The organism is Microvirga splendida, from assembly GCF_016427565.1.
Taxonomy (GTDB): domain Bacteria; phylum Pseudomonadota; class Alphaproteobacteria; order Rhizobiales; family Beijerinckiaceae; genus Microvirga; species Microvirga splendida.
Genome location: NZ_JAELXT010000002.1, coordinates 1 through 221,199, shown reverse-complemented (window position 1 = coordinate 221,199; position 221,199 = coordinate 1). Strand labels below are relative to the sequence as shown.

Below are 221,199 nucleotides of genomic sequence, written 5' to 3'. Positions count from 1 at the left end.
CGCATCGTCGCCTCGGCGGGCAACCGCCCGCGGGAGCTGCGCGATCCGTCCGCCCATGCGGAGATGCTGGCGATCCGCCGGGCCTGCGAGGCCCTCGACGACGAGCGGCTCCCAGGCTGCGACCTCTACATGACGCTGGAGCCCTGCACCATGTGCGCCGGTGCCATTTCCTTCGCCCGCATCCGCCGGGTCTATTACGCGGCCCATGACCCGAAGGGCGGGGCGGTCGACAACGGCGTGCGCTTCTTCGACCAGCCCACCTGCCACCACGCGCCGGAGGTCTACGGCGGCATCAGGGAGAGCGAGGCGGCAGCGTTGCTGCGGGAGTTCTTTGAGGGGAAGCGGTAACGACGGCACAAAAAACCCGGGGCACGATGCCCCGGGCTTTGCCTCAGCTCATGGAGCCAGGGTTAGCGGTTCTTGTCCGTGGTGCCGGTGCGCGGGACGCCGGAGCTGCGGCGCTCGTCGTCGACCTCCACCTCGGTCTTGCGCACCGTGTCGGAGACGGTTTCCGTGCGCCGGTCGGCGTCCTTGCGGACCACAACTTCCTCGACCACGCGGGCTTCCTTCGACACCATGGCTTCCTCGGAGCGCTCCTCCATCTCGATGGAGCGCTCGCGGAAGAGGTCGCCATTGTTCGCCGAGCCGGTGCGCATGGTGCCCTCGACCGGACGGCGCTCGACGGACACGTGCTCTTCCCGCAGGGAGACCTGCTCCTGCACGGGACGCTCGGTCACGTGAGAGCGAATGCGGACGCGGCCGTGGCTGACCTCGCGCTTGCCCACATGCAGTTCTTCCTCGGCGACGGGGATGACCTCGTCGCGGTCCGAGCCGCGGCCCTCGGCATACAGGTCGTCGCGACCGCTCAAGGCGCTGCCGCCCAGCATGCCGGCGGACGTCGTCGCGGTGGCGCCCAGATCCGTAGCGCCCGAACCCTGGTGGCTCCAGCCTTCGGATCGCCAGGCGCTCTGGCGCTCGTCGATATCGAGCACATCGTCGTCGTCGAGAATATCGACCACACGGTCGGTCTCGTCGTCGTCGCAGCGCACCGCAATGAGCGCGTGACCGCGGCGCACGCCTTCCGCATAGGCGCGGGCGTCGTCACGAGGCACGCCATTCGTGACAAGGTAGTTCTCGACACGGTCGTGATGCGATCCGCTCGAGCTGTTGTCGTAGCCGCTCGTGCCGTCCCACATGCGGTTGCTGCCCGATGCGGTGAACAGGCAGATCTTGCCCTGCGAGATGCCTGATTGCTCCAGCTCACGGACGACGGAGGAAGCTTGAGAGTCGCTGCCGAACAGGCAGGTTACAGTTTTGGCCATTGCTCAAAATCTCCAGAGGCCGGCAAAAGCGGCGCGGTTGCTAAGCGTTACAGGGGCTTCAGGACGCCTGTGCCGCATCGACGAACAACCATCCGCGGCATCAGACGCATTCACCTACCAATTGCTGCCCGCCGACTTCGTTCCAGCAATGCAATGACGTTGGGGCAAATTCATGAGTTGGAATCGTCGTCGACCGGCAAGCGCTCGATGGTTGCATGCTGCTTGCGGAGCTCGACCGGAACCTCGACGTTCTCGACGGTCCTGCGCTTGTGAACGTGCAGTTCCTCCTTCAGGACGAGTCGTTTCTCGACGACGAGAACTTCCTCGAGGACCGGAATGATCGTCACGTCGTTCTCGGTGCGAACCTCCGGTGCGCGGTCGACGATGCGGTCGACGGGAACGCGAGTCACTTCCACGGCCTCGCCGTCGAGCGTGGCTTTGACCAGTTCCGTCTCCACGTCGACGCTTGTTTGAACGCGGACCTTGCCCGTCGTCACCGTCCGCTTGTCGAGGTGCAGTTCCTCTTCCGTGATCGGAATGACTTCAGTGTCGGATGAGGTTTCCTGCGACTGCGGCTGGTCAGGAATGTGCTTGGCCATGAATGGGATCCCGTGTGCAGCGGTGAACGTGCCGCTTGCACCTCAGGTTCCTCCTGCCAAGGATGCCAGGAGCGAGCAGGCCTCAGCTGTTGAGGAAGGCCTGCAGGGCCTCCAGTGTCGCGCTCGGGTTCTCTTCCGCCACGAAGTGTCCCGACGTGACGCCGATCCCCTCCGCCTTGGGTGCGAAGCTCCGGCGCCAGATCTCGAGCGGCTTCTGGGCATGGCCGATAGGGCCGCTGACGAGATAGAAGTCGCTCCAGATCACGTAGGTCGGGCAGGAGATCGTCTTGCCGGCGGCAAGGTCGGCTTCGTCGGCTTCGACGTCCCGCGTCGCGCCGGCCCGGTAGTCCTCGCAGAAGGCGTGGATGCGGGTCGGCTCGTTGCAGCTCTGCCAATAGGCTTCCAGCGCCCGATGGTCGAAGGCGTCGAGATCGCCTGCGGCGGACCATTTCCGCATCAGCCCTTCGAAATACGGAATCGGATCGCGCCCGATCTCTTCCTCGGGCGTCGGATGAGGTTGAGAAAGATAGCCCCAGTGCGCTTCCGGGATCGCGCCGGCGCGCATCTGCTCCCACACGTGATAGGTCGGCAGGATGTCGAGCAGCGCGAGGCGCTCCACGCGGCCGGGATGATCCAGGGCGAGACGGTAGCCGACCCGCGCGCCGCGATCGTGACCGACGACGGCGAAGTGCACATGGCCCAGAGCCTCCATGACCTCGATCACGTCCTGGCCCATGGTGCGCTTGGAATAGGTCTCGTGCTTCGCGTCGCCTCTCGGCGCCGTGGACCAGCCATAGCCGCGCAGGTCCATGCAGACGACCTTGTGGGTTTCGGCGAGGGTGGGCGCCAGATGGTGCCACATGGCATGCGTCTGCGGGAATCCGTGCAGCAGAACCAGCGGCTTTCCGCTGCCCTTGCTGCGCGCGAAGATGCGCCCGACCTCGGTGTCGATCCAGTGGCTCTCGAAACCGGGAAAGAGATCATCGCTCATGAATAGCCGCTCTGCGTTGTGGAATGGCCTTGATTATAAGCTAGAGCGCAGATTCACAAAGTTGATGAGCCAGCAGTGGAAAATGAGATGCAACCCTAACGGGAAGAAGCTTACGTAACGTCATCGATCAAGAGGGGTAGGGGAGTTCCTGACCCTGCTCACGCTCCACGGCCCGCCAGCCGATGTCGCGGCGGCAGAAGCCTGCGGGCCACTCGATCCGGTCCACGGCTTCGTAGGCCTTCCTCTGGGCCTCGCCGATGGTGGCGCCGAGCGCAGTCACGTTGAGCACCCGCCCGCCATTGGCGAGGATCCGGCCGCCGTCCTGCTTCGTGCCTGCATGGAAGACGATGACATCGCTAAGCTCTTCCGCCCGGTCGATGCCCTTGATCTCGGAGCCCTTCTCGACCGTGCCCGGATAGCCCTCGGCGGCCATCACGACGGTGAGCGCCGCCGCATCCGACCATTGCAGGGAGATGCTGCTCAAGTCCCCGTCGCAGGCGGCGAGAAGGGCGGTCACGAGATCGGATTTCAGGCGCGGCAGCAGCACCTGGGTCTCCGGGTCGCCGAGGCGGGCGTTGTATTCGATGAGCTGAGGCCCGTCCTTCGTGAGCATCAGCCCGGCATAGAGAATGCCCGTGTAGGGCGTGCCCCGCGCCTGCATTCCCGCAAGGGTCGGCTCGACGATCTCGCGCATGACGCGGGCCTGCAGCTCCGGTGTCAGCACAGCGGCGGGGGAATAGGCCCCCATGCCGCCCGTGTTCGGGCCCCGGTCGCCGTCGAACACGCGCTTGTGGTCCTGGGCGGTGCCGAAGGGGATGGCGCGGGTGCCGTCGCACAGGGCGAAGAAGCTTGCCTCCTCGCCCTCGAGAAAGGCCTCGATCACCACCTCGGCCCCGGCCGCACCCAGGCCGCCGCCGATCATCATGTCGATGGCGCCTTCCGCCTCCTCGAAGGACAGGGCCACCACGACGCCCTTGCCGGCCGCCAGCCCGTCCGCCTTGACCACGATCGGCACGCCGTAGCTGCGCACGTAGGCTTTCGCCGTCTCCGCATCGGTGAAGCGCCGGTAGGCGGCGGTGGGAATGTTGAACTCGGCGCACAGGTCCTTGGTGAAGGCCTTGGAGCCTTCGAGCTGGGCGGCGGCCCTGCTCGGCCCGAACGCCTTGATGCCCGCGGCCTTCAGGTCATCCACGAGGCCGGCCACGAGGGGCGCCTCCGGCCCGACCACCACGAAATCCACCTTCATCACCCGGCAGAAATCGATTACGGCGGGATGGTCCGTCACGTCGAGCACCACATTGGTGCCGTGCTGCGCTGTGCCGGGATTGCCGGGCGCAATGAGAAGCTTGTCGCACAGGGCGCTCGCCTGGAGGCTGCGGGCCAGGGCATGCTCCCGTCCACCGGAACCGATGAGAAGAATGTTCATGGCCTTGCCTCCCTTGCGATGCCTGGGCTCTTAGCGGCTCCGGGGCCGCTCGCCTACCCTGAAACTGCGCAGCAGAGCCTCGCTTGAAGGGCGCGGCGAAATGCACAGGGGATAGGTTGCCGTTGTCGCCGCCTGTTGCGCCCGCGCCCTTGGCAGACCCCCTGGGGGCGGATTAGGTTCACCTCATGTTCGCAGACAAAGCCCCTTCGAATGCCCAGGAATGGTCGGTCTCCGATCTTGCGGGCGCCCTCAAGCGTACCCTGGAGGATGCGTTCGGCCATGTGCGCCTGCGCGGCGAGGTGTCGGGCTATCGCGGGCCGCATTCGTCGGGGCACGCCTATTTCTGCATCAAGGACCAGAACGCCCGCATCGATGCGGTGATCTGGAAGGGCGCCTTCTCCAAGCTGAGGATCCGGCCCGAGGAGGGGATGGAGGTCATCGCCACCGGGCGCATCACCACCTTCCCGGGCTCGTCCAAGTACCAGATCGTCGTCGAGAGCCTGGAGCCCGCCGGCATCGGCGCGCTCATGGCGCTTCTGGAGGAGCGCCGCCGGAAGCTCAATGCGGAGGGGCTCTTCGCCCCCGAGCGCAAGCGGCGCCTGCCGTTCCTGCCGCAGGTGGTCGGCGTCGTCACCTCGCCGACGGGCGCGGTGATCCGCGACATCCTCCACCGGCTGGAGGACCGTTTTCCGCGCCGGGTGCTGGTCTGGCCCGTGCGCGTTCAGGGCGAGACCTGCGCGGCGGAGGTCGCCGCCGCCATTCGTGGCTTCAACGCCCTGGAGCCCGGCGGAAAGATCCCGCGTCCCGATGTGCTCATCGTCGCCCGCGGCGGCGGGTCCATCGAGGATCTGTGGGGCTTCAACGAGGAGATCGTGGTCCGCGCCGCCGCCGAGAGCGACATCCCGCTCGTCTCGGCGGTCGGCCACGAGACCGATACCACGCTGATCGACCACGCTGCCGACGTTCGCGCCCCGACGCCCACGGGCGCGGCCGAGATGGTGGTGCCGGTGCGCGTCGAGCTCATGGCCGCCGTCAACGACCTCTCCCGCCGCCATGTGGAGGCGGCGCTGCGGCTCGTCGAGCGGCGCCGGTCGGACCTGCGCGCCACGAGCAGGGCCATGCCCAGCGCGGAGGCTTTGTTCTCGCCCAAGCGCCAGCGGCTCGATCTGGCCGCCACCAAGCTTTATCCGGCGCTCTCCTGCAATGCCCGCGGCCACGAGGAGCGCCTGCTCAAGCTGGCGCGCCAGCTCGCCCATGTGTCTCCGGTGGCGAACGTCGCCCGCATGCGTGCCCGCCTCGATGCGGTGGGGCTGCGCCCCCACAACGCGGTCTGCCGCTCTATCCTGCTGAAGGGTGAAACGCTGAAGCAGACCGGGGAAAGGCTTGCTGTTTCCCGCCAGACTCTTCTACGGGCCGAGCGGACGCGCCTGGCACAGGCCTCCGAGACGGCCCAGCGCGTGGCCGAACGGCTTGTCCCTGCATTGCAGGGCCAGATCGCCCGCAAGGCCGACCGGCTTGAGGCGGTGTCCAAGCTCTTCGAGAGCCTGAGCTACAAATCCGTGCTCAAGCGCGGCTTCGCCCTCGTGCGCGACGCGGAGGGGCGGCCCATGAACTCCGCCGAGGCCGTGCAGGACGGCCAGGCGCTGGTGCTCGAATTCGCCGACGGCAAGGCCGATGCCACGGGCGGGCGCATCGGCTCGCGGCCGAGACCTGCGAAGCCGAGGGTCGTGGCCGCCGAGGAGCAGGGCGCCCTGTTCTGAGTTAAGATTGGCAATCCGCCGGCGCAGCCCTTATGTGAGAGTCAAGCGCAACGCATTCCGTCGATGTCCGTCATGTTGAACAAGTTCGAACGCAGCGGCGGCGAGGCCGTCGTGCAATATCTCGACAGCAATCTCCGGGTGGTGAAGCCCGGAGCCTATGTGCGCTGCGCGGTGACGGGGGCCGAGATCCCCTTGGACGAGCTGAAGTACTGGAGCGTCGAGCGCCAGGAGCCCTATGCCTCGCCCGAGGCGGTGATGATGCGCGTCACCGGGCAAGCCGTCCCCACGAAATAAGGCTGCCCCCTCACACGATGCGCAGGCGCCGCTCGTTGATGCGCCGCATGAGCAGGTTGCGAAGGCCCGTCTCGTTCTCGATCCGCAGCCGCACCGGCACGGCCATCAGCTCGGGCCAGGCTGCCGCGGCGTCGGCCATCCGCACGAGATCCTTCTCCGTCGTGACGGGCAGGAGCCTGAGAGCTTCCGCCTCCTGCCGCAGGGCCGCCAGTTCGCCGGGCTTGAAGGGGTGGTGGTCGGGAAAGGCATGCGTCACGTCCACGATGGCCCCGCAGGCATGCAGGGTGTCGAAGAACTTCTCAGGACGCCCGATGCCGGCAAACGCCATGACCCTCCGGCCCTTGAGCGCCTCGGCCGTCTCCGGGGCCGGCTCGAGCGATGCCGTGAACACGCGCTTGCCGTGCTCGTCCGCCTCCTGGGCGATCCGCCGCCCCGGCTCCCCGTCCCCGATCACCACGACGGCATCGACCAGGGGCCACTGCGCCTCCATGGGGGCCCGCAGCGGCCCTGCCGGCAGGGGCAGCCCGTTGCCGATGCCGGTGGCGCCATCGACCACCGCGATGGCGCAATCCTTGATCAGCGACGGGTTCTGGAGCCCATCGTCCATGACCACCACCGTCGCGCCGATCTCGTAGGCGAGCCGCGCTCCGGCGGGGCGGGAGCGGGACACGATGGCCCGGGCCGTGCGGGACAGGAGAACGGGCTCGTCGCCTACATCCACAGCCCCGTGCTGCGGCAGGACCCTGACGGGACCCGCGAGGCGGCCGCCGTAGCCCCGGGACAGGAAGATCGGATTCTCGCCCGCAGCATCCAGGATCGTTGCAACGGCAATGGCCGTGGGCGTCTTGCCGGCGCCGCCGGCCGTGAAGTTGCCGATGCAGATGACGGGCAGCTCCACCTGCTCGCCGCGCCGCCTCATCCGACCTGCCGCAACGGAACCATAGGCCAGGGCGACCGGGCGCAGCAGGTTCGCTTGCAGCGAAGGGGAGGGGTGCCACCAGAAGCGCGGCGCCCGCATCAGCGGCGGGCTCCGATCTTGGCCTGCACGATGAAAGGCTCGACGGATTGCATGGTGCGGTCCACGGCTCCGCCCAGCGCCTGCACGGCGTCGCCTCCGGCGCGGGCCATGTCCCGGGTCAGGGCGGCATTGCCGAGCATCTCGCTCACCGCCCGCGCCAAGCTGCTGCTGTCCTTCACCATCAGGGCCCCGCGGGACCGGTCGAGCGCCTCGTAGATCTCGACGGCCGCATGGATATGCGGGCCATGCAGGATGGCGGCGCCCAGCTTGGCGGGCTCGATGGGGTTGTGCCCGCCGACCGGCACGAGGGTTCCGCCCATGAGCACGATGGGGGAGAGCCGGTAGAACAGCCCCATCTCGCCCACCGTATCGACCACGTAAACGTCCGTGGCCCGGTCGGGGTGGATGCCCTGCGAGCGGCGCCCGGCCCTCAGGCCCGCCTGATTGGCCAGGGCCGCGACCTCGGCCCCCCGATGCGGATGGCGCGGGGCGATGATGGTGAGGAGATGAGGGTGACGTTTCGCCAGGGCCCGGTGCACGGCGACGATGGCGCCTTCCTCACCCGGGTGGGTGCTGGCGGCAAGCCAGACCGGGCGGCCCGCAATCAGCCCCGAGAGCTGCGCCACCACGCGCGGATCGGCGGGCGGCGGGGCGGCGTCGAACTTGATGTTACCGGTCACGACCACGCGCGGCGCGCCGAGCCGGGCCAGCCGCTCCGCATCCTCGGCGGTCTGGGTCAGGCAGAGGGCGAAGCGCTCCAGCAGGCCACGGATGATGCCGGGCATCTTCTGCCAGCGCTGGTACGAGCGGTCCGACATGCGGCCGTTGACCATGACGAGCGGGATATCCCGCTCGGAGAGCGCCATAATCGTGTTGGGCCAGATTTCCGATTCAGCGATGAGGGCCAAGTCCGGCTGCCAGTGATCCAGGAAGCGCCTTATATAACGTGGCACGTCCAGCGGCACAAACTGATGCACGGCGCCGGGCGGGAGCCGCCGGGCGATCAGCCCGGCCGAGGTTCTGGTTCCCGAGGTCACCAGAACCGCGAGACCGCGCTGCGTCATGCGCTCCACCACCGGCAGGAGCGACAGGGTCTCGCCGATGCTGGCGCCATGAACCCAGATCAGGTGGCCCTTGGGCCTCTGCCGGCTGGGATGGCCCTGGCGCTCGCCGAGGCGGGTCTTGTCCTCGCGCCCCTTGCGCTGGCGCCAGTAGAGGAGGCCAAGAACGGCGGGCTCCAGGATGGACACGACGGTCCGGTAGGTTCGGAAGGTGAACGGCAGCCTCATGCCCGGGATCCTTCCACAAGCATCGGGCTGGCCTTGGCCCCCGGATCCCTGGAGCCGACGAGCGCATAGGCCCGCTCGTGCACCCGGTCCAGCTCCCGCTCCACATTCTGGCGCAGGCGCTCGAGGGCGTGCTCGTCCGCATCCCGCGGCACCGACACGGGATCGCCCAGCACGATGGCGCCCCGGCCGAAGGGCAGGCCGATGCTGGCCCGGTCCCAGCTGTTGAAGTCGATGCGGCGGCTCGTAACCACGGCGACGGGCACGATCGGCCGACCGGACATCTGGGCGAGGGTGACGATCCCTAAGCCGCACACGCGCGAAATCTTCGGAATGTCGGCGGTCATCACCACCATCTCGCCTTCGCCCAGCGCCCGCAGCATGGCCCGCAGGGCCTGGGCGCCGCCCTTCTTGCGGATGTCGCGGCCGCGCGCGCCCGAGCCGCGGATGGCGCGGACTCCGAGGTGGCGCAGGGCGATGGCGTTGAACTCGCCGTCGCCCGAGCGGGACACGAGGCTCGCCGCCCGGTCCTGCGGCCGCTTGGCGAAATGGATCATGAAATGCTGCCCGTGCCACATGGCGGCAATCACGGGCATGTCGATCCGGTCATAGGCATCCGCCGGTTCCATGACGAACCGGTTCGTGCGCTGCACGAGCTTGAGATAGCCTGCGACGAGGAAGCCCAGGGCTTCCTGCACCGCACGGGAGCGGGTGATGCGCTTGACGAGACCCATCGTGCCCCGGATCAGCCGTTCTGCGGATCCAGCAGACGGTGCAGATGAACGATGAAGTAGCGCATCTGCGCATTGTCCACGGTCGCCTGCGCCTTGGCCTTCCACGCCGCATGGGCCGAGGCGTAGTTCGGGAAGACGCCGACGATGTCGAGGTTGGACAAGTCCTTGAACTCGGTGGCTTCGAGGCTGGTGAGCTCGCCGCCGAAAACCAGATGCAGGAGCTGCTTGCCAGGCGTGTCGGTCATGGTGATAGGGCTCTTCTGACGAGTGTTGTGACAATGAAGGCTTGAGGAGCCGGGGATTCTTCAGGCTCTCATGGCTCCAATAGCACGAGGATGCAACCGTGACGCAACGGCAATCATCTCACTGTGCGAGGGCTCGGGCCTGTTATAGATGGGGATCGTTCCGTCGAGCCCGGTCAGGCGGCCGCCTGCCTCCTGCAGGATGAGGTCGGCCGCGGCGATGTCCCAGTCCTGGGCATGGGCCGAGACGAGGCCGATATCGATGGAGCCGTCCGCCACCCGGGCGAGCCTGAGGGCGAGCGAGGGGACCTTGGGCAGGCGCTCGACGGGGGCGATGTGCCGCTCGAGCCGGTCCACGAGGGGCTTGGGGCCCGCCACACGGGCCGGGCCGGAAAGGGTCTCCGCCTCGGGCAGATGCAGCCTCACCCCGTTGCTCCAGGCGCCTTCGCCGAGCCGGGCCTCATAGAGGCGGTCATGGACGGGGGCATGCAGGACCCCGAGGATGGGTTTGCCGTCCCGCACAAGGGCAATCGACACCGCCCAGTCCGGGTGGCCCGAGGCGAAGGCCCGGGTGCCGTCGATGGGATCGACGATCCAGACCAGGCTGTGCCCGAGCCGCACCGGGTCGTCGGCGGTCTCCTCGGAGAGCCAGGCGGCCTGGGGCAGAAGTTCGCCGAGGTGGTTCTTCAGAAAGGTGTCGAGGGCGATATCCGCCTCCGTCACCGGGGAGCTTCCGCCCTTGTACCAGAGCTTCGCAGCGGTCTGCCCGCCGGCGCGGAAATAGGACAGGGCCAGATCTCCCGCGCGGCGGGCGGCATCGCGCACGGCCGGGGCCAGGGCGGTCAGGGATTGGGGCGAGGGGGTCAGCATCGAACCTGAGATGGGGCTTCCCGGCAGGGGATACCATATCCCACCGCACCGAGCCCCGCCTTTTCCGAAGCCATAAGGGCAAGGCCTTAAGATGACCTTGAGAAGTCTAGATCAGGCAGTCGAGGGTGATGGCCGCGAACAGGATCAGGCCCGCATCACGGTTCGAGCGAAAGAGCCGCAGCGCCCCGGCGCCGTCGCCCCGGTCGATCCGGGCCACCTGCCAGCCCAGATGAAGGGCGAACAGGGCAAGGCCTGCGAACGAGATGGCTCCCGCTCCGGCCTGCACGAAGGCACCGGTGATGAAGATCACCGTCAGCGCGTAGCAGATGCCGACGCCGAGGGTCACGCGCTCGCCGAAGAAGCGGGCGGAGGACTTGATCCCGACGACCTCGTCGTCCTCGATATCCTGCAGGGCATAGATGGTGTCGTAGCCCACCACCCAAGCGATGCTGCCGAGATAGAGAAGGACCGGCGCCCAGCTCAAGGAGCCGAAGGCGGCCGCCCACCCCATCAGGGCGCCCCATGCGAAGGCGAGACCCAGCACGATCTGCGGCATCCAGAAGAAGCGCTTCATGAACGGATAGAGCGCCACGATGCCCAGGGAGGCGAAGCCCATGGCGATGGCGAAGCCGTTGAACTGGAGCAGGACGAGAAGGCCCACGAGGCCTTGGAGGGCAAGGAAGACCAGGGCTCCCTTGAGGGTGATCTGGCCCGAGGGGAGGGGGCGCTGGCGGGTCCGCTCGACCTGGGTGTCGAGGTCCCGATCGACGATGTCGTTATAGGTGCAGCCCGCCCCGCGCATGGCCACGGCCCCGATCAGGAAGAGCACGCAATGGAGCGGATCGGGCCAGGGCCGACCGGCGTGAAGCGCCGCGAGCGCCGCCGACCACCAGCAGGGCAGCAGCAGCAGCCACCAGCCGATGGGGCGCTCGATCCGGGCCAGCCGCAGGTAGGGCTTCAGGGATGACGGCGCCCAGCGCTCGGCCCAATGGCCCCTGACGGCATCGGGCAGAGACGGCGCGGCACGGGGCTCCATAACGGCCAGGGAGCTAGATCAGAGGGCGCCCTTCGGGATCGACATGGTCCCGGTCAGGCCGCCGCCCAGCTTGCCGGCAAGGCCGCCCTGCTGGGCTTGCTGGGCCTGCTGCTTGGCGCGCTTTTCCATCTCGGCCACCTTGGCGGCAGCCTGGCAGGCTTCGCCCCTGACCTTCTGGACCTGCTTGTGCTGCTGCGCGAGACCCTGGATGGCCTGGTCGGGAATCTGGCACCAATCCTTGTTGTCGGTCATCCATTTCTGAACGACCTCGCCATTGGCTGACAGCTTGGTGAAGATCGTGCAGGCAGAGCGCGCATCGAGCTGCTTCTTGCCCTTCTGGGTGAGCTTGGCGAGCTGGTCGCTCAGGCTTTGCCGCTCAGCCATGATCTTCTGCCCTTCCTGGCAGCCACTCGCCTGCGCGAAGGCGGGAGCGCTCGTGAAAAGGCCGGCAACGGCAAACGCAGCCAGAAGATGCGAACGGATATGCGTCATGCCCAAAATTCCCTCAAAAAGCTTGCGACGTCTCGCACGCCTGCGTTCTGTTAACAGGTGAAGCGCCCTGTGGCCAAGAGGCGAATGGTCGCCCGAGGCTCAAGCTGTGCCATGCCGCACCTGAATTTCTCGTGACCAAAGCGGCCGCCCCCTCTCCCTGAGGGCAGAGGAAATTGATACAGCATGGGCTGCTCAGTTCAAGGTTGCCATGGCCGGATACGACTTCAACGCCCCCCGCCTCTTCGTCGACGCTCCTCTCCGGACCGGCGCCAGGGTCGAGCTCGACCGGGGGCAGGCCAACTATCTTCTGAACGTCCTGCGCCTGAAAAGCGGCGATTCCGTCCTGATCTTCAACGGGCAGGACGGGGAGTGGCGGGCCGAGGTCTCGGTGGAGGGGCGCAAGGCCGCGGACCTCGTCTGCATGGAGCAGGTCCGCGAGCAGGCCGCTTCTCCCGACATCATCTATGCCTTCGCCCCCCTCAAGCATGCCCGTCTCGACTACATGGTCCAGAAGGCGGTGGAGATGGGAGCCGGGATCCTCCAGCCCGTTCTGACGCAGCGGACCCAGAGTTCCCGGGTCAATCTCGACCGGATGCGCAGCAATGCCGTCGAGGCGGCCGAGCAATGCGGGATCCTGACGATTCCCGAGGTGCGCGAGGAAGAGAATTTGGAGCGCTTTCTCAAGACCTTGGAGAAAGACCGCCTGGTGATCTTCTGCGACGAGAACGCGCCGGTGGCCAACCCGGTCGAGGCTCTGGCCAAGCTTGGGAACAATCAAGCTGGTCTGGTCGTTATTGTGGGCCCCGAAGGCGGGTTCACCGATCAGGAGAGAGCGCTTGTCGCTGCCCACGAAAGATGTGTTTGCGTATCGTTGGGACCGCGAATCCTGCGTGCCGACACAGCCGCTGTGGCCGCAATGGCAATCGTTCAGTCCGTGCTTGGCGATTGGAACTGACCTCCTCGCCCGACGACGACACAAGCCGATCCGCCTCTAGCTTCAAAAGCTTAGCAGTTTCACGCCGAAGCGCCCCATTCTGGCCCTATTGAGCCGGAGTTTGGGCGAGCGCCGCAGGCCGATCCGCAGGTGCGAGGGTCATTTCTAGAAAAATATAAAAGAGGACACGAGGGAAATGAGCTGGGATTTCAAGTTCGGCATCGAGGAAGAGTACTTCGTCAACGATGCGCCCAGACGGGATATCGCCAAGGGGCGGATCAAGGAGTTCTTCGCCGCCTGCCGGGACCAGGTTTCCGGGGACATCCAGCCCGAGATGCTCGAGCCGCAGCTCGAGATCGCCACGAAGCCCACCCTGGAACTCGCCGAGGCCCGCGCGCAGCTCGCCGGCCTGAGGGCTTCCGTGGGCGCGGTGGCCCGTGACTTCAACCTGTCCATCATGGCCTCGGGCACCCACCCGCTCGCCGTATGGTCGCGCGTGCGCCCTACGGCGCAGCCGCGCTACGGCAAGGTGATGCACGACCTGCAGATGCTCGGGAGCCGAAACGTGCTGTGCGGCATGCATGTTCACGTGGAAGTGCCCGACCTGAGCAAGCGCGTGGACATCATGAACCGGATCCAGCCCTACGTGCCGCTGCTTCTGGCGCTGTCCACCTCGTCACCTTTCTGGCAGGCGCAGCGCACAGGCCTGCTCGGCTACCGGCTCGCCGCCTATCGTGAACTGCCGCGCACGGGATTCCCGGACCTGTTCGAGAACGAGCAGGATTATCAGCGCTACATCGATACGCTCGTGGCTGCCCGCGCCATCGAGAATTCCAGCTATGTCTGGTGGGTGATTCGGCCGTCGCTGAAGCACCCGACCCTGGAGCTGCGCGTGGCCGACAGCTGCACGCGCGTCGACGACACCATCGCGATCGCGGCGCTCTACCGCTGCCTCGTGCGCCGCCTGAGCCTCGATACCGCGCTCAATGCCGGGCAGACCGGCGCCTCGCGCGCCATCAACGAGGAGAACGGCTGGCGCGCCCAGCGCTACGGCATCCACGGCAGCTTCGTCGACGAGAAGACCCGCACGGCAAGGCCCGTTCGCGAGATCCTCGACGAGACCCTCGATCTCGTGGCCGAGGATGCCCGGGAGCTCGGCTGCCAGCGCGAGCTCGATCTCGCCCGCTGGATCGTCGCCCGCGGCACCAGCGCCGACCAGCAGCTGACGCTCTACACCGAAGCGGTCGGCCGCGGCCTGTCGAGCCGGGATGCGCTTGCCGGCGTCGTCGACTGGCTCAGCGCCGAGACCATGGGAGAGCCGGCGTTCCGGCATTGACGAGGGTGCCGGAGCATCGGGCCTGAAAGGGGAGGCTGCTTTCGGGCTTCCCCCGATGCTTGCACTGGCCTGTCGTGTGGCTAGGCCCGCATGATGCGCTGGAGCGCTCATCGTTTTGTGCATGGGTCCCGCATTGCACCTTGGCGTTAAGCCCCTTATTGAGGTCCGACGCTTAAGTCGGCGCGCCTTGAACGCGCTTTTTGATGAGGTGATGCATGGCGCGGGACGTATCCGATACGACCCCCATCGGTGCGCGGTCGGAACTCGTGGAATGGATCGCCTCCGGCGAGAAGCCGCGCGAGTCATGGCGGCTCGGCACCGAGCACGAAAAAGTTCCCTTCTACAGAGCCGATCTCTCCCCCGTTCCCTATGACGGCGGCCGTGGCATCCGCGCGCTGCTGGACGGCATGCAGGAGCGCACCGGCTGGGCGCCCATTATGGAGGACGGCCACCCCATCGGCCTTGCCGATGACGGAGGCGGAGGAGCGATCTCCCTGGAGCCCGGCGGGCAGTTCGAATTGTCCGGCGCTCCGCTCGCCAACCTGCATGACACGGCCCGCGAGACGGCGCAGCACCTCGCCGACGTGAAGGCCGTGGGCGAACAGCTCGGCATTGGTTTCCTCACGCTCGGCATGAGCCCGCTCTGGACTCGGGGCCAGACGCCGGTGATGCCCAAGGCCCGCTACCGCATCATGACGAACTACATGCCGAAGGTGGGTTCGCTCGGCCTCGACATGATGTACCGCACCTCCACGGTGCAGGTGAACATGGACTACGCCTCCGAGGCCGACATGGTGAAGAAGCTGCGCGTCTCGCTGGCGCTGCAGCCCATCGCGACGGCGATCTTCGCCAACTCTCCCTTCACCGACGGTAAGCCCAACGGCTACCTGTCCATGCGCTCCAACATCTGGCTCGACACGGACCGCGACCGCACGGGCATGATGGCCTTCGCCTTCGAGGAAGGCTTCGGCTATGAGCGTTACGTGGATTGGGCGCTCGACGTGCCGATGTATTTCGTCAAGCGCGACTCGACCTATCACGACGTGTCGGGCGCATCCTTCCGCGATCTCTTCGCCGGCAGGCTCGCACAATTGCCGGGCGAGCGCGCCACGCGCTCCGATTGGGCAAACCACGTCTCCACCCTGTTCCCCGAAGTGCGCCTCAAGCGCTATCTCGAGATGCGCGGCGCGGATGTGGGCAATCTCGAGCACATCGTTGCGCTCTCGGCGTTCTGGACTGGCCTTCTCTACGACGACACCGCCCTCGACGGCGCCTGGGAACTCGTGAAGGCGTGGAGCGCCGAGCAGCGCCAGCAGCTGCGCGCCGAAGTGCCCAGGCAGGCGCTGAAGGCGACCATCGCAGGACGCTCCGTGCAGGACGTCGCCCGCGACGCGCTGGCGCTGTCCCGCGCCGGCCTCCAGCGCCGCGCCTGTCTCGACGAGGCCGGACGCGACGAGACGCGGCACCTCGTCTATGCGGAGGAGATCGTCGCTTCAGGCCGCACGCAGGCCGAGCGCCTGCTGGAGCGCTATCACGGCGCGTGGGGCGGCTTGGTGAAGCCGGCTTTCGACGAAAACGTGTTCTGATCCAAAAGCGCCTGACCGGAGAGATCCTGATCAGGCGGCTTTCGCGCTCGCCACGCAGTTGCGCCCGTTCTGCTTGGCACGATAGAGGGCCGCGTCGGCCAGGGTGATCAGATCGTCCGGGCCGATGCGGGAGCGGTCGAGGCTCGGGGTGCGGGTGGCGCTGCCGATGCTGACCGTGAGAATGCGCGCGGGAGGATTGGCGTCGTGGCGCACGCGAAGGGCTTCGACCTTCGCACGCAGGTCCTCCGCAATGGCCGCGGTGTCCGCCTCATCGGCTCCCGGCAGGAGAATGGCCAGTTCCTCGCCGCCGTAGCGCGCCGCCAGATCTCCCGGGCGGCGCGCTACGGCGGCGATGGTTTTCGCGATATTGCGCAGACACTCGTCGCCCGCCTGGTGCCCGTAAATGTCGTTGTAGGCCTTGAACTGATCCACATCGATCAGGAGCAGGGAAACGGGGGTCTTCTGGCGTGCGGCCCGCAGCCATTCCGCCTCGAGCTGCCTGTCGAAGGTTCGTCGGTTGGCGAGACCCGTCAGGCCGTCCGTGGTGGCGAGAATGGCCAACTCCGCCTCCGCCTCCTCCCGCCGCCGCAGGGCGCCGACGAGGATCCATCCGAGGGAGCCGATGGTGAGGACGAGCAGGCCGATGATGCTGCTGCGGAACACGAATTCCTCGTTCCATCGCGCGAGCGCCTCGTCCCGCCCCACGGCCGCAACGACGCCCACGGGGAAGATGTGGTTGCGCTGATAGCCGCCGATGCGGGTCAGCCCGTCGACGGGTGAATCGTATTCGTAATTGCCGGAGCCCTTCGCATTGCTGAACCGGGGGTCGTTCAGGATATTGGTGCCGACCGCACGCTCGTTATAGGGATAGCGCGATACGATGGTGCCGTTCTTGTGGATCAGCGTGATCGTGCCCTGCGATCCCACGTCGAACCGGCCGAAGAAGTTGCCGAAGTACCGGGGAGGAATGCTGGCTTGGGCGATGCCGCCGAAGCTGCCGTCGGGCTTGTTGAAGCGCCGCGAGATCGTCAGCACCCAATCGCCGCCGAGCGGGTCGCGGATGAGCGGGCCCACGAACCAGTTGCTGCTGCTTTCCGTGCTGTGGTGCTTGAACAGGTCCAGGTCCCGGATGTTCACGCGGCCGCGGTGTCCGGGCAGGGAGCTGCTCAGGAGAGTGCCGTCCTCGCCGAAGATCGTCAGCGCCTTGATGCGCTGGAGGGGCTGAACCCGGTCGACCAGGAAGTCGTCCAGCCGCAGGAGTGCATCGGGCTCGGTGCCGCGCGTCTCGACCCGGTCCACCACATCCACCAGGAGCGCGTCCGCGAGCTCAAAAGTGTCCTGCGCGTGCTGGGTCAGGGATTTGGCGAGGTTCAGGGTCTCGGCCCGGATCCGGTCGAACTCGTGCCCCCGGTCGTGCCAGTAGCGCCAGCCCTCCAGGCCCAGGATCACAAGGCAGACCACCAGCACGAAGGCCCTGAGGCCTCGTGCCGAGGATCTCGGCCTTGTCTGAGCGAATGCGGTCATGATGGCCCCATCATATCGGCCCAAGCTAGCCTGAGGCTAACTTCAGGCCGAGGATCCCGGAGACGATCAGGCCGATGCAGACCAGACGCATCACGGTTGCCGGTTCGCCGAACAAATGAATTCCCAGCAGGGCGGTTCCAACGGTGCCGATCCCGGTCCAGACCGCATAGCCCGTCCCGACCGGCAGGGTCTTGAGGGCGAGGCCGAGGAGAAGGACGCTGACCGCCATGCTCAGCAGCGTCAGAACGGAAGGGACCGGCCGGGTGAAGCCGTCGGTGTATTTCAGGCCGATAGCCCAGCCGATCTCGAACAATCCGGCAAGCGTGAGCCAAGTCCATGCCATGACAGGACCTCCGTCATAGGCAGGGCCGTCCCTACCGTTTGCCACGGGATCGAGGTCGTCCTCGACCTCCCTGGATATAGGGGTTCCGGAAAACCTTCTCAACACAATCCTGGCGCGGCCAAAGGTCAGCTGGCAAACTTAGTTACTGCCGTCGTCGGACGGCTGGGCGGGACGGCCGAGCGCCGCATAAGGGTCGAACGGGGCGTAGATCTGGTGTTTCCACTCGTCCCCGCAATTGATGCAGATCGAGCGCACCATGTGGTTGCTCCGCTCCAGGCGCCTGAGAAGCTTCTGCTGCCGCTCGATGGATTCGTTGACCTCCGGCTCGACCCCTGATGGGCGGACGGTGAGCTGCAGCGGCCTGGTTTCCGGCATGCCCTGGGCCTGGGCCGCACCCGTGAGCAGAAGCAGGCCGGCGGCCCATAGAAAGCGTGTCATCGGGAGTCCTGAGGCTGATTTGACAGGACCGACTGGACTCCAGGAGACAGTGTTTCGTCAAGGCAGGATTGCCGCCCTGAGACCTTTGGCTGCGGCGGACGAAGCCGCCGCAGCCCCGGCCGAGCTTTCAGAACCGCACGCTCAAGCTGCCGCGCAGGGTATGCTCCTGGTCGCGCTCGCCGATGGCGCCGTCGTACATGAGGCCGACGGTGACCTTCTCGCTCACCTGCCAGTTCAGGCCGGCCTCCACCACGAGGCTGTCCCGGTCGATGGGAGCGCCCACCACGAGGAACGGGGTGGGGAAGCCCTCGACGGTGAAGCGCGCCTCCGGGGCCACGTCCCCGAAGGCGTGGCGCCAGCCGAGCATGCCCTTGAAGGTCAGGGCGCCGGCGCTCGTGGGCATGGTGGCGACAAGCCGCGCCCCGAGGGTGGAGTAGGTGGTGTCGAACGCGGCGACTTCGCCTGTCGCCTGGAACGGGGAGGCGTTCTCCACCACGTCGTGGCTGCTCACATGCACGTGGGCGAGGCCTACGAACGGCTCCAGGGTCACGCGGTCCGACAGCCGGAACGTGTAGCCGACCTCCCCGAAGACCTGCACCGAATCGGCCGAGGTGTCCGTCTCGCCGCCGCGGAAGCGGCCATTCACGGTGCCGCGGGCGAGGGCGATCTCGTGGTGAGCGTAAGCCACGCCGCCGCGCAGGCTCCAGTCTCCGAAGGCGGCGGAGCCGTAGGCGCCGATATGGAAGCTGTCGACCTCGCCCGAAGCGGCCGCCGCATCAATGTCGAACGACGTGGCGAGATACCCGGCCGCGATGCCGAGGCGATAGGGTGTGCCGAGCCCGCCGTCCACGCCGACCACGATGCCGCCCGTGCTCCGCTCCATGGCGGCGGAGGTCGGCGTCGCGTCGGTGCGTCCGTAGGAGCCGAGCACCTTGCCCCACATGCCCCAGCCGGTTCCCCGCGCGGCCGGAGCCTCGGCCACCGGCGCATTCCGCCCGGGGAGATCCGCCGTGTACTGAACCGGCACGGAATCGATCGCCACGAAGGACGGGACCGCCCCCATGGCGTCGGAGGACGAGCAGCGCAGGCGGCAGAGGATGGCCGCGCGGAACAGGTTCTCGTGGTGCAGGATCGTGACCGGCGGCGTGGTCTCGGGCTGGAGCGGCGGAACCGGCCTCGGGCGGTTCGGCCGGTCCGGATCCTGGGGATCCCGCGGGTTCTCGGGAGGCGCAGGGTCGAACACGTTCGGCAGCAGCTCGAGATAGACGTTGTTGGCGTCCTTGGTCAGGATCGGCTGGAAGAAGATCAGGTCGTCCACACCGGCGAATTGGCCTGTCACGCCCTGGCGCGCCGTCAGGATCGTCCAGCGTCCCGGCGAGTATGTGGCCCGCTCCGCATGGACCTCGACCGTGCCGCCCCGGATGGTGGCGCGCCCGTCGGCCACGATCCGGTCGCTCTGGAAGCCGTTGTTGAGATCGACCCGATAGGTGGTGCCGGCTGCGATGGTGACGTCGCCCCTGACGTTCAGGGTGCGGATATCGCCGACGCCCGCGCGGCTCGTGGCCCCGTCGACGCCGGGGGACAGGATGCTGCCCTGCAGCGCGTCGATGCTGCCGACCGTGCCGGTGCCGCCGAGCGTGGCGCCGCCATGCACGGTCATGTCCGATCCGCCCATGCTGCCGGTCACCAGGAGCGTGCCCTCGCGCACGGCCCAGGGCATGGCGCTGTTGTTGTCGTTCCTCGTGGTCCAGGTGGAGGTGTCGACCTTCTCGAACCGCTCGAAATCGCGGTACTTGGCGTTCGCGCCGATCTCGCGCATGTCGAAAGCCGCATCCGTCCGGCCGCCGAGTCGGAACGTGTCCGTGCCCGATCCCGCGCGCACATGGCCTTCGATCCTGGAGCTCGCGCCGATCAGGAGGGAATCGTTGCCGCCGGCCAGGTCGATGGCCATGCCCTGCGCGGCCTGCGTGCGGATCGTGCCGAAGTTCTCGACCGCCTCCGACCCGTGCCGGCCGCGCACGGCCACCTCGTCACGGCTCTCGATGGCGCCGCCGTCCCGGTTGATCACCGTATTGGTCTGGCCGGCATTGCTGATGATGTAGAGGCCCTCGCCGTCGTCGCCGGAGCCCTGCACGGTGCCGCGGTTCTCGACCCGGTTGCCGTTGCCCTCGACCTTGATGCCGCGGCCCTCGAGCCCCGACGCGGTGATCGTGCCTTCATTGGTGATCGTGCTGCCGTTCCCGATCAGCCGGATCCCGTCCGCCGTGTAGCCGCTCGTGCTGATCGCGCCGCTGTTGGAGATCGTGACGTTATCGGCCGGGTTCGCCGTGCCGCCGCCATCCGCACGGATGCCTTCGCCGCCGGCACCCGTGGTGCGGATCGTGCCCGAATTGACGAAGCTGTTGTTGTGGCCCTCCGCGATCATGCCGCGGGCGGAGGAGCCCGATGTTTCCAGGGTGCCGCTGTTGCGCAGGATGTTGTTGTTGCCGCGCGCGATAATGGCTTCCGACGATACCCCTTGGGTCGATACGCGGCCGGTATTGACGAGGGTGTTCCTGCTGCCAGTAACCTCGAGGCCGTCAACGGAATTCTGCGTTGTCGAGACCGAGCCGTTGTTGGTGATCGTACTGCCGTCGCCTTCCGCATAGATGGCATTGTAGGCTTGATCTGCATTGCCGCCGGTCACCGTGATAGTGGCGCCGCTCTCGACAGTGACCGTGCTTCCGGCCCTCACGCGGATGGCTGCCTCGCTGAGGTTCATCACGGTGCCGGCCTGCACCTGGACGGCGGCAATCGTGTTTTCGGGTGCCCAGTAGTGATCCGTCGTCGCGCCCGAACACACCACGCGCGTCACGCCGTTGGCGACGCTCGACGTGCAGGCCGCCTGCGCCGAACCAATGGAAGCCGCTGCGGCAAGGCTCACGGCCAGAATGCTCGTTGCCGATGGCCTGCTCAGAGATGGAATTGTGATGTCGGCCGAGCAGGCGCTCGGCCGCTTCCGGCGCATTGAAACCATCGACCCAGTGTCGCTTCGGTACGACATGGCGCTTCCTCCCTACCGTTATTGTGTAACGGCGCCAGGTAGGAGGGGCGGATGTTCGGGGTACTCCCCGTTTAGGGAGGGCGGCGGTCCTGCCTGAGAGAAAAAGCCAAGTTCATGTGCGTTTTCGCACATGCCAGGCGCTGAGGAAGCCCGGGCATTGCCGGGCTCCCCTCAGATCAGATCTGCCGCACGGCGCCCTTGGCGGCGCTGGTGGCCAGCATGGCATAGGCCTTGAGGGCCGCCGAGACCTTGCGCTTGCGCGGCTGGGCCGGCTGCCAGCCCTTGGCCTGCTGCTCGGCGCGGCGGCGCTCCAGCTCCGCGTCGCCCACGGCCAGGCGGATGCTGCGGTTCGGGATGTCGATCTCGATCCGGTCGCCGTCCTGCACGAGGCCGATGGTGCCGCCTTCGGCGGCTTCCGGCGAGGCATGGCCGATGGACAAGCCCGAGGTGCCGCCCGAGAAGCGCCCGTCGGTGATGAGCGCGCAGGCTTTGCCGAGGCCCTTCGATTTCAGGTAGCTCGTGGGATAGAGCATCTCCTGCATGCCGGGGCCGCCGCGCGGTCCCTCGTAGCGGATGACCACCACGTCGCCGGCCTTCACCTTGCCGTTGAGGATGCCGCTCACCGCATCGTCCTGGCTCTCGAACACGATGGCGGGACCCGAGAACACCAGGATGCTCTCGTCGACGCCCGCCGTCTTCACGATGCAGCCGTCAAGCGCAAGGTTGCCGGAGAGCACCGCAAGTCCCCCATCCTTCGAGAACGCATGCTCCGCGTCGCGGATTACGCCGCCTGCACGATCCGTGTCCACGCTGTCGTAGCGGCTCGCCTGGCTGAAGGCGGTTTGCGTCGGCACGCCGCCGGGCGCGGCGCTGAAGAACTCGTGCACCGCGTGGCTGTTCGTGCGCCGCACGTCCCAGCGGTCGAGAGCCGCCTTCATGGTCTCGGCATGAACGGTGGGCACCGAGGTGTCGAGCAGCCCCGCGCGGTCGAGCTCGCCTAAGATGCCCATGATGCCGCCGGCCCGGTGCACGTCTTCCATGTGCACGTTGGCAATGGCGGGCGCGACCTTGCACAGCACCGGAACCCGGCGCGACAGGCGGTCGATATCCGCCATGGTGAAGTCCACTTCCGCCTCGTGGGCGGCAGCCAGCAGGTGCAGCACCGTGTTGCTCGACCCGCCCATGGCGATGTCGAGCGTCATGGCGTTCTCGAAGGCGGCGAACGACGCGATGGAGCGCGGCAGAACGCTCGCATCGTCCTGCTCGTAATAGCGGCGCGCGAGATCGACGATCAGGTGGCCGGCCTCCACGAAGAGGCGCTTGCGGTCGGCGTGGGTCGCCAGCGTCGAGCCGTTGCCCGGCAGCGACAGGCCGAGCGCCTCGGTGAGGCAGTTCATGGAATTGGCCGTGAACATGCCCGAGCACGAGCCGCAGGTGGGGCAGGCGGCGCGCTCGATGGCCTTGATGTCCTCGTCGGCGATCTTGTCGTCGGCCGCCGCCACCATGGCGTCCACCAGGTCGAGCTTCTTGGTCACGCCGTTGAGCACCACCTTGCCGGCCTCCATCGGGCCGCCAGAGACGAAGACCACCGGGATGTTGAGGCGCATGGCGGCCATCAGCATGCCGGGGGTGATCTTGTCGCAGTTGGAGATGCACACCATGGCGTCGGCGCAATGGGCGTTGACCATGTACTCGACCGAATCCGCGATCAGCTCGCGGGAGGGCAGGGAGTAGAGCATTCCGTCATGGCCCATGGCGATGCCGTCATCCACCGCGATGGTGTTGAACTCCTTGGCGACGCCGCCGGCTTTCTCGATCTCCCGCGCCACGAGCTGGCCCAGGTCCTTGAGGTGGACGTGGCCCGGCACGAACTGGGTGAAGGAGTTGACCACGGCGATGATCGGCTTGCCGAAGTCGGAATCCTTCATGCCCGTGGCCCGCCAGAGGCCGCGAGCGCCCGCCATGTTGCGGCCGTGGGTGGTGGTGCGAGAGCGATAGGCTGGCATGGTTTCCCCTAATTCTATGGCGCCTTGTTCGACTCAAATTGCGCAATTTGCAAGAAAATTTGCCATTCCTTGTGGTCACGCCTGCTTTGTCGCAAGGTAATTGCTAAAGCATCGGACCCAAAAGTGGACTTGCACTTTTGGGATCTGATCCGATGCTTCCTTCTTGGATGAGAGCATCGTTCGGACCCAGCGGGCCGCACGATGCTCTAGCAGCCAAGCTGAAACGGCCCAGCCTCCGCAAGCGTTGTCCCGCCTGGATCCTTCGAACAAGGGCAGGACGGCGACATGGTGATGCAAACCGATCTGGATGCTCCGGCTCATCTGCAATACGAGCCCCTGGGGCCGCAGGATGGCAGCCAGGGCGCTCCCAGCGATATCATCGAATTCCGCTCCCTGCGGGAGGCGGTTCATTGGGCCATGACCAACGAGGCGCCTGCCGGGATGCACGCGGTCATCCGCACCGCATCCGGCGACGTGATCGAGCCGAGCCACCTGGAAGAGATCTGGTCGAGCCTGCAGGGCCCCTAGATCCACCCCAGGCTCAGGGCTCCGACGGCGAGGTAACGCCCGGTCTTGGCGAGCGCCACGAGCGGGATGAACACCCGCAGGGGCTCCCGCAGCAACCCGGCCACGATGGTGAGCGGGTCGCCGATAACCGGCATCCAACTGAGCAGCAGCGTCCACCGGCCGTATTTGTGATACCAGGCTTCGGCCTTGACCATTTGGCTGCGCTTTACCGGAAACCAGCGCCGATCCTCGAAATGGGCGAAGAAGCGGCCCAGGAACCAATTCACCACCGAGCCCAGAATGTTGCCTACGCTCGCCACGAGAATGAGCACCCACCAGGTGTAGCGATCGGCCACAAGCATCGTGAACAGCACGGCCTCCGACTGAAACGGGAAGATCGTGGCCGACAGGAAGGCAGCGGCGAACAGGGCGCCGTATTCGGCAAGATGGGGCATTGAGAGGAGCGACTACCCAGAGCAAAGGGAAAGGCCGAGGCAGGCTCGGAGCTTGAGTGCGGAGAGCTCTACCACAGTTCCCGTCATCTGCCGAACCGGCCACTTCAGAGACGGTCAGCTGCTCGTCCTGAGTTGCTCTGTCAGCACGCCTTCTCGCTTCACGCGGGACATGGGTTCGCTGAACGATCCATGCTGTGCCTGAGGGTTAAGGGGGGGCGAAGTTTCTACCTCTGATCTGAACGAGCACGGCGTGATCACCGCTTTCGAGATAGATGTCCTGCTTCCGTTCCATGTCATCGTCAATGAGGGCATCAATTCCGGAGCAGGTGTCGACGGGCGGAATGGCACCACGGTCGCACTCGCGGAACAAATAGACGATCTCATCCTCCGAGGCGAACCGCAGTTCCTGGCCCAGCTCTGTCTTCAGATCGGACAGACGCAGGTGATGAGATGACAGTAAGTATATAGTTCTAAGTATCGTAAAGGAGCGGCAAACTGACACGCCGTCGCGTTGGGACGTGCGGCTATGAAGAACGGAAAAGGGTAGACCCGCAGGTATCTCCTTCAATCTGAGGAGGGTGAGCCGAGATCAAAATCCGGACTGACCCCGCCTTTGCTCCATGGATTTTGGGCCGGCTATGCCTATACAGGGTTGCAATATTGTGGCATTTCCGAGGGGTTCTCACGAATGGCCAAGTTTCGGCCATGTAACCTGCATTGGTTGTTAGATCCATGAGTTTTGGTTTTTCAGGTCCTACTACTCTCAATATTGTCGGTACTGCCGCCGCCGATGTTCTGACGCTGACGGCTTCTATTGGCGGCAACCAATGGATTGGGACCATCGACGGAGGCGCGGGAACCGATACGCTTCATCTGCGGTCCGATTACTATTCAGGATATTTTGATCTATCGGATCTTTCCGTTCTGTCGGGCATCGAGATCATTCGCGCGACATCAGATCGCGAGACGATCTGGCTTCGCGACGATCAGTTGCTGGGTGTGGCAACGATTGACGGAGGCGCCGGTTCGTCCGATGACTCCCTTCTGCTGGAGGGGACGAATTTCGATCTCCGCGCGAAGGCAATTCTGAACTTCGCCCGCATCAATCTGCTGTCGGACAACTCCGTCGTGACGCTTGCGGACAAGGCCACCGCTTTCAAGATCAATGGCTTCGGGCAGAACGACCACCTCATCATGAACGGTGTGTCATTGAGCCTGGAAGAGCGCGAAGCTCTCCATGCCCACGGCATCGACAAGATTACTTATGCCGACGGTGCGGTGAGCATCAATGAGGCTCCGGTCATTGCTAACCTGAACAGATCGTCCGTGCATACCCTTCCGGGCCAATCCGTACTCCTTGATCCGGGCGCGGATGCGGCGGTCACCGATGACGACGGGGTGATCAGCTCCCTGTCGGTTCGGATTGCGGGGCAGAAGCTCCCGACCGAGAGCATCGGAATCGACGCGACAGGCGCAGTGCGCCTGTCGGACGGTCTCTTTGCCGGCAGCAGGATCAGCGTCGATGGAACCGAGATTGGAACGATCTACAATACTCCCGGCGAGGATCTGTCGGTGGCGCTGATGAGCGGGGCGACACCGGAACTGGTCAACAAGCTGGTCCGATCCCTCACCTATGTGGACATCAACGCCGATCAGACATTCGCTGCGCACCGCACGATCCTCGTCACCGCATCCGATGGCGGCATGCGAAAGGGCGTCGCCACGATTGACGTCACCGTTGCTGCGGCGAACGTGATGGTCCTGACCCCCGGCCTCGATTCATTGAGCGGAACAGCCGCCAACGAGGTTTTTGTTGCAGGATTGAATGACCTCGGCGTCGGCGATGTTCTCGATGGCGGCGCCGGATTCGATACGCTCAGGTTCTCCATGCCGAATGCGCAGCCCTGGGATCGCGCCAGGTATGATTTCTCCAAGCTCGGCGCCTTCACCGGTATCGAGAAGGTGCAGGGGAGCGATGCCGAGGAAATCTTCGAGTTCAATGCGCAGACGCTCTCCGCGGTCACAGCCTTGGATGGAGGCAAGCCTGACTTCTTTACCGCGGGCGACACGTTGCATCTTCACGGACCAAGTCTCGACCTGCGGGGGAAGGCAATATCCAATATCGAGACGATTTCTTTTGCCGATAGTGCACCCACTCTTCTGATTAGCGACGGGAAGCTCGCACCTATTATCAGCGGTCAGGGCGGAAAGAACATCTGGGTCATCCTTGAGGGAAAGACTTTCACCGACCTGGAGAGGCATGAACTCCAATCGAATGGTGTCAAGAAGATCACCGACGCCAGCGGCACATATACTTCATCGGGATACCGTCCGCCGGTAACACCCGGAACGGCTATCGAAGGTTCAGGAAGCTCGGAGCTGATGGTCGGTGGATCCGGAGCGGATACGATTAAGGGCGCCGGTGGCCACGACAAAATTTATGGCGGTAACGGCCGCGATACGCTGTCCGGTGACAACGGCAACGATAGGATCCGCGGCGAGCTTGGCAAGGATGTCCTGAAGGGCGGCTCGGGCCGCGATGCCTTCATATTCGACACCAAGCCGAACAAGAGCTCAAACCTCGACAAGATCCTCGATTTCAAGGTCAAGGACGACTCGATCTGGCTCGACAACGCCGTGTTCTCCAAGCTCGGCAAGAAGGGCACGGAGAAGAAGCCGGTTCAGCTGAAGAAGGACTTCTTCACCGTCGGCTCCAAGGCCAAGGACAAGAACGACTACGTCGTTTACGACAAGAACAAGGGCGTGCTGTTCTACGACGCCGATGGCTCCGGCAAGAGCAAGCAGGTGGAGATCGCCACCCTGTCGAAGAAGCTCGCCATGACCCACAAGGACTTCTTCGTCATCTGACCGAGGCGCAAGCCGCCGCGGGGTCCCGCGGCGGAGCCTTGCAAGATCCTCGGCGATCCCTTAGCCACGGGCGGGACAGCCTGCTCCTGCGGGCCCGCTCTGGCAGGGAAACCTCCTTTGGATCAATTCGACGTTGTGGTGATCGGCGCGGGTGCTGCCGGGATGATGTGTGCGGCGGAGGCCGGCAAGCGCGGGCGCTCCGTGCTGATCGTCGATCATGCGGCCAAGCCCGGCGAGAAGATCCGCATCTCCGGCGGCGGGCGCTGCAACTTCACCAACCTCAACGCAGGGCCGGCCAACTTCATCTCGCAGAACCCGAGCTTCGCCATTTCAGCTTTGCGCCGCTACACGCAGCGTGACTTCATCGCCCTCGTGGAGCGCTACGGCATCGCCTATCACGAGAAGACCCTGGGCCAGCTCTTCTGCGACGGTTCGTCGAAGCAGATCGTCGATCTGCTGCTGAACGAAATGCGGCAGGCGAACGTGGAACTGCGCCTGTCCACGTCGGTGCAATCCGTCGAGAGAACACCTGAGGGGTTTGCGCTCGGGCTCTCGCACGGCGCGGTGCAATGCCGGTCCCTCGTGGTGGCGAGCGGCGGCAAGTCCATTCCGAAGATGGGCGCCACCGGCTTCGGCTACGATCTCGCGCAGCAGTTCGGGCTGAAGATTGTCGAGACGCGCCCGGCCCTCGTGCCGCTGACCCTGGAGCCGAATCTGCTGGAGCGGCTGACACCGCTGGCGGGCGTTGCGGTCGATGCGGTGGCTGGTTGCGGCAAGACGCAGTTCGCCGAGGCGCTGCTCTTCACCCATCGCGGCTTGAGCGGCCCCTCCATCCTGCAGATCTCCTCCTATTGGCGCGAGGGCGACGAGATCACCCTGTCCATGCTGCCGGGCGTGAACCTGTTCGAGGAGCTGCGCGCTGCCCGCGCACATAATGGACGGCAGGCGCTGCAGACGGCTCTCTCAACGTTCCTGCCCAAGCGTCTGGCGCAGCTCATCGCCGAGGCCGAGAAGGGACCGACCAACCTGGCGGATTATTCCGACAAGCGGCTTCGCGCCGTCGAGGAGGCGGTGAACCGCTGGCGCTTCAAGCCGGCGGGCTCGGAGGGTTACCGCACCGCCGAGGTGACGCTGGGCGGCGTCGACACCCGCGAGCTCGAATCCCGCACCATGGAAGCGAAGTCGGTGCCGGGCCTCTACTTCATCGGCGAGGTGGTGGACGTGACCGGCTGGCTCGGCGGCTACAATTTCCAGTGGGCCTGGTCGTCGGGCTGGTGCGCCGGGCAGGCAGCGTGATGCATCCGGATCAGCGGGACACAGGCGCCGTCGCAATGTCGAAGTGCAGCACGTCCTCACGGGTCCCGAGCTTCTCGTAGAGCGCGATGGCCGGATCGTCGCCGTAATCCGCCTGCACATAGATCACCCAGGCGCCCCGCCCGGCGGCGATCCCGCGCAGATGCTCGATGAGAGCCGTCGCGATGCCCTGCCGCCGATGCTCCGCATGAACGGCAAGGTCATAGATATACACTTCGCGCCGCGCCTGCTCGAACTTGTCGAGTTCATAGGCCACGAGCCCGCCTAGGACCTCTTCGCCGGCCAGCGCCACCACGGCGAGAATGTGCTCCTTCGCAAGCAACCCCTCCAGGTAGGCGTCCTCAGGCTGATTGCCCGTATAGGTCTCAGGATCCTCAAAAGCTTGTCCGAACAAGGCGTTCAGCCGACGAAGAGCCGGAACGTCTTTCGGGCCGAGACGGCGGATTGTGATGGATGACGAGTGCATCCCTCAAGCATAGCACGGCCTTAGCACCGGTTAAGACCCCTGCGGCCTCACCCTTGGGCATGTGCGCTAGGACACAGGGCCTTTTCGTGAGGAAAGTTTTCAACCCAAGGTTCATTGAGATCGACATGTCATTTACCAATATATTGTTTCAAAACAAGAGCCGGCAAGGACATGTTCAATCAAAGGGGCTTTAGGTGAACACAATGATCAAGTCTCTAACCATCCTGACCGCTGCGCTGACGGCGGGTCTCGTCGTCGCTTCGCACGCCGATGCCCGGCCCGGCCTGTCGTTCAACGGCCGGAATCTCAACGGCGTGTCCGAGAACGGGCGCAACCTGAACGGCGTTCTGCTCAATGGGCGCAATCTGAACGGTCGCAATCTCAATGGCGGCAGTCTTAATGGCCGCAATCTCAATGGCGCTGCCCGCGAGGGCGTTGTCGGCGGCCAGAATAGGCAGGCCACCGGCATCATCCTGAAGGATGGTTCGAAGGTTACGCTTCGCTAAGCCGAGACGGAGAGCCCTCGCCGACATTCGGCGAGGGCTCTCCGAGGCCTGCGATGAGGGCTGCCATGCATGCGCTCCTTCTCTTCAGCGTCAGCGCGATCCTCGCTCTTGCCTCATCCGGCGCAGCGCAGGCGATGAGCGGCCGTCTCGAGGCGGACAAAGGTGAGTTCAAGCTCCACCTCGAGGGCGGACGCGTGCTTGCGCGGCAGGACCTGATGGGCGCTCGCCTTGTCATCCAGCGGGGAGGGCAGGACGTCCACGTTCTGATCGACTCTGTCGAAGAGGAGGCCGGGGTGCCCGGTGGGCCCGTGGTGCTGTACCGGCTTCTGGTCGAAGACCCTGTCGCGCAAACCTTTCGCAACGCCTGCCTGCCCGATGCCCGCGGCCGGCAGTTGGGCTTGCCGGTCCAGCAGGATGGCGGCATCGCCTTCACCTGCACGAGCGGCGCGCAAGGCAAGTGCATCCTCATGGGCTACCGGCCCTGGGATGCCCGCACCGATGTGCCGATGCCCGATCTGCACGCCGCCTGCATTCACATGATGCGCGCCGGTTACGGCGGCGACGACCGGCCTGCGACCCGCGACGGCACGCTTGTCGATGTCTACGACCGCTTCGGCATCCAGCGCCCGGAAGCCACGGATCCGCTGCCGTTCGAGGCCGCTTGGGGTAGGGATGGCGCCCTGTGTGTCGCGCATCCCCGCATTGCGGAGAACGTGACCCTCGACGAGCTGGCGCGGCGATATCCGGCCCTCGGCGGCCGTGTGGGGCCTGAGGCCTGCACGGAAGAGGCCATGCGCGATCATCCCGGCGCCCTTCTCTTCAACCGCTCTGCCCCGACGGGTCGCTGACGCTCCTCGCCCTTGAAACCGGGTCGAGCGAATCCAGTTGATGCTCCATCCGCCGCCACGGCCGCGGCGGCATCCTCACGTCGGACACGGAGATCTCCCATGCAGCAGCGTCGGCTCGGTCAACTGCAGGTATCCGCCCTCGGCCTCGGCTGCATGGGCATGTCGGAGTTCTACGGCAACGGCGACGAGGCCGAGTCCATCGCCACGATCCACCGCGCCATCGAGCTCGGCGTCACCTTCCTCGACACCGCCGACATGTACGGCGTCGGCCGCAACGAGGAGCTGGTCGGCCGCGCCATCGCGGACCGGCGCGACAAGGTCGTGCTCGCCACCAAGTTCGGCAACGTGCGCGGCCCCAACGGCGAGCGCCTCGGCATCAGCGGCAAGCCCGATTACGTGCGCCAGGCCTGCGAGGCGAGCCTGAAGCGGCTCAAGGTCGACGTGATCGATCTCTATTACCAGCACCGGGTCGATCCCGAGACGCCCATCGAGGACACGGTGGGCGCCATGGCGGATCTCGTGCGCCAGGGCAAGGTGCGCTACCTCGGCCTCTCGGAGGCCGGTCCCCAGACCATCCGCCGCGCCCATGCGGTGCATCCGATCGCCGCGTTGCAGACCGAATACTCGCTGTGGAGCCGCGATCCGGAGGACGAGATCCTGCCCACCGTGCGCGAACTCGGCATCGGCTTCGTACCCTATTCGCCGCTCGGCCGCGGCTTTCTCACCGGCCAGATCAGGAGCGTGGACGATCTGGCAGAAGACGATTTCCGCCGCAACTCGCCGCGCTTCCAAGGCGAGAATTTCCAGAAGAACCTCGACCTCGTGCGCGAGATCGAGACCATGGCGCGCGAGAAGGGCTGCGCACCCTCGCAGCTCGCGCTCGCCTGGGTGCTGGCGCAGGGCGACGACATCGTGCCGATCCCCGGCACCAAGCGCCGCCGATACCTGGAAGAGAATGTGGGGGCCATGGACGTGTCGCTCACGGACGAGGATCTCGCGCGCATCGACCGCATCATCCCGCCGGGCGCAGCCGCCGGCACCCGCTATCCGGAACCGGCCATGAAGATGGTGGGGCTGTAAGCTTTACGCAGCCGACGAGGTGCCGACAGGCAGGGATTCGAGCGCGCCTGCCTCGTCGATGCGCCGCACCAGATCGTCCACTTCTTCCTCGGTCTGGTAGATGCCGAAGCCCAAGCGCAGGCGCTGGCCTCGCACGTCGGTGACCACGCGAAGCTCGTTGAGGTCGTTGTGGATGGCCTGCGCGGCGGGCGTCTGGAAGGTGAGGAAGTTGCCGCGCCGCGTCTCGTCCGCCGGCACCACGAGCGCCGCGTCCTCGAACAGGGCCGAGTTGCCGACCCGGCGCAGGAAATGCTGCTGCAGGGCCTTGGCGTGAGCGTGGATGATGCCCGGCGTGATGCCCTCGTCCGCGAGCCAGCGCATGACCGCGTTGAAGCGGTAGAGCCCGGACGGATCGAAGGTGGCGCCCATGAAGCGCCAGCCGTCTTGGCTGTAGCCCACCTGTCCGCTCTGCGCGTTGGTGAGATTGCCGAAGGCCGCGTACCAGCCGGTGTCGCGCGGGCGAAGGCCCCAGCCGGGCGGGCAGTGCATGAAGCACGCGCCTTCGCCGGCCATGGCGTATTTGTAGCCGCCGGCCATGTAGAACACGCGGTCCGCGATGCTGCCGAGATCCGTCGGCCGCGCCATGAAGCCGTGATAGCCGTCGATCACGATCATCGCGCCGTCGCGGCTGCACTCCGCAAGATGGCGTCCGTCCAGCGCGAAGCCCGAATTGAAGAAGACCTGGCTGACGAAGACGAGATCGAAGCCCGCTTGCGCGACGGAGTGGAAGCGGTCCTCGAAGGTCGTGAAGGGCTCGGCCGGCACGCGGGTGACTTCGACCAGGCGCTCCTCCTCCAACCGCGCGATCTGGCGCGTGAAGGAATGGAACTCGCCATCGGAAGTGAGAATGCGGACGGGGCGGTCGGCCGGGAAGCAGGAGAGAATGCGCTTCAGGAGCTCGTGCGTGTTCGGCGCCACCGCGATGGTGGAAGGATCCGGCAGGTTGAGATGCCCGGCCACATGGCCGCGGAACTCGTCGAGCACGGGCCCGAGGATGTGCTCCCACTTGCCGTCCATGAGGCGGGCGGCATCGTCCCAGGCCTGCACCTGCGCCTCGCGTGTCACGTCGGGCCAGGGGTGGTGGCTGTGGGCTGCGAAATGCAGGCGGTCGGGCTCTGAGCCGAGGAAGCGGGAGAACTGGGAGCGAAGATCAAGCATGATGCACTCAACCTGATTAGAGCTTGCCGCGAACGGACCAGAGTTCAGGGAAGAAGTATTTTTCCAGCGCCTTGCGCAGGTAGCCGACGCCGCTGCTGCCGCCGGTGCCGCTGCGCATGCCGATGATGCGCTCGACCGTCTTCATGTGCCGGAAACGCCATTGCTGGAATGCGTCCTCCAGATCGACCAGCTCCTCGGCCAACTCGTAGAGATCGAAATGCTCGCCCGCGTGGCGGTAGATCTCCTCCCAGATCGCCTCGACGCCCGGGTGAGCCGTGTAAGCTTGCGTCACGTCCCGCTCCAGCACCTCGGCGGGAACCGCGTAGCCGCGGCGGGCGAGCAGGCGCAGGGCTTCGTCGTACAGGCTCGGCGCCCGGTAGGCGGCGTCGAGCTGCTCGGCGAGGTCGCTGCGGTGCCGGTGCGGGGCCATCTTCACCGCGTCCTTGGCCCCGAGCTTGAACTCCACGAGCCGGTACTGCCAGGACTGGAAGCCCGAGGATTTGCCGAGCGCCGGCCGGAAGCTGAGGTAGTCCGACGGCGTCATGGTGGAAAGCACGGTCCAAGCCTGGATCAGCTGTTCCTGGATCCGGTTGATGCGGGCCGTGCACTTGAAGGCGGGCTGGAGCTCGTCGGCCCGGATATGGGCCAGGGCCGTATCGAGCTCGCGGTTCAGGAGCTTCAGCCACAGCTCCATCACCTGGTGGATGGTGATGAAGAGAAGCTCGTCATGCTCAGGGGTCAGGGGAGATTGGGCGGAGAGGAGGGTGTCGAGCTGGAGATAGTCCCCATAGCTCATGCCTTCGGAAAAATCGGTGTGGATTCCGTCTGTCGCTGCCGACAAGTCTCTCTCTCCCTGATCGCTTCCGCTTCGCTGCGGATTATCGTCCTGCCGTAGGGGCGTACAACGAAAGTAGGACATCCTGGCTGGCTTGTCACGTCGGCACAAGCATCGGACCCAAAAGTGGATTTGCACTTTTGGGACTAACCCGATGCTTCTTCCTTGATTAAGAGCATCGTTCGAGGCGGAGAACCGGGTCCACTTCTCGCTGGCGCGGCCCGCTAGGTCCGCACGATGCTCCAGCTGGAATTGGCTTTCCGCCCCTGAGACGGTAGGTTGCCGCCCCTGAACGATCCCCATTGGAGAGACCCTCGTATGACTGACACGCTTCCCGACCGCCTGGCCTCGAACCCGGACAGCCCATTCTACAACGAGGAGCTTCTCGCGAAGGGGATCGGCATCCGCTTCAACGGAGCCGAGAAGACCAATGTGGACGAGTATTGCGTCAGCGAGGGCTGGGTCCGGGTCACCGCCGGGAACGCGAAGGACCGCTTCGGCAACCCGATGACCATCAAGCTCAAGGGCAAGGTCGAGCCCTATCTCAAGGGCCAGGGATAAGCCTGCAGCAAAGATGCCCTGCCGTTGGGGCAGGGCTGGACGCGCCATCGGGCCCGCCCCAAGATGAAGGTCAAGCTCGTCAGTCGAGGCCGGATCCTCGGGAAAGGCTTGTCCTGAATGATGCCTGTAAAGGCTCTGGCTATCCTTGCATCGGCTTGCGTTCTCGGCGGGGCGGCCTACGCCCATGACTGGTATCCGCCATGGTGCTGCGACGAGCACGATTGCCGCGAGCTCATCGAGGCCCGGGGCGAGACGGTGACGCAAACCGCCGAGGGCTGGCGGCTCTGGGACGGGCGCCTCGTCGGCCGCGAGTACGCCAAGGTATCGCCCGATGCCAGGTTCCACCTTTGCGAGGAGCCGACGACCCGGGCCATCGTCTGCTTCTTCGCCCCGCAGGGCGCCTCGTAATGACGATGGTCTTGGGTCCGGAGCGGGTCGAGGGTTGTCCGAGAAGCATCCCGCGAGCCGGCGGGGAGAAGCCCGATCCAAAAAAGAAGCGCCCGCTCTGAGAGGGGCGCTCCAAGGTCCGACCCGTAGGGGCAAATGAGGGTCGTGAACCTCTCTATTCGTAGAGTAATCTGGCTAAATTGTGACGAAACGTGGTGCCAAGTTAGTATGTCAATAGAACAGATGCGCTATTCTGACGCGAATGACCGTTTATTTGCGAACTATTAATCCTTGATCTCACGATTTTTATGGACTATTCCGGACCCGCCGTAGGGGCAAATACGGTCAAAAGGGTCGCGAACACAGCCGATAACAGGGCTGAGCGCGACCCTTTTTCTTTCCAGATCTAGGAATGAGGTCCGTTGTCTGTGCAGATTCTCCCCCTCTACACATGTGCGTAGGCACACGTTCATAGCTTCCTATACGATATATCTGATATAATGTGACCTTCTCGGCTTGATCTTCAGGAGCGAGGCGGGCAACAAGGACATTGTTTCAGTTGATGAGGAGGAGCGAACATGGCGATCATTTTCGCGAAAGGGGATACGCTAGGAACCGCGCGGAGCGACAAGATTTACGGCACCGACGGCGGTGAATCGCTCATCGGACTAGGCGGCAACGACTGGATTCAGGGCAACCGCGGGAAAGATTTCCTTTGGGGCGGCGCCGGCAACGACTCCATCTGGGGCGGCAGCGGCGACGATTTCATCGTCGGTGGCACCGGCCGCGATCTTCTCAGCGGTTATGGAGGCCGCGACAGCTTCGTGTTCGATTGGGCGCCGTCGCGATCCAACGTCGACAGGATTACCGATTTCAACGCGAGGTATGACACCATTGTCCTGTCGACAGCCGTCTTCAAGGGTGCCGGCGGCGCCAACCGGGACATGAAGGCGAGCGCCTTTTGGGTGGGAACGGCCGCGCACGATGCGAGCGACCGCATCATCCACGACAGGGCTGCAGGTGCCTTGTACTACGATCCGGACGGGACTGGTTCGCGAGCGGCCATCCAGTTCGCCAAGATCGATGCGAACCTGAGGTTGACCTACAAGGACTTCTTCATGATGGCCCCTTGAGGCGGGTCTGAGCATCCGCCCTGTCTCAGCTCCGTTTTGCGCGAGCTTCCTGCAGCCGCTCCATGGTCGCCTTGATCTCTTCCGCTGCCTTGAGCCCCCGGATGGCGACCACGCCGCGGTCGACGGTCTTGCCGTCCGCATCCTTCCGGCCGTTGAAGAAGGCATCCCGCTCGGCCTTGGACATCTTCAGCAGGGTCCGGGCCTCGGTTTCGATCCGCCATTCCTCGGACCAGGTGCTGACGGGCTGGCCGGTGAGTTCGGAGATGGCTGTGGTGTCGCGGGAATAGGTCATGGGGATTCTTCTGGCATGAAGGGGTGAAGAGAGCGTTGATCGCGCCTGCTCTTCAACCCGTGAATTGCGCCCCGTAATGGGTGCCGTCCGTCCACACCAGCCGTGTCATGGCGGCGGCGCCGGCATCGGGGATCTGAAGCTCGAATTCCACCGGGATGTCTGCCGAACCGTCGATCACCAGGCGCACCCCGGATCGCGACAGGTCCCTGACGAAGCATTCGATGGGGGCCTGACCGTTCGCACCTGCGATCCGCCCTTCCAGGACGGTCGCAAACCGCTCGTCCGACCGACGCTCAGGCATTCCAGAACTCATTCGCGGGATCCCATGATTCGAGAGGATCCGACTATAGGCAGTCGGGCTGGCGCGAGGCTATCCAGTGCCGGCCCGTCCTGCCGCTGCCCTCATGCAAGTTCGAGCGGCCCGTCGATGATCACATGCGGGCACAGGCGCGAGCAGCGCTCGATCCGCCCATCGACGCGGTAAATGTTCTGCAGCAGCGTCGGGGTGATCACCGCCTCCACCGGGCCGCAGGACACCATGGTGCCGGCATCGATCACCATCACCCGGTCGGCCACGCGCAGCACCTGGTTGAGATCGTGGATGGCAAGCACCACGCAGATCTCGCGCTCGCGGGCAAGCGAGCGGATCAGCGCCAGCACCTCCACCTGCCGGTGCAGGTCGAGGGCGCTCGTCGGCTCGTCCAGCAGCAGGATCTTCGGCTCGCGCACGAGCACCTGGGCGAGGGACACCAGCTGCCGCTGACCGCCGCTGAGCTCGTTGAGGCCCTTGAACGCGATGGGGTCGATCCGCAGGCTGAAGAGCACGCGGTCGACCTCCTGGAGATCCTCGTCGCTGACTTTCCGCGGCGCGCCCTGCTTGCGGGCGAGCAGGACGGATTCGTAGACGGTCAGAACCGTGTTCACCGACGTGTCCTGCGGCATGTAGCAGACATGGCTCGCCTGCGCGCCCGATGTGCCATTGTCGACGCGGATGTCGCCGGGGCCGTCGAGCAGGCCGGCGATGCGCCGGAACAGGCTCGACTTGCCGGCGGCGTTCGGGCCGATCACCGCCGTGACCTCGCCGCCCTTGAGAACGGGCGTGGTGACGCCGGCGAGCACGTCCTGCTTGCCGTAGCGGACGCCGACATCGGTCAGTTGCAGGGTCGCTACCATGCGCGCCTCCGGGTGGACATGATCAGGCTGAAGAGGAACGGCACGCCCACGAGCGCCGTGATGATGCCGATGGGAAAGATGGTGCCGGGCACGATGGACTTGCTGATGACCGAGGTGAGCGACAGGATCGCCGCGCCCGACAAGACAGAAGCCGGCAGGAAGTAGCGCTGATCCTCGCCCACCAGCATGCGGGCGATGTGCGGACCCACCAGCCCGATGAACCCGATGGTGCCGACGAAGGCCACGGGCACGGCGGCGAGCAGGCTGATGATCATCATGGTCTCGAGCCGCAGCCAGCGCACGTTGACGCCGAAGCTCGCGGCCTTGTCGTCGCCGAGGCGCAGCGCCGTGAGGGCCCAGGCCCGGCGCATGAAGAGCGGCAGCGAGACCGCGACCACCGCCGTGGTGATGGCGAGCTTCGGCCAGGTGGCGCGGGTCAGGCTGCCCATGGTCCAGAACACGACGGCCGTGAGCGCCTGCTCGGATGCGAGATACTGCACCAGCGCGAGAAGCGCATTGAAGGTGAAGACGAGGGTGATGCCGAGCAGCACGATGGTCTCGACCGTCACGCCGCGCCGCTGGCTCATGAAATGGATGAACAGGGCGGCGAGCATGGCCATGATCAGCGCGTTGAGCGACACCACGTAGTCGATGGCCCAGGGCAGGAAGCCGACGCCGAACACGAGGGCGACGGAGGCGCCGAAGCTCGCGGCCGCCGAGATGCCGAGCGTGAAGGGGCTGGCCAGCGGGTTGTTGAGGATCGTCTGCATCTGAGCGCCCGCGGCCGACAGCGCGGCGCCGACCACGACCGCCATCAGCGCCACCGGCATGCGGATATCCCAGATCACGACGCTGATCTGCTCCGAAACGTCCGGCGAGCCCATCAGCGCCAGCACGACCTCGTGCATGGAATAGCGCGCCGGACCCAGGCCCAGATCGGCGATGACGGAGAGGACGAGAACGACGGCAAGCGCAAGAAGCACGAGCTTCTTGCGCTGCACGAGGACGCGGTAGGCACCGCGTCCTTTGGTCATGGCGATGGCAGGGGAGTGGGCCAAGAGCCTATTCCTTGTCGGAGAGGGAGACCCAGTAGCCGGTCTTGTACGGCACGGGCAGGAAGCGCTCGTAGAGCGTCTTCATGGTGGCGTCGGGATCCACGTCCTTGAACAGCTCCGGGTGCAGCCACTTGGCCATCGCCTGGATGGCGACGAACTGGTACGGGCTGTTGTAGAACTGGTGCCAGATGGCGTGGACCTTGCTGTCCTTCACCGCCTTCACGCCGGTATAGGCCGGACGCTTCATCAGGGCAGCGAGCTTGGTTCTCGCCTTTGCCTTATCCGCTCCGGAGCCGACGCCGACCCAGGCGCCGCCGGGCACGTAGAGCTCCCAGTTCGAGCCCGTGACGATCACGTGGTCGGGATTGCTGGCAATGATCTGCTCGGGGTTCACGACGCCGAAGGTGCCAGGAATGATCTTGGCCGCGAGGTTCCGGCCGCCGGCCACCTCGACGAACTTGCCGAAGTTCTCGTTGCCGAAGGACATGCAGCAATCGTCCGAATAGCCGCCGGCGCGTTCCACCATCACCAGGGGCTTTGCGGGATTGGCCTTGGCGAGGCGCTCGGTCACGAGGTCGATCTGCGCTTTGCGGAAGGCGATGAACTCCTCGGCGCGGGCTTCCTTGCCGAACAGCTTGCCGATGAGGCGCATGCTGGCATCGGTGTTCTCGAAGGGCTTTTCGCGGAAGTCGACGAACACCACCGGAATGTCGACCTTGGCGAGCTTCTCGATGAGCTTGGCGTCGTCGGTGGCGGCCTTCGCCTCGATGTTGAGGAGGATCACGTCGGGCTTGAGCGCAACCGCCTGCTCGACGTCGAAGGTGCCTTCCTTGAATCCGCCGAAGGTCGGGATCTTCTCGATCTGCGGATACTTGGCGAGATAATCCTTGTAGCCATCGAGATCGGCCTTCTGCAGGTCGTCGCGCCAGCCGACGACGCGCTTGAACGGCTCATCCGTGTCGAGGGTGGCGACGAAATACATCTGCCGCCCTTCGCCGAGGATCACCTTCTCGACCGGAGCCTTCACCTCGACCTTGCGGCCGGTGATGTCCGTCACGGTGATCTTGTCGGCGGCGTTGGAAGGAGCGGGCAGGAGCCCGACGAGCGCCAGGGCGGCACCGAATACCAGTTTGGAGAGTTGCATCATGCGCCTCGCATGTGTTGAGAAAGCGGGCCTCTCCTAGGGTCGATCAAATAGTCATGCAAGAATTATCTTTTAGAATTACTTTAATTAAAAACAGTAAACACGCAGTTTAAAATCGTTCTATTCTACAGTTTACAATCATTCCAGTTTGACGTCTTCTGATTCTGCCCCTAGAGGAGCGCCGGAATTCATCTTCTGCCATGGGCTTCTCATGAACGCGAACTACACGCTCCGGGACGAGATCCGCGACTACTGGTCGGCGCGCGCGGCCACCTTCGACGAGCAGGTGGGGCATGAGATCTTCTCGGAAGGCGAGCGGCAGGCGTGGCGCGACCTGTTCACCCGCCATCTCGGCCCGGGTGAGGGGCGCCGGGCGCTCGATCTCGCCAGCGGCACGGGGGTGATCTCGCATCTGCTGCACGGCCTCGGCTTTGCCGTCACAGGCCTCGACTGGTCGGAGGCGATGCTCAACCAGGCGCGCGCCAAGGCGGCGCGTCGCGGCGCGGACATCCGCTTCGTGATGGGCGATGCCGAGCGGACGCTGGAGCAGCCGGGCAGCTACGACGTGCTCGTCACGCGCCATCTGGTGTGGACGCTGGTCGACCCGAAGGCGGCGTTCCGGGAGTGGCATTCCCTCCTGAAGCCGGGCGGCCGGCTTCTCGTCGTCGATGGCGACTTCGTGTCGGACACGCTGGTCAGGCGCATGATCCGCCTCGTCGAGAAGCTGGTGCCGGGGCTTGCCGGCGCGCCGCATGCGCCGAATGCCATGCGCGAAACCCATGAGCGCATCCTGAAGCGGGTATATTTCTCGAAAGGCGCGCGGGCCCAGGACGTCGCGGCCCTTCTGCGCGAGGCGGGCTTCGCGCACACGATCATCGACCGGAACTTGAAGCCGATCCATCGCGAGCAAGCCAGGAACCTGCCGCTGCTCAAGGGGATCGAGCGCGCCACGCAGCACCGTTACGCTGTGGTTGCGGTCAAGGCCCCGACCTGAGGGCCATAGTCAACAGCGCCTGATCGTGCTCTCCTGAGGCGTGGCTTCAGGAGAGGCGAATGACACGCATTCGTTTGTGCCTTCTCATCCTTTGCGCCGTGCTGACATCCGCGCCGCCGGCCCAGGCACAGCAGGGCGTCGATATCGCGACGCCGGAAGGCCTGCCGGCCATCGGCAAGTGGATGCTGACCGCCAAGGGCGTTCCGTCCGACTGGCTCGGCGAAATCTATCGCGGCAAGAACCTGCGCGAGCCGATCAACGTCATCATCATCGACAAGGGCGCCGCGAGCGTGGAGGACGCGAAGGCGCGCCTGCTCGCGGCCGCCGCCCGCGCCGGTTATCCCGTGCGCTTTGGACATTCCGCCGGCTATCAGGGCTTCATCGGCGGGCAGCTCCACGCACAGCTGCCGCAGGGCAGGGACGATGCCTTCTCCAACGACATCTTCGAGATGAGCAACAATCACGGCCGCATCTTCGGGCCGCATGCGTTGGAACAAGGCTACCTGTTCACCGGCGCCTTCAGCCGCGAGGAGGTCGATCCGTTCCGCGATCCGCCGCACCAATACGGCTCGTTCAACCGGGCGCGAGACGATTTTACGCAGAGGCTCGATCGCAGCACGTCCTTCAAGGTGAGCGGCTTCGTCGCTCTCGGCAACGCGCTCATCGACGACCCGAAGCTCACCACCGGCGATCACGACGGCATGGCGGTGGTGGTGCGGGTTGGTCGGTAAGATGTCACTCTCGCCGTCATGGCCGCACTTGTTGCGGCCATCCACGTCTTTGAACCACGGCGCCATGAAGACGTGGATACCCGGGACAAGCCCGGGGATGACGAGGGTTGTGTCATCCCCGGCGGCCGCAGGCCGGGAAGGGGATCCATTCTCACGCTCAGTGCGATGGATTCCCTTCCCCCCCGCTGCGCTCCGGCCGGGAATGACACCGGAGCGATAGCGAGGACTACCCCGCCAAGAATCCCGCCAGCGCCTTTGGATCCACGTTGCCGCCGCTGATGATGATGCCGACGCGCTTGCCCTCGCACGGCACGATCCCGTTCAGCGCCGCAGCCGCCGACAGGCAGCCCGTGGGTTCCACGACGATCTTCATGCGCTCCACGAAGAAGCGCATGGTGTCGACGAGCTGCGCGTCCGACACGGTGAGGATGTCGTCCACGAGGGCACGCATGATCGGGAAGGTCTTGGTTCCGATGTAGGTCGTCTGCGCCCCGTCGGCGATGGTGGCCGGCACGGGGATCCTGACGATGGAGCCTGAGCGGAACGATTGCTGCGCATCGTTGCCCGCCTCCGGCTCGACGCCGTAGATTCGGCACTCCGGCGAGAGCGCCTTTGCGGCAAGCGCCGAGCCCGCGAGCAGCCCGCCGCCGCCGGTGCAGACGAGGAGCATGTCGAGGGAGCCCACCTCCTCGAACAGCTCCTTGGCGGCCGTGCCCTGGCCGGCGATCACGTCCTCGTGGTCATAGGGAGGAATGAGGGTGAGGCCGCGTTCTGCCGAGAGCCGGCGCCCGATGGCCTCGCGGTCCTCCGTGTAGCGGTCGTACATGACCACCTCGCCGCCATAGCCCTTCGTGGCCGCCACCTTCATGGCCGGCGCATCCTGCGGCATGATGATGACGGTGGGCACCCCCTGCAGCTGCCCGGCATAGGCGATGGCCTGAGCGTGATTGCCGGAGGAGAACGCCACGACGCCGCGCGTCTTCGCCTCGGGCGACAGCCGCGCGATGGCGTTGTAGGCGCCGCGGAACTTGAAGGCGCCCGAGCGCTGAAAATTCTCTGCCTTGAAGAACAGCTTGCCGCCCGTGCGCGCGTCGGCGGTGCGGGAGGTGAGAACCGGCGTGCGGTGAGCGACGTCCTTGATGCGCCACGCAGCTGTCAGCACGTCGTCATAAGTGGGTAGCCCCGGCGGGATGGAGCGAAGGGCGTCCTGCTGTGCTTGCGCGTTCATGGGCTGGCTATGCTCCTCACGTTCCCGGACACCCATCGCCGTCTGCGGATTTGGTCCGGTACCGCACTGTCAATAGCAACCGGGAGGGACCCTTGTCAGCAGGAACCGAATCCCTGCGGCTCCTTCAGGCCGAATTCCCTTAAAGCGGCGCTTCCATCGGAACAGCCGTCCACCCAAGCCGTTCATCATCAGGCAAAGGCTCAAGAGGAGGCTTCCATGGACCTATGGCAGATGGTGACGAACGATCACGCGAATATCGAGGAGCTCTGCCGGGAGGTGCTGCGGGCGACGGGCAGCGGCCCGAACAGCCGCTCGGAGCTGTTCGCCGATCTTCAGGACGAGATGGAACGGCACATCGCGGCGCAGCAGAACGTGCTCTACCCGGCCCTGTCCGACCATGAACGGACGTCCGGCTATGTGGCCGACCTGGAGCACAAGCAGGACGAGATCCTGCGCCAGCTCGACGAACTGGCCGCGCGGCCGGACAAGGACAGCCACGATTGGGCCGTCGATTTCAAGGACCTGACCGGCTCCATCCGCCATGCTTTCACACTGGAGGAGAACGGGGTGATGATCGTCGCCCGCGGTGTCCTCTCCCCGAGCGAGCTCAAGAGCCTGCAGCGGGATTATGAGCGCGAGCGCATCGCATCCTACGAAGCCAGCCGCTGGCACATGCCGCAATCCATGATGCCGAGCCGCTACGGCCTGCCCACGGGCACCGTCTTCGGCGTGCTCGCCGGCATGATGGCCGTCGGCGCCGGAGCCCTGCTGTGGAGCATGAACCGGTCGAACTCGCAGGCCACCAGCCGGCCCATACGCCCGGCCCAGCGCCGTCCGCAGCCGCCGTTCCCGCTCGAGAGCGGCGTCATCGACCGCAGCCTCGAAGGCTCGCGCCGCAGCGGCATGGGGCAGGGGGCCGCCGGGGTGCGGACCTATGCCGGAGCCGGATCGGCAGCATCCTCGGGTGGCCGCACGGGCGGCCAGACGGGGCAGGGCGGCAAGGCCCAGGCGGACGACGCCCTGCTGCATGGCGGCGGATCCTCGCCGGCGGCCGGCGGCAGCCCGTCCGACGACAACTGGTTCTCCTCGGCCAACCCGCCCAAGGCTCCGTCGGGCCTGTCCACGCCGCTCCAGCCGGGCGGAACCCTGCCCGCCGGCGGCCCCGCCGCCTCGGCCGGTGCCATCGGCACCGGCGGTGCCCAGACCGGTGGGGCGGAGACGGGCGGTCTGAAGAGAGACGGACGGTAAGAGCTGCAGGGGCCTCACGGTCACCGTGAGGCCCTTTTCATGCTTGTGACTGGGCACAGGCGCCTGAGGTGAACGCCAACCTCGGTGCCGAGCGGCTCGGGATCGAATGCCCCCACGAACAAGACGCTATCCGTTGAGGTCGGGAGTGCTTGAGGGCGCTCCCTGGCCGTCTGTGCATAGCGGCATGAACCATTTGCACGAAAAGCGGTGCAACCTCGGGTTTTCCTTATTGTGTCGGAGAAGTGGCAAGATGTAGGCTGAATTCAGGCACAAAAACACATAAGGGGGCCTGTATGCGTAAACTCATCACCACATCTCTTATTGCTTTCTCGCTGGCGCTCGGGACTGTTGCTCCCGCTCATGCCCAGCAGAATCCTTTCGGCGCGCTCTTGGGCGGCGCCGGCGGCGCAGCCGTCGGGGCGGCAGTCGGCAAAGGCAAGGCGGGCGGCATCATCGCCGGCGCCCTCGTCGGAGCGGTTCTCGGCCAGATCCTCGCGAACATGGATGCCCAGTCGAAGGCCCAACGCCAGCAGGCCGTGAACACCGCCACGAAGAAGCCGGCCGGCTCGACCACGAACTGGAAGAGCAAGGACGCAACCGGCTCGATCAAGGTTGCCAAGGTCGACAAGATGCCGGACGGCAAGACCTGCCGGACCATCCAGGAGACGATCACCTTCCAGGGTAAGCCCTCGACCGAGGAACGCACCGAATGCGCTTAAGCCTTCCGCGTCGCCTGGCGACGGCGGTGCTGATCGGAGGGGGCCTTTATGGCCTCCTCTCGTCCTCCCTCGCCCAGGAATTCTCGCTCGACGGCTTCCGCACCTGTGCGAAGGCCGATAACGGCAATCACTACTGCAAGACGTCGGCTTCGGCGAACTGGCAGCGGGTTCCGGTCGAATTCTACAACCGCTTCAAGCAGGCGGAGGCCGAAGCCGCGGCGGGCGGCGGATCGGGCCAGAGCAAGGACATGCAGGAAATCGCGGATTTCCTGAACGACATCTCGCAGTACCTGAAGGACAGGGTCGCCGCAGGCGGAAGCCCGCCGAACCTGGCCGAGATCGCGAAGACCGCCGTCTCCACGAAGGCGGCCGTGGATTCCCAGAACCTGAAAGCTGCCAAGGACGGCAGGAGGCGCCTCGAAGCTTTCTTCAAGGATGACGCGACGTTCGGCGTGTTCATGAAGAGCCTCGCCGACGAGCGGCAGCAGGCTCTCGACCGCCGGATCTCAGAGGCGGCCTTGGAGGCGAGCAAGAACGTTGCCTTCATCGAATCCTATGTGGCTGGCAACATCCTGTCTCCGCATACGGCGGACCTCACCAAGTTCGGCGAGCAGTTCGCCAAAGTCCTGAAGGAGCGGAGCCTCAACGGCCTCAACCGCGCCAACAACGAGTTCTCCCGCTACATCGACACGAAGAACCTGAAGGACGATTATGAGTCGGTAATGGTCGCGTGGACCGAGAAGAACACGCCGAAGACCTCGGAAGATCCCCAGACGGCGCTTGCCCGACAACTCGGCATCACAGAGCGCACCCGCTTCCTGATCGATGGCGACAACGAGGAGCTGATCTTCCTCTACAACACGGCTTCCGGCCGCATCGTGAAGAGCCTCAAGGGCGATCTGGTCTTCAAGGACCGGAACCCGTCGATCTGCTTTGCCCAGGATCGCAGCGTCGAGCGGATCAAGGATCTGGAGCGGCTGACTATGGCCCAGATCCAGCGGCAGGAACTGGATGTCCAGGGCGTTCGCATCGCCCAGGAGGCATGCCCGATCGACGGCATGGAGCGATACGACGTCATCGTCTTCCAGCGCATCGGCCTCCTGTCGCAGGCGCAGGGCTACGTCTCGACCGTCGTGCGCAAGGTGGAGACGACCTTCGGCCGCTTGGCGTCTATTCCGGGCCCGGAGGTCGTGAGGGCGTTGCAGGACGAGGTTCTGAGCTCCGCAACGCTTGAGGCGCAAATCCTCAGCGGCAAGAGCTCCGGCTTCGGGCTCGTGCTCACCAACCCGAGCCAGGCCCGCATCTGCCAGACGGTCCCGGACGATCCCGAGGCGCATCGGATCGCCGTTCTGGGAAAGACGAGCACCGTCTTCAACGTTTCGACGAACGACATCACCTTCACGAAGACCTCGCTCGATGATGCGTTCGCGGATTTCCAAACCCGCAAGTGCAACGCGATCTATGCAGCCGCCACGGATCTGGCGGAGATCGTCAAAGCCATGAAGCGCGAACGTCTCGACTACGTTGTGGCACCGATGTGGATCGACCCCCTGGAGATCAAGGCCGTGCTCCAGGCCGAGGCTACCGAGGTGGCCAATGCCATGGCCAAGGAGGAAGAAGCCCGCAAGACGCTGCAGCAGGAGGCCACCCTCCTGAAACAGCGAATCCTCGATGAGGCAGCCAAACGCGAGAACATCGAGCGCGATCTGCAATCCCGTAACCACTCCTTCGCCCGTGCGGCGCAGGATCGCATCGCCGGCGTCGTCGATACCTTTATCGCCGAGGTGAAGGCGAGCGGCGACAAGCGCGGCGATGGAGTCTTCGGTGGGGCCGCCGAGCTTTTCCCGGCATTCGTGCGCTCCTACAAGCAGATGATCCGCGATCGCTGGGAGCTTGAGGCCAAGTCCTACTCGGTCGAGGATTTCGGCGATGCGGACTGGAACAGGCGCAAGGTGGAGGCAGTCGTCATTCGGGCCGAGTTCGTGCTGCAGAACAAGCCGCTCGGACGGCGGGACGAGGTCTGCTTCCTGATGGGTGCAGTCGTCGATGCGGAATTTTCCTACCTCCGGGATGCCATCACTCTGCCGTGCAAGGACTCTGAGAGCGATGTGAAGCGCTGGCAGGTCGGCTCGAAGTTCAGCTCCCGCTGGAAAGCTCCCGCAAACTGACCGTGGAATGTCATCAGCACGAAAGGGGCGCCTGCGGGCGCCCCTTTCATTTGGGCAGATCCTCACTCCTCGTTGTACGGGGAGAGCACGCTCCCCGGCGAAAAGCCTTTGTTTTCACCGAAAATCGTATGCTCCGGCGAAAATCTTAACCGTCCGGTAACCATAACGGGCGCCGAATAGATTTCATTCCGTTGCGTAAAAATCGCGACAGCTCGATCCACCTCCGCTCTCCGACCAAGTTCTACGGTTTTCCGGAGAACCTGCTGGTGATGCCGTCGCAACAACAGTTCTGAAGGGTGAGGAGACCAAGGATGGCAAAAGTTCTTGTGGTGACATCGGGCAAGGGAGGCGTCGGCAAGACGACCTCGACGGCGGCCCTCGGTGCGGCGCTGGCGCAGTCGGGGCAGAAGGTGGCGATGATCGATTTCGATGTCGGCCTGCGCAACCTCGATCTGATCATGGGCGCCGAGCGGCGGGTGGTGTACGACCTGATCAACGTCATCAAGGGCGATGCGAAGATCGAGCAGGCGCTGATCAAGGACAAGCGCATCGAGACGCTCTCGCTGCTGCCCGCCTCCCAGACCCGCGACAAGGACAACCTCACCGACGAGGGCGTTGCCCGCGTCATCGAGGGCCTGCGCGAGAAGTTCGACTGGATCATCTGCGACAGCCCGGCCGGCATCGAGCGCGGCGCGACGCTCGCCATGCGCCACGCGGACGTGGCTGTGGTGGTGACCAATCCGGAAGTGTCGTCCATCCGCGATTCCGACCGCATCATCGGCATGCTCGATTCCAAGACCGAGAAGGCGGAGAAGGGCGAGCAGGTGGAAAAGCACCTGCTGCTCACCCGCTACGACGCGGCGCGCGCGCAGCGCGGCGAGATCCTGAAGGTCGAGGACGTGCTTGAGATCCTGTCGATCCCGCTCCTCGCCATCATCCCGGAAAGCACCGAGGTGCTGCGCTCCTCCAACCTCGGCGCGCCGGTCACCCTCGGCAGCCCGAACTCCGCGCCGGCGCGGGCCTATCTCGAAGCCGTGCGCAAGCTGCAGGGCGAGACGGCCGTCGAGGTCCAGAAGCAGCGCGGTCTGTTCAGCAAGCTTTTCGCAAGGAGGGCCGCATGAGCCTCTTCAACTTCTTCAAGCGCAACACGACATCCGCCCCGGTCGCCCGCGAGCGTCTCCAGGTCCTGCTCGCGCATGAACGCACCATCGTGGGCGGCGGCGAGTCCGATCTCGTGGCGATCCTGCGCGAGGAGATCATGGCCGTGATCGCCAAGCACCTGGCCGTGCCGCAGGACAAGGTCCAGATCAAGATGGACCGCGGCGCCTCCGTGTCGACCCTGGAGGTCGACATCGAGATCCCGGCAGCCATCGCAGGCCTGCGCCCGGCTGCCTGAACAATCGGATCGCAGGCTGCATTGCCCAGCCTGCGATCCTGCCTCTATACTGGCCGTTCGCGATCCCGCTCCGCCTGGAGGCGCTTCATGGATGACGGTGGCTGGCCCGAACTCCCCTATCCCGCCTGGCGCGACACGGCCGCGACCCTGCAGCTCTGGACGCAGATCGTCGGCAAGATCCGGCTTGCGTTGACGCCCTGGCTCAATCACGGCTGGCATGTGCCGCTTTACGTGTCCGCGCGCGGCCTGACCACATCGCCCATGCCTGTCGGCCGCGAGATCCTGGAGATCGAGTTCGACTTCATCGCTCATCGGTTGCTCGTGCGCACCAGCCGCGGCGACGAGCGCATGCTGCCGCTTCGGGCGCAGAGCGTCGCGGCGTTCTACGCCGATCTTCTCAGCCTGCTCGACGGCATCGGCATCAAAGTGTCGATCAACGAGATGCCGAACGAGGTGCAGAATCCGATCCGCTTCTCGGAGGATCGCGAGCATGCATCCTACGATGCGGATGCCGCCCATCGCTTCTGGCGCATGCTGGTGCAGGCCGACCGGGTGTTCCGTCTCTTCCGCAGCGGCTTCCTGGGCAAGGTCTCGCCGGTGCATTTCTTCTGGGGCAGCTTCGATCTCGCGGTCACGCGCTTTTCCGGGCGTGAGGCGCCGCTCCATCCCGGCGGCGTGCCCGGCCTGCCGGATGAGGTGACCCGCGAAGCCTACTCGCACGAGGTCTCGAGCGCCGGCTTCTGGCCCGGCAGCGACGCCTATCCGCACGCGGCGTTCTATTCCTATGCCTATCCCGAGCCGCCGGGCTTTCGCGACGCGGCCATGCCGCCGGGAGCGGAGTTCGATCCCAGTCTCGGCGAGTTCATTCTGCGTTACGATGTGCTGCGCCAAGCGTCCGATCCCGATGCGCTGCTGCTCGATTTCCTCTCCGCCACCTACGAGGCTGCGGCCGTTGCAGGGCGCTGGGACCGCGCAGCCCTCGAATGCGATTTCGGCGCGCCTGCACGCGTGCGCAAGGTCTGAGCCTCGTTTCGACAGGTGATGACGTTACTGGCAAAGGCGTGATCCTGCAGAAAATCTGCGCACCTATCCGGAATTTCCGTTGATCGCGCCCGATCAACGCAGATTGCCACGCCTGCGCCACATCCCGCCTCTAGCCCTAGCACTGCATGCGCAGAGACGAACCCGGCCTGCCGCATGAACGCTCGGCAAGAGTGGAGCATCCACCGCGAGACAAGGTGCGAGGACCCCATGCAGATCGGCGACCTGTCACGAACCCGGACTTCCCGCGAACAACATGACAGCGCGGCCCTTCAGGCGATGCGCGTGCTGCTGGTGATCGGCCTCATGGCCGGCGGATCGCTGGCCCTGTGGCTCTCCGCAGGCAGCGGCGCCCGCACGGGCGGCATGATCACTGCCGCGCCGCCGCAGATCCTGGCCGGCGAGCAGCAGATTGTGGAACTGCCGCAGCGGGTCGAGCGCGTGCAGGTGGCCGATGCGGATTCCGAGGCCTCCCTCGCAGCCTCGGGCCCGACGGTGGAAGCGTCTTACGTGCCCGCCTCCGGCCCACGGGATGCCGACCCTGCGCCATTGGCAGCCGCTCCGCCGCCGCTGGCCGTCGAGCAGGCCTCCGTCTCATCTGAACCGGCTGCATCGGCCCTTCCCACCGACGTCGACATGACCGGGGCCGTCGCCAGGCAGGCAAGCCTCGCGGAGCCGGTGCGCCCGGAGAGCCCTGCCGCCGAGCTGGTCGATCTCAACCGGGCCTCCTTCGAGCAGCTGAATGCCCTCAAAGGGGCGGGCGCCCTCGGCCGCGCCATCATCAGGGGGCGGCCCTATCGATCCGTTGACGATCTTGTGAAGAAGAAGATTTTGCGCCGCACGGTCTTCGAGAAGATCAAGGACCAAGTCACGGTGCAGTAGGCGAGCGCGCCTTCCGAACCCCTGCATGGCCACGGTTTTCATCGCGGCGCGGCCTGTTCCTGCCCAGTCCGCAGCCGCACCCTTGCGTCGATGACGCGCCGCCCGGCCATTGCCGCGGCCGACCAGGGTGCTAGAACAGACCGAAAGCCTCGCCGTTGCCAGCCGTAGACAGAGCCCATGCCTTTTCGAACAGTTCTGGACCTGTCTTTCGCGCCAGGGCCCGTAACCCTGATCCCCGAGAGAACGGGAGCCGCCTTCCGTCGCTCCGGCCAAGCTGCGCCACGGGACAGCGGGGTCGCTCAGAGAGACGGGCAGGGCGATGGACGCTAGAACTCCACCATACCCCGATTTCCTCCGGGACGGCGGTGAGGCCGGGGAACTGATCCGGCGCTACGACTGGGCCGCCACGCCCATCGGGCCGATTTCCGGCTGGCCCCAGAGCCTCAAGACCACCGTCGGGCTGATGCTCCGCTCGCCGATCCCCATGGTTCTGCTGTGGGGCGAGCACGGGGTGATGATCTACAACGGCCCCTATTCGGAGTTCGCGGCGGGGCGCCATCCGCGGCTCCTCGGCTCGAACGTGCTGGAGGGCTGGCCGGAGGTTGCGGCGTTCAACGCTCGCGTCATGGAGGTCGGCATGGCGGGCGGCACCCTGTCGTTTCGGGATCAGGAGCTGACCCTCTACCGCAAGGGCGTCCCCGAGCAGGTCTGGATGAACCTCGATTACAGCCCCGTGATCGACGAGTCTGGGCAGCCGGGGGGCGTGCTCGCCATCGTGGTCGAGACCACCGGCCGGATGACAATGGAGGCGGCCCTGCGCGACAGCGAGACCCGCCTGCGCGGCGTGCTCGACGGCATGGGCGAAAGCCTGGCGCTCATGGATCGGGACTTCCGCATCATCGACATGAATGCGGAAGCCCTGCGCCTGGAGGGTCGGCCCAGGCATGAGGTCATCGGCAAGACCCACTGGGAGGCCCATCCCGATGCCGATCCGGCTCTCGGCGAGATGTTCAGGCAGGCCATGGAGACCAAGGCCCCGGTCACCATGAAGCACCGCTATGTCTGGCCCCACGGACGGGTGAGCTGGATCGACATGCATGCCTATCCGGTCGGCGACGGCCTGGCGGTGTTCTACGGCGACGTCACCGAGCAGGTGGAGGCCGAGGACCGTCTGCGGGAGAGCGAGGAGCGCCTGCGGCTCATGGCCGATGCGGTGCCGCAGATCATCTGGGTCACCGATGCGGAAGGACAGACCGAGTTCTTCAACCGGCAATGGTTCGAATATACCGGCGCGACCGACAAGCCCGACAGTGCGGCCCAGGTCGCCGCAGACTTCGTCCATTCCGACGATCAGGCTGTCACGATGCAGGCCTTCGAAGAGGCTATTCGCAACCAGGGCATCTTCGAGGTCGAGCACCGCATCCGCTCGAAGGAGGGGGAGTATCGCTGGTTCCTCGTGCGGGCCGAGCCCTATTGCGATCCGCGCACGGCTGAGATCGTGCGCTGGTTCGGCGTCTCCATCGACATCCACGACCGCCGGATCGCCCAGGAGCATCAGCAGCTTCTCATCAACGAGCTGAACCACCGGGTGAAGAACACGCTGGCCACCGTGCAGTCGGTGGCATCGCAGACCTTGCGCAACGCGGAATCCGCCCAGCAGGCCAGGGAGGCGCTCGAAGCCCGCCTGTTCGCCCTGTCGCGCGCCCATGACGTTCTCACCCGCGAGAACTGGGAGGGCGCCGACCTGTATGACATCGTCGAGCAGGCCGTGGCGCCCTATTCGAGCCGCGGCGAGGACCGCCTGCACCTCGCAGGACCGAGGGTCCGCGTGCCGCCCCGCATGGCCCTGGCGCTCGCCATGGCGCTGCAGGAGCTTGCGACCAATGCGGTGAAATACGGGGCCCTGTCCAACGAGACGGGCGCAATCGGCATCGCCTGGAGCGTGCAGCCCGGCACGGATGGGCCGCGCCTGCATCTCCAGTGGGAGGAGAGCGGCGGTCCCGCCGTCCGGCCACCGTCGCGGCGGGGCTTCGGATCGCGGCTCATCGAGCGCAGCCTCTCGCAGGACCTCGACGGCACGGCGCAAATCGCATTCCCGACGACCGGCGTCGTCTGCATCGTGGATGCGCCGCTCGCTTAGAGCATCGTGCGGCCCTCCGGGTCCGCAAGAACGATGCTCTCACTCTACGGAGAAGCATCGGATCAATCCCAAAAGTGCAAATCCACTTTTGGGTCCGATGCTGCAGCTAACCTATTCCTCGAAGCGGCTCGTGCCGTCGCGATTGCGCTCGTAGTGCTTCGCGAGGGGAAACGGCGGCAGCCAGGATTCGCGGCGGATGGTCCAGAGTTCGTAGGTGGGCACCAGCCGGTCGGGCTCATCGAGCGAACCCAGGTTCACCTCGATCTCGTCCCCGCTGCGTGAGAACACGGACGAGCCGCAGCGGGGGCAGAAGAACCGCCCGGCATAGTCGCGCGTCTCGCCCTCGATCGTCACCGCATCCTGCGGGAAGATCGCGGAGGCATGAAACAGCGCCCCATGATGCTTGCGGCAGTCGAGGCAGTGACACAGGCCAACCCGGTAAGGGCGCCCCGTCGCCACGATGCGGACATCGCCGCACAGGCAGCCGCCGGTGAAACGGTCCATCTCATGTCCTCCGGCATGTTGCGTTCGGAAGAGCCCCAGGGCGTGAAAAGCGCCGCACTCAGGGTGCGGCGCGTCTCGTGTTGTGAGGTCAGTTGGACTTGGCGGCTTTCACCGGGTCCTTGACGTTCGGGATCGTGGCGAACTCCACGTTGTAGAGCTCCCCGTCCTTGCGCTCCACCTTGCGCACATAGATGTTCTGGACGATGTCGCGGGTCTGCGGGTCGATGGAGACCGGGCCGCGCGGGCTGGTCCAGCTCATGCCTTTCATGGCGTCGATCAGCGCCTGCCCGCCCTGGCCGTTGGTTTTCTTCAGGCCCTCGTAGATCAGGTGCATGCCGTCATAGCCGCCCACACCCATGAAGTTCGGGCGCGTCCCGTTGCTGGCCTTCTTGAACGCCTCCACGAAGGACTTGTTCTCGGGGCTGTCGTGCGCCGCCGAATAGTGGTGCGTGGTGATCGCACCGAGAGCGACATCGCCCATGTTGTTGAGCACTTCGTCGTCCGTGACGTCGCCGGGGCCGATCAGCTTGATGCCGCTCTTGTCGAAGCCGCGCTCCACGAACTGCTTCATGAACTGCGCGCCCTGGCCTGCGGGCACGAACACGAACAGGGCGTCGGGCTTGGCGTCGGCGACCTTCTGCAGGAAGGGCGAGAAGTCGGGGTTGGCCAGCGGCACCCGCAGGCTCTCGACCTGGCCGCCCGCCTTGGTGAAGACACCCGTGAAGGCTTTCTCCGCATCGATGCCGGGGCCGTAATCCGACACCAGGGTCGTCACCTTCTTGATGCCGTTCTTGGCGGCCCAATCGGCCATCGGCTCGGTGGCCTGCGGCAGGGTGAAGCTGGTGCGCACGATGAAGGGCGAGGCCTCCGTGATCGTCGCCGTTCCCGCTGCCATCACCACCATCGGCACCTTGGCCTGCGTGGCGAGCGGCGCGGTGGCGAGGGCAAGCGGCGTGAGGCCGAAGCCGGCGAGCACGTCCACCTTGTCGTTGACGATGAGCTCCTGGGCCGTCCGCTTCGTCGCGTCGGCCACGCCACCGTCGTCCTTTACGATCAGCTCGATCTTCTTGCCGGCCACCGTGTCGCCGTGCTGCTGCATGTAGAGCCTGGCGCCGGTCTCGACCTGGCGCCCGATGGCCGTGAAGGGGCCGGTCAGCGGCAGGATCAGGCCGACCTTGACGGCCTCCTGCGCCTGGGCGCCCGGGACGGCCGCCAGAAGCGCGGCGGCGCCTGCGGCGAGGATGAGGGTTCTGCGGTGCATCGTCGGTCCTCCCATGGTTCTTCTTGCCTGCCCTATGGGACAGATTGAACAATGATACTCGGGCGCCCGGGGAATAAAGCAAGCAGGAGATTGGACGTATCGAAGATCCCGGAGGCAGGCCGGGTCACGGTCACGCGAGGGACTGGGTGTCCCCGTCGATGGCGATGGCCTGGCCTGAGATCGTCCGGCCGCGCGGCGAGCACAGGAACACGATCTGGTCGGCGATCTGCTGCGGGGTCACGGCGGTTCTCAACGAGACATGCCGGAGGAGTTCGTTCTCCATCTCCTCGTAGCTGATCCCGCGCGCCGCGGCCTTGCTGCCGATCACGCGGCGGATCCGCTCGCCCTCCACCACGCCCGGAAGGATGGCGTTGACCCGGATTCCGAGCGGCCCCAGCTCCATGGCAAGCGTCTTCGTGAACCCCACGGTGGCCCATTTGGCGGCGGAGTAGGGGGAGCGGAGCGGAAAGCCGAAGCGGCCGGCCGCCGACGAGAGGTTGACGATCGAAGCGTTCCCGCTCTCGCGCAGATGCCGGACCGCGAGGCGGGCGCAGTTGAACTGACCCGTGATGTTGACGCTGAGCGTTCGGTCCCAATCCTCGGGATCGACCTCGTCCACCCGCGCGGTCGGCCCGGCGATGCCGGCATTGTTCACGAGCACATCGAGGCCGCCGAGCCCTTGCAGGGCCTCGTCGAAAAGGCGGCTCACATCCGACCGGCTCGCGACATCGGCGCGGGATTGCGTGAGATCGGGGTCGCTCGTCAGGAGAGAGGCGAGCGCCGCGTCGTCGACATCGCAGACATGCACCTTCGAGCCCTCGCGCACGAAGCTTCTGGCGATCTCCAGACCGATGCCGGCAGCTCCCGCCGTCACCAGAACGCGCAAACCCTGAATGTCGAGATCCATCGCTGCTTCTTTCCGTCGTCGATCCGTCAAGGAAACAGGGCCGGTGAATCCGGCCCTGTCGGCGTCGGTTGCGATCAGCCCTTCACGAGAGGGCAGCCGCCTTCGTTGAGAGGCCGGAAGGCCTGGTCGGCCGGGATCGTGGCGAGCTGCTTGTAGAGATCCCACGGACCCTTGGACTCGGCCGGCTTCTTGACCTCGAACAGGTACATGTCGTGGATCTTGCGGCCGTCCTGACGGATCATGCCCTTGCCGAACAGCGGATCGTCCGTGGGCATCTCCTTCATCTTGGCCATCACCTGCGCGGTGTCCTTGCCCTTCAGGGCCTCGACGGCCTTGAGGTAGTGGAGCGCGCCGGCATAGACGCCCGCATGCACCATGGTGGGCATCTTGCCGCCGTTCCGCTCGGCGAAGCGCTTCGACCAGGCGCGGGTCTGGTCGTTCTGGTCCCAGTAGAACGCTTCGGTCATCACGAGCCCTTGCGCCACCGGAAGGCCGAGGGAGTGAACGTCGGTGATGAACACGAGGAGCCCGGCGAGGCTCTGGCCGCCCTGGACGATGCCGAACTCCGCCGCCTGCTTCATGGTGTTGGTGAAGTCGCCGCCCGCATTGGCAAGCCCGATCACCTTGGCGCCCGAGGACTGCGCCTGCAGCAGGAACGATGCGAAGTCTTGGCCCGGGAACGGATGCCGGACCGTGCCGAGGACCTTGCCGCCCGCCTTCGTGACCAGGGCCGTGGTATCCCGCTCGAGGGCGTGGCCGAAGGCGTAGTCCGCCGTGACGAAGAACCAGGTGTCGCCGCCGCGCTTCACCATGGCGCTGCCGGTGCCGTTCGCCAGCGCCCAAGTGTCGTAGGTCCAGTGAACGGTGTTGGGCGAGCACTGGGAGCCGGTGAGATCCGAGGTGCCGCCGCCGGAATTGATCAGGATCTTGTTCTTCTCGCGGGCGATGCCGCTCACGGCGAGCGCCACCGAGGAGGTCGGAACGTCGAGAATGACGTCGACGCCCTCCTGGTCGTACCATTGCCGCGCGATGCTGGCGCCGATGTCGGGCTTGTTCTGGTGGTCCGCCGCGACGATATCGACTTTGATGCCTTTTTCGGCCGCCTTGAAGTCTTCGGCGGCCATGCGGGCCGCGATCACCGATCCTTCGCCGGTAAGGTCGGAATAGACGCCCGACCGGTCGTTCAGGACGCCCAGCTTGACGGAAGTCTGCGCCTGCGCGGCACCTGCCATGGCCACAGCGGCCAGAGCGCTGAGAACGTAACGTCTCTTCATTGTTTCCTCCCTGTTTTCGGGAGTCCATCTTAGGCATGCCCGCGTAGGATTGGAAACCCGGCGCCCATGGCGCATTGCGGAGGCGGCGAGGGGCCCTGAGGGATTGCAGGGCCGCGGGCTCTTCGGCGGTAGCCCGTCGGCCGGGCGAGTTCCTTGAGGATTCAGAAGGCGGTGTTCTCCGGCCCCTTGGTCTGCAGCATGCGGCGCGCGTCGTCCGGCGTGGCGATGGTGAGGGAGAGTTCCTCGAGGATGCGGCGGATCTTGCGGACCAGATCGGCGTTGGACGGCGCGAGTTCCCCCTTGGAGAGGTAGAGATTGTCCTCGAGACCCACGCGCACGTGGCCGCCGAGGATGGCCCCCATGGTCACGAACGGCAGCTGGTGGCGGCCGGCGGCGAGGATCGAGAGGTAGTAGTCGTTCCCGAACAGGCGGTCGGCCGTCGCCTTCATGTGCATGAGGTTCTCGGGCTCCGGGCCGATGCCGCCGAGGATCCCGAAGATCGCCTGCACGAAGAAGGGCGGCTTTACGAGCCCGCGGTCTGCGAAATGGGCAAGGTTGTAGAGGTGGCCCACATCGTAGCACTCGAACTCGAAGCGCGTGCCGAGCGCGCCGAGTTCCGTCATCCCGCGCTCGATCTGCGTGAAGGTGTTGGACAGGATGAAGTCCTTGGTCATCTCCAGATAGGGCTTCTCCCAGTCGTTCCTGAACGTCTCGATGCGTCCTCCCGCGCCGGAGATGTTGAAGTTGAATGATCCCATGTTCATGGAGGCGAGTTCGGGCTGCGCCCATTTCGCCGCCGCGAGGCGCTCGTCAAGCGACATGCCGAGACCGCCGCCCGTGGTGATGTTCACGATGGCGTTGGTGCCGTCCTTGATGGCCGGCAGGAACTGCCGGAACACCTCCGGGCTCTGCGTCGGCCGGCCGGTCTCAGGATCGCGCGCGTGCAGGTGAAGGATCGCGGCCCCGGCCTCCGCCGCCCCGATGGCGCTCTCGGCGATCTGCTGCGGCGTGACCGGGAGATAGGGCGACATGCTGGGCGTATGGATCGACCCGGTGATCGCGCAGCTGATGATGACTGTCTCGGATCGCTTCATCGAAACCTCCAGGGCCGTGGGGCCGGCCCGTCTATCCGGAAGAGCCGTCAGCCTAGGCGAAACAGCCGGTGCGGGTCCATAGAGCGTCGTGACGAGGGCAGGGGCCACATGAGGTTTTTGGCTGAAACGTGCGCTGTTCCGCGCCGCATGAACGACTTCTTAACCAAAAACGCTAACTGATAGCTTTCTCTGCTCCCGCAAGAATTCAGATGAAGCTGACGGAAGGTTCTTCCGCGTCGGATTGGGCAGAACATCACCATAAACAAGAGAATTGCAGATTCTGGGGGACTGCATGCGCATGAAATTCGGTATCGGGACAAAAATCCACTCCATTACACTGACGGCCCTGGTCGGCATCGCTGCGATCATCGCCGTTGCACTGTTTCACCTGCGCGGGGAGATCACCGAGGCGCAGATGGTCAAGACGCAGCATGTGGTCGAGTCGGCCTATGGCATTCTCGCGCATTACGAGGCGGAGGAGCGCGCCGGCCGCATGACCCGCGAGGCCGCCCAGAAGGCGGCCGCCGATGCGATCAGGGTTCTGCGCTACGACACCCAGGAATATTTCTGGATCAACGACATGCATCCCAAGATGGTGATGCATCCCATCAAGCCCGAACTCGTCGGCGTCGACCTGACGGAGAACAAGGATCCCACGGGCCTGCGCCTGTTCGTGGCCTTCGTCGACAAGGTGAAGGAGAGCGGCGCCGGCTTCGTGCCGTACCTGTGGCCCAAGCCCGGTGCGCAGGAGCCCGTCGGCAAGATCTCCTACGTGAAGGGGTTCAAACCCTGGGGCTGGATCATCGGCTCGGGCGTCTATACGGACGACACCGCCGCCAAGGTGTGGGGCACCGCCCTGAAGCTCCTGTCCGGCGTCGCCGTCATCGTCCTGGTGATCGGCGTGGTGGCAACCTTCATCGGCCGCAGCGTGACCAAGCCCATCCTCGCCCTCGGAGGAGTCATGCGGGCCCTTGCAGAAGGCGAGCGGCAGATCAATGTGCCGGCGCGCGATCGCAGCGACGAACTGGGCGCCATGGCCCATGCGGTCGAGGTGTTCAGGGATACGCTGATCGCCAAGGACGAGGCGGACAAGATCCACGCGGTCGGTGCCGATGCGCAGGCGCGCCGCGCCCAGCGTCTCGACCAGCTGACACGCCAGTTCGAAGCCAATGTCGCGGCCCTCACCCAGACCCTCTCGACCGCAGCGTTCGAGATGGAGGGCACCGCCCAGACCATGGCGTCCACCGCCGAGCAGACCAACGTGCAGTCCCAGACCGTTGCGACGGCGGCCGAGCAGGCATCCCTGAACGTGCAGACCGTGGCTGCGGCGACCGAGGAGCTGTCCATCTCCACCCGTGAGATCGCAGCCCAGATCTCCCAGTCGGCGAAGGTCGCAGGCGCGGCTGTCGAGGAGACGCGGCGCACGGACGTCACCGTTCAGGCGCTCGCCAGCACGGCGGAGAAGATCGGCGCGGTCATCGCGCTCATCAACACCATCGCGGGGCAGACGAACCTCTTGGCGCTCAACGCCACCATCGAGGCGGCCCGCGCCGGCGAGGCCGGCAAGGGCTTCGCGGTCGTGGCCTCCGAGGTGAAGGAGCTGGCGAACCAGACCACCAAGGCCACGGAGGAGATCTCGGCTCAGATCGTCGAGATCCAGCAGGCGACCCGGGAGGCGGTGAGCGCGATCCAGAACATCGGCAGCACCATTGGGCAGATGTCCGAAACCTCCGTGGCGATCGCCGCGGCCATCGAGGAGCAGGGAGCCGCGACCGGCGAGATCGCCCGCAACGTGCAGGAGGCCGCGCGGGGCACCGCGTCCGTGAGCGGCAGCATCCTCGACGTGAGGCAGGGGGCCGAGCAGACGGGCACGGCCGCAAGCCGTGTGCTCGGGGCCGCCCAGGAGCTGGCGCGCCACTCCAGCGACCTCAGCCGCGAGGTTCAGAGCTTCCTCACGGACGTGAAGGCCGCATGAAGACATGATGTCGGGAAGCCCCGGGCCGTAGCATCCCTTCGGCCTGGGGCAGCCATCCCGTCGATTTCCCGGCACCCCATTCACGCGGCGTCCTTTCCCGGCTACAAGTCCACGTCCCTTCGCGATATGGATGACAATTCATGGCCGTCAGCGTTACCGACCGTTTCCTCCGTTACGTCGTCATCGATACCCAGTCCGACGCCTCCTCCAAAACCCAGCCCTCCACCGAGAAGCAAAAAGATCTCGGCCGCCTGCTGGTCGATGAGCTCCTGTCCATCGGCGTCACCGACGCGCATCTCGACGAGCACGGCTACGTCTACGGCACCATTCCGTCGAACACCCCGAAGAACAGTGTTCCGGTCATCTGCATCTGCGCGCACATGGATACGGCGCCGGACTTCTCCGGCACGAACGTCAAGCCGCAGATCGTCCGCAACTACCAGGGCGGCGACATCCGGCTGCCGGGCGATTCCACCCGGATCATCCGCGTCGCCGACCATCCGGTCCTGAAGGACATGATCGGCCACGACATCGTCACGTCGGACGGCACCACGCTGCTCGGCGCCGACGACAAGGCCGGCATCGCTGAAATCGTGGCGGCCGCCGAGTTCCTGATCAACAACCCGGACATCAAGCACGGCACGATCCGCATCCTGTTCACCACGGACGAGGAGATTGGCCGCGGGGTCGACAAGGTCGACCTGAAGAAGCTCGGGGCCGATTTCGGCTACACCATGGACGGCGGAGCCGCCGGAAGCATCGAGGACGAAACCTTCTCGGCGGACGCGGTGGAGATCGCCATCAAGGGCGTGGCGATCCACCCGGGCCTCGCCTACGGCCGGATGGAGAACGCCATCAGGATCGCGGGCGACATCGTCGCGCGCCTGCCGAGGGACATGGCGCCCGAGACCACGAAGGGCCGCGACGGCTTCATTCATCCGACCGGCGCTTCGGGCGTGATGGAGAAGGCGAATCTGAGCTTCATCATCCGCGACTTCACGGAGGAGGGCCTCAAGACGAAAGAGGCGCTGCTGGAGAAGATCACGCGGGACGTGATGGAGAACTATCCGGGCTCCAGCTACACCTTCACGGTCAAGGAGCAGTACCGCAACATGAAGGAGGTGCTCGACCGGCACCCGGAGATCATCGAGCATGCCGTGGAGGCGGTCAGGCGCGCCGGCATGGAGCCTCGGCGCGAGAGCATCCGCGGCGGCACAGACGGCTCGCGCCTGTCCTTCATGGGCCTGCCCTGCGCCAACATCTTCGCCGGCGGCCATGCCTTCCATTCCCCGCTGGAATTCGTCTCGAGCCAGGACATGGACAAGGCGGTGAAGACCATCGTCGAATTGGCGAAGGTCTGGGAAGAGCGCTCCTAACGCGCTTCCTTTCCGTTCCGATCACCTCATTCGGCTGCCGTTCTGCACCAACGGCAGCCAAGCTTTCAGTCGCATTGTCCCACCCGATTGCGCCTCCACGGCAATCGTGCCGCCGATGCTCTCGATCTGGTCCCAAAGCCCGGACAGGCCGAGCCGGAGGGCGTTCTCGATGTCCTCCAGGTCGCCGGAAGCCGGAGCGTCGGCCGTCATATCGATATGAAACGCCGCGGAATCCGAGCGTGCCGAAATGGTTGCGTTTCTGATCGTGTCGTCCCGGTCCGTGCTGTCCAGGCAGACCTGAACAAACCGGGATGCGCAGACCTTGATGAAGGCGGGGATCGCACAGGGCCTCGGGATGTCGATCCTGCAGTCCACATTCATGCGTGATTTCTGCTCGTGATCCCTCGCGACCTTCCGAACCGCGTCGGCAGGCGACAGGTTGCTGACCTCGGGCAGCTGAAGCCCTGCACAGATGTCCCAGATGTCGCATAGCGCCGTCGAGAGGGCGCCCCGAACGGCCTGCAGCTCCGCTCCGTCCGGGGCATCACGCCCCACATTGTTCAGCCGCATGAGCGCGAAGCTGATGGACTGGGCGGGACCATCGCGCAGGTTCAAGGCGACACGCGGCATGAAGCCTGCATCGCCATCGTCCAAATGCCGCCCCGAACGCTCGACCCGCGCGCGCAGAACCTCGTTCTGCCGCAACAGCTCCTTGAGCTGTAGGATCCGGTGCGACAGCGAGCCTCGCATATGATCGATGGCCCTGCTGCCTTCCGACACGATGGAAAACAGAGCGCCGATGATCGCGACGGCAACCAGGGCCGCCACCGCCCAGCTCTGCCAGTGAGCAGCGGAGAGCTGCTCCTTCAGCGCCTGAGCATCCTCGTAGAATTCAAGCACCGCGATCACCTCTCCGCTGCGGATGTCGCGGACCGGGGCATAGACCTCCAGCATGGGGGTGTCGATGGCGCGCTCTCCCTCGTTCTCCTCATGGTGGAGATGATCGACCTCCGTGGCCACGGCGCCGGACCAGGCGGCCATCTGGTGCGGGCTTGGAGGAAACCGCTTGCCGATGAGATTCCTGTCGTCGCTGTAGATGATGTGGCCGTCCTGCTTCCAGATCTTGATCCTCAACACGTGGGCCCGGATGGCGGGCTGGATCATCGTTTCGTTGAGCGCGTGGATGCTCGCTTCCGACAGGGTGTCGCCATGGGCGAGGTCCTGCAGGTGCGGGGTGAGGAAGGTGTTGATGTAAAGGGCCGCCGAGGCGCCGGCGATTTCGGAGACGCCGGTTTCGATCTTCTTCGAAACCCACGTGCCGAGAACGATCATGGCGGCGATCAGCGCGGCGGCCGCCACCAGCGTGAACTGCCGCGCAAGACCATGCTCGATGCGCAGGAAACTCTTGAGCTCATACCCATCGATCTTGCCCTCGTGACCACGCACACGATCCTCCCGCTGGAGTTTGCTCCAGCACAAGCCGGCACGCGGCGTGCCGCTGTTCTTGTTGTTTGATGATCTTCGGGCAGACGACCTTCGTTCTTTGGCTCGGCACCGCTCTTTGCAAGCGACCCTGCCTTTCAGACTAACCTTTGTTTTTCACGCGCGGCAACCGCGATTCCCCCTGGGAGTTACCGCGAATGCGGGGAATTCGAGGTACTCCCAACAGCGTATCCAACGGTCGGCCTTCAGGCCGCGAGAACCGATTTCAGCACGAGCTCAGCCCCGAGAAGCAGCAGGCCGATGAGGAACCATCGCCGGAATGTTTCGGGGCTGACCCTGCGCCTGACGCGCTGGCCCAGCCACATGCCAATGAGCGCGGGCGCGATGGCGAGCGACGACAGGAGGAGGCCATCGAGCTGGAACGCTCCGCGCCATCCCAGCCCGGCCGCAAGCGCGATGGTCGATACGGTAAAGGACAAGCCGAGGGCCTGGATCAGGTCGTCCTTGCGCAACCCGAGGGCCTGAAGATACGGAACGGCCGGGATGACGAAGACACCGGTGCCTCCGGTGACGGCACCCGTCGTCAGCCCCACCAGGGGCGACAGCCAATTCTCCAGACGGGGCGGAACGGAGAGCTGCCGCGCCAGCAGGGTGAAGCCGGCATAAACGACGAGGGCGAACCCTAAGCCCGCCGTGGTCCATCGCGTGTTCCCATCGGCCAGAACGAACGAGCCGGCCACCGTGCCGACCACGATGCCCAGCATCATCGGCCACAGGCGCCGGATCAGCGCCGTGAAGCTCGGGCCGGTGGCCAACTGCCAGACATTGGTGACGAAGGACGGCACGATCAGCAGGGCGGCCGCCGTCACCGGCGTCATGAGCGTGCCCAGCACCCCCATGGCCACCGTCGGCAGGCCCATGCCGGTGACGCCCTTGACGATGCCGGCAAGGAAGAAGGTCAGGCCGACCGAGAGAATGAGCCACAGGGACGGATCGCGCATGCCCTATTGGCCCATGGGCGGACGGGCGCGCAATGCGGATTTGACGGAGGAAGCCTTCGCGAAGGAGCGGGGCGAGGGGCAGGCTGCCGGGATGGAACGCCCGGGCGGGACGGGAATTGCCTTGTGAGGCGGCGATGAGGCCGCCTTGAAGGAGTTCGCCCGATGCCCAACCGCATGCAGGATGGTCAACAGCCCGAGGCCCTGCGCTCCCTGAAATCGGCCGCCAAGGCGGGTAGCCAAAAGCCCGACGGCCAGGGTCTGGAAGCCCGCGGGGACACCGCGCCGGTCTCTGCCTCTCCCAGGCAGGAGCAGGACGCCGCCGCGAAGGTGCTCCGGGAGGGGGTGAAGAAGAACCCTCGCGGCATGGAGGAAGCCGCCAAGAAGGCCCCGCGGCGCTGATCGCCTGAGCGCCGCTCCTGTTACCCGCGCCAGAACTGCGGGAAGAACAGCACCAGCACGGTGAACAGCTCCAGCCGTCCCAGGAGCATGCCGAAGGCCAGAACCCATTTGGCCGCATCCGGGATGGTGGCGAAGTTGCCCGCAGGCCCGATGGTCGGCCCGAGGCCCGGTCCCACATTGGCCAGGGCCGTCACGGCCGCGCTCGCGCTCGTCAGGAAGTCGAGGTCGAGGGCCATCAGGAGAATGGTGACGGCGCTGTAGCAGGCGAAGAAGAACGCGAAGAACACCACCACCGAGGCGACCACGTCCTCCGGCAGCAGCCGCCCGGCATACATGCGCCGGAAGACGCCTTTCGGATAGATGAGCTGGCGCAGGTAGCTGCGCAGCACCGTGACCATCACCTCGAAGCGGAAAATCTTGATGCCGCCCGAGGTCGAGCCCGTGCATCCGCCCACGAATGTGAGGCCGAAGAAGATGCCGATGGCCGCATTCCCCCACAGGCTGTAGTCGGTGGTGGCAAAGCCCGTGGTGGTCACCACCGAGACGACGTTGAAGGCTGCGAGCCGCAGCGCCTCCTCTACGCCGTAGCGACCCGACAGCGCCAGCCAGGCGGCAAGCCCGAGGCTCATCGCCAGCAGGAACCCGAGATAGGCCTGCACCTGCGTGTTGCGCAGGATGTCGCGCTCGCGCCGGACGATCCGCACGTAGAGAACGAACGGGATGCCGCCCGCCAGCATGAAGACCGTCCCGACCCATTGCGCCGCCGGTCCGAAATTCCCCATCGAGCTGTCGGAGGTCGAGAACCCTCCCGTGGAGAGCGTGGTGAGCCCATGCACCAGCGCCTCGAACGGCGTCATCCCGGCGAGCCAGTAGAGAACGCCGCACATGACCGTGAGGCCGAGATAGACCAGCCCGATGGCGGTTGCGATCTCGCGCACGCGCGGCATCACCTTCTCGGAGCGGTCGGACGATTCCGTGCGGAAGAGCTGCATGCCGCCGACCCCGAGGGCCGGCAGGATGGCGATGGCCACGCCCACGATGCCGATGCCGCCGAGCCATTGCAGCAGAGCCCGCCACAGCAGGATTCCCGGAGGCGCCGCGTCGAGGCCGACGATCACCGTGGAGCCCGTGGTGGTGAGGCCGGACATGGACTCGAAGAACGCGTTCGTGAAGTTGTCCCGCAGCTGCGCATAGTCGGAGATGTAGAGAGGCAGCGCGCCGAACAGGGCGATGGCCGTCCAGGCCAGGGGCGTGAGCACGAAGGCCTGGCGGAGCGTGAGCCCGCCGGACAGCTTGCAGCGGGTCAGGTAGGTGAGCGCCGCCGCGCACGCGAAGGTCACGCCGCTGCCGAGCAGGAACGCCCGCCAGTCGGGATTATCCGCCGCGAGGTCGGCGATGGCCGGCAGCAGCATGGCGGTCGCAAGCGCAAGCAGCATGCGCCCGACGATGTGCAGCACCGGGCGCAGATGCGGCGGCGACCATGGGCCGAGCGACAGCCGCTCATGCAGCGATTGGGAGGCTGTTGCCTTCATGGCTCGTCCCGGTGCGGTCCGGCGAGCAGGGCCTCGGCCTTGCGCAGGGCCCGGTAGGTGACGAGGGCGATCACCCGGTCTCCCGCCTCGATCGTCGTCGAGGAGGTGGGAATGATGACCTTGTCGTCGCGCACGATGGCGCCGATCAGCATCCCCGGCGGAACCTCGACCTCGCGGATGCTGCCGCGCACCAGGCGGGAACCGGCCTGGGCCGTCGCTTCGATCACCTCGCCGAACTCCTCGCGCAGGGTGTACAGGGCCGAGACGGACCGATGGCGCACGTGGCGCAGGATGCTGGAGATCGTGATCGCGTTCGGGGCCACCACCGTGTCGATGCCCAGCGTCGGCAGGAGGGGTTCGTAGGAGGATTTGTTGACCAGGGTGATGGCGCGGGCGCAGCCCGCCCGCTTGGCCAGTACCGAGGCGAAGATGTTGGTCTCGTCGTCGTTGGTGACCGCGATGATCGTCTCGGCGGCCTGGACGTTCGCCTCGGTCAGGGTTTCCTTGTCGAGGGCATCCCCGTGCAGCACCACGGCGCTGTCGCCGAGCTCCTGCGAGATGAACTCGGCCCGCTCGCGGGAGCTCTCGATCACCCGCAGGGAGGTGCCCGGCGCGGAATGGGCCAGCCGGTTGGCGAGGTTCAGGCCCACATTGCCGCCGCCGACGATGATCACGCGGCGTGCGACCTCCTCCTCGTGCCCGAAGAAGCGCATGATCCGATCCGCCTGGCCAGTCTCGGTCACCACGTAGACGTCGTCGCCCGCCTCGATCCGGTCGCTCCCGTGAGGCACGAACGCCTGACCGTTGCGCACGACCGCCATCACCACGAGGCCCGCATCGGGCAGGCAGGTCTTCAACTCGCTCAAGGGGCGCCCGAGGAGGGAGCAGGCTCCCGAGTTGCAGTGGATGCCGAGCAACTGCACCCGGCCCTCGGCGAGCGGCACCGTGTCGAACGCACCCGGCGTGCGGAAGCGGCGCTCGATGCCGCTGGCGACCTCGATCTCGGGCGAGATGATCACGTCGATCGGCATCTGGTCTTGGGCATAGAGACCGCGGTGCTTGCGCTCCAGGTAGCCGCTGTGGCGGACGCGGGCGATGCGGCGGGGAATGTTGAAGAGGGAATAGGCCACCTGGCAGGCAACCATGTTGACCTCGTCGGAGCGGGTCACCGCGATGAGCATGTCGGCATCGCGCGCGCCCGCCCGTTCGAGGACTTCGGGATGGGAGGCGTGGCCCACCATGCCGCGGACGTCGTAGCTCTCGTCGACCCGGCGGGCCTGTTCGGGCGAGGAATCGATGACCGTGACATCGATGCCCTCGGAGGCGAGGTGCCGGGCAATGGTCGAACCGACCTGTCCGGCACCGCAGACGATAACTCTCACAGCAACCTCGTCATCCGGCTGTCCTGATCGCTACCCTGATCTAGAGCATCGTGCGGAAAAGTGGATCCGGTGTTCGCTAGCGCGGCCCGCTGGGTCCGGTCCACACGATGCTCTGTTCCAAGAAGGAAGCATCGGATGGACCCCAAAAATGCAAATCCACTTTTGGGTCCGATGCTTCAGGGCGCGGCTCCGTCCCGTACACCAATCGGACGGGGGAGCATAGACGGCCGGTTCCGGGGTCTCAGGAGTGCTCAGCCGATCATCTCGAGGACGATCTGGCGGATTTCCTCCCGGGACAGCCCGGAGGATTGCGGCTTCGGGGCAGCCTTGGGCTGCACGCGGACCTTGGCGTGCTGGGGAGGGGTCTTGGCAGTTTGAACGTGAATGGCAGTCGACATAATCATCCTGTGGCCGCATCGGGCAGGGCCCTGACGGCTTCTTCTATGAGTGAAACGGTCGGCGCAGCGCACCGACAGGTAAAATCCGCCCGGAAGGGCCGAATGTGGCAAACGATGGGAACGGGAAGCAGGCTCGGCGGCTCGATCACGAGCTAGGGAGAGCAGGCCGAACATCTCGGTTGGATGGGATCCATATGGGGCATCCACCGCCTGATGGCAAGATAAAACTTCCCGAAATCTGGTGAAACGCTACGGTTGAGGAAAGTAAAACCTGGGGCGAAGCCGCGATTATTGCGTGGTTTTCCCAGGCAAATCGGCCTTCATCGAAGAACAACGCTCAGAGGGATTTCGGCACTTTCTCGAAATGGCGCCTTGTATTTGCGGGTTGGACGCCCTACATCAGGATCATCGACCTTTGGCCGGACAATCGGGCCGTTACGCCTTGGCATGCCAGGCGCACGTTCAGACGCTCTTCCCAAACTTCGACGAACCCGAGCCCGAGGTCGTGCTTCCGCACGCCTTCGAGCTCACGTGCACTAATGCATAAACTCCAAGGAATACTGCCATGATGACAGGCACTGTTAAGTTCTACAACGATCAAAAAGGCTTCGGCTTCATCCAGCCCGACAACGGCGAGAAGGACGTTTTCGTCCACGCTACCGCTCTCGAGCGTGCCGGCATCCGCGGCCTGCGTGAAGGCCAGAAGGTGTCCTTCGACACCGCCGAAGATCGTCGTTCCGGCAAGGTTGCCGTGAACAACATCCAGACGGCCTAAAGAATGACGGGCGCCTCATACAGCGCCTGAACGACGAAGCCGCTCCCGCGTGGGGCGGCTTCTGCTTTTTGCAATGCCATCGTCTACGATGGCGAAACCGGCGAGGACACAATGAACACCTTTCGAAAAGCGACTGCTGCGAAATCCGTGATGTTCGTGGTGGACTATGCCGACGCCCGCAGGGCCTATCTCTGGGTCGACAATCCGGGCAAGGCCAGCGATCCCCGCGCTGTCGGGCTGATTGCACGCGCCCAGCAGGAGCAGGGCACTCTCCCGGGCGGCGACATCACAAGCATCCGGCGCGTCCGGTAATCGGCCCCGCATTCGGCGAGGCAAAAAAGGATCAATGAGCGGAATGAAGCATCAGAATTTCGGCGAGCGGCTCAATGCGGCCAAGAACGCGAAGCAGGCCATGGCGGAAAAGTTCCGGCAGCGTCCGGGACTTGACGATCCGGCGGTTGCGGAGCGGCGGGCTGCCCGGGCTTCCGTGAGCGCCGCGCGCGATGCTCGTCTCGCCGAGCGCGAAGCCAAGCGCCTCGCCGACGATGCCCGCATGACAGCCGAGCGCGAGGCCCGCGCGGCCGAGCAGGCGAAGCAGGAAGAGCTGCAGGCGGAGCAGGATGCGCGGATGGCGGCCGAAAAGATCGTCGAGGACGCAAGGCTCGAAGCCGAGCGCAAGGCAGCCCGCGACGCCCGCTATGCGGCCCGCAAGGCCCGCAAGTAGAACCCTGGCCAAGGAGCACCTTGGCTCGCCGGGTCCGACGGTCGCGTCCGATCCCGCCGATACGGAAGAGGAGATCGAGCGATGTCTCACAAGTTCAAGATTCGACAGATGGTTCGGATGACGCAGGCCGGATTCTCCGATACACGGACGAATGCCGGCACCGTCTACGAGGTCGTGCGGCTCATGCCGGCCGACCAGACGGGAGAAGTCTCGTACCGGATCAAGTCGGGCATGATCGAGAGAGCTGTCCGCGAAGGCGAGATCCGAAGCGCCTGATGCATCGGATTGATAGAGAGTATCGCTGACGCGGCCCTCAGGGTCCGCACGATGCTCCGGGCGCCCGCCCACAAACGTCATTGATCGATCCGCCAGGCGCAAGTCGAGGCGGAGCAACACACCAACACGTAGAGAGGACATCCATTGCAGGTTCTGGTACGCGACAACAACGTCGATCAAGCCCTCCGGGTTCTCAAGAAGAAGATGCAGCGCGAAGGCATCTTCCGCGAGATGAAGGCGCGCAAGGCCTATGAGAAGCCCTCCGAGCGAAAGACCCGCGAGAAGGCCGAGGCCGTCCGGCGCAACCGCAAGGCCGCCCGCAAGCAGGCGATCCGCGAAGGGCTGATTGCGGCGCCCAAGCCGAAGCCCCGTCCGGGCGCCGCCGGCGCCCGCCGCCCGATGGCGGCACCGAGCGCTGCGCCTCGCACCGAGGCTGCAGAGTAACATCTCCAGAACACCTCTCCGTTATCATCCTTGCAGCGGCGCATGTGATCATGCGCCGCTTCGTTTTTTGTTGATCGCGAGCCGGCATCGCGGCAGAGCGTGATGCGCAGCAAACGTTGATTCATCCGAAGCATTTCATGGCCATGCAGCTCTTCCGCTCGAAGCTCTTCGATCTCTATCTTGCTCTCTGGACCGGCCTCTTCGCGCCCGTGCTCGCCGTGCTGTGGCTGTGCGGCTCCCCGGAACGGGCCGTGCGCGTGGCGTCGCGGCTGTGGGCGCGGGGCATTCTCGCCGGCCTGAAGCGGATCGTCGGCCTGAGCTATACGGAGCGCGGCCTTCACAATATCCCCGACGAGCCCTGCCTGATCGTCGCCAATCATCAATCGACCTGGGAAACCCTGGCGTTCCTGGCGCTCTTTCCGGACGTGGCGATCGTCGCGAAGCAGGAACTGCTGAGCATCCCGGTCTTCTCCTGGTTCCTGCGCAAGTCGCCGATGATCCTGATCGACCGGGAGAGCGGCACGAAGGCCGTACGGAAGATGGTGGACGAGAGCCGCGCCGCGCTGGCCCAGGGCCGTTCCGTGCTGATCTTCCCGGAAGGCACCCGAAAGTCCGTCTCCGAGCCCGTCGCGTTCAAGCGCGGCGTCGAGATCCTCTACGCGAAGCTCGACCGGGTGGTTCTTCCCGTCGCCTTGAACTCGGGACACTTCTGGGGCGTGGACCGGCCCGTCAAGCGGGGAGGGACCATCTCGGTCTCCTATCTCGACCCGATCCAGCCGGGCCTGCCCGGCAACGAGTTCACCCGCAGGGCCGAGCAGCTTCTCGAAGCCGAGCGGCAGCATTCATGGCCTGAGGCGGCCTGAAACCGGGCGCCGCGTCAGGCGACGGCCCGCGCGGTCTGCTGAGGGTTTTGAATCTCGGTCATGAAAGCCTCGAGGGCTTCGCGGGGCATCGGCTTGGCGATCAGGTAGCCTTGAGCCTGCGAGGCGCCGGCCACGCGCAGCGCATTGAGCTGCTCCTGCGTTTCGACGCCTTCCGCGGTCGTGCTCATCCTGAGGTCATTGGCGAGCCCGATGGTGGCCTTGATGATCGCGCGGCTGCCCGAGGATTCCATCATGCCGCGCACGAAGGACTGGTCGATCTTGATCTTGTCGAAGGGAAAGCTCCTGAGATAGCTCATCGACGCATAGCCGGTGCCGAAATCGTCGAGCGAGATCCCGACGCCCAGGGTCTTGAGCCGCCTGAGGGACGCGGTCGCCTCCTCGGTGAGCTTGACGGATTCCGTGATCTCCAGCACCAGCCGCTGGGCCGGCAGGCCGGAGAGGGTCAGGGCCTTCGTGACGCTGGCATAGACGTCGCGGCGCTTGAACTGCACCGGCGAGAGATTGACCGCGACCTTCAGCGGGAGGTTCCAGGTCATGGCCGTCGCGCAGGCCTCTTCGAGGATCCAGTCGCCGATCGGCCCGATGAGCCCCGATTCCTCGGCGGTCGGGATGAACTGCAGGGGCGGGATCATGCCCTTCGTGGCGTGCTTCCAGCGCACCAGCGCCTCGCAGCCCCACATCCGGTTCGTCCCGAGATCGAGGATCGGCTGGTAGAACAGCTCGAACTCCCGCTTGTCCAGGGCGCTCCTGAGGGCCTCCTCGAGTGCGCGGCGTTCTGCGCGGGAATCCTGGATGTTGGGGTCGTAGAAGCGATAGCTCCCGTCCGGGTCGGACTTCGCCGCGAAGAGCGCCACGTCGGCGGCCCGCATGAGTTCGGTCGAGGTCTTGCCGTCGGAGGACGCAAGCGCGACTCCGATGGACAGCCCGACATCGATCTCCGTGCTCCCGACAGTGCACGGGGTCTTCATCGCGGCCTGGATCGCCTGGACCACATCCGTGACCTGCTGCCGGCCCCTGACGGGCCTTTGGATGATGGCGAACTCGTCGCCGCCGATGCGGGCGATGAAGTCGCCCTTGCGCAGGCGCTCGCGCAGGCGCCGCGCCACCGCCAGGATGATCTCGTCGCCGGCGCCGTGGCCGTGGTTGTCGTTGATGTCTTTGAACCGGTTGAGGTCGATCAGGTGCAGGGCGAAGTCCGTGCCGGCCCGCTGCGAGGCGAGGTATGTCCGCCTCAGTTCCTCGATGAAGAACGGCCTGTTGGGCAGCCGGGTCAGCACGTCGTGGCGCGACAGGTAGCTCTCGCTCGCGGCCCTTAAGATCCCGGTTCTCACATGCCGCAGGCCCAGGAGGCTCGCGGTATCGACGGCGACGCCCATGATGTAGGCCATGAACCCGATCACGCGCGCCTCCAGGCGCTGCCCGGCCATGAGCTCCGCCACGGTGCGGCTGACCGCGATGCCGGCCGGATGATGGGCCAGCGGATGAAGCGCGAACAACCGCTCCTGACGGTCGATCCAGCTCACGTCGCGGATGAGCGTCGGGCTGTTCTTGGCAATCATCCGCTGCAGCGGCGTGTCGGGCTTCCAGATCTTGCGGCCCAGCGCCCGCTCGGAATGTGGGCTGTGCGCCAGAACGGTGCCGTCGCGCCGGTAGAGCGTGACGGCCGACGAGGGCTTGCGCAGGTGCTCCTTGTAGAGCGTCTCGAAATGGTCGAGATCGATGGTGGAGACTGCGATGCCGAGGAGGTTTCCTTCGGTGTCGTCGATCCTGCGCGCGAGCGACAGCACCTTCTTGCCCGTGGTGCGGATCCGCATCGGCTCGCTTAAGTAAGAGGTGAGCGACGCATCCGTCGAGAGGGCCTGGTAGTAGGATGAGCCCGTCAGGTAGATGGGATCGGACATCGGGCGCGGGTTCGACGTGCCGACGAGCCGCCCGCGGGCGTTGACGAGGTCGATGCGCACGATCTGGGGCAGGGTGCAGGAAGCGCCGACCAGAACCGCCTTCGTGGCCTGCGACGCGGCGAAGCCGTCGAACTCGCTCACCCGCAGGCTCGCCTGCGGGATGCGGTCCACCAGGTCGCGCAGGACGCCCTCGATGGACTGGAGGATGCCGTCCGTCCGCTCCTGGAGGGTCAGCGCGAGGTTCGCCAGGTCTCCCTCGGCGCGTGAGAGATCGTCGGTGTAGCCCCGCACCAGCAGGAGCACGGCCCCCACGATGACGGCCGCCGCGACAACGATGCTGAGGACGATGAGCAGGGAGGCGGGCACGATGAGTCCGGTGAGCCTGTGAGCGACGATCAGCGCCACATTCCGCCCGGAGTTGTGGTTATTCCGTTAACTTTTGACGGGATTGCGCTTCCGTTAGGGAAAAAAGCAAAGCTTGCGCCTGGTCCTGCGGCTGCGCCCACGGTTATCCTAAGTTAATGGCAGAGCTCCCTGCCTCGGGTAAGGGCAAGGTATCCCTTGCGGGCCGCAGGCATGCGGGAGCGGTCCGGTGGGATCTGGAGAAGTGAGCGTGTCCAAGGAAAAACCCAAAGACGGCACCGTACTGGACGAGCCGGACGCGCTCGAAAACCTCCTGAACGTCAGCGGCGATCCGGGCCCGGAGCCGAGCCTGCCGCCCCATGTGGCGACCTTCCTGGGCGAGCAGCTCCAGGCCTTCTACGCCCAGCTCATGAGCGAGCCGGTGCCCAACCGCTTCGTCCAGCTCCTGGCGCAGCTGGACGGGAAGGGGAAAGACCGCGATGGCGAGTGAGGATCCCGTCCGTCAGGCGATGCTGGAGGCGATCCCGCACCTGCGCGCCTTCGCCATCTCGCTCACCGGCAACGTCACCTATGCGGACGACCTCGTGCAGGCGGCCCTGCTGCGCGGGCTCGAGAACCTGGACAAGTTCCAGCCCGGCACGAGCATGCAGGCGTGGCTCTTCACCATCCTGCGCAACCAGTTCTACACGGACATGCGCAAGAGCCGCCGGGAGGTGAACGACCCGGAGGGCGCACTGGCCGGCAAGCTGGCGGTCATGCCCGAGCAGGGTGCGCGCCTGGACTTCAGCGACATGCAGACGGCGCTCGCCAAGCTCAGCATCGAGCAGCGCGAGGCGCTGCTGCTGGTGGGGGCCGAGGGCGTGTCCTACGAGGAGGCGGCCCAGATCTGCGGCACCAATCTCGGCACGATCAAGAGCCGCATCAACCGAGCCCGCACGCGCCTGGCGGAGCTCCTGGCTCTCGATGCCCAGGAGGATCTCGGCCCCGACCGCCTGGTCAAGGCGGCGCTGTTCATGCAGACCTCGTAGAGCGTTCTTCGGCGCGGAAAAGCTAACCCCTATTTTCGCCCGCGCAATCGTCGCAGAAGGCGTGAACGGCACACGCAGCCTCGGACAAGTCTGCGAAGATCAATTATACTGGCAGTTCGTACTGACCTGAGCCCGAGACGGGTCCGGCGCCGTGCAGGATTCGAAGCCTCATGCGGTAGCGGAGACCTCCTCTCGGACCGAGGGGTCAAGAGCAGGCGCACGGCGGCGGATGCGAGAGGTGATGTCCGTTGTCCGCGTCGCGGGCCATCAGGTTGACCGAGGCGAAAAGGGGGCTGCTCTGCGGAGGAAACCATGGCAATTCTGTATGGCGACGACTGGCCGAACCTCATCGACGGCACCAATTCCGGCGACCTGATCTACGGCTTCGGCGACGATGACGACATCTTCGGCTATGACGGCGACGACGACATCTTCGCCGGCTGGGGCTACGACATCGTCTTCGGCGGCGCCGGCGACGACTACATCAATGGCGGCACGGGCGACGACGATCTGTACGGCGGGTCCGGGCACGATCGTCTCGTCGGCGGCAGCGGCTACGACATCCTGCTCGGCCAGTCCGGCAACGACGATCTCTACGGCGGATCCGGCTACGACGACCTCTATGGCGGCTCGGGCCTCGACTACCTGAACGGAGGCTCCAGCGACGACTGGCTCGACGGCGGCAGCGGGCGGGACTGGCTCGTGGGAGGCACGGGCGTCGACGTGTTCGTGTTCAGCCGCGGCTCCTCCGGCATCAGGACGACGAGCGCCGACACCATCGCCGACTGGAACCGGGCCGCGGACTGGATCGACATGAGCATCCGGGGCACGTCGACGAATTATCGCGAGGCCGCCACCGGCGCCACCTCGATCGCGACTGCCGCCGCCCAGGCCGAGAGCACGTTCACGAGCGCCAGCATCGCCCATGTGTTCCTGTATAACCCGACGGCCGACCAGGGCTACCTGCTGTCCGACCTGAACAACGACAACCGCTTCGAGACGGGCGTGGTGCTGCGCGGCGCCGGCAGCGCGGCCGACATGAGCTACCTGTTCATCGTGTGAGCGCGGGAGCAGGACTCCCAAGGCCTGCGCCGGCTCGGCCGACGCGGGCCTCGCTCAATACGTGCAGACCTGAACGAGGCGGCGGACAACCCGGCCCCACGGGTCGATGACCCGGCGTCGGGCCCAGTAGCATTCCTCACCGTAGACCGCTCCCGCATAGAGATAGGGAGTGCCGTATCCGTAGCCGTAATAGGGGTAGCTCAGCGCCCCGAGGGTCAGGCCGGCGAGCAGGGCTCCGCCAAAAGACGGATAGCCCCAGCCTGTGCGATAATAGCCGCCGTAATAGGGATAGCGCCAGCCGCGATCATAGCGCGGGACCACGTCGACCACCCGACCATAACCGCGGAAGCCGGGGGCAAGGGCTGGACGAAAGCCTCCGGGACGAAGGCCGACGGCGCCTCCACGGAAGGCTGGCCGTCCCGCCAGAGCAGGGCCGGCGAAGCCGCGTGGGCCCGCCATTCCGATCCGGGGAACCATCGCTCCGCCGCCGCTCCGGAAACTCGGTGCGCCGCCCCGAAACCCAGGCCCGCCGCGCTGGGCGGCCGCACCGTCCGGGATGAGAAAGGCGCCTGCCGCGAGAAGTCCCAACACCACGAGAGACCGTTTCATGACTCTCCTCCGTGTCACGGTGAGGCGGAGCATTGTAGCACGACGCGGCCTTGCGCGTGAGTTCTCTTCGGGATGAGCGGCGCGAGACTCTGTCAGGTCTCAATGGGAGGTCGGCTTGAACGGCACGGCCTCGAGGAAGGGAAATTCCAGGACGATCTCATCCTGCTCGTCCTTCACCTCGATCAGCGCGGAGGCCCAGTTGACGGGACGCTCGAACGCGGTGCCCATCAGATTCCGCGCCATCGCCTGCGCCACCTCCCAGGCCTGATCCGCATCGCGCAGCTCCTGCCCATCGGGGTCCGGAAGGATGTCCTGGCCGATCTGCACGTTGAAGAAATAGCGGGGCATGGGTGTTCCTGAAGCTTGAGTGGATGAGAGCCAAGCGCGATGGAGGGGATGGGTTCCGTGTGGAGGCCACAGGGCACCCATCGATCCAGAGCCGCTCCCGGTCGCAGGTTCGAGCGCTCAAACGCACTGTGCCATGCTGCGTGCTTCCGGCAATCGAAATCCGCATGCAGCCGGGCCTCGCCGGAACTCTTCCCCCTTCACGGTCTTCTATCCCAAAGCATCGGACCCAAAAGTGGATCTGCACTTTTGGGATTGATCAGATGCTTCTTCGATAAGTGAGAGCATCGTTGAGCGCGGACCCAGCGGGCTGCGCTCAACGATGCTCTCGATCAGGACGTGGGCGCTGCGGAAGCGACGCCGCCTGCTCCAGTACGGGCCGCGGCTGGCGACTGAGCATCCAAAGAGGCCGCATGTTCAAACGCTTCATCATCAATCCTCCGGTCTTCTTCGGCGCCGTCGCCGTGATCGGCATCTTCCTCGCCTTGGGAATCGTCTTCCCGGACCGTGCCGGGGAGGTCTTCGGTGCCGTGCAGGCCACCATTCTCAACAGCTTCGGATGGCTCTATCTTCTGGCTGTCGGCATCTTCCTTGTGACCGTGCTGCTCCTCTGCCTGGGCCGCTACGGCCGGCTGAAGCTCGGACCGGACGAGTCCACTCCCGACTTCAAGTTCGTCTCGTGGATCGCCATGCTTTTCGCCGCCGGCATGGGGATTGGCCTCATGTTCTACGCCGTGGGCGAGCCGATGACCCATTTCATGGCACCGCCGACGGCCGAACCGCGCTCCATCGCGGCGATGCGTGAGGCGATGGCGGTCACTTTCTTTCATTGGGGGATTCACGCCTGGGCCATCTATGCGGTGGTCGGCCTGTCGCTGGCGTATTTCGGCTATCGCTATAATCTGCCGCTCACAATCCGTTCGGGGCTCTATCCGCTCCTCAAGGAGCGCATCAACGGCCCCATCGGTCATGCCGTCGATATCTTCGCCATTGTCGGAACGATCTTCGGCATCGCTACCTCGCTGGGCATCGGAGTCTCGCAGATCAACGCCGGCCTCAACTATCTTCTCGGCATCCCTATCGGCCTCGAAGTCCAGCTGCCGCTCATCGCGGTCATCATCGCACTGGCGACGATTTCCGTTGTCACCGGCCTCGACAAGGGCGTGCGCATCCTCTCGGAAACCAATCTGATCGTGGCCATCCTGCTGATGATCTTCGTCCTGCTGGTCGGGCCGACGGCGCAGCTCTTCCGTGACTTCGTGCAGAATCTGGGACTCTATCTCGACTCGCTGGTGCTGCGGACCTTCAACATCTATGCCTATCAGCCGACGCCCTGGATCGACGCCTGGACGCTCTTCTACTGGGCCTGGTGGATTTCCTGGTCGCCGTTTGTCGGCATGTTCATCGCCCGCATCTCGCGCGGCCGCACGGTGCGCGAGTTCGTGACCGCCGTGCTGTTCATCCCGGCCGGCTTCACCTTCTTCTGGATGACCGTCTTCGGCAACACCGCGATCTTCGTCGACACCGGCGCGGCGGCCGGCGCGCTGGGCGCGGCCATCGCCGACGACGTATCGGTCGGTCTCTTCAACTTCTTTCAGTATCTGCCGTTTTCGGGCCTCACCTCGACCTTGGCCGTGCTGCTGGTCGGGATCTTCTTCATTACGTCCGCGGACTCCGGATCGCTGGTCGTCGATTCCATCGCCGCAGGCGGCGAGACCCAGACCACCACCGGGCAGCGTATCTTCTGGTGCGTCATCGAGGGCCTTGTCGCGGCCAGCCTGCTCCTTGCCGGGGGGCTTGGAGCCCTGCAATCGGCTACCGTAGCCAGCGCCCTGCCTTTCACTTTCGTCATGCTGGCTCTCGTCTGGTCGCTGGTGATCGGCATGCGCGCGGATCTCGCCCAGCAGCAGGCCCACGCCGGCCGGCAGCATGTCCCCACGGCGAACCCTGCCACCGGGCTCACCTGGCAGCGCCGTCTCGCCCTCATCCTGCATGCGCCGACTGCAAGCGAAGTCGGCGCGTTCATCGCCACCCAGGTGCATCCGGCGCTCGATCAGGTCGCCAGGGAGCTGAGCTCGCGCGGCCGCGCCACCCATGTGCTCGAGGAGGACGGCGGTGCCCTTGCCCTGCGCTCGCCCGCGGAAGGCGTCCGCGATTTCGTCTACGGCGTCAGCCCCAGCGCCCAGCCCGTCGCCACCTTCTCCCCGCTCGTCACGGACAAACCCGATTATCGATACGAGGCCCGCACCTACTTCTCCAGCGGCGGCCGCGGCTACGACATCATGGGCTTGAGCCGCGACCAGATCATCACCGACGTGCTCGTTCAGTTCGAACGTTATCTCCTGCTCGTCCAATCGCCGGCAACGCAGCTTGTCCACGGCGCCCCGGAGCATGAGCTCGATCCTCCCTCGCAATGACGGAAAACTTTCATGTGGGACTGGATCGCGAACCATCATCAAGTCATCAGCGCCCTGGCGAATATCGCAATGCTGCTCGTGTGGGTCGCCTACCTGCACGTGTTCGTGAGCAGCTATCGCCGCCAGAAGAGGCCGAGCATCCTGATCAATCGCGGCGCCGGGTCAGGGCTCGAGGCCCGATGCCTGATCAGCAACATGAGCGCCGAGGCGATCTACATCGAGAGCCTCATCGGTACCGTCGAGACGACCGAGGGGCGCTGGAGCCGCCCGGTCACCGAGCTGCAGGAGGGGCGCTCGGATCAAACGCTCGCAACCAAGCAGGGCCCCCTGCAGGCGGGGCATTTCGTCGACATCGGATCGTTCCGGAGTCTCATCGAGCCCGTGCTGCGAGGAGGCGAGGGGCTTGGAGGCGATGTCGTGCCGGACGACTGGGATAAACTCGTGGCCTTCGAGCTCAAGGTGATCGCGGTGCATGGCTCCGAGGACATCCTCGCCGGGGCGATGCGCCGGTTCGACGTGGTCAGGCAACCGGGCCGGGTGCTCCTGAGGGGCCATGCCGTCGGGACGGAGCAGATCCGGTCCCGCCGCAGGCGCGAGAAGCTCCTCAAGGATGTCGAAGCGGATCTGTGATGTCGTCTCCCAATCCCGTCAGCTCACGGATGCTTTAGTGCTGCACCGCGGCGTTCTCGTCGATGTGGGCGCTGGAATAGATCCTGTGGGCGAGAAGGGCCAGGCCGAGCAGCGTGACCGCGGCGAGAGCGCAACAGGCTGCAAAACCCAGCGAGAATCCGCTCCGGGCTGCTTCCAGCCAGACGGGCGTGGTGTCTCCCATGGCCTTCGCAGTTTCGACTGCGCCGGCGAGCGTGGCGGAGACGGCGAGCTGCTGCGCGGCGTTCAGCCCGCTCAGATCCACGCCATCCATGCTCATGCGATAGACGAGCGTTCCGAGACTTCCCAGCAGAGCGACGCCGAGCGCTCCACCGAACTCCGCGCTCGTCTCGGAGATCGCGGAGGCCGAGCCCGCCTGCTCCGGCGGTGCGGTTCCGACGATCAGGCCCGTCGTGGTGAGGATGACCGGCACGAAGCCGAGACCGACCAGCATGCTCGCACCGAGAACGCCGATCAGGCTCTCGGCATAGGCTGCTGCTGCCATCACGGAGACGCCGGCGGCATTGACGAGCAGGCCGAGGAGCACGGTCTTGACCGGCCCGAGCCGGTTGGTGAACCGGTGCGACTGAAACGACATGATCGTGAAGACCAGCGCGGACGGTACGGACCACAGAGCCGCCTCCAGCGGCGACAGGCCGAGAACCAGTTGCAGAAACAGGTTCTGGAACAGGAACACGCCGAACACGAAGAAAACGCCGGCCAGATTGACGATCAGCGAGGCGGTAAAGGCAGGGATGCGGAACAGGCGCAGATCGATCAACGGATGCGCGAGGCTCTTCTGGCGGCGCACGAACAGTACGCCGATCAATAGGCCGGCCGCGATGGCCACCAGTTGGCGCGGCGCGAAGCCGTCGGCCGCCATGTGCTTGAAGCCGTAGATGACAGGCAGCACGGTTCCGAGCGACAAAGCCACGCTGAGGAGATCGAGCCTTTCGCCGCCCTCGTTCTTATATTCCGGCAGCAGGAAGGGCGCGGCGATCAGCAGGCCGAGCATGATCGGGATGTTGATCAGGAACACTGAGCCCCAATGGAAATATTGCAGCAGCACCCCACCGATGAGAGGACCCACCAGTCCGCCCAAGGCGAAGGCCGTGCCCCAGATGCTGATCGCCCGGTTCCGCTCGTGTTCGTTCGAGAAGAGGTTGACCACCAGAGAGAGGGTGGAAGGAGCGATGGTCGCGCCGGCGATGCCGAGCAGCGCGCGCGCCACGATGAGCTGCTGAGCCGTGCTCGAGAACGCGGCAAGCGCGGAGGCTACGCCGAAAGCGAAGGCGCCGATGAGCAGTACGCGCCTGCGGCCGACCCTGTCGCCGAGAGTGCCCATGGTCACGAGAAAGCCCGCAACCATGAAGCCGTAGATGTCGTTGATCCAGAGCAGTTCGGATGCCGACGGGTCGAGATCCGCCACGATGGCGGGCATCGCCAGAAAGAGCACCGAGAGATCCATCGAGTAGATCAGGCAGGCGACCGACAGAACGCAGAGCCCGATCCACTCGCGACGTCCGGCGAGCGGCTGGTTTTCAACGGTTGCCTTTCCTTGCATGGGCCGACTTTCATCGCTGCGAGGGCAGGCTCTTACACGTTCTCAGGCGGATTCGGCAACCTGAACGGCCTGATCTATGCTTGCGCAAGTCCAGCATGGCCACGGCTTCGACTTCGAACAGCATGGGGTCGATGGCAGTTCGCAATCGGTTTCGCTCGCCGGGGTCTCGGAAAGCCATATTCGAGTTTTCGTCTAGAATAATATAGATGACCGGCAGAGCTTGCTATTGGTCAGGAAAAGATCTATATAATCATTATCGGATTTTGGCCGGACAATCGGGTCGTTTCGCTTTTGGTCTTTCCAGGCGCACGTTCGGACTTTCTTACCATTACATCGACGAACCGAGTTGAGGTCGCGCTTCTGCGCGCTCTCCCCTCACGTGCATCTGCAAAAACCGCGAAAGGTTACCCCAATGATTACGGGCACAGTAAAGTTCTACAACGACATGAAGGGCTTCGGCTTCATCCAGCCGAACGATGGCAGCAAGGACGTGTTCGTTCACGCCACCGCTCTCGAGCGCGCCGGCATACGCGGTCTCGTTGAAGGCCAGAAGGTCTCCTTCGACACCGCCGAGGATCGCCGTTCGGGCAAGGTTGCCGTCAACAACATCGAGATGGCCTAACCGCTGATGGTGGGGGCAGGCTACAGACCTGCGCCGCTAAGCCTTGAAGCCGCTCCCGCGTGGGAGCGGCTTTTTCATTTGTACCGGCAGACACGCGGTCTCCGCTGACCGTTCTGCCCGGCCCAACGACAACTGAATTTTCAGGAGAAGAGAATGTCCCATAAGTACCGGGTTAATCAGATCGTCCGCATCACCCATCCGCGGATCTCGGATAAGCGCGCAAGCGCGAGCGGCATCTACGAGGTGACCCGCCTCATGCCGGCCGACCACACTGGTGAATTCTCCTACCGCATCAAGTCCTCCGGCTTCGGCGAGCGCGCCGTGCGCGAAGGCGAGATCACAGCGCGGATATCCGAGGTTTGACCAGCGGCGAAGCCTTCTTCCAGGGATCGCAGATCTACGAGCCGGTCGCGCTGCTGCGACGGGGCGACGAGATCCTGTACGTCGCTCGCGTGGGCATGAAGGCCTCGCGGCAATTTATGATCCTGACGCCGACGGGCGAGCCTGCCTGGCCGCATGAGCCCCTCGGCAGCGTGTCGGATGTCGGGTGGGCACTTCGAGCGCATGAATGGCATGGCGTGACGCCTGAACCCGTTGGACAGAACGAGCGCGTGGCCAAGATGCTGTCTCGCCTGCTGATCGAACGCGCTTAAGGAATCGACCCATCAGGAACAGGAACGTAACCCACGCGGAGGAACAGATGATGGCTGATCAACCAACCAATCTCGATGCTCATCGCGGCATGGCGGCTCAGAAGGCAACCGATCTTCGACGTCTGCGGTCCGAGGTCGAAGCCGACCAGCAAGCGCTGCGCACGAGACAGGCAGAACTCGAAGACCTGTTGGCAGCCGCGCCAGCCAGCGATTGGCACGAGGCGGTCGAGAAGGCACGCTACCTGCTGGGCCTCTTCGCACAGAGCCTGGATGCAAGCGATCTGCGCCGCCGCAAGCTGATCGACCGCGTCATGGCCGACTTCGACCATCTGCTCGACAAGACGACCGACGACTGAGATGATCTCCCCCGCGAACGAATAACGGAGACGGGCCATGGCCAGAGGCGAACAGCGCGGTAATCGCGAAGCAAAGAAGCCGAAGAAGGAAAAGCCCAAGGATGCAATCCCGACCTCGCCCTTCGCGAACCAGGGTAAAAGCGGGACGCCGGCGAAGCCGCCCGGCGGCAAGCGATAGGAGCCTCGCGTTCCGACCGCCGAATGGCCCGCCTCGAAGCATTGCTCGTTCAGGAGAACTTGACGCGGTGACCGAACGCATGTGGGAGCGTGCGTTGATCGTCTGACCATTCCCGGCAAGTGCATTCTACCGTGCATGTGCCAGGACGAGAAAACCACCATCGTACGAAGAGCACTTCATGATCCCCTGGGTCTTACTCGACACGGCGAAAATCCCTGGTGACGGGGGCGAACTGCGTCTCAAGAAGCGTGGGACCGAGTTCTCCATCATGCTGGGCAGCAACGAGCTGATGAACAGCCGTCTGAGCGGCTCCGAGGAGGCGCTCGCTAAACTGTCATGCCTGCGCATACAGGGGCGTGAGCGACCAAAGATCCTGATCGGCGGACTGGGGATGGGCTTTACGCTGCGCGCGGCACTTGCCGAACTGGGCTCCGACGCTCAGGTGACCGTGGCCGAACTCCTCCCGGCTGTTGTGGCATGGGCGCGAGGTCCGATGGCCGAAGTGTTCGGCGACAGCCTCAACGATCCCCGCGTCAGCATCCATGAAGGAGATGTCGGGCGTTTGATACGATCGAGCCGGTCTGCCTACGATGCTATTCTGCTCGATGTCGACAATGGGCCAGAAGGCCTGACGAGCAGGGCCAATGACAGCCTCTATGACTTCCAAGGGCTGGGCTACGCCCGGTCGGCGCTGACGCCGGGCGGCGTCTTGGCCGTGTGGTCATCCGCACCGAACAGAGCATTCACCCAGCGCCTGCGCAAGGTGGGATTTAGCGTGGACGAAGTCGGTGCCCGCGCCAAGCGAACGGGCGGCGGCGCAAGACACACGATCTGGATTGCCGCCAAGCCAGGGGGCTCAGCTGCCTCGCAGGCGCGAAGCTAGAGCATCGAACGCAAAAGTGGGAACCGGTTTTGCGTGAAAAGATGCTCCAGGCCAAAAGCTTAAACCATCGGACGTGAAATCGATTTCACGTCCGATGGTTTAGAAAGACAGCATCCACCGACACGAGCCTTGGACCAGGAGCAGCAGAGATGATGAAAAAGCAGATCATCGAGATCCAGGATGTCTATGTGCCTGTGCAGCGCCGGCAGACCCTGGATCTGCAGAAGGTTGCAGCTCTGGCGGAGAGCATCATCGAAAAGGGGCAGCAAGCGCCCATCCTTGTGCGGCCCGACGGCAAACGCTTTGTCCTGGTGGAGGGGCTGCATCGCCTGGAAGCTTGCAAGGCTCTCGGAGAGACGACGGTCCCCGTCTACTTGGTGCAGGCCCGCAAGCACTAGCTGGACGACGACCCGGACGGCGCGTTCCGGAAAGGCCTCGATTACCTGCTCGACGGCATTGCCCTGAGGGCTTGAACATTCATTCGCCTGCTGGCGAGCCGGTGCTGGGGCCGCCTCACAGGCCTGATCCGCAGCGCGCAGACTTGGCCTTCATGCCGATCCTGTCAGCGCCTTCCTCCGCCGCCACCGCCGTGGCCGCCGCCCCCGTTGCCTCCGCCATTGCCGCCCCCGCCCTGGCCGCCTCCGTTCCCGCCGCCGTTGCCATTGCCATTGCCGCCTCCGCCGCCTGCACCGGAGCCGCCGGAACCACCGGGTCCGCCGCCGTGGTCGCCGCCGCGGCCTCCGCCCTGGTTGCCGCCGCCGCTATTGCCATGGCCGCTGCTGCCGCTTCCGCCCGATGGATTCCCGGATGATCCGCCCTGGCCGTCGCGCCCACGACCGCCGCCGGGCGAGGCGTCCTGGCGGGACGAGCCGGATCCCGGATGCGCATCGCGCGGTCCGGGCCCGCGTCCCCGGGCATCGGCCGGCGTGTTGCGGGAATTGCCGCTATCGACCCCTTGGTTTGATCCGCGCGATGAGGTTGGTTTTCCTTCGAGAGACACCCCCTCGATGCCGAGACGGCCCCTCTGATCCGTCACGACGGTGACCACCGCCGGGGCATAGGACCCGACCGGCAGGGTCGATGAGGGGCGGCCTGTCACCTCGAGCCCCGATCCGAGGCGCAAGCCATTCCGTGTCCGCTCGACATAGGCCTCGATGGAGAAGCGCCGGATATTCGCCCCCAGGAGATCCCGTTCCCGGGCCGTCCGGGTCACCTGGAGCGTGCCGTTGGCATAGGAGCCTTCGAGCACGGCCCGGGTGCCGGCGAGGGCAGGATCCACCCCGGCGAGCTTCAATCGCCCGATCCCGAGGCTGCCGTTGCGCGCTCGGGTCACCTGGCCGGCGATCCGGTCGGGCCCGCCATCCCGCCGCTCGATCAGGCTCGCAACGATGGTGCCGTCCGGCCGCCGCAGGCCGAACACCGCCACGCGCTCGCCACGCCGCCACTGGCCTGAGGTGCCCAAGGCCTGCGTGGAGACGGTCTGACCGAGCACGGTCAGAGTCGTCCTGCCTGTCGTGTCGACCGGGCCGACCACCTCGCTGGTCACATCGATCTGTCGGGTCGCCAGCACGCCGTTGCGGTTCTCGGCAACCACCCGGACCACCTGACCGATCTTGAGGTCGGCCGCTGTCCGGGGCTGCCCGTCGATCCGCACCGGCACGTCGGGCGCGTAGTTCACATGCTGACCGTTGACGATGATGCTGCCGAAGCCGCGGATGCGGCCCATCATGCCGGTGCCGCCAATGCCCCGGTCGCCGTCCTGATCGTCGAACACGACTCCGGTGCCGCCGATGCCGCGGTCCTGCCCCTGCTGCTGGCCCCATGCCAGGGAGAGCGAGGCGACCAGCAGAACCAGCGCCACGAGCCAGAGCGCATGGGTTCGTGCGAGCGAAGCGGCGGCGTGATGTCTCACGGCTTGGCTCCCGTGTCGGTGGTGTCGGTGGATGTCGCGGTCGCGGATGGCGGCACGACCTCTTCGGAATAGACGTAAACGCCGAAATTCCAGCGCCATTGACCTGCGGGAGCGTTGTCGCTGGCGGCGTGGGCTTCACGGTTGAGGGTGTGCAGAGCCTCCATGGCCACGTCGCGGGAGCGCCGCTGCAGCTGCTCGGCCAGTTCCTTCGTCAGCCCGTCGTAATGGACGGCTCGTTCCAGGAAGGGCGGCGACCCGGCTTCCACATTCGCGACCGCGGCGGCAATGTGGTCGTGCAGGTTGCGGCCCAGATAGTAGAGCTGCTGGTCGTCTCCGCCGCGGGGCACGTAGGCCGCCTCGGCCAGGACGGCGCGATCCTCGGCGTCCAGCACCACCAGCTTGCGGTCGACCCACTCGTCCAGCACGGCGCGGGGCCGCACGTCGCGTGTGACCGAGGCGACGAGGCGCTCGAAGGACGGCTGCGGCATCTCGGCCGTGCGGGGGAGGGGCAGGGGTCGCCCGTCGGGGCCGGTGAAGTCCGGGTCCGCGAGCCAGCGGGCCAGGATGCGGCTCGTCTGCGAGACCGTTGCCGGCACCGTGTTGACCGGGGCGCCCGCGCCCCGCAGCCGGCGCACCTCCTTGCGGTGGATGCCGGTCAGCAGGCTGACGCGGCTGTCCGTCTGCTCCTTCCCCTGAAGGGCGAAGTCGTACTCGGCGACGTTCACGTAAAGCTCGCGCAGCAGCTCCGCCAGCATGGGAAACGTGATCCCGCTCCGGATCAGGAGCCGCACGAGGGGGCGCAGCAGGCGCGCGAGGGGCGCATGCAGCTTGGCTGGTTCAAGAGAGCGGGGGGCGTCGCCGGACATGACATCCAAATAGCCCGACCGCCCGTGGGAAGCAATCCCACGTTCGGGTTGACGTGGGAAAATTTCTCACATAATTTTTCGGCCAAGGGGCTCACCAGCTCTCGTCCATTTTGGAAGGAAACCTTATGACACGACGTCTTGCTCTGACCGTTTCGGCGCTTGCTCTCGGCCTCGCCGTCAGCCTGCAGCCGCTGTCGCTCGATCTGACCTCGCTCAAGCTCGACCAATCCCAGGCCCAGGCCAAAGGCGGCGACGGCGGTGGTAACGGCGGAGGCAATGGAGGCGGCAACGGCGGTGGAAACGGCGGCGGTGGCGGCAATGGCGGTGGCGGCGGCAATGGTGGCGGTCAGGGCGGGGGCGGCGGAAGCGGCAACGGCGGCGGCAACTCCGGTGGCGGTGGCAGTGGCGGCAACTCTGGCGGCCATGGCGGCGGCTCCGGTGGAAAGTCCGGCGGCGAGTCACGCGGCGGCGGAGCCGAGAATTCCCGTGGCGGCGGCAGCGAGCGCAGCGGCCGCAGCTCCGGTCCGAGCGACGCTTCCGCGAAGGGGCAGGCGAGGGCCGAGCAGGCGCGCAGCACCCGGGATACCAAGCGCGATGCCAGAGAGGCCGGGACGAAAGTTTCGTCCGACGCGAAAAAGGCAGCCTCCAGCGCCAAGACCATCGGGCTCGACACCGCCAAGCTCGGCCGCATGAACGCTGTGAATGCCTCGGCGACGGCCCGGCTGCATGCCGCTCCGAACTCGACGGTCGGGCTGATCGCGACCTACGAGAAGGCGCTGACGCTCGGCACGGATGTCGAGGACGAGATCACCGACGCCGAGATCACCGCAGCCGCAACCGCTTTGGCTGCTCTGTCGAAGCCGGGCGTGCCGGAAGAGCCCGTCAAGGTGCTCAACGAAAGGCTCGGGCTCGAGATCGATCCTGAATCCGCGGTGTTCGATCAGATTCTCGACGAAGCCCGTGAGATCCAGGCCGCACAGCCGTAACACTCTCGACGTCCTGCCGCCGTCCGGCGGCAGGACGCGCCATCCATCACGATCCATCCAACGCAGTCGGGCTCACATGCAGGCATCCACGCATCACGTTCACACCATCGGGAGAGAGCCCATGCAGACCTTCCGCAGCCCCCGCGTTCTCGTCGTCGAGGACGAGACCCTGGTGTCGATGCTGATCGAGGACATGGTGTGCGATTGCGGCGGGCAGGTCATCGGCCCTGCCGCGACATTCGAACAGGCGATCGCCCTCGCACTCGAAGGGGATCTCGACCTTGCGATCCTCGACGTCAATGTGGCGGGCCTCGTGGTCTATCCCGTGGCCGATGTCCTGCGCCAACGCGGCATCCCGTTCATCTTCGTGACGGGCTACGATCCCAGCATCGTCCCCGCGTGCTATCGGCACGAGCGCGTGCTCATGAAGCCGTTCTCGTACGAGACGTTCAGCGAAACATTCGACGCAGCCGTCGCCGCACGGATCGACACGTTGGCAAGCTCATAACCCATCGCTCAGCCGTCCCGCTTCCGCGTTCCCATCGGGCGGCAAGGCCCAGCAAAGCCTGCTCGGTTATCCCTGCACCAGGTGGCCTGACCTCAGGCACAAGGCACGCGGATCCCGACCATGACGAACATCCATCTCCCCGACATCGGCGTCACCATGGCCCTGGTGGCCAGCCTGCAGGCGAGCCTGCCGGATTTCGGCCGCATCGTCGAACGGTTCGGGCATCCGGCGCCTGCGCTGCGCAAGCTCGGTCTCATGCACTGGGAGAACGGACGGTTCGACACCGCCGCCCGGACCTTCGAGGCCGCGCTCTCCCTTGCGCCGGAGGATCCCAACCTCTGGCGCGACCTGGCGAGCGTCTATAGCGCCTCAGACCGCGACGAGCAGGCCCTGACGGCGATCCGGACGTCCCTCGATCTCGATCGGAACAGCGCCCCATCCTGGCAGGCCCTTGCCAGCATCGCGGACCGGCTCGACGCCGCCGAGACGGCCGAGGAGGCCTACCGCTGCACCATCGCGCTGGATCCGAAGGCGTCCGCAGCCCATCTCGGGCTCGGCCTGCTGCTGTTCAGGAAGAAGCACTACCAGGAAGCGCTCGACGCGGTGCGCGCATCCGTCGAGCTCGATCCCGTCAACGGCCTGGCGCATTTCGCCCTCGGCCATCTGTCCTTCATCGTGTGCGATTTCGCCGCCTGCGCGCGCGCCTTCGACGAGGCCGCCCGGCTGACCTTGGAGCTCGATCCGCCGACACGGCAGAAGCGGGCCCGCGCCCTGACGTTCCAGGCCATGATCGAAGGCCGCGTCCGGGAAGCGCTTCGCGACTACGCTGCCATCGCCGGCGAGGACCGCGAGGATCTCGATATCATCGCGCGCGATGCCTTTTCCGTGCTCAGCGCCTCCGGTCATCTTGAAGCCGCTGCCGAAATCGGCCGGATGCGGCTCGCCGAGCAGCCCGACGATCCGGTCCGGCGCTACCTGCTCGATGCCGTCCTCGGGCGGAGCATGAAGGCCGCTCCCACGGACTATATCGAACACACCTTCGACCAGTTTGCGCCCCAGTTCGACAGCAGGCTCGTGGAGACCCTGCAGTACAATGCCCCGCGCGAGATGGCGAAGCTCGTGGCCGGGCACCGCAGCGGGTTCGCACGCATGCTGGATCTCGGCTGCGGCACGGGTCTCGCCGCCGCAGACCTGCAGCCGCTCGGCGACCATCTGATCGGCGTCGATCTGTCCTCGGGCATGCTGGCCCAGGCGCAGAAGCGCGGCGGATACGGCGAGCTCGTCAAGGCGGAGGCCGTGGCCTATCTGGAGGCCGCGCAACACCGCTTCGATCTCGTCTTCGCGGCGGATTCGCTGATCTATTTCGGCGATCTTGCGCCCCTCATGCGGGCTGCCGCCGGCGCCCTGGTGCCGGGCGGGCTGTTTGCGCTCAGCATCGAGCTCGCCGCCGGAGACGGCGTCATCCTCCAGCCCTCCGGCCGCTTCGCTCATTCCCTCGCCCATCTCGAGGCAGCGGCCTCCGACTTCACGATCCTGGAGACCGTGGAGAGCACCATTCGGCTCGAAGCAGGCCGTCCGGTGCCGGGGCTGTACATCGTCATGGCGAGGCGTTGAGGGGACGGCGGACATCTCGGTCGGTGTCCCCGGCGCTTCGACCTCTCGGACGATGACAGGACCGCCGCTTCGGTGCCTCGGCCGGCCATATCCCCCAAATGGAGGAAGCGTCCCGGTCGTTTTATGCTAAGCTGACCTGTGGCGCTTGGGAGGCCAACAGCAGACAACACCGGCCGCATCGGGGGCGTTGAAGACGTGGAGCGTGCACCATGTCGGAGCAGCTGTTGGCGTTGACGGACGTCATTTACGATGCAGCGAGCGGGGGCACTTCGTGGACCGCCGTGGGGCGGGGCCTCGAAAGTCTGGTGAACGCGAGAAGCGCCTCCCTGATGGCTGGCGACTTCAGCACGGGATCCAGCGAGATTCTCTATCACGCCGAAATCCCGCCTGCGGCCGTGGCAGCCTACCAGCAGCACTACCGGTCCGTGGATCTGTGGACCAACCGTGCGGCCAAGGCGATCGTCAACACGCCTCCCGACCGGATTCCCAAAGTGTGGACCAGCGGGCATCTCGTGCCCGACAGCGAGTTCCTCCGCAGCGAGTTCTACAACGATTTCGGCCGCCAACTCGGCCTGCGCTATGTGGTGGGAACGGTCGTCCACCTGGGCGCCGCGGGGGTGATGCCCATCGGCCTTCATCGACCGGACGGCATGTCCGCCTTCGACGGCGAGGATGCGCGCCGCGTACAGGCGGTTCTGCCGCATCTCAAGCGCGCCCTGCAGCTGCGCCATCAGCTGCGTCCCACCCAGGCTGCGGCGGAGGCGTCCCGGGCGGCGCTCGACGGGCTCCCGGTGGGAGCGGTGGTGGTCGATGCGGACGCGCAGGTGGTGCTTGCCAACCTCTCGGCCGAGGCCATTGCCGCCTCGCAAGGCGGGATCCAGCTGGTTCAGTCGCGGGGCTCCGCACGAGGACGCCGGCTGACGTTGATCGCCTGCCACGCGGAGGAGAATGCGAGGCTTGCCGATCTCATCAGGGCAACGTCCCTGCGTGGCGCGGCGGGCGGTGTCATGCGCGCCTGGAACCAGACCCGCATGAGTGCCGTGGCGGTGTTCGTCTCGCCCCTGCCGTGCCGCCTTGCAGGCGCCGATGCGGCTCCGGCCGGGCGCGTGCCGGGGCGCGCACTCGTTCTGCTCCGCGACCTGGCGGCCGCGAAGGATCCGCCCGCAGCCGCATTGCTTCGGGAGCTGTTCGGCTTGACGGCCAATGAGGCGGAGGTCGCCCGCGCGCTGTATGGCGGCGTGACGAAGGAGGCCGTCGCAACGGCCCGCGGGCTTCGCGCCACCACGATCAAGACCCAGGTCGACGCCATTCTTGCCAAGACCGGGGCGGTGAACCTGAGGGATCTCGAACGCATTCTCGGATCGCTCTGATGCCGGCGCTCGGCCCTTGCAGGAAAACTCTTTCGTTTCCCCTGAATGGAGGATGGCACGAGGCGCCACTCCGTTCATCATGATGCGTGAAGACAGTGACGTGAGCATGCGTCTCGCCTGCACCTGATCGGCAGGCTGTTGAGTCCCGCGTATCGATGATTCGCAGCAACTCCCGTGGACGGAGAAGGCGAAGTTGCGCCCTCCGTCAGCAACCCCGGTCGGTTGCCGCGTGCCTGTGCTCGAACCAAGAGGAGACGGTCCTATGGAACGCACCGCTATTGCCGCCGCGATTGTCCTGTGCCTGGGATTTCCCGCAGCCCATGCATCCGATGCAAAGTTCGACACCGATGCTGAGTGTCAGGCGATCTCCGAGGTCGACCTGACGGGCTGCAGGTGCAGGGGCCTGTATTTCGAGAGCAAGTTCGGACCCGACGCGGGCGTTGCCGCTCTCCACCTGGTCGGGCGCAGTTACGTGTCGGAGCCGCGCGTCACGGCGGCCTCCCTGTACGAGCGCTTCGGCGCCGCAAGGCTCGACGATGTCGCTCAGAAGATCCTGCAGACCCGGAACGAGGTCGCGTTCTACTGCCCCTTCAGCACCAATCATGCAGATTGATCATGGCCTTCACTCTCACCGATGTGGCTCTGGTGCTGTTCACCGCATGCAACACGGCCCGTGTCTTCGCCTATTTTCCGCAGATGGTGAAGATCGGCCGCGACACGCAAGGCGCATCGGCCATTTCATGCGCAACATGGGTTCTCTTCGGCGTATCCAATCTTTCCACCGTCGCTTATGCGGTGTTTGTGCTGAGCGACTGGCGCATGACGGCCGTCTTCGCAGCCAACACGATGTGCTGCATCGCCATCGTCGGCATGACGGCGTGGAAGCGCGCGACGTTCCGGATGATGCGCAACGGGCTCGACGGCCCCTTGCCGCCGCTCGGGCGCAGGGATTTCGCCAATGCGCCCGTGAATGCGGCCGGCCGGCACCCGAGCTGAAGCGAGGATGAACCCATCATGGAGTGCTCACCATGACCCTGGGCTGGATCGACATCTTTGGCTATGCCGCCTCAATCCTGACACTGGCGACCTTCGCCCAGCAAGCGATGCTGCCGATGCGCATCCTGGCGATTGCGGCCAATGTCTGCTTCATCGGATATGGCGCCATGGGCCTGTTCATACCCGTGCTCGCCCTCCATCTCGTTCTTCTCCCGATCAACCTCACCCGCCTCCACACGCTCATCCGCCGGTCCGGCTCCGACGGAGGGCAGCCCGGCGAAAGGGCCGCGGGCCCGCCTGGCGTGGCCGGTGTCTCCAGCGGCCTCCTGTGAGGGGCCGTGCCGAGCGTGAATGCTGGCTTCGCGTGAGCCCGCCGCACGCACACGCCGTCTGATCGCTGCGGGGCCTTCCGGCGTGTCCGTCAGATCCCGTGCCGCACGCAGATGCGATCTCATCCAGCCGCATGACCGGAGCGGGACGACGCCGTGACGGCCAGGGCCGCCACGGCCGCCGCGAGGGGCAGGAACGACACCCACAGGACCGTGTTCCAGCCGTAGGCCGTCAGCAGGCTTCCGGACGAGAACGACCCTAGAGCCATCGTGCCGAACACCAGGAAGTCGTTGAGCGACTGCACCCGCGTGCGTTCCTCGGGACGGTGGCATTCGAGCACGAGCGCCGAGGCGCCGACGAAGCCGAAGTTCCAGCCTAGCCCGAGCAGGATCAGGGTCAGCCAGAAATGCGCCACGTCCGCGCCCGTCAGCCCGATGGCGGCAGAGATTGCCGTGAGCGCCAGTCCGGCGGCCACGATGCGGGGCGCGCCGAAGCGCGTGATCAGCCGTCCCGTGAAGAAGCCGGGAGCATACATGGCGATGATGTGCCATTGCAGGCCGAGGTTGGAGGATTCGTGCGACAGGCCGCACAGGCGCATCGCGAGCGGCGCCGCCGTCATGATGAAGTTCATCAGCGTATAGGAGACAACGCCGCAGATCACCGCCGTGATGAAGCGAGGCTGGCGCACGATGGCTCCGAGCGGACGGCCGCCCGCCACTTCGGCTGCGGTCGGCATCGGCACCCGCACGCCGAACAGGACGAGAGCCGACACGGCCGCGACGGCGGCCTGCGCCAGGAAGGTCGCGGCGAACAGGTAGGGCTGCCACAGGTCCATGGTGTGGGTGACGAGCTGCGGCCCGATGATTCCGGCAAACACCCCGCCGGCCATGACGGCCGACAGGGCACGCGGGCGCCGCTCCGCCGGAACGCAATCCGCGGCGGCGAAGCGGAACGACAGGACCACGGCGGCATAGGCCCCGCCGAAGAACGTTGCGGCGCAGAACAGCCAGAACGAGCCGAGCACCATTGCGAGCGCCGCCAGCAGCCCGGTGAGGACGCCGCATCCCGTCCCCGTCAGGAACGCGGCGCGGCGGCCGTGGCGGCGGGCGATGACGCCCGCCGGCAGGGTGCAGGCCGCCATGCCCACCACGAAGAGGGAGATCGGCAGGGTCGCCAGCGCTTGGCTCGGGGCGAGCATGCTGCCGACGATGGCGCCCGTCGCATAGATGACCGCCGAGTTGGCGCCTGCGAGCGCCTGCGCGACCGCGAGCCTCCAGACATCGGCAGTCCCGGAGCGGATTGCAGGCACGACCGTCATCGCGGCGTTGGCATCGGCATGTGACATCGGGATCCTCAGGCGGCGAGCAGGCCTTGCCAGCGCGTGTCGCGCGACGACGGGCGGCGGTGCAGACGACGGTCGAGCAGTTGGCCCGCCTTCACGGCCTCGCCGCTGCGCATCAAAGCGAGAAGCAGCATGTCCTCGACCATCTCGCGCTGGGCGCCGCTGCCGCCGATGCGCACGACTTCCGCCGCGACCGGCTCCAGGATGCGCGCGCAGGCCGCGTAGTCCTCGTCCGCGAAGGCGAGAGCCGCGCGGCAGATCGCCGGCACCACCGGTCCTGCGGGGAGGGCGCCCGACTCGATCAACGCCATCTGGGCCTTCACGCGCTCTTCGACCGCAGCCTTGTCGCCGGTCGCCGCCGCGAGAAGCGCCATGTGCACGTCGGCAAAGGCGAAGCCGGCCTTCTGGAAGTAGTTTTCGGAATAAGCCGCTGCGTCCTCCCAAAGTCCCGTAGGCACATTGTGCCCGTAGGCCTTGAGCCGCCACAGGAAGGACGCGGTGTCGCTCACCACATTGACCGGCATCCCGGCCGTTGCCGAGGGCTGGATGTGTTCGGCATAGATCGCCAGCGCCCCCTCCGGATCGCCCCGCTCCAGGGCGCCCAGCGCCGAGTGCCAGGCGATGTGGCCGTGGAGGACGCCCGTGCGGTCGTAGCCCGGCAGCCAGTCGGCGATCAGCCTCTCCGCCTCATCGTGCGCGCCGCCCTCGTATAGGGCGTGCGAGAGCGCGTGCGCCGCATTGGCATTGTTCCGGCGCAGGTCGTAGCCGCGCTGCGTGAGCGCCCGGCCGTGCGCCACGTTGCCGTTCTCGGCATGCGACCAGCCCCGGTAGGTGAGGAACCACCAGTCGTCCGCGTCAAAATGTCGGGCGTGGCGCTCGCACAGGTCCACGCGGGCTTGATCGTGATTCGCCATCCCGGAGAAGGCGAAGAGCCCGAAGGCGCCGAGCGGCAGCGACAGGACCAGCACGTCCCGCGGCCAGGTGTCCGCATGGGCGAGCGCCCGCTCCAGGGCCATTGCGGATTGGCCGTGGATCGCCAGCGACAGCACGGCCACATGGCTGCGCTCCCGCTCGGTGCCGTGCCGGGCGACGATCTCTTCCGCGGTGGCGATCCGCGCCTTGGCCTTCGCCAGTTCGGACCGGATCGCGTGCAGGCGGGCGCGGGCCGCATGGGCGAGGGCGAAGGTGGGATCGGCCGCGATGGCCTCCTCCAGAACCTCCGCCGCCCCGGGCCAGGCCGAGAGGAGCAGGTCGATTCCATGCCGATAGCGTTCCGCCGCGAGGTCGGACGTGGTCGAGAGCGGCAGGCCACGGCTGTCGAAGCGGGTCATGGCGGGTTCCTCGGTCTGGGGTCGGTCGCATGGGCGCAGGATCGAACCATCTGTACGCGATTGCCTTCTGTCCGTATTTTGACGCTCTGCCAAACGATGTAGAATATCCGCCAAACTGGAGGCCGACATGACGTGGGAGACGATCCAGGCGCCGCCCGGCCTATGCCCGCCCCGGCCGATCACCGTGCGGGCGCAGTCGATCCCGGCGCGCCACTCCTTCCCGGAGCACGCCCATCGCTGGCACCAGATGGTGTATGCCATCTCGGGCGTGCTCACGGTGGCCGTGGAGGGGCATTCCTTCGTGATCTCGCCGGAGCAGGCGGTGTGGCTGCCGACGGGCCTGCGCCATCGGGCCGGATCCCTGCTCGGGGCGGAGTTCCGCAGCCTCTGGATCGCCGACGAGGCGGGGCGCGGCCTGCCGGCGAGCCCGACCGTGTTCGGCGTCACCCCGCTGCTGAAGGCGCTGATCGTCGAAGCGACCGCCATCGAGGGCGAGGAGGATGGGGACGGCTATGCCGGCCGCGTGACGGGCCTGATCCTCGACCAGCTCCGGCGCGCGAAAGCCCTCCCGGGCGCGCTGCCGTGGCCGCGCGGGGGCTCCGGCCTGTCGGCCCTGTGCGAGGCGCTCTATGCGGACCCGGCCGACCCGCGCGGGCCGGAGGCGTGGGGCCGGCACCTCGGCATGTCGGAGCGAACCCTCACCCGCCGCTTCGAGGGGGAGCTGGGCATGAGCCTGCGCTCCTGGCGCCGCCGCCTGCGGCTGTTCAAGGCCATCGAGCTCATGGGCGGCGGCCTCGACGTCACCCGCACGGCCCTGGAGCTCGGCTACGGCTCCACATCGGCCTTCGTGTACGCGTTCCGCACCGAGATGGGCTGCAGCCCCCAGGCCTATATGCGCGGACGCGGCGTGGATCGGCTGGAGGACCGCAGGAGCCAAGCAATGGCCTGAACTGGCGCGCCGGTCGGCAGCGCCAGGGGAAACGGGCCGCCGGGCCTGGCGATGCTTCAAGCCGGCAGGACGATCACCTTCGTCTTGACCGGCGTGCGGTCGTAGAGGTGCATCATGTCCTGCGTGAGCAGGCCGACGCAGCCGCTGGTGATGCCGTTGCCGATCGATTCCGCGTCGAGGCTGGCATAGATCGTGTAGAGCGTGTAGGCGCCGTTCTGATAGAGATGGAGCGTGCGCGCGCCGAGCGGGTTGTCGAGGCCGCCCGGCATGCCGCGGGCCCATTTGGCCGCCTCGGGCTGGCGCTTGATCATCGCCGCGGGCGGGGTCCAGGTCGCCCATTCGCTCTTGCGCCCCACATAGGCGTCCCCGCTCCAGCGGAACCCGTCGCGGCCCACATTGGCCCCATAGCGGGTGGCGTTCCCGTCCTCCTCGATGCGATAGACGTAGTAGTTGCCGGGATCGACGATGATGGTGCCCGGCGCCTCCTTGGTGTCGTAGCGGACGGTCTTGCGGAAATATTTCGGGTCGACCTTGCTCACGTCGATCGCCGGAATCGGGAACTTTTCGTCGGGCACCGGCCCGTAGACCTGCCTCGCCTCGGCGAGGCTCATGCCGTCGGAGGTCACGCAGCCGGCGAGCCCCAGCGCCCCGACGCTGGCGGCCGAGCCGGCCAGAAACGACCGGCGGCTGAGAAGCCCCATCCTGGACCCATGCGAAGCGACCTCGTCCTTCTCGCCGGCACCGGCGTTCTCACCGTTCATGATCATGACTGGCCGCTTCCCTTGTCCTGGCGCCCGACGAACTGATGCTCCGGCAACCACCCGCTGAATGTTGTGTTGAGCGGGAGATTGCCGCCCCGCGGCTCGCTTGGCAAGCCCGGCCCTCCTCCACGCTAGAGCATCGGATGGGACCCGAAGGTGGAATGCCCTTTCGGGCCCGATGCCTCCTTGGGATATGACAGCGCCATCGGGCCCGGAAAGGTGGATCCGCTCTGCACGGACGTGGCCATCCGGGTCCGCGCGAGGTTCGAGTGCCACGCGCGCTTGGATCGCCACGCAGAGCCTCCGATCAGCTCGTCCGGGTAGACGCCCCAGAGCTTCTCCTGCCGAACGTAGCCCTCCACGTCATGCCCGGGAACATCCACAATGCACCACAGGCGGTCGCAGCTTTTCACACGCACGAGCACCCGGGGCTGAAGCCGCGCGGCGACGGCCGCTCGGCCGCTCGGACGCGATCGCAGATCGACGCTGACCGTGCTCCATGGAGCCGCGAGAGCGGTTCTTCTCGCGGAGAGAAGCGCCGCATGAACCCAGCCCTCGGCGCTGTCGCTGCCCCTGATGCGGCGCCAGTTGCCGAATGCGGCGATGATCTCGACCGGCAGGCCCTTGCGCTGATAGATCCAGCGGATCGGATATTGCGTGCCGGGCCCGACCCGCACATTGACTTTGTCCCGCTTGAGCGATGCGAACCGCAGAGGCATCGGCTCGGCGGAATGGCCGGATCCGGCAAAGGCATCCGTCGATGCCGCGCCCCACAGGCAGAGCAGGATGACGGGGACGATCCGCAGGCCGAAGGCCGACATGGTCACCGGCATCCCTTGCGGGTGCTCTTCATGGCGGCGGTGAAGCCCTTGAGCGAGAAGGTGTAGGTGGTCCTGTTGCCGCGCCTCGAGGTTGCCTCGACGGTTGCCACACGCCCCTTCTCGAGCGCGTGGGCGAACTCGGCCTCGCGCTCGGCGCGGCGCAGCCAGGCGTAGTTCCCGCGCGGGATCATGGTGAAGCTCTTGCCGTCCACCGCGATACGGATCGCCGCCGGTGCGAAGCGATAGCCGGCCTGCAGGCTGGCTTCGGTGCGAGTCTGGCCGCTCTTGAGCCGGCGCACGAACAGGCTCACGCGACCATGATCGAGGTGCTCCGGCTTCTTCGACGAAGCGTCGGAAAACACGTAGCAGATCGTCGATTTGTCCTCGTAACCCTTCCAGGCGCTCCAGCTGTCGCGCGATGCGACCATTCGTGGCGTCTGTGCAAAGGCACAGGTGCTCGAGAGGACAACGAATGCGACAGCCGTGCTCAAAACCTTCATCTACAGGATACTCGCCTTGCGGGTTGCGGAGCCCGCAACCTTCCAAGACGAGGTTACCTGAGGGTTAACTGCGTCGCGTCGGCCGCTCTCGCAGCCGTAAGCCATCGAGGATCCCGCAGAATGCACAGGGGCTTACCGCAGGTTCACGAAACTGTGAGCCTGGCGAGCGTCTTCCCTCGGCGGCCGGCCGTCACTCGGGGAGCGGCTCGGCCCGCGCGTTCTGCGCCGCGACGACTTTTGCGGATCTCATGAGGGATTGCAGCGTCAGGCCGTGGAGCTCGCCGGTCACGGTCAGCCCAGCCACCCGCTGAAACGCCTCGATCGCCTGCCGTGTGCTCGGCCCCATGACGCCATCGGCTTCGAGGTCGCCGAATCCGAGCCGCGTGAGCGTCTCCTGCGCGACCAGGATATCCTGCTTCGCGGGCACGGGCGTGATGCCGCGCAAGGCCGGCGCATTGCCGAGGGCCGGAGGCCCGTGGAGCTTCTGGAGCGATGCCAGTTGTGCCTCGGCCGTCGCAAGCGTTGCCTCGGTCTCCTTGGCGCTCAAAGCGAGACGCTCGTTGTCGCCTCGCACCGCCACGAGCTGCTCCTGAAGCCTCGCGATCTCGCGCGCTCCCTCCTCGGCTTTCCGGCGCTGCTGCAGAAACTGCGCCTGATAATCCTGAAGGGCGGCCGCTTGCCCGTTCAGCCGTTGTTCGAGCTGCATGGACGAGAGCGCCGAATACGCATAGGCGCCCCAACCGGCGACGGCCGCGACGGTGAGGCCGGTGATCATGAGGTTGCGAGTTGTGGCGGCGCGTCTTTCTGGATTCCGAGTCACGATGATCCTTTCAACGTTCGAGGCTGCAACGGTGGAGTGAATCGCGAAGCCAAGGTGAACAGGAAAATGGTCAAAGAATGACGGGGGCGGACGCGACCGACTTTCAGCAGCAGCCGCTCGACGCTGCGCTCCCCGTCGATGCCCTCACGACGATGTGGCGGTTCGCTGGCGTGATGCTGCGGTCGACGACGAGCCCGTCGCCGGGAAAGATCCGCGCCTTGATCATCGAGTGGCCGCCCACCTTGAAGAGAAACGTGAAGGCCGGATTGGGCGCCATCCAGCGCGGAAGCTCCACGTTGCCCTGGTCCTGGGCCGGGGAGGGGAAGCCTGCGCACACAACATGACCCATCACCGGAACGCTTACCGTTCCGCCGATGAGGTGCTTTATTCACACATATCCACAGGCCTGGTAGAACTAGAAGTAGAACTGGGGGCCATCATTATCTCGCAGGTCTGATCTGCGTTGCGCGGTCCCGCCCTGTGGGAGCGGCGTGGACGTCCTCGCCGGTATCCATGTTGAAGAAGCAGCAGGGCATAGGTTTGCCTTCAGGTCTATGCCGCCAGCGGTCATCAGGCTGGACGTGATCCATTCCTTATAGCATCCGCGAGGGCGCCAACCGACGTACAGCTTCTCCCTCAATCCTGCTCTCAGATCGTTGAGGATGCAACCGTAAGAGCGCCTCTCCGTTCAGGTTGTGGCGCGTGATCGAGAAAACGTGCGACCTGCTCCTTGGAAAGGGCTTTGAAGTACCGATAGCCCTGCAGTTCGTCACAGCCGGCACTGCGCAGGAAATGTTCCTGTTCCTTGGTTTCGACCCCTTCGGCCGTGACTGTCAGGTTCATTGCCTGGCCCAGGGCGACGATTGCATTGATGATTGCCGCCGCGCTCTCTTCCCGTCCCAAACTGCTCACGAAGGAGCGATCAATCTTGATCTTGTCCACTTCGTAGCGGTGCAGATAGCCAAGACTCGAGTAGCCGGTTCCAAAGTCATCGAGCGCGATCCTGAAACCTGCCGCCCGCAACTTCCTCAACGTCTGAGCCGTTTGACCTCCGTCGTCGAGGAGGACACCCTCGGTGATCTCGAGCTCAATCTTTCCAGGATCCGCGCCGGTCTCGCGGGCAACCTCCATCACGCGCTCTGCAAAGCCATCAATGCGGAATTGGACCGGTGACAGGTTGACCGAGACGAACAGATTGGGCCAGTGGCGCGATGTTGCACAAGCCTCCCGCAGAACCCATTCTCCCAGCTGCGAGATCAGGCCTGTTTGTTCGGCAACCGGGATGAACTGATCGGGCAGAATCACTCCTCGTGTAGGGTGGCGCCAGCGCACCAGTGCCTCGAGGCCCACGATAGGCTTGCCTGCTCCCGCGACTTGAGGCTGATAAGCGACCTCCAGTCCTTCTCCCGACATCAAAGCGGCTCGGAGTTCCTCCTCAATGGTTCCACGTACCTTGACAGTCTCGTCCATCTCAGCCGTGAACAGGCGGTAGCAGCCTCGACCTTCTGCTTTGGCGCGATAGAGGGCAATGTCGGCTTTTCGCATGATCTCAACACGGTCGGAGCCTGCATCGGGCGCTACAGCGATGCCGATGCTCACGCCCACGAAAGCTTGATGGTCAAGAACATCAAAGGGCTCGCGAACAGCTGCAAGAATGCGGATGCACAGAGCGTCGATATCCTCGTCGCCTGCAATCCCTGTCTGCACGATAGCGAACTCGTCTCCCCCCAGGCGTGCAACCGTGTCGCTGCTCCTCAGGAGCTTCGACAGCCGTCCTGCCAGCTCCCGGATGAGACTGTCGCCGGCGTGATGTCCCAATGTGTCGTTCACATGTTTGAAGCGGTCCAGGTCCAGCATCAGCACGGAGACTTTTTCACCGCGCTGGGTGCGGGCCAGGGCCTGATCAAGACGATCGTCGAACAAAGCCCGGTTCGGCAAGCCCGTGAGCACATCGTGGAAGGCAAGGTGCTGAGCCTGGGCCTCGCTGGCGCGGAGTTCGACGACCATGGTTTGAAGAGCCGACATCGCGCGTGAAAGCCAGCCAAGAAGCAGCCCCATCAGAACAAGAATGAGCACGCTGAACAGAGCGCCGGCCGGTCCAATGATGCCGAGGATCTTGGTGCCTGGTGTCTCAGGCGTCCAGACGAAGTAGCCGATGCGGCCTCCCGCATCGGAGTTGAGCAGAACTGAGACCTCAGCGCCCGCTTTGTACTCTGTCGATGAGAAGTGCAGTCCCTCGATGAGGTTTTTCTCGGAGAGTCGCTGGAGGAATATACCATCGAGAAAGCGAACACTGACCAGAATGAACTCGCTCCCGGACTGCTGTGTGATCTCATCCGTATGAGGAACGATTTTCATGGCGCTGACAGCTGCGGGCCGGCCTGTCAGCTTCAGGAGATGGGCATCGTACACTGCCCGTCCTGAGGTCAGATGCTTCCCGTCCTGCGCGGACCCGGTGGAATCCTGATGAAGCGGTGCTTGCGTCTCCCGCAGTTCCGCAAGATGGATTCCAAGCTCCCGTTCGATCTTGCTGAAGGTGCGTGGTTCGACCGGAGCGCCATCGGCAGCGGCAAAGACGGGCTCATCCTGAGCGTTCAGAATGTAGACCTGATCATGCCCATAGGTGCGGGTGAGCCAGGAGCCGAGATTCTCATCCAGCCACTGTGCGTCCAAAGGCATCTTGCTGAGCTGGAGGACCGGGTCGTCCCAAACGGCTACGACCTCCTGTTGCAGCGAAAGCTCGCGCAGGATGCCTTGAACACTCCGTTCCGTCATCTCCACCTGGCGCTCAATGGCGGCTGCATCACTCTGACGGACTGCCCAATACACGGCCAATGCTGCAAGGCAGAGGGCTGTCAGGGTGATCAACGCGATCAGTGGCAGAGCCCCGCTTGAGACATTCGGACCCGCCCGGTTGATTGAGAAATCTTCGTTGCGCAATTTTGCCACCCATCGCATGAGGGTGGCCGGCATGATGTTACGGACCGCCCTATGCCAGATTGTTCTTCTTATGGCCTTGAATATCTTTAGTATTCTACTTGGAACGTATGGGAAAAAATCAGTCTGTGCTGACAGACCTGAAAATGCCGGACTCTCACCGGCCCGGTGGAAGGGCCTCATGCCTTGAGGGGGTGCTCATCGCTCGCCTCCTCAATCCACCACGATATCGTGTCTATAGTCTTAGCTTCGCCGATCCGGGAGGCAAGTCAACAATACCATACCGGCTAATCCCGGAATTGCGCCGATACAGTTAATCTTCGGATCACCTTGAGCGCGGGGCTAATGCAGCACACGACAGCTTGTCCTACGCGGAACCGAAGACGTTAAGGTCAGCTCCGGGTTGACGGTCGCCCCGGATGAGGATGTTGAAAGGTGCTTTGACGGTCCTTCCCTGATCCTCGATTTCTCCTCATATTCCCCCGCCATTCTCGAACGTCCAGCGATAGCGCTCATCATACTCCCGCTCCTCGCGCTCGATGCGCTCCAGATGGACGGCGAGTTCGTCGCGCAGCTCGTGCAGGCTGCGGCGGGGTTGGTTGTCGATCTCGTATTGCCCTGGGGCTAAGGGCGGGTGGGCGTGCTTGTCCATCTCGCCCAGCGTCCGGGTGAGGCGGGCGAGCGGCTGGAGGGCGCGCTGGGCCTGGGCGATGGGCTGGTGCTCCAGCGCCTCCGCGTGGCGCTCGGCGAGGCGCCAGAGCTTGTCCGTAAGCTCCTGGCGCCGCTCGCCCGTCGCAGGGCGCACGGGGTTGCGCCGGCGTTCCGGCGCCGGATTGGGCCGCGCCGGGCGGGAGGGGAGCGCCGCTCCCGGCGGACGCTTCCACTCGCCCTCCGCCGCATAGCGCGACACGGTGGAGGCCGAGACCCCGAGCGCCTCACCGATGCGTTTGAAGGACTTGGTGGTGCATTCCACCCAGTCGCGCATGAGGGCGATCCGCTCCGGCGGCAGCTTCTCACGGATGGCTGAGGTGGCAGGCTGGTCGGGGCTCGAGGGGGAGGGGGTGGCGTCTATGGTCATGGCAATCGGCTCGTCGCAAGAAACTAGAACAAAACGCGAACAATATAGGAGGCATGAGGCCATGGTCAAGGTTGGCGAGGAGAGCTTCTTGGTGTCGTCCCCGGCGGCCATGAGGCCGGGAAGGGGATCCACCTCACCCTCGGCGCCGTGGATTCCCTTCCCCTCCGCTGCGCTCCGGCCGGGAATGACAAGGCGGAAAAACTTGGAGAAAGGGGCCCTGGAACGCCCTATTTGGAGCGTTCCAAGCCGTTCCAGGGCGTTTCAGCCCATTCTAGGGGGCGTTCCAGGGCGGCGCCTTGGAACGTTTCATCACCGTTCCAACGGAGAACGATCAGATATCATCATTTGTCCTGATGTCTCGCAGGGCGTATCCGGGTGGTCCTGAAGAGGACATTTGCCCCATGAGCCACGCCACCGCCGCCATGCCCGCCCAGAGCCCGAGCGGGATCGACGGCTCGACCCTCGGCCTTTACGCCGCCACCGTGTTCCTGTGGGGCGTGAGCTGGATCGGCATCCGGGCGCAGCTCGGGGTCGTGGCGCCGGAGATGTCGGTGCTGTGGCGCTTCCTGTTGGCCGCCGTGCTCATGTGGGCCTGGGTGCTGGCCACGGGGCACAAGGTGCGCTTTGCGGCTGCCGACCACCTGCGCTTCGCGGCGGTGGGGTGCTGCCTGTTCTCGTTCAACTTCATCTCGTTCTATTACGGGGGCTTGAGCATCCCGTCCGGCCTGCTCTCGGTGGTGTTCTCGCTCGCCTCCGTGTTCAACCTGGTGCTCGGGTTCGTGGTCTTCCGGCAGCGGCCGGAGGCCAGGGTGGCGGCGGGCGGCGTGATCGGGGTGGCAGGCATCGTGTTCCTGTTCTGGCCGGAGATCACGGGCGCGGGCTTCAACGCGGCGGCCCTGCAGGGGCTGGCGCTTTGCGTGATGGGCACTCTGTTCTTCTGCTCGGGCAACATGATCTCGACCATGGTGCAGCGCCGGGGCGTGCCGCTTCTGTCGGCCACCGCCTGGGGCATGACCTATGGCTGCGCGGTGCTGCTGGCGATGAACCTCGTGCGCGGCAACGAATTCATCATCGAGCCGACGGTGAAGTACGTGGGCTCGCTCGTCTATCTCGCGGTCGGCGCGTCGGTGCTGGCCTTCATGTCGTACCTGACCCTGCTGCGGCGTCTCGGGGCCGCGCGGGCGGGCTACGCCACGGTGCTGTTTCCCATCGTGGCGCTCACGGTCTCGACCCTGATCGAGGGCTATGTGTGGACGCCGCTCGCCGTCATCGGCGTCGTGCTGGCGCTCGTCGGCAACGTGCTGGTGCTGCGGCGGCCGGCTGCGAAAGCCTGATCATTCCGCCGCGATCGGCTGCACATTGCGGGTGGAGCCGAGGTTGTCCAGCGACTGCTTGATGTGGAAGCCGAGCGCATCCGCCAGCGGGTTCTCCTCGCCGCGGGCGCGGATGAGGCCGATCTTGCACGAGGGCAGGGCCGGGAAGCCGTCGGACGGCCCGAGGATCCGCATGCCGGGGCGCACGGCGCTTTCCGGCAGCACCGAGACCGCAAGACCCGCCAGCACGGCCGCGCCCACGGCCGTGGAATGCCAGCTCACATAGGCGATGCGGAAGGGCCGGTCGGCGCTCTCCAGCGCTTCCGTGGCCGAGTGGCGCCAGTCGCAGTTGGGGCGGCCGAGCGCCAGCGGGATCGGGGTCTCCTCGTGTACCCCGTGGCGGGACGACGTGACCCACAGAAGCTGCTCGATGCGCACGATCTCGGACGGCCCGCGCCGATCCACATGGGTGATGATCGCCAGATCCAGATCGCCGTGCTGCACCCGCTCGACGAGCTGCGGCGTCGGCTCGCACATCACCGTCACCTCGGCCTTCGGGTTGGAGCGCGAGAAGCGCGCCAGGATCTCCGGCAGGTAGCGGTCGGCGTAATCGTCGGGGAGGCCGAGGCGCACACGGCCGGTGAGCTCGTTGTCGTTGAAGGACGCGATGCACTCGGCGTTGAGCCGCACGATCCGGCGGGCATAGTCCAGCAGGCGCTCGCCCTCGTCGGTGAGCTTCGACAGGCGCCCGTCGCGCTCGAAGATCGCCTTGCCGACCCGGTCCTCCAGGCGCTTCATCTGCATGGACACCGCGCTCTGCGTCTTGTGCACGATCTCCGCCGCGCGGGTGAACGACCCGGTATCGGCAATGGCGACGAACGTTCTCAGCTGGTCAATGTCGAGCAGGTGCATGGCGCAAACCTCATCATCAATACGGTTGATGATACATATCTCAAACAATCGTTTCAAGTGATGAAACGCATCTGGTAAAACATCCCTCATGAAATTGAAAAGACACGCAGCATCAATGACTTGATTGAGAGGTCTCTGGCAGTCGCTCTCAGAAAGTCATTGGCAGACGATTGGCACATTCCACTCGCCTGCCAAGCCCCCGAACCGAGAGAGCAGGAGATCAGCGATGAACAAGTCGATGCCAACCCGAATGACCTTCACCGGCATGTCCGCTCTGGGGCAGTTCGCCCGTTCCCTCGCGGATCTCTCCAGAGCCCTCCGGCACCGCGGCGAGATCAAGCACCTGGCCGAGTTCGACGACCGCATGCTCAAGGATATCGGGCTCACCCGCAGCGACGTGTCGAGCGCTCTGTCCGAGCCGCTTATCCGCAACCCGTCCTGGGTGTTGATCCGAAGTGCGGAGCGGCACTCCCGGAGCGAGAAGGTCGATCATTCGGCAAGGTCCATTCGACCGATCGTGCCGATGGTGACGCAGGCCAAGCGCTGCGCTTAAGACGTCCTATCGTCGGTCTTGCCGACGTCGGAGAAAATCGACTGAAGGGACGCGAGATACTGCATCTGCATCTCGCGTCCTTTTTCCATCATGTCGTCGAGCGAGGTGGACGAGGAGGGGGGCTCCGGCTTCGGCGGCTCTGCCGGCGGAGGCATCTGGAAGAAGCCGGCGAACATTTCCTCGAAGGGATTGCTCGGCTTCTGCTCGGGAGAGGCCGCCTTCATCCAGTTCACCCACAGGTCGGCCCACGGATTGGCTGGTCCCGACGGGGCCGGCTGAGGGTCCTTCGGGGGTGCGAAATTTTGAAAGGCCTGGGCATGGGCCATCATCCACTGGGATGTGCCTCCTGCCAGGATCCCGGCGAGCACCGGCAGCAGCTGTTGCATGGTGTCGGCGTTGATGCCTGCATAGCTTGCGGCCTGGTGCGCCACGCGCCGGCTGACCTCGTCGGAGCCGAAGATCTGGTCGAGCAGCTTGCGGCCTTCCTGCTGCGCCTGCGGGGTGAAGGGATTGCCGGCGGCCTGCCAGAAATTCTGATACGCCCCTCCCATCATGGATTGAAGCACGCGGGCCGGATCGCTCGAGGACATGGCGTGCTGGAGCCCCATGGCGAAAGCCGGCATGAAGGCCGCCATGGTCCGCTGCGGCTGATCGCCGGAAAGCCCGAACTGCCGCGCGAGCGCGTCCAGGGCTGCACTGGTCTGGGCCTGGCGCATCAGATCGAACCAGTTGAACATCGCAGCCTCCTCAGCAACGAGACGCCTGCCCCTGAATGTCAGGGGAGCGGGACAGCTTGCCTCTCCAGGCGCCGGATTGTCCAGAACGCCGTAAAGACCGCCGCAATACCGAACGCGACGGAGCCGAGTCCGATCCCCACGAGGGCTCCCTTCGGGCCTGCCATCTGGGCGCCGAAATAGGCGAACGGGATCATGCCGAGCGTTGCGCGGCCCCAGTTGAAGAAGGTCGACAGCAGGGGATAGCCCAGGTTGTTGAACGAGGCGTTCGACACCAGGACGAGGCCGATGAAGAACCAGATGAAGCCGCTGAGCTGGCAGAAGAACTGCACGAGCTCGGCCGTCCGCTCGGGAGCGTTGAAGGCCCGGGTCAGCGGCACCTGCACCAGGAACAGGATGAGCCAGACGAAAGCCACATAGACCACCGTGATGGTGAGGGAATCCTTCAGGATCTGCTTCATGCGGTCGTAACGCTGCGCACCCCAGTTCTGCCCCAGCACCGGACCGATGGCGCCGGCAAGCGCGAACAGGCCGGCGAAAGCCACCGGCGTAACCCGGTCGATGATGGCGGAGGCCGCGATGATCTCGTCGCCGAACCGGGCGACCACGCCCGTGAAGAAGGCGTTCGCCGCAGGAGCCGCGATATTCGTCAGAATGGCCGGGATCGCGATGGCCAGAAAGGGGCGCGCATCGTGCAGCAGGCCGCTCAACCTGGGGACGGCCAGCAGGTTGTGGATGCGAGTGACATAGCGGAAACTCACATAGGCCATGACGAAGCGCGCGATGCTGATCGCGACCGCCGCGCCGTCCGACTGAAGATCGAGGCCGAAGATCAGGATCGGATCGAGAGCGACCGTCACGATGGCGATGGACAGCGTGGCATACATGCTCCGCTTGGCGTCGCCCGCCGCGCGCAGGACGGTGGAGAGCCCCATGCCGAGCGCCATCACGGCATTGGTCGGCAGGGCGATCCAGAGAAAGCTCAGGGCAACGTCGTAGGTTCGGTCATGACCTCCCAGCGCTTTCAGGATGACGGGGAGCATGAGCAGAACGACGATGCTGACAGCGGCGGCGATCGCCGTCATGAGAATGCTGCACGATGTGGCCAGGCGCCGCGCGTCGTCGGGCCGGCGCGCGCCGAGCGCACGCGAGACGAGCGCCCCGATGGGGATCATCAGGCCCACATTGATCGAGATGGTGAAGAACATCACCACCGTGGCGAGGCCGACGCCGGCCGTCATGCTCGGGTCGTTGAGCCAGGAGATGTAGAGGAGCGACACCAGATCGACGATGAAGATCGCCACAAGCCCGGCCGCGCCGGTTCCCGTCATCACGAGCACATGGCGCATGGTGGAACCGACGACGAAGCGCGGCGTGTCGGCCTTCCGGCCCAGTTCTTCTGTCGAAGGACTTGCGTCCATCAGATGACCCCTTCGCCCAGGATGTCGCGCGTCTCAGGGCTGAGCGCTCTCGCCTTGCCGGCGGGCGCCGTGAGCGGCTCGGGAGCAATCTTGGAGCCCACCATGAGTTCCGCTCCGCCCATGGTGCCGACCTCCCTTTGCAGGACGAGGCGGGCAATGTCGCGCTTGCGGACATCGTTGGCCGCCTGGGCGGCCAACTCAGGATCCGTTCCGAGCTCCTCCAGCGCGGCACGCCCGAACACCACGGCGGATTCGAAGACCTCGCGGATCTGATAATCCACATCCCGGTTCATGAGCTCGATGGCGTGAATGCGGTCGTAGGCGCGCACGAAGCTGCGCGCATTCTGGAAGTTCTCGTGGATCATCTCGATGATCTTCATCATCGCGTCCTGATCGTCGATGCAGACGCAGATCATCTCGGCCTTCTCGGCGCCCGCGGCGCGGAGCACGTCGAGCCGCGTGCCGTCACCGTAATAGACCTGAAGACCGAAGCGTCCGGCGTCGCGGATGCGCTCCACATTCCGGTCGATCACCGTCGCGTGGATCCCCTGCGCGAGCAGGACCTGATTGACGATCTGCCCGAACCGGCCGAAGCCGATCACGAGCACCCGGCTTTCGAGTTCGCCCTCGGGGGCATGGAGCCCATGCAGGTCCGGCTCGTCCGCGCTCCCGTGCCGGTTCCGGAGAAGCCTCTCGACGAGGGTCGACAGGAGCGGCCCCAGCAGCATGGTGATGGCGGCCAAGGCCGTGAGCGGCTGCGCTTCCGCCGGCGCCATGAGGCCGAGACCCGCCGCGACCGGGATCAGCACGAAGGCGAATTCACCCGCCGTGCACAAGAGCGTGCCCGAGCGCAGACCGTCGCGCCAGCTCGCGCCGAACAGCCGCGATAGGACGGTGACGATGAAGGTTTTGCCTATGAGAACGACAGGCGCCGCGAGGGCGAGCATCACCCACTGCTCCTGAACGAGGGCAAGGTCGATCGACATGCCCACACTCATGAAGAACAGGCCCAGCAGCATGCCGCGGAAGGGCTCGATGTCGGCTTCCAGCTGGTGACGGAAATTGGACTCGGCCAGCAGCAGGCCTGCCAGGAAGGCGCCCATGGCCATGGACAGTCCGACCTCCTGCATGAGGAGGGCGGCGCCGAGTACCACGAGCAGGGCCGATGCGGTCATCACCTCGCGGGCGCCGCTGCGGGCGAGGATGCGGAAGAAGGGATTGAGCCCGTAGCGGCCGATCAGCACCACGGCGGCGATCCCGAGCAGCGCCACGCCGACCGCCAGAAGGCTGTCCGTGAGGGATCCCTGGTCGCCGACCCGCGAGGCGAGCAGGGGCAGAATCGCCAGGAGCGGAACCACGGACAGGTCCTGAAACAGCAGGATCGCGAAGGAGCGCTGGCCGTAAGGAGTCGGCAGATCGTTGCGCTCGCCCAGCATCTGGAGGGCGATGGCGGTGGCCGAGAGGGCGACGGCCACTCCCGTGACGAAGGAGGCCTGCGGCGAGAATCCGATGGCCATGGCCGCAGAGCCGAGCAGGATCGCCGTGATGGCCAGCTGGGCAAAGCCGAGCCCGAAGATATCCCGCTTCATCTCCCACAGGTGGGAGATCTTCAGCTCGAGCCCGATAATGAAGAGCAGAAGCACCACCCCGAGTTCGGCCACAGTCGCAATCGTCTGCGGATCCTCCACCAGGCTCAGGCCCGACGGCCCGATGGCGACCCCGGCCGCGAGATAGCCCAGCACCGCGCTCAGGCCGATCAGCCGGAACACCGGAACGGCCACGACAGCGGCCGCGCAGAAGGTCAGGATGGGCGGAAGAAAGCTGACGTGAGACGCGGTGGATGCCATGGGGATCAGGGGAGGTGAGAAGCTGCTCCACCTTTCTAGGGATTCTTGGGCTGAGGTGCGAGCGTTTATTGACGAGGGCCGGCCCTGTCCTGTGCCTCACCGCACGTGCTGCTCCCCCTCCCGCGTGGGAGAGGGGGGCCCAGGTGTCATCCCCGGCGAGCCGCAGGCGAGGGAAGGGGATCCACGATCAGGCTCAGTGCTATGGATTCCCTTCCCTTCCGCTGCGCTGCGGCCGGGAATGACACGGAGCAGGGATCAGCCTCGCCGCGAATAAGCGTCGCTCCCGCTTGACAGGAAGGGTCTCGTCTCGCCACATCGCCTCATCATGACGAAGCCACCCCTCGACATTCTGCTCTGTGCCCCACGCGGCTTCTGCGCCGGGGTCGTTCGTGCCATCGATGCGGTCGAGAAGGCGCTGGCGATCCACGGTGCGCCGGTTTATGTGCGCCATGAGATCGTGCACAACAAATACGTGGTGGAAAACCTGAAGCGGAAGGGCGCGGTCTTCGTCCGGGAACTCGACGAGGTGCCGGACACGCAGGCGCCGGTCATCTTCTCGGCCCACGGGGTCGCCAAATCGGTGCCTGAGGCGGCCCAGGCCCGCAACCTCTTCGCCATCGACGCCACCTGCCCCCTGGTGACCAAGGTCCACCGGGAGGCGCAGGTCCATCACAAGCGCGGCCGACACATCATCCTGATCGGCCATGCCGGCCATCCCGAGGTGATCGGCACCATGGGCCAGCTGCCTGACGGGGCCGTCACCCTGGTGGAGACCGTGGACGACATCGCCCGGCTCCAGCCGGCGGATGCCGACAACCTCGCCTTCGTGACGCAGACGACCCTCTCCGTCGACGACACCCAGGACATGGTGGATGCCCTGAAAGCGCGCTTCCCCGCCATCGTCGGGCCGCACAAGGAGGACATCTGCTACGCCACCACCAACCGGCAGGGCGCGGTCAAGCGGGTGGCCCCGCAGGTCGATGCCATGATCGTGGTGGGCTCGCCCAATTCCTCCAACTCCCAGCGCCTGCGGGAAGTGGCCGAGCGGGAGGGCTGCCCCTTGGTCCGCCTGATCCTGCGCGCGGAAGACATCGACTGGTCGCTGTTCGGCAGCATCCGGAGCCTCGGCATCACGGCCGGCGCCTCGGCGCCCGAGATCCTCGTGGAGGAGATCATCGACGCCTTCGCGGCGCGCTACGAGGTGAATGTGGAGAGCGTGTCCACGGCGGATGAGAGCGTGTTCTTTCCTTTGCCGCGCGAGTTGCGTGAGCAGGCGGCGGAGTAAACGGTGGCGGTCTATACGGAAGTCAGCGACGAGGAGCTCTCGGCCTTCCTCGAAACCTACGACATCGGCACCGTACTGTCCTACAAGGGCATCGCCGAGGGCGTGGAGAACACCAACTATTTCCTCCACACCACCAAGGGCTCCTACATCCTGACGCTCTACGAGAAGCGGGTGCGGGAGGCCGATCTGCCCTTCTTTCTCGGCCTCATGCAGCATCTGGCGCAGAAGGGTCTGAACTGTCCGCTGCCGGTGAACAACCGCCGGGGCGAGTCCCTGGGCCGGGTTGCCGGGCGGCCAGCCGTGATCATCACGTTTCTGGAGGGTATCGCGGTTCGCCGTCCCACGGCCCAGCATTGCGGAGCCCTTGGCGGCGCGCTGGCGAAGCTGCACCTGGCGGGCCGGGACTTTGACGGGCACCGGCCCAATGCGCTCTCGCTCGAGGCCTGGGCGCCGCTTTTCGCCCAGGCCGAGGCTCAGGCCGATACGGTCTCGCAGGGCCTCGCGGAGCGGACCCACCGGGAGCTGGCAAGCTTGGGGGCTTCCTGGCCGCGCGGTCTGCCCAGCGGCATCATCCACGCGGATCTGTTCACCGACAACGTATTCTTCATCGGCTCAGAGGTGTCAGGGCTGATCGACTTCTATTTCGCCTGCACGGATGCCTTCGCCTACGATGTCGCCATCTGCCTGAACGCCTGGTGCTTCGAGATCGACGGCTCGTTCAATCTCACCAAGGGCCGGGCCATGCTCGCGGGATACCAAGCGGTTCGCCGCCTCGATGCGGACGAGATAGAGGCGCTGCCGGTTCTCTGCCGCGGCTCGGCCATGCGCTTCATGCTGACCCGGCTGGTGGACTGGCTCAACGTGCCGCCGGGCGCGCTGGTGAAGCCTAAGGATCCTCTGGAATACGACCGCAAGCTCAATTTTCACCGGCATGTGAAACACGCGCGCGAATACGGACTTGAAGCATGAGTGATACCAAGCGCGTGATGATCTACACGGACGGCGCCTGCTCGGGTAATCCCGGGCCAGGCGGCTGGGGGGCGATCCTGTTCTTCAACGGGAGCGAGAAAGAGGTTTCCGGCGGGGAGGCACACACCACCAACAACCGCATGGAAATCAGGGCCGCCATCGAGGGGCTCAACGCCCTCAAGCGGCCCTGCGCGGTCGATCTTTTCACGGATTCCCAGTATGTCCGCCAGGGCATCACCCAGTGGATGCACAACTGGAAGCGGCGCGGCTGGCGTACGGCCGACAACAAGCCGGTGAAGAACGAGGACCTGTGGCGGGAGCTCGACGAGGCAGCCGCCCGCCACGACGTCGCCTGGCACTGGGTGAAGGGCCACGCGGACGACCCGGTCAATATCCGCGTTGACGAACTTGCGGTCGCGGCGATGCAGCCGTTCAAGAAGAACGGCCGGAGGGCCAGCGTCTAGCCCTCCGACTTTACAGAGATCGGGGCATCCCTCCCATGTCATGGCCGGGCTTGTCCCGGCCATCCCGATCAGGAAAGCGCGGCGCTTCAGGCAATCGGGATCACCGGCACGAGGCCGGTGATGACGACGGAGGGGATTCTTCGGTCAATTCCTTAGAGGATCAGAGATCCTTGAGGAGGTTCTCGGCGCCGGAATGCTGCGCCTTGGAGGGGGCATCCTCCACGTTCAGGGCCTTCACCACGCCGTCCTCGACCACCATGGAATAGCGCTGGGAGCGGGTGCCGAGGCCGAAGCCCGCACCGTCCATGGACAGGCCGATGGCCTTGGCGAAATCCGCATTGCCGTCGGAGATGAACTCGATGCCCTCGGCCTCCGAGGACTTGCCCCAGGCGTCGAGCACGAAGACGTCGTTGACCGAGGTCACCAGGATGGCATCGACGCCCTTGGCCAGGATCTCGTCCCGCTTCTGCACATAGCCGGGCAGGTGGTTGCGGTGGCAGGTGGGGGTGAAGGCGCCGGGAACGGCGACGAGAACCACCTTGCGGCCCTTGAAGAGATCGTCCGTGGTCTTGGCCACAGGGCCGTCGGGGGTCATGACGCGGAAGGTGACCTGGGGCAGACGTTCGCCGACCTGGATGGGCATGGGCAGGTTCTCCAAAGCTATGCCGTTGAGTGCCTTATCCCTAGCGCGGCTGGCCGGGCGCGTCGAGGCTGACTTCCGTCTCGATGGCCTTGTCCCCGGCCACCAGCGTCAGGCGAACGGGGACGGGGCCCGATGCGTCCTTCGGCTTCTCCTCCACGGTCACGGTGAAGCGGTCGCCTTCGGCCGGATGGGAGACGGAGAAGAACCAGTTGTCCGGTCCCTCTGCGAAGAGAGCGGGCGTCTGGCCGGACGGAGCGCGGACGGTGACCGCATAGGCAGGCTTGTCCTGAGCGAGAGGAGTGATGGAGAGAACCGACAACTCGGCCTGCGCTGCCAGGGGCTGAGGCTGCGGAACCTTGGCCAGGGCCGCCTCGATGGTCTTGCGCTCGGAATCCGCGCCGGTCAGGTCCAGGGTGAGATCCGCATGGGCCGGGATGCAGATGTCCTTGCAGACCCCGTATTCCAGAGCCAGGACAAGCTTGACCGGCTTTGCGGGGTCCTTGGGCGTCACGAGGATGGGAAGCACGGCTTTTTTGCCGTAGACATAGGCCACCCCGGCTGCATCTTCATGCCGCTTGGGGGCCGGCCAGCGGACTTCAGTGCCGGCCACGTTCTCCGATCCCGACCAGTCGAACCGGGGCGGCAGGCCTGAATCGCCCGGATTGCGCCAGTAGGTCTTGAAGCCCTGGTCGAGGGTGATCTCGACCCCGGCGAGCCAATGCTCTCCCTGCCGCCCTCCGTCGATCAGGCGGGCACGGGAATGGAACCCTTGGGTCGAGGCGGAAGGCGTGACGGGTTGCGCGACGGCTGCGGCGACGGACAAAACACAAAAAAACGCAACCGAAGCGGCGCGGAACATGGATGCCATGGAACTGACGCCTCCCTGAGGCACTTCCCTTATGCGTTTATTCTCGGGTCTGCCATCCACGATCCTGTGATCGGGTAGGTGAGCCCGGCAAGGCAGATTGTAGGATATGGGCTCTCACATTTCACCATACGGCACTGATTCAACGTACCTCGACGGGCAGCTTCTCGTGGCGATGCCGGGGATGATGGACGAACGTTTCGCCCGGGCCGTCATCTTCATCTGCGCCCATTCGTCGGAAGGGGCGATGGGCATCATCCTCAACCGGCCTGCCGCCAACGTGACCATGCCCGATCTGCTGGTTCAGCTGGAGATCCTGCCCGAGGTGGAACGCATCCGCCTGCCGCAGAAGGTGGAGACCATGCAGGTGCTCGTCGGGGGACCGGTGGAGACGAGCCGCGGCTTCGTCCTGCACTCGCCGGATTTCCACCTCGCCCAGTCGACCCTGCCCATCGACGACAGCATCTGCCTGACGGCCACCATCGACATCCTGCGCGCCATCGCGGCCGGTCGCGGACCCGAGAACGCGGTGCTGGCGCTGGGCTATGCCGGCTGGGGTGCGGGCCAGCTCGAGACGGAGATGCAGGCCAACGGCTGGCTCAACTGCCCGGCCGATGCGGAACTCGTCTTCAACACGGCGGCGGACCTGCGCTACGAGATGGCCCTGCGCCGGATCGGCATCGAGCCGGCCATGCTGTCCATGGAAGCCGGCCATGCCTGATCAGGCGCGGCGGACCGGTCAGGCCGCCGCGGGAGCAGCCCCCACGAGCTGACGCGCCTGGAGCGTCGACATGGGCTCGCCGAAGACGGCACCCTGGGCATATTCGCAGCCGAGCTGGTAGAGTTCGATTGCCTCGGATTCGCTCTCCGCGCCTTCCGCCACGATCTCCATTCCGAGCTCGTGCGCCATCTTGACGATGGAGCGCAGGATGACAGGCTTGCCCGCCGCCATCTGGCGCACGAAGGACTCGTCCACCTTGATCGTGTCGAAGGGGAAGCGCTGCAGGTAGGAGAGGGCGGAATAGCCTGTTCCGAAATCGTCGAGCGACAGGCCGGCGCCGAGGTCACGCAGGCGCGAGAGCATCTGCGCCGAGTATTCCGGGTTCTCCATCACGAGACTTTCCGTCATCTCGATCTTGAGCGTGCCGGGAATGACGCCGGAGCGGGCGATCACCGTCTTCACGTCCTGCAGCAGGTCGTGCCGCAGCAGGTGGTGGCTCGACATGTTCACGCTGGCGAAGATCGGCGGCTCCACCTCGAGAGCGTTCTGCCAGGCGGCAAGCTCGCGACCGGTCTGCTCGAGCAGGAACACGCTCAGCTTGACGATGAGGCCGGTTTCCTCGGCAATCGACATGAAGTCCTCGGGGCCGACGCGTCCGAGGCGCGGGTGATCCCAGCGCAGCATCGACTCGAAGCCCGCGATGGTCCGGTCCTCCAGCCGCACGATGGGCTTGAACAGCACCTTCATCTCGCCCCGTTCGAGGGCATGGCGCAGGTCGGTTTCCATTGTGAAATGATCGCTGCGGTCGGACCGCATGGTGGGCCGGAACACCTCGATTCGGTCGCCGCCGTTGCGCCGTGCATGGGCCATGGCGATCTCGGCGTTGCGCAGCACCTCCTCGCGCCGTGCGGCGATCTGCGGATCGTGCAGCGCGATGCCGATGGAGGCGGTGAGGAAGAACTCGCGCTCCGAATAGGTGAACGGCGTCGTGACCACGCGCCGGACCATGTCGGCGAAGGAGATGATGCGGTCGGTCTCCCGCTCGGAGAGCAGGATGATCGCGAATTCGTCGCCCGAAATGCGCGCCAGCGTGTCCTGGGGCTTCAGCAGGCGGCTGAGGCGGCGCGACAGGGTCAGCAGGATCGAGTCGCCGGCCGCATAACCGGCCGTGGCATTGGCGTCCTTCAGCTTGTCGATGTCGATGACGACGACGGTCGGGCGAAGGGAATCGTCCTGGCTGGCATAGGTCAGGGCCGCTTCCAGCCTGTCGTAGAAGAGCTGCCGGTTCGGCAGGCTCGTCAGGTTGTCGTGCACCGCGTCGTGCAGCAGGCGCTCCTCGGCGGTCTTGCTGTCCATCACGTCCGCAAGCGTGCCGACGATACGCAGCACCTCGCCGTCGGAGCCGATCACCGGGCGAGCCTTGAGACGGAACCAATGGTGCGCGCCGGTCGAGGAGCGCAGGCGGAAATCCTGGGACAGGCGGCCGCGGCGCTGCTCGATGACGGCGTCGAGTGCAAGCCGGTAGCGATCCTTGTCGAAGGGGTGGATCAGGTCGAGCCAGGCGGAGGCCGGGCCTTCCAGGGCGCCGCGCTTGAGCCCGAGCTGATGCTCGACCTCGGGGCTGACGAAGATGTTGTCGGAGACCACGTCCCAGTCGAACACGATGTCGCCGGCCCCCGTGAGCGCCAGCGCCCGGCGCTCGGTGTCGTTGACGAAGCCGCGGGCGAAGCCGCCGCCGGCGAAGGCATGCTGCATGACCGTGAAGCCGATGAGCATGACGACCAGCACGAGGCCGCCGACCAGGGCAGGGGGGACGAGGTCCGAGGAGAGCTGGCCGACCACGGTGAAGCTCGCCGCCGTGACCCAGGCCACCAGGAGCAGCCATGTGGGAACGAGCATCACGGCGCGGTCGTAGCCGTGCGTCGCCAGATGGATCACGAGCACGAAGCCGATGCCGGCCACCGCGGCGATGGACATGCGGGCCACACCCGAGGCCATGGGAGGATCGACGATGGCGAGCGCCATGAGGCCCCCGAGGAACAGGAGCCAGAACGCCGTGACGTGGCTGTAGCGCACGTGCCAGCGGTTGAGGTTGAGATAGGCGAAGAGGAAGACGAGGAGCGTTGCCGCGAGCACCGCCTCGGCGCCGGCGCGGTAGATCTGCTCGGTGGCCTCCGTGATCGGGAAGACGCGCTGGAAGAAGCCGAAATCGATGCAGGCATAGGCCAGCACCGCCCAGGCCAGTGCCGCCGCCGCCGGGAAGATCAGGGCGCCCTTCACCACGAACACGATGGTGAGGAACAGGGCGAGCAGCCCCGCGATGCCGATGATGATGCCCTTGTAGAGGGTGAGGCCGTTGACCCGGTCCTTGTAGGCATCCGCATCCCACAGATGGACCTGGGGCAGGTTCTCGGAGCGCAGCTCCGCCACGAAGGTGACGGTGGTGCCGGGATCGAGGGTGATGAGGAAGAGGTCGGCGTCCTCGCCGTCGTCGCGCTCGGGCCGGATGCCCTGGCTCGCGGTGATCGCCGCGATGCGGGTTGCGCCGAGATCGGGCCAGATCACGCCGGAATCCGTCAGACGGAAGTGCGGGGCGACCAAGAGGCGCTCGATCTGCTCGTCGGTGTCGTTGGTGAGCGCGAAGACCATCCAGTCCGGCCGGGTGCCGGCCTCGCGTGCCTTTACGGCGATGCGGCGGACGATGCCGTCGCGCCCGGGGGCGGTGGAAATACGGATCTCGTCCCCGTCCGAGTTGTAGCGCTCGATGGCCGGGGTGAGGTCGATGGCCTTCATCTTGGGGTCGACGCGCACGGATTCCACGGCCCAGCCGGTTGCCGGCCAAGCGGCTCCTAAGAACGTCGCCAGAAGAAGCGCTATGGCGAAAGATACGATCCGCAATGCTTCGGTCTTTCGTCCGGTACTAAAACAATGGAACAGGATTGGTACCGGTCAGGAGGCTTGAGAGCAAGGCGAAGGCTGAAAAGGCCCCCACTTGTCCGCAGGACTCATTGTTGTTCTTGGAACGGGCCATGGGGCCCGTTTGCGGCGGGATTGAGGACGATCCGGTATGCCCTAAGGGCAGATGCGGCGGAAAGAATCAGCTGCGAAGCCCGGACGCGATGCTCTCCAGGGACGGCAGCCCCTTGATCGGCCCGATCGCCGCCAGGGTGGGCGCACCCTGCAACAGGGAGCGGCCCGCCTCGCGCACATGCTCGACCTCGAGGGCATCGACCTTGCGGACGATCTCGTCGCTGCCGACCACACGGCCCCAGGACAGGAGCTGGCGGGCGACGCGTTCGATGCGGCCGCCGGGGGTCTCCAGGGCGGTGAGCAGGGCCACCTTCATCTGCGCCTTGGCGCGGATCAGCTCGATCTCGCTGATGTCCTGCGTCGCCTGGACCATGCAGGCGAGCGTCACGTCCATCAGCTCGCGCACGTCCGCACCCGCCGTTCCGGCCCCGACGCCGAAGAGGCCGCAATCGGAGAAGGGCCAGTGGAAGGAATCGATGGAATAGGCGAGGCCGCGGGTCTCGCGCACCTCGTGCCAGAGCCGCGAGGTCAGGCCGCCGCCGAGCATGTGGGCGAAGAGGTGGGCCGCGTAGTAGTTCGGATCCTTGAACGAGAGGCCGGGCAGGCCGAGCACGAGGTTCGCCTGTTCGAGCTTGCGGGAGATGCGACGCTCGCCTCCCGTGTAACGCCCGGACTCGGGCTGGCGCGCCGGAACAGTCGGCATGGCGCCGAACAGGCGCTCGGCCAGATCGACGATGCGGGCATGCTCCACGTCGCCTGCGGCGGCCAGCACCATCTTGCCCGGCGTGTATTCCCGCGCCATGAAGGCGCGGATCGTCGCCTCGTCGAAGCTCTTGATGGTCTCCGGCGTGCCGAGGATCGGGCGGCCGACCGCCTGGCCCGCGAAGGCGGTTTCCATGAAGGCGTCGTAGATGAGATCGTCGGGCGTGTCTTCGACGGCGGCGTATTCCTGCAGGATCACGCCCTTCTCGCGGGCGAGCTCGCCCGCCTCAAAAGCCGAGTGGATGAGGATGTCGCCGAGCACGTCGAGGGCAACGTCCACGTTCTCGCCGAGAACCCGCGCCGTGTAGCTTGTGTATTCGACGCTGGTCGCCGCGTTGATGTCGCCGCCCACATTCTCGATGTCCTCGGCGATCTGGCGGGCGGAGCGCCGCGCCGTGCCCTTGAACGCCATGTGCTCGATCAGATGCGACAGGCCGTGCTCGTGCGGCTGCTCGTGGCGCGAGCCGGTGCCGACCCAGACGCCGAGCGTCGCGGTGGCGATCTCGGGCATCCGCTCTGTGGCGACCATCAGGCCGTTGGACAGGGTGGTGATGTCGATCCGCTTCTCGCGGACGAAGTGCTGGTTCATGCGGCAGCGCCTTTGACAGCCCGCGCGCGCTCGCGGATGAAGCGCTCGACCGCAGCCTGGTCGTTGGGAAGAATCGTGAAGCTCTCCTTGCGCTCCATCAGATCAGCCATGTGCGGCGGAAGTGCGGGGCGCAGGCCCGTCGCGCGCTCGACCGCATCCGGGAACTTGGCTGGATGGGCTGTGGACAGGGCCACGACGGGCGTTTCCGGGTTCTGCTTCAACAGGGCGCGGCCGGCGCGGGTGCCGACGGCGCTGTGCGGGTCGAGCACATAGCCGGTGCTGCGATAGGTCTCGGCCATCTCGGCGATCACATTGTCCTCGTTCACGGCCTCGGCCGCAAACTCCTCGCGGATGCGGGCGAGCGGCTCCGCGTCGATGAGGAAGGCGCGGGACTGGTTGAGGCTTGCCATGAGACGGCGGACCACCTCGTCATTGCGGCCATAGGCCTCGAACAGCAGGCGCTCGAAATTGGACGAGATCTGGATGTCCATGGAGGGCGAGGTCGTGGGATGCACGCCCTTGATCTCGTAGGACCCCGAGCCGAGGGTGCGGGCCAGGATGTCGTTGGCGTTGGTGCCGATCATCAGCCGCTCGATGGGCAGCCCCATGCGCTTGGCGACCCAACCGGCGAGGATGTCGCCGAAATTGCCGGTAGGCACGGAGAACGACACGGGGCGGTGAGGCGCGCCCAGCGCCACGGCGGCGGTGAAGTAGTAGACGGCTTGAGCCGCCACGCGGGCCCAGTTGATGGAGTTGACGCCCGAGAGCTGCAGCTCGTCGCGGAAGCGGGCATGGTTGAACATGGCCTTCACCATGTTCTGACAGTCATCGAAGGTGCCTTCCACCGCGAGCGCATGGACGTTGGGCGAGGCCACTGCCGTCATCTGCCGGCGCTGCACGTCCGACACGCGGCCGTGCGGGTAGAGGATGAAGATGTCGACCTGGTCGAGACCCTTGAACGCCTCGACCGCAGCGCTGCCCGTGTCGCCCGAGGTCGCGCCCACGATGGTCGCGCGGGCGCCGCGGGCTTTCAGCACGTGATCCATCAGCCGCCCGAGCAGCTGCATGGCCACGTCCTTGAAGGCGAGCGTGGGGCCGTGGAAGAGCTCGAGCACGAACAGGTTGTCGCCGAGCTGGGTGAGCGGGCAGACCGCCGCGTGACGGAACGAGGCGTAGGACTCGTCGATCATGCGGCCGAGCTGGTCTTCCGGAATCTCGCCGTCGACGAGGGGGCCGAGCACGGCCTTCGCCACCTCGGCATAGGGCTTGCCGGCGAAGCCGCTGATCGTCTCGGCGGTCAAGCTCGGCCAGCTTTGCGGCAGATAGAGGCCGCCGTCCCGGGCGAGGCCGGTCAGCAGGGCGTCAGTGAAGCCGAGCGCAGGGGCTTCCCCCCGGGTCGAGACATGGAGCAATGTCGATCTCCTGGAAATTCGGCCGGACATTATGGTCATGGACCGGACACGGCAAGCCGCATCCGGTCGCAGAGATCAGGCTTTTACACGGGCCATCGCGTAGGCATCGACGAAGGCGCCGCCCCGGAAGGCGAAATCCCTGTGCGTGCCCTCGGTCTCGAAACCGTTGCGCTTGTAGAGCGCGATGGCCGGGGCGTTGTCCACATAGACCGTCAGTTCGATGCGCCTCAGGTTGAGCCAATCGTCGGCGATGGTGATGATCTCGCGCAGCAGCCGGGAGCCGATGCCACGGCCATGGAAATCGTCGTGCAGGCCCATGCCGAGATAGGCCACATGGGCGCGTCGCCCCTGGAGGCGCTCGAAGCCGCCGTTGCCGATGATCCGGCCGTCCTTCTCCACCACGAGGCTGACATTGTTGGCCGGGTTGATCCCCTCGAGCCACTTCCGGGTCGCTTCGGGTGTCTGGTAGGGCAGGCGCAGGGTGCCCCAGCGATAGCCGGGCATGTTGCCCAGCGCCGCGATGCCTTCGCAGTCACCGGGGCGCGCCGCGCGGATGACGATGTCGTCGGCGGAACTGGGTGGGTGAATTTCAGGCTGAAGGCTCATATCGCTCTCCTCTGGATGAGGCGGAGGCGAACCGAACCCTTCAAGAAGCCCTGCTCGTCTCCGCAGGGCTTTCGGGGAATGCTCGACGCTTGTCCTAGACGCGCAAAGCCTCTCCCCTACGCCCTGCAAGGCGCATAGTGAGATGGGCTACGGTCGTGAGAAGCGTGAACATGGAAGCTATGGTATAATAGACAGGGCCGGAAGCCAAGCTCACCTTCCACGAAGAGGACCGGACTTATGCGCATGACACGGATCGACTGGATCCTGCTTCCCATTCTGGTGGGTGTGCTGGCGGGCGTCGTGATAGGGGCTTTCCTGCTCGCGGGCTTCATCGGCCTGGGCGTTCTCGGCCTCATCATCGGGCTCATGGCCCAGCGCATCGAGCTGGAGAAGGACGGGGCGGTCAGCCATTCCATGACGACCTCGCTCTATGCCGAGCAGTTCAAGGCCAGGGAGCGGATGAGCCGCGCCGAGAAGGCGGGGCACCGGGCGGAGACGCAGACGCTCCTGAAATGGCTGTTCCCCGCCAAGGTGGTGAGCGCCGGGCTGATCATCCTCGGCTTCGGCCTGTTCTTTCTATTTCAGCACCCCTGAGTCCGGCTCCTTCAGACGCCGCCAGGCGAAGGCCACGAAGACGCCGACCAGGGTGAGGGCGATGCCGTACCAGGTGACCGCGTATTGCAGGTGGTTGTTCGGCAGGGTCAGGGGCGTCTGCCCGCCCCGGGGCCAGCCGCCCGGGTTCGGGCTCGCATCCGCGTCGATCAGGAACGGGGCGACGCGCTCGAGATTGCGGGCCGCCGCCATGGCTTGGGGATCGCGGGCGAACCATCGGTTGCCGGCCGGGTCGTCGTTGGGCGTGAAGGGATTGCGGATCTCCGGCGCCCGCACGAGGCCGGTGACCGTGACCTCGCCCTGGGGCTGGCTCTCGGGGCGGGTGGCCGGATCGCGCAGGTCCGTCGGCACGAAGCCGCGGTTGACCATCACGATGGCGCCCGATGCGAGCTTGAGGGGCGTGATCAGGTAATAGCCCTGGATCGGTGCCCCCTGCCGCTCGCCGCGGGCAAGGCCGTAGACCGGGGCCTCGAACGCGTGGAGGAAGGTGCCGGTCACCCGCACCTTCCGGAACTCGTCCTGGTCGGCGCGCCAGGTGGGCCACTCCGCTTCCGGCAGGATGGCGCCGGGCTCGCCGTAGGCGCGGGTCTCGATCTGGGCGATCAGGCTTTCCTTCCAGGCCTTGCGCTGGAGCTGCCAGGTGCCCAGGCCGATCAGGATGGCAAGCGCCACCAGAGCCGCGAGGCCCGGAACGAGGAGGGATCGACCCTTGTGCAGGCGGAAGGCGGTCACTTCTCGAAGCGCCCTTCCTCGGCCTTGTGGTGATATTGCAGGTTCATCAGAACGCCCTTGAGCGGCCGCACCAGCAGGAGGCTCAGGACGATGCTGAGCGCCGTCCACATGACGAGATGGAGCCAGATCGGCGGCTCGTAGGTGAACTCGGCCCACAGCGCCAGGGCCACCACCACGATGCCCACGAAGGACATGACGAAGAACGCCGGGCCATCGCCCGTGTCGGTGAAGGCGAGGTCGAGGCCGCAGACCTCGCATTTCGGCTGAACCGTGAGGAAGCCCTTGAACACATGCCCCTTGCCGCAGCGGGGGCACAGCCCCTTGAGGCCTGTCGAGATGGGCGAGGGGGTGGACGGATCGTGAGCCACGGCTTTTCTCCGGTTGGGCCGGTGCGGGTCACCGACAGATGGGGACGGGAGCCCCAAAATGCGAAGGGCGGCCGTGAAGCCGCCCCTGCCGATTTGCTGTTTGACGAGCGGCTTAGTGGCCGGCGCCGCTTCCGCCGTAGCCCCACACGTAGATGGCGGCGAAGAGGAAGAGCCACACCACGTCGACGAAGTGCCAGTACCAGGCGGCGAACTCGAAGCCGAGATGCTGCTGGGGCGTGAAGTCGCCGCGATAGGCGCGCAGGAGGCAGACGGCCAGGAAGATCGTGCCGATGAGCACGTGGAAGCCGTGGAAGCCGGTCGCCATGAAGAAGGTGGCGCCGTAGATGTTGCCGCTGAAGCCGAAGGCCGCGTGGGTGTACTCATAGACCTGCACGCAGCTGAACAGGGCGCCCAGGATCACCGTGAGCCACAGACCGGCCTTCAGGCCCTGGCGGTCATTGTGCAGGAGCGCATGGTGCGCCCAGGTGACCGTGGTGCCGGACGTGAGCAGGATCAGCGTGTTGAGGAGCGGCAGGTGCCACGGATCGAAGGTCTCGATGCCCCGCGGAGGCCACACGCCGCCGAGCGCCTCGACGCGCGAGTAGAGCTGCGGGTCGTTGGCATAGAGAGCGGCGTCGAAATAGGCCCAGAACCAGGCGGCGAAGAACATCACCTCGGAGGCGATGAACATGATCATGCCGTAGCGGTGGTGAAGCTGAACGACGCGGGTGTGCGAGCCGGTATTGGCTTCCTTCACCACGTCGGTCCACCAGGACAGCATCGTGTAGAGCACGCCGATGATGCCCGCGCCGAAGATGAAGCCGCCGATATCCAGGCCGGCGATGTGCATGTCCCTCCACCAGGTCACGAAGCCGGTCGCCATCAGGAAGGCGCTGACCGCGCCGATGAGCGGCCACGGGCTCGGTTCAAGGATGTGGTAATCGTGGTTCTTGGCGTGGGCCTCGGCCATTTCGTGTCGTCTCCGTACCTCGAAGGTGAACTCGCTTTAGGACGTTTCCGCCCAGCTTGTCACGTGTCTTATTGCGAGATGGGTGTGGTGGATGATGTCACCTCCGCCACCGGCTTGCCCCCCTTGGAGGGGAAGTAGGTGTAGGAGAGGGTGATGGATGACAGGTCCTTCACGTCGCGATCCTGCGCGAGGCGGGGATCGACGTAGAAGACGACCGCAGATTCCAGGGTTTCGCCCGGCTGCAGGGTCTGCTCGGTGAAGCAGAAGCATTCGAGCTTGGAAAAGTAGGTGCCGGCGAGGTCGGGCTGCACGTTGTAGGTTGCGATGCCCGTGCTCGGCTTGTCGCCGGTGTTGGTGACCTTGTAGAGGACCGTCGTGGTCTCGCCGAGCTTGACCCTGACCTCGGGCTTCTCCGGCGAGAAGCGCCAGTTCAGCCCGGGCGCCACATTGGAGTCGAAGCGGACGGAGATCGTCCGGTCCATCACCTGCGAGCTGTTGCTGTCGACGGCGATCGGTGTGCCGCCGAAGCCCGTGACCTTGCAGAAAAGGTCGTAGAGGGGAACGGACGCATAGGCGAGGCCGACCATGCCCACGACGATGCCGACGCAGGCGATGGCCGTGCGGTTCATCTTGCGCTGGTGATCGGATGTCGCGGCCATGTCGATCCTCACAATGGGCGTTGCATGATGCCCGGCCCGAGCTTCGCCAGGGTGACGGCGAACAGCAGGATGCAGAAGATGCCGAGCGCCAGTGCCAGCGCCATGGAGCGCTGGCGGCGTCGCTTCTGTTCCTCGGGAGTCAGGCGGACGGGAGGGTTGGGTCTTGCCATCGCGAGTTACCCGAACACCGGCCGGAAGAAGCCGAAGCCGTGCTCGACGAGCAGGGTCGCGAACAGCAGGAAGAGGTACAAGATCGAGAAGCCGAACAGCTGCTGGGCGACCCGCATGGCCGGCTCGCCCTCGCGCAGGCGGTAGACCTGCACGGCCAGCGCCAGCATGCCGAAGCCGCCGATGAGCGATATGATGGCATAGGCCAGGCCGCCGAAGCCGAGAACCACCGGGGCTAGCCCTAAGGGAGCCAGGAGGATCGTGTAGGCGAGGATCTGGAAGCGGGTGGAATCGGGGCCCGCCACGTTCGGCATCATCGGGATGCCGGCGCGCTCGTAATCGCCCGACTTCACGAGAGCGAGCGCCCAGAAATGGGGCGGCGTCCACATGAAGATGATGGCGAACAGAATGACACTGTCCCATGCCACATGGCCGGTGACGGCCGCCTGAGCCACGATCGGGGGGAGGGCGCCCGCCGCGCCGCCGATGACGATGTTCTGCGGCGTCGAACGCTTCAGCCACATGGAATAGACCACCACGTAGAAGAAGATCGTGAACGCGAGCAGCCCCGCGGCGAGCCAGTTGCTGACGAGGCCGAGGATGATGACCGAGCCGGCGGAGAGGGTCACGCCGAAGGCCAGCGCCTCGCCGGGCTCGATCTTGCCGGCCGGGATCGGGCGCTTGCGGGTGCGGGTCATGACCGCGTCGATATCCGCATCCCACCACATGTTCAGGCAGCCGGACGCGCCGCCGCCGACGGCGATCATCAGGAGCGACACGAAGGCCACGATGGGGTGGACGCTGGAGGGGCTGACGACCATGCCGACGAGCGCCGTGAACACCACGAGAAACATCACGCGCGGCTTCAGGAGGGCGAAGAAGTCGGACACGTCTCCCTGGGAAACGCCTGCCGTGGGGAGGCTTTCGACGTGGGCTTCGGTCAGGGCGTTCGACATGCTGCTCATAACAAAATTCCGAAATGCCGGGACGAGGCCGAAAAGGCCTCCGGGTGGTCGGCTCCTCGCCGGAAGGCTTGTGAAAACCCAAGCCCTCTGGGGAGGAGCGGGCGGCGTGAAGCCGCCCGGCTCGCTTCTGGTTAGTGGCCCGTGTCGACGACGCGGGGCAGGGTCTCGAACTGGTGGAACGGGGGCGGGGAGGACAGGGTCCACTCCAGCGTCGTTGCACCTTCACCCCACGGGTTCGCGGCAGCCTTTTCCTTGCGGACGAAGGCATAGACCACGCCGAACATGAAGATGAAGAGACCGGCGAAGAACACGTACGCGCCGATGGACGACACCAGGTTCCAGCCCGCGAAGGCATCCGGGTAATCCGCATAGCGGCGCGGCATGCCGGAGAGGCCGAGGAAGTGCATCGGGAAGAACAGCACGTTGGAGCCGATGAAGGCGACCCAGAAGTGCAGCTTGCCGATCCACTCGGGCATCACGTAGCCGGTGATCTTCGGGAACCAGTAGTACATGCCCGCGAAGATCACGAAGACTGCGCCGAGCGACAGCACGTAGTGGAAGTGCGCCACCACGTAGTAGGTGTCGTGCATGTAGCGGTCCACGGGGGCGTTCGCCAGCACCACGCCGGTGACGCCGCCGACCGTGAACAGGAACACGAAGCCGATCGCCCACTGCATGGCCGCCGTGAAGCGGATGGAGCCGCCCCACATGGTGGCGATCCACGAGAAGATCTTCACGCCCGTGGGCACCGCGATCACCATGGTGGCGAACACGAAGTAGGCCTGGGTCTGGAGCGAGAGGCCGACGGTGTACATGTGGTGCGCCCACACGACGAAGCCGACCACGCCGATCGCCACCATGGCGTAGGCCATGCCGAGATAGCCGAAGATCGGCTTCTTGGAGAAGGTGGAGATGATGTGGGACACGATGCCGAAGGCCGGCAGGATCATGATGTACACTTCGGGGTGGCCGAAGAACCAGAACAGGTGCTGATAGAGCACCGGATCGCCGCCGCCCGACGGATCGAAGAAGGTCGTGCCGAAGTTGCGGTCGGTGAGCAGCATCGTGATCGCGCCCGCGAGAACCGGCAGCGACAGGAGCAGCAGGAACGCGGTGACGAGCATCGACCAGGCAAACAGCGGCATCTTGTGCAGCGTCATGCCCGGAGCGCGCATGTTCAGGATCGTCGTGATGAAGTTGATCGCGCCGAGGATCGAGGCCGCACCGGCAAGGTGCAGGGCCAGGATGCCGAAGTCGAGCGCCGGGCCCGGGTGGCCGACGGTCGAGAGCGGCGGATACACGGTCCAGCCGCCGCCGAAGCCCAGCGAGCCCGGAGCGCCCTCGACGAAGAGCGAGAGGAGCATCAGGCCGAAGGCCGAGACGGTGAGCCAGAACGAGATGTTGTTCATCCGCGGGAAGGCCATGTCCGGCGCGCCGATCATGATCGGGATGAACCAGTTGCCGAAGCCGCCGATGAGGGTGGGCATCACCATGAAGAACACCATGATGAGGCCGTGGCCCGTCACGAAGACGTTATAGGCCTGCGGATTGGAGAAGTACTGGAGGCCCGGATCCTGGAGCTCCAGGCGCATGCCGATGGAGAGGAGGCCGCCGATAATGCCGGCCGTGAAGCCGAAGATGAGGTAGAGCGTTCCGATGTCCTTGTGGTTCGTGGAGTAGAACCACCGGCGCCAGAAGCTCGGAAGGTGATCGTGGTGATCCGCGTGAGCGGCATCAGCTGCATGTGCCATGATAGACCTCTGTGGTCCTTATTCAGATTACTGAGCGGTCGCGAACTTGACCGGAGCGGAGCCGTCCGTGGAAGCATAGCGCTGCTTCGCCTCGGCCAGCCAGGCGGCATATTGCTGCTCGCTCACGACGCGGATCTCGATCGGCATGTAGGGATGGCCGTTGCCGCAGAGCTCCGAGCATTGGCCGTAATACACGCCTTCCCGTTCGGCCTTGAACCAGGTTTCGTTCAGGCGGCCGGGAATGGCATCGATCTTGAGGGCGAAGGACGGCAGGGCGAAGGCATGCATCACGTCGGCCGAGGTCACCTGGACCCGCACGACCTTGCCCACGGGCACGACCATCGCGTTGTCGGCGCCGAGCAAGCGCGGCTGGTCGGGCTTCAGGTCCTTGACCTCGGCGATCATGTTCGAGTCGAACTTGAAGCCGCCCTGATCTGCCGGGTACTCGTAGCCCCAGTACCAGGAATAGCCGGTCGCCTTCACCACCAGGTCCGCCTGGGGCGGCACAAGCTGCTCGCGCAGGAGGCGGAAGGACGGAATGGCGATCGCCACGAGGATCAGGACCGGAATGATGGTCCAGGCAACCTCGAGGAGGGTGTTGTGGGTGGTCTTGTTGGGGACCGGGTTCTTCTTCTCGTTGAACCGGGCGATGATCACGAGGATCAGGGCCAGCACGAAGAGGCAGATCGCGGTGATCAGCCAAACAAGGTAGGTGTGGAAGTTGGACACGCTCTGTCCCAACTCGGTCACCATCTCCTGCATGCCGGTTTCCCATGGGGAGGGCTGCCCGGCGGCGGCCCATGCCTCACTTATGCCCAACACAAGTGCGACCGCTGCCGTGGAGAGGGCGGTCACCGATCGACGTCCAGTCTCGATCCGCATCGGCGTTCCAAAGCTCCTAAAGATGTGATGGCACAGGGCCATGAAAGCATCGGGGAAGGCGCGGGCGTGCGAATAGCGGCGCCCGGCTTGCGCCATCACCTTTGATCTGCGTCAAAGACCACAGGATTGTCCCAAGCGCAACGGTGCAGTCGTCGCAATTTATGCGTCATAACCGCCAAAAGGTATTTCGGTCCCTCAATTCGCCCCTCTCGCTTGACATTGCGCCCCCTGACATGGTCCCAACGGGGCCAAAGTTGGAGTCGGAGCGGCGACACGCCGCGACCCCTCGCGGGTTTACGGAATGGAGAAACCGATGGGCGCATCGCAATGGGTTCGCCACGGCGCGGCCGCTGTCCTGGGGCTGGCGGCCCTGCTCGGCGCCAGCGCCGCGGGCGCTCAAGGGATGGTCAAGAACACCTTCGGCGACTGGCAGATGCGCTGCGAGACGCCCCCGGGGGCCACGGCCGAGCAATGCGCCCTGGTGCAGAACGTGGTGGCGGAGGACCGCCCCAACGTCACCCTCGTGATTATCATGTTGAAAACCGCCGACGGCAAAAGCCGCCTCCTGCGCGTGGTGGCGCCTCTGGGTATTCTGTTGCCATCGGGACTCGGCCTGAAGATCGACCAGACGGATATCGGCCGCGCGGGATTCGTGCGCTGTCTGGCATCGGGCTGCGTCGCCGAGGTGGTCATGGAGGACAACCTGATCAATCAGATGAAGACCGGCCAGCAGGCTACCTTCATCGTCTTCCAGACGCCCGAGGAGGGGATCGGCATTCCGGTGTCCCTGAACGGGTTCGCGGCCGGGTTCGATGCCCTTCCGTAATCCATAAGAAGAGGGTGGGGGGACAGTGATGAAGAAGGAATTCAACCGCGGGGCCGGATGGGCGTTTGCCGTGCTGGGGATCTCGGCCCTGGCGGGCTGCGGAGCGCCGGGCGAGGGCGGCTTCGGAATGGGCGACATGCTGCTCACCGCCGGCGCGACCCAGACGCCGGCTCAGGCCGCCGAGACCCGGGACGTGTACTGCCCGACGGTCGACGTCGCCGACGGCGGCGCGGTCATCCAGGTTCGGGGCAGCGGCGAGGCGGGCGCCATCCGCAGCCAGATCACCCTGGGTGATCTCGCCCGCGAATGCATCGGCCAGCCGGACGGCTCCACCCTCGTGCGGGTCGGCGTCGAGGCTCGGGCGCTCCTCGGCGTCGGCGGATCGCCGGGCCGCTACGACGTGCCGGTCCAGATCGTGGTCAAGGACGGCTCCACCGTCTTCGCCAGCCGCTCCCGCCGGGTCGCGGCCGCCATTCCGGCCGGCCAGACCCAGACGACGGTTTCGATCGTCGAAGAGGGCATCCTGATTCCGGCCGCGTCCGTGAACAGCTTCGAGATCGAGGTCGGCCTCGGTGCCGCCGCGGGCCGGCGGGGCTAAAGCATCGGACCCAAAAGTGGACTTGCACTTTTGGGGTCGAATCCGATTCAGTCTTCTTGGATAAGAGCATCGCTGAGTGCGGCCCTCTGGGTCCGCACGATGCTCTGAAGCTCAATAAAGAACGGCCGCGCCCGCTCTCTGGTTGAGGGGCGCTGCCAGCACCTTGTCGATGCGCCGCTCGTCGAGGTCGATCACCTCGAAGCGCCAGCCCATGGTCTCCACGTGCTCGCCCGTGGTCGGCAGGTGCTGCAATTCGCTGATCACCAGGCCCCCCACCGTGTGGTAGCTGCGGGCCTCGGGCAGGGTCACCCCGAGGATCTCGGCCATTTCGTCCACCGGCATCGAGCCCGCGAGCAGCCAGGAGCCGTCCTCGCGGCGGACGGCGTCAGGGTCTGGCGCCTCGCCGTCTGACCGGAAGGCGCCGACGATGGCCTCCAGGGCGTCGGCCGGGGTCACGACTCCTTCGAAATGGCCGTATTCGTCATGGACGAGCGCCATGGGCACCTCCGCGTCGCGCAGGATCGCCAGGGCGTCCAGGGCGTAGAGGGTGTCGGGGATGACCGGGGCCGGCTGCACGTGCTGGCGCAGGTCGAGCGGCTGGCCCGACAGCAAGGCGGCCAGGAGTTCGCGCGACTGGACGACGCCGATCACGTTGTCGGGGGTGCCTTCGCTCACCGGCAGGCGCGAATGCGGGGTTTCGATCAGCAGGGCGCGGATCGTCTCCTCGTCATCCTCGAGATCGATCCAGTCCACGTCCGTGCGGGGCGTCATGAGGCCGCGCACCGTCCGGTCCCCGAGGCGCAGCACGCCCGAGATCATCCGGCGCTCCTCCTCCTCGATCACGCCGGCGCTCTCGGCCTCGCCGACGAGCATCTTGATCTCCTCTTCGGTCACGGTCGAGGAACCCTCGGACTTGTTGCCGAAGAGGCTGAAGATCAGGGTGGTCGAGGCGTTGAGAAGCCACACCGCCGGGGCGGCGATTTTCGAGACCACCAGCATCGCCGGGGCCATGGCGCAGGCGATGCCCTCCGGGTGGCGCAGGGCCAACTGCTTGGGCACCAGCTCGCCGATCACGATGGACAGGTAGGTGATGAGGCCGATCACGATCCCGTAGCCGAGGGGCTCGGCTGCGCCTTCGGGCATGCCCTGGGCCAGGAAGATGTCCCTCAGCCTGCCGCCGAGAGCCGCGCCCGAAAAGGCGCCGGCCAGGATGCCCACCAGGGTGATGCCGATCTGGACCGTGGACAGGAACCGGCCCGAATCCTCCATGAGGGTCAGGGCCGTGCTGGCGCCGGAGCGGCCCTGCTCGGCCATGGCCTTGAGACGGGGCCTGCGGGCGGAAACGATGGCGAGTTCGGAGAGGGCAAAGACGCCGTTGAGGGCGACGAGAGCGAGAGCGATGATCAGTTCGAGCAAGATGCCAGGAGCTGCTGACCGATCTGGCCGCGCTTCTCCCCTTCTGTGACAGATGGCCCCTAAGATGGTGCCTCACGGGCGTGGCGTCAATTAAAGGGTGAACAGGCCTGCCTTGCTTTGTTGACAGAAGATCAATTCCTCTTCAGAGCTTAGGCCAGCCGATGATCCCCGCGGAAGAGACCGGACCATGAGTCCGGCGCCGAAGGCGCAACCGCCCCGGAAACGCTCAGGCCAAAGGACCGCGCGGGAGCTGGCACTCTGGAAAGCGGCGACGTTTGAAAGCGTCGTCCACCGACGGGCGTAACCTGGAGCTTCGGCTCTTCAGGGAAATCTCTCAGGTCTCGGGACAGAGGGGGCGCAGAGCAACGGGCCGCAAGGCTCGATGGAACGCGCACCTTTGAGGAAACCGATGGCCGAGCCAGCCCGCAGCGACGAGCCGCTCCTGAAAACCCCGCTTCATGCCGAGCATGTGGCCTGCGGTGCCCGCATGGTGCCCTTCGCCGGCTATGACATGCCGGTGCAGTACCCCGCGGGCATCCTCACCGAACACAACTGGACCCGCGAGCACGCGGGGCTGTTCGATGTCTCCCACATGGGGCAGGCGGCCCTTGGTGGCCCGGATCACGAAACCACCGCCCGCGCTCTCGAAGCGCTGATCCCGGCCGACATCGTGAACCTCAAGCCGGGGCAGCAGCGCTATTCGCAGCTTTTGGATGAGAACGGCGGCATCCTCGACGACCTCATGGTGACGCGTCCCACCACCGACGAGGAGGAGGGCTACATCTATCTCGTCGTCAACGCCTCGATGAAAGAGGCGGATTACGCTCATATCCAGGCGCGGCTGCCGCATGGGGTGACGCTCGTGCGCGGCGAGGACCGGGCTCTCCTCGCCCTCCAAGGGCCTGCCGCCGAGGGCGTTCTGACGCGTCTGGGCAGCAACGCGGCTTCCCTCAGTTTCATGATGTCCGGCTGGTTCGAGATTGCCGGCTTGCGCTGTCATGTTTCCCGTTCGGGCTACACGGGTGAGGATGGCTTCGAGATTTCGGTCAAAGCGGACGATGCCGCCGCACTCTGGCGTGCGCTCCTCGCCGACCCGGAAGTGAAGCCCATCGGCCTCGGTGCGCGCGACTCGCTGCGGCTCGAGGCAGGCCTGTGCCTCTACGGCCATGACATCGACACCACCACGTCGCCCATCGAGGCGGGCCTGATCTGGTCGATTCAAAAGCGCCGCCGCGAGGAGGGGGGATTCCCCGGTGCCGAGCGCATTCAGCGCGAGATCAAGGACGGGGCTGCACGTGTTCGCGTGGGCATCAAGCCGGAAGGCCGCGCTCCCGCCCGTGAGGGCTCCGTCATCACCACGCCCGACGGACGCGAGGTCGGCATCGTGACCTCCGGCGGCTTCGGCCCCACGGTCAACGGCCCGGTCGCCATGGGCTATGTCTCGAAGGATGTGTCGGCCGTGGGCACCGACCTTCATCTCATCGTTCGCGGCAAGCCGCTGCCGGCCAAGGTCGCGGCCATGCCGTTCGCCCCCCATCGCTACAAGCGCTGACATTCAAAAGAGGGAATTCACCATGACTACGCGCTACACCAAGGATCACGAATACATCCGCATCGAGGGAGATGCCGGTATCGTGGGCATTTCCGACTACGCCCAAGGCCAGCTCGGCGACGTGGTGTTCGTGGAACTGCCGAGCGTCGGCAAGACCCTGTCGAAGGGCGACGAGGCGGCTGTCGTCGAGAGCGTGAAGGCGGCAAGCGAAGTCTATGCGCCCGTCTCCGGCGAGGTGGTCGAGGTTAACAGCGAGCTCGAAGCTTCTCCTGGCACCGTCAACGAGGATCCGGCCGGCCGCGGCTGGTTCATGAAGATTCGCCTCACGAACGAGAGCGAGCTCGACGGTCTCATGACCGAAGAGCAGTACGGGGAATTCGTGAAGTCTATCAGCTGAAGACAGCGATCATAGCAAGGGGGGCACCATGTCACACGAATATACAGCTACCGTCCGCTGGAGCCGCGATGGCGCAACCTTCTCGGACAACCGCTACAGCCGCGGACATTATTGGTCGTTCGATTGCGGAATCGAGGTGCTGGCATCGGCATCGCCTTCGGTTGTAGCGCCGCCCTTGTCTCGGGAGGACGCGGTCGATCCCGAGGAGGCCTTCGTCGCGACGGTGTCGAGCTGCCACATGCTGACGTTCCTTTGGGTCGCCGCAAAGAAGCGCTTTGTCGTCGACAGCTATAAGGACCACGCTCTTGGGATCATGACCCCGAACGAAAAGGGCAAGCTTTTCGTTTCCAAGGTCACGCTGAACCCGGTGATCGAGTTCTCCGGCGACAAGATCCCGACATCTGAGCAGATCGCCGAGATGCACCATCTCGCCCATGAGGAATGCTACATCGCCAATTCCGTCCGTACGGAGATTGTCGTGGCAGGCGTTCCTTCGCACTAAATCTATCTCAAAGGTTCATTGCCGATGCGCTATTTGCCTCTATCCGATACCGACCGCAGCGAGATGCTCGCGCGGATTGGCGTCAACACTGTTGACGACTTGTTCGCCGACGTACCGAAAAGCCTGCTCCTCAGGGAGCCGGTGGACCTGCCGCGTCGCAAGGGCGAACTGGAGGTGGAGCGCATCCTCTCCCGCATGTCCGCGAAGAACATCTCGGCCTCATCCGTGCCGTTCTTCGTCGGCGCCGGCGCCTACAAGCACCATGTGCCGGCCACCGTCGATCACCTGATCCAGCGCTCCGAGTTCCTGACGAGCTACACGCCGTATCAGCCGGAGATCGCGCAAGGGACGCTGCAGTACCTCTTCGAGTTCCAGACTCAGGTTGCCGCGCTCACCGGCATGGAGGTGGCGAATGCCTCCATGTATGACGGCTCGACCGGCACGGGCGAAGCGGTGCTCATGGCGCACCGCGTCACCAAGCGCCGCAAGGCGGTGCTCTCGGGCGGCCTGCATCCGCATTATGCCGATGTGGTGCGGACTCTCTCGGAGATGTCGAGCGACGACGTCGTCACCATGGCGCCCGACGTGGGCGGCACCGAGGACGTCCTGTCCCAGATCGACGACAGCGTGTCCTGCGTGGTCGTGCAGTCGCCGGACGTGTTCGGCAACCTGCGCGACCTGAAGCCCATCGCCGACAAGGCGCACCAGCATGGCGCGCTGCTGATTGCCGTGTTCACGGAGGCCGTGTCGCTCGGCCTGGTGAAGTCGCCCGGCAGCCAGGGTGCCGACATCGTGGTGGGCGAGGGCCAGTCCATCGGCAACGCGCTGAACTTCGGCGGGCCTTATGTGGGCCTCTTCGCCACCCAGTCGAAATATCTGCGCCAGATGCCGGGCCGCCTCTGCGGCGAGACGGTGGATGCGGACAGCAACCGCGGCTTCGTGCTCACGCTCTCGACCCGCGAGCAGCACATCCGCCGCGACAAGGCGACCTCGAACATCTGCACCAATTCGGGCCTCTGCTCGCTCGCCTTCACCATTCACATGACGCTGCTCGGCGAAGCGGGCCTTTCGCGCCTCGCCCGCATCAACCATGCCAATGCGGTGAAGCTCGCCGACCAGCTGGCTTCCGTGAAGGGCGTCGAGGTTCTCAACAAGACGTTCTTCAACGAGTTCACGTTGAGGCTCGCAAAGCCCGCGGACGAAGTGGTGGAGCGTCTTGCCGAGAAGGGCGTGCTTGCGGGCGTTCCCGTGTCGCGCCTCCTGCCCGGCGCCGGCCTCGACAATCTGCTCCTCGTCGCTTCGACCGAAGTGAACACCGATGATGATCGCGCGGCTCTCGCGGCCGCCTTGAAGGAGGTTCTGTGATGTTGAACCGCCAGGGACGTCCCTCTTCCGCCGGCCAAGCGGGCACCACCGAGCATCCGACCTTTACCGGCAACAAGGCGCTGGCGCAGATCGAGCCGCTGCTGTTCGAGATCGGCCGCTATGACACCACCGGCGTCGATCTCGACGAGCCGGAGGATTTCAAGCCGCGCCTCGGCGGGCTCGAGCGCAAGGAGGCCATCGGACTGCCGGGCCTGTCCGAGCCTGAGACCATGCGCCACTACGTACGCCTGAGCCAGCAGAACTACGGCATCGACACAGGTCTCTTCCCGCTCGGCTCCTGCACGATGAAGCACAATGCGCGTCTCAACGAGCGCATGGCGCGCCTGCCGGGCTTCTCGGACGTGCACCCGCTGCAGCCGGTCTCCACCGTGCAGGGCGCGCTGGAGCTCATGAACGAGCTCGGCCGCTATCTGGTCACGCTCACCAACATGACCGCCGTGGCGCTCTCGCCGAAGGCCGGCGCCCATGGCGAGCTCTGCGGCATGATGGCGATCAAGGCCGCCATCGAGGCCAAGGGCGAGGGCAAGACCCGCAATGTGGTGCTTGTGCCGGATTCCGCGCACGGCACGAACCCGGCGACCGCGGCGCTGATCGGCTTCAAGGTGAAGCCGGTTCCGGCCCGCGAGGACGGCTGGGTGCATGTGGAGGACGTCAAGGAGCGTCTCGGTCCCGACGTGGCGGCCATCATGCTCACGAACCCCAACACCTGCGGGCTCTTCGAGCCGCAGGTGGCGGAGATCGCCAAGGCGATCCACGACGCGGGCGCGTACTTCTACTGCGACGGCGCGAACTTCAACGCCATCGTGGGCAAGGCGAAGCCCGGCGATCTCGGCGTCGATGCCATGCACATCAACCTGCACAAGACCTTCTCGACGCCGCATGGCGGCGGCGGCCCGGGCTCCGGCCCGGTGGTGCTCTCCGAGCGCTTGGCGCCCTTCGCGCCGGTGCCGTTCGTGCGGGTGAAGGATGGCAGCTTCGAACTGGTTGAGCAAAACAATGAGGCCGGCGGCACTGCCGCCCCCTTTGGCCGCATGACTGCCTTCCACGGCCAGATGGGCATGTATGTGCGCGCTCTGTCCTACATGCTCTCGCATGGTTCGGACGGCATGAAGCAGGCCTCCGAGGATGCGGTGCTCAACGCCAACTACATCCGCGCGGGCCTCGCCGATCTCATGTCGCTGCCCTTCGGCAACAAGCCCTGCATGCACGAGGTGCTGTTCGACGACGCGTGGCTCAAGGACACGGGCGTGACCACGCTAGACGTGGCCAAGGCCATGATCGACGAGGGCTACCACCCGATGACCATGTACTTCCCGCTGGTGGTGCATGGGGCCATGCTCATCGAGCCGACAGAATCCGAATCGAAGGCGTCGCTGGACCTCTTCGTCGCGATGCTGCGCGACCTCGCCATGGCGGCCAAGAACGGCGACAAGGAGCGCTTCACCGGCGCCCCCTACCACGCCCCCCGCCGCCGCCTCGACGAGACCCGCGCCGCCCGCAGCCCTATCCTCAAATGGACGCCGCCCGCGCCGGTGGCGGAAGCGGCGGAGTAGACGACCGAAGCCCTCCCGCATCGATGCGGGAGGGCTTCGGTCAAACGGCATGACCTAGCGGCAATTGGTCCTCCTGGATCATAAGCTTCCCCTCTAAATGGAGGGGGACGAATGCGCATGGGCTTTCTAGAAGTGGGGGGAAGCTTGCGCTACTCAGGTCCAGGCTTCGAATGGACATGAGTCGTGCTTGAGCACGGCCAGGATAAGAATGCAGATGACCGCCTCCGCACGCTCCACTTTTCGTCCTGAAATCCAGGGACTTCGCACGATCGGAGCTTTGCTCGTTGCCTGCTTCCACATCTGGGGCGGGCGCGTCTCCGGCGGCGTAGACGTGTTCTTCGTCGTCTCGGGCTTCCTGATCACCGGCTCCCTCTACAAGGAAGTTCAGAGAAGCCAGACCATCGACGTCGTCGCCTTCTGGGGGCGCATCGCCAAGCGCATCGCGCCCATGGCCTATGCCGTTCTCGCCCTGACCCTGCTCGCCGCCCTGTTGTGGATGCCCCAATCTCGGCAGGCAGGCTTTCTGTCCGAGGTGATCTACAGCGCCCTTCATCTTGAGAACGTCAAGCTCATGATGAACTCGGTCGACTACCTTGCCCGTGACGAGGCGCCCAGCCCCGTTCAGCAGTTCTGGGCGCTGTCGGTGCAGGTGCAGTTCTACGCCGTGTGGCCCTTCCTGCTGCTGGGTGTAGCCCTTGCCGCCCGCAGGCTGCGCACCGGAGCTTACGCCTATCTTGTTGCCCTCGCGGCCGTGTTCCTGGGCTCTCTGGCCTATTCGATAGTGCAGACCCGCCTCGACCCATCGCCCACCTACTTCAATACTCTGGCACGGGTCTGGGAATTCGCCCTGGGCGGAATTCTCGCCGTTGCCCTTCCCCATGTGCAACTGCCGGAACGGTTGCGCGAGATCGCCGGATGGGTGGGATTGGCCGCGGTGGTGAGCTGCGGCTTCGTCATTCCGGTCTCTGCTCATTATCCCGGCTATGTCGCGCTGTGGCCGACCCTGGGCGCGGCGCTGGTGCTTCTGTCGGGCGGCGGCCGGACGCGCTTTGGCGCCGATCGAATCCTGGCGGCGCGGCCGCTTGTGGCCTTGGGAGAGATCTCGTTCTCGTTCTACCTCTGGCACTGGCCGGTTCTGATTTTTGCTCTGCTGATCACGCACCAAAAGAAGCTTGGCCTTTGGGGCGGATTGGCCGTGATCGCAATCGCGCTGTTCGGGGCCTATGTGACCGCCCGCTGGCTGGAGCAGCCGATCCACCGCTCGTCGGTCGGGAAGAGGAAGGCTTGGCACATCCACGCCATGGGAGCCGCACTGGCCATGCCAGTGCTCTTTCTATCCGCTTCATGGCTCGTTCTGAACGAGACCACAGCAGAGCGTGAGCGTCAGACCCTCGAGCACAGGAACAGGGATTATCCCGGCGGAGCCATCCCCATGGCAGTTGCTACAGCCGTAAGGCCGAATGTGCCCGTATATCCAGCTCCTGCCGCTGTGAAACGCAAGCATCCAAACCGCTGCCAGCAGAACGAAAAGAAAGCCGAGGTGCTGACATGCACCTACGGCCTCAAGGAAAAACCCCGCAAGACCATCGCTCTCGTCGGTGGTTCTCATGCAGAACATTGGCTCCCGGCTCTTGAGAAGCTGGCCTTCGAGCAAAAGTGGCAGATCGTTGCGATCACCAAGAGCGCTTGCCCATTCATCCCGAACAGGGGCGGCAATCCATCGTGTGTGCAATGGAACAAAGACGTTCATGACGTGCTGCAGAAGCTTCGGCCGGATGCTGTATTCACCACATCCACTCGGCGCATGAGGACACCGGACGGGGCCGGCGAGTACGTGCCTGATGGTTATGTGAAGCAATGGCAGCGGTTGGCTGAGAACGGCATAACGGTGATTGCGATCCGAGATAATCCCAAGATGAAAGCAGGGGTTCTCGAATGCGTGGAGACCTATCCCAACGACATCAAACGATGCGGCGTGCCGTTTCGGCAGCATTTCAATGAGATCGATCCCACGTCCAACCTTAGGGAAAAGCTCAAGACGGTCAGCTTCATCGATCTCACCGACAGATTCTGCGACGGCCAAGTGTGCTTGCCGGTAGGTGGCAACGTCTTGGTCTATCGCGATACACACCATATCACGATTGAGTATTCACGGACCCTCGCGACTCCTCTCGGGGAGCGGATGCGGCAGGTTCGTCCCGACTTGTTCTTGGCAGATACTTCGCTCGACCCCGAGAAGCAGCAAGCTGCAGGGGCTGGGGAGTAGCTTCGAACTGGCTTCAGTGAGGAAGCCAGGTAGCAGGCTTCGCCGTGCGCTCAGGGATGCGGAGAGATCAACTGTTGTATGATCTCTGGAAGCTCGGACATCCGCTCGATCACCACGGGCGCCCCAGCCGCCCGCAGCTTCTCCCGGTGCTCAGGCCCGCAATGTCCGCCGCCAATGAAGCCGATCACGCGCATGCCGGCGGCAATCGCCGCCTGAACGCCTGCGCTCGAATCCTCGATCACCACGCAATCGCGCGGGTTCGCACCCATCTGCGCGGCGGCGTGGAGGAACAGGTCCGGCGCCGGCTTGCCGCAGGCTACTTCAGTGGCGCTGAAAACGTGCTCGAACAGGTCCGACAATCCTGTGACGCGCAGCGACAGAGCAATCCGCTCGGGTGTGGAGGAGGAGGCTACGCAGCGCGGGTAGGGCAGTGAGAGAATCGCCTCTCGGACGCCGGGAACCGGCTGAAGTTCCGTCTCGAAACGCTCGAACAGGGCGTGGTTGAGCCGTTTGCTGAAATCGGCCGGGATCGTGCAGCCGCGCTCTGCCTCGATACGGGCGATCTGATCTTTCAGGCTCACCCCGACGAACTGGCGCGCGATGTCCTCGGCCGTGTAGGGCACGCCCATCTCGGTCAGGATCTCCGCGTCGATCCGACAGCTCAGCACTTCGGAATCCACCAGGACGCCGTCGCAGTCGAAGATCAGAAGCATGGTTGGGTTTCCAGGATGCTCTCCAGCAAAAAGGCCGCCTTGGGGGCGGCCTTTGAGATCCTAATCTGTGCGAAAAGCCTTACTGCAGCTTCGTGCGCACGTCGTTGAGGCTAGACGTGACGAGCGAGGCGGCGGTGGCGCCGGTGATCTCGTCGCGCAGGACGCGCTCGGATGCCTTGATGGCGGCGTCGACGGCGGCGGCGCGCACTTCCGCGGAGGCCTGGGCCTCGGCCTGGGCGATCTTCGCCTCGGCGGTGGCCGTGCGGCGCTTCACGAAGTCGGCCATCTTCTCCTGGGCCTCGGCGGCGAGGCGCTCGGCCTCGGCGCGAGCGGTGGAGACGATGTCGGCGGCCTCGCGCTCGGCGGCGGCGCGCTTGGACTCGTACTCCTTGAGGAGCCGTTCGGCATCCTGGCGCAGGCGCTTGGCCTCGGCCAGCTCATCGGCAATGCGCTTGCCGCGGGAATCGAGCTGGTTCATCACCTTGCCCGGAACGCCGAGATAGAACATCAGGCCCCAGAAGATGAAGAAGGCGACCGCAACCCAGAAAGTGGTGTTCTCTAACATGCGGGTCTCCCGATCAGGCCTTGATCTGGTTGAGAGCGGCTTCGACCTTCTGCGGGGCAGGGGCCTTGCCGGTGAGGCGCTCGATGATGGCGGAAGCCGTGTCGCGCGCGATGGCGTCCACGTGGCTCATGGCCTCGGACTTCTTGGACGAGATCGTCGCCTCGGCCTCGGCGAGGCGCTGGTTGAGGTCGGCCTCGAGCGCCTTGCGCTTGGCGTCGCTCTCGGCCGAGAGCTTGGCGCGGGTTTCCTGGGCCAGGGCCTGAGCGCGGCCCTTGGCTTCGGCCAGCGACTTCTCGTAGGCGGAGCCTGCTTCTTCCGCGCGGGATTTCATGGCGGCCGCGTCGTCGAGATCGCTGGCGATCATCGCACGGCGGTTTTCGATGATACCGCTCAGGCGCGGGAGGACCAGCCGGGAGAGCAGCGTGTAGAGCACCACGAAGGTGATCGCCAGCCAGAGGAGCTGACCGCCGAACGTCTCCGTCGCGAAGGGCGGGAACCCGACGTCTTCGTGAGCGCCGCCGTGGGCCTCCGTTGTGGCGTTGGTCGTTTGAGCCTGAGCCATGAGCAGATCCTAAAGTACCATCCTACAAACATGAATGACGGCGGTTCAATCCGCCGTCACCCCTGTTGAGACGAAGCGCGTCAAGCGCGCCTCAGCCTCCCGATCACCGTCTTGAGATTAGGTGAAGAGCAGAACGAGAGCGACGACGAGGCAGAAGATGCCGAGACCTTCCGCGAGCGCCGCACCGATGAAGGCGCGGGCGAACTGGCTGTCGGCCGCCGACGGGTTGCGCAGGGCGCCCGAGAGGAAGTTGCCGAAGATGTTGCCGACGCCCATGGCGGCGAGGCCCATGCCAATGCAGGCGAGGCCCGCGCCGAGGAACTTGAAAGCGATCGGATCCATTGTGATCTCCTTGGGGATATACTGTGATCGGGAGGGAAGGTTAACTCAGCGCAGACCTAGTGCCCCGGGTGCAGCGCGTCGTTCAGGTAGATGCAGGTCAACACCGTGAAGACGTAGGCCTGCAGGGCGGCGACGAGGAACTCGAGCGCCATGAGAGCAACCGCCATGAGGAGCGGCAGCGGAGCGAGGATCGTCAGGGCGCCGCCGGCCGCCAGAAGGCTGACCACGAAGCCTGCGAAAACCTTCAGCGCGATGTGTCCCGCGAGCATGTTCGCGAAGAGACGCAGGGACAGCGAAATCGGGCGGGATAGGAAAGAGATGAGCTCGATCACCACGATGAAGGGCAGGAGCCAAGCCGGCACGCCCGACGGCACGAAGAGGCCGAGGAAGTGGGTACCGTGCTTGACGAAGCCGTAGATCACCACGGTGCCGATCACCAGCATGGCGAGCGCGAAGGTGACGATGATGTGGCTGGTGACCGTGAAGAAGCCCGGGATCATGCCGAGCAGGTTGGCCGTCAGCACGAACATGAAGAGCGAGAACACGAGGGGGAAGAACTTCATCCCCTCCTTGCCGGTGGCATCGACGAGCGTGTTCGCCACGAAATCGTGCAGCACCTCGGCGACCGACTGGGCGCGGCCCGGAACGACGGCGCGGTTGCGTGTGGCGTACAGGAGGCCGCCCACGATCACGGCGGCAGCGCCGATCATGAAGGCGGACGAATTGGTGAAGTTGATGACCGGAATAAGGGGCTTGATCTGGAATTGTTCGATCGGGCTCGCCATGATCCGCTCTCAAAAGTTCGTTGTTGCCAATGCCGTGCGGCGTTCGAAGTCGAGGTCCGTCAGCGCTTGTCTTCATACCGGGCGGGTTTGACCACCCCGGCTGCTCGCATCAGATTGAGCATCCCGGCGCAGAAGCCGAGTATCAGACAAACGATCAGACCCCAAGGGGAAGATCCGAACAGGTAGTCGACGATCCAACCCAGGATCCCGCCGGCCGCAACTCCTGCAACGAATTCGGCCGAGAGCCGGAAGGCTTGGCCAAGAGCAGTGGAATTGGACGTCGGGCGGGCGCGAGGTTCCGACTCGGCTCGTTGAACGGATGCTTGAGAGATCCGTGCATCGAGCGACTTCAGTCTCGCTGACAGGTCGGCATCATCGGCGCTGCTCGGTTCCCGCTCATCTCCACCGTTCCGCTCGTGAGGGTCCGCCATTGCGATCTCCTGTGAAGCGTTGCGGGAAAATGCCTGGAAAACCAGCCCCGAAAGCCGGGCGCACCATATGAGCGGGGTGCACCCCTGTCAAGAACAGTCTGAAAAGATGTAAGTTATTGGAATTGCTGGGCTAACGTAGTTTTCCCGCAGCCTGAGGCGGAAAGCGCACATGTTTTTGGGGCCGAAGCGTGGCGGGCCTTCAAAACCTTACGGCATCGGACCCAAAAGTGGAATCCACTTTTGGGATCCATTCGATGCCTTTTCCTTTAGCTGGCGCATCGTTCGGTGCGGAAAACCGGACCCACTTTTCCGCACGATGCGCTAGGCTACCTCAAGAATGCGCTCGGCGCTCTGGAGGTCGACGGAGACCAGTTGGGAGACGCCGCGCTCGGCCATGGTGACGCCGAACAGGCGGTCCATCCGGGCCATGGTGATCGGGTTGTGGGTGATGACCACGAAGCGGGTCTCGGTCTGGCGGGCCATGTCCTCGAGCAGAGCGCAGTAGCGCTCCACATTGGCGTCGTCGAGGGGCGCGTCCACCTCGTCCAGCACGCAGATCGGCGATGGGTTCGTGAGGAACACGGCGAAGATCAGCGCCGTGGCGGTTAGCGCCTGCTCGCCGCCGGAGAGCAGGGTCATGCTCTGGGGCTTCTTGCCGGGCGGACGGGCGAGGATTTCGAGGCCGGCTTCGAGCGGATCGTCCGAATCGACCAGGGTCAGCTCGGCCGTGCCGCCGCCGAACAGGGTGGTGAAGAGGCGCTTGAAATGGTCGTTCACCACGTCGAAGGCGGCCAGCAACCGCTCGCGGCCCTCGCGGTTGAGGCTGCCGATGGCCTGGCGCAAGCGCTTGATGGCCTCGACGAGGTCGTCCCGCTCGCCGGCGATGTTGTTGTACTTGGTTTCGAGCTCGGTCAGCTCCTCGTCGGCGCGCAGGTTCACGGCGCCGAGGCGTTCCCGGTCGTTCTTGAGCGAATGGAGCTTCGATTCGATCTCCGCATGCGGGGGAAGCTCGGTCGCCTCCTTGAGGCCGGCGAGCTCGATCAGCCCGGCCGGGGTCGTTTCGAGATTCTCCGCGATGGTGCGGGTGATCTCGGCTAGGCGCGCCACGGCGGCTTCATGACGGGCCTGGGAGCCGGCGCGGGATTCGCGGGCGGCCGAGAGCGCCTCAAGGGCCGAGCGGGCGGTGCGGTCGGTCTCGGCGAGGCCGGTCTCCGCATCGGCCAGACGGTCGGCGGCTTCCTTGCGCCTCGCCTCGGCCTCTTCGACTTCCGCAATGAGGGCGCGGCGGCGCTGGAGATAGGTGTCGGGAGCCTCCAGCAGGCGCTGGTGCTCGTCCTGGGCCCGCTCGAGGCGCTCGCCCAGATCTTCGAAGGCCCTGGCGGCGCGGGCGACGCGCTCGGTCCACAGGCGGATATCGGCCGCGAGAGCTTCCTGCCGGCGGCGGCGCAGCTCGGATTCGTGCATGAGCGATTGCAAGGCGGCGCGCGCCTCGGAGGCGGCGGCCCGGCGCTCGGCCACGCGGGTGCGCTCTTCGAGCAGACGGCTTTCCAGATCCGGCGCGGGAGCGAGGTCCTGCAGGGCTCCTTGGGCATCCTCGACGCGCTCCAGAGCTTCCGTCTCGCTCTCCCCGAGGCGGGCGAGGCCTTCCTGCAGGGCCGAGCGGCGCTGGCCGAGTTCGGCTTCCTTGCGCTCGACAGCCGTCAGACGGGTCCTGGCGGCATCGAGGGCCTGACGGGCCTGACGCGCGGCCTCGATGGCCTGCATTTCGTGGGACGCTGCCTGGCGGACGGCCTCGAGGGCCGCTTCCGCCTCATGCCGCAGGTGCTCGGCCTCCTCGCGGGCTTCCGCCGCCTCGCGCTCCAGGTCGCCGAGGCGGTTCTTTTCCGCCAGGCGGCGGGCCGCCGGGGAGGGCGCTTCCGCGGCATTGGTGAAGCCGTCCCAGCGCCACACGTCGCCTTCCTGCGAGACCAGCCGCTGGCCGGGCTTGAGGAGCGGGCGCAGGCGCAGGCCGTCGGCCCGGCTGACCACGCCGATCTGGCGCAGGCGGCGCTGCAGCTCGGCCGGAGCGCGGGCGAGATCGGCGAGCGACCGGACGCCGTCCGGCAGGGAAGGGTCTCCCGCGCCGGCACCGGTCATCTCCCAATGGGAGGGAGCGGAAGGATTGGTCGAGGCTTCGAGATCGTCGCCGAGGGCTGCGCCGAGCGCCGTCTCGTAACCCTTCTCGACCGTGATCTGGTCGAGGGCCGGAGGCCACAGGTCGCCGGTGGCGGAGGTCACGAGCTTGGCCAGGGTCAGCGCCTCGGTTTCGAGCCGCTGCGCCTTGCGCTCGGCCTCGTTGAGGGGCTGGCGCAGGCGGTTCTCGGCCTCGCGGGCCATCGACAGGGTTTCCCGCGCCTCGATCACGGCCTCTTCGGCGGACCCGGCGCTGTCCTCGGCCATCGCCATCTCCTCGCGGAGATCGTCGAGGGAGGGGCCGTCCTCGGTCGTGCCGGTGAGGGCTGCAATCTCGCGCTCCAGCCGCTCCTTCTCGGACCGGAACCGGGCGGCGCGTTCCATTTCTTCGCGCACGGCACGCTCCAGGGCGGCGCGGCGGGCATTGAGGTCGGAGGTCTGGGCCTGAAGGGCGCTTAAAGATGCTTCGGCCTCGTGCAGCTCGGCCTCGGCGGTATGAAGGCGTTCCTCGGCCTCGGCGCGGGCATCGTCCGCCCCGTCGGTGGTGAGCGCGATCTCGGCGGCCTCGGACTGGAGGCGCTCGATGGTGGCCTCGGCGTCGGTGCGCTGGGCGGCCTCGCGGGCGAGGTCGCGGTTGAGGTCGCCGATATGGCGCTCGAGCTCGGTGACGCGGTCCTTGGAGCGGCGCTCCTCCGATTCGAGCTCGTTGCGGGCGTGGGTCAGGCGCTGCAGGGCGGCCGCGGCGGCGGCCTCCTCCTGGCGCAGGCCGGGCAGGGCATGGGCCGCGACCGCCTGGGCGGTGGCCGCGCGGGTCTGCTCCTCGGTGGCATCGGCCACGGCCTTGAGGGCGTCCGCGACCTGGCGTTCGGCGGTGGCCGCCTGATCCCGCGCCTCCGAGAAGCTGATGGCGTACATCAGAGCTTCGAGGCGGCGGATCTCGGCCGAGAGGTTCTTGTAGCGGGAGGCTTGCCGGCCCTGGCGCTTCAGGCTCTCGATCTGGCTTTCCAGCTCGCGGGTCACGTCCTCGACGCGAACCAGATTGTCCTCGGCGGCTTTCAGCCGCAGCTCCGCCTCGTGACGGCGGGCATGCAGGCCCGCGATGCCGGCGGCGTCTTCGAGGATGCGGCGGCGGGCCTGGGGCTTGGCCGAGATGATCTCGCTGATCTGGCCCTGGCGAACCAGAGCGGGAGAGCGGGAGCCGGTGGCGGCGTCGGCGAAGAGGATCTGGACGTCGCGGGCGCGCACTTCCTTGCCGTTGACCCGGTAGGTCGAGCCTTCCTCGCGCTCGATCTTGCGGGAGATTTCAAGGAGGTCCGTGTCGTTGAAGGCGGCGGGCGCCGTGCGCTCGGCATTGTCGATGGTGAGCATCACCTCGGCCCAGTTGCGGGCCGGACGGCCGCCGGAGCCGGAGAAGATGACGTCGTCCATCCCCGTGGCGCGCATGTTCTTGAAGGAGTTCTCCCCCATGACCCAGCGCAGGGCCTCGACGAGGTTGGACTTGCCGCAGCCGTTCGGCCCGACAACGCCGGTCAGGCCCGGCTCGATCAGGAAGTCGGTGGGCTCGACGAATGTCTTGAAGCCTGCAATGCGAAGGCGCGTCAGCTTCATGGACGCGCCTTCCCGTCCCGCCCGGACAGGGCAGGATGACGGAGATTATTCTCCGAGGATCGGCTTGATGACCTTTTCAATCTCATCGATCGACAGGCTTCCAGGATGACGCTGGCCATTGATGAAGAAAGTGGGCGTGGAGTCCACACGGAACTGCTCCATACCCCGGTTCTTCACCGCGTTGACTGCGTCATATAGTTTCTGGTCCTTGAGGCAAGCATCAAATTTTTCCTGTGAAAAACCGGCCTGGCGCATCAGGCCGCGCAGGGCGTCGAGGGGCTTTTCCACAAAGGCCCAGTTCCGCTGCTGCTCGAAGAGCAGGTCGGTGATCGGGTAATATTTGTCGTTTCCGTCGCAGCGGGCGAGCATGAAGCCGGCGGTGGCCAGCGGATCGAGCGGGAACTCGCGCAGGATGAACCGCACCTTGCCGGTGTCGATGTAGCGCTTCTTCAGCTCCGGCCAGGTGTTCTTGTGGAAGGTGGCGCAGTGGGAGCAGGTGAGCGAGGCGTACTCGATGATCGTCACCTTGGCGTCTTCCGGGCCCAGGGCCACGTCGCCCAGCGGCCCCTGGACCGCGAGATCGGATGTGGACACGTTCTGGGCAAGGGCCGGCAGGCTGGTCGCGAGGTACGCGGTGACGGCCGCGGTTCCGAGAAGCTGAAGCGTTTGACGCCGGGTGATCATCGTAAGGGAACTCCTGAAGAGATTTCGGTCTGCGGTAGAATGCCTTGCCTCAAGAGGCAAGTTCCGGTCATCTCACGCTTTCGTGCGTGAACCGGAGCTGACGATCGCCTGGCCCAGCCGGTCGAGGGCGGCCTTCAGGCCCTCCTCCTCGATGGGCTGGACCGCCCGGTCGACCTTCTCCCGGTCTGCGGCGGTCAGGACGGGAACGGCCGGGCGCTTCTTCTCAACCCGCCGCACGGGCCCTTGTTTCAGCACGATCTTCCCGATGCAGCGCCAGCCGTAATAGGTGTTCACCCGGTCGATGACGGTCGGGGCCATGTGCTGGAGCTCGAGGGCGAAGGCGCTCTCCACCCGGATCACCAGGGTCGCCGGGCCCGGCCGCGCTTCCGGATCGGCATGGGGGCTCTTGCGCTTCCATTCGATCTTGAGCGGCTGGGTGAAGGCAGCCATCCGCTCACCGACGATCTCGGGCCAGGCCATGATGATGTCGGAGGTGGCAAAGCCCTGCGCCGCCAAGCTGGGGGACAGACAGACGTCGAGAAACTCGGCGAGGGGGCGGGCGAGAGGCCGCGGTCGTCTCATGTTGAATGTCCAAAAGCCGCGTTGGAATATCCGGTTTAGAACGCTATTCCAAATCTCATGTTAACGCCCGCTTCGAGCGCGACCAAGCCCGACCCGCAGGATCTTCTCGCCTGGTACGACCGTCACCGGCGCGATCTGCCGTGGCGCGCCAAGCCCGCCGAGACCGCAAACCCTTACCGCGTTTGGCTCTCCGAGATCATGCTGCAGCAGACCACGGTCGCGGCGGTCAAACCCTATTACCTGAAGTTCCTGGAGCGCTTCCCCACCGTGGAGGCCCTGGCCGATGCACCCTCCGAGGCCGTGATGCAGGCCTGGGCCGGTCTCGGCTACTACTCCCGCGCCCGCAACCTCCATGCCTGCGCCAAGGCGGTTGTGGAGAAACACGGCGGCCGGTTCCCCGCGACGGAGGCCGATCTTCTCAAGCTTCCCGGCATCGGCGCCTATACGGCGGCGGCCGTGGCGGCCATCGCCTTCAACGAGAAGGCTGCGGCGGTGGACGGCAACGTGGAGCGGGTCATGTCCCGCCTCTACATGGTCGAGGAGCCGCTGCCGAAAGCGAAGCCCCTGATCCGCTCGCTCACGGAAGAGCTGGTGCCGGAGGACCGGCCGGGCGACTTCGCCCAAGCGGTGATGGATCTCGGCGCCACCATCTGCACCCCCAAGCGCCCGGCCTGCGCGCTGTGCCCCTGGATGGTGCCCTGCCGCGCCCGAGCCGAGGGCCTGCAGGAGACCTTTCCGAAAAAGCAGAAGAAGGAAGCCGGGCAGTTGCGCAAGGGCGCGGCCTTTGTGGTGCTGCGGGCCGACGACACGATCCTGCTGCGCACCCGCCCGCCCACAGGTCTCCTCGGCGGCATGGTGGAGCCGCCGACGAGCGAATGGATGCCGGATTACGAGCCCTCCCGCGCCGTGCTCGACGCGCCCATCGAAGCCCGGTGGCAGCGCCTGCCGGGCATTGTGCGCCACGTCTTCACCCATTTCCCCCTGGAGCTGACGGTGCTCTTTGCCAAGGTCGCCAGGGGCACGCCCGCTCCGGACGACATGCGCTGGACCCCGCGCTTGCAATTGCATGAAGAAGCGTTGCCCGGCGCCATGAAGAAGGTGCTGGTGCATGCGCTGGGGGAGTTGCCGGGGGCGAAGGTCAAAGCGTCGGGGCAGAAGGCAACGAAGGGCGCCTAGGCCACCCGCAAGGCTCACCCACAGCCTCATCCTGAGGAGGTGCGTCAGCACCGTCTCGAGGTCCCGGACTTTGTCCGGGCACGAGGCGTCTCCAGTATCCGCTGGAGCCTCCTTCGAGACGGTCGCTATGCGACCTCCTCAGGATGAGGTTGAGCTCTGTGAAGCGTTAGCCTCCCACCAGCGCCTTCTGATTCCGCTTGAACAAAGCCGCCAGCGCGTTCGCCACCCGCGTCACATTCGGGCGGTTCCGGCTGCGGCGGTGCATGACGAGGAAGACGTCTTCGATCAGGTCGCCCTCGGGCTTCATGACCTGGACGAGATCGGGATCGGAATCGCCGAGCCAGCACGGGAGGAAGGCGGCGCCCAGGCCCGCTTTCGCCGCCTGGTAGCGGATCGGCATGTCGCCGATGCGCGCCGCGATGGTGCGGCCTTGCGCGAACTCGGCCACATAGGCGGCCTGCCGCGACAGGGTCGGGTCCTCCGGCGGCGCGATGACGGCTTTGGGGTTTTCGTCGCGGGCATAGATGGCGAAGGCGATCTGGCCGATCCTGCGCGCCACGAGATCGTCCGTGCCCTCCGGCAGGTTGCGCATGCGCAGGCCGATATCGGCTTCGCCGGAGGCGAGATCGAGCCTTTGCCTCGTCGGAATATAGGCGATCTCCACGGGAGCGGCCGCCTCATGCAGCTCCGCCGAATGCAGCGACAGGAACATCGTGACCGAGGCAGTTGCCGTCACGCGCACGGGAGCGTCGGGATCGGGCCGGTAGGCTGCGGCGGTGCGCGACACGATGGCGGCGGCCTCGCCCATGGGAGTGGCGGCCTCGAGGACGGCGTGGCCTGCTTCCGTCAATTCGAGATTGTTGGGGCCACGCTGGAACAGGGTGAGCCCGAAGATTTCCTCCAGCACCTTGATCCGCCGCGCGATAGTCGGCTGGCTCTGGCCGAGCGCCTTGGCGGCGCTGTTCATCGATCCATGAGCCACCACGGCGAGAAAGATCCGAAGGTCGTCCCAGGACGGTTCGGTGAGGGCGAGGCGGAAGGGATCGAGAGACGAAGGAGCCATGTGAGGATGCTAAAGCGCTGAACCGGGTTCGGCATAGGGGAATGTTCCAGCCTTGGAAGGTGTCCACACCATTGCCCAGGGCACGTTGCCCCGCAGCCCGACAGGCGCGTGGGGGACCTCTTCAGTTTTGAGGGAGGGCCAGGGCCTTCACAAACCGGCTCGTTTGAGCGAAAAGGGCCGCCCGACAGCGAAGGACATTCACCGTGCGCCTCATCCGTTAGCGACGCTATCCGACAAAACATCGTGGCCGAGGAGCCGCGTCTTTTGGCGCCGAAACATCTGTCTCGGCCGGATCATCACGCATGGATGAAGGAATCATCATGTCTGACAGCAATCGCGCCGTTCTGCGCGGAACACTTCACTCGGGCCCGTTCGAACTGGCCTATTGCATCGAGGGCGAGGGAACGCCCGCCCTCGTCATCGGCAGCGCAGTCTATTACCCGCGGGTCTTCTCGCAGGATTTGCGGCAATCCCTGAAACTCGTCTTCGTCGATCATCGCGGCTTCGCGCAGCCGACGGGCGCATACACTGCATCCGACTACACGCTCGATGTCGTACTCGACGACATCGATCTCGTGCGCCGGCATCTCGGCCTGGAGACGGTGATCATCGTCGGCCATTCCGGCCATGGATACATGGCGCTGGAATATGCCAAGCGTTATCCGCAACACGTCTCCCACGTGGTGATGATCGCAACGGGGCCGAGCCACAGCGCCGCGCATCAGGCGGCCACGGAACAGTCCTGGCAGGAATCCGTCTGTCCCGAGCGCAAGGCGAAGCTCGATGCCGATTTCGCCGGCCTGCCGGCGGCGATCGAAGCCGCACCCGACAGGCGCTTCGTCACCTTCTGCGTGAAGATGGGTGCGCGAAGCTGGTACGATCACACCTTCGACGCCGCGCCCCTGTGGGATGGCGTGCATGTGAACATGCCGGTCTTCGACCATCTCTGGGGCGAGGCCTTCCGCGACATCGACATCGCGCAGGGGCTGGACCGTCTCGACGCGCCGGTGTTCCTCGGGCTCGGTCGCCACGATTATCTCGTCGCGCCCTACGCCACATGGGAGCCGTATCGCGGGCGGTTCAAGGACCTGACCGTTCGCGTGTTCGACAAGAGCAGTCACACGCCGCAATTCGAGGAGCGCGCTCTCTTCGACGCGGAACTGCTGCAATGGCTGTCCGCGCGGTGATGCTCTGAAAGCGCATCATGGCCGGGGCAGCCCGGCCATGATGCCGCCACCTCAGGTGCTCAGGGCCGGCCTCGGCTCGATCCGCCCGATCGGTTCCGCACGAATGGCGGTCCGGTTCCCCTCGCGGTTGGCGAACGCCGCGCCTTCCGCCTCGCAATGCCAGGGCAGGGTGCCCGCCGGGAGATGCCGGCGCAGCACATTCAGCCCGAGCATCGCGAGCGTGACGACGGCCACGATGACGATGGCGACAGCGGAGGCCTGGCTCGCGAGCCCCGCCTCTTCGAGGTTGTAGAGCACCACCCCAATGGTCTCCGTGCCGGCCGACCAGAGCAGGGCCGAGACGGTAAGTTCGCTGAAGGCGAGCAGGAACGCCATCAGGCCGCCCGCGACCGCGGCCGGAAGCAGCGAGGGCAGGATGACGTCGACGAGCCGCCGCGTGAGGCGCGCGCCGTCGAGCGCCGCGGCCTCCTCCTGCGCCATGTCGACCTGGGTCATGCCGGCGAGCACGGGCTTGAGTACCACGGGCAGGAAGCGCGCGAGATAGGCGAACACGATGATCCACGGGGTGGCATAGAGCGAGACGCCGACGAGCGGCAGCGGCTTCAGGAACAGCAGGATGCAGGCGATGGCCAGCACGATGCCGGGGAGCACATAGGAGATTTCGAGCAGGGCGATGAACGGGATCCTCGCCCGCCCCATCAACCTCACCAGGCCATAGGCCATCGGGACCGCGATGGCGGCCAGCAGGCAGGCTGCGCCGCCTGCATAGAGCAGCGAGTTGAGGAAGGCCCGGATGGTGACGTCCTGCCGTGCCAGCACCTCGACGAAGTTGTCGAGGGTGATCGTGGAAAGCGTGAGAGGCATGCCGTAGGACGGCACGAGGGCCGCGGCGAACAGCGACAGCATCGGCAGCACCAGCGTGACGGCGATCACTGCAATGACGAAGGCCTCCACTACCGCGCCGGCGCGACCTAGATTCCAGAACGGCTGGAGTGGCGCATCCTCGTCCAGGAGCACCTCTCCGCGACGCGTCAGGAGCTGGCTTGCCGCCACGCACACGATGGCGATGACCGCGACGAGAAGCCCAAGGGCCGCCACGTCGCCGAGGATGCCGGTTCCAAAGCTCGACAGGCGGCGGTAGATCAGCACCGGAAGGGTGAGATAGTTCACCGGCGCGCCCAGCAGCGCGGGAATGCCGAAATTGCCGATGCCGGCCACGAAGGCGAGCAGGCCCGCGCTCATGAGATGCGGCCGCAGCAGCGGCAGGAGGTGATCGGTGACGATCTTAAGCGGCGGCGAACCGTCCATGCGCGCCGCCTCGACCACGGCAAGCGGAATGCGCTTCAGGCCTGCGCTGATGATCACATAGACGAGGGGCGCGTGGTGCAGCCCGAGCACGATGATGATGCCGAGGCGCCCCATCATCGGGTTGGCGCTGCCTGCTTCCGGCGTGAGACCCAAGGTGTTGAGGATGGGCGAGGCAGGGCCGGCAAGGTGCAGGAAGGCGAGCGCGATCACCTGGGGCGAGATCATCAGCGAGAGGACGAACAGGAACGATGCGACCTGACGCCTGCGGATATCGGTGACGCCCAGCACGAGCGCCATGAGGGTGCCGAGGGGGAGCGCCAGCAGGGTGGAGAAGAAGGCGGTCTCCAGCGTCGCCCAGGTGGCTCTGACGGCCGACCGGCTGGCAAGCGCCGAGAATGCCTTGTCGGGATCGAAGACGCCGCCGGGTGCGAGGGCCGTGAGCAGCAGACGGCCGGCGGGCAGAAGATCGAAGGCGACGACCGCCAAAGCGACGGGAGCGAGGAGGCCGAGACCTCCCCGCTCCAGAAATGACTTGGCGTGCGTGCGATGTCTCACTGGCCGAAGATGTCGGCGAAGGTCGCCTTGTTCTCGGTCTCATTGGCCAGCGCCTTGGCGGCATCGAAGCCCATCACCTTGATCTGGTCGCGGGACGGGTAGCCGGCCGGCAGCGCAACGGCCGGGTGGGCTGCGATGTAGCCCTGCTTCAGGGCCAGCTCCTGGCCCTCCTTCGAGAGCAGGAAGTCGACGAAGGCGCGCGCCGCGTCGGCATTCTTCGTGGTCTTGAGGATCGCGATGGGCTCGGACACGGCGGAGACGCCCTCCTTCGGGAACACGAACTCGATCGGTGCGCCCTTGGCCTTTTCGCGGATCGGCATGAAGTCGACGATGACGCCGTAGAGCTTCTGGCCGCCGGCCACCTGCTTGAGCACGTCGCCATTGCCGCCGCCGGCCACCGCCTCGTTGTCCTTCAGGGCCTCGTAGTACTTCCAGCCGCCTTCGAGATTGCCCGTGAGCGTCGCGGCATGGATGAGGGCGGCGCCGGAGGTGAGGGGGCTCGGCATGACGAGCTGGCCCTTGACCTCGGGCTTGGTGAGATCCGCCCACGAATTCGGCTTGAACCCCGCCTTCGTGTTGTAGGCGATGCCCGTGGTGATCAGCTTGGTGGCGAACCAGAACTTCTGCGGGTCGTGCGTGCCGGCCGGATAGGCGGAGGTATCGGCCTTCTCGTGCGCCAGCAGGCGGCCTTCCTTCTTGAGGCCCTCCATGGTGACGCTGTCGGCGATCAGCAGCACGTCGGCCTGGGGCTGGCCGGCCTCGAACTCGGCGCTCAGCTTGGCGAGGATCTTCGGGGTGCCGTCGCGCACGAAGGTGACGTTGACGCCCGGATGCTTCGCCTTGAAGGCATCGATGGTCTGCTGTGCGTCAGTGTTGGGCTGGCTCGTATAGAGCACCAGGTTGCCCGAAAGACCTTGCGCCTGCGCCAAGGCGGGCACGAGGGCAACAAGCATGGGGAGAATGATTCGCTTCATCGACACGGGGCAGGTCCTCGCTTTTGGTAAGGCTTTCCCCGCGCTAGCGGTCTTGGATGACGCCTCTGTGACGGAAGGTTAGTGCAGGAAACGAAAAGGGCCAGCACGTGGCTGGCCCTATCACGGATTTGCGATCCCGATGCAAGCCCTCAGGCCGCCATCTCCGCCCGCACCTTGGCGCGGAACTCGTCGATGGAGACCAGCTTTCCGCCGCGCTCGACATTCCAGAAGGTCCAGCCGTTGCAGGAGGGGAAGCCCTGCGTCAGAGCGCCAATCTTGTGGATCGATCCCACGATGGCGCCGAGCGCGAGCGTGCCGTCGGCGCGCACCACCGCCTTGTGGCGGCGGCGCTCGTCCACCAGCGTCTCGCCGGCCTTCACGAGGCCCGCCTCGATGAGCGAGAGGAAGGGCACGCGCACTTCCGTGCGCTTCTCGGGGGCTGCGGCAATCGACACGTCGGAGAGAGGCTCGACCGCGTCGATGCGCTTGCGCGCCGCCTTGGCATAGGTCGAATCGCGCTCGAGGCCGATGAAGTTGCGGCCGAGCATCTTGGCGACCGCGCCCGTGGTGCCGGAGCCGAAGAAGGGATCGAGCACCACATCGCCCGGATTGGAGGACGAGAGCAGGATCCGGGCGAGCAGCGACTCGGGCTTCTGCGTCGGGTGCACCTTGCGCCCCTGCGCGTCCTTCAGGCGCTCATCACCGGTGCAGATCGGGATGAACCAGTCCGAGCGCATCTGCACGTCTTCGTTGCCGGCTTTCAGCGCATCGTAATGGAAGGTGTAGCCCTTCGACTCTGCGCTCTTCGAGGCCCAGATCATGGTCTCGTGCGCATTGGTGAAGCGGCGGCCCTTGAAGTTCGGCATCGGGTTAGCCTTGCGCCACACGATGTCGTTCAGGATCCAGAAGTTCAGGTCCTGCAGAGCCGAGCCCACGCGGAAGATGTTGTGGTAGGAGCCGATGACCCACAGGGTCGCGTTCTTCTTCATCACGCGGCGCACGGCAAGCAGCCAGGCGCGGGTGAACGCGTCGTAGTCGGCAAAGCTCGCGAATTTGTCCCAGTCGTCGTCGACCGCGTCGACGAGGCTCTGGTCAGGACGCGTGAGCGCCTGTTCGAGCTGGAGATTGTAAGGCGGATCCGCGAAGACCACATCCACGCTCTCAGGGGGAAGCTTCTCAAGATTGGCGATGCAGTCGCCGAGAAGTATCTCATTGAGAGGAAGAGTTTGCGGCAGGACGGAGAGGGGCGTTTTACGCCCCGTCCGAGGTGCCGGCGCAGACCGCCCGGTACGCGAGACATGGATCCGGGAGGCGGCGCCGGCAGCCCCGGTACGCGAGGTACCCATGGGTGATCACCGGTTACGCAACTGACACTCAGGATCATGATCGGATAGGGTAAAGAGGAGGTTTCCAAACGCGGAAAAATCCAAATATTTTGGATCGGCAAATCTTGCCTACGCTTTGAAAATATTGAGCTTTTTAGTTAATCAGCGTTAAGGGAGGTTACAGGTCCAGTAACCCTTGGCGCAAGGGCGAGAAACTCATGCGATGAAACGGGCAGGGCCCCTCGCTCGCCACCGCCGTGAGATGCGCCCTGGTGCTGTAGCCTGCGTTGCTGGCAAAACCATAGGCAGGATAAGCGTTCCCGAGCCGCGCCATCATCCGGTCGCGGATGACTTTCGCGACAATCGACGCCGCGGCGATGGACGCGATGCTCGAATCACCCTTGATGACCGCTTCCGTCGCGCAGGGAAGGCCGGGCGGATCGTTGCCGTCGACGAAGGCGATGTCCGGCGTGCAGGGGAGCGCCGCGAGCGCCCGGCACATGGCCAGCAGCGAGGCCTGCCGGATGTTGATGGCGTCGATCTCCCGATGCGAGATGGATGAGATACCCACCTTTGACGTTGCCAGGATCTCGGCGAACAGCGCCTCGCGCCTGGCCGCCGTGAGCGCCTTCGAATCGGCCAAGCCCTGAGGAACGTTGTCGAGATCGAGCACCACCGCCGCCGACACCACCGGCCCCGCGAGAGGCCCGCGCCCGACCTCGTCGAGGCCTGCGATGCAGGTGTAGCCCTCAGCGCGTGCGGAAAGCTCGCGGGCAAGGCCGAGGCCAGAGGTTTTGGAGGGGCGAATCAGGGCGGTCATGGAGGGGATCAAAGCGGGAAGGCGGCGGCTTTGTCATCCGCACATGATGCCGCCGGTTTGGATACCCGCACCGTCATCCCCGGACTTGTTCCGGGGATCCACGTCTTCAACCCGGCTCAAGACGTGGATGGCCGGGACAAGCCCGGCCATGACGTAGAGAGTACCTTGAAGCGCGGGCGGTCACTCAAAACAGGCTCAACTGCCCCGTCTCCTTCGGCGGCACGTTGAACAGGTCCGTGCGCAGGCGAAGGCTGCGCTTGTTGAGCCCGAGCCGCTCGGCCGCCGTCTCGAACCTCCGGCCGAGCATCCAGGCATAGGGACCGATGCCGGATTGGCGGGTGCTCCAGTTCGCATCGTAATCCTTGCCGCCGCGGGCCTCCTGCAGCAGGGTGAAAACGTGGTTGAGCTTGTCCGGGTAGTGGTCGACGAGCCAGTCGCGCATCAGGTCCTTCAGGTCGTGCGGCAGGCGCAGGAGCACGTAGCCGGCTTCCCCGGCGCCGGCCTCCGCGCAGGCCTTCAGGATGGCCTCGATCTCGTGATCGTTGATCGCCGGAATGATGGGGGCGACCAGCACCGTCACGGGAATGCCGGCCTCGGTGAGCTTACGAATTGTTTCCAGCCGCTTGGCCGGGGTGGCTGCGCGGGGCTCCATGCGGCGGGCGAGCTTCGGGTCGAGGGTCGTGACCGAGATCGCCACCTTTGCGAGCTGCCGTTCGGCCATGGGGCCCAGGATGTCGATGTCGCGGGTGACCAAGGCCGATTTGGTCACGATGGCGACAGGATGGTTCGTCCGGTTCAGCACCTCCAGAATGGAGCGCGTGATGCGGAAGCGCCGCTCCACCGGCTGGTAGGGATCGGTGTTGGAGCCGAGCGCGATGGGAGCCGGCTGGTACTTCGAGCCCCGCAGCTCCTTCTCCAGAAGCTCCGCCGCATTGGGCTTGGCGAAGATCTTGGTCTCGAAATCGAGGCCCGAGGACAGGCCCTGATAGGCGTGGGTGGGCCGCGCAAAACAATAGGAGCAGCCGTGATCGCAGCCGCGATAGGGGTTGATCGATTTCTCGAACAGGATGTCGGGCGAGTCGTTGCGGGTGATGATGGTGCGCGCCTTCTCGACGATCACCTCGGTGGGCAGGGTCGGAAGCTCCTCGTCGATCTCCCAGCCGTCGTCGAAGGCCTCGCGCTGGGCCGGTTCGTAGCGGCCCGACGGGTTGGCCGCTGCCCCGCGGCCCCGGCGGCGGTCCACTTCGACCCGGTAGGCCGGGTCGTCCATGCGGCGGCGGGCGGCCTCGGCCGCCTCCAGGGGCGTGCGCTTCACGGGCCTGGAGCGGAGGGGATCGCCGGCATGGTCTTTGGCGCGAACACTCATGGCGGCCTCGAGCGAATCTGTGACTGGATGCTCCAAGTTTAGGAACAAAACAGGAACAAAATCAAGAGGCGGCTTGCGATAATCCCCTGGCGACGGGGCGGCAAGGAGGCGCTATAGTGTTCAGATGATTACCGTTCTCGTTCGCGTTTCCCATGGGCCAGAAGCCCTGGCCGCTACTCTGAGCGCCCTTGTCCCGGCCGTGGCCGAGGGTCTGGTCGGCGATGCCGTCATCCTCGTCGACAGGCAGGGCGACACCCTGGCGAAGGTGGCGGATGCCGCCGGCGCTACCCTGGTGATGGCCGAGCGCGGCTCGTGGGCCGAGGGCGCGCGGGCGGCGCGGCGCGACTGGCTCCTGTGCCTCGATGACGGCGACATCCCGCAGGAGGGCTGGATCCGGGTGCTCGACCGCTTCGTCGCCCTGTCGAAGCCGGAGCAGGGGCTTGCAAGGATGCGGCGGCGGCGGGCCGGGGTGGCGCGTGCGCTCACCAACCTGTTCGCGGATGCGCGGGTGCGCGCCGGCGACCTGGTTCACCGCCGGGTGCTGCTGAACGAGGAGAGAGCCCGCATGCCTGTGCGGCTCTCCGCCACCATCGAGCGCGATCCCGTTTTCGGTTGAGGCTTCTAGGCCTGCAGTTTGCCCCGCTTCAGGTGCTCGTCGAGGCGCGGCATGATCTCGACGAAGTTGCACGGCCGGTGCCGGTAATCGAGCTGATTGGCCAGGATGCCGTCCCAAGCGTCCTTGCAGGCGCCGGGCGAGCCGGGCAGCACGAACACGAAGGTGGTGCCGATCACGCCGGCGGTGGCCCGCGACTGGATCGTCGAGGTGCCGATCTTGTCGTAGGAGATGCGGTGGAAGATGGCGGAGAAACCCTCCATCCGCTTGTCGAACAGCGGCTCGATGGCCTCCGGCGTCACGTCGCGCCCGGTGAAGCCCGTGCCGCCCGTGGTGATGACCACGTCGATGGCGGGATCGGCGACCCAGCCCTGCACCTTTCCGCGGATCGCCTCCACGTCGTCGGTTACGATGGCGCGGTCGGCAAGCCGGTGGCCGGCCTTGGTCAGACGCTCGGCCAGCGTGGCGCCGGACTTGTCCTCCTCCAGCGAGCGCGTGTCGGAGACCGTCAGCACGGCAATGCCGAGAGGAACGAAAGGGAGAGCGTCGTCGATACCGGGCATGGGGAGGGCCTGTTCTTCAAGGAGGCATTCGGCGTCAGCAATGCAGGAGCCTAGAGCCTGTCGCAACGTATTTCACCTGGATTTTCAGGCTCAAAAGGCGCATCGTGAGAAGCGTCAGGTCGTCGTCGAAACGCGACCGGGATGATTGCGTACAACTTAGTCGACCGGGTCCCTAACGGACGTCCGTGAACTCGTGCCGCAGCACGTCCAATCTTGGAGAGGTTGTATGATGAAACGCAAGCTCATCGCAGCATTGGTCTCAGGGGTGTTGCTCCTGCCCTCGCTGGCAGCCGCGCAGCAAGCCTTCTCCGTCAAGCCGCTTGTTGAGAAGAAGGTGACGGAGTTGCCGGCAGGCGACCTGTTCTGGCGCATCGAAACCTTCGATAGTAAGGAACAGGCACAGGCGGCTGCAGGCCCCCTGGGATTGGTGGCCGAGCACGAAGGCAAGGTTTGGCTCTTCGAGCTGGGCCGCGCAGGAGAAGCCTCGAAAGGCGGCAAGCGAGTTGCCGAGATCGGGCCGCTCCCAAGGATCGATGCTCCGCAGTATCTTCTCCGCGTCAACGAGGCAGGCGGCCCTCCGGGCAGTGTCACATCCGTGCACACCCATCCAGGGTCGGAGGCGTTCTACGTGCTCGCGGGAGAATTGACGCAAAAGACCCCGCAGGGTGTGGCACGCGTCTCCGCCGGCCAGACCCTGGTTGGTCATGCAGGTGATGTGCCGATGGAAGTGTCGAGCACCGGCTCCGCCGAGTTGAAAGAGCTCGCGCTGTTCGTGGTGGACGCCACAAAGCCGTTCTCATCGCCGGCTCAACTTCACTAAGGCGCGTTGTTCAAGAGAATGTCCTGGAGGGCGATTCGCACGTCGCCCTCGCAGCTCTCGGTCCGTCCGTGAGAGCTTTGTTGATGCTCCTAAAGCCGGCTCGCCCGGAACGTGTCGCAGGCCTGGACCTGGCCCGTCTTCAGCCCTGTCGTGAGCCAGCGCATGCGCTGCTCGGAGGAGCCGTGGGTGAAGCTGTCGGGGACCACGCGGCCTTGCGACTGCTTCTGGAGCCGGTCGTCGCCGATGGCTTCCGCCGCGCGGATCGCCTCCTCGATGTCGCCCTGCTCGAGGGACTGCCAACGCTGGTTGGAGTGGTGCGCCCACACGCCGGCAAGGCAATCGGCCATCAGCTCGACGCGAACGGAGAGCTGGTTGGCCTCCGTCCGGCTGACCTGCTGCTGGCGCTCCTGGACGCGGGGCAGGATGCCGAGGACGTTCTCCACATGGTGGCCGACCTCGTGGGCGAGCACATAGGCATAGGCGAAGTCGCCGCCGGCGCGGAAGCGGCTCTGCATCTCCTCGAAGAAGGACAGGTCAATATAGACGGTCTGGTCGAGCGGGCAGTAGAACGGCCCCATGGCCGATTGCGCGCCGCCGCAGCCGGACCGGGTGGCGCCGGAGAACAGCACGAGCTTGGGCTCCTGGTATTGTCGGTTCGCCTGCTGGGGCAGCACCGTGTTCCAGACGTCTTCCGTGTTGCCGAGCACGGCGGCGACGAAGCGGCCCATCTCATCCTGGGGCGTGCCCTGGCGGCCCTGCTGCTGCTGGTAGCCGGAGCCGCCGCCCGCGATCATCTCGGCGCCGCCGATCAGCAAGCGGGGGTCGATGCCGAGCGCCCAGCCCACGAGGCCGAGGATGACGATCGCTCCTATTCCGAGCCCGCCGCCGCCCGCCATGCCCATGCCGCGACGGTCTTCAACATTGGACGAGGTTCGAAAGTTGTCCCAGCGCATGAATCACCTTCCAGCCGCAGCACGGGATACCGCAGGGGCTTAAGGCGTAAGCATATGAACCGGTTCCGAAAGGGCGCCTTACTCGCGGCCGTCCAGAGCCCGCTTGAGGGCTTGGAAATCGCGCCAGCCGAGGCGCTTCTGCAGGGGCTGGCGCAGGAGATAGGCCGGGTGCAGGGTCGGCAGAGCTTTGATCTCGCGCCCGTCCTCGGTCTTGTAGGTGAACCAGCGGCCGCGGCTGCGCAGGATTCCCTCCTTGATGCCGAGCAGGTTCTGGGCGGCGGGGCCGCCGAGGCAGAGCACGAATTCAGGGCTCGCCAGTTCAATCTGCCGCGCGATGAAAGGCTTGCAGATGGCGATTTCCTGGGGCGTCGGCGTGCGGTTGCCCGGCGGTCGCCAGGGCACGATGTTGGCGACATAAACCTGGGAGCGGTCGAGCCCGATGGTGGCGAGCATCCGGTCGAGCAACTGGCCGGAGCGGCCCATGAAGGGCTTGCCGATCCGGTCCTCATCCGCCCCGGGAGCTTCTCCCACCAGCATCACGCGGCCTTCCGGGTTGCCGTCCGCGAAGGCCAGGTTCTTGGCGGAGAACTTCAGGGCGCAGCCGTCGAAGCCGGCCAGGATCGCCTCGAGTTCCTCCAGCGACTGCGCATGACGGGCCTGCTCGCGGGCCATGCCGGCAACCTCCTCGGGCGCGCTTGCGGCGGCCTTCGGCAAAGCGCGGGGGGAGGGCGCCGGCTGGGCTGGAGAGGCTTTGGGAGGCTGAGGCTTGGCAACCTCGGGCTTGCGTTCCGCGAAGCGGTCGTGCGGGGTCTCGTCGAGCGCGAGATCGACCCCCGCCTCGACATGAAAGTCGAGGAGCGCCTGGAGAGCGTCGCGATCGGAGGGGAGATCCTGCATGAGCCGTATGTAAGCATTCCGGGGGCTGTGGACAACTCAGGCTCACAAAGAACCCAAGGGTTCTTGGGGGCTTACGAGATCAGGTCGAACAGGGTCGGGGTCTCGTCGCGCCGGGCGTCCTCGATGGCGAGGAGGCGGCGCTTGGTCGTGGCGCCGCCACCGGCCGAGAAGCCGCCGAGCCTGCCGTCCGCCGCAACGACCCGGTGGCAGGGCACGATCACGGCAAACGGATTGCGCCCGAGGGATTGGCCGATGGCCCGGGCATTGTCGATGCCGAGGCGGGAGGCAACGTCGCCGTAGGTCAGCACGCGGCCCGGTGGAATGCTGCGGGCAACTTCGTAGACGCGGCGGTCGAACTCGGACACGGCTTCCATGTCCAGCGGCACGGCGGATAGGTCGCGCGCTTCACCCTGCAGCAGAGCCGTCACATCGGCGACGATGCGCTGGATGTCCGGCGGGGGCGGGGCCTCGACGATTCCAGGGAAGCGCCTAGCGATGCGGCTGCGGGTCTTGGAAGCATCGTCCTCGGGGAGCTGAAAGCCGATCACGCCGCGCTCGTGCCAAGCCAGCCCGCAGGGGCCGATGGATGTGTCGAACAGCGTGTAGAACACCGGATGGGTGGACGGACGATCCTGCATGATCCTTTGTAAACCTCTCACCCTGGTTGAACAACTCGGGACGGTCCTGTCCACTGCGGCGATTGCCCCGCCTCCTTGAGCTTACGGATTCCCTCTCAAATCCGATGATGATCATTGGATTTCGGCATAACCTTATGCGGAAAGAGAACTTTCCGCCTTGCCTCAATGAAGTTAGGACAATGTCTCGATGAGAATGACTTGAGAAACTGGGCGGATTGTTCATATCTAAACCATCTGTCTTCTCAAGCACCGAAGCTGCGTATCAGGAGGAAGCCCATGGCTGATCTGCCCGCCCGTGAATCGATGGAGTTCGACGTCGTCGTCGTGGGCGCGGGTCCTGCAGGGCTCGCCACCGCCATCCGGCTCAAGCAGCAGGCCGCCGAGGCAGGCGCCGACATTTCCGTGGTCGTGGTCGAGAAGGGCTCCGAGGTCGGGGCGCATATCCTGTCCGGCGCGGTGATCGACCCGATCGGCCTCGACGGCCTCCTGCCGGAGTGGCGCTCGGATCCGGATCGGCCGCTCAAGACGGAAGTCACGGCCGACGAGTTCATGTATCTGGGCCATGCCGGCGGCGTGAAGCTGCCCAACATGTTCATGCCCAAGCTCATGAACAACCACGGCAACTTCGTCGGCTCGCTGGGCAACGTCGCCCGCTATCTCGGCCGCAAGGCGGAGGAGCTCGGCGTCGAGATCTATCCCGGCTTCCCGGCCGCGGAAGTGTTGATCGAGGACGGCAAGGTGGTGGGCGTCGCCACCGGCGATATGGGCATCAGCCGCAACGGCGAGCCCAACGCCAACTTCACCCGCGGCATGGAGCTGCGCGCCAAGTACACGATCTTCGGCGAGGGCGCCCGTGGCAACCTGACGAAGCAGATGGTCGAGCGCTTCGGCCTCAATCAGGGCCGCGATCACCAGAAATACGGCATCGGCATCAAGGAGCTGTGGCAGGTCAAGCCTGAGCACTTCCGTCCGGGCCTCGTGCGCCATTCCATGGGCTGGCCGCTGCCCAACAATTCCGGCGGCGGCTCCTGGCTCTACCACTTCGACGACAACCTCGTGTCCGTCGGCTTCGTGGTGCACCTCAACTACAAGAACCCGACCCTGTCGCCCTTCGACGAGTTCCAGCGCTTCAAGACGCACCCGATGGTGCGCGACGTGTTCGAGGGCGCAAAGCGCATCGGCTACGGGGCGCGCGCCATCATGGAGGGCGGCTGGCAGTCGGTGCCGCGCCTGTCGTTCCCGGGCGGCTGCCTCGTGGGCGACTCGGCGGGCTTCGTGAACGTGCCGCGCATCAAGGGCAGCCACAACGCCATCCTGTCCGGCATGCTCTGCGCCGACCATCTCTTCGCCGCCCTGCAGGCTGGCCGGGCCCATGACGAGGTCGCATCCTACGAGGAGGCCTGGCGCTCCTCGCCCATCGGCTACGACCTCAAGCGCGTGCGCAACGTGAAGCCGCTCTGGTCGAAATACGGCACCACGGCCGGCGTGGCGCTGGGCGGCCTCGACATGTGGCTGACCGAGATCTTCAACTGGTCGCCCTTCGGCACCATGAGCCACGGCAAGCCGGACCACGAGTGCCTGCTGCCGCTCGATCAGGTGAAGCCGATCAAGTACGACAGGCCCGACGGGGTCCTGACCTTCGACCGGCTGTCCTCGGTGTTCCTGTCCAACACCAACCACGAGGAGGACCAGCCGGCTCACCTCAAGGTCAGGGACATGGGCCTGCAGAAGGCCTCCGAGCACGACGTCTATGGCGGCCCCTCGCAGCGCTACTGCCCGGCGGGCGTCTATGAATGGGTCGAGGGCGAGGGGGGCGTGCGCTTCCAGATCAACGCCCAGAACTGCGTCCACTGCAAGACCTGCGACATCAAGGACCCGAACCAGAACATCGTCTGGACGACCCCCGAAGGCGGCGGCGGGCCCAACTACGTCAATATGTGAGGGTTTGCCCCTTCAGCCGTCATCCCGGACGCCGCAGGCGATCCGGGATCGCTTGCAGAACAAGGCGCCACTCTCGTCCAGCGATCCCGGGTTCTGCTGCGCAGCCCCGGGATGACGGCTCTCTCGTTTCCGCCATATCCCACCCCCCTCACGAGGCTTTTACGCCCCAGCGTCAATTGTCCCCTTGCGGCTCTTAGAGGGAGGCGCCATTCTCCGGCCTGATTTGGCGCACATCTCCCTCCGATGAGATGCTGCGATGATTGGAGCCGCGCTTCGTGCCCACCTTGAAATTTCATAAGTCCCGCAAGGGCTTGACTGCCCTGATGTTGCTGGCCGCCACCGTGCTGGTGTCCCCCGCTGCCGTGGCGAATGCCGCCGAGGACGACATTCTGCAGCCGGCCCAGAGCCTCGAGGGCAATTTCCTCTCGGCCTATGTGGCGGGTTCCGCGCGGGATACGGAGGCCGCGACCCTCTTCTTCCGGCAGGCCATCCAGGATGATCCCCGCAACCTGGAGCTTCTGGAGCGGGCTTTCGTGGCCTTCCTGGCCAATGGCTCCATGCCGGACGCGGTTCGGGCGGCGGAGCGCCTCTCGGCCCGGGACGGGTCGAACAACCTGGCCCAGTTCGCGCTCGGCGTCCGCGCTATTAAGAACCAGAAATATGCCGACGCCCGGAACAGGCTCTCGAAGAGCATCCGCGGCCGCCAGGCGGATCTCACGGCAACGCTTCTCACCGCCTGGACCCAGGCGGGCTCCAAGGATGGCAAGCAGGCGCTCGCGACTGTCGACAAGCTCAAGAACGAGCGGGCCTTCGATCAATTCCGCGAGTACCATGCAGCTCTCATCGCCGACGTGACCGGCAATACGGCCGAGGCGGAGAAGCGCTTCAAGGCGGCCTATGAGGGCGAGCGCAACACCCTGCAGGTGGTGGACGCCTATGGCCGCTTCCTCGCCAAGCGCGGTCGCAAGGACGAGGCCCTGAAGATCTACCGGGCCTTCGACGAGGTGGCGCCGCGCCACCCCATCGTGCGCACCGCCATCAAGACGCTGGAGGAGGGCAAGCCCCTCATGCCGCTCGTCACCAATGCGCAGGAAGGCGCGGCGGAGCTGCTCTACGGCCTCGGCGTCGTCGGCAATTCCCAGGGCGACGAGCTGACGGCCATCATCTATCTGCGCCTCGGCCTGGAGCTCAAGCCGGATCATGCGCTGGCCCTCGTCACCCTCGGCGACGTCTACGAGCGCCTCAAGCAGTACGACAACGCCAACGCGGTCTTTGCGCGGATCCCCAAGGATTCGCCCATCCGCACGAGCGCCGATATCTCCATCGGGCACAACTACGAACTGATGGGCCGTGGCGAGGATGCCAGCACCTACCTCGAGAAGCTCATGAAGGAGCATCCCGAGGACGTGGATGTGGTCATGGCGCTGGGCAACGTGCAGCGTTCGCGCAAGAAGTTCGAGGAAGCCGCGGAAACCTACACCAAGGCCATCAACCTCATCGGCCAGCTCGAGCGCGGTCACTGGCTCCTGTTCTTCTACCGTGGCTCGTCCTATGAGCGCTCGAAGCAGTGGGACAAGGCCGAGGCCGATCTGAAGAAGGCCCTGGAACTCGTTCCGGAGAACCTGAACGCCGCCCGGGCGCAGGTGATGAACTACCTCGCCTATTCCTGGGTCGATCGTAATTTGAACATCGACGAGGCGTTCAAGATGCTCACCAAGGCGGTGGAGCTCGCACCCCGCGACGGCATGATCATCGATTCGCTGGGCTGGGCCTATTACCGCATGGGCCGCTATGAGGATGCCGTGCGCGAGCTGGAAAAGGCCGTCGAGCTGAAGCCGGGCGACGCGACCATCAACGACCACCTGGGCGACGCCTACTGGAAGGTCGGCCGCAAGCTCGAGGCGAAGTTCCAGTGGGATCACGCCAAGAACTCGGATCCGGAGCACGAGGAACTGGTGAAGATCCTCAAGAAGATCGACAACGGCCTCGAAGAGGAGCCGAAGCCGGCCGCGGCGGAGAATACGCCGGCGCCTCAGGCCGAGGCGCCCAAGCAGAATGGCGGGTAAAGCTCACCAAGCTCTATGTTTCACGTCATGGCCGGGCTCGTCCCGGCCATTTCTATTTTGAACCACGTCCCCGTAGCCTCATCCTGAGGAGCCGCATCAGCGGCGTCTCGAAGGATCGTCCAGAGAGCACTGGAGCCTCCTTCGAGACGCAGACTGCGTCTGCTCCTCAGGATGAGGGGTAAGGCGATGGACGTGCTGCCAGACACTCTTCCCATCCGCCCCGCACTCAGGCATGGAGGCGCCATGCCCCAGCCGCTCGCCACCCGTGCGCCCGCCAAGATCAACCTGACGCTCCATGTGCTCGGGCGCCGGGCCGACGGCTATCACGACCTGGAAAGCCTTGTGGCCTTCGCCGGAACGGGCGACGATCTCCGGCTCGAGCCCGGCACCGGGCTGGCGCTCCATGTGGACGGCCCGACGGCCCCACTCGCGGGGAGCGATGCCGACAACCTCGTCATGAAGGCGGCCCGCCTTCTCGCGGATCGCGTGGACGGCCTGAAGGTCGGCACCTTTCATCTCACGAAGCGCCTGCCCGTAGCGGCCGGGATCGGCGGCGGGTCATCGGATGCCGCCGCCGCCCTGCGGCTTCTGGCCCGCCTCAATGGCTTGCCGGTTTCGCACCCAGCCGTGAGGGAGGCCGCCCGGCTCACCGGAGCCGATGTGCCGGTCTGCCTGGAGCCGAGAGCCCGCATGATGCGGGGGGCGGGGGAGGAACTGGGACCTGCGCTGATCCTGCCGCGCCTCTTCGGCGTGCTGGTGAACCCGCGTGTGCCGGTGGAGACGCCGGCCGTGTTCAAGGCCCTGGGCCTGCAGCCGGGGCAGGGACTGTCCGTTGCAGCCCATCCCGCTCATGAAGCATCCTCGCCGGACGCGCTTCTCACCCTGCTGAACAAGGCCCGCAACGATCTCGAACCGCCCGCCCTCAAGGTCCAGCCGCTGATCGGCGAGGCGCTCGGCCTGATCGCCGAGACGGATTGCTGCCGCTTGGCGCGCATGTCCGGCTCGGGCGCGACGGTGTTCGGGCTCTATGACGATTGCGAAGCCGCCGCCGAAGGGGCTCGACAGATTCGCAGCCTGCGCCCGCACTGGTGGGTCAAGGCGACGAGCCTGCGGTAATCCAACCGCGCGTCATCACCGGCCTTGTGCCGGTGATCCCGACGCGATGAGGCACAGTGCTTTTCAGGATCGGGATGGCCGGCACAAGGCCGGCCATGACGCGTTCAGATCAGTGGGCGCGGGCGATGCAGAAATCGACCGTGTCGAGCAGCGCCTGCTTCATGGGGCTCGACGGGAACAGCGCCAGCGCGTCGCGGGCCATGGCGCCGTAATGGCGGGCGCGCTCGACCGTGTCCTCGAGAGCCCGGTGGCGGCGCATGATCGCCACAGCCTTCTCCAGGTCGGCGTCTTCGATTTCGCCCTGCTCGAGCACCCGTTTCCAGAAGGCGCGCTCCTCGTCCGTGCCGCGACGGAACGAAAGAACCACGGGAAGGGTGATCTTGCCCTCGCGGAAATCGTCGCCCACGTTCTTGCCCAGGGTTGCGGCCTTGCCGCCGTAATCGAGGGCATCGTCCACGAGCTGGAAGGCGATGCCGAGATTCATTCCATAGGAGCGGCAGGCGGCCTGCTCGGCCTTGGGGCGTCCGGCGATCACGGGGCCGACCTCGCAGGCGGCGGCGAACAGCTCCGCGGTCTTGCCGCGGATCACGGCCAGATACTCGTCTTCCGTCGTCTCGGTGTTCTTGGCGGCGGCGAGCTGCATCACCTCGCCCTCGGCGATCACGGTCGCGGCGGCGGAGAGGATGTCCAGCGCCCGGAGCGAGCCCACCTCCACCATCATGCGGAAGGCCTGGCCGAGCAGGAAGTCGCCGACCAGCACGCTGGCCTCGTTGCCCCACTTGATGCGGGCCGCGATCCTGCCCCGGCGCATGTCGCTCTCGTCCACCACGTCGTCGTGGAGGAGGGTGGCGGTGTGCATGAACTCCACGGAGGCCGCGAGCTTCACATGCCCGTCGCCCTGGTAGCCGGAGAGGCCCGCCGTGGCCAGCGTCAGCATGGGGCGCAGGCGCTTGCCGCCCGAGGAGATGAGGTGGTTCGCCACCTCCGGGATCATCGTGACCTCGGAGCCCGTGCGCGACAGGATCATCGCATTGACCCGTTCCATATCGGAGGCCACAAGGGACACGAGCTTCTCGATGCTCGCATTCTTCTCGGGATGCTTGTCTTCGAACGGAACGACGACGCCCACTGTCACGACCCGGGTTGCCGGCGGGAAAAGCCGGTAGGAATATGAACTGGCATGGCACTTTCCATGCTGCAATGCAAACGCTTACCGCAGAGGAAAGGGTCTCAGGCCGATGGTCGAAATCGTCCGAAGCAGCGATCTCGTTCTGGTCGGCTTCCTACAATCTCTCTTGGAAAACGCCAATATCCCCGTTCTGGTGGCGGATACGCACATGAGCGCCCTGGAGGGCATGATCGGCGTCTTCCCGCGCCGGATCCTTGTGCCTGAGGATCACGCGGCGCAGGCCCGCCGCCTGATCACCGATGCGGGGCTGGAGACCGAGCTGCGGCATGCTTGAGGTCACGCAGGATTTACTGCTCGGCGGGCGCGTGCGCCTGGTTCAGCCCGTCCGGGGCCACCGTGCCGGCACCGATGCGGTGCTGCTCGCCGCCGCTGCTCCCGTGAGGCCCGGGGACGGGGTCGTGGACGTCGGCGCCGCCACCGGGGCGGTCGGGCTGATGGTCGCCGCCCGGGAGAAGGATGCCCGTCTCGTCTTCGTGGAGCGCGATCCGGATCTCACCGAACTCTGCCGCCGCAACCTCCGGGACAACGGGATTCAGGGCGAGGTCGCGGTTGCGGACGTGCTCGACAAGGCCTCACGCCAAGCCGCGGGCCTCAGTCCGGAGAGCGCAGACCTCGTCCTGACCAACCCGCCTTTCCTGGAGGAGGGGCAGGCCCGGATCTCGCCGGACCTCGGCCGGGCGGCGGCTCATGCCCTCCCGGCGGGCGGCCTGGAGGCGTGGCTCAAGGCCTGCACGGGGCTGCTCAAGCCCAAGGGACGGCTGGCGCTGATTCACAGGGCCGACCGGACAGCCGAGTGCCTGGAGATCCTGGGTAAATGGCTAGGCGGGATGGAGCTTTGCTTCGTTCACCCATCCGCCGACAGGCCCGCGATTCGGCTCCTGCTCCGTGGGATCAAGGGCAGCCGGGCGCCGATGAGCATCCTGCCGCCCCTGATTCTGAACGGCCCCGATGGGCGCTTCACGCCGGAAGCCGAGGCGCTGCACCGGGGCGAGACCGATCTCCTATGAAAAAGGGCGCCTTTCGGCGCCCTTAGGGTCAGTAGCGATAGACATGCCTTCGGACGGGGCGCTGCACCGTGCGGCAGACCTCGACCGGACGACGGGTCCAGCCGTAATTGGTCCACACCCGCCGGCGCTCGACCCAGCAGCGCCGAACCGTGCGGACCGGGCGGTAGATCGGGGCAGGACGGTAAGCCCGGTAGGGGCGGTAGGCCCGGTAGGGAGTGCCGATCTGGACGCTGATCACCGGACGGGGGCGGACATAGCGGCGCTCGATCACGGGACGATACCCGTAACCGTAATCCCGATAATAGGGCTGGGCCTCGACCGGTTGCGCCGAGAAGGCACCTAGCCCGAGGGTCGCAAGGCCAAGAAGGCCGAACATCAGCTTACGCATTGTTTTCTCCTCACCTCTGCCCGGCGTCGGGGCAGGGCTGTTCTCCATGGTGAGGTTTTAGGCGTTCGCACCTGAACGAACTCCGACGAATTCCCTAACGGGACGTTCATCTTGGGAAGCCGGGCCGTGCACCCTACATAGACGCTATGGCTCAAACATCCTTCTCCTCCATGCTCCCCGCTCGCCTTCAGTTTCTCCTTCCGGCCAAGTACCGCGCCTACTCGCATCCGGTCGTGCCCGTGGTGCGCCTGTCCGGCCCGATCGGTGCCGTGATGCCGTTTCGGGCAGGGCTCGCCATGGCGAGCGTGGCGCCGCTCCTGGAGCGCGCCTTCTCCGTGCCGGGCGCCAAGGCGGTGGCCCTGGTGATCAATTCGCCGGGCGGCTCGGCGGCGCAATCGCACCTGATCTTCCGGCGGATCCGCACCCTCTCCGAGGAGAAGAAGCTTCCCGTCATCGCCTTCGTGGAGGATGCAGCGGCCTCCGGCGGCTACATGATCGCCTGCGCGGCGGACGAGATCTATGCCGATCCGGCCTCCATCGTGGGCTCCATCGGGGTGGTTTCCGCGAGCTTCGGCTTCCATGAGTTGATCGAGCGCCTCGGCATCGAGCGGCGGGTGCATACCGCCGGCAAGAGCAAGGCCATGCTCGATCCGTTCCGGCCCGAGAACCCGGATGACGTGATCCGCCTGAAGGGGCTCCAGGTGAAGATCCATGATGTCTTCGTCGATCTCGTCCGCACCCGCCGGGGCGAAAAGCTCAACGATTCCTACGACGATCTCTTCTCCGGCGCATTCTGGGTCGGGGCGGAGGCGGTCGATCTCGGCCTCGTGGACGGACTGGGCGACATCCGCTCCGTCATGCGCCGGCGCTTCGGCGACAAGGTGCGGTTCCGCATGATCGAGCCCGCCCGCTCGCCGCTGCTGGGGCGACTGCTCGGCCGCCGCCCCATCGGCGACATCAGCCTCATCGACCCCGGTGAGATCGTCGGTGTCCTGGAAGAGAGGGCTGCCTGGGCACGGCTGGGGCTTTAGTGTCATCCCCGGCGAGCCGCAGGCGAGGGAAGGGGATCCAGTCTCACGCGCTGCGCCATGGATTCCCTTCCCCTCCGCTGCGCGTCCTTCCGGGAATGACACCGGGGGCAGCCCAACGCTTGACTTGAGCCGCCCGTCATCCCAAGGGTTCGCCTGATTTCGCATTGATTGGATGCTTTAGTATGAGCGAACCCGCGCATATGAACCCTGCGCGCTCTTTCCAGGGCCTGATCCTCACGCTCCAGCGCTATTGGGCCGAACAGGGCTGCCTGATCCTTCAGCCCTACGACATGGAGATGGGTGCCGGCACCTTCCACCCGGCCACCACCCTGCGGGCGCTCGGTCCCAAGTCCTGGCGTGCGGCCTATGTGCAGCCCTCCCGCCGCCCCAAGGACGGGCGCTACGGCGAGAACCCGAACCGGCTCCAGCACTATTACCAGTTCCAGGTGATCCTGAAGCCGAACCCGCCGAACCTGCAGGAGCTCTATCTCGGCTCGCTCAAGGCCATCGGCATCGACACCGCCCTCCACGACATCCGCTTCGTCGAGGACGACTGGGAGAGCCCGACGCTCGGCGCCTGGGGCCTCGGGTGGGAATGCTGGTGCGACGGCATGGAGGTGTCGCAGTTCACCTATTTCCAGCAGGTGGCGGGCTTCGAGTGCTCGCCGGTTGCGGGCGAGCTGACCTACGGGCTCGAGCGTCTCGCCATGTACCTGCAGGGTGTGGAGTCGATCTACGACCTCAACTTCAACGGGCTCGAGGGCGTCGAGAAGGTCACCTACGGCGACGTGTTCCTGCAGGCCGAGCAGGAATATTCCCGCCACAACTTCGAGCATGCCGATACCGAGATGCTGTTCCGGCACTTCCGCGACGCGGAGGCGGCCTGCCGCAAATACCTGGAAGCCGGCGAGCCGGAGGCTGACGCCAACGACCAGCGCCACCTGATGGCCCTGCCGGCCTACGACCAGTGCATCAAGGCCAGCCACATGTTCAACCTGCTCGATGCCCGCGGCGTGATCTCCGTCACCGAGCGCCAGAGCTACATCCTGCGCGTCCGCGAACTGGCGAAAGCCTGCGGCGCCGCATGGCTGAAGACCGAGGGCGGAGGCGTGGCGGCTTGACCGCGGCACTCTTCCACCTCCCTCTTCTCTGATCAAAAAGTTCTCCCATGCCCGATCTCCTCCTCGAACTCTTTTCCGAAGAAATCCCGGCCCGCATGCAGCGCCGTGCCGCGGAGGATCTGAGGAAGCTCGTCACCGATGCGCTCGTGGAGCGCGGCTTCCTCTACGAGGGCGCCAAGGCCTTTGCGACGCCGCGGCGGCTCGCGCTGCACGTCGCGGGCCTGCCCGTGAAGGGGCAGGACGTGTGCGAGGAGCGCAAGGGCCCGCGCGTCGGCTCGCCCGATGCGGCCATCCAGGGCTTCCTGAAAGGGGCGGGACTCGCCTCCATCGACCAGGCGAAGATCGAGAGCGATCCGAAGAAGGGCGAGTTCTACGTCGCCGTCATCGAGAAGCCCGGCCGCTCGACGCCGGACGTGCTGGCGGAGATCCTGCCCGGCATCGTCAAGAATTTCCCCTGGCCGAAATCCATGCGCTGGGGCGCGGCCTCCCGCGAGCCGGGCTCGCTCCGCTGGGTGCGTCCGCTCCATTCCATCGTGTGCACCTTCGGTCCTGAGACCGAGGACCCGGAGGTGGTGCGCTTCGATGTGGACGGGATCGGCTCGGGCGACGTCACGAAGGGCCACCGCTTCCTCGCGCCGGGCGAGATCCGCGTGAAGCGCTTCGACGATTACGCGCCGGCGCTCGAGCGCGCCAAGGTCGTGATCGACACCGACCGCCGCAAGGACATGATCCTGCACGACGCCAAGGATCTCGCCTTCGCGCAGGGGCTCGAACTCGTCGAGGACGAAGGTCTGCTGGAAGAGGTTGCGGGCCTCGTGGAATGGCCCGTGGTGCTCATGGGCTCCTTCGATGAGGCGTTTCTCGACATCCCCCCGGAGGTGATCCGCACCACGATCCGGGCGAACCAGAAATGCTTCGTGCTGCGCGATCCCAACACCGGCAAGCTCGCCAACAAATTCCTGCTGACGTCCAATCTCATCGCCAGCGACGGCGGCAAGACGATTGTCGGCGGCAACGAGCGCGTGGTGCGCGCGCGCCTCTCCGATGCCAACTTCTTCTGGAAGACGGACCAGCAGGTGAAGCTGGAAGAAAGACTGGAGAAGCTGAAATCCATCGTGTTCCACGAGAAGCTCGGCACGCAATACGAGCGCGTGGAGCGCATCGCGGCGCTGGCTAAGGAACTGGCTCTCATCGTCGGCGCCGATCCCGAACTCGCAGAGCGCGCAGCCCGTCTCGCCAAGGCCGATCTCGTCACCGAGATGGTGGGCGAGTTCCCCGAGCTGCAGGGCCTCATGGGCCGCTACTACGCGACGCTGCAGGGCGAGCACACCTCCGTCGCCGCCGCCATCGAGGAGCACTACAAGCCGCTCGGTCCCTCTGACCGCGTGCCCACCGATCCGGTCTCGATTGCTGTGGCGCTTGCCGACAAGATTGATACCCTCGTTGGCTTCTGGGCGATTGATGAGAAACCGACTGGATCGAAGGATCCATATGCGCTGCGTCGTGCGGCGTTGGGTGTGATCCGGTTGGTGCTGGAGAACAACCTGCGCCTCAAGCTTTACGACGTTGCAAAACAATCATTGGGCATCCTGACCGCCCAAGGTCATGCCGGTGAGGGCGATCCTGAGAAGGCTGAATTGATCCTGCTCGATTTGGTTCAGGAATTCTTCTTCGACCGCCTCAAGGTAAGCCTCCGCGACAGAGGTATTCGTCACGATCTCATCGATGCGACGGTCGGTACGGCAGCACATTCGTTGTGGGATGACCTGCTCATGATCGTCCGCCGCGTGGAGGCGCTCGGTCGCTTCCTCGACACCGAGGACGGCAAGAACCTGCTCGCCGGTTATCGCCGCGCGGCCAATATCCTGCGGATCGAGGAGAAGAAGGACGGGTGGGCCTACAACGAGGCGCCCGATCTCCAGATCGTCAACGATCAGGGCCAGATCGAGGAAAAAGCCCTGGCTGTGGTGCTCGATGGAGCGAAACGCGAGGCCGCCGCCGTCGAGGCGGAGGATTTCGAGGGCGCAATGCGGGCCCTGTCCCGCCTGCGCCAGCCCGTGGACGCCTTCTTCGACAAGGTGACGGTGAACGCGGAGGATCCGGCGCTTCGGGCCAACCGCCTGCGGCTCCTCAACAGCATCCGCGAGGCGACCCGCACGGTGGCGGATTTCTCCCGGATCGAGGGGTAATCGGGACCCGGCAAACAGTGAGGGTTGCGCCAAGCGCATGGGCCAGCTCTCGCCGGTTAATTCGGGTTAAGGTGTTGCCTGGGAGGCACAGCCAATCGGCCCATGAGGCCCTAGGTAGGCGACAACCGATTCAGTTCAGAAGACCGATGATGATTCGACGCCTCCTGATCGCCGCTCTCCTGAGCGTGCCTCTGGCTGCCTGCCAGACCGCCCAACAGCCCGTCGCCACGGCGGACGACGACAACTGGTATGTGGGCTCGATCCCGGATCAGCCGCACAACATCCCGCTGGTCGACCGCCGCAAGATGGACCCGAAGTATGCCCGCCAGACGGTGGAGTACAAGGGCCCTGAGAAGCCGGGCTCCATCGTGGTCGATATCGACGAGCGCATGCTCTATCTCGTCCAGCCCGAGGGCAAGGCGATCCGCTACGGCGTCGGCGTCGGCAAGCAGGGCTTCTCCTGGCGCGGCGTCGCGTCCGTCGGCCGCAAGGGCGTCTGGCCCGCCTGGTCGCCCACCAAGACCATGGTCGGCATCAAGCCGGACCTCCCGCGCTACATGGAAGCCGGCCTCGACAACCCGCTCGGCGCCCGCGCCCTCTACCTGCACCAGAACGGCGCCGACACGCTCTTCCGCATCCACGGCACCAACGAGCCCTGGAGCATCGGCGAGCAGGTCTCCTCGGGCTGCGTGCGCATGCTCAACGAGGATGTGGCCGACCTCTACGAGCGGGTGCCCGTGGGCACCACGGTCTACGTGAAGCGCAACGGGCGCTACCGGGTTTGATCCCGAGTTCATGGACGATTACGGTGGCCGGGCATGTCCCGGCCATTTTTGTTTGTTCTCAGCGTCATGGCCGGGCTCGTCCCGGCCATCCACGCTTTGGGCCGGGTTCAAGACGTAGATCCCCGGAACAAGTCCGGGGATGACGGGGAGGGCAGCGTCCACCCCCTGAATTTTCCCGGAACCGTGGCTGTTCAGCTTGCGTTTGGGTTCCACATGTTTCAAGCCAACACCTGCGCGGCAGCAGGGCGTTTCTTAAGCCAAGGGATCGAGTGATGACGCAGTGGGTCTATACCTTCGGGGACGGTCGGGCCGAAGGCCAGGCGGGGATGAAGAACCTGCTGGGCGGCAAGGGGGCCAATCTCGCCGAGATGTCCAACTTAGGGTTGCCGGTGCCCCCGGGCTTCACCATCACGACGGAACTCTGCACCTATTACTACGACCACGGCCGCGCCTATCCGGAGGAACTGAAGACCCAGGTCGAGAAGGCCCTGGACTTCGTCGGCAAGCTCACCGGCCGCACCTTCGGCGATCCCGAGAACCCGCTTCTGGTCTCCGTCCGCTCCGGCGCCCGGGCCTCGATGCCCGGCATGATGGACACGGTGCTGAACCTCGGTCTCAACGACGTGACCGTCGAGGCCCTGGCCAGGGGCGCGGGCGACGAGCGCTTCGCTTATGACTCCTATCGCCGGTTCATCACCATGTATTCCAACGTGGTGCTGGGCATCGAGCACCACCACTTCGAGGAGATCCTCGACGAGTACAAGGACCGCAAGGGCTACTCGCTCGACACGGACATGACCGCCCAGGACTGGAAGGCCATTCTCCCGCGCTACAAGGCGCTGGTCGAGAAGGAGCTCGGAAAGCCCTTCCCGCAGGAGCCCGAGGCGCAGCTCTGGGGCGCCATCGGGGCCGTGTTCGGCTCCTGGATGAACAACCGCGCCATCAAGTACCGCGAGCTGCACGGCATTCCGGCGAGCTGGGGCACGGCCGTGAACGTGCAGGCCATGGTGTTCGGCAACATGGGCGAGACCTCGGCCACGGGCGTCGCCTTCACCCGCAACCCCTCCACCGGCGAGAGCGAGCTCTACGGCGAGTTCCTCATCAACGCCCAGGGCGAGGACGTGGTGGCGGGCATCCGCACCCCGCAGGACATCACCGAGAAGGCGCGCGTCGCATCGGGCTCCGACAAGCCCTCCATGGAACGCGCCATGCCCGACGCCTACAACGAGCTGGTGCGCATCTACGGCATCCTGGAAAAGCACTACCGTGACATGCAGGACATGGAATTCACGGTGGAGACCGGCAAGCTCTGGATGCTCCAGACCCGCAACGGCAAGCGCACGGCGAAGGCCGCGCTCCGCATCGCCGTGGAGCTGGCGTCCGAGGGCCTGATCACGCAGGAGGAGGCCGTCACCCGCGTGGAGCCCGCAGCCCTCGACCAGCTGCTGCACCCCACCATCGACCCCAAGGCCGAGCGCAAGATCCTGGCCACCGGCCTGCCGGCTTCGCCGGGCGCGGCCTCGGGTGCGATCGTGTTCAACTCGGACGACGCGGAGGCCGCCAAGAAGGCGGGCCACAAGGTCATTCTCGTGCGCGTCGAGACCTCGCCTGAGGACATCCACGGCATGCATGCGGCGGAAGGCATTCTCACCACCCGTGGCGGCATGACCTCCCACGCGGCGGTGGTCGCCCGCGGCATGGGCAAGCCCTGCGTGTCGGGCGCGGGCCAGATCCGCGTGGATTATGCCACCCAGACCCTCACGGTCGCCGGCCAGACTCTCAGGAAGGGCGAGATCATCACCATCGACGGCTCCAACGGCCAGGTGCTGCTGGGCCAGGTGAAGATGCTGGAGCCCGAGCTGTCGGGCGAGTTCGCCACCCTGATGGGCTGGGCCGACAAGGTGCGCCGCATGAAGGTGCGCGCCAATGCGGAAACGCCGCTCGACGCCAAGACCGCGCGCAATTTCGGTGCCGAGGGCATCGGACTCTGCCGCACGGAGCACATGTTCTTCGAGGGCGACCGCATCGTGGCTGTGCGCGAGATGATCCTCTCCGACGACGAGGCGGGCCGCCGCGCCGCGCTCTCCAAGCTGCTGCCCATGCAGCGCAAGGACTTTGCCGAACTGTTCTCGATCATGAGCGGCCTGCCCGTCACGATCCGCCTGCTCGATCCGCCGCTGCACGAGTTCCTGCCGCACTCGGAAGAAGAGATGCAGGAAGTGGCGAAGTCGATGAATGCGCCCATCGACAAGCTCCGGCACCGCGCCCGCGAGCTGCACGAGTTCAACCCGATGCTCGGCTTCCGCGGCTGCCGCCTGGCGGTGGCCTATCCGGAAATCGCCGAGATGCAGGCACGCGCCATCTTCGAGGCGGCGGTCGAGGCCGGCAAGACGACCGGCCAGCCCGTGGTGCCCGAGATTATGGTGCCGCTCGTGATGACGAAGCCGGAGCTCGATCTGGTGAAGGAGCGCATCGTCGCCATGGCGGAAGCCGTGAAGGCGGAAAGCGGCGTCGCCATCGAGTATCAGGTCGGCACGATGATCGAGCTGCCGCGCGCGGCCCTGCGCGCCGGCGAAATTGCGGAATCGGCGGAGTTCTTCTCCTTCGGCACCAACGATCTGACCCAGACCACGCTCGGCATCTCACGCGACGACGCGGCCTCGTTCCTGGGGCCCTACACGCAAAAGGGCCTGCTGCCGGCCGATCCGTTCGTGACCATCGATCAGGAAGGCGTGGGCGAACTGGTGAAGCTCGCGGTGGAACGCGGCAAGAAGACCCGCGCCGACATCAAGCTCGGGATCTGCGGCGAGCACGGCGGCGATCCGGCGTCGATCCACTTCTGCGAGTCAACTGGGCTCGACTACGTGTCCTGCTCGCCCTACCGCGTGCCGATCGCGCGCCTTGCGGCAGCCCAAGCGGCGCTCGGCGCCAAAGCCGCGAGTCAGGCGTGATGCCGATGTCCCTGTCGCGCGGGCGCCTGCTCTACATCGCCACGGTGCTGCTCTCCGGCATCGTGATCGGCCTCGTCGTGGCGCCACGGCCGCATCTGCAGGAACTGGTCGTGCCGCCAGCCGCATGGCCCTTCGCCGTGTCCCTTGTGCTCGATATGATCATCGGCCAGATGGCCGCGCAGGGCAGGGCGGAGCCGCTCACCATGGGCGACCGCTTCATCGCAGTGCTCGGCGCAGGGCTCATCGTCACGGTCATGGTGGCGATGGCACAGTAAAAGCGAAGGGGGAAGAGATGGCGCTTCACACGGGCTCGTGCCATTGCGGCAAGGTCGCGTACGAGGTCGAGACGGATCTCGCGCAGGTGATCGAGTGCAACTGCTCGATCTGCCGCCGCAAGGGCTATCTCCTGACCTTCGTGCCACGCAGCGCCCTGAACGTGATCCGCGGCGAGGAGGATCTTGCCACCTACACCTTCAACACGCACACGATCCAGCACCGCTTCTGCTCCACCTGCGGCACGGCCACCTTCGGCGAAGGCAAGCAACCCACCGGTGAGGCGACGGCGGCGATCAACGTGCGCTGTCTTGAGACGGTGGAATTGTCGGAGATCACGCCGATCCCGTTCAACGGACGGGATGCGAGGGGCTGACCTGTATCGTCATCCCGGATCGGCTGACGCCGTCCGGGATGACGAGTGGTTGCTCGGCGTCTCACGCCACGGCTTCCTGCGACCGCCGCAATCCCACGTATTGAAACTCGGCATACATCAGCACCACCAGCGCCTGGGCGATCACGAAGGCATAGCCGGCGCTCGTCGGCGCAACCCAGCCGCTCACCAGGAGCAAGAGGCTGTCGGCGACCCATAGCGCGTTGCCCAGCACTACCGCCCAGGCGACGGACTTGTGGATCGTCTCGCGTACGCCGAGCCAGCCGATGAAGCCGGCGTAAGGCAGGAGGATGAGACCTGCGACACGCAGCAGCATCTCTGGCAGCCCGAGCACGCCGCTCAACGGCCCAGCACCGATCAGCATCAGCAGCCCGAAGGCGGCGCTGGTGGCGGCGTCGGCCACGAGAGCTTGGCGAAGAAGCGGGGAGGAGTGGATGTTCATCATGGCTGTCTCCTGTGGTTCAGCGATTGAAGGCCTCAACCGTGAAGGCAGGATTGCGCCGGGAGGGAGCGCCGTCGATTACCTCGGAGGTCATGGAACACCGGCCTGCCTCGCGTTATGGTGCGCTCATGAGAACCACGACCGCACCCGTGAACAGCACCCTGCCTGTGGGCGACTATCTTCGTGAATGGCGCCAGCGCCGGCGCATGAGCCAGATGGATCTGGCGTTGGAGGCCGAGATCTCCACGCGGCACCTGAGCTTCCTCGAGACCGGCCGCTCGCAGCCGAGCCGCGAGATGGTGCTGCTGCTGGCGGAAAAACTCGACATGCCCCTGCGCGAGCGCAACATCATGCTGGTCTCGGCCGGCTACGCGCCGGTCTATTCGGAGCGCTCCCTGGACGATCCGGCGCTGGCGGGCATGCGTCAGGCGGTCGATCTCGTGCTCAAGGGGCACGATCCCTATCCGGCGCTCGCCGTCGACCGGCACTGGTCGCTGGTTTCCGCCAACGACGCTCTCGTGTCGCTCATCGGCGATGTGGACCCGGCGCTGATGAAGCCCCCGGTGAACGTGCTGCGCCTGAGCATTCATCCGGCAGGCCTCGCCCGCCGCATCGTCAACTTCACCGAGTGGCGCAGCCATCTGGTCCATCGCCTGCAGCGGCAGGTGGACGCGACCGGCGACGCGGTCCTGGCCAGTTTCGTCGATGAACTGCGCGCCTATCCGACGCCCGATGCGGCGGCACGCGCTCCCAAGGAGAGCCACGATTATGCCGGCATCGTCGTGCCGCTCCAGCTCTTGACGGAAGAGGGCGTGCTGACCCTGTTCAGCACCATCACGATCTTCGGCACGCCGGTGGACGTGACCCTGTCGGAACTCGCCATCGAGGCCTTCTTCCCCGCCGACGCGGAAACCGCCGATGCCTTGCGGCGTCTGGCCGATAAGCGTCAGGCTGCCGCAGGTGCGGCCGGGTAGGGCCAATCCCGCCTTAACCACCCATCAACCTTAACCCGCGATAACTTTAAGCCATCGGAGCCCTCCTGCTGGATGCTCCGGATTGTGCTTAGTTTTTGCAGGGTGTTGCGCGTGCGTCTTCCATATCGACGGTCTCGGGTGAAATGGATCTGCGCCACCACGGCTCCCTGGGCGCTGGCGACCGGCCTGCTGATCTCGTTCACCGCCTCGGCCAGCAACGACCTCCATTCCGGCGTGAGCTTCGCCCCGCGCAGCTCCGCCGCCCGCCTTGTCGATACCGCGCTCGTGCCGCCGACCGGCGCCTCCATCGCCGACGGAAAGCTCGGGATCGAGCGCGACATCCTCCGCTCCCTGCCGCGCTATGACCTGCCGGACGAGACGGCCGATTCCGAGCCCCTAAAGGCCGACCGCAAGGCCGATGCGGGTCCCGATGCCGTCATCAACCGCTCCATGAAGGGCAACCCGCTGGTCCCCCCGCACGCGACCCTCTCCCGCCGGGCCAAGCAGCTCCGCCCCGTGCTCAACCAGGCCGGCAGCGCCCGTCTGCTCTACAGCCGCGACGAGGACCTCCTGCCGCCGACCGTGCTCATGGAAGGCCAACTCGAAGAATTCGAGATGGAGCAGGCCTTCGAGCCCTGGCAGGCGCCCGAATACACCACGACCCGGCAGGCCACCTCGGTGCAGTCGCCGGCGGCCGCGGCGGCGGGCTCGACCGGAGCCTCGGCAAGCCCGACCACGCCCATGGTGAAGCGCGCCGTCACCCTGTCCTCGGCCACGCCCGCGCCCGTCGATGCCACCCCCATGGAGATCGCCGCCGCTCCCGTGTCCCTGCAGTCGCCGCGCCTCGACCGGGGCGACGTGACGATCCTGCCGAAGAGCGACGATCCCGACCGCCCGCGCTATGCCGACCTGATCGATCCCGACAACACGAGCAAGGAACAGCGCTGCCTGGCCGAGGCGGTCTATTTCGAGGCGCGCAGCGAGCCCGTGGAAGGTCAGGCGGCGGTGGCCCAGGTGGTGCTGAACCGCGTCAAGAGCGGGCTTTATCCCTCGTCCATCTGCGGCGTGGTCTACCAGAACCGCCACCGCCATCTTGCCTGCCAGTTCACCTTCGCCTGCGAGGGCAAGGCGCTTCGCATCCGCGACACCGAGTCCTGGGACCGGGCCAGGCAGGTGGCGAGCGCCGTGCTCGAAGGCAGGACCTATCTGGCCGATGTGGGCGGGGCGACGCACTACCATGCTGACTACGTCCGCCCCTCCTGGTCGCGCCGCCTGAAGAAGATGGACGTGATCGGCCGTCATATCTTCTACAAGCTCAAGCCGGGACAGACCTGAGAAAATCCCTCGCCTGTGCGTTTCGGCACTAGGAGAAACGGCAGAGAGTCGTAAAGGCTTGAGGCTCGCGGTCTCGAGACGGGTGAATAATGGCGACGATCCGAAACGCTGTGCCGGGCTCCGGCTACGGGAATGTCTTTGTGGATTCCCTGATCTGGGGTGGAAAGGCCTGGGACACGACCGCTGAGCCGATCAAGGTCTATTTCGGCCGGAGCGGCGACTTCGCGGAAGCCAGCGCCCGCCACGGGTCGAGCGAGGTCCTGACCAGTGCGGCCCAGGCGCAGAACTGGACCGCCGCTGAGAAGGACGTGTTCGACTACGCAACCGCCGTCTACGAGAGCGTCTGCGGCCTCCGATTCGAGCTCGCCAGTTCAGCAGGCGCGGCCGATATCGTCTGGTGGAAGACGACGATCGGCGGCGACGCGCTCGGCATCCACGAACTGCCCAGCGGCGACCAGGCCTGGGGATATTTCGACCCCTCCACCACCTCATGGAGAAACATGCATTTCGGTGGCGACGGCCTCAACACCGTGCTGCATGAACTGGGGCATGGCCTGGGACTGGCGCATCCGCACGATGGCGGGGACGCGGGAGGAACCACGTTCCCCGGTGTCACCGACGCGTCTCCGACCGGCACCTACGGCCTGAACCAGGGGATCTGGACGGTCATGTCGTACAATACCGGCTGGGATCGGGCCGGCTACGACGTCACCTATGGCAACCAGGCTGGGCTCGGCGCCTTCGATATCGCGGCCCTGCAGGCTCTGTATGGAAAGAACATGGCGACGGGTGCGGGGAAAAACGTCTACACCCTGCCGACATGGAACCTGTTCACCGAGGAACAGGGGTGGTTCTGTCTCTGGGATGCGGGTGGGACGGACACGATCACGGCCGCCAATGCATCGGCCGGTGTGCAGATCGACCTGAGGGCCGCGACCTTGCGGACCGGCGACCGTAACGCGGGAGGGTTCGTCTCCCGCGAGTCGGGCGTCGCCGGCGGTTTCACGATTGCGAACGGCGTGGTGATCGAGAACGCCACGGGCGGTCGCTCCAACGACAAGCTCACCGGCAACGGCGCAGCCAATACGCTCAAGGGCAATGGCGGAAAGGACAGCCTGTACGGTGGTTCCGGAAACGACATCCTCATGGGCGGTGTGGGAAACGACATCCTGAGCGGTGGCACCGGCAGCGACGCGTTCGTCTTCAATACCAAGCCCAGCAAGGCATCCAACCTGGATCGGATCTCCGACTTCAATGCCCGCTATGACGCCATCCGCCTGGAGAACTCCGTCTTCAAGAAGATCGGTAAAAGCGGGCCTCTGAAGAGCAAGCACTTCGAGATTGGCAGCAAGGCCGGCGATGGGGACGATTATCTCGTCTACAACAAGTCCAAAGGCATCCTGTACTACGATGCCGATGGGTCGGGAAAAGCCCGGGCGGTCGAGATCGCCATACTGTCGAACAAGGCCAAGATGACTGCGGCCGATATCATCGTCATCTGAAGCCTGGACTGAAGGATCGGCGAGCGCTCATCCATCACAAAGCGTCATACCAAACGCGACAAACTTTCAATTCTGCTGATGCCCGACTCGGGCTAGGGTGCCGTCTCCGTTTCGTGCCTTGAGGCCATGCCCATGCCTGCATCGACCGTCCGCCCCCGCGTCTCCCCGGAAATCATCGTCGTCTGCGGCTGCCTCATCGCCCTGATCACGTTCGGGCCCCGGGCCTCCGCGGGGCTGTTCCAGCTTCCGATGATCACGGAATACGGCTGGGGCCGGGACACCTTCGGCTTCGCCATCGCGATCCAGAACCTCCTCTGGGGCGTCGGCCAGCCCTTCGCCGGCGCGGTGGCGGACCGGTTCGGCGCCTTCCGGGTGCTCTGCGTGGGCGCTCTGCTCTATGCCCTTGGCCTCGTGGTCATGGCCTATGCGACCACGCCCGGCGTCCTGCATATCGGCGCCGGCGTGCTCATCGGGTTCGGCCTCTCCGGCTGCTCGTTCAACCTGGTGCTCGGCGCCTTCGGCAAGATCCTGCCGGAGAAGTGGCGCCCCATGGCCTTCGGGGCGGGCACAGCGGCGGGCTCCTTCGGCCAGTTCCTGTTCCCGCCTATCGGCAACGTGCTGATCGAGTCCTTCGGCTGGCAGCACACCCTTCTGGTCTTCGCCGGTAGCGTGCTCATCGTCATGCCCCTGGCGCTGGCGCTTGCGACCCGGCCCACCGGCGATACGGCGCAGTCCGGGCCGGCGGCGGCTCCGAACCAGTCCATCGCCCAGGCCCTGTCGGAGGCCTTCAAGCATCGCTCCTATGTGCTGCTCGTGCTCGGCTTCTTTACCTGTGGCTTCCAGCTCGCCTTCATCACCGTGCATCTGCCGGCCTACCTGAAGGATGCGGGGCTCTCGGCCGCCGTCGGCGGCTGGACGCTCGCCGTGATCGGCCTTGCCAATGCGGCGGGCTCCCTGGGCTCGGGCTGGCTTTCCACCCGCATGTCGAAGCGCTGGCTGCTCGCCTGGATCTATCTCGGCCGCTCGGTGGCCATTGCCGCCTTCATCCTGATCCCGGCCACGCCCGTGACGTCGATCCTGTTCGGCATCTCCATCGGGCTGCTGTGGCTCTCCACCGTGCCGCCCACGTCCTCCCTCGTGATGCTGATGTTCGGCACGCGCTACATGGCCATGCTCTACGGCTTCGCGTTTTTCTCGCACCAAGTCGGCGGCTTCCTCGGCGTGTGGCTCGGCGGCCTGCTCTACGAGATCAACGGCAATTACAGCATGGTCTGGTGGCTCTCCGTCCTGCTCGGCCTTCTGTCGGCCCTGATCAACCTGCCGATCAAGGAGCAGCCGGTCGATCGCGCTCCGGCCCTGCAGCCGGCGGAATAAGAGCATCTAACCACCAACCCACCTCATCCTGGGGACCCGCGCAGCGGCGTCTCGAAGGAGCGTCCAGTGCATGCTGGAGACGCCTCGTCCTTCGAGACGCTACGCTCCTCAGGATGAGGCTCAGGTTGGCTTTATGAGGCATCTGAAGCCCCTCAGTGCTGCGAAGGGATGATTCCTCGGCGCTTGCCCTGATCCTCCGCCGCGCCACAAATGGGTGCGGGGAGGAATCGGCATGAGCGCATTCAAGGCTATGGTCATCGACAAGACGGAGGCCGGTCAGAATGTCGGCATCCGCGCCTTCGACGAGGCGGATCTGATGGACGGCGACGTGACCGTCCGCGTCTCGCATTCGACCCTGAACTACAAGGATGGCTTAGCGCTCACCGGCAAGGCCCCGGTGGTGCGGCGCTTCCCGATGATCCCCGGCGTCGATCTCGCGGGCACGGTGGAAGCCTCGTCGAATTCCGATTTCAAGCCCGGCGACGCCGTCGTGCTCAATGGCTGGGGTCTGGGCGAGACGCATCTGGGCGCCTATGCCGAGAAGGTGCGCGTGAAGGGTGACTGGCTCATCCCGCTGCCCGAAGGACTTTCAGCCAAGCAGGCCATGGCGGTCGGCACGGCGGGCTATACGGCGATGCTCTGCCTGATGGCCCTGGAGCGGCACGGCCTGAATCCCGATCGCGGTCCGGCCATCGTCACGGGCGCGGTCGGCGGCGTGGGCTCGGTGGCGGTGGCGCTCCTCGCCAAGGCGGGGTGGCACGTGATCGCCTCCACGGGGAGGCCCGAGGAAGCCGATTACCTGAAGGGCCTCGGCGCGTCCGAGATCCTCGACCGCAGCGAACTCGCCGGTCCCGCAAAGCCGCTCGCCAAGGAGCGCTGGGCGGCGGGCGTCGACACGGTCGGGTCCACGACGCTCGCCAATGTCCTGTCCATGACGAAGTATGGCGGCGCCGTCGCGGCCTGCGGGCTTGCGGGCGGGATGGACCTGCCCAGCACCGTCGCGCCCTTCATCCTGCGCAACGTGTCCCTGCTCGGCGTCGATTCGGTGATGGCCCCCAAGGCGCTGCGGCTGGAAGCCTGGAGCCGCATCGCCCGCGAGCTCGATCACGACAAGCTCGCCGCCATGACCACGACGATCCCGCTCGACGGGGTGCTGGAGGCAGGCCGCGAGATCGTGGCCGGGCGGATCAAGGGCCGGGTGGTGGTGGAGATCGGTTAGCTCGCTTCGCTGAGCACGGCGGCTTTGGCTCCGCCCCCTTCGATCCGCTTCTTCTGCTTGGCGATCTCGGTGGCCATGAAGTCCATGAAGGCCCGCACCCGGGCGGACTGGCGCAGGTCCGGATGGGTGAGGAGCCACAGGCCGGCCGCGAAATTCGCATCGATGTCCGACAGCCGCACGAGGTTGGGGCTCGCATCGGCGATGAAGCAGGGCAGGGGGCCGATGCCCGTTCCGGCCTCCACCGCCTCGGAGAGGCCGAGCACCGTGTTGACCTTGTAGACGATGTTCTCCGCAGCCACGTGCTCGCGCACGAAGCGGGCGACCTTCAGGGTCGCCAGGTTGTCCCCCAGCGCAACCCAGTGCCGGTCGAAGAGATCGGCCAGGGCGACATCCTCCGGCCCCTGGACATCGGGAAAGTCCGCCTTCCGGCCATAGATCGCCCAGGCAATGGTCGCCACCCGCCGTCCCACCAGGGTCTCGGGCGGGTCGTCGGTCGCGCGGATCGCCACGTCCGCGTCGCGCTTCGACAGGTTCAGGGCCTGGTTGGCGAGAACCACGTCGAGCCGCATCTCGGGGCATGCCGTGATGAAGCGGGCGAAGATCGGCGTCAGCAGGTGGACGAGCAGGGTGTCGTTGGTGGTGACGCGCAGTTCACCGGCGGGCGCGACGGCCTGGCCCACCAGCTTGCGGGTGAAGGCGGTGACGTTCTCGTCCATCTGCTCGGCCAGCGCCATCATTTCCTCGCCGGCCGTGGTGAGCACGTAGCCGGTCCGATGCCGCTCGAAGAGCTTGACCCCGAGGCTCTCCTCCATCTGGCCGAGCCGTCGGAACACCGTCGAATGATTGACCCCGAGGCGCTCGGCGGCGCCGGCGAGGCCATTGGCCTCTGCGATGATCTTCACGAGCCGGAAATCGTCCCAGTCGAGATGCTGCTGTTTGGCCATGGGTTTGCATTCACGCAAGAGAACCCCTGCATATCTAGCACTGGTTTTGCAGGGAAGAAAGCTTATCCTCCTGAGCGTCATCAATCGCAGACCGGCGCGGGTCCTGCCGCTCGTCGAGAGGGGCTTGGGAAGGGTCCGGCCTGCGTCTCAATCCAATGCATCGGAGTTCCAATGACCAAGGTTCTGGTTCTGTATTATTCGTCCTGGGGGCATATCGAGCAGATGGCCTATGCGGCGGCCGAAGGCGCCCGCGAGGCCGGCGCCGAGGTCGTGGTGAAGCGCGTGCCGGAGCTCGTGCCCGAGGCCGTGGCCCAGGCGGCTCACTACAAGACCGACCAGAAGGCGCCCATCGCCACGGTCGAGGAGCTGCCCGAATACGACGCCATCATCTTCGGCACGCCGACCCGCTACGGCACCATGACGGCCCAGATGAAGAACTTCCTCGACCAGACCGGCGCCCTCTGGGCTAAGGGCGCGCTCATCGGCAAGGTCGGCTCGGTCTTCACCTCCACGGCCACCCAGCACGGCGGTCAGGAAGCCACCATCCTCACCACGCTGCCCGTGCTCCTGCACCACGGCATGGTGTTGGTCGGCCTGCCTTACTCCTTCGCAGGGCAGTCGGGCGTCGACCAGATCCGCGGCGGCTCGCCCTACGGCGCCTCCACGATCGCCGGCGGAGACGGCTCGCGCCAGCCGACCGAGATCGACCTCGACGGCGCCCGCTTCCAGGGCCGTCACGTGGCCCAGATCGCCGCGAAGCTGGCCGCGAAGTAAGGCCTCTCTCTCACGTCATGGCCGGGCTTGTCCCGGCCATCCCGATGCTGTGAGGCTCGGCACTCTTCCAGTCGAGATCACCGGCACAAGGCCGGTGATGACACGCTGTGTTTCAGTATGTCCGTGGGAACGAACTACCGCTCCGCCGCAGCGCGCCTCAGGCGGTCGGTGATGGCCTCGCCCAAGCCCGTCTCCGGGATCGGGCTCACGGCAATGGTCGCGGCCCCCGAGGCGTCGAGCTGCCTCAGATAGGAAAACAGATGAGCGGCGGCCTCCACGAGGTCGCCGTTTTTGCTGAGGTTCAGGGCGATACGCGCCGTCTCGGTGCCCACCGGAGCCTTCTCACCGAACAGCAGGACCGCTTCATCCGCCTCGACGCGTGCCGCATTCAGGCGCACCTTTGCGCGGGGCGCGTAATGCGACGCCAGCATTCCTGGCGCGAGCGGGCTCTTGCCGCCTTCCGGCCCGCCCTCCAGCCTCATCCCGATCAGCGTCTCGATAGCCTCACGGGGAATGCCGCCAGGCCGCAGCAGGCGGGGCGTGCCACTGATGCACGCCACGATGGTCGATTCGACGCCGACCTGCGACGGTCCCCCGTCGAGCACCGCATCGATGCGCCCGTCGAGATCGCCCAGCACATGATCCGCATCCGTGGGGCTCACGCGCCCCGAACGGTTGGCCGAGGGCGCGGCGACCGGGCGGCCGATCTTCTGCAGCAGCGCATGGGCGAGAGGATGGGCCGGCACGCGCAGGCCCACGCTGTCGAGCCCGGCGCGGGCGAGGTCCGAAATCGTGCAGCCGGGCGCCACCGGCACCACGAGGGTCAGCGGCCCGGGCCAGAAGGCTTCGGCGAGGCGCCGGGCCGTCTCGTCGAACACGCCCTGTTCTTGAGCGGACTCGAAGCTGTCCAGGTGGGAGATCAGCGGGTTGAAGCTCGGGCGCTCCTTGGCGGCATAGATGCCGGCGACGGCCTGTGCATCCGTGGCGTCGGCGCCGAGGCCGTAGACCGTTTCCGTCGGGAAGGCCACGAGCCCGCCCCGCCGCAGGATCTCCGCCGCGTCTGCAAGGCCGGCCTCATTGGCCGTCAGACGCTGCGTTTGGCGCATTGACCCGCGATCGTTCACGTCTAAACTATCCTTCGCCCGGGGAGCATTGAACTTCCTGGGGGGTTTAACGGCGCACCGAAGCGCGTCAACATCAAAAGCCCATCCTGCTGAGAGGAATTGCCATGACCTATCGCGCGCCCGTGCCGGACATCGTCTTCACCATGAGGCACGTGGCCGGCCTCGACCGCGCCGTGGCCGACGGGGTTTATGGCGACCTGTCCGTCGATCTGGCCGAGACGATCCTGGACGAGGCGGGCCGCTTCGCCAACGACGTCATCGCGCCCCTCAACCGCGAGGGCGACAAGCATGGCGCGGTCCTCAAGGACGGCGTCGTGACCACGGCCCCCGGCTGGAAGGAGGCCTACAAGGCGTGGTCGGAAGCTGGGTGGAACGCGCTTCCAGGTCCGGTGGAATATGGCGGACAGGGGCTGCCGACGCTCCTCAACTCGGCCTGCGTCGAGATGTGGAACGCCGCCTCCATGGCCTTCGGGATCGGACCCGTGCTCACCATGGGTGCCATCGAGGCGCTGGTCCAGCACGGTTCCGACGATCTTAAGGGCCGCTACCTCGAAAAGCTCGTCTCCGGCGAGTGGACCGCCACCATGAACCTCACGGAGCCTCACGCGGGCTCCGATCTCGCGGCCCTGCGCTCGCGCGCCGAGCCCGCGGGCGACGGCACGTACAAGGTCACCGGCCAAAAGATCTTCATCACCTACGGCGAGCACGACCTCACCGACAACATCATTCATCTCGTGCTCGCGCGCCTGCCGGATGCGCCGGCCGGCACCCGCGGCATCTCGCTGTTCCTCGTGCCGAAGTTCCTGCCTGACGGCACGCGCAACGACGTGCGCTGCCATTCCATCGAGCACAAGCTCGGCATCCATGCCTCGCCCACCTGCACCATGATCTTCGGCGACAATGGCGGCGCGGTCGGCTGGCTCGTCGGAGAAGAAAACCGCGGCCTCAATTGCATGTTCACGATGATGAACAACGCCCGCCTCGCGGTCGGCCTGCAGGGCGTGGCCATTGCCGAGCGCGCCTACCAGCAGGCGCTCGGCTACGCCAACGAGCGCAAGCAGGGTCGCGCCATTGGAGCGGTCGAGGGCATGAGCCCCATCGCCGTGCATCCGGACGTGCAGCGCAATCTGCTGACCATGAAGGCACTGACCGCTGCCGCGCGCGCCATCTGCTACATGACCGCGGAAGCCATCGACCGCGCGCATCTCGAGGAGGATCCTGCGCGACGGAAGAAGGCGCATGAGCGCGCCTCGCTGCTGACCCCGGTGGCGAAGGCCTTCTCCACCGATATCGGCATGGAGGTGGCCTCCATCGGCGTGCAGGTGCATGGCGGCATGGGCTTCATCGAGGAGACCGGCGCGGCGCAGCATTTCCGCGATGCGCGCATCGCGCCGATCTACGAGGGCACCAACGGCATCCAGGCCATCGACCTCGTCACCCGCAAGCTGCCGCTCTCCGGCGGCGAGACCGTGCGGGCGCAGATCGCTGCCATGCGCGCCACCGTCGCGCGCCTGCTGAAGGAGAGCACGCCGGCCTTCGGCGCGACCGCGCCGCGCCTGCGCGATGCGGTCGAGAGCCTGGACCGGGCGACGAGCCACATGCTGCAGTCCCTGTCCTCAAACGCGCAAGGCGAGGCGCTGGCCGGGGCGTCGCCGTATCTTCGACTCTTCGCCCTCGCGCAGGGCGGCGCGGCGCTCGCCGAGATGGCGCTGGCTGCCAATGCGCAGGCCTCTGCGGGCGATGGCGATCCGGCGCATGCCGGCCGCATCGCGCTCTGCCGCTTCTTTGCCGAAAACATCGCCGTCGGCGCGAAGGGGCTTGAGGAAACGGTGATGAACGGTGCAGGCTTCCTGCAGGACGCAACCCTGGCACTCGCGAGCTGATCCCATGAGCCTTAAAGGTAAAACCCTCTTCATCACCGGCGCCTCGCGGGGCATCGGCCTTGCCATCGGGTTGCGCGCGGCGAAGGACGGCGCAAACGTGGTCATCGCGGCGAAGACCGCCGAGCCGCATCCCAAGCTCCCCGGCACGATCTACACGGCCGCCGAGGAGATCGAGGCGGCGGGCGGCAAGGCGCTGCCGCTGGTGGTCGACGTGCGCGACGAGGAGGCGGTGAAGGGTGCGATCGCAAACACGGTCGAGACCTTCGGCGGCCTCGACATCGTGGTCAACAATGCGAGCGCCATCAGCCTGACGCCCACCTCGATCACCGATATGAAGCGCTTCGATCTGATGCACCAGATCAACACGCGCGGCACCTTCATGGTGTCGAAGTATGCCATTCCGCATCTCGAAAAAGCCGAGAACCCGCACATCCTCATGCTCTCGCCGCCGCTCGACATGCAGGAGAAGTGGTTTGCGCCGCATGTGGCGTATTCGCTCGCGAAATACGGGATGAGCATCTGCGTGCTGGGACTGGCTGGCGAGCTGCGGCCCAAGGGCATTGCGGTGAACGCCCTCTGGCCGAGGACGACCATCGCCACGAGTGCGGTCAGGAACATGCTCGGCGGGGATGAGATCGTGCAGGCAAGCCGCACGCCCGAGATCCTGGCTGACGCGGCTTATGCGGTCTTCCAGAAGCCCTCGAGAAGTTTCTCGGGCCACTTCCTCATCGACGATGTCTTTCTGCACGGTGAGGGCGTGACGGATTTCGAGAAGTACCGCGTGGATCCATCCAAATCGCTGATACCCGACTTCTTTGTGCCCGACGACACGCCGCCTCTGTCATCGCTCTGACAAACACTTCGGCTCTTGATCCACTCGCTCGCCGTGTCATCCCCGGCGAGCCTTTAGGCGAGGGAAGGGGATCCATAGCGCTGAGCATGATTGTGGATCCCCTTCCCCTTCGCTACGCTCCGGCCGGGGATGACAAGGGCCTCCCGGTCCGAAAATACATATTGCCGAGGGGCGAGAACGCGCATGATTTTGATCCACAGGCCAACACAGGCGACGGGACTGGCAGGTCAGTCCCTCGACCGCTACGTCCTGCCGCCGGGAACGCCCATTCCCGGCGATGCCCTGTGGATCGACCTGATCGAACCGACTCGCGAGGAGGACAAGCTCGTCGAGGCCCATCTCAACATCGAGATCCCGACCCGGGAGGAGATGGCCGATATCGAGCCGTCCGAGATCCTCTACCACGAGAACAACGCGCGCTACATGACCGTGCGCGTCCTGTGCAGCTCCGAGACCGACACGCCGAAGCTCATCGACGTGTCGTTCATCCTCACTGAGAAGGCGCTCGTGACCGTGCGCTACGGCGAGCCGCGCTCGTTCAGCATGTTCATGGCCCGTGCCGGGAAGCCCGGAGGGTGCCGGCATCAGCCGGAGGCCGTGCTCGACGGGCTCGTGGAGACCATCATCGACCGCGCGGCCGAAATTCTCGGCACCGTGGGTTCGCGCATCGACCGCCTGTCGCAGGCGATTTTCGAGAACGAGCGACAGGGGGCCAAGCGCGCGGCGTCCTACCGCGCTGCCCTGAAATCCATCGGCCGCAAGGGCGACATCATCTCCAATGTGCGCGAGAGCATGGTGTCGGTGGAGCGCATGCTGCTGTTCCTCTCGGCCAGCATGCCCCGGCCGCAGAAGACCGCGGGCTACCAGGCGGAGTGGCGCACGGCCCTGCGCGACGTGCAGTCCATCGAGGAGCACGCGACGTTTCTCTCCAACAAGATCCAGTTCCTGCTCGACGCCACGCTCGGCCTCGTCACCATCGAGCAGAACGACATCATCAAGATCTTCTCGGTCATGTCCGTGATCTTCCTGCCGCCGACCCTGGTCTCGTCCGTCTACGGCATGAACTTCGAGATCATGCCGGAACTCCAGTGGGACTACGGCTATCTATGGGCGATAGGACTCATCGTTCTTGCCGCCGCGCTGCCCTACCTCTTCTTCCGCTGGAAGCGCTGGCTGTGAGGTTTTGAGAAAAACTCTACATGAGCCCTCATCCTGAGGAGGTCGCGTCAGTGACCGTCTCGAAGGATCAGGGCGTTTCCAGTGCCCTCTGGACGATCCTTCGAGACGCAGACTGCGTCTGCTCCTCAGGATGAGGTCGAGAAGGATAAACCTTTGGAGAAACCGCCATGTGCGGGCGCTATGCGATCACCCTGCCTCCCGACACCTACCGGGAGTTCTACGGCTATTCGGAGCAACCGAACTTTCCTGCGCGCTACAACGTGGCGCCCACCCAGCCGGTGCCCATCGTGCTGGAGGATCGGGGCGAGCGGCGTTTCATGCTGGTGCGCTGGGGCTTCCTGCCGTCCTGGGTCAAGGACCCGAAGGACTTTCCGCTGGTCATCAATGCCCGGGGCGAAACGCTGGAGACGAAGCCGACCTTCAGGAATGCCCTGAAGCGCCGCCGCTGCATCTTTCTCGCGGACGGTTTCTACGAGTGGCGGCGGGAGGGGCGTGAGAAAACACCGTTCCTGATCCGCCCGCGCGACCGCAGGCCGATGCCTCTTGCCGGATTGTGGGAAACCTACAGCAGCCCGGACGGGGCTGAGATCGACACCGCCGCCATCGTCACCACGGACGCCAACGGCACCCTGTCCGCCGTGCACGACCGCATGCCGGTGATCCTGTCGCCCGATGACATCGGAGCCTGGCTCGACGTGCGCGACGAGCGCGCCGACGTGATGCGCCTCGTGCGGCCATGCCCGGACGAGTGGCTCGACATGGTGCCGGTCTCGAGCCGCGTCAACAAGGTGGAGAACGACGATCCGGGACTGCTGGAGCCTCTGTCAAAGCCGGAGCCCGCGCCGGTCAAGGCGACGAAGCCCAAGGCCAAGAAGCCGCTCTCCAGCGACGAGGACGAGCAGGGGAGCTTGTTTTAGTCTGTCCCGTTGATGTCATCCCCGGGGAGCCGCAGGCGAGGGAAGGGGATCCACCCACACGCTCAGTGCTATGGATTCCCTTCCCCTCCGCTGCGCTCCGGCCGGGAATGATACTCCCAATTACCGCCGCTTCTTCGCAACATCCCGGCGCAGGATGCCGACGACTTCGAGATGCGGCGAGTGCTTGAACTGATCGACGGGAACCACGCGCTCCAGCCGGTAGCCGCTGGCGATCAGGATGGCCGCATCGCGGGCGAAGGTGGCCGGGTCGCAGGAGACGCTGACCACGAGCGGGACCTTCGACACGGCGATCTGCTTCACCTGTGCCTCCGCACCGGCGCGAGGCGGATCGAGCACCACTGCGTCGAAGGCGTTCAGTTCCGGCGTGAGCAGCGGCCGGCGGAAGAGATCGCGCGCTTCCGTCGAGATCCGGCGAAGACCCGGCGTGGCGCGGAACGCCTTGTCGAGCGCCGCCATCGAACCCTTGTCGAACTCGACCGCATGCACCTCCGCCTTCTCCGCAAGGCGCATGGAGAAGGGTCCCGATCCGGCAAACAGATCGGCCACGCGCTTGGCCTTCGCGCAGGCCTCCGTCACGAGTCCGGCGAGAACCTCCTCGCCGAGGCGCGTCGCCTGCAGGAACGAGCCGGCTGGCGGCACCACGGAGGCGCGGCCCATGAGGATCGCGGGCGGGCGGCGCTCGACGACCACGTCGCCGTGGATCGACAGGCGCGAGAGATCGAGCCTGCTCGCAAGGTCGATGAGGCTCAGGCGTTCCGCATCCTTCATCGGTCCGTGACCGCGCACATCCACGTCGAACCCGGTCTGCGTCTGCGTGATCTGGATGTCGAGCGGCTTGCGCGGGCCCTTGAGATGCTCGCCGATCGCGCGGGCGATGCCTGGCGCCTGCTCCTTCAGGCCGGGCTCCGCGATGGGACAGAAGGCGATCTCGACGATTTGGTGGCTGCGCGGGGCCATGTAGCCCACATGCATGGCGCGGTCGGGAAAGCGCACGTGCAGCGTCACGCGCCGGCGGCCCTCGCCATGGGCATCCACCAGCGGCGCGATGGGCGCCTCGATCCGCGCCTGCCGCAGGGTGTATGCGAGGATCTCCTGCTTCCAGGTCTGATAGAAGCCGTGCTGCATATGCTGCGTGGCGCAGCCGCCGCACGCATCGAAGTAAGGGCAGAACGGCGTCTCGCGCTCGGGCGAAGGAACATCGACGCTCACAAGCCGCGCGTGCGATCCGTCGCGCTCCACCGTCACGTTCTCGCCCGGCAGCACCTTCGGCACGAAGACCGGGCCGGATTCCGTGTCCGCAACGCCGTCGGCTTTCGCGCCGAGGCGCTTGATGATGACCTGTTCAGCCAAGGCGGGCTCCCAACAAAAACTCACGGTTTCCGTCCCCGCCCTCGATGGGCGAGGGGACGAGCCCGATAACCTCGAAACCGAGCGACGCGACGAAGGCCGTCATATCCTCGCAGACCGCGCGATGCACGGCCTCATCGCGCACGATGCCCTTCTTCACGTGATCGCGCCCGGCCTCGAATTGCGGCTTCACGAGCACGGCCAGTTCGGCGCGCGGCTTCAGCAGGGCGACAGCCGCCGGCAGAACGAGCTTGAGCGAGATGAAGCTCACGTCGGAGACGAGAAGATCCGCCTTCTGCGGAACGAGCTCGTCGTTCAGCGCGCGGGCATCCGTCCCTTCCAGATTGGTCACGCGCGCATGGCCGGCGATGGTGGGATGGAGCTGGCCGTGGCCGACATCCACCGCATACACATGCGCGGCGCCGCGCGTGAGCAGCACGTCCGTGAAGCCTCCCGTGGAGGCCCCGACATCGAGGCAGATCTTGTCCTTGGGGTCGATGCGGAAAGCATCGAGCGCGGCCGCGAGCTTCACCCCGCCGCGGGAGACGTAAGGATGCGGCTGCTCGGCCGTGATCACGGCCTCCGCTGGGACCGCATCCGATGCCTTCTTGATCACTGCGCCGTTCACGGTGACGAGACCGGCGGAAATCGCCTCCTGGGCCCGGGCGCGGCTTGCGAAGAAGCCGCGCTCGACCAGAACCACATCGGCGCGCTTGCGGGTCATGGGAGACTCAGGCGATTACGCCCGCACCTTGCGGGTCTCTTCCTTCCCGAGCGCCTCGAACACCCGCGTCACGATGCCGGCCGCGTCGAGTCCGGCCTTGGCATACATGCGCTCCGGCTTGTCCTGGTCCTGGTAGGTGTCGGGCAGGACCGTGGAGCGCACTTTCAGGGTGCCACGGTCCAGCGCTCCCTTGTCCGCGAGGAGCTGGAGCACATAGGAGCCGAAGCCGCCGACGGAGCCTTCCTCGATGGTGATCAGCACCTCGTGGTCGCGGGCAAGGCGCAGGATCAGCTCCTCGTCGAGGGGCTTGGCAAAGCGGGCATCGGCCACCGTGGTGGAGAGGCCGCGCGCCTCCAGCTCTTCGGCCGCCTTCAGGGCCTCGCCAAGGCGCGTGCCGAGGGACAGGAGGGCGATGCGGCTGCCTTCCTTCACCACACGGCCTTTGCCGATGGCGAGCGGCACGCCCTGTTCGGGCATGTCGACGCCCACGCCTTCGCCGCGCGGATAGCGGAAGGCGATGGGGCCTGCATCGTAGGCTGCGGCGGTCGCCACCATGTGGACGAGTTCCGCCTCGTCGGCCGCCGCCATCACCACCATGTTCGGCAGGCAGCCGAGATAGGCGATGTCGAAGGATCCCGCATGGGTCGGCCCGTCCGCGCCGACGAGGCCGGCTCGGTCGAGGGCGAAGCGCACGGGCAGGTTCTGGATCGCCACGTCGTGCACGACCTGGTCGTAGGCGCGCTGCAGGAAGGTGGAATAGATGGCGCAGAACGGCTTGTAGCCTTCCGTGGCCATGCCGGCCGCGAACGTCACCGCATGCTGCTCGGCGATGCCGACATCGAAGGTGCGGGTCGGGAATTCCTTGCCGAAGAGATCGACGCCCGTGCCGGTGGGCATGGCGGCCGTGACGGCCACGATCTTGTCGTCGCGCCGCGCCTCCGCGATCAGGCTCTCGCCGAAGACCCTGGTGTAGGCGGGCGCATTGGCCTTCGCCTTGGTCTGGGCGCCCGTCACCACGTCGAAGGTGACGACGCCGTGGTACTTGTCGGCCGCTTCCTCGGCGGGCGCATAGCCCTTGCCCTTCTTCGTCACCACGTGGACGAGGATCGGGCCGGTCTCGGAATCGCGCACGTTCTTCAGGATCGGCAGCAGGTGGTCGAGGTTGTGGCCGTCGATGGGGCCCACATAATAGAAGCCCAGCTCCTCGAACATGGTGCCGCCGGTCCAGAAGCCGCGGGCGAATTCCTCGGCGCGCTGTGCCTTCTCGTAGATGAACTTCGGGAGCTTCCTGGCCAGCTGCTTGGCGGTCTCGCGCAGGCCCCGATAGGCGCCGCCGGAGACGAGGCGAGCGAGATAGGACGACATGGCGCCGGTGGGCGGCGCAATCGACATGTCGTTGTCGTTGAGGATGACGATGAGGCGCGAATGCATGGCGCCGGCATTGTTCATGGCCTCATAGGCCATGCCGGCCGACATGGCGCCGTCGCCGATCACGGCGATCACGTTGTTCTTGCCGCCCTCGAGATCCCGCGCCACGGCCATGCCGAGGCCCGCCGAGATCGACGTGGAGGAATGGGCCGCGCCGAAGGGGTCGTATTCGCTCTCCTGGCGCTTGGTGAAGCCCGACAGGCCGTCCGCCTGGCGGAGCGTCCGGATCCGGTCGCGCCGTCCGGTCAGGATCTTATGGGGATAGGCCTGGTGGCCCACGTCCCAGATCAGCCGGTCGCGGGGGGTGTCGAAGACGTAGTGCAGCGCCACCGTGAGCTCGACCACGCCCAGTCCCGCTCCGAGGTGTCCGCCCGTGACGGAAACCGCGCTGATCGTCTCCGTCCGCAGCTCATCCGCCACCTGGCGGAGCTGGCTCTCGGGCAGCTGGCGCAGATCGTCGGGGGTCTTGAGGGTGTCGAGGAGGGGTGTGGACAACGTTTTACTCGCCAAGCTTCGACCGGAGGTCAGACAAAGGAGATAGGGGCTTAACGGGGGAGGGTCAAATCGGAAACCTTGTCCCATCCCTGCGGGCAGACGGGTCACCCACCCGCCCAGGTCGAGGCAACCTGTCGCACCGTGCGTGAACGGAGCCGGCAAATTCCTCAATCCTGCCAGACTCCGATAAGGGAGCGCATGCTTTCCAAGGGGCCAGGCGCCCGTTGAGGTTCGAAAGCCTCTGCGTCTTTCCTTTCCGGCCGCCACCGGATCACACTTGGTTGAAAACGCGGAATCGAAATGGTAGACGGCGAGCGTTCCCGAAATATTGTTCCTGCCTCCTACACGGGCAGAGTCCGCCGGCTTCTATGACCTTCGACCTTTCACGCCTGACCTCGCCGGCCTCCCTGATCCGCAAGCAGGTTGCGGAGCATGGCCGCGTTCATGTGTGGAGCGTGGCGGCTTTCGTCCTGTTCGTCGTTGCCATCTTCTTCGCCAGGGGCGGCAAGGCTCCGGGTCTCTCCGTTTCCCCCATCTTCCTCGGCGCGGGGCTGGCATTCGCCAGCGGGGTGGCCGCGGAGACGTTCCGGAAAAACCTGTGGCTCTGGCTCTCGCTCGGCTTCCTGCTGGCGTGGCAGGCAGCTGGCGCCCTGTTCGGGGACATGCCGCGGCCGGGCTCCGACTTTCTCAAGATCGGATTGCTGGCCGCGTTCTTCCTGTTCGTCGCGCAGACGTCCCAGGTCCTGAGCACCAGACGAATCCTCTGGATCATTGCGGGCGTCGGCGCGGCCAGCGCCTTCCTGTCGATCGTCGTTCATGTTCTGAGAGAACCCGATATCCTGGACCGCATGATCCCCCTCGGACGGGGCGGCAATCCCATTCCCGGTGCGGGAGCGCTCGCCAGTGCCCTGATCGCCACGGTCGCCCTGTGGATGGACGAGGAGGGCAGGAGCCGGAGGAGCACGGCCATCCTCCTGATGCTGGCGGTGCCATTGGTGGCCGCCCTCCTGCTGACCCAAAGCCGCGGGCCGCTCGTTGCCCTTGGCCTGGCCTTGCCGCTCGCCGTCCTGATCGACCGGCGCGGCATGCTCATCGTGCTCGCGGTCTGCCTGGCGTGCTGGCTTCTCGTGACGGGCCTCGTCGTCTTCGAGCCGAGCATCAAGGCCATGATCTGCGGCAGCGAGACTGATTGGTGCCGTCCCTCAAACCGCAATGCGGTATGGGAACTGGTTCGCGACCAGATCGAGCGTCATCCCATCCTGGGCAGCGGACCGGACTTCCGGTTTCCCTATGAGTGGCTGAGCCATGCCCATAACGGGCTTTTCGGCATTGCCCTGTATTTCGGCCTCGTCGGGCTTGCAGCATCCGCCCTCATGGCTGCAGGCTATGCCCGGTGCCTGAGCCGCGGGACGGACGATACCCTGCGCTTCTTCGGCTTGGCTTCGCTCATCTTCACGTTCGGCTATATGGGGGCCGACCTGCCGAATCCCTTCGCGTTCTTCAACACGCACTACCTCTTCATGTGGTTCCCTATCCTGCTCGTCTTGGCGCGCGATAGGTTCTCGTTCAACGTCAAGGCGGTGCCTGCGCGGTCCATGCCAGGCGTCGCCCAGCGGATTTAGCGGATCGCGATGGCCCGACACCATACCGCCCTTCGCCGGGCCTTCGACCTGAAGCCCATCGCGTTCCGCGTCATGAAGGGGCTCACGGGCTCCAGTCCGATGCTGCGGAAGGCCGTCTCGTTCTTCCCCGATTTCGGCTGGCCTGATGAGCGCAAGGTCAGGCTCCTCGAGGACAGCGTTCACCCGTTCCGCCTGATGCAGAGCCGCTACGACCGGCAGCGCGGCTTCGTCAGCCAGCACAATGTCGACGTGATGAAGCCAGCCTGCCGGTTCACGGACCAGAACTCCGCTCACCGGGTGGTTGCCCTGCTCTCAGACATCCTGGTTCCGGGCCACACTCTGACGCCCGTCGATGCGGCCACGGGACGGCAGCTGTCGTTCGACACGAATGCGGACAGCAACTGGAACTTCGCCCATCCGGCTCCTGCCGCGTTCCGGACGCGCCGGGTGGGCGGGATCGTTGCCGCGATCCCCCCTTACTCCCATTACGGCCATCTGCTCACCGATGTCCTGATGCCCCTGTGCCATGCGCTCGACAGGGGCGCGGTGGCTCCAGGCGAAACCCTCACCCTGGCCACGGCACGCTCGGTCAATCCGCTGGTCATGAGCTTCATCGAGGGCCTGCGCCGCAAGGGCCTCTCCATCGACCATGTGAGGCTCGCGCCCTGGGAGCGGATCGAGGCGGATTCCTACCTCTACGCGCGCACCCATTGCAGCAACATCGAGAGGCTTTTCGCGACGCCCGAGGCGATCGGGTTCGCCCGCTCGGTCTTCGAGGCCGCATACCGGGAGCGCAAGCTCCCCGAGCCTGCACCACGGATCTACCTCACCCGGGGCGAGACGCGCCTGCGCCGGGTGGATGGGGAAGCCGCCCTCATGGAGGGGCTGCGCCAGCGCGGGTTCCAGATCGTCCAGGCATCCTGGTCGAACCACCACGAGCAGATGCAGTGGTTCGGCGAAGCTCAGATCGTCATGGGAGTCCACGGGGCGGGCCTTGCCAACATCCTCTGGGCCCAGCGCCAGCCTCTGCTCATCGAGCTGATGGCGCAGAACGGGCGCAAGAGCACCGGCCTGCATTGGGCCGCCGAGGCCGGGGCCGACTACGAGCCGGTGACCGGCGGAGCCGAGGGACAGAAGCAGGCCTTCGCCATCGATCCCGATGCCGTGCTCCGGGAGGTCGACGCGGCCATCGAGCGGAGCCGCGCCGCCTGATCCTTCGCTGACTTAGTTATCCACGTCCAGCGGGGCCGTGCCCGAGGCGGCGCCATCGGGCCCGATGGTGATCTTCTCGATCCGGGCCTCGGCCTTCTTCAGCAGTTGCTCGCAATGCTTCTTCAGGGCCTCGCCGCGCTCATAGATCGCAATCGAATCCTCCAGGGGCACGTCGCCGCGCTCGAGGCGCCGCACGATCTCCTCGAGCTCGGCCAGGGCCTTCTCGAAGGGGAGGGTCTTGATGGAGGCGGTGTCGGTCATGCGGCTGTCCGTCAAATTATCTGCTTGGGGCAATATCACACTGGGATTGCGGCATTGCCGGGTCGATGGGCGAGGAGTCTCTGATAGACGAGACCGATGCCGATGAGAACAAGGCCGAGGGCAATAAATGACAGGGCGCGCATGACGCCCTCCAGATTGGCCAGGTCGACGATGAACACCTTCAGCACCGCCAGCACGAGATAGGCCGCCGAGGCGAGACGCGCAAAGCGGTTGTTGCGGATGAGACCCAGGCCGAGGAGCAGGATGCCCGTGACCAGCAGGGCAACCGAGTAGGCCCATTGCTCGCCCTGGGTGAAGCCGCGCCAGAGGGCCAGCTCCGGCCCGGCAAAGAGCCGCCGGATCTCCAGACCCACATAGGCGGAGAACAGGAGCAGGCTCAAGATCGCCGAGGACAGGCTGTAGAAGCGGGGGCGGGCCCGCCGCTCGACAAGAGCCAGTCCTGCGGCCAGAAGGGAGGGCAGCAGATAGGCCAGGGTCAGGGCATTGAACACCGGCCCGCCCAAGATTGCATCGTCCGTCAGCAGCGGGTTCTCGACGAGGAGGAGTCCTCCGGCGCAAAGCGTCAGGGACAGAGCCTTGAAGATGAGCGAGCCCCAGCGATAGACCGGGTCTCCGCGCCTCAGGTCCAGGCGCGTCAGGAGGATGGCGAAGACGAGGCTCTCCGTTGCGATCAGTCCAACCTCAAGGAGATCCGTCGTGAGTGCCATCGGATCTCCGGCCCGGAGGGCATGGCGGATCTCGAAGAAAACCAGAAAGGCCGCAAAGACGATGCCCAGGCTCTCGGTCAGTTGGACGATCCTGTCGCGGCCGGAGCGCTCCAGCAGCCGGCTCGCCGCGAGAAACGCCACGGCTGGGACGCCGTAGCCCCAGAGCAGCCAGTTGATCAGGATCGGGCCGGGATCGCCGTCCACGATGGTCGGGTTGGCGATCAGCCGCCCCAGGACGATCAACCCGATGGCGCCGACGGCGTAGCGCAGGGCGGGCAGGCTCGTCCGCTCGGAAACCCAGGCCGTGCCTAAGGCCGTCAGGGCGAAGGCCACCGTCAGCATGCCCTTGTCGAAGGCGAAGGTCAGGCCGAGGGCAAGCGCCGCCAGAGCGGCCGAGGCCGCGGCCCCGAGGGCCAGCCGGATCGGAGCGCCTTCCACGCCGTCCCGGCGGCTGAGCCAGCGGGTGGCGGCGATGAAGGCCAAGGCCAGTCCGCCGGCGATGAGGGCAAAGGACAGGCTCCGCTCCAGGGCTGCAACCCGCCAATAGGCCGCCACGAGAGCCAGAAGCGGGCCGATGGTGGCGGCTCCCGCGTACCAGGCGGCCGCAGAGAGGCGTAGGTCCGGTGAGCGCGCCAGCCGGACGAGGGCGCCGCCGGCGATGGCCGCGGAAGCAAGGAGCGCGAGGCCGAGATAGACTTCGAGCGCGTACGGCCGCACGGCGAAGAGATCGCCGCTCTGGTAGAAGAGGTTTTCAGGAACCCCGCCGAGATCGGCCCGGATGGGCCAGATCAGGAGAGCGCCGAACGTGGTCAGGGCCGCCCAGGCGGCAGCCGGGGCCGCCGGGGCGAAGCGGATGCCCGTCGCCAGCAGGACGAGCGCGATGGCGGCAACGAAGACCGCGCGCCCGTCGCCCGCCGCAACCGTGCCCGACACCGCGACAGCGGCCACCGCGAAGGCCAAGAGGACGCCACTGGCGGCCCGGTCGATCCCGCTCTCGGCATCGGGGATTGCACGGTAAGGCAGAACCACCAGGAAGAGGGCTGCCAGGCCGGCCTGGAGCACCAGATGCATCATGGCCGGCAGGGCATCCTGCGCGTCCAGGATGAAGATCAGGAGCGTCCAGATCAGCACGCCGATTGCCGCCGCGAGCGCCAGCCAGCGCCACAGGCGCAGGCGCGCGACCCCGTAGGCGGGCAGCACCACGAAGGCGAGGTAGATCACGAGCGCCCAGGGCTGGGGCTCGTCCGACGAGACGAGGAGCGGGCTTCCCATGGCGCCGAGTAGGCCGAGAGCGGCCAGGACCGGGCCGTGCAGGGTGGACGCGACCATGGTGAGGACCGCGATCAGGCCCAAGGTTACGAAGGCGGCGGCCGGGCCGATCAGGCCGTAGAGTGCGTAGGCCGCATAGGCGGCCGCAAAGGCCCCGCAGGTTCCCGCCGCCGTCAGGATGCTGGGCACGTTCGCGTCGGGAACGCCGGGCAGGGCGATGCTGCTCTCCCGCCGGCGCAGCCATTCGCCGGCTCCGATGAGCGCGAGGGCGAAGAGTCCGCCGAGCGCGATCCGGGTGGCAGGGCTCAGCAGGTTCTGCTCGATGGAGTAGCGGACGAGGAAGATGCCCCCGAGGGCGAGAGCCACGCCGCCGACCCAGACGGCCCAGCGAGAGCCGAGAGTTTCTTCGAAGTCCCGGCCCCGAGGAGCTGGCTGCGGGGCTGGCGGCTGAATGGCCGGGACCGATCCGGCCGACTGCGGCGCCTCGGCTTCCGGCTCCGGGAGCAAGTCCGGTGCCGGAGCCTCTGTGGCAGGAGCTTCCGGCACGGGTGCTGGGTCCTGCTGCTCCGCCGGGGAGGTTGCCGGTCCCGCCTGTGCCCGGGCCAGCCGCAACTCGCTCTCCAGGGTCGCGACGCGTCCCTGCAGGAGCGTCAGCTTGCTGCGGGCCGAGAGGCCGAGAACAAGGCCCGCGATGGCACAGACCGGAATGCTGAGGGCCAGCAGGACGAGGAAGGGGATCTCCAAGGGACGGCCTCAGTGTTCGCGACAGGCTGACCGTCCGGGCGGAATCGGTTAGCGACCGTTAAGCTGTAACATGAAGGGCGTGCCCTCCATAGCGTCGGCTCCGCGCCCGATCGACCGGATCGCATCGACCATCCGGCCCCGGCGGCCGAGAAGATCGTCGGCGAGCGCGACGAACCGGGCGTTCGGGGTGGCGCTGGGGGCGGCTGCGCGAAGGCTCAGGGCGATGGAGGCCTCGTCCCGCTCCGGCGCCAGGGCGCAGGCCGCGATATAGGCGGCCGCGGTCGAGCGGCTGATCCCGGCCCAGCAATGGAGCACGAGAGGGCTCTCCCGGCCCCAGGCGCCGACGAAGGCGAGCAGTTGCTCCATATGCTCCGCGCCCGCGAGCACGTATCCCTCGCGCGGCTCCACGATGTCGCTGACGCCGATGAAGAGATGCCGCTCCGCCGCAACCCCGGTGAGGCGCGGCACCTCGGCACCGGCTCCGAGCAGGCTCACCACGTGGCTGGCACGGGTCTCGGCCACGGTGTCGTGCAGGCGGGAGAGGGAGCAGACGTGCAGAGTTGGCATGGATCTTGAGTTCATTGAGTCCGGCTCGTCCTACACGATTCGGATGGAGACGGTGAGCACGATGCTCCCTCTCCCGTGTGGGAGAGGGTTGGGGTGAGGGAAGGCCGGTGCCGGAGGAGGTGCTGCGGGTGGCGTTCTGCAGCGGAGATGGCAGCGCTTGGCTGGTCCAGCGCCACGCCCTCACCCCTGCCCCTCTCCCGCCCGGGAGAGGGGATGCGCTATGCTTGATCTTGCGTTTCAACCCGCTAGCGCCGCCGTCACCTTCTCGTGGTAGCGCTCCTCGGCCTGCGCCACCGGCCAGGGCTCCAGAAGGGCCAGCACCGGGCGGGGCAGGGGCTCGGGGCGGCCGAACAGCTTGATCGCCTCTTCGCGGGAAAAGCCCGCAAGGTGCGTCGCCTCGAGGAAGGCCGCCTGCCGGTCCGCCTGCTTGATGAAGCGCTTGAGGGCGGCGCTTGGCTGCGCGGGCAGGCCGAAATGCAGGTGGATGGCAGCCAGCAGGCCCGCCTCGATGGACTTGTAGGCATCGCCGATCACCGCCTTGAACGGCGAGATGATGTCCCCGATCACGTATTCGGGCGCGTCGTGCAGGAGCACCGCCAGGCGCCACTCGCGGGACATGGCCGGATCGAGATGAATGGCAATCGCCTCGACGAGCAGCGAATGCTGCGCAACGGAGAAGATGTGCCCGCCTGCCGTCTGACCGTTCCATCGCGCCACGCGGGCAAGGCCATGGGCGATGTCGTCGAGCTCCACGTCGAGGGGCGACGGGTCAAGCAGGTTGAGGCGGCGGCCGGAAAGCATCCGCTGCCAGACGCGGGGTTCCTTTGCCATCAGCGGGTCTCGGCCAGCGCCGCGCACTCGGCGTGGCGATAGCAGCCGGTGAGATGGTCGTTCGTCATGCCCACGGCCTGCATGAAGGCATAGACGATGGTGGGCCCGACGAAGTTGAAGCCTTCCGCCTTCAACGCCTTCGAGATCCTGCGGGACACCTCGGTCTCGGTCGGCACATCCTTGCGGGTTTTGAGATTCGGCTGCAACGGCCTGCCGTCGACGAAATCCCACAGGAAGCGCGAGAAGCCGCCGCGCTCCTGAATGACGAGCCAGGCGCGGGCGCCGGCAATCGTCGCCTCGATCTTGGCGCGGTTGCGCACGATGCCGGGGTCGAGCATCAGCGCCTCCACCTGCGCCTGATCGAACCGGGCGATCACGGCCGGGTCGAAGCCCGCGAAGGCGCGGCGAAAGTTCTCGCGCTTGCGCAGGATCGTGATCCACGACAGGCCCGCCTGAAAGCCGTCGAGAATGAGCTTTTCGAACAGCGCCCTGTCGTCGTATTCGGGCACGCCCCATTCGGTGTCGTGGTAGTCCACGTAGAGGGGGTCGGTGCCGGGCCACCAGCAGCGGGTTTTGTTGTCGGGGTGCAGGATCAGTCCGTCGCTCATGCAGCCTGTGTAGCGGGAGTGTGGGGAAACGGGAAGATGCGCTTCCGACGTCAGGAGCAGGCCCCATCAACCTCTGTTCTCATCGTGAGAGGCTTGCTCATGAAGAGGAATACGCCTCGGTTTCCGTCATGGCCGTCCCCGGACTTGATCCGGGGATCAGTCCCGGCCATCCCGATGCCGAAAAGAGCAGCACCTCACCGCATCGGGATCACCGGCACAAGGCCGGTGATGACGTGAGGAGGGCTGCCGGTCCTTTATGAACCAGTCACTCAGGATGCGGAGCGTCCGCCACCGCGCAGGGCTCCTCGTGCATCGACCAGATCCGCCATGTGCCGCGAGGCATCGTCCTGCCCGAGGCGCAGGCCCGCCGCCACGCCCTGGCGGTCGGCCTCCGAACGGTTCTGGCTCACCTTCCACTTGCCCTCGATCCGGGTGATCTCGATCTCCACGCCGATGATTCCCTTGAGCTGCGCCGCCACGAAGGGCGCCGGCGCATCGCCGACCGTCCAGGGCTCCGGTCGGGCAGCCTCCTGCACGTCGGTGACGGCGGTGATCTGCCGGAGGAGCCAGTCCGGATCGTCGACCACGCGCATGCGGCCATAGGCCTGAACGATGGCGTAGTTCCAGGTCGGCACGACCTTGCCGTGCTCGCGCTTGGCCGCATACCAGGATGGGGTGATGTAGGTCTCCGGCCCCTGGAAGACCACGAGGGCTTCGACGTCAGGGTCGAAATCCTGCCACTGGCCGTTCGCCCGCGAGAGGTGGGCCCTGAGGGTTCCCAGAGGCGGCGCCGAGCCGTCGAGCGCGAAGGGAATGGGATTGGCCACGAGCCCCGCGCCGCCCAGGGTCACCAGGAGCCCGAGCGGATGGGCCCTGATGAGGGCGTGCTGAACCTCGAGATTGTCCTCACGGAAGTGGGGCGGCTGATACATGGCATTCCCGGATTGATTTCGGCCGGGATGCTAGCGGGAAGCCTTTGCCGGCACCAATCAAAATTGCCGATGCGGTCCATTACGCACGGCGATAGCGCTGGTTCTCAGGAGCGGAGCATCCGCAGCTTGTCGGCAAGCTCCGTCCAGCGGTACGGCTTGCTGATGAAGGAGACGCCTTCGCCCAAGCCCTCGGAGGGAAGGGCCGACATGGGATAGCCCGACGCCAATAGGATCTTGAGGTGAGGGCGCATCTCGCGGGCCTTGCGGGAGAGTTCGACACCGTTCATGCCGTTGGGCATGATCACGTCGCTGAACATCACGTCGATGGCGGCATCGCTTTCCAGAACCGCCACGGCCTCCTGGGCATGGGTGGCGGTCAGCACATCGTAGCCGAGGCTGTCGAAGATGTCGCTCGCCACTTCCAGCACGGCGGGCTCGTCCTCGACGATCAGCACGGTGCCGGCGGTGTCCTGGGCCGGACGTTCCGTTCCGTCCTCGTCCTCCACGGCCTCGCTCCCGCTACTCTGAGCCGGCAGCAGCATGGTGATCGTCGTTCCTCGGTCGGGAGCGCTGTCCACCTTCACGTGCCCGCCCGACTGGGTGACGAAGCCATAGACCTGGCTCAACCCCAGGCCCGTGCCCTTGCCGATCTCCTTGGTGGTGAAGAAAGGCTCGAAGACGCGGTCGAGAACCTCGGGCGCCATGCCCGAGCCGGTGTCCGTCACCGTGACCGAGACGTAGGGGCCGGGTTTCAAGTCGGCGAGAGCCGGATCGTTCTCGCCCACGGTCACATTGCCGGTCGCGATCCTCAGCGACCCGCCGCTCGGCATCGCATCGCGGGCATTGACGATGAGATTGAGGAGGGCCGCCTCGAATTGCGGCGCGTCGACCGAGATCGACCGAATGTGTGGGGCAAGCGCAAGCTGCAGCTTGATGAGCTCGCCGCAGGCCCGGCGCAGGATCGCCTCGAAGCCGCCGATCAGGGTGTTCGGATTGTGCAGGGCCGGCTGAAGGGGCTGACGGCGGGAAAAGGCCAGCAGCTGCTGCGTCAGCTTCGCGCCGCGTTCGGCCGCGCGCTGGGCGCTCTCGATCAGCCGCATGTCGCGCGCATCGCGGGCGTTGCGGGTGAGAAGATCCAGGCTGTTGACGATGATCGTCAGCAGATTATTGAAGTCGTGCGCCACCCCGCCCGTGAGCTGCCCGACGGCCTCCATCTTCTGCGACTGGAACAGGGCTGCCTGAGCCTGAGCCAGGGCCTCCTGCGCCTGCCGGCGCTCGGTGATGTCGCGGGTGATCTTGGCAAAGCCGATGATCTCGCCCAGGTCGTTCCGGATCCGGTCGATGACGACGCTCGCCCAGAACCGGGTTCCATCCTTGCGCAGGCGCCAGCCCTCAGATTCGAACCTGCCTTCGCGCGCTGCGGTTTCCAGGGCGCGCCGCGGCAGCTCGGTCGCCTTGTCCTCGTCGGTGTAGAAGCGGGAGAAGTGCTCGCCCAGGATCTCGTCCTGCGTGTAGCCCTTGATGCGCTGCGCGCCGGCGTTCCAGTTGGTCACGCAGCCCTGCGGATCAAGCATGTAGATGGCGTAGTCGGTGACGCCCTGGACCAGGAGGCTGAAGCGCTGCTCGCTTTCCCTCAGGGCTTCCTGATCTCTCTTCCGCTCAGTCAGATCGCGGGTGATCTTGGCGAAGCCGATCAGGGTGCCGCCGGAATCGCGGATCGGGTCGATGACCACATGGGCCCAGAAGCGCGTGCCGTCCTTGCGCAGGCGCCAGCCCTCGGCCTCGAACTTGCCCTCGCGGATTGCCGTCTCCAGCGCCCGCCGGGGCAGCTCGGTGGCTTTATCCTCGTCCGTATAGAACCGGGAGAAATGCTCGCCCAGGATCTCGTCCTGGGTATAGCCCTTGAATCGCTGGGCGCCAGCATTCCAGCTGGAGACGATGCCCTTGGGATCGAGCATGTAGATGGCATAATCGGTGACCGCGTCGACCAGGAGCTGAAAGCGTCCTTCCTGCGACGTCGAGCCGGTCCCTTGCATGGCGTTCATCAGGATTCCCCAGCAGACCCGGGGCGGCTCTTGCGTCGGGCCGCTCCCAAGTCGATTACCCGTAACGTTTTCGTGAGGGCTTCGTTCCGTCGCAAGCTAGGCTTTTTTGCCAGCTCAGGAAACAGTGCCTTTCTCTCCCGGAACGGCAAACCCCATCCAGGACGGCTTTTCCAGCGTCACGGGAATGCCCCCGGCCCTGATCGCCTCGCCGGCCCTGAGGGCGTCCTCCGCCCGGTCGAGGCGGATCATCAGGAGCCCGCGCCCACCGGCGCCGGTGCCGGTCTTGCCGAGAAGCTTGTCTCCGGCCGTGACCTCGACGCCGAGATCCGCCGCGAAGCCGCCCTCGTAGAGGGCCGGCACGATCCGGGTGCGGGCCGTGCCCCGATGCTGCATGCGGGAGACCACCTCCTGGCCCACATAGCAGCCCTTGTCGAAATCGACCCCGTTCAGCTGGTCCATCAGGGCTTCATGCGGGAAGGCGTCCCCGAACAGGAAGTCGCGCCCGCCCTCCGGCACGCCGAGCGCGATGCGGTGGGCGTGATACGCCTCGGCCGGATCGCCGGCGAACTCCGCAACGTCCTCGGCCGCCACGATGGCGCGCCATCCGAGCGCCGGCACCCGCGGGTCTTCCACGACCAGCCCTGCCTCGTCATCCGGCCGCGGTGCGTCCCACCCGGCCACAAGGCCGAGAGAATCGGACAGGTCCTCGACGGCCACCTTCGCCCGCAGCTTGTAGAAGCCGAGGCGCTTGGCGAGATCGGGCGCGTAGACCTTCAGCACGTCGAGGTAGTAGGCGCCGCCGATCTCTTCGGGCGCCTGGAAGACCAGGAAGTCGAACAGGATCTTGCCCTGGGGCGTCAGCAGGGCGCCGAAGCGCGCGGCTTGCGGAGAGATCCGGTCCAGGTCGCAGGTGATGAGGTTGTCGAGAAAAGTCTTGGCGTCCTCGCCCGAAACCCTTACCACGCCCCGGTCGGCCAGATGGACTGACGGCATATGCCCCGCTCCAGTTGCTCTCTGTGTCGAACTTGACATATGCCCCTTCCGCAGCGGCCTCAAGGGATGAGATTGCCATGCCCCAGACCTTCGACCTGATCCTCAAAGGCGGCATCGTGGTGAACCACGACGGGCGCGCGGAGCGCGATGTCGGCGTGCGCGGCGGAAAGATCGCCGCCATCGGCGACCTGTCGCAGGCCTCCGCCGCGCGCGAGGTCGATTGCCGGGGCCTGCACATCCTGCCGGGCGTGATCGACACCCAGGTGCATTTCCGCGAGCCCGGCCTCGATCACAAGGAGGATCTCGAATCGGGCTCGCGCGCGGCCGTCATGGGCGGCGTCACGACCGTGTTCGAGATGCCCAACACCGACCCGCAGACCACGACGCCCGAGACCCTCGCCGACAAGGTGCGGCGCGGCCACCACCGCATGCATTGCGACTTCGCCTTCTGGGTCGGCGGCACGCACGAGAATGCCGCTGCCGTGCCGGAGCTGGAGCGCCTGCCGGGGGCTGCCGGCATCAAGGTGTTCATGGGCTCGTCCACCGGCTCGCTGCTGGTGGAGGACGACGAGGGCATCGCCAACATCCTCCGCCGCACCCGCCGCCGCGCCGCCTTCCATTCCGAGGACGAGGCGATGCTGCGGGCGCGCAAGGATCTGCGCGTCGAGGGCGATCCAAGCTCGCATCCGGTGTGGCGCTCGGCCGAAGTGGCGCTCGCCTGCACGCAGCGCCTCGTGCGCATCGCGCGGGACACCGGCGCGCGCATCCACGTGCTCCACATCACCACGGCGGAAGAGATGGCGCTGTTGAGGGAGCACAAGGATCTCGTGTCGGTGGAGGTGACGCCACATCACCTGACCCTGGCGGGTCCGGAGGATTACGAGCGCCTCGGCACCTACATCCAGATGAACCCGCCCGTGCGCGACGAACTCCACCGCGCCGCGCTCTGGCAGGGGCTCGATGAGGGCATCGCCGACATCCTCGGCTCCGACCACGCGCCGCACACCCGCGAGGAGAAGGATAAGACGTATCCCAACACGCCCTCCGGCATGACCGGCGTGCAGACGCTGGTTCCGATCATGCTCGATCACGTGAATGCAAGCAGGCTGACGCTCGAGCGCTTCGTCGACATGACGAGCGCCGGCCCCAAGCGCCTGTTCGGCATCGCCGGCAAGGGCCGCATCGCCGTGGGCTACGACGCGGATTTCACCGTGGCCGACCTCAAGCGCATCGAGACCATCCGCAACGACTGGATCGCCTCGAAATCGCAGTGGACGCCCTATGACGGCAGACAAGTCACCGGCTGGCCCGTCGGCACGGTCGTGCGCGGCAACGTGGTGATGTGGGACGGCGCGCTGGAGACGCCGGCGCAGGGCGAGGTGGTGCGGTTCGAGGAGACGTTTAACTCCTAAGGCGGAGGTGCACGATGGCTATAGAGATCCGTGATAGACGCTACACCAGTCTACTTTGCAGCGATGTCATCGCTGATGGCATGTATCTCGAAATTAGAGAAATGACCGATGAAGGAGAGCATGCCGTAGCTGATGTCTTCTATTCAGATCAAAGCAACGACATGGTGTTCACGGCCTACCGCGAGAATATTCCATTGGAGCTTGTCGAGTGGCTGACTCAAAAGGCTAAAGCAGACCTTCTACCACGAGCCCGGAAGGTCAGCGACAATACCACAGCCTCATCCTGAGGAGGATTGCGGAGCAATCCGTCTCGAAGGACGAGGCGTCTCCAGAGACCACTGGACCATCCTTCGAGACGCCTGCTCCGCAGGCTCCGCAGGATGAGGTTGAGTTTGTAATGTTTGGATGTCTAAGTCTGGTCCGCTTCACCCGCCTTGAGGCCCGAGCGACGGCTTTTCGACAGGCTTTGAAGAGCGTCGAAATCGCCTCTGATCAAGGCTTCTTTCTTGGCTCTCGACCATCCTTTGACCTGTCTCTCGTAGGCAATCGCATCGGTGATGCTGCCGAACTGGATTGAGTAGACGAGGGCAACGGGCCGTCGCTTCGCCGTATAGCCGCCAAAGATGCCCTGGTTGTGCTGACTGACGCGCGTTTCCAAATCCTCCGACCGGCTCGTGCCGGTGTAGTAGCTTCCGTCGGCACAGCGCAGGATATAGAACCAGCAGCCGTCCATTTGTGCACCTCTAAGACAAACAACGGAGCCTCATCCTGAGGAGCCGCGCAGCGGCGTCTCGAAGGAGGATCCAGTGGTCTCTGGAGACGCCTCGTCCTTCGAGACGCTACGCTCCTCAGGATGAGGCTACGGGGATACAAGCTGATCGGCGGAAACCGTGCTCAATGCTTCAACGACATCGCCATCGAAAACGCGCCCGTGCGGATCTTGTCCGGCAGGGTGGCGGCGTATTCTGCAACGGCATCCTCGCCATAGGTGGCAACGAGCTCGGTGAAGGCTGCGAAGAGGGCGGCCTGGGCCATGCAGTCGCCGTCGAGCCCGTCGAGCTCGGCCTCGGCGAAAGCCTCGGTCACATAGCTCAGGGCCGCCTGCTTGAGGGCGCTGAGGTCGGGCGATTCGTCGAGAAGGACGTCGTTGTCGTTCATGATCCAGGCCCCTTGAGGGGCGGCGCGCGAGTTCGGTTGAATTAGTCTTAGACATCGCGCCGACCCGCCGCCAGCATCACCTTGCAAGGAGGTTAACGCGAGGGGGTATCGGTCGAAATAATGTGGATAAGAGGCGCGGCTGCAACACCCCGTCGGAGAGGCGCTTTCGTCTACCCGCCGTAGCGCCCGGTGATGTTGCGGGCGAGCTGCTCGCCCTCGGCCAGGAAGCGCAGCGAGGCCTCCTGGGCGGACGCCGTGCAGACCCGGTAGGTGAGGGCATAGGCCTGGTAGCCCTTGTTGTAGGCGCCGGCGAGGCGCTCTTTCCTCCCCGGAGTGGTGCCCTCGGCCTCGAGCAGAATCTGCATGCGTCGGTTCCATTCGGCGGCATCGGGCGCGCTGCAGAGGGGGCGCAGCATGGCCAGCGACCCCATGATCTCGGCCAGCCGCAGCAGCTCCTTCTCGTAGGGAGCGGGCGGCGGCTCGACCACCGGGGCGGGCTCCGCCTGCTGCTGGGGCGCCTGCTGCTGCGGCTGAGCGGCCGGGCGCTGCGATTGCGGCCGGCGTTGCTGCGGCTGCTGAGGGGCAGGCTGCGGGCGGTACTGCGGCTGGGGACGGTACTGAGGCTGCGGCCGGTATTGCGGCGGCACGCCCGGCTGCTGGCCCGGGGGAGGGCCGAACAGACGCTCGAAGAAGCCCTGGGCCGCGGCCGGCTGGGGCAGGGCCATCAGCATCGTGGAGGCGGCAAGGATCAGGCCGGCATGCCTCAAGGCGCGGACTCCTCTCGGGCGATCATGAAGGCCTGCTCCAGAATGCCGGCGAGCCCTGCCGTCAGCGGCAGATCGGCGATGTCCCGTTCCGTGATCCAACGGATTTCCTTTGCTTCCGGACCTGTCTGGGGTTCGCCCGAAGCCCAGCGGGCCGCATGGGCGGCGATGACGACATGATGCCTTATATGGCCTTTCTCGTCCCTTTCAATGAATTCGACCGGGGCGATCAGGCCGATAAGCTTGGCCTCAACCCCCACCTCCTCGCGAAGTTCCCGCAGGGCTGCTTCCGCCAGGGTCTCGCCGGTCTCCACCATGCCGCCCGGCAGGGAGAACAGCCCCTCGCTCGGCGGCTTGCCCCGGGCGGCGAGAAGGATGCGCCCCTCGCGGATCACCGCCACGGAGGCGGCGAGAACCGGGCGGACGGGATAGAAGCGGTCGCTCGTCATGAAGAATGCTTTTCCTGGGCCGCGACATAGCGCGCCCGTGGGCGGATGAGGGCCATCTGGCCCCGCTGCTCGATGGCATGGGCGAGCCACCCGGCCGTGCGGCCGATGGCAAAGAGCGTAAAGGCGGCGCCCACCGGCAGTCCATAGGCCCGCTCCATCATGACGAGCGCCACGTCGATGCTAGCGCATCGTGCCGAAAAGTGGTCCCGGTTTTCCGCGCTGAACGATGCGCTGCTCAAGGAATTGAGCATCGGATGAGTCCCAAAAGTGGATTCCACTTTTGGGTCCGATGCTCGATGCGAGCCGCCCGAGGCATCCGCCAGAGCCCGCAGGGTCGTGGCATCCGAGGCGAGCAGGGGCACGTTCTCCAGCAGGGCCCGGGCCCGGGGATCGCCGTCCGGATACAGGCGGTGCCGGAACCCGGGCGGGGGCATCGTCGTGGGCGCGTTCAGGAAGGCGCGAACGCGCTCGGTCATGCCCCCGTGATAGGGGCCGCTCAGGGCCGCGAGGCCCGCGATCACCGCGTTGCGCAGGGATGCGCCGGTCGAGGCCGTGACCCGCACGGCAAAGGCCGATGAGCTGAGTTCGTGATCGGCGCACAGAACCAGCGCCCGCCGGATCGCCTCGGCCGCCTGGGGCGGAACCGCCCAGGCCTGGGCTAGGTGCCGGTGCAGGGGCTCGGCGGCGGGATCGGCCCCGCTGCCCGCCATTGTGACGAGGCGCAGGATCGCCGCCACCTCGGCCGCCCGGGTTTCCCGCGCGGCCGGCTCGGACAGGAGCCGGACGGCCTGCGCCACGAAAGCATGCGGCCCGAAGGCCGGTCTGGCGGGAGGGGCGGGGATCCGGGAGGGCCGGTGAAACGCCTCCCTGTCCAGGGCACCGATCAGGAGGCGGGCAACGTCCTCGAGGGTGGCGGCGCGCGCCAGCGCCACGGCGTCCTGCCCGCGATAGAACAGCCGCCCGTCGCGGATCTGGGTGATGCTCGTCTCCAGCACGGGCAGGCCCCAGTCGAGGGCCGTAGCGGCCGCAACCGCCGGTCGGCGGAAGCGTGCTTTACGCTCCAACAGGGCCTCCACGTCGTCCAGGGCGTAGAGCCGCTGGCGCGGATCGTGCGGCGATGAAAACGACCGGATCAGGCCGCGGCTCACATAGGCGTAGAGGCTCGCCCGGCTGATGCCGAGGCGGGACGAGGCCTCTTCGGCGGAGGTGAGATCAAGGGTTGCGGTGCCCATATGTTGATATGTTGATTCAAGATTGACGCTTCCGCAAGCCCGGCGCGATGCTCCCTGCAACGAAGGAGAGCATTCATGACGATCGGATTGGACGACGTGGTGGCGGCAGAAACCAGCTTGAGCCATGTGGATGGCGAGGCGGGCCGCCTGATCATCGCCGGGCACGACCTCGAGGAGTTGGCCGGTCGGGTGAGTTTCGAGGACGTGACGGCGATGCTCTGGGACGGCCTTATCCCCGACGCCGCCTCCGACCCGAAGGCCCTGTTGAGCGCAGCCCGGCAGAGGGCTTATGCCCATCTCGCGCCTCTCAGCCCCCAGCTTGCCGGCCTCACGCCCGTGGAGGGCATGCGCCTGCTGCTCGCGAGCCTGCCCGATGCGGAGCGGGACCATGCGGCTCTGGCTGTCGGAGCCGCAGGCGTCGCGGCCGCCATGGCGGTGCGGGGCGCCCGGGGCCTCGCGCCGGTCGCCCCCGATTCCCTGCTGGGTCACGCGGCGGATATCTTGCGCATGATGCGCGGCGCGCCGGTCTCGGCCGAGGAGGCGCGGGGCCTCGACACCTATCTCGTGACCGTCATCGACCACGGGCTCAACGCCTCCACCTTCACGGCCCGGGTGGTCGCCTCGACGCAAGCCGGCATCCTGTCATCGGTGGTGGCGGGGCTCTGCGCCCTCAAGGGTCCGCTCCATGGCGGGGCACCCGGCCCGGTGCTCGACATGCTGGATGCCATCGGCTCCATCGACCATGCGGAGGCCTGGCTCGACGATGCCATCGCCCGTGGCGAGCGCCTCATGGGCTTCGGCCACCGCATCTACAAGGTGCGCGACCCGCGGGCGGACGTGCTCATGGCCGCCGTCGGGCGGCTGAAGGGAAAGAGCAACCGCATCGCCTTCGCGGAGGCCGTCGAAGCTACGGCCCTCAAGGTGCTGGAGCGCCGCAAGCCCGGACGCCGGCTCGACACCAATGTGGAGTTCTACACCGCCATCCTGCTTGATGCCTTGGGCGTCCCGCGCGAGGGCTTCACGCCGCTCTTCGCCGCCGGCCGCTCGGCGGGCTGGGTGGCCCACGCCATCGAGCAGACCCGTACCGGCCGCATCATCCGCCCGCAATCGCGCTATGTGGGGGCTTGGCCTGCGGAAGCGGCGTGATCGGCTCCATTGCGCCGGCGCCTCCGGCCGTGCGCCCGATGGCGAAGGGCGTCAAAGCAGCGCCACATCGATGTTGTGCGGGTTGCGTTCAACTAACGAGCATATGGCCAAGTTTTAAGCGACCGTGCTAGATGCGTTGCAATCTTTCCGCATGGTAAGGCTAGCGTTAGGACCAACGGGGGTGGTCCTGGTGCACATCTGTCGGTTTTGACAGCAAACCCAAAGAACCCCGCTTGGGGGCAGCGTGATGTTCGAGGTACTGGCTCGATTCTTCCTGGGTGAGCCGCCACGCGAAAAGGGCGTGCAGGTCGATCTCATCTACAGCGACCCGGATCTCCAGGCCTTCTTCCTGCTGCTCGTGATCTTTGGATCGCTGCTTTTGGCTCCGTTCGTCCCGTCCTTATGGCGGATGCAGAGACAAGGGGCAGCCTTCGTGCTGGCCTTCACGGTATTCTGTGCCGTGAGCTTTGCTGCAATAGGCATTTTCGCCAGTGGCTTTGCCGGTGGACGGTATCCACAACTCCAATGGAGCGCGGGCCAGCAGCAAGTCCTGAAGTGATCCTGCCACTGTCCCTCCCTCACGCGGGAGGTGGTCCGACGAACTCGAGACCGTAGCGGCCTGCGATTTCCACGATGCGAGGCATATCCCGCGACGGGTGGAGACCGAGCCTGTCGACCTCGATGAAGAAGCCATCCCCATCGCCAGGGGTCAGGGTGATCAGCAGTTGCCCCTCGCCGGGACCGATATTCTTGAAGGTATGCGGAGCACCCTTCGGGATCAGGACGGTGTCACCGTCGGTCAGGTCCTGAGCCTCTCCCATGCACCAGAAGCGGAATTGGCCGGCGAGGACGCGGAACAGCTCCTGCTCCCTGTGATGCACATGCATCGGCGGACCGGCCCCGGCCGGGACCTTTTCAATCCAGTGGGAAAAGGCCCCCTTGGATTCATCGGAGCGAACCAGGAAGGTGCGGGGCAGATCGAAGGCCTGATTGTCGGTGCCTTCGCCAGCCCGCCGGACGAGTGCCCTGTCTCCCGAACCCTGCTCCATCATCTCGCCTCTTGGTTTTCATGGCATCCGAAGCCGACCAGGCGAAGCTAGCACGCGAGCTTCGCGGCTTGAGAGGGCAATTTCGGAGGATGGCAGGGCGGTGAGTTCGGAGATCGCGTTGGTGTCGCGGGATTAAGTCATGCTGCCTTTGTTATCGGGAACGGGAGCACGTGAGCGGGTTCAGAGCTCTTCAGAGCCTGCAGCACCTCGAGGACTCTCATGGGCGCTTGCGGCGGAATGAAGACCGCGTGTGCAGACGGCTTCTCCGCCGGGTCCAGATCCGAGAGCAGAAGCGCAGGCCGGTTGGGGTGATGCTCGTGGTACTCGTCAGCGAGGATCCATCCGCAGACGAGCCCAGGCAGGCTGACCTTGCTCACAAGCCAGTCGATCTCTTCGCCTAAGTGGCAAAGGGCCAGCAAGGCCCGATCTCCCGCCGGTACAGCGATGACATCGAAGCCGCCTGCACAAAGCAGTTGAGTCAGGAGTTCGCGGGTGAGCGCATCATCATCGACAACAAGGACCGTAGCCTTGGAACGGGAAGCGGAAACCATTCTGGTTTCCTCCAGATGATCCCTGAGTCTCCGCCTGATCCGATTAACGGCGGCTTAATCGAGGGGGCCTTTTCGAGGGATCGTCCCAAGGAGCGGTTGTGCTGTCACGGGAGTAGATCTTAGGGAGGGTAGGGCAGCAGATGATGAGCGCTTAATTGCTGCGGCGCTGCATTGCTTTCTCATGAAGGGCGTCAGGCCTGAACCTGCAGTAATCAGGCCGAGAATCACAGGGAACCGGTTGCATCCCTCTTTTGGCGTATGCATCGGGAAACTTGTCTTATGCGTTTCCTGAACGAGGCAGCCCGACACAGCTGGTTTCAATCACAGGAAAGGTACCACGCATGAAAAGCCTAGTTCTCGTCCTGGCTCTTGCAGCGACTCCCGCAGCCGCACAGGCTGAACGCGTTACGTTGCATAGACTTCACGTCCTTTGCTCGACAGCGGACACGGCAAACCGCCTGTATGAGCTGCGCGGCAACAACAGCGCTTGGATAGCACAGGTCAAATCGGAAACCGCCCAGAATCGCTGCACGATCCTTCCGAAAGCCACGAATGTGTGGGTGGAAAGCCGCTCCGGGGCGCTGGCTTGTGCCAAAGGCGATGACATGCCCAGCTGCGGGTGGACCGTGCTCGATGCGACTAATAGCTCCGCAGTTAGGGAAGGGCATTCCATCAGCCCCTCCCTGGCCAGGAGCTGAGGGCAGCCCGGTCTGCCGTCGTGATGGATCATAGCTTGGTCCACGCGGGCGGTGTGATGCTCCCTACTGCCCCATCTCGTCCGGCCGCTGAGCCAAGCACGGATCGAGGACGATGAAGTCCGGGTTCGGGCGGCTGTAGCCGCCAGCCACCGTCACCACGTCGCCGACCTTCATGTCGTTGGTCTGGTAGGTGACGCAGAGCACCTTCGGGGCGGGCGCGGTGCCGCACAGGCCGAGATAGGCCAGCGTCCCGTCGAAATGCACGTAGGCGAGGGGGCCCGTGACGCTGAAATCCACGCGGGTCTCGCCAGTCTCGCGCCCCTCGGTCAGCTCCCGCACCTCATGGCATTGCGCCCGATAGGAGGGGTGCATGTCCGGGTCGGCAAAGGGGGTTCTGTCAGGGCCTTCCTGGCTTGACGCTCCCGTCACGGAGCCGATCATCAGCGACGCGATGAAAAGGCTCCGCATCCGGCGTCGGGGCATGGATCGCCTTCAGACGTGCTGGCCGCCGTTGATGTGCAGCTCCGCGCCGTTCACGTAGGAACTCGCATCCGTGCAGAGGAAGTAGATGGCCTTGGCCACCTCGTCCGGCGTGCCGAGGCGCCGCATGGGGATCTGCTCGACGATCTTCTCCGTGCCCGGGGACAGGATCGCGGTGTCGATCTCGCCAGGCGAGATCGCGTTCACGCGCACGCCCAGCGGCCCGAAATCGCCCGCCATCTCGCGGGTGAGCGAGGCGAGCGCCGCCTTGGACGTGGCATAGGCCGCGCCCGCGAAGGGATGGACGCGCGAGCCCGCGATGGAGGTGACGTTGACCACCGAGCCCTTGGCCTTGGTGAGCTCGTCCTGCAGGCCGCGGGCCAGCATGATTGAGGCGAAGAAGTTCACCTGGAACACCCGCAGCCAGTCCTCGTAGCGGGTGTCGAGGGTGCCCATCCGCGCGCCGCCTTCGCCCTTGGGCGAGATGCCCGCATTGTTGACCAGTGCGTGCAGGCAGCCGCCCTCGGCGGCGAGCCGCTCCTTCACCTCCGCGATGGCGCGGCGGGTGTCTTCAGCATCGGCGAGATCGACCTGCAGGTGATCCTCCGGCCCCATCTCCCACGGGCAGTTCTCGGGAAAGCCGTGGCGCGAGCAGGTGATGACCCGCCACCCGGCCGCGGAGAAGCGCTTGACCGTGGCATGCCCGATCCCGCGGCTGGCGCCGGTGAGCAGCATGATGCGGCGGGAATTGCTGGGCGAAGAGGACATAAAAATCTCTCGTGCGAGGGTGCCGACCCTTAGACCTGTTCAGGGTCAGGGTCTACGGCCAAGAATATCGGTCACGGGTAGAGCCGCACCTTCCGCCAGCCGTCGCCGTCGCGGCTGAACACCACCCGGTCGTGCAGACGGAACGGCTTGTCCTGCCAGAACTCGATTGTCGTCGGGGCGATGCGGAAGCCCGTCCAGTGGGGCGGGCGCGGGATTTCGCCCACGGCGAATTTGGCGGTGTTCAGGGCGACCGCCTTCTCGAGGGCGAAGCGGCTCTCCAGGGGGCGCGACTGCTGGCTCGCCCAGGCGCCGATGCGGCTGTCGCGGGGGCGGCTCTGGAAATAGGCGTCGGCCTCCTGGTCGCTCACCAGCGTCACAGGGCCGCGGGCGCGCACCTGACGGCGAAGGCTCTTCCAATGCAGCACGAGCGCGGCCTTCCCCTGGCCCAGAAGCTCGCGGCCCTTGTTGGATTCCGTGTTGGTGTAGAACACGAAGCCGTTCTCATCGAACCCTTTCAGCAGCACCATGCGCACGTTCGGCAGCCCGGTCTCGTCCACGGTGGCGAGCGCCATGGCGTTGGGGTCGTTCGGTTCCGAGGCTTCCGCCTCCTTCATCCAGGCCTGGAAGAGACCGAAGGGCTCGTCCGATTCAGTGAAGTCACCAGTTATTAACCCGCTCACTGTTTTATCTCGTTCTGTGACTTTTGGTTCTGGGGGACCCAACGCGTGACGTGGATCAATCCGCGCCGTTATAGATCAGATGGCTTCGCTGGCGAAGCCATGAAAATCCTGGTCGTGGGCCTGCTCGCCCTGTCGACGAGCGCCTGCGGCATGTCCCTTGGATTGTCGGCCCTGGACGAGGACGGGCCCAAGGCGACGGGCGCCATCGGCCCCAAGAGCGACATCACCCTCCCGGCCGATCTGGACGAGGAGGATTGGCGACGGGCCAAGGCGGCGCTGGCCGTCGCCCTCGACCCGCAGGGACCCGGCACCCAGGTCTCGTGGGACAACCCGGCGACCAGCCGGAAGGGCACCTTCACGCCCATGGGAGCCCCCTTCGTGAAGAACGACGAGATCTGCCGCAGCTTCTCGGCCCATCTGAGCGGCCCGACCGCGAGCGCCCTGCAGGGCACCGCCTGCCGGCCTTCCGGCGGCGAGTGGACCCTCAAGGACGTCAAGCCGGCGAAAGGCACGGCCAAGGTCTAGCCGCATCGGTTCAGGCGTTGCAAAGGGGCAACACTTCGCCCATATGACCGTCAACTCCGTTGAGCTTTCATGCTCCTAATCCGACGGTTCAGGATTCACCATGCGCAACCCCTACGACGTTCTCGGCGTGTCCCGCTCTGCGAGCGAAGCGGACATCAAGAAGGCGTTCCGCAAGCTCGCCAAGACCTACCACCCGGACAGCAACAAGGACGATCCCAAGGCCAAGGACAAGTTCGCGGAGGCCAACTCGGCCTACGAGATCCTCGGCGATGCCGCCAAGCGGGCGCAGTTCGACCGGGGCGAGATCGACGCCGAGGGCAAGCCGCGCTTCTCCGGCTTCGAGGGTTTCGGCGGCGGCCGGGGCGGGGCTGAGGGTTTCGCCGGGTTCGGCGGCGGCAATCCCTTCGGCGGGCGGCGCAGCAACAGGGGAGGTTTCGGGGCCGATCCGGGCGAGGATTTCTTCTCCCAGATCTTCGAGAGCGCGTTCCGGCAGCAGGGGGCCGAGAGCCCGCGTCAGGCCCGCGGCCGTCCCCGGTCCCAGAAAGGCGAGGACGTCGAGGCGACGCTCACGGTCACCCTTGAGGAGGTCGCGGCCGAGGCGAAGAAGCGGCTCAGGCTCCCCACCGGCCGCGACGTGGACGTGGTCATCCCCAAAGGCGTCGCCGACGGCCAGGTGATCCGCCTGCGCGGCTTAGGGCAGGGCGCCCCCGGCATCGATCCGGGCGACGCGCTGCTGACCATCGCGTTCGCGCCCCATGAGCGGTTCACGCCGGAGGGCTCCAACCTGCGGCTGCGGCTGCCGGTCGAGATCGAGGAGGCCGTCCTGGGCGGGTCCGTGCGCGTGCCGACGCTCACCGGCTCGGTGGAGATGAAGATCCCGCCGCTCACCAATTCCGGCCGCACCTTCCGCCTGCGCGGCAAGGGCCTGCCGGGCAAGACCGGCCCCGGCGACCTCTTCGTGACCACGGAGATCAGGCTGCCCGAGGTTGTAGACGAGGACCTGATGGACTACGCCCGCAGGCGCCTTTCGGCCAAGGCGAAGTAGATCTGCCGACGCCGGTGTCATCCCCGGCGGCCCGCAGGGCCGGGAAGGGGATCCACTCCCAGGCTTTGCGTTATGGATTCCCTTCCCCTCCGCTGCGCTCCGGCCGGGAATGACACCCACCACGTCATGGCCGGGCTCGTCCCGGCCATCCCGATCCATCGAGATCACCGGCACAAGGCCGGTGATGACGCGGTGAAGGTTCGGAGGGGCGGCCCCAAAGCACCCGGATTGCGAAACGGTTCCCAAGAGGGCTTCCCCGTGGGCGACGGGTCGGTTAAAGAGGCCGTTCTTATTTAAACTATCCAGCGACGATCTAGGTGAACCATGGCGGAGACTAAGGCTCCCGGCATTCTGGCCGGCAAGCGCGGCTTGATCATGGGCGTGGCGAACAACCGTTCGATCGCCTGGGGCATTGCGCAGGCGGCCCGCCAGCACGGGGCGGAACTCGCCTTCACCTATCAGGGCGAAGCCTTGAAGAAGCGCGTCGAGCCCCTGGCGAAGGAGCTGGATGCCCATGTTGTCGGCCATTGCGACGTGACGGACGGCGCCACCATCGACGCGGTCTTCGACGAGGTGAAGCGCCTCTGGGGCTCCATCGACTTCGTGGTCCACTGCATCGCCTTCTCGGACAAGGACGAGCTCACCGGCCGCTATGTGGAGACCTCGGAGGGCAACTTCACCAAGTCGCTGCTGATCTCCTGCTATTCCTTCACGGCCATCGCCCAGCGGGCCGAGAAGCTGATGAACGAGGGCGGCTCGCTGCTCACGCTCACCTATTACGGCGCCGAGAAGTGGATGCCGCACTACAACGTCATGGGCGTGGCGAAGGCCGCGCTCGAGGCTTCGGTGCGCTATCTGGCGGCCGATCTCGGCCCCAAGAACATCCGCGTCAACGCCATCTCGGCGGGCCCGATCAAGACGCTGGCCGCCTCGGGCATCGGCGACTTCCGCTATATTCTGAAGTGGAACGAGTACAACTCGCCGCTGCGCCGCACGGTCACCATCGAGGAGGTGGGCGAGACCGCCGCCTATCTCGTGTCCGACATGTCCCGCGGCATGACCGGCGAGATCCTGCATGTGGATGCGGGCTACCACGTGGTCGGCATGAAGAACCCGGAAGCCCCGGACCTCTCCCTGGACAAAGACTGAGCCTTAAGTCAACGCGTAGCCGGAACCCGCCGTGACCCCGTCCCGCCCCACGATCTACTTCATTCGCCATGGCGAGACGGACTGGAACCTCGAAGGCAGGCTCCAGGGCCAGAAGGACATTCCGCTCAACGATGTGGGCCGCGTCCAGGCCGAGGAGGCCGGCCGCAAGCTGAAGGCCCTCGCGCCCCACGTGGAAGACCTCGCCTATGTGGCGAGCCCCATGGCCCGCACCCGCGAGACCATGGAGATCCTGCGGGGAAGCCTGGGGCTGCACCCGGAATCCTACCGGCTGGACGAGCGCCTCGTGGAGCTGACCTTCGGCGTGTGGGAAGGCATGACCTGGAAGGAGGTCCGCAAGGCGGAGCCGGCTCTGGCGGCGCTGCGCGAGCAGGACAAGTGGCACTACGCCCCGCCCGGCGGCGGCGAGAGCTACGCCATGCTGGTCGACCGCATTCGCCCCGTTCTCGACGACCTCACCCGCGACACGGTGGTGGTGGCCCATGGCGGCGTCGCCCGCGCCTTCCTCGCCATCGCCTGCGGGGTCAACTCCCGGCAGGCCGCCAGCATGGACATCTGGCAGGGTCGGGTGCTCGTGATCGACGGACGTCAGCACCGCTGGGTGTGAGGGCGTAGAGCCGCACAACCATCCAGGCGCTCCCGCGTTGTCGGATATGCAATACATCTGCGACGCTCCGGGATCGACGACGTGGTTTCGCATTGAGACCGAAGGCGAGGCTGCGCTCGAGTCCGATGCCATGCAGCATGCGGTCGAGAAGCACTTCCGGCAGGCCTGGGACGCGGCCGTGCAGAGCTACCGGTCGGCGTCGAGCCCCTTCGTCGAGCAGAACATCGGCCTCAAGGATCACATCCAGCGCACCATGCCGCTGTTCCTGACCCTGCGCGACGGGGAAGGGCAGGCGCTCGTGACGGCCATGCTGCCGCCGGCCGGCAGGCTCGACCCGACCTTCAGGATCATCATCGTGGGCCCCGAGAACCGCGATCCGTACCCTGCGCATGGGGACGCCATCGCCAAGCTCGGCGAGCATCTCGGCCTCACCCTCGAGCGAAGCCGCTGCTACCCTTATCGCTGAGCGCCCCAGACGCTCATGACCTGTACGGATCGGATCCGCGTGGCCTAAGGTCGGTCGTCAGCCCCAAGGAAATTTTCCCTTATGCGGGACGACCGCCTCATCCGACCACGCAGGAGACCGCCGTGAATCAAGGCATCGCCCATATCGCCCTTGTGGTCCGGGACTACGACGAGGCCATCGACTTCTATGTGAACAAGCTCCGGTTCGAACTGGTCCAGGACACATACCAGCCGGAGCAGGACAAGCGCTGGGTCGTCGTCAGGCCACAGGGGAGCGGCAGCGCATCGCTGCTGCTGGCCCGCGCGTCCAATGCTCATCAGGAGACCTTCATCGGCAACCAGGCCGGCGGCCGCGTTTTCCTGTTTCTGCGGACATACGATTTCTGGCGCGACCATGCCGCCATGCTCGAAGCCGGCATCGCATTCGTCCGGGAACCCAAGCAGGCGGATTACGGCATCGTTGCCGTGTTCAGGGATCTCTATGGCAATCTCTGGGACCTCGTTCAATTCACGGACGGCCGTCCGTAATCACCCTCCGCGTCATCCCCGGACTTGGTCTGGGGATCCACGTCTTTGCGTGCGGTAAGACGTGGATGGCCGGGACAAGCCAGGCCATGACGGTGAGGGGATGGCCCTGCCCATCAGGATCAATGTTCTCATTTTGTTCTTGACAACGACCTCAATCTTAGCTATAAGGTTGCGTAGATCTGCTCCTCAGAGGGGCGCG

224 protein-coding genes and 1 riboswitch (1 of these 225 only partly in view) are annotated in these 221,199 nt (G+C 65.8%); of the genes, 108 read left to right on the top strand and 116 right to left on the bottom strand.

Going from position 1 to position 221,199, the window contains the following annotated elements; translation table 11 throughout:
* Positions 1-348, top strand: the 3' portion of a protein-coding gene (locus JAO75_RS03210; protein ID WP_246742338.1) for a nucleoside deaminase. It extends 126 nt beyond the left edge of the window; 348 of the gene's 474 nt are visible here — the last part of the coding sequence; its start codon lies beyond the left edge, outside the window; the stop codon is at positions 346-348.
* Between the two features lie 62 nt (positions 349-410).
* On the opposite strand, the gene JAO75_RS25445 is transcribed toward JAO75_RS03210, so the two are convergent.
* The 4 genes from JAO75_RS25445 to purD all read right to left on the bottom strand — a co-directional run bounded on the left by JAO75_RS25445 (position 411) and on the right by purD (position 4,338).
* Complete coding sequence (locus JAO75_RS25445) at positions 411-887, bottom strand: YsnF/AvaK domain-containing protein (RefSeq protein WP_425523148.1); 477 nt, start codon at positions 885-887, stop codon at positions 411-413.
* Between the two features lie 605 nt (positions 888-1,492).
* Entirely contained in the window at positions 1,493-1,921 is a 429-nt protein-coding gene (locus JAO75_RS03200) for a YsnF/AvaK domain-containing protein (RefSeq protein ID WP_199046632.1), read from the bottom strand.
* Between the two features lie 82 nt (positions 1,922-2,003).
* On the bottom strand, positions 2,004-2,912 hold the full coding sequence (locus JAO75_RS03195; protein WP_199046630.1) for an alpha/beta fold hydrolase: 909 nt from the start codon (positions 2,910-2,912) through the stop codon (positions 2,004-2,006).
* 127 nt (positions 2,913-3,039) lie between these two features.
* Positions 3,040-4,338 (bottom strand): phosphoribosylamine--glycine ligase, encoded by a 1,299-nt coding sequence (gene purD, locus JAO75_RS03190; protein WP_199046628.1) that lies wholly within the window; start codon positions 4,336-4,338, stop codon positions 3,040-3,042.
* Between the two features lie 185 nt (positions 4,339-4,523).
* On the opposite strand from purD, the gene xseA reads away from it, so the two are divergent.
* Positions 4,524-6,098: an exodeoxyribonuclease VII large subunit gene (gene xseA, locus JAO75_RS03185; protein ID WP_199046626.1), complete on the top strand. Its 1,575-nt coding sequence runs from the start codon at positions 4,524-4,526 to the stop codon at positions 6,096-6,098.
* Positions 6,099-6,170: 72 nt separating this feature from the next.
* Positions 6,171-6,392, top strand: coding sequence for a DUF2093 domain-containing protein (locus tag JAO75_RS03180; protein ID WP_199046624.1), 222 nt, complete (start codon positions 6,171-6,173; stop codon positions 6,390-6,392).
* A gap of 10 nt (positions 6,393-6,402) precedes the next feature.
* On the opposite strand, the gene lpxK is transcribed toward JAO75_RS03180, so the two are convergent.
* From lpxK to JAO75_RS03145, 7 genes are all read right to left on the bottom strand, one after another.
* A complete protein-coding gene (gene lpxK, locus JAO75_RS03175; protein ID WP_199046622.1) occupies positions 6,403-7,410 on the bottom strand; it encodes a tetraacyldisaccharide 4'-kinase in 1,008 nt (335 codons plus the stop codon).
* Positions 7,410-8,699 carry a 3-deoxy-D-manno-octulosonic acid transferase gene (locus JAO75_RS03170; RefSeq protein WP_199046618.1) on the bottom strand — a complete coding sequence of 430 codons (1,290 nt, stop codon included), beginning with the start codon at positions 8,697-8,699 and terminating at the stop codon, positions 7,410-7,412. The genes lpxK and JAO75_RS03170 overlap by 1 nt, the downstream gene beginning before the upstream one ends.
* Complete coding sequence (locus JAO75_RS03165; protein ID WP_199046617.1) at positions 8,696-9,430, bottom strand: lysophospholipid acyltransferase family protein; 735 nt, start codon at positions 9,428-9,430, stop codon at positions 8,696-8,698. The genes JAO75_RS03170 and JAO75_RS03165 overlap by 4 nt, the downstream gene beginning before the upstream one ends.
* A gap of 11 nt (positions 9,431-9,441) precedes the next feature.
* A complete protein-coding gene (locus JAO75_RS03160; protein ID WP_199046616.1) occupies positions 9,442-9,675 on the bottom strand; it encodes a DUF4170 domain-containing protein in 234 nt (77 codons plus the stop codon).
* A 60-nt stretch (positions 9,676-9,735) separates the two neighbouring features.
* Positions 9,736-10,542: an inositol monophosphatase family protein gene (locus tag JAO75_RS03155; protein WP_199046615.1), complete on the bottom strand. Its 807-nt coding sequence runs from the start codon at positions 10,540-10,542 to the stop codon at positions 9,736-9,738.
* Positions 10,543-10,648: 106 nt separating this feature from the next.
* On the bottom strand, positions 10,649-11,578 hold the full coding sequence (gene ubiA / locus JAO75_RS03150; protein ID WP_199046614.1) for a 4-hydroxybenzoate octaprenyltransferase: 930 nt from the start codon (positions 11,576-11,578) through the stop codon (positions 10,649-10,651).
* Positions 11,579-11,596: 18 nt separating this feature from the next.
* A complete protein-coding gene (locus JAO75_RS03145; protein WP_199046613.1) occupies positions 11,597-12,070 on the bottom strand; it encodes a hypothetical protein in 474 nt (157 codons plus the stop codon).
* A gap of 208 nt (positions 12,071-12,278) precedes the next feature.
* Here JAO75_RS03145 and JAO75_RS03140 point away from each other — a divergent pair, with 208 nt between their 5' ends.
* From JAO75_RS03140 to JAO75_RS03130, 3 genes are all read left to right on the top strand, one after another.
* Positions 12,279-13,025: a 16S rRNA (uracil(1498)-N(3))-methyltransferase gene (locus tag JAO75_RS03140; protein ID WP_199046611.1), complete on the top strand. Its 747-nt coding sequence runs from the start codon at positions 12,279-12,281 to the stop codon at positions 13,023-13,025.
* A gap of 175 nt (positions 13,026-13,200) precedes the next feature.
* Positions 13,201-14,340 (top strand): carboxylate-amine ligase, encoded by a 1,140-nt coding sequence (locus JAO75_RS03135; protein ID WP_199046609.1) that lies wholly within the window; start codon positions 13,201-13,203, stop codon positions 14,338-14,340.
* A 215-nt stretch (positions 14,341-14,555) separates the two neighbouring features.
* Positions 14,556-15,926, top strand: a complete 1,371-nt coding sequence (locus tag JAO75_RS03130) for a glutamate--cysteine ligase (protein WP_199046607.1) — start codon at positions 14,556-14,558, stop codon at positions 15,924-15,926.
* A 30-nt stretch (positions 15,927-15,956) separates the two neighbouring features.
* Here JAO75_RS03130 and JAO75_RS03125 read toward each other — a convergent pair whose 3' ends face one another.
* The 5 genes from JAO75_RS03125 to ilvD all read right to left on the bottom strand — a co-directional run bounded on the left by JAO75_RS03125 (position 15,957) and on the right by ilvD (position 23,280).
* The gene (locus JAO75_RS03125; RefSeq protein ID WP_199046604.1) at positions 15,957-17,450 is read right to left on the bottom strand and encodes a sensor domain-containing diguanylate cyclase; all 1,494 of its coding nucleotides are present in this window, start codon (positions 17,448-17,450) and stop codon (positions 15,957-15,959) included.
* A gap of 25 nt (positions 17,451-17,475) precedes the next feature.
* On the bottom strand, positions 17,476-17,793 hold the full coding sequence (sugE, locus tag JAO75_RS03120) for a quaternary ammonium compound efflux SMR transporter SugE (protein ID WP_199046602.1): 318 nt from the start codon (positions 17,791-17,793) through the stop codon (positions 17,476-17,478).
* Between the two features lie 138 nt (positions 17,794-17,931).
* On the bottom strand, positions 17,932-18,231 hold the full coding sequence (locus tag JAO75_RS03115) for a hypothetical protein (RefSeq protein ID WP_199046600.1): 300 nt from the start codon (positions 18,229-18,231) through the stop codon (positions 17,932-17,934).
* A 127-nt stretch (positions 18,232-18,358) separates the two neighbouring features.
* On the bottom strand, positions 18,359-21,154 hold the full coding sequence (locus JAO75_RS25320; RefSeq protein WP_199046598.1) for an autotransporter domain-containing protein: 2,796 nt from the start codon (positions 21,152-21,154) through the stop codon (positions 18,359-18,361).
* A 296-nt stretch (positions 21,155-21,450) separates the two neighbouring features.
* Positions 21,451-23,280, bottom strand: coding sequence for a dihydroxy-acid dehydratase (gene ilvD, locus JAO75_RS03105; RefSeq protein ID WP_199046596.1), 1,830 nt, complete (start codon positions 23,278-23,280; stop codon positions 21,451-21,453).
* A 285-nt stretch (positions 23,281-23,565) separates the two neighbouring features.
* On the opposite strand from ilvD, the gene JAO75_RS03100 reads away from it, so the two are divergent.
* A complete protein-coding gene (locus JAO75_RS03100) occupies positions 23,566-23,808 on the top strand; it encodes a hypothetical protein (protein WP_199046594.1) in 243 nt (80 codons plus the stop codon).
* Here the strand turns inward: JAO75_RS03100 and JAO75_RS03095 are convergent.
* Positions 23,805-24,242 carry a YqaA family protein gene (locus JAO75_RS03095; protein ID WP_199046592.1) on the bottom strand — a complete coding sequence of 146 codons (438 nt, stop codon included), beginning with the start codon at positions 24,240-24,242 and terminating at the stop codon, positions 23,805-23,807. The genes JAO75_RS03100 and JAO75_RS03095 overlap by 4 nt on opposite strands.
* Positions 24,243-24,447: 205 nt before the next feature.
* Complete coding sequence (locus JAO75_RS25440) at positions 24,448-24,744, bottom strand: YbaK/EbsC family protein (RefSeq protein ID WP_199046591.1); 297 nt, start codon at positions 24,742-24,744, stop codon at positions 24,448-24,450.
* 230 nt (positions 24,745-24,974) lie between these two features.
* Between JAO75_RS25440 and JAO75_RS03085 the strand changes: the two genes are divergently transcribed.
* Both JAO75_RS03085 and JAO75_RS03080 read left to right on the top strand, forming a co-directional pair.
* Positions 24,975-27,110: a calcium-binding protein gene (locus tag JAO75_RS03085; RefSeq protein WP_199046590.1), complete on the top strand. Its 2,136-nt coding sequence runs from the start codon at positions 24,975-24,977 to the stop codon at positions 27,108-27,110.
* Positions 27,111-27,227: 117 nt separating this feature from the next.
* On the top strand, positions 27,228-28,406 hold the full coding sequence (locus JAO75_RS03080) for a BaiN/RdsA family NAD(P)/FAD-dependent oxidoreductase (RefSeq protein ID WP_199046589.1): 1,179 nt from the start codon (positions 27,228-27,230) through the stop codon (positions 28,404-28,406).
* 10 nt (positions 28,407-28,416) lie between these two features.
* Here JAO75_RS03080 and JAO75_RS03075 read toward each other — a convergent pair whose 3' ends face one another.
* On the bottom strand, positions 28,417-28,890 hold the full coding sequence (locus tag JAO75_RS03075) for an AAC(3)-I family aminoglycoside N-acetyltransferase (protein WP_199046588.1): 474 nt from the start codon (positions 28,888-28,890) through the stop codon (positions 28,417-28,419).
* Positions 28,891-29,093: 203 nt separating this feature from the next.
* On the opposite strand from JAO75_RS03075, the gene JAO75_RS03070 reads away from it, so the two are divergent.
* The 3 genes from JAO75_RS03070 (at position 29,094) to JAO75_RS03060 (ending at position 31,324) form a co-directional block, all read left to right on the top strand.
* A complete protein-coding gene (locus JAO75_RS03070) occupies positions 29,094-29,396 on the top strand; it encodes a hypothetical protein (protein ID WP_199046587.1) in 303 nt (100 codons plus the stop codon).
* A gap of 65 nt (positions 29,397-29,461) precedes the next feature.
* Positions 29,462-30,244 (top strand): ADYC domain-containing protein, encoded by a 783-nt coding sequence (locus tag JAO75_RS03065; protein ID WP_199046586.1) that lies wholly within the window; start codon positions 29,462-29,464, stop codon positions 30,242-30,244.
* Positions 30,245-30,343: 99 nt separating this feature from the next.
* A complete protein-coding gene (locus JAO75_RS03060) occupies positions 30,344-31,324 on the top strand; it encodes an aldo/keto reductase (RefSeq protein WP_199046584.1) in 981 nt (326 codons plus the stop codon).
* A gap of 3 nt (positions 31,325-31,327) precedes the next feature.
* Here the strand turns inward: JAO75_RS03060 and JAO75_RS03055 are convergent, their stop codons facing one another.
* The gene (locus tag JAO75_RS03055; RefSeq protein WP_199046582.1) at positions 31,328-32,521 is read right to left on the bottom strand and encodes an aminotransferase class V-fold PLP-dependent enzyme; all 1,194 of its coding nucleotides are present in this window, start codon (positions 32,519-32,521) and stop codon (positions 31,328-31,330) included.
* 16 nt (positions 32,522-32,537) lie between these two features.
* Positions 32,538-33,362: a tryptophan 2,3-dioxygenase gene (kynA, locus tag JAO75_RS03050; RefSeq protein WP_199046580.1), complete on the bottom strand. Its 825-nt coding sequence runs from the start codon at positions 33,360-33,362 to the stop codon at positions 32,538-32,540.
* A 312-nt stretch (positions 33,363-33,674) separates the two neighbouring features.
* Here kynA and JAO75_RS03045 point away from each other — a divergent pair, with 312 nt between their 5' ends.
* The 3 genes from JAO75_RS03045 to JAO75_RS03035 all read left to right on the top strand — a co-directional run bounded on the left by JAO75_RS03045 (position 33,675) and on the right by JAO75_RS03035 (position 35,437).
* Positions 33,675-33,917 carry a DUF3297 family protein gene (locus JAO75_RS03045; RefSeq protein WP_199046578.1) on the top strand — a complete coding sequence of 81 codons (243 nt, stop codon included), beginning with the start codon at positions 33,675-33,677 and terminating at the stop codon, positions 33,915-33,917.
* 117 nt (positions 33,918-34,034) lie between these two features.
* Positions 34,035-34,325 carry a hypothetical protein gene (locus JAO75_RS03040; RefSeq protein ID WP_199046577.1) on the top strand — a complete coding sequence of 97 codons (291 nt, stop codon included), beginning with the start codon at positions 34,035-34,037 and terminating at the stop codon, positions 34,323-34,325.
* A 557-nt stretch (positions 34,326-34,882) separates the two neighbouring features.
* Positions 34,883-35,437 (top strand): calcium-binding protein, encoded by a 555-nt coding sequence (locus tag JAO75_RS03035; RefSeq protein WP_199046575.1) that lies wholly within the window; start codon positions 34,883-34,885, stop codon positions 35,435-35,437.
* A gap of 25 nt (positions 35,438-35,462) precedes the next feature.
* On the opposite strand, the gene JAO75_RS03030 is transcribed toward JAO75_RS03035, so the two are convergent.
* The 5 genes from JAO75_RS03030 to JAO75_RS03010 all read right to left on the bottom strand — a co-directional run bounded on the left by JAO75_RS03030 (position 35,463) and on the right by JAO75_RS03010 (position 39,104).
* Positions 35,463-35,729 carry a DUF7696 family protein gene (locus JAO75_RS03030; RefSeq protein WP_199046573.1) on the bottom strand — a complete coding sequence of 89 codons (267 nt, stop codon included), beginning with the start codon at positions 35,727-35,729 and terminating at the stop codon, positions 35,463-35,465.
* A 52-nt stretch (positions 35,730-35,781) separates the two neighbouring features.
* Complete coding sequence (locus tag JAO75_RS03025) at positions 35,782-36,030, bottom strand: PilZ domain-containing protein (protein WP_199046571.1); 249 nt, start codon at positions 36,028-36,030, stop codon at positions 35,782-35,784.
* Positions 36,031-36,131: 101 nt separating this feature from the next.
* Complete coding sequence (locus tag JAO75_RS03020; RefSeq protein ID WP_199046569.1) at positions 36,132-36,902, bottom strand: ABC transporter ATP-binding protein; 771 nt, start codon at positions 36,900-36,902, stop codon at positions 36,132-36,134.
* The gene (locus tag JAO75_RS03015; protein ID WP_425523147.1) at positions 36,896-37,936 is read right to left on the bottom strand and encodes a FecCD family ABC transporter permease; all 1,041 of its coding nucleotides are present in this window, start codon (positions 37,934-37,936) and stop codon (positions 36,896-36,898) included. The genes JAO75_RS03020 and JAO75_RS03015 overlap by 7 nt, the downstream gene beginning before the upstream one ends.
* 28 nt (positions 37,937-37,964) lie before the next feature.
* Positions 37,965-39,104 carry an ABC transporter substrate-binding protein gene (locus tag JAO75_RS03010; protein ID WP_246742335.1) on the bottom strand — a complete coding sequence of 380 codons (1,140 nt, stop codon included), beginning with the start codon at positions 39,102-39,104 and terminating at the stop codon, positions 37,965-37,967.
* Positions 39,105-39,312: 208 nt separating this feature from the next.
* Between JAO75_RS03010 and JAO75_RS03005 the strand changes: the two genes are divergently transcribed.
* Positions 39,313-40,095 carry a class I SAM-dependent methyltransferase gene (locus tag JAO75_RS03005; protein ID WP_199046564.1) on the top strand — a complete coding sequence of 261 codons (783 nt, stop codon included), beginning with the start codon at positions 39,313-39,315 and terminating at the stop codon, positions 40,093-40,095.
* Between the two features lie 59 nt (positions 40,096-40,154).
* Entirely contained in the window at positions 40,155-40,826 is a 672-nt protein-coding gene (locus JAO75_RS03000; protein ID WP_199046562.1) for a hypothetical protein, read from the top strand.
* 226 nt (positions 40,827-41,052) lie between these two features.
* Here JAO75_RS03000 and JAO75_RS02995 read toward each other — a convergent pair whose 3' ends face one another.
* Entirely contained in the window at positions 41,053-42,054 is a 1,002-nt protein-coding gene (locus JAO75_RS02995; RefSeq protein ID WP_199046560.1) for a threo-3-hydroxy-L-aspartate ammonia-lyase, read from the bottom strand.
* A 216-nt stretch (positions 42,055-42,270) separates the two neighbouring features.
* On the opposite strand from JAO75_RS02995, the gene JAO75_RS02990 reads away from it, so the two are divergent.
* The 8 genes from JAO75_RS02990 (at position 42,271) to JAO75_RS02955 (ending at position 51,648) form a co-directional block, all read left to right on the top strand.
* The gene (locus tag JAO75_RS02990; protein ID WP_199046558.1) at positions 42,271-43,302 is read left to right on the top strand and encodes a hemerythrin domain-containing protein; all 1,032 of its coding nucleotides are present in this window, start codon (positions 42,271-42,273) and stop codon (positions 43,300-43,302) included.
* Positions 43,303-43,595: 293 nt separating this feature from the next.
* On the top strand, positions 43,596-44,021 hold the full coding sequence (locus JAO75_RS02985; protein ID WP_199046556.1) for a type 1 periplasmic-binding domain-containing protein: 426 nt from the start codon (positions 43,596-43,598) through the stop codon (positions 44,019-44,021).
* Positions 44,012-46,189, top strand: a complete 2,178-nt coding sequence (locus JAO75_RS02980; protein ID WP_199046554.1) for a hypothetical protein — start codon at positions 44,012-44,014, stop codon at positions 46,187-46,189. Before JAO75_RS02985 ends, JAO75_RS02980 begins: the two co-directional genes overlap by 10 nt.
* A 311-nt stretch (positions 46,190-46,500) precedes the next feature.
* On the top strand, positions 46,501-47,310 hold the full coding sequence (minD, locus tag JAO75_RS02975; RefSeq protein ID WP_199046552.1) for a septum site-determining protein MinD: 810 nt from the start codon (positions 46,501-46,503) through the stop codon (positions 47,308-47,310).
* Entirely contained in the window at positions 47,307-47,585 is a 279-nt protein-coding gene (gene minE, locus JAO75_RS02970) for a cell division topological specificity factor MinE (protein ID WP_199046550.1), read from the top strand. Before minD ends, minE begins: the two co-directional genes overlap by 4 nt.
* An 87-nt stretch (positions 47,586-47,672) precedes the next feature.
* Positions 47,673-48,608 carry a DUF5996 family protein gene (locus JAO75_RS02965; protein WP_199046548.1) on the top strand — a complete coding sequence of 312 codons (936 nt, stop codon included), beginning with the start codon at positions 47,673-47,675 and terminating at the stop codon, positions 48,606-48,608.
* 228 nt (positions 48,609-48,836) lie between these two features.
* Entirely contained in the window at positions 48,837-49,508 is a 672-nt protein-coding gene (locus JAO75_RS02960; RefSeq protein WP_199046546.1) for a ComEA family DNA-binding protein, read from the top strand.
* A gap of 319 nt (positions 49,509-49,827) precedes the next feature.
* Positions 49,828-51,648 carry a PAS domain-containing sensor histidine kinase gene (locus JAO75_RS02955; protein WP_199046544.1) on the top strand — a complete coding sequence of 607 codons (1,821 nt, stop codon included), beginning with the start codon at positions 49,828-49,830 and terminating at the stop codon, positions 51,646-51,648.
* Between the two features lie 111 nt (positions 51,649-51,759).
* Here the strand turns inward: JAO75_RS02955 and JAO75_RS02950 are convergent, their stop codons facing one another.
* The 5 genes from JAO75_RS02950 to kce form a co-directional block, all read right to left on the bottom strand.
* Positions 51,760-52,152: a GFA family protein gene (locus tag JAO75_RS02950; protein WP_199046542.1), complete on the bottom strand. Its 393-nt coding sequence runs from the start codon at positions 52,150-52,152 to the stop codon at positions 51,760-51,762.
* An 88-nt stretch (positions 52,153-52,240) separates the two neighbouring features.
* Positions 52,241-53,413 carry an ABC transporter substrate-binding protein gene (locus JAO75_RS02945; protein WP_199046540.1) on the bottom strand — a complete coding sequence of 391 codons (1,173 nt, stop codon included), beginning with the start codon at positions 53,411-53,413 and terminating at the stop codon, positions 52,241-52,243.
* Positions 53,414-53,543: 130 nt separating this feature from the next.
* Positions 53,544-54,320, bottom strand: a complete 777-nt coding sequence (locus JAO75_RS02940; RefSeq protein ID WP_199046538.1) for an SDR family oxidoreductase — start codon at positions 54,318-54,320, stop codon at positions 53,544-53,546.
* Positions 54,321-54,394: 74 nt separating this feature from the next.
* Complete coding sequence (locus JAO75_RS02935; RefSeq protein ID WP_199046536.1) at positions 54,395-55,594, bottom strand: ABC transporter substrate-binding protein; 1,200 nt, start codon at positions 55,592-55,594, stop codon at positions 54,395-54,397.
* A gap of 161 nt (positions 55,595-55,755) precedes the next feature.
* Positions 55,756-56,688 carry a 3,5-dioxohexanoate:acetyl-CoA acetone transferase gene (gene kce / locus JAO75_RS02930; RefSeq protein WP_199046534.1) on the bottom strand — a complete coding sequence of 311 codons (933 nt, stop codon included), beginning with the start codon at positions 56,686-56,688 and terminating at the stop codon, positions 55,756-55,758.
* Between the two features lie 298 nt (positions 56,689-56,986).
* Between kce and JAO75_RS02925 the strand changes: the two genes are divergently transcribed.
* Positions 56,987-58,663 carry a methyl-accepting chemotaxis protein gene (locus JAO75_RS02925; RefSeq protein WP_199046532.1) on the top strand — a complete coding sequence of 559 codons (1,677 nt, stop codon included), beginning with the start codon at positions 56,987-56,989 and terminating at the stop codon, positions 58,661-58,663.
* Positions 58,664-58,803: 140 nt separating this feature from the next.
* Positions 58,804-60,039: a peptidase T gene (gene pepT / locus JAO75_RS02920; RefSeq protein WP_199046530.1), complete on the top strand. Its 1,236-nt coding sequence runs from the start codon at positions 58,804-58,806 to the stop codon at positions 60,037-60,039.
* A gap of 21 nt (positions 60,040-60,060) precedes the next feature.
* Here pepT and JAO75_RS02915 read toward each other — a convergent pair whose 3' ends face one another.
* Complete coding sequence (locus JAO75_RS02915; RefSeq protein ID WP_199046528.1) at positions 60,061-61,485, bottom strand: sensor histidine kinase; 1,425 nt, start codon at positions 61,483-61,485, stop codon at positions 60,061-60,063.
* Between the two features lie 242 nt (positions 61,486-61,727).
* Positions 61,728-62,483, bottom strand: coding sequence for a sulfite exporter TauE/SafE family protein (locus JAO75_RS02910; RefSeq protein WP_199046526.1), 756 nt, complete (start codon positions 62,481-62,483; stop codon positions 61,728-61,730).
* Here JAO75_RS02910 and JAO75_RS25145 point away from each other — a divergent pair.
* Positions 62,482-62,610 (top strand): hypothetical protein, encoded by a 129-nt coding sequence (locus tag JAO75_RS25145; RefSeq protein ID WP_281433484.1) that lies wholly within the window; start codon positions 62,482-62,484, stop codon positions 62,608-62,610. The two genes, JAO75_RS02910 and JAO75_RS25145, sit on opposite strands and share 2 nt — an antisense overlap.
* Positions 62,611-62,645: 35 nt before the next feature.
* Positions 62,646-62,882 carry a hypothetical protein gene (locus JAO75_RS02905; protein ID WP_199046524.1) on the top strand — a complete coding sequence of 79 codons (237 nt, stop codon included), beginning with the start codon at positions 62,646-62,648 and terminating at the stop codon, positions 62,880-62,882.
* Between the two features lie 20 nt (positions 62,883-62,902).
* Here JAO75_RS02905 and JAO75_RS02900 read toward each other — a convergent pair whose 3' ends face one another.
* The 3 genes from JAO75_RS02900 to JAO75_RS02890 all read right to left on the bottom strand — a co-directional run bounded on the left by JAO75_RS02900 (position 62,903) and on the right by JAO75_RS02890 (position 66,194).
* Entirely contained in the window at positions 62,903-64,414 is a 1,512-nt protein-coding gene (locus tag JAO75_RS02900) for a TrkH family potassium uptake protein (protein ID WP_199046522.1), read from the bottom strand.
* Positions 64,411-65,796 carry a Trk system potassium transporter TrkA gene (trkA, locus tag JAO75_RS02895; protein ID WP_199046520.1) on the bottom strand — a complete coding sequence of 462 codons (1,386 nt, stop codon included), beginning with the start codon at positions 65,794-65,796 and terminating at the stop codon, positions 64,411-64,413. Before trkA ends, JAO75_RS02900 begins: the two co-directional genes overlap by 4 nt.
* A 251-nt stretch (positions 65,797-66,047) precedes the next feature.
* Positions 66,048-66,194 carry a hypothetical protein gene (locus tag JAO75_RS02890; protein WP_199046519.1) on the bottom strand — a complete coding sequence of 49 codons (147 nt, stop codon included), beginning with the start codon at positions 66,192-66,194 and terminating at the stop codon, positions 66,048-66,050.
* Between the two features lie 565 nt (positions 66,195-66,759).
* Between JAO75_RS02890 and JAO75_RS02885 the strand changes: the two genes are divergently transcribed.
* The 6 genes from JAO75_RS02885 to JAO75_RS02860 all read left to right on the top strand — a co-directional run bounded on the left by JAO75_RS02885 (position 66,760) and on the right by JAO75_RS02860 (position 69,276).
* Entirely contained in the window at positions 66,760-66,969 is a 210-nt protein-coding gene (locus JAO75_RS02885) for a cold-shock protein (protein ID WP_036357668.1), read from the top strand.
* 111 nt (positions 66,970-67,080) lie between these two features.
* Positions 67,081-67,281: a hypothetical protein gene (locus JAO75_RS02880; protein WP_199046518.1), complete on the top strand. Its 201-nt coding sequence runs from the start codon at positions 67,081-67,083 to the stop codon at positions 67,279-67,281.
* A gap of 43 nt (positions 67,282-67,324) precedes the next feature.
* Positions 67,325-67,693 carry a DUF6481 family protein gene (locus JAO75_RS02875; RefSeq protein WP_343234542.1) on the top strand — a complete coding sequence of 123 codons (369 nt, stop codon included), beginning with the start codon at positions 67,325-67,327 and terminating at the stop codon, positions 67,691-67,693.
* A gap of 81 nt (positions 67,694-67,774) precedes the next feature.
* Positions 67,775-67,969, top strand: coding sequence for a hypothetical protein (locus tag JAO75_RS02870; protein ID WP_199046516.1), 195 nt, complete (start codon positions 67,775-67,777; stop codon positions 67,967-67,969).
* A gap of 144 nt (positions 67,970-68,113) precedes the next feature.
* Positions 68,114-68,413 carry a 30S ribosomal protein S21 gene (gene rpsU / locus JAO75_RS02865; protein ID WP_199046515.1) on the top strand — a complete coding sequence of 100 codons (300 nt, stop codon included), beginning with the start codon at positions 68,114-68,116 and terminating at the stop codon, positions 68,411-68,413.
* A 137-nt stretch (positions 68,414-68,550) separates the two neighbouring features.
* Positions 68,551-69,276 (top strand): lysophospholipid acyltransferase family protein, encoded by a 726-nt coding sequence (locus tag JAO75_RS02860; protein ID WP_343234541.1) that lies wholly within the window; start codon positions 68,551-68,553, stop codon positions 69,274-69,276.
* A gap of 14 nt (positions 69,277-69,290) precedes the next feature.
* Here the strand turns inward: JAO75_RS02860 and JAO75_RS02855 are convergent, their stop codons facing one another.
* Positions 69,291-71,603 (bottom strand): EAL domain-containing protein, encoded by a 2,313-nt coding sequence (locus JAO75_RS02855; protein ID WP_199046514.1) that lies wholly within the window; start codon positions 71,601-71,603, stop codon positions 69,291-69,293.
* Positions 71,604-71,811: 208 nt separating this feature from the next.
* On the opposite strand from JAO75_RS02855, the gene JAO75_RS25315 reads away from it, so the two are divergent.
* From JAO75_RS25315 to JAO75_RS02840, 3 genes are all read left to right on the top strand, one after another.
* Positions 71,812-72,051, top strand: a complete 240-nt coding sequence (locus tag JAO75_RS25315; protein WP_199046513.1) for a NepR family anti-sigma factor — start codon at positions 71,812-71,814, stop codon at positions 72,049-72,051.
* Entirely contained in the window at positions 72,041-72,589 is a 549-nt protein-coding gene (locus JAO75_RS02845) for a sigma-70 family RNA polymerase sigma factor (RefSeq protein ID WP_199046511.1), read from the top strand. Before JAO75_RS25315 ends, JAO75_RS02845 begins: the two co-directional genes overlap by 11 nt.
* Positions 72,590-72,901: 312 nt before the next feature.
* The gene (locus tag JAO75_RS02840) at positions 72,902-73,651 is read left to right on the top strand and encodes a calcium-binding protein (RefSeq protein ID WP_199046509.1); all 750 of its coding nucleotides are present in this window, start codon (positions 72,902-72,904) and stop codon (positions 73,649-73,651) included.
* Positions 73,652-73,705: 54 nt separating this feature from the next.
* Here the strand turns inward: JAO75_RS02840 and JAO75_RS02835 are convergent, their stop codons facing one another.
* Together JAO75_RS02835 and JAO75_RS02830 are read right to left on the bottom strand one after the other, a co-directional pair.
* Positions 73,706-74,260, bottom strand: coding sequence for a hypothetical protein (locus tag JAO75_RS02835; protein ID WP_199046508.1), 555 nt, complete (start codon positions 74,258-74,260; stop codon positions 73,706-73,708).
* A gap of 99 nt (positions 74,261-74,359) precedes the next feature.
* A complete protein-coding gene (locus JAO75_RS02830) occupies positions 74,360-74,608 on the bottom strand; it encodes a DUF6894 family protein (RefSeq protein ID WP_199046507.1) in 249 nt (82 codons plus the stop codon).
* Between the two features lie 410 nt (positions 74,609-75,018).
* On the opposite strand from JAO75_RS02830, the gene JAO75_RS02825 reads away from it, so the two are divergent.
* Together JAO75_RS02825 and JAO75_RS02820 are read left to right on the top strand one after the other, a co-directional pair.
* Positions 75,019-77,022 (top strand): BCCT family transporter, encoded by a 2,004-nt coding sequence (locus JAO75_RS02825; protein ID WP_199046506.1) that lies wholly within the window; start codon positions 75,019-75,021, stop codon positions 77,020-77,022.
* Positions 77,023-77,034: 12 nt separating this feature from the next.
* Entirely contained in the window at positions 77,035-77,652 is a 618-nt protein-coding gene (locus JAO75_RS02820) for a hypothetical protein (RefSeq protein WP_199046505.1), read from the top strand.
* 34 nt (positions 77,653-77,686) lie between these two features.
* On the opposite strand, the gene JAO75_RS02815 is transcribed toward JAO75_RS02820, so the two are convergent.
* Positions 77,687-79,234, bottom strand: a complete 1,548-nt coding sequence (locus tag JAO75_RS02815) for an MFS transporter (RefSeq protein WP_199046504.1) — start codon at positions 79,232-79,234, stop codon at positions 77,687-77,689.
* A gap of 412 nt (positions 79,235-79,646) precedes the next feature.
* On the opposite strand from JAO75_RS02815, the gene JAO75_RS02810 reads away from it, so the two are divergent.
* From JAO75_RS02810 to JAO75_RS02780, 7 genes are all read left to right on the top strand, one after another.
* Positions 79,647-79,856, top strand: a complete 210-nt coding sequence (locus tag JAO75_RS02810) for a cold-shock protein (protein WP_199046502.1) — start codon at positions 79,647-79,649, stop codon at positions 79,854-79,856.
* 153 nt (positions 79,857-80,009) lie between these two features.
* A complete protein-coding gene (locus tag JAO75_RS02805) occupies positions 80,010-80,219 on the top strand; it encodes a hypothetical protein (RefSeq protein ID WP_199046500.1) in 210 nt (69 codons plus the stop codon).
* Entirely contained in the window at positions 80,216-80,509 is a 294-nt protein-coding gene (locus JAO75_RS02800; protein WP_199046498.1) for a hypothetical protein, read from the top strand. Before JAO75_RS02805 ends, JAO75_RS02800 begins: the two co-directional genes overlap by 4 nt.
* A 50-nt stretch (positions 80,510-80,559) precedes the next feature.
* Positions 80,560-80,865, top strand: a complete 306-nt coding sequence (locus JAO75_RS02795) for a hypothetical protein (RefSeq protein WP_199046496.1) — start codon at positions 80,560-80,562, stop codon at positions 80,863-80,865.
* Between the two features lie 37 nt (positions 80,866-80,902).
* Positions 80,903-81,043: a hypothetical protein gene (locus JAO75_RS02790; RefSeq protein WP_199046494.1), complete on the top strand. Its 141-nt coding sequence runs from the start codon at positions 80,903-80,905 to the stop codon at positions 81,041-81,043.
* Between the two features lie 178 nt (positions 81,044-81,221).
* Entirely contained in the window at positions 81,222-81,926 is a 705-nt protein-coding gene (locus JAO75_RS02785; RefSeq protein WP_199046492.1) for a spermine/spermidine synthase domain-containing protein, read from the top strand.
* A gap of 149 nt (positions 81,927-82,075) precedes the next feature.
* A complete protein-coding gene (locus JAO75_RS02780; protein ID WP_199046490.1) occupies positions 82,076-82,324 on the top strand; it encodes a ParB N-terminal domain-containing protein in 249 nt (82 codons plus the stop codon).
* A 164-nt stretch (positions 82,325-82,488) separates the two neighbouring features.
* Here JAO75_RS02780 and JAO75_RS02775 read toward each other — a convergent pair whose 3' ends face one another.
* Both JAO75_RS02775 and JAO75_RS02770 read right to left on the bottom strand, forming a co-directional pair.
* Positions 82,489-83,838, bottom strand: coding sequence for a DUF5666 domain-containing protein (locus JAO75_RS02775; RefSeq protein WP_199046488.1), 1,350 nt, complete (start codon positions 83,836-83,838; stop codon positions 82,489-82,491).
* Positions 83,835-84,704, bottom strand: coding sequence for a DUF6502 family protein (locus JAO75_RS02770; RefSeq protein ID WP_199046486.1), 870 nt, complete (start codon positions 84,702-84,704; stop codon positions 83,835-83,837). The genes JAO75_RS02775 and JAO75_RS02770 overlap by 4 nt, the downstream gene beginning before the upstream one ends.
* A gap of 125 nt (positions 84,705-84,829) precedes the next feature.
* Between JAO75_RS02770 and JAO75_RS02765 the strand changes: the two genes are divergently transcribed.
* From JAO75_RS02765 to JAO75_RS02735, 7 genes are all read left to right on the top strand, one after another.
* Entirely contained in the window at positions 84,830-85,690 is an 861-nt protein-coding gene (locus JAO75_RS02765) for a hypothetical protein (RefSeq protein ID WP_199046484.1), read from the top strand.
* 121 nt (positions 85,691-85,811) lie between these two features.
* Positions 85,812-86,198, top strand: coding sequence for a response regulator (locus JAO75_RS02760; RefSeq protein WP_199046482.1), 387 nt, complete (start codon positions 85,812-85,814; stop codon positions 86,196-86,198).
* A gap of 120 nt (positions 86,199-86,318) precedes the next feature.
* Complete coding sequence (locus tag JAO75_RS02755) at positions 86,319-87,812, top strand: methyltransferase domain-containing protein (RefSeq protein WP_199046480.1); 1,494 nt, start codon at positions 86,319-86,321, stop codon at positions 87,810-87,812.
* Between the two features lie 209 nt (positions 87,813-88,021).
* Positions 88,022-89,182: a helix-turn-helix transcriptional regulator gene (locus tag JAO75_RS02750; RefSeq protein WP_199046478.1), complete on the top strand. Its 1,161-nt coding sequence runs from the start codon at positions 88,022-88,024 to the stop codon at positions 89,180-89,182.
* A gap of 262 nt (positions 89,183-89,444) precedes the next feature.
* The gene (locus tag JAO75_RS02745; RefSeq protein ID WP_199046476.1) at positions 89,445-89,795 is read left to right on the top strand and encodes a hypothetical protein; all 351 of its coding nucleotides are present in this window, start codon (positions 89,445-89,447) and stop codon (positions 89,793-89,795) included.
* A 2-nt stretch (positions 89,796-89,797) separates the two neighbouring features.
* A complete protein-coding gene (locus JAO75_RS02740; RefSeq protein ID WP_199046475.1) occupies positions 89,798-90,178 on the top strand; it encodes a hypothetical protein in 381 nt (126 codons plus the stop codon).
* 32 nt (positions 90,179-90,210) lie between these two features.
* A complete protein-coding gene (locus JAO75_RS02735; protein WP_199046474.1) occupies positions 90,211-90,510 on the top strand; it encodes a hypothetical protein in 300 nt (99 codons plus the stop codon).
* 119 nt (positions 90,511-90,629) lie between these two features.
* Here JAO75_RS02735 and JAO75_RS02730 read toward each other — a convergent pair whose 3' ends face one another.
* Positions 90,630-91,853 (bottom strand): MFS transporter, encoded by a 1,224-nt coding sequence (locus JAO75_RS02730; protein ID WP_199046473.1) that lies wholly within the window; start codon positions 91,851-91,853, stop codon positions 90,630-90,632.
* Between the two features lie 8 nt (positions 91,854-91,861).
* Positions 91,862-93,181 (bottom strand): tetratricopeptide repeat protein, encoded by a 1,320-nt coding sequence (locus JAO75_RS02725; RefSeq protein WP_199046472.1) that lies wholly within the window; start codon positions 93,179-93,181, stop codon positions 91,862-91,864.
* 127 nt (positions 93,182-93,308) lie between these two features.
* Here JAO75_RS02725 and JAO75_RS02720 point away from each other — a divergent pair, with 127 nt between their 5' ends.
* Positions 93,309-94,130 carry an AraC family transcriptional regulator gene (locus JAO75_RS02720; protein ID WP_199046471.1) on the top strand — a complete coding sequence of 274 codons (822 nt, stop codon included), beginning with the start codon at positions 93,309-93,311 and terminating at the stop codon, positions 94,128-94,130.
* Positions 94,131-94,186: 56 nt separating this feature from the next.
* Here the strand turns inward: JAO75_RS02720 and JAO75_RS02715 are convergent, their stop codons facing one another.
* From JAO75_RS02715 to JAO75_RS02685, 7 genes are all read right to left on the bottom strand, one after another.
* Positions 94,187-94,897, bottom strand: coding sequence for a L,D-transpeptidase family protein (locus JAO75_RS02715; protein ID WP_199046470.1), 711 nt, complete (start codon positions 94,895-94,897; stop codon positions 94,187-94,189).
* Positions 94,898-95,022: 125 nt separating this feature from the next.
* The gene (locus JAO75_RS02710; protein WP_199046469.1) at positions 95,023-95,724 is read right to left on the bottom strand and encodes an SH3 domain-containing protein; all 702 of its coding nucleotides are present in this window, start codon (positions 95,722-95,724) and stop codon (positions 95,023-95,025) included.
* Positions 95,715-96,140: an invasion associated locus B family protein gene (locus JAO75_RS02705; protein WP_199046468.1), complete on the bottom strand. Its 426-nt coding sequence runs from the start codon at positions 96,138-96,140 to the stop codon at positions 95,715-95,717. Before JAO75_RS02705 ends, JAO75_RS02710 begins: the two co-directional genes overlap by 10 nt.
* A 262-nt stretch (positions 96,141-96,402) precedes the next feature.
* Positions 96,403-97,032 (bottom strand): peptidoglycan-binding protein, encoded by a 630-nt coding sequence (locus tag JAO75_RS02700; RefSeq protein WP_199046467.1) that lies wholly within the window; start codon positions 97,030-97,032, stop codon positions 96,403-96,405.
* Positions 97,033-97,135: 103 nt separating this feature from the next.
* On the bottom strand, positions 97,136-97,381 hold the full coding sequence (locus JAO75_RS02695) for a LexA family protein (RefSeq protein WP_199046466.1): 246 nt from the start codon (positions 97,379-97,381) through the stop codon (positions 97,136-97,138).
* A 299-nt stretch (positions 97,382-97,680) separates the two neighbouring features.
* On the bottom strand, positions 97,681-100,005 hold the full coding sequence (locus tag JAO75_RS02690) for a putative bifunctional diguanylate cyclase/phosphodiesterase (protein ID WP_199046465.1): 2,325 nt from the start codon (positions 100,003-100,005) through the stop codon (positions 97,681-97,683).
* 436 nt (positions 100,006-100,441) lie between these two features.
* Positions 100,442-101,047 (bottom strand): hypothetical protein, encoded by a 606-nt coding sequence (locus JAO75_RS02685; protein WP_199046463.1) that lies wholly within the window; start codon positions 101,045-101,047, stop codon positions 100,442-100,444.
* A 401-nt stretch (positions 101,048-101,448) separates the two neighbouring features.
* Between JAO75_RS02685 and JAO75_RS02680 the strand changes: the two genes are divergently transcribed.
* Positions 101,449-102,381, top strand: a complete 933-nt coding sequence (locus JAO75_RS02680) for a DMT family transporter (RefSeq protein WP_199046461.1) — start codon at positions 101,449-101,451, stop codon at positions 102,379-102,381.
* Here JAO75_RS02680 and JAO75_RS02675 read toward each other — a convergent pair whose 3' ends face one another.
* The gene (locus JAO75_RS02675; RefSeq protein WP_199046459.1) at positions 102,382-103,272 is read right to left on the bottom strand and encodes a LysR substrate-binding domain-containing protein; all 891 of its coding nucleotides are present in this window, start codon (positions 103,270-103,272) and stop codon (positions 102,382-102,384) included. It abuts the gene before it with no gap.
* Between the two features lie 226 nt (positions 103,273-103,498).
* Between JAO75_RS02675 and JAO75_RS02670 the strand changes: the two genes are divergently transcribed.
* On the top strand, positions 103,499-103,825 hold the full coding sequence (locus JAO75_RS02670; RefSeq protein WP_199046457.1) for a DUF1127 domain-containing protein: 327 nt from the start codon (positions 103,499-103,501) through the stop codon (positions 103,823-103,825).
* Here the strand turns inward: JAO75_RS02670 and JAO75_RS02665 are convergent.
* Genes JAO75_RS02665 through JAO75_RS02655 form a run of 3 tightly spaced genes read right to left on the bottom strand, consistent with a single transcriptional unit; the run spans position 103,822 to position 107,827 of the window.
* Positions 103,822-104,562: a DUF937 domain-containing protein gene (locus JAO75_RS02665; protein WP_199046456.1), complete on the bottom strand. Its 741-nt coding sequence runs from the start codon at positions 104,560-104,562 to the stop codon at positions 103,822-103,824. The genes JAO75_RS02670 and JAO75_RS02665 overlap by 4 nt on opposite strands.
* A 38-nt stretch (positions 104,563-104,600) precedes the next feature.
* Positions 104,601-105,980 carry an MATE family efflux transporter gene (locus tag JAO75_RS02660; protein ID WP_199046455.1) on the bottom strand — a complete coding sequence of 460 codons (1,380 nt, stop codon included), beginning with the start codon at positions 105,978-105,980 and terminating at the stop codon, positions 104,601-104,603.
* Positions 105,980-107,827, bottom strand: coding sequence for a monovalent cation:proton antiporter-2 (CPA2) family protein (locus JAO75_RS02655; RefSeq protein WP_199046454.1), 1,848 nt, complete (start codon positions 107,825-107,827; stop codon positions 105,980-105,982). The genes JAO75_RS02660 and JAO75_RS02655 overlap by 1 nt, the downstream gene beginning before the upstream one ends.
* 325 nt (positions 107,828-108,152) lie before the next feature.
* On the opposite strand from JAO75_RS02655, the gene ispH reads away from it, so the two are divergent.
* Genes ispH through rnhA form a run of 3 tightly spaced genes read left to right on the top strand, consistent with a single transcriptional unit; the run spans position 108,153 to position 110,545 of the window.
* On the top strand, positions 108,153-109,112 hold the full coding sequence (ispH, locus tag JAO75_RS02650) for a 4-hydroxy-3-methylbut-2-enyl diphosphate reductase (RefSeq protein ID WP_199046453.1): 960 nt from the start codon (positions 108,153-108,155) through the stop codon (positions 109,110-109,112).
* Between the two features lie 3 nt (positions 109,113-109,115).
* The gene (locus JAO75_RS02645; RefSeq protein WP_199046452.1) at positions 109,116-110,081 is read left to right on the top strand and encodes a homoserine kinase; all 966 of its coding nucleotides are present in this window, start codon (positions 109,116-109,118) and stop codon (positions 110,079-110,081) included.
* Positions 110,078-110,545, top strand: coding sequence for a ribonuclease HI (gene rnhA, locus JAO75_RS02640; RefSeq protein ID WP_199046451.1), 468 nt, complete (start codon positions 110,078-110,080; stop codon positions 110,543-110,545). Before JAO75_RS02645 ends, rnhA begins: the two co-directional genes overlap by 4 nt.
* A 160-nt stretch (positions 110,546-110,705) precedes the next feature.
* Here the strand turns inward: rnhA and JAO75_RS02635 are convergent, their stop codons facing one another.
* Both JAO75_RS02635 and JAO75_RS02630 read right to left on the bottom strand, forming a co-directional pair.
* On the bottom strand, positions 110,706-111,188 hold the full coding sequence (locus tag JAO75_RS02635) for a peroxiredoxin (protein ID WP_199046450.1): 483 nt from the start codon (positions 111,186-111,188) through the stop codon (positions 110,706-110,708).
* Between the two features lie 40 nt (positions 111,189-111,228).
* On the bottom strand, positions 111,229-112,056 hold the full coding sequence (locus JAO75_RS02630) for a protein-disulfide reductase DsbD domain-containing protein (protein ID WP_199046448.1): 828 nt from the start codon (positions 112,054-112,056) through the stop codon (positions 111,229-111,231).
* Positions 112,057-112,162: 106 nt separating this feature from the next.
* On the opposite strand from JAO75_RS02630, the gene JAO75_RS02625 reads away from it, so the two are divergent.
* Positions 112,163-112,774, top strand: coding sequence for a YqgE/AlgH family protein (locus tag JAO75_RS02625; RefSeq protein ID WP_199046446.1), 612 nt, complete (start codon positions 112,163-112,165; stop codon positions 112,772-112,774).
* An 18-nt stretch (positions 112,775-112,792) separates the two neighbouring features.
* Here the strand turns inward: JAO75_RS02625 and JAO75_RS02620 are convergent, their stop codons facing one another.
* The 4 genes from JAO75_RS02620 to JAO75_RS02605 form a co-directional block, all read right to left on the bottom strand.
* The gene (locus tag JAO75_RS02620) at positions 112,793-115,672 is read right to left on the bottom strand and encodes an EAL domain-containing protein (RefSeq protein WP_199046445.1); all 2,880 of its coding nucleotides are present in this window, start codon (positions 115,670-115,672) and stop codon (positions 112,793-112,795) included.
* A gap of 199 nt (positions 115,673-115,871) precedes the next feature.
* Complete coding sequence (locus JAO75_RS02615) at positions 115,872-117,155, bottom strand: M16 family metallopeptidase (protein ID WP_199046444.1); 1,284 nt, start codon at positions 117,153-117,155, stop codon at positions 115,872-115,874.
* The gene (thrC, locus tag JAO75_RS02610) at positions 117,152-118,567 is read right to left on the bottom strand and encodes a threonine synthase (RefSeq protein ID WP_199046443.1); all 1,416 of its coding nucleotides are present in this window, start codon (positions 118,565-118,567) and stop codon (positions 117,152-117,154) included. Before thrC ends, JAO75_RS02615 begins: the two co-directional genes overlap by 4 nt.
* A 75-nt stretch (positions 118,568-118,642) precedes the next feature.
* Positions 118,643-119,173 carry a GNAT family N-acetyltransferase gene (locus tag JAO75_RS02605; protein WP_199046442.1) on the bottom strand — a complete coding sequence of 177 codons (531 nt, stop codon included), beginning with the start codon at positions 119,171-119,173 and terminating at the stop codon, positions 118,643-118,645.
* 237 nt (positions 119,174-119,410) lie between these two features.
* Between JAO75_RS02605 and JAO75_RS02600 the strand changes: the two genes are divergently transcribed.
* The gene (locus JAO75_RS02600) at positions 119,411-119,767 is read left to right on the top strand and encodes a hypothetical protein (protein ID WP_199046441.1); all 357 of its coding nucleotides are present in this window, start codon (positions 119,411-119,413) and stop codon (positions 119,765-119,767) included.
* Here the strand turns inward: JAO75_RS02600 and JAO75_RS02595 are convergent.
* The 8 genes from JAO75_RS02595 to coxB form a co-directional block, all read right to left on the bottom strand.
* Positions 119,750-120,517 (bottom strand): SURF1 family cytochrome oxidase biogenesis protein, encoded by a 768-nt coding sequence (locus JAO75_RS02595; protein WP_199046440.1) that lies wholly within the window; start codon positions 120,515-120,517, stop codon positions 119,750-119,752. The two genes, JAO75_RS02600 and JAO75_RS02595, sit on opposite strands and share 18 nt — an antisense overlap.
* Positions 120,514-120,885 (bottom strand): DUF983 domain-containing protein, encoded by a 372-nt coding sequence (locus JAO75_RS02590; RefSeq protein ID WP_199046439.1) that lies wholly within the window; start codon positions 120,883-120,885, stop codon positions 120,514-120,516. Before JAO75_RS02590 ends, JAO75_RS02595 begins: the two co-directional genes overlap by 4 nt.
* A 112-nt stretch (positions 120,886-120,997) precedes the next feature.
* On the bottom strand, positions 120,998-121,855 hold the full coding sequence (locus tag JAO75_RS02585; protein WP_199046438.1) for a cytochrome c oxidase subunit 3: 858 nt from the start codon (positions 121,853-121,855) through the stop codon (positions 120,998-121,000).
* A 68-nt stretch (positions 121,856-121,923) separates the two neighbouring features.
* Positions 121,924-122,514, bottom strand: coding sequence for a cytochrome c oxidase assembly protein (locus JAO75_RS02580; RefSeq protein ID WP_199046437.1), 591 nt, complete (start codon positions 122,512-122,514; stop codon positions 121,924-121,926).
* 8 nt (positions 122,515-122,522) lie between these two features.
* A complete protein-coding gene (locus tag JAO75_RS02575; protein WP_199046435.1) occupies positions 122,523-122,684 on the bottom strand; it encodes a hypothetical protein in 162 nt (53 codons plus the stop codon).
* Positions 122,685-122,690: 6 nt separating this feature from the next.
* Entirely contained in the window at positions 122,691-123,647 is a 957-nt protein-coding gene (locus JAO75_RS02570; protein WP_199046433.1) for a heme o synthase, read from the bottom strand.
* Positions 123,648-123,778: 131 nt separating this feature from the next.
* On the bottom strand, positions 123,779-125,398 hold the full coding sequence (ctaD, locus tag JAO75_RS02565; RefSeq protein ID WP_199046431.1) for a cytochrome c oxidase subunit I: 1,620 nt from the start codon (positions 125,396-125,398) through the stop codon (positions 123,779-123,781).
* 27 nt (positions 125,399-125,425) lie between these two features.
* Positions 125,426-126,280, bottom strand: coding sequence for a cytochrome c oxidase subunit II (gene coxB, locus JAO75_RS02560; protein ID WP_199046873.1), 855 nt, complete (start codon positions 126,278-126,280; stop codon positions 125,426-125,428).
* A gap of 313 nt (positions 126,281-126,593) precedes the next feature.
* Between coxB and JAO75_RS02555 the strand changes: the two genes are divergently transcribed.
* Together JAO75_RS02555 and JAO75_RS02550 are read left to right on the top strand one after the other, a co-directional pair.
* Positions 126,594-127,106: an invasion associated locus B family protein gene (locus JAO75_RS02555; protein WP_199046430.1), complete on the top strand. Its 513-nt coding sequence runs from the start codon at positions 126,594-126,596 to the stop codon at positions 127,104-127,106.
* A 28-nt stretch (positions 127,107-127,134) separates the two neighbouring features.
* A complete protein-coding gene (locus tag JAO75_RS02550; protein WP_199046429.1) occupies positions 127,135-127,704 on the top strand; it encodes a hypothetical protein in 570 nt (189 codons plus the stop codon).
* 111 nt (positions 127,705-127,815) lie between these two features.
* On the opposite strand, the gene JAO75_RS02545 is transcribed toward JAO75_RS02550, so the two are convergent.
* Positions 127,816-129,120 (bottom strand): hemolysin family protein, encoded by a 1,305-nt coding sequence (locus tag JAO75_RS02545; protein WP_199046428.1) that lies wholly within the window; start codon positions 129,118-129,120, stop codon positions 127,816-127,818.
* 161 nt (positions 129,121-129,281) lie between these two features.
* Positions 129,282-129,372: riboswitch (glycine riboswitch) on the top strand.
* A gap of 157 nt (positions 129,373-129,529) precedes the next feature.
* On the opposite strand from JAO75_RS02545, the gene gcvT reads away from it, so the two are divergent.
* The 6 genes from gcvT (at position 129,530) to JAO75_RS02515 (ending at position 136,776) form a co-directional block, all read left to right on the top strand.
* Complete coding sequence (gene gcvT, locus JAO75_RS02540) at positions 129,530-130,672, top strand: glycine cleavage system aminomethyltransferase GcvT (RefSeq protein ID WP_199046427.1); 1,143 nt, start codon at positions 129,530-129,532, stop codon at positions 130,670-130,672.
* A 22-nt stretch (positions 130,673-130,694) separates the two neighbouring features.
* Complete coding sequence (gene gcvH / locus JAO75_RS02535) at positions 130,695-131,069, top strand: glycine cleavage system protein GcvH (protein ID WP_199046426.1); 375 nt, start codon at positions 130,695-130,697, stop codon at positions 131,067-131,069.
* Positions 131,070-131,097: 28 nt separating this feature from the next.
* Positions 131,098-131,571, top strand: coding sequence for an OsmC family protein (locus JAO75_RS02530; RefSeq protein ID WP_199046425.1), 474 nt, complete (start codon positions 131,098-131,100; stop codon positions 131,569-131,571).
* Positions 131,572-131,595: 24 nt separating this feature from the next.
* Positions 131,596-132,936 carry an aminomethyl-transferring glycine dehydrogenase subunit GcvPA gene (gcvPA, locus tag JAO75_RS02525; RefSeq protein WP_199046423.1) on the top strand — a complete coding sequence of 447 codons (1,341 nt, stop codon included), beginning with the start codon at positions 131,596-131,598 and terminating at the stop codon, positions 132,934-132,936.
* Positions 132,936-134,510, top strand: coding sequence for an aminomethyl-transferring glycine dehydrogenase subunit GcvPB (gene gcvPB, locus JAO75_RS02520; RefSeq protein WP_199046421.1), 1,575 nt, complete (start codon positions 132,936-132,938; stop codon positions 134,508-134,510). Before gcvPA ends, gcvPB begins: the two co-directional genes overlap by 1 nt.
* 208 nt (positions 134,511-134,718) lie before the next feature.
* A complete protein-coding gene (locus JAO75_RS02515; protein WP_199046418.1) occupies positions 134,719-136,776 on the top strand; it encodes an acyltransferase family protein in 2,058 nt (685 codons plus the stop codon).
* A 50-nt stretch (positions 136,777-136,826) separates the two neighbouring features.
* Here JAO75_RS02515 and JAO75_RS02510 read toward each other — a convergent pair whose 3' ends face one another.
* The 9 genes from JAO75_RS02510 to JAO75_RS02470 form a co-directional block, all read right to left on the bottom strand.
* Positions 136,827-137,489, bottom strand: coding sequence for an HAD family hydrolase (locus JAO75_RS02510; RefSeq protein ID WP_199046416.1), 663 nt, complete (start codon positions 137,487-137,489; stop codon positions 136,827-136,829).
* A gap of 79 nt (positions 137,490-137,568) precedes the next feature.
* Positions 137,569-138,054, bottom strand: a complete 486-nt coding sequence (locus JAO75_RS02505; RefSeq protein ID WP_199046414.1) for a F0F1 ATP synthase subunit B family protein — start codon at positions 138,052-138,054, stop codon at positions 137,569-137,571.
* Positions 138,055-138,067: 13 nt separating this feature from the next.
* Positions 138,068-138,616 carry a F0F1 ATP synthase subunit B family protein gene (locus tag JAO75_RS02500; protein WP_199046412.1) on the bottom strand — a complete coding sequence of 183 codons (549 nt, stop codon included), beginning with the start codon at positions 138,614-138,616 and terminating at the stop codon, positions 138,068-138,070.
* Positions 138,617-138,733: 117 nt separating this feature from the next.
* Entirely contained in the window at positions 138,734-138,958 is a 225-nt protein-coding gene (locus JAO75_RS02495; RefSeq protein ID WP_036357820.1) for a F0F1 ATP synthase subunit C, read from the bottom strand.
* Positions 138,959-139,014: 56 nt separating this feature from the next.
* Complete coding sequence (locus tag JAO75_RS02490) at positions 139,015-139,743, bottom strand: F0F1 ATP synthase subunit A (protein ID WP_199046410.1); 729 nt, start codon at positions 139,741-139,743, stop codon at positions 139,015-139,017.
* 59 nt (positions 139,744-139,802) lie between these two features.
* A complete protein-coding gene (locus tag JAO75_RS02485) occupies positions 139,803-140,174 on the bottom strand; it encodes an AtpZ/AtpI family protein (protein WP_199046408.1) in 372 nt (123 codons plus the stop codon).
* A gap of 321 nt (positions 140,175-140,495) precedes the next feature.
* Positions 140,496-143,954: a chromosome segregation SMC family protein gene (locus JAO75_RS02480; RefSeq protein WP_199046407.1), complete on the bottom strand. Its 3,459-nt coding sequence runs from the start codon at positions 143,952-143,954 to the stop codon at positions 140,496-140,498.
* Between the two features lie 45 nt (positions 143,955-143,999).
* The gene (locus tag JAO75_RS02475; protein WP_199046406.1) at positions 144,000-144,638 is read right to left on the bottom strand and encodes a DsbA family protein; all 639 of its coding nucleotides are present in this window, start codon (positions 144,636-144,638) and stop codon (positions 144,000-144,002) included.
* A 72-nt stretch (positions 144,639-144,710) separates the two neighbouring features.
* Positions 144,711-145,220, bottom strand: a complete 510-nt coding sequence (locus JAO75_RS02470; RefSeq protein WP_199046405.1) for a DUF721 domain-containing protein — start codon at positions 145,218-145,220, stop codon at positions 144,711-144,713.
* 57 nt (positions 145,221-145,277) lie between these two features.
* Here JAO75_RS02470 and mutY point away from each other — a divergent pair, with 57 nt between their 5' ends.
* The gene (mutY, locus tag JAO75_RS02465) at positions 145,278-146,396 is read left to right on the top strand and encodes an A/G-specific adenine glycosylase (RefSeq protein ID WP_199046404.1); all 1,119 of its coding nucleotides are present in this window, start codon (positions 145,278-145,280) and stop codon (positions 146,394-146,396) included.
* Positions 146,397-146,562: 166 nt separating this feature from the next.
* Here the strand turns inward: mutY and JAO75_RS02460 are convergent, their stop codons facing one another.
* Positions 146,563-147,459: a LysR family transcriptional regulator gene (locus JAO75_RS02460; RefSeq protein ID WP_199046403.1), complete on the bottom strand. Its 897-nt coding sequence runs from the start codon at positions 147,457-147,459 to the stop codon at positions 146,563-146,565.
* A 320-nt stretch (positions 147,460-147,779) separates the two neighbouring features.
* Here JAO75_RS02460 and JAO75_RS02455 point away from each other — a divergent pair, with 320 nt between their 5' ends.
* Positions 147,780-148,646 (top strand): alpha/beta hydrolase, encoded by an 867-nt coding sequence (locus JAO75_RS02455; RefSeq protein WP_199046401.1) that lies wholly within the window; start codon positions 147,780-147,782, stop codon positions 148,644-148,646.
* A 51-nt stretch (positions 148,647-148,697) separates the two neighbouring features.
* Here JAO75_RS02455 and JAO75_RS02450 read toward each other — a convergent pair whose 3' ends face one another.
* The 5 genes from JAO75_RS02450 to JAO75_RS02430 all read right to left on the bottom strand — a co-directional run bounded on the left by JAO75_RS02450 (position 148,698) and on the right by JAO75_RS02430 (position 154,898).
* The gene (locus JAO75_RS02450; protein ID WP_199046399.1) at positions 148,698-150,509 is read right to left on the bottom strand and encodes an ABC transporter permease subunit; all 1,812 of its coding nucleotides are present in this window, start codon (positions 150,507-150,509) and stop codon (positions 148,698-148,700) included.
* Entirely contained in the window at positions 150,506-151,483 is a 978-nt protein-coding gene (locus JAO75_RS02445) for an ABC transporter substrate-binding protein (protein ID WP_199046872.1), read from the bottom strand. The genes JAO75_RS02450 and JAO75_RS02445 overlap by 4 nt, the downstream gene beginning before the upstream one ends.
* Positions 151,484-151,632: 149 nt before the next feature.
* Positions 151,633-152,829: a site-specific DNA-methyltransferase gene (locus JAO75_RS02440; protein WP_246742334.1), complete on the bottom strand. Its 1,197-nt coding sequence runs from the start codon at positions 152,827-152,829 to the stop codon at positions 151,633-151,635.
* A gap of 157 nt (positions 152,830-152,986) precedes the next feature.
* Positions 152,987-153,628, bottom strand: coding sequence for a ribonuclease HII (locus JAO75_RS02435; protein ID WP_199046398.1), 642 nt, complete (start codon positions 153,626-153,628; stop codon positions 152,987-152,989).
* A gap of 184 nt (positions 153,629-153,812) precedes the next feature.
* On the bottom strand, positions 153,813-154,898 hold the full coding sequence (locus JAO75_RS02430; RefSeq protein WP_246742347.1) for a PA0069 family radical SAM protein: 1,086 nt from the start codon (positions 154,896-154,898) through the stop codon (positions 153,813-153,815).
* 220 nt (positions 154,899-155,118) lie between these two features.
* Between JAO75_RS02430 and JAO75_RS02425 the strand changes: the two genes are divergently transcribed.
* Positions 155,119-155,610: a glycosyltransferase family 2 protein gene (locus JAO75_RS02425; protein ID WP_199046394.1), complete on the top strand. Its 492-nt coding sequence runs from the start codon at positions 155,119-155,121 to the stop codon at positions 155,608-155,610.
* 5 nt (positions 155,611-155,615) lie between these two features.
* Here the strand turns inward: JAO75_RS02425 and moaB are convergent, their stop codons facing one another.
* A complete protein-coding gene (moaB, locus tag JAO75_RS02420) occupies positions 155,616-156,170 on the bottom strand; it encodes a molybdenum cofactor biosynthesis protein B (RefSeq protein ID WP_199046392.1) in 555 nt (184 codons plus the stop codon).
* 226 nt (positions 156,171-156,396) lie between these two features.
* On the opposite strand from moaB, the gene JAO75_RS02415 reads away from it, so the two are divergent.
* Complete coding sequence (locus tag JAO75_RS02415; RefSeq protein WP_199046390.1) at positions 156,397-156,990, top strand: cupin domain-containing protein; 594 nt, start codon at positions 156,397-156,399, stop codon at positions 156,988-156,990.
* An 89-nt stretch (positions 156,991-157,079) separates the two neighbouring features.
* On the opposite strand, the gene ypfJ is transcribed toward JAO75_RS02415, so the two are convergent.
* The 3 genes from ypfJ to JAO75_RS02400 all read right to left on the bottom strand — a co-directional run bounded on the left by ypfJ (position 157,080) and on the right by JAO75_RS02400 (position 159,478).
* A complete protein-coding gene (gene ypfJ / locus JAO75_RS02410; protein WP_199046388.1) occupies positions 157,080-157,943 on the bottom strand; it encodes a KPN_02809 family neutral zinc metallopeptidase in 864 nt (287 codons plus the stop codon).
* A gap of 78 nt (positions 157,944-158,021) precedes the next feature.
* On the bottom strand, positions 158,022-158,840 hold the full coding sequence (locus JAO75_RS02405) for a uracil-DNA glycosylase (protein WP_199046386.1): 819 nt from the start codon (positions 158,838-158,840) through the stop codon (positions 158,022-158,024).
* A gap of 71 nt (positions 158,841-158,911) precedes the next feature.
* The gene (locus JAO75_RS02400) at positions 158,912-159,478 is read right to left on the bottom strand and encodes a methylated-DNA--[protein]-cysteine S-methyltransferase (RefSeq protein WP_199046385.1); all 567 of its coding nucleotides are present in this window, start codon (positions 159,476-159,478) and stop codon (positions 158,912-158,914) included.
* A gap of 276 nt (positions 159,479-159,754) precedes the next feature.
* Between JAO75_RS02400 and JAO75_RS02395 the strand changes: the two genes are divergently transcribed.
* From JAO75_RS02395 to JAO75_RS02385, 3 genes are all read left to right on the top strand, one after another.
* Positions 159,755-161,419 (top strand): electron transfer flavoprotein-ubiquinone oxidoreductase, encoded by a 1,665-nt coding sequence (locus tag JAO75_RS02395; RefSeq protein WP_199046383.1) that lies wholly within the window; start codon positions 159,755-159,757, stop codon positions 161,417-161,419.
* 275 nt (positions 161,420-161,694) lie between these two features.
* Positions 161,695-163,485, top strand: a complete 1,791-nt coding sequence (locus JAO75_RS02390; protein ID WP_343234540.1) for a tetratricopeptide repeat protein — start codon at positions 161,695-161,697, stop codon at positions 163,483-163,485.
* 243 nt (positions 163,486-163,728) lie between these two features.
* On the top strand, positions 163,729-164,601 hold the full coding sequence (locus tag JAO75_RS02385) for a 4-(cytidine 5'-diphospho)-2-C-methyl-D-erythritol kinase (RefSeq protein ID WP_199046381.1): 873 nt from the start codon (positions 163,729-163,731) through the stop codon (positions 164,599-164,601).
* 109 nt (positions 164,602-164,710) lie between these two features.
* On the opposite strand, the gene JAO75_RS02380 is transcribed toward JAO75_RS02385, so the two are convergent.
* Positions 164,711-165,730 carry a polyprenyl synthetase family protein gene (locus JAO75_RS02380; protein WP_199046869.1) on the bottom strand — a complete coding sequence of 340 codons (1,020 nt, stop codon included), beginning with the start codon at positions 165,728-165,730 and terminating at the stop codon, positions 164,711-164,713.
* 109 nt (positions 165,731-165,839) lie between these two features.
* Between JAO75_RS02380 and JAO75_RS02375 the strand changes: the two genes are divergently transcribed.
* Together JAO75_RS02375 and JAO75_RS02370 are read left to right on the top strand one after the other, a co-directional pair.
* Complete coding sequence (locus JAO75_RS02375; RefSeq protein ID WP_199046379.1) at positions 165,840-166,064, top strand: putative signal transducing protein; 225 nt, start codon at positions 165,840-165,842, stop codon at positions 166,062-166,064.
* Positions 166,057-166,797, top strand: coding sequence for a tRNA1(Val) (adenine(37)-N6)-methyltransferase (locus JAO75_RS02370; RefSeq protein WP_199046377.1), 741 nt, complete (start codon positions 166,057-166,059; stop codon positions 166,795-166,797). Before JAO75_RS02375 ends, JAO75_RS02370 begins: the two co-directional genes overlap by 8 nt.
* Positions 166,798-166,825: 28 nt before the next feature.
* Here JAO75_RS02370 and JAO75_RS02365 read toward each other — a convergent pair whose 3' ends face one another.
* Complete coding sequence (locus JAO75_RS02365) at positions 166,826-167,185, bottom strand: hypothetical protein (RefSeq protein WP_199046375.1); 360 nt, start codon at positions 167,183-167,185, stop codon at positions 166,826-166,828.
* Between the two features lie 146 nt (positions 167,186-167,331).
* On the opposite strand from JAO75_RS02365, the gene JAO75_RS02360 reads away from it, so the two are divergent.
* From JAO75_RS02360 to JAO75_RS02330, 7 genes are all read left to right on the top strand, one after another.
* Positions 167,332-168,216 carry a S49 family peptidase gene (locus tag JAO75_RS02360; RefSeq protein WP_246742333.1) on the top strand — a complete coding sequence of 295 codons (885 nt, stop codon included), beginning with the start codon at positions 167,332-167,334 and terminating at the stop codon, positions 168,214-168,216.
* Between the two features lie 182 nt (positions 168,217-168,398).
* A complete protein-coding gene (locus tag JAO75_RS02355) occupies positions 168,399-169,337 on the top strand; it encodes a glycine--tRNA ligase subunit alpha (protein ID WP_199046373.1) in 939 nt (312 codons plus the stop codon).
* A 47-nt stretch (positions 169,338-169,384) separates the two neighbouring features.
* On the top strand, positions 169,385-171,526 hold the full coding sequence (gene glyS, locus JAO75_RS02350) for a glycine--tRNA ligase subunit beta (protein WP_199046371.1): 2,142 nt from the start codon (positions 169,385-169,387) through the stop codon (positions 171,524-171,526).
* A gap of 146 nt (positions 171,527-171,672) precedes the next feature.
* Positions 171,673-172,311, top strand: coding sequence for a L,D-transpeptidase (locus JAO75_RS02345; RefSeq protein WP_199046369.1), 639 nt, complete (start codon positions 171,673-171,675; stop codon positions 172,309-172,311).
* Between the two features lie 272 nt (positions 172,312-172,583).
* Complete coding sequence (gene ppdK / locus JAO75_RS02340) at positions 172,584-175,262, top strand: pyruvate, phosphate dikinase (protein WP_199046367.1); 2,679 nt, start codon at positions 172,584-172,586, stop codon at positions 175,260-175,262.
* Positions 175,259-175,537 carry a hypothetical protein gene (locus JAO75_RS02335; protein WP_199046365.1) on the top strand — a complete coding sequence of 93 codons (279 nt, stop codon included), beginning with the start codon at positions 175,259-175,261 and terminating at the stop codon, positions 175,535-175,537. The genes ppdK and JAO75_RS02335 overlap by 4 nt, the downstream gene beginning before the upstream one ends.
* Before the next feature lie 17 nt (positions 175,538-175,554).
* A complete protein-coding gene (locus tag JAO75_RS02330; RefSeq protein WP_199046363.1) occupies positions 175,555-175,911 on the top strand; it encodes a GFA family protein in 357 nt (118 codons plus the stop codon).
* Positions 175,912-175,972: 61 nt separating this feature from the next.
* Here JAO75_RS02330 and JAO75_RS02325 read toward each other — a convergent pair whose 3' ends face one another.
* Positions 175,973-176,374, bottom strand: a complete 402-nt coding sequence (locus tag JAO75_RS02325) for a hypothetical protein (protein WP_199046361.1) — start codon at positions 176,372-176,374, stop codon at positions 175,973-175,975.
* A 125-nt stretch (positions 176,375-176,499) separates the two neighbouring features.
* On the opposite strand from JAO75_RS02325, the gene JAO75_RS02320 reads away from it, so the two are divergent.
* The 5 genes from JAO75_RS02320 (at position 176,500) to acuI (ending at position 182,775) form a co-directional block, all read left to right on the top strand.
* Entirely contained in the window at positions 176,500-177,345 is an 846-nt protein-coding gene (locus JAO75_RS02320) for a helix-turn-helix domain-containing protein (RefSeq protein WP_246742332.1), read from the top strand.
* A 138-nt stretch (positions 177,346-177,483) separates the two neighbouring features.
* Complete coding sequence (locus tag JAO75_RS02315; RefSeq protein ID WP_343234539.1) at positions 177,484-178,680, top strand: cell wall hydrolase; 1,197 nt, start codon at positions 177,484-177,486, stop codon at positions 178,678-178,680.
* Between the two features lie 89 nt (positions 178,681-178,769).
* Positions 178,770-180,182 (top strand): M10 family metallopeptidase, encoded by a 1,413-nt coding sequence (locus JAO75_RS02310; protein WP_199046358.1) that lies wholly within the window; start codon positions 178,770-178,772, stop codon positions 180,180-180,182.
* Positions 180,183-180,314: 132 nt separating this feature from the next.
* Positions 180,315-181,556: an MFS transporter gene (locus tag JAO75_RS02305; protein ID WP_199046357.1), complete on the top strand. Its 1,242-nt coding sequence runs from the start codon at positions 180,315-180,317 to the stop codon at positions 181,554-181,556.
* A gap of 232 nt (positions 181,557-181,788) precedes the next feature.
* Positions 181,789-182,775 carry an acrylyl-CoA reductase (NADPH) gene (gene acuI / locus JAO75_RS02300; protein WP_199046356.1) on the top strand — a complete coding sequence of 329 codons (987 nt, stop codon included), beginning with the start codon at positions 181,789-181,791 and terminating at the stop codon, positions 182,773-182,775.
* On the opposite strand, the gene JAO75_RS02295 is transcribed toward acuI, so the two are convergent.
* Complete coding sequence (locus JAO75_RS02295) at positions 182,772-183,719, bottom strand: LysR family transcriptional regulator (protein ID WP_199046355.1); 948 nt, start codon at positions 183,717-183,719, stop codon at positions 182,772-182,774. The genes acuI and JAO75_RS02295 overlap by 4 nt on opposite strands.
* A gap of 171 nt (positions 183,720-183,890) precedes the next feature.
* On the opposite strand from JAO75_RS02295, the gene wrbA reads away from it, so the two are divergent.
* Positions 183,891-184,493 (top strand): NAD(P)H:quinone oxidoreductase, encoded by a 603-nt coding sequence (gene wrbA, locus JAO75_RS02290; RefSeq protein ID WP_199046354.1) that lies wholly within the window; start codon positions 183,891-183,893, stop codon positions 184,491-184,493.
* Between the two features lie 134 nt (positions 184,494-184,627).
* On the opposite strand, the gene JAO75_RS02285 is transcribed toward wrbA, so the two are convergent.
* Positions 184,628-185,617, bottom strand: a complete 990-nt coding sequence (locus JAO75_RS02285; RefSeq protein WP_425523142.1) for an L-threonylcarbamoyladenylate synthase — start codon at positions 185,615-185,617, stop codon at positions 184,628-184,630.
* A gap of 104 nt (positions 185,618-185,721) precedes the next feature.
* Between JAO75_RS02285 and JAO75_RS02280 the strand changes: the two genes are divergently transcribed.
* The 4 genes from JAO75_RS02280 to JAO75_RS02265 all read left to right on the top strand — a co-directional run bounded on the left by JAO75_RS02280 (position 185,722) and on the right by JAO75_RS02265 (position 190,449).
* Positions 185,722-187,500, top strand: a complete 1,779-nt coding sequence (locus JAO75_RS02280; protein WP_199046353.1) for an acyl-CoA dehydrogenase family protein — start codon at positions 185,722-185,724, stop codon at positions 187,498-187,500.
* Between the two features lie 4 nt (positions 187,501-187,504).
* A complete protein-coding gene (locus tag JAO75_RS02275; RefSeq protein ID WP_199046351.1) occupies positions 187,505-188,353 on the top strand; it encodes an SDR family oxidoreductase in 849 nt (282 codons plus the stop codon).
* A 183-nt stretch (positions 188,354-188,536) separates the two neighbouring features.
* Positions 188,537-189,532, top strand: coding sequence for a magnesium transporter CorA family protein (locus JAO75_RS02270; RefSeq protein WP_199046349.1), 996 nt, complete (start codon positions 188,537-188,539; stop codon positions 189,530-189,532).
* Positions 189,533-189,699: 167 nt separating this feature from the next.
* Positions 189,700-190,449, top strand: a complete 750-nt coding sequence (locus JAO75_RS02265; RefSeq protein ID WP_199046347.1) for an SOS response-associated peptidase — start codon at positions 189,700-189,702, stop codon at positions 190,447-190,449.
* Positions 190,450-190,569: 120 nt separating this feature from the next.
* Here JAO75_RS02265 and JAO75_RS02260 read toward each other — a convergent pair whose 3' ends face one another.
* From JAO75_RS02260 to dxs, 3 genes are read right to left on the bottom strand one after another with little or no spacing between them, the layout of a single operon-like run.
* The gene (locus JAO75_RS02260; RefSeq protein ID WP_199046345.1) at positions 190,570-191,820 is read right to left on the bottom strand and encodes a class I SAM-dependent RNA methyltransferase; all 1,251 of its coding nucleotides are present in this window, start codon (positions 191,818-191,820) and stop codon (positions 190,570-190,572) included.
* The gene (locus JAO75_RS02255) at positions 191,813-192,541 is read right to left on the bottom strand and encodes a TlyA family RNA methyltransferase (protein WP_199046343.1); all 729 of its coding nucleotides are present in this window, start codon (positions 192,539-192,541) and stop codon (positions 191,813-191,815) included. Before JAO75_RS02255 ends, JAO75_RS02260 begins: the two co-directional genes overlap by 8 nt.
* Before the next feature lie 15 nt (positions 192,542-192,556).
* Entirely contained in the window at positions 192,557-194,464 is a 1,908-nt protein-coding gene (gene dxs, locus JAO75_RS02250; RefSeq protein ID WP_246742331.1) for a 1-deoxy-D-xylulose-5-phosphate synthase, read from the bottom strand.
* A 368-nt stretch (positions 194,465-194,832) separates the two neighbouring features.
* Here dxs and JAO75_RS02245 point away from each other — a divergent pair, with 368 nt between their 5' ends.
* Together JAO75_RS02245 and JAO75_RS02240 are read left to right on the top strand one after the other, a co-directional pair.
* Positions 194,833-196,086, top strand: a complete 1,254-nt coding sequence (locus JAO75_RS02245) for an O-antigen ligase family protein (protein ID WP_199046339.1) — start codon at positions 194,833-194,835, stop codon at positions 196,084-196,086.
* A 9-nt stretch (positions 196,087-196,095) separates the two neighbouring features.
* Positions 196,096-197,298, top strand: a complete 1,203-nt coding sequence (locus JAO75_RS02240) for a glycosyltransferase family 61 protein (RefSeq protein WP_199046336.1) — start codon at positions 196,096-196,098, stop codon at positions 197,296-197,298.
* A gap of 12 nt (positions 197,299-197,310) precedes the next feature.
* Here the strand turns inward: JAO75_RS02240 and JAO75_RS02235 are convergent, their stop codons facing one another.
* The 8 genes from JAO75_RS02235 to ygfZ all read right to left on the bottom strand — a co-directional run bounded on the left by JAO75_RS02235 (position 197,311) and on the right by ygfZ (position 206,276).
* Positions 197,311-197,559 carry an exodeoxyribonuclease VII small subunit gene (locus tag JAO75_RS02235; RefSeq protein WP_190844970.1) on the bottom strand — a complete coding sequence of 83 codons (249 nt, stop codon included), beginning with the start codon at positions 197,557-197,559 and terminating at the stop codon, positions 197,311-197,313.
* A gap of 35 nt (positions 197,560-197,594) precedes the next feature.
* The gene (locus JAO75_RS02230; protein ID WP_199046334.1) at positions 197,595-200,300 is read right to left on the bottom strand and encodes a DUF2339 domain-containing protein; all 2,706 of its coding nucleotides are present in this window, start codon (positions 200,298-200,300) and stop codon (positions 197,595-197,597) included.
* Between the two features lie 48 nt (positions 200,301-200,348).
* Positions 200,349-200,867 (bottom strand): tyrosine phosphatase family protein, encoded by a 519-nt coding sequence (locus tag JAO75_RS02225; protein ID WP_199046332.1) that lies wholly within the window; start codon positions 200,865-200,867, stop codon positions 200,349-200,351.
* A gap of 237 nt (positions 200,868-201,104) precedes the next feature.
* Positions 201,105-201,698 carry an HD domain-containing protein gene (locus JAO75_RS02220; RefSeq protein WP_199046330.1) on the bottom strand — a complete coding sequence of 198 codons (594 nt, stop codon included), beginning with the start codon at positions 201,696-201,698 and terminating at the stop codon, positions 201,105-201,107.
* Positions 201,698-202,306 (bottom strand): DNA-3-methyladenine glycosylase I, encoded by a 609-nt coding sequence (locus JAO75_RS02215; protein WP_199046329.1) that lies wholly within the window; start codon positions 202,304-202,306, stop codon positions 201,698-201,700. Before JAO75_RS02215 ends, JAO75_RS02220 begins: the two co-directional genes overlap by 1 nt.
* Before the next feature lie 269 nt (positions 202,307-202,575).
* On the bottom strand, positions 202,576-203,238 hold the full coding sequence (locus JAO75_RS02210; protein WP_199046328.1) for an FMN-binding negative transcriptional regulator: 663 nt from the start codon (positions 203,236-203,238) through the stop codon (positions 202,576-202,578).
* A gap of 104 nt (positions 203,239-203,342) precedes the next feature.
* A complete protein-coding gene (locus JAO75_RS02205) occupies positions 203,343-205,283 on the bottom strand; it encodes a hybrid sensor histidine kinase/response regulator (protein WP_199046327.1) in 1,941 nt (646 codons plus the stop codon).
* Positions 205,284-205,397: 114 nt separating this feature from the next.
* A complete protein-coding gene (ygfZ, locus tag JAO75_RS02200) occupies positions 205,398-206,276 on the bottom strand; it encodes a CAF17-like 4Fe-4S cluster assembly/insertion protein YgfZ (RefSeq protein ID WP_199046326.1) in 879 nt (292 codons plus the stop codon).
* Between the two features lie 77 nt (positions 206,277-206,353).
* Here ygfZ and JAO75_RS02195 point away from each other — a divergent pair, with 77 nt between their 5' ends.
* Positions 206,354-207,688 carry a dihydroorotase gene (locus JAO75_RS02195; protein WP_199046325.1) on the top strand — a complete coding sequence of 445 codons (1,335 nt, stop codon included), beginning with the start codon at positions 206,354-206,356 and terminating at the stop codon, positions 207,686-207,688.
* A gap of 14 nt (positions 207,689-207,702) precedes the next feature.
* Positions 207,703-207,975, top strand: coding sequence for a hypothetical protein (locus tag JAO75_RS02190; RefSeq protein ID WP_199046324.1), 273 nt, complete (start codon positions 207,703-207,705; stop codon positions 207,973-207,975).
* Between the two features lie 122 nt (positions 207,976-208,097).
* On the opposite strand, the gene JAO75_RS02185 is transcribed toward JAO75_RS02190, so the two are convergent.
* The 5 genes from JAO75_RS02185 to JAO75_RS02165 form a co-directional block, all read right to left on the bottom strand.
* Positions 208,098-208,421 carry a GIY-YIG nuclease family protein gene (locus JAO75_RS02185; protein ID WP_199046322.1) on the bottom strand — a complete coding sequence of 108 codons (324 nt, stop codon included), beginning with the start codon at positions 208,419-208,421 and terminating at the stop codon, positions 208,098-208,100.
* A gap of 161 nt (positions 208,422-208,582) precedes the next feature.
* Entirely contained in the window at positions 208,583-208,846 is a 264-nt protein-coding gene (locus tag JAO75_RS02180) for a hypothetical protein (RefSeq protein ID WP_199046320.1), read from the bottom strand.
* 170 nt (positions 208,847-209,016) lie between these two features.
* Positions 209,017-209,613, bottom strand: a complete 597-nt coding sequence (locus tag JAO75_RS02175; protein ID WP_246742330.1) for a TIGR02301 family protein — start codon at positions 209,611-209,613, stop codon at positions 209,017-209,019.
* Positions 209,610-210,059: an NUDIX hydrolase gene (locus JAO75_RS02170; RefSeq protein WP_199046318.1), complete on the bottom strand. Its 450-nt coding sequence runs from the start codon at positions 210,057-210,059 to the stop codon at positions 209,610-209,612. Before JAO75_RS02170 ends, JAO75_RS02175 begins: the two co-directional genes overlap by 4 nt.
* Complete coding sequence (locus JAO75_RS02165) at positions 210,056-211,291, bottom strand: citrate synthase family protein (RefSeq protein WP_199046316.1); 1,236 nt, start codon at positions 211,289-211,291, stop codon at positions 210,056-210,058. The genes JAO75_RS02170 and JAO75_RS02165 overlap by 4 nt, the downstream gene beginning before the upstream one ends.
* 75 nt (positions 211,292-211,366) lie before the next feature.
* On the opposite strand from JAO75_RS02165, the gene JAO75_RS02160 reads away from it, so the two are divergent.
* Positions 211,367-212,437 (top strand): citrate synthase/methylcitrate synthase, encoded by a 1,071-nt coding sequence (locus JAO75_RS02160; RefSeq protein ID WP_199046314.1) that lies wholly within the window; start codon positions 211,367-211,369, stop codon positions 212,435-212,437.
* 247 nt (positions 212,438-212,684) lie between these two features.
* On the top strand, positions 212,685-212,996 hold the full coding sequence (locus tag JAO75_RS02155) for a hypothetical protein (RefSeq protein WP_199046312.1): 312 nt from the start codon (positions 212,685-212,687) through the stop codon (positions 212,994-212,996).
* Between the two features lie 19 nt (positions 212,997-213,015).
* Here the strand turns inward: JAO75_RS02155 and JAO75_RS02150 are convergent, their stop codons facing one another.
* From JAO75_RS02150 to pdxH, 5 genes are all read right to left on the bottom strand, one after another.
* The gene (locus tag JAO75_RS02150) at positions 213,016-213,489 is read right to left on the bottom strand and encodes a cupin domain-containing protein (protein WP_199046310.1); all 474 of its coding nucleotides are present in this window, start codon (positions 213,487-213,489) and stop codon (positions 213,016-213,018) included.
* 134 nt (positions 213,490-213,623) lie between these two features.
* The gene (locus JAO75_RS02145) at positions 213,624-214,037 is read right to left on the bottom strand and encodes a response regulator (protein WP_199046308.1); all 414 of its coding nucleotides are present in this window, start codon (positions 214,035-214,037) and stop codon (positions 213,624-213,626) included.
* Between the two features lie 761 nt (positions 214,038-214,798).
* Positions 214,799-215,218: a hypothetical protein gene (locus JAO75_RS02140; protein ID WP_199046306.1), complete on the bottom strand. Its 420-nt coding sequence runs from the start codon at positions 215,216-215,218 to the stop codon at positions 214,799-214,801.
* A 9-nt stretch (positions 215,219-215,227) separates the two neighbouring features.
* Positions 215,228-215,950: an SDR family NAD(P)-dependent oxidoreductase gene (locus JAO75_RS02135; protein ID WP_199046862.1), complete on the bottom strand. Its 723-nt coding sequence runs from the start codon at positions 215,948-215,950 to the stop codon at positions 215,228-215,230.
* Between the two features lie 104 nt (positions 215,951-216,054).
* A complete protein-coding gene (gene pdxH / locus JAO75_RS02130; RefSeq protein WP_199046305.1) occupies positions 216,055-216,663 on the bottom strand; it encodes a pyridoxamine 5'-phosphate oxidase in 609 nt (202 codons plus the stop codon).
* A gap of 99 nt (positions 216,664-216,762) precedes the next feature.
* Between pdxH and JAO75_RS02125 the strand changes: the two genes are divergently transcribed.
* The 6 genes from JAO75_RS02125 to JAO75_RS02100 all read left to right on the top strand — a co-directional run bounded on the left by JAO75_RS02125 (position 216,763) and on the right by JAO75_RS02100 (position 221,000).
* Entirely contained in the window at positions 216,763-217,188 is a 426-nt protein-coding gene (locus JAO75_RS02125) for an RT0821/Lpp0805 family surface protein (RefSeq protein WP_199046304.1), read from the top strand.
* 100 nt (positions 217,189-217,288) lie between these two features.
* On the top strand, positions 217,289-218,233 hold the full coding sequence (locus tag JAO75_RS02120; RefSeq protein ID WP_199046303.1) for a DnaJ C-terminal domain-containing protein: 945 nt from the start codon (positions 217,289-217,291) through the stop codon (positions 218,231-218,233).
* A gap of 324 nt (positions 218,234-218,557) precedes the next feature.
* Positions 218,558-219,382 carry an enoyl-ACP reductase FabI gene (gene fabI, locus JAO75_RS02115; protein ID WP_199046302.1) on the top strand — a complete coding sequence of 275 codons (825 nt, stop codon included), beginning with the start codon at positions 218,558-218,560 and terminating at the stop codon, positions 219,380-219,382.
* Between the two features lie 31 nt (positions 219,383-219,413).
* Positions 219,414-220,007 (top strand): histidine phosphatase family protein, encoded by a 594-nt coding sequence (locus JAO75_RS02110; RefSeq protein ID WP_199046301.1) that lies wholly within the window; start codon positions 219,414-219,416, stop codon positions 220,005-220,007.
* A 46-nt stretch (positions 220,008-220,053) separates the two neighbouring features.
* The gene (locus JAO75_RS02105) at positions 220,054-220,473 is read left to right on the top strand and encodes a hypothetical protein (RefSeq protein WP_199046860.1); all 420 of its coding nucleotides are present in this window, start codon (positions 220,054-220,056) and stop codon (positions 220,471-220,473) included.
* Between the two features lie 122 nt (positions 220,474-220,595).
* Positions 220,596-221,000, top strand: a complete 405-nt coding sequence (locus JAO75_RS02100) for a VOC family protein (RefSeq protein WP_199046300.1) — start codon at positions 220,596-220,598, stop codon at positions 220,998-221,000.
* Positions 221,001-221,199: the final 199 nt, after the last annotated feature.

What these genes read in the sequence shown, in the direction of transcription:
- JAO75_RS25445 (WP_425523148.1), bottom strand. Translation starts at nt 887, where the DNA reads ATGCTGGGCGGCAGCGCCTTGAGCGGTCGCGACGACCTGTATGCCGAG.
- JAO75_RS03200 (WP_199046632.1), bottom strand. Translation starts at nt 1,921, where the DNA reads ATGGCCAAGCACATTCCTGACCAGCCGCAGTCGCAGGAAACCTCATCC.
- JAO75_RS03195 (WP_199046630.1), bottom strand. Translation starts at nt 2,912, where the DNA reads ATGAGCGATGATCTCTTTCCCGGTTTCGAGAGCCACTGGATCGACACC.
- purD (WP_199046628.1), bottom strand. Translation starts at nt 4,338, where the DNA reads ATGAACATTCTTCTCATCGGTTCCGGTGGACGGGAGCATGCCCTGGCC.
- xseA (WP_199046626.1), top strand. Translation starts at nt 4,524, where the DNA reads ATGTTCGCAGACAAAGCCCCTTCGAATGCCCAGGAATGGTCGGTCTCC.
- JAO75_RS03180 (WP_199046624.1), top strand. Translation starts at nt 6,171, where the DNA reads ATGTTGAACAAGTTCGAACGCAGCGGCGGCGAGGCCGTCGTGCAATAT.
- lpxK (WP_199046622.1), bottom strand. Translation starts at nt 7,410, where the DNA reads ATGCGGGCGCCGCGCTTCTGGTGGCACCCCTCCCCTTCGCTGCAAGCG.
- JAO75_RS03170 (WP_199046618.1), bottom strand. Translation starts at nt 8,699, where the DNA reads ATGAGGCTGCCGTTCACCTTCCGAACCTACCGGACCGTCGTGTCCATC.
- JAO75_RS03165 (WP_199046617.1), bottom strand. Translation starts at nt 9,430, where the DNA reads ATGGGTCTCGTCAAGCGCATCACCCGCTCCCGTGCGGTGCAGGAAGCC.
- JAO75_RS03160 (WP_199046616.1), bottom strand. Translation starts at nt 9,675, where the DNA reads ATGACCGACACGCCTGGCAAGCAGCTCCTGCATCTGGTTTTCGGCGGC.
- JAO75_RS03155 (WP_199046615.1), bottom strand. Translation starts at nt 10,542, where the DNA reads ATGCTGACCCCCTCGCCCCAATCCCTGACCGCCCTGGCCCCGGCCGTG.
- ubiA (WP_199046614.1), bottom strand. Translation starts at nt 11,578, where the DNA reads ATGGAGCCCCGTGCCGCGCCGTCTCTGCCCGATGCCGTCAGGGGCCAT.
- JAO75_RS03145 (WP_199046613.1), bottom strand. Translation starts at nt 12,070, where the DNA reads ATGACGCATATCCGTTCGCATCTTCTGGCTGCGTTTGCCGTTGCCGGC.
- JAO75_RS03140 (WP_199046611.1), top strand. Translation starts at nt 12,279, where the DNA reads ATGGCCGGATACGACTTCAACGCCCCCCGCCTCTTCGTCGACGCTCCT.
- JAO75_RS03135 (WP_199046609.1), top strand. Translation starts at nt 13,201, where the DNA reads ATGAGCTGGGATTTCAAGTTCGGCATCGAGGAAGAGTACTTCGTCAAC.
- JAO75_RS03130 (WP_199046607.1), top strand. Translation starts at nt 14,556, where the DNA reads ATGGCGCGGGACGTATCCGATACGACCCCCATCGGTGCGCGGTCGGAA.
- JAO75_RS03125 (WP_199046604.1), bottom strand. Translation starts at nt 17,450, where the DNA reads ATGACCGCATTCGCTCAGACAAGGCCGAGATCCTCGGCACGAGGCCTC.
- sugE (WP_199046602.1), bottom strand. Translation starts at nt 17,793, where the DNA reads ATGGCATGGACTTGGCTCACGCTTGCCGGATTGTTCGAGATCGGCTGG.
- JAO75_RS03115 (WP_199046600.1), bottom strand. Translation starts at nt 18,231, where the DNA reads ATGACACGCTTTCTATGGGCCGCCGGCCTGCTTCTGCTCACGGGTGCG.
- ilvD (WP_199046596.1), bottom strand. Translation starts at nt 23,280, where the DNA reads ATGCCAGCCTATCGCTCTCGCACCACCACCCACGGCCGCAACATGGCG.
- JAO75_RS03100 (WP_199046594.1), top strand. Translation starts at nt 23,566, where the DNA reads ATGGTGATGCAAACCGATCTGGATGCTCCGGCTCATCTGCAATACGAG.
- JAO75_RS03095 (WP_199046592.1), bottom strand. Translation starts at nt 24,242, where the DNA reads ATGCCCCATCTTGCCGAATACGGCGCCCTGTTCGCCGCTGCCTTCCTG.
- JAO75_RS03085 (WP_199046590.1), top strand. Translation starts at nt 24,975, where the DNA reads ATGAGTTTTGGTTTTTCAGGTCCTACTACTCTCAATATTGTCGGTACT.
- JAO75_RS03075 (WP_199046588.1), bottom strand. Translation starts at nt 28,890, where the DNA reads ATGCACTCGTCATCCATCACAATCCGCCGTCTCGGCCCGAAAGACGTT.
- JAO75_RS03070 (WP_199046587.1), top strand. Translation starts at nt 29,094, where the DNA reads ATGATCAAGTCTCTAACCATCCTGACCGCTGCGCTGACGGCGGGTCTC.
- JAO75_RS03065 (WP_199046586.1), top strand. Translation starts at nt 29,462, where the DNA reads ATGCATGCGCTCCTTCTCTTCAGCGTCAGCGCGATCCTCGCTCTTGCC.
- JAO75_RS03060 (WP_199046584.1), top strand. Translation starts at nt 30,344, where the DNA reads ATGCAGCAGCGTCGGCTCGGTCAACTGCAGGTATCCGCCCTCGGCCTC.
- JAO75_RS03055 (WP_199046582.1), bottom strand. Translation starts at nt 32,521, where the DNA reads ATGCTTGATCTTCGCTCCCAGTTCTCCCGCTTCCTCGGCTCAGAGCCC.
- JAO75_RS03045 (WP_199046578.1), top strand. Translation starts at nt 33,675, where the DNA reads ATGACTGACACGCTTCCCGACCGCCTGGCCTCGAACCCGGACAGCCCA.
- JAO75_RS03040 (WP_199046577.1), top strand. Translation starts at nt 34,035, where the DNA reads ATGATGCCTGTAAAGGCTCTGGCTATCCTTGCATCGGCTTGCGTTCTC.
- JAO75_RS03035 (WP_199046575.1), top strand. Translation starts at nt 34,883, where the DNA reads ATGGCGATCATTTTCGCGAAAGGGGATACGCTAGGAACCGCGCGGAGC.
- JAO75_RS03030 (WP_199046573.1), bottom strand. Translation starts at nt 35,729, where the DNA reads ATGACCTATTCCCGCGACACCACAGCCATCTCCGAACTCACCGGCCAG.
- JAO75_RS03025 (WP_199046571.1), bottom strand. Translation starts at nt 36,030, where the DNA reads ATGCCTGAGCGTCGGTCGGACGAGCGGTTTGCGACCGTCCTGGAAGGG.
- JAO75_RS03020 (WP_199046569.1), bottom strand. Translation starts at nt 36,902, where the DNA reads ATGGTAGCGACCCTGCAACTGACCGATGTCGGCGTCCGCTACGGCAAG.
- JAO75_RS03015 (WP_425523147.1), bottom strand. Translation starts at nt 37,936, where the DNA reads ATGACCAAAGGACGCGGTGCCTACCGCGTCCTCGTGCAGCGCAAGAAG.
- JAO75_RS03010 (WP_246742335.1), bottom strand. Translation starts at nt 39,104, where the DNA reads ATGATGCAACTCTCCAAACTGGTATTCGGTGCCGCCCTGGCGCTCGTC.
- JAO75_RS03005 (WP_199046564.1), top strand. Translation starts at nt 39,313, where the DNA reads ATGAACGCGAACTACACGCTCCGGGACGAGATCCGCGACTACTGGTCG.
- JAO75_RS03000 (WP_199046562.1), top strand. Translation starts at nt 40,155, where the DNA reads ATGACACGCATTCGTTTGTGCCTTCTCATCCTTTGCGCCGTGCTGACA.
- JAO75_RS02995 (WP_199046560.1), bottom strand. Translation starts at nt 42,054, where the DNA reads ATGAACGCGCAAGCACAGCAGGACGCCCTTCGCTCCATCCCGCCGGGG.
- JAO75_RS02990 (WP_199046558.1), top strand. Translation starts at nt 42,271, where the DNA reads ATGGACCTATGGCAGATGGTGACGAACGATCACGCGAATATCGAGGAG.
- JAO75_RS02985 (WP_199046556.1), top strand. Translation starts at nt 43,596, where the DNA reads ATGCGTAAACTCATCACCACATCTCTTATTGCTTTCTCGCTGGCGCTC.
- JAO75_RS02980 (WP_199046554.1), top strand. Translation starts at nt 44,012, where the DNA reads ATGCGCTTAAGCCTTCCGCGTCGCCTGGCGACGGCGGTGCTGATCGGA.
- minD (WP_199046552.1), top strand. Translation starts at nt 46,501, where the DNA reads ATGGCAAAAGTTCTTGTGGTGACATCGGGCAAGGGAGGCGTCGGCAAG.
- minE (WP_199046550.1), top strand. Translation starts at nt 47,307, where the DNA reads ATGAGCCTCTTCAACTTCTTCAAGCGCAACACGACATCCGCCCCGGTC.
- JAO75_RS02965 (WP_199046548.1), top strand. Translation starts at nt 47,673, where the DNA reads ATGGATGACGGTGGCTGGCCCGAACTCCCCTATCCCGCCTGGCGCGAC.
- JAO75_RS02960 (WP_199046546.1), top strand. Translation starts at nt 48,837, where the DNA reads ATGCAGATCGGCGACCTGTCACGAACCCGGACTTCCCGCGAACAACAT.
- JAO75_RS02955 (WP_199046544.1), top strand. Translation starts at nt 49,828, where the DNA reads ATGGACGCTAGAACTCCACCATACCCCGATTTCCTCCGGGACGGCGGT.
- JAO75_RS02950 (WP_199046542.1), bottom strand. Translation starts at nt 52,152, where the DNA reads ATGGACCGTTTCACCGGCGGCTGCCTGTGCGGCGATGTCCGCATCGTG.
- JAO75_RS02945 (WP_199046540.1), bottom strand. Translation starts at nt 53,413, where the DNA reads ATGCACCGCAGAACCCTCATCCTCGCCGCAGGCGCCGCCGCGCTTCTG.
- JAO75_RS02940 (WP_199046538.1), bottom strand. Translation starts at nt 54,320, where the DNA reads ATGGATCTCGACATTCAGGGTTTGCGCGTTCTGGTGACGGCGGGAGCT.
- JAO75_RS02935 (WP_199046536.1), bottom strand. Translation starts at nt 55,594, where the DNA reads ATGAAGAGACGTTACGTTCTCAGCGCTCTGGCCGCTGTGGCCATGGCA.
- kce (WP_199046534.1), bottom strand. Translation starts at nt 56,688, where the DNA reads ATGAAGCGATCCGAGACAGTCATCATCAGCTGCGCGATCACCGGGTCG.
- JAO75_RS02925 (WP_199046532.1), top strand. Translation starts at nt 56,987, where the DNA reads ATGAAATTCGGTATCGGGACAAAAATCCACTCCATTACACTGACGGCC.
- pepT (WP_199046530.1), top strand. Translation starts at nt 58,804, where the DNA reads ATGGCCGTCAGCGTTACCGACCGTTTCCTCCGTTACGTCGTCATCGAT.
- JAO75_RS25145 (WP_281433484.1), top strand. Translation starts at nt 62,482, where the DNA reads ATGCCCTATTGGCCCATGGGCGGACGGGCGCGCAATGCGGATTTGACG.
- JAO75_RS02910 (WP_199046526.1), bottom strand. Translation starts at nt 62,483, where the DNA reads ATGCGCGATCCGTCCCTGTGGCTCATTCTCTCGGTCGGCCTGACCTTC.
- JAO75_RS02905 (WP_199046524.1), top strand. Translation starts at nt 62,646, where the DNA reads ATGCCCAACCGCATGCAGGATGGTCAACAGCCCGAGGCCCTGCGCTCC.
- JAO75_RS02900 (WP_199046522.1), bottom strand. Translation starts at nt 64,414, where the DNA reads ATGAAGGCAACAGCCTCCCAATCGCTGCATGAGCGGCTGTCGCTCGGC.
- JAO75_RS02890 (WP_199046519.1), bottom strand. Translation starts at nt 66,194, where the DNA reads ATGTCGACTGCCATTCACGTTCAAACTGCCAAGACCCCTCCCCAGCAC.
- JAO75_RS02885 (WP_036357668.1), top strand. Translation starts at nt 66,760, where the DNA reads ATGATGACAGGCACTGTTAAGTTCTACAACGATCAAAAAGGCTTCGGC.
- JAO75_RS02880 (WP_199046518.1), top strand. Translation starts at nt 67,081, where the DNA reads ATGAACACCTTTCGAAAAGCGACTGCTGCGAAATCCGTGATGTTCGTG.
- JAO75_RS02875 (WP_343234542.1), top strand. Translation starts at nt 67,325, where the DNA reads ATGAAGCATCAGAATTTCGGCGAGCGGCTCAATGCGGCCAAGAACGCG.
- JAO75_RS02870 (WP_199046516.1), top strand. Translation starts at nt 67,775, where the DNA reads ATGTCTCACAAGTTCAAGATTCGACAGATGGTTCGGATGACGCAGGCC.
- JAO75_RS02860 (WP_343234541.1), top strand. Translation starts at nt 68,551, where the DNA reads ATGGCCATGCAGCTCTTCCGCTCGAAGCTCTTCGATCTCTATCTTGCT.
- JAO75_RS02845 (WP_199046511.1), top strand. Translation starts at nt 72,041, where the DNA reads ATGGCGAGTGAGGATCCCGTCCGTCAGGCGATGCTGGAGGCGATCCCG.
- JAO75_RS02840 (WP_199046509.1), top strand. Translation starts at nt 72,902, where the DNA reads ATGGCAATTCTGTATGGCGACGACTGGCCGAACCTCATCGACGGCACC.
- JAO75_RS02835 (WP_199046508.1), bottom strand. Translation starts at nt 74,260, where the DNA reads ATGAAACGGTCTCTCGTGGTGTTGGGACTTCTCGCGGCAGGCGCCTTT.
- JAO75_RS02830 (WP_199046507.1), bottom strand. Translation starts at nt 74,608, where the DNA reads ATGCCCCGCTATTTCTTCAACGTGCAGATCGGCCAGGACATCCTTCCG.
- JAO75_RS02825 (WP_199046506.1), top strand. Translation starts at nt 75,019, where the DNA reads ATGTTCAAACGCTTCATCATCAATCCTCCGGTCTTCTTCGGCGCCGTC.
- JAO75_RS02820 (WP_199046505.1), top strand. Translation starts at nt 77,035, where the DNA reads ATGTGGGACTGGATCGCGAACCATCATCAAGTCATCAGCGCCCTGGCG.
- JAO75_RS02815 (WP_199046504.1), bottom strand. Translation starts at nt 79,234, where the DNA reads ATGCAAGGAAAGGCAACCGTTGAAAACCAGCCGCTCGCCGGACGTCGC.
- JAO75_RS02810 (WP_199046502.1), top strand. Translation starts at nt 79,647, where the DNA reads ATGATTACGGGCACAGTAAAGTTCTACAACGACATGAAGGGCTTCGGC.
- JAO75_RS02805 (WP_199046500.1), top strand. Translation starts at nt 80,010, where the DNA reads ATGTCCCATAAGTACCGGGTTAATCAGATCGTCCGCATCACCCATCCG.
- JAO75_RS02795 (WP_199046496.1), top strand. Translation starts at nt 80,560, where the DNA reads ATGGCTGATCAACCAACCAATCTCGATGCTCATCGCGGCATGGCGGCT.
- JAO75_RS02790 (WP_199046494.1), top strand. Translation starts at nt 80,903, where the DNA reads ATGGCCAGAGGCGAACAGCGCGGTAATCGCGAAGCAAAGAAGCCGAAG.
- JAO75_RS02785 (WP_199046492.1), top strand. Translation starts at nt 81,222, where the DNA reads ATGATCCCCTGGGTCTTACTCGACACGGCGAAAATCCCTGGTGACGGG.
- JAO75_RS02780 (WP_199046490.1), top strand. Translation starts at nt 82,076, where the DNA reads ATGATGAAAAAGCAGATCATCGAGATCCAGGATGTCTATGTGCCTGTG.
- JAO75_RS02770 (WP_199046486.1), bottom strand. Translation starts at nt 84,704, where the DNA reads ATGTCCGGCGACGCCCCCCGCTCTCTTGAACCAGCCAAGCTGCATGCG.
- JAO75_RS02765 (WP_199046484.1), top strand. Translation starts at nt 84,830, where the DNA reads ATGACACGACGTCTTGCTCTGACCGTTTCGGCGCTTGCTCTCGGCCTC.
- JAO75_RS02760 (WP_199046482.1), top strand. Translation starts at nt 85,812, where the DNA reads ATGCAGACCTTCCGCAGCCCCCGCGTTCTCGTCGTCGAGGACGAGACC.
- JAO75_RS02755 (WP_199046480.1), top strand. Translation starts at nt 86,319, where the DNA reads ATGACGAACATCCATCTCCCCGACATCGGCGTCACCATGGCCCTGGTG.
- JAO75_RS02750 (WP_199046478.1), top strand. Translation starts at nt 88,022, where the DNA reads ATGTCGGAGCAGCTGTTGGCGTTGACGGACGTCATTTACGATGCAGCG.
- JAO75_RS02745 (WP_199046476.1), top strand. Translation starts at nt 89,445, where the DNA reads ATGGAACGCACCGCTATTGCCGCCGCGATTGTCCTGTGCCTGGGATTT.
- JAO75_RS02740 (WP_199046475.1), top strand. Translation starts at nt 89,798, where the DNA reads ATGGCCTTCACTCTCACCGATGTGGCTCTGGTGCTGTTCACCGCATGC.
- JAO75_RS02735 (WP_199046474.1), top strand. Translation starts at nt 90,211, where the DNA reads ATGACCCTGGGCTGGATCGACATCTTTGGCTATGCCGCCTCAATCCTG.
- JAO75_RS02730 (WP_199046473.1), bottom strand. Translation starts at nt 91,853, where the DNA reads ATGTCACATGCCGATGCCAACGCCGCGATGACGGTCGTGCCTGCAATC.
- JAO75_RS02725 (WP_199046472.1), bottom strand. Translation starts at nt 93,181, where the DNA reads ATGACCCGCTTCGACAGCCGTGGCCTGCCGCTCTCGACCACGTCCGAC.
- JAO75_RS02720 (WP_199046471.1), top strand. Translation starts at nt 93,309, where the DNA reads ATGACGTGGGAGACGATCCAGGCGCCGCCCGGCCTATGCCCGCCCCGG.
- JAO75_RS02715 (WP_199046470.1), bottom strand. Translation starts at nt 94,897, where the DNA reads ATGATCATGAACGGTGAGAACGCCGGTGCCGGCGAGAAGGACGAGGTC.
- JAO75_RS02710 (WP_199046469.1), bottom strand. Translation starts at nt 95,724, where the DNA reads ATGCCGGTGACCATGTCGGCCTTCGGCCTGCGGATCGTCCCCGTCATC.
- JAO75_RS02705 (WP_199046468.1), bottom strand. Translation starts at nt 96,140, where the DNA reads ATGGTCGCATCGCGCGACAGCTGGAGCGCCTGGAAGGGTTACGAGGAC.
- JAO75_RS02695 (WP_199046466.1), bottom strand. Translation starts at nt 97,381, where the DNA reads ATGGGTCATGTTGTGTGCGCAGGCTTCCCCTCCCCGGCCCAGGACCAG.
- JAO75_RS02690 (WP_199046465.1), bottom strand. Translation starts at nt 100,005, where the DNA reads ATGCCGGCCACCCTCATGCGATGGGTGGCAAAATTGCGCAACGAAGAT.
- JAO75_RS02685 (WP_199046463.1), bottom strand. Translation starts at nt 101,047, where the DNA reads ATGACCATAGACGCCACCCCCTCCCCCTCGAGCCCCGACCAGCCTGCC.
- JAO75_RS02680 (WP_199046461.1), top strand. Translation starts at nt 101,449, where the DNA reads ATGAGCCACGCCACCGCCGCCATGCCCGCCCAGAGCCCGAGCGGGATC.
- JAO75_RS02675 (WP_199046459.1), bottom strand. Translation starts at nt 103,272, where the DNA reads ATGCACCTGCTCGACATTGACCAGCTGAGAACGTTCGTCGCCATTGCC.
- JAO75_RS02670 (WP_199046457.1), top strand. Translation starts at nt 103,499, where the DNA reads ATGAACAAGTCGATGCCAACCCGAATGACCTTCACCGGCATGTCCGCT.
- JAO75_RS02665 (WP_199046456.1), bottom strand. Translation starts at nt 104,562, where the DNA reads ATGTTCAACTGGTTCGATCTGATGCGCCAGGCCCAGACCAGTGCAGCC.
- JAO75_RS02660 (WP_199046455.1), bottom strand. Translation starts at nt 105,980, where the DNA reads ATGGACGCAAGTCCTTCGACAGAAGAACTGGGCCGGAAGGCCGACACG.
- JAO75_RS02655 (WP_199046454.1), bottom strand. Translation starts at nt 107,827, where the DNA reads ATGGCATCCACCGCGTCTCACGTCAGCTTTCTTCCGCCCATCCTGACC.
- ispH (WP_199046453.1), top strand. Translation starts at nt 108,153, where the DNA reads ATGACGAAGCCACCCCTCGACATTCTGCTCTGTGCCCCACGCGGCTTC.
- rnhA (WP_199046451.1), top strand. Translation starts at nt 110,078, where the DNA reads ATGAGTGATACCAAGCGCGTGATGATCTACACGGACGGCGCCTGCTCG.
- JAO75_RS02635 (WP_199046450.1), bottom strand. Translation starts at nt 111,188, where the DNA reads ATGCCCATCCAGGTCGGCGAACGTCTGCCCCAGGTCACCTTCCGCGTC.
- JAO75_RS02630 (WP_199046448.1), bottom strand. Translation starts at nt 112,056, where the DNA reads ATGGCATCCATGTTCCGCGCCGCTTCGGTTGCGTTTTTTTGTGTTTTG.
- JAO75_RS02625 (WP_199046446.1), top strand. Translation starts at nt 112,163, where the DNA reads ATGGGCTCTCACATTTCACCATACGGCACTGATTCAACGTACCTCGAC.
- JAO75_RS02615 (WP_199046444.1), bottom strand. Translation starts at nt 117,155, where the DNA reads ATGAACCAGCACTTCGTCCGCGAGAAGCGGATCGACATCACCACCCTG.
- JAO75_RS02605 (WP_199046442.1), bottom strand. Translation starts at nt 119,173, where the DNA reads ATGAGCCTTCAGCCTGAAATTCACCCACCCAGTTCCGCCGACGACATC.
- JAO75_RS02600 (WP_199046441.1), top strand. Translation starts at nt 119,411, where the DNA reads ATGCGCATGACACGGATCGACTGGATCCTGCTTCCCATTCTGGTGGGT.
- JAO75_RS02585 (WP_199046438.1), bottom strand. Translation starts at nt 121,855, where the DNA reads ATGGCCGAGGCCCACGCCAAGAACCACGATTACCACATCCTTGAACCG.
- JAO75_RS02580 (WP_199046437.1), bottom strand. Translation starts at nt 122,514, where the DNA reads ATGGCCGCGACATCCGATCACCAGCGCAAGATGAACCGCACGGCCATC.
- JAO75_RS02575 (WP_199046435.1), bottom strand. Translation starts at nt 122,684, where the DNA reads ATGGCAAGACCCAACCCTCCCGTCCGCCTGACTCCCGAGGAACAGAAG.
- JAO75_RS02570 (WP_199046433.1), bottom strand. Translation starts at nt 123,647, where the DNA reads ATGAGCAGCATGTCGAACGCCCTGACCGAAGCCCACGTCGAAAGCCTC.
- ctaD (WP_199046431.1), bottom strand. Translation starts at nt 125,398, where the DNA reads ATGGCACATGCAGCTGATGCCGCTCACGCGGATCACCACGATCACCTT.
- coxB (WP_199046873.1), bottom strand. Translation starts at nt 126,280, where the DNA reads ATGCGGATCGAGACTGGACGTCGATCGGTGACCGCCCTCTCCACGGCA.
- JAO75_RS02555 (WP_199046430.1), top strand. Translation starts at nt 126,594, where the DNA reads ATGGGCGCATCGCAATGGGTTCGCCACGGCGCGGCCGCTGTCCTGGGG.
- JAO75_RS02550 (WP_199046429.1), top strand. Translation starts at nt 127,135, where the DNA reads ATGAAGAAGGAATTCAACCGCGGGGCCGGATGGGCGTTTGCCGTGCTG.
- gcvT (WP_199046427.1), top strand. Translation starts at nt 129,530, where the DNA reads ATGGCCGAGCCAGCCCGCAGCGACGAGCCGCTCCTGAAAACCCCGCTT.
- gcvH (WP_199046426.1), top strand. Translation starts at nt 130,695, where the DNA reads ATGACTACGCGCTACACCAAGGATCACGAATACATCCGCATCGAGGGA.
- JAO75_RS02530 (WP_199046425.1), top strand. Translation starts at nt 131,098, where the DNA reads ATGTCACACGAATATACAGCTACCGTCCGCTGGAGCCGCGATGGCGCA.
- gcvPA (WP_199046423.1), top strand. Translation starts at nt 131,596, where the DNA reads ATGCGCTATTTGCCTCTATCCGATACCGACCGCAGCGAGATGCTCGCG.
- gcvPB (WP_199046421.1), top strand. Translation starts at nt 132,936, where the DNA reads ATGTTGAACCGCCAGGGACGTCCCTCTTCCGCCGGCCAAGCGGGCACC.
- JAO75_RS02515 (WP_199046418.1), top strand. Translation starts at nt 134,719, where the DNA reads ATGCAGATGACCGCCTCCGCACGCTCCACTTTTCGTCCTGAAATCCAG.
- JAO75_RS02510 (WP_199046416.1), bottom strand. Translation starts at nt 137,489, where the DNA reads ATGCTTCTGATCTTCGACTGCGACGGCGTCCTGGTGGATTCCGAAGTG.
- JAO75_RS02505 (WP_199046414.1), bottom strand. Translation starts at nt 138,054, where the DNA reads ATGTTAGAGAACACCACTTTCTGGGTTGCGGTCGCCTTCTTCATCTTC.
- JAO75_RS02500 (WP_199046412.1), bottom strand. Translation starts at nt 138,616, where the DNA reads ATGGCTCAGGCTCAAACGACCAACGCCACAACGGAGGCCCACGGCGGC.
- JAO75_RS02495 (WP_036357820.1), bottom strand. Translation starts at nt 138,958, where the DNA reads ATGGATCCGATCGCTTTCAAGTTCCTCGGCGCGGGCCTCGCCTGCATT.
- JAO75_RS02490 (WP_199046410.1), bottom strand. Translation starts at nt 139,743, where the DNA reads ATGGCGAGCCCGATCGAACAATTCCAGATCAAGCCCCTTATTCCGGTC.
- JAO75_RS02485 (WP_199046408.1), bottom strand. Translation starts at nt 140,174, where the DNA reads ATGGCGGACCCTCACGAGCGGAACGGTGGAGATGAGCGGGAACCGAGC.
- JAO75_RS02480 (WP_199046407.1), bottom strand. Translation starts at nt 143,954, where the DNA reads ATGAAGCTGACGCGCCTTCGCATTGCAGGCTTCAAGACATTCGTCGAG.
- JAO75_RS02475 (WP_199046406.1), bottom strand. Translation starts at nt 144,638, where the DNA reads ATGATCACCCGGCGTCAAACGCTTCAGCTTCTCGGAACCGCGGCCGTC.
- JAO75_RS02470 (WP_199046405.1), bottom strand. Translation starts at nt 145,220, where the DNA reads ATGAGACGACCGCGGCCTCTCGCCCGCCCCCTCGCCGAGTTTCTCGAC.
- mutY (WP_199046404.1), top strand. Translation starts at nt 145,278, where the DNA reads ATGTTAACGCCCGCTTCGAGCGCGACCAAGCCCGACCCGCAGGATCTT.
- JAO75_RS02460 (WP_199046403.1), bottom strand. Translation starts at nt 147,459, where the DNA reads ATGGCTCCTTCGTCTCTCGATCCCTTCCGCCTCGCCCTCACCGAACCG.
- JAO75_RS02455 (WP_199046401.1), top strand. Translation starts at nt 147,780, where the DNA reads ATGTCTGACAGCAATCGCGCCGTTCTGCGCGGAACACTTCACTCGGGC.
- JAO75_RS02445 (WP_199046872.1), bottom strand. Translation starts at nt 151,483, where the DNA reads ATGAAGCGAATCATTCTCCCCATGCTTGTTGCCCTCGTGCCCGCCTTG.
- JAO75_RS02440 (WP_246742334.1), bottom strand. Translation starts at nt 152,829, where the DNA reads ATGGGTACCTCGCGTACCGGGGCTGCCGGCGCCGCCTCCCGGATCCAT.
- JAO75_RS02435 (WP_199046398.1), bottom strand. Translation starts at nt 153,628, where the DNA reads ATGACCGCCCTGATTCGCCCCTCCAAAACCTCTGGCCTCGGCCTTGCC.
- JAO75_RS02430 (WP_246742347.1), bottom strand. Translation starts at nt 154,898, where the DNA reads ATGGACGACCCGGCCTACCGGGTCGAAGTGGACCGCCGCCGGGGCCGC.
- JAO75_RS02425 (WP_199046394.1), top strand. Translation starts at nt 155,119, where the DNA reads ATGATTACCGTTCTCGTTCGCGTTTCCCATGGGCCAGAAGCCCTGGCC.
- moaB (WP_199046392.1), bottom strand. Translation starts at nt 156,170, where the DNA reads ATGCCCGGTATCGACGACGCTCTCCCTTTCGTTCCTCTCGGCATTGCC.
- JAO75_RS02415 (WP_199046390.1), top strand. Translation starts at nt 156,397, where the DNA reads ATGATGAAACGCAAGCTCATCGCAGCATTGGTCTCAGGGGTGTTGCTC.
- ypfJ (WP_199046388.1), bottom strand. Translation starts at nt 157,943, where the DNA reads ATGCGCTGGGACAACTTTCGAACCTCGTCCAATGTTGAAGACCGTCGC.
- JAO75_RS02405 (WP_199046386.1), bottom strand. Translation starts at nt 158,840, where the DNA reads ATGCAGGATCTCCCCTCCGATCGCGACGCTCTCCAGGCGCTCCTCGAC.
- JAO75_RS02400 (WP_199046385.1), bottom strand. Translation starts at nt 159,478, where the DNA reads ATGCAGGATCGTCCGTCCACCCATCCGGTGTTCTACACGCTGTTCGAC.
- JAO75_RS02395 (WP_199046383.1), top strand. Translation starts at nt 159,755, where the DNA reads ATGGCTGATCTGCCCGCCCGTGAATCGATGGAGTTCGACGTCGTCGTC.
- JAO75_RS02385 (WP_199046381.1), top strand. Translation starts at nt 163,729, where the DNA reads ATGCCCCAGCCGCTCGCCACCCGTGCGCCCGCCAAGATCAACCTGACG.
- JAO75_RS02375 (WP_199046379.1), top strand. Translation starts at nt 165,840, where the DNA reads ATGGTCGAAATCGTCCGAAGCAGCGATCTCGTTCTGGTCGGCTTCCTA.
- JAO75_RS02370 (WP_199046377.1), top strand. Translation starts at nt 166,057, where the DNA reads ATGCTTGAGGTCACGCAGGATTTACTGCTCGGCGGGCGCGTGCGCCTG.
- JAO75_RS02365 (WP_199046375.1), bottom strand. Translation starts at nt 167,185, where the DNA reads ATGCGTAAGCTGATGTTCGGCCTTCTTGGCCTTGCGACCCTCGGGCTA.
- JAO75_RS02360 (WP_246742333.1), top strand. Translation starts at nt 167,332, where the DNA reads ATGGCTCAAACATCCTTCTCCTCCATGCTCCCCGCTCGCCTTCAGTTT.
- JAO75_RS02355 (WP_199046373.1), top strand. Translation starts at nt 168,399, where the DNA reads ATGAGCGAACCCGCGCATATGAACCCTGCGCGCTCTTTCCAGGGCCTG.
- glyS (WP_199046371.1), top strand. Translation starts at nt 169,385, where the DNA reads ATGCCCGATCTCCTCCTCGAACTCTTTTCCGAAGAAATCCCGGCCCGC.
- JAO75_RS02345 (WP_199046369.1), top strand. Translation starts at nt 171,673, where the DNA reads ATGATGATTCGACGCCTCCTGATCGCCGCTCTCCTGAGCGTGCCTCTG.
- ppdK (WP_199046367.1), top strand. Translation starts at nt 172,584, where the DNA reads ATGACGCAGTGGGTCTATACCTTCGGGGACGGTCGGGCCGAAGGCCAG.
- JAO75_RS02330 (WP_199046363.1), top strand. Translation starts at nt 175,555, where the DNA reads ATGGCGCTTCACACGGGCTCGTGCCATTGCGGCAAGGTCGCGTACGAG.
- JAO75_RS02325 (WP_199046361.1), bottom strand. Translation starts at nt 176,374, where the DNA reads ATGATGAACATCCACTCCTCCCCGCTTCTTCGCCAAGCTCTCGTGGCC.
- JAO75_RS02320 (WP_246742332.1), top strand. Translation starts at nt 176,500, where the DNA reads ATGAGAACCACGACCGCACCCGTGAACAGCACCCTGCCTGTGGGCGAC.
- JAO75_RS02310 (WP_199046358.1), top strand. Translation starts at nt 178,770, where the DNA reads ATGGCGACGATCCGAAACGCTGTGCCGGGCTCCGGCTACGGGAATGTC.
- JAO75_RS02305 (WP_199046357.1), top strand. Translation starts at nt 180,315, where the DNA reads ATGCCTGCATCGACCGTCCGCCCCCGCGTCTCCCCGGAAATCATCGTC.
- acuI (WP_199046356.1), top strand. Translation starts at nt 181,789, where the DNA reads ATGAGCGCATTCAAGGCTATGGTCATCGACAAGACGGAGGCCGGTCAG.
- JAO75_RS02295 (WP_199046355.1), bottom strand. Translation starts at nt 183,719, where the DNA reads ATGGCCAAACAGCAGCATCTCGACTGGGACGATTTCCGGCTCGTGAAG.
- wrbA (WP_199046354.1), top strand. Translation starts at nt 183,891, where the DNA reads ATGACCAAGGTTCTGGTTCTGTATTATTCGTCCTGGGGGCATATCGAG.
- JAO75_RS02280 (WP_199046353.1), top strand. Translation starts at nt 185,722, where the DNA reads ATGACCTATCGCGCGCCCGTGCCGGACATCGTCTTCACCATGAGGCAC.
- JAO75_RS02275 (WP_199046351.1), top strand. Translation starts at nt 187,505, where the DNA reads ATGAGCCTTAAAGGTAAAACCCTCTTCATCACCGGCGCCTCGCGGGGC.
- JAO75_RS02270 (WP_199046349.1), top strand. Translation starts at nt 188,537, where the DNA reads ATGATTTTGATCCACAGGCCAACACAGGCGACGGGACTGGCAGGTCAG.
- JAO75_RS02265 (WP_199046347.1), top strand. Translation starts at nt 189,700, where the DNA reads ATGTGCGGGCGCTATGCGATCACCCTGCCTCCCGACACCTACCGGGAG.
- JAO75_RS02255 (WP_199046343.1), bottom strand. Translation starts at nt 192,541, where the DNA reads ATGACCCGCAAGCGCGCCGATGTGGTTCTGGTCGAGCGCGGCTTCTTC.
- JAO75_RS02245 (WP_199046339.1), top strand. Translation starts at nt 194,833, where the DNA reads ATGACCTTCGACCTTTCACGCCTGACCTCGCCGGCCTCCCTGATCCGC.
- JAO75_RS02240 (WP_199046336.1), top strand. Translation starts at nt 196,096, where the DNA reads ATGGCCCGACACCATACCGCCCTTCGCCGGGCCTTCGACCTGAAGCCC.
- JAO75_RS02235 (WP_190844970.1), bottom strand. Translation starts at nt 197,559, where the DNA reads ATGACCGACACCGCCTCCATCAAGACCCTCCCCTTCGAGAAGGCCCTG.
- JAO75_RS02225 (WP_199046332.1), bottom strand. Translation starts at nt 200,867, where the DNA reads ATGCCAACTCTGCACGTCTGCTCCCTCTCCCGCCTGCACGACACCGTG.
- JAO75_RS02220 (WP_199046330.1), bottom strand. Translation starts at nt 201,698, where the DNA reads ATGGCAAAGGAACCCCGCGTCTGGCAGCGGATGCTTTCCGGCCGCCGC.
- JAO75_RS02215 (WP_199046329.1), bottom strand. Translation starts at nt 202,306, where the DNA reads ATGAGCGACGGACTGATCCTGCACCCCGACAACAAAACCCGCTGCTGG.
- JAO75_RS02210 (WP_199046328.1), bottom strand. Translation starts at nt 203,238, where the DNA reads ATGTATCAGCCGCCCCACTTCCGTGAGGACAATCTCGAGGTTCAGCAC.
- JAO75_RS02205 (WP_199046327.1), bottom strand. Translation starts at nt 205,283, where the DNA reads ATGAACGCCATGCAAGGGACCGGCTCGACGTCGCAGGAAGGACGCTTT.
- ygfZ (WP_199046326.1), bottom strand. Translation starts at nt 206,276, where the DNA reads ATGCCGTCAGTCCATCTGGCCGACCGGGGCGTGGTAAGGGTTTCGGGC.
- JAO75_RS02195 (WP_199046325.1), top strand. Translation starts at nt 206,354, where the DNA reads ATGCCCCAGACCTTCGACCTGATCCTCAAAGGCGGCATCGTGGTGAAC.
- JAO75_RS02190 (WP_199046324.1), top strand. Translation starts at nt 207,703, where the DNA reads ATGGCTATAGAGATCCGTGATAGACGCTACACCAGTCTACTTTGCAGC.
- JAO75_RS02185 (WP_199046322.1), bottom strand. Translation starts at nt 208,421, where the DNA reads ATGGACGGCTGCTGGTTCTATATCCTGCGCTGTGCCGACGGAAGCTAC.
- JAO75_RS02180 (WP_199046320.1), bottom strand. Translation starts at nt 208,846, where the DNA reads ATGAACGACAACGACGTCCTTCTCGACGAATCGCCCGACCTCAGCGCC.
- JAO75_RS02170 (WP_199046318.1), bottom strand. Translation starts at nt 210,059, where the DNA reads ATGACGAGCGACCGCTTCTATCCCGTCCGCCCGGTTCTCGCCGCCTCC.
- JAO75_RS02165 (WP_199046316.1), bottom strand. Translation starts at nt 211,291, where the DNA reads ATGGGCACCGCAACCCTTGATCTCACCTCCGCCGAAGAGGCCTCGTCC.
- JAO75_RS02160 (WP_199046314.1), top strand. Translation starts at nt 211,367, where the DNA reads ATGACGATCGGATTGGACGACGTGGTGGCGGCAGAAACCAGCTTGAGC.
- JAO75_RS02155 (WP_199046312.1), top strand. Translation starts at nt 212,685, where the DNA reads ATGTTCGAGGTACTGGCTCGATTCTTCCTGGGTGAGCCGCCACGCGAA.
- JAO75_RS02150 (WP_199046310.1), bottom strand. Translation starts at nt 213,489, where the DNA reads ATGATGGAGCAGGGTTCGGGAGACAGGGCACTCGTCCGGCGGGCTGGC.
- JAO75_RS02145 (WP_199046308.1), bottom strand. Translation starts at nt 214,037, where the DNA reads ATGGTTTCCGCTTCCCGTTCCAAGGCTACGGTCCTTGTTGTCGATGAT.
- JAO75_RS02140 (WP_199046306.1), bottom strand. Translation starts at nt 215,218, where the DNA reads ATGCCCCGACGCCGGATGCGGAGCCTTTTCATCGCGTCGCTGATGATC.
- JAO75_RS02135 (WP_199046862.1), bottom strand. Translation starts at nt 215,950, where the DNA reads ATGCTGCTCACCGGCGCCAGCCGCGGGATCGGGCATGCCACGGTCAAG.
- JAO75_RS02125 (WP_199046304.1), top strand. Translation starts at nt 216,763, where the DNA reads ATGAAAATCCTGGTCGTGGGCCTGCTCGCCCTGTCGACGAGCGCCTGC.
- JAO75_RS02120 (WP_199046303.1), top strand. Translation starts at nt 217,289, where the DNA reads ATGCGCAACCCCTACGACGTTCTCGGCGTGTCCCGCTCTGCGAGCGAA.
- fabI (WP_199046302.1), top strand. Translation starts at nt 218,558, where the DNA reads ATGGCGGAGACTAAGGCTCCCGGCATTCTGGCCGGCAAGCGCGGCTTG.
- JAO75_RS02105 (WP_199046860.1), top strand. Translation starts at nt 220,054, where the DNA reads ATGCAATACATCTGCGACGCTCCGGGATCGACGACGTGGTTTCGCATT.